A 230686-nucleotide genomic window follows, 5' to 3' on the forward strand; every position below is an offset into this window, starting at 1 on the left:
GTACTCGATCATGCCACGGCGGTGATCGGGGTCGACGACTCGGCACACTGGCAGGTCCGCAGCGCTGGGGTCGGTGCGCAGGTGATCGACACCGGCGGCCACCGAATGCACCAGGCCCAAGTCGGGCAAGCGCCCCAGACTGCCGGCCGGTGGGTACCAGCAAGCGGCGACGATCGCCTGCTCTGCGGCAGGATCATCGGCAAGCACCGCCCGCAACTCGGGCGCGTGCTCGGCAAACGCCTGCTGCAACTGCACCAGCAAGCTGGGGTCCTTGCTCAGCAGCACGACAGTGGTCATGAGCAGTAGACCTCGCGCTGGTCTTCGATCAGGGTCAGGGCCGCCAGCCAGCCGAGGTGGGTAATCTCGTCGGCTTCGTCGCGAGCGAACTGTGCGGCTGTGAGCCGGCATACCTCTTCGCTGGGATACACCAGCTTGCTGTTACCAGAGAGGGCTTGAATCTGCGCCTGACAGGCGCGTTCCAGAAAGTGGATCTCCTGGAACGCGTGACCAACGCTGATGCCGGCGGCCAGCAGACCGTGATTGCGCAGGATCATCGCCTTGTGCGGGCCCAGGTCTGCCACCAGACGCTCACGTTCGGTCAGTGACAGCGCGATGCCTTCGTAGGTGTGATAGGCCAGGTTGCCGTAGTAGCGCAGTGCGTGCTGGCTGATCGGCAACAGCCCATGCTCCTGCGCGGCAACGGCCATGCCGGCGGCGGTATGGGTGTGGATCACACAGTTCAGATCGGGACGGGCCATGTGGATGGCCGAGTGGATCACGAAGCCGGCCGCGTTGACCCGGCTGATCGACGGATCCGCGTTGATGACAGTGCCGTGTTGATCGATACGCACCAGATCACTGGCTTTCATGTGTTCGAAGATCACACCGTAGCGGTTGATCAGAAAGTGGTGCTCCGGACCTGGGATGCGCAGGGTGATGTGGGTATCGATCAGGTCGGTCATGCGAAAGTGCGCGACCAGCCGATACAGGGCCGCCAATTCGCAACGTGCCTGCCACTCTACAGGGTCGATGTCGTCGAGCTTTTGCATGTGAGTTCCTTGTCAGGTCCCGGATTGTGGCGCTGGCTGGTTTTATCCCTTAACCTGAATGTTTAATCAATTTGCTAATACTTAATCTGATTATTAGCCAGGTTACTGATGGTGAGCGATGAACAATGTGAATCCCGAGGACAGTCCCAAGCACTGGCATGCTCGGCGTTTATTGAGCGATCGGCTCGACTGGAATCTGCTGCGAGCCTTTCTGGTCATCGGCCAGGAAAAAAGCATCAGCCGCGCGGCCGCCCGGTTGTTTCTCACCCAATCTGCGGTGAGCCAGTCGCTCAAACGCCTGGAAGAACAACTGGAGTGTCCATTGATCCTGCGGCGTGGGCCACGCTTCGATCTGTCACCGGCCGGCGAAGAAGTGCTGCGGATCGCCGAAGAGATCTACGGCAACGTTGCGCGCTTGTCAGCGACGCTCAAGAGCCCCGAGGACGATGTGGTCGGCAAGGTTCGTATCCTGACCATCAGCAAGGTGCAGTCGGCGTTGTACGATGATTTTCTGGTGCAGTTCCATCGTGACCATCCCAGAGTGGAACTGGAGGTCGAAGTGATGGGCAGTTCCGACATTCAGAGCGCGCTGAGCCAGCGCACGGCCACCGTGGGGTTGGGCTTGTGCCGGTTTCCGCAAGCCAAGCTGGAGCGTCGACGACTGCTGCGCCAGCGCTATGCGTTTTTCTGCGGCAAGCGCCATCGCCTGTTCGGTCAGCGCAAGCTGCCCCTCGAAGCGCTGCAGAGCGAGAATTTCGTCAGTTTCACCAGCGATCAGGTGGGCGGCAATCTCTCGCCGCTGACCATGTTCCGCGACCAGCAGGGGGTTACCGGCAAGATCGTCGCCTCGTCCTCCAGCTTCGAGGAGATCCGCCGGCTGATCATCGCCGGCTACGGCGTGGGCTGCCTGCCCGAACATCTGGTGGACATCGACCTGCACAACGGATTGATCTGGCGGCTGCCGCCCGCCGAAGGCGTGGTCGATGTCGACGTGTTCCTGATGTGGAACCGCGACCAGCGCATGAGTCGCGCCGAAACCGTATTCCTGCAAGCCTTCGAGCAGGCGATCGAAGGCTTGCAGGTGGACTCGGCCTGAGGATCAGGCCGGCTCGGCCATGCAGCGCACCAGGCCATCGGTGAACACCGTTTCCGCCCGTGTCCTGCGCTGGTCGCGGTTCCACAGCAGGTGGATATCGACATCGGCCACGCCTTCATAGGGCGGCAGTTGCCACAGCAGGCCATTGCCGACATCCTCGGCCACCACATGCTCGGGCAGGCAACCCAGGCCCATGCCGGCGATGACCAGACGACGAATTTCTTCGAGGCTTGGCGATGAGGCGACGATTCTGCCGCTGAACCCCTGTTGGTCGCGGAAGATCGTCAGTGGCGAGAGCATGCCGCCAATCTGGTCGCTGGTGAAACTGACGAAGTTCTCCGCCTGCAACTGCTCCAGCGTCAGCCCGGCCTGGCCGTACAACGGGTGGTGTTGGCCGCAATAGAACATGTAGCGCTGACGCTGAAAAAGGCGTTGTTCGAGCCGTGGCTGCACTCGGCGGTTGAGACTGACACCCAAGCTGGCGGTCTTTTCCAACAGCGCGCTGACGATGTCGGAACTGCGCATCACGTCGATCTCGAAATCGACCCTGGGATGCTGACGATGGAACGTGGCCAGGTACTGGTCGAAGCGGGTGTTGACGATGCGGCTGACCATCAGTATCCGCACCTTGCCCACTACATCATCGCCCGGCTGCTCCAGGGTCTGACTCATCTGCGAAACCTGGCCATACATCTCGCCGGCGGTGGCGAAGATCTTGTGACCGGCTTCGGTCAAGTCAAAGCGCGGTCCCCGGCGAGCGATGAGCTGATAGCCCAACTGCTCTTCGAGGCGCTTCAATGCCTGGCTGACCGCCGGTTGAGTCAAGTGCAGGCGTGCGGCAGCGCGGCTGATACTCAGCTCCTGGCCGATCACCCTGAAGGTACGCAGCAGGTTCCAGTCCAGACGATCGTTGAGCAGGGGGAGTTCGCGGCGACCTTCTTCCATCGTTCGTCCAATTATCACTCAGATTTATAATATGCATAATAAATAGAACATTGACTAATCATAGCCCTGCGCCGAAAAATCATTTCCAGCAAGCGCCGTCAGAGCGCAGCGACCGTCGTTTATCTCCTGCCAAAACAACAACCTCTACGGGAGTCTCAATTCCATGAACCGTCCTGCTCAAGCGCAGCCAAAACGGGCCGCCGCCGCTGCGTTCATCGGCACCATGATCGAGTGGTACGACTTTTACATCTACGCCACGGCCGCCGCGCTTGTGTTCGGCCAGTTGTTCTTTCCTTCCACGGATGCCTTGTTCAGCACCATGGCGGCCTTCGGGACCTTTGCGGTGGGCTTCTTTGCGCGACCGCTGGGGGGCATCATCTTCGGCCATGTCGGTGACCGGATCGGGCGCAAGAAGTCGCTGGTCATTACCCTGTTGATGATGGGCGTGGTCACCGTCTGCATCGGCCTGCTACCGACCTACGCACAGATCGGCGTTGCGGCGCCGGTACTGTTGATCCTGCTACGGATCGTCCAGGGTATCGCCGTGGGCGGCGAGTGGGGCGGAGCAGTGCTGATGGCCGGCGAGCATGCTCCCAAGGGGCGACGGAATTTCTTCGCCTCGTTCGCCCAGCTGGGCAGCCCGGCGGGCCTGATCCTGTCATTGCTGGCATTCAGCGCGGTGACCCGGCTACCCGAAGCCGACCTGATGAGCTGGGGGTGGCGGCTGCCGTTCCTGGCCAGTTCACTGCTGTTGATCGTAGGCTTGATGATTCGTCTGGGCGTCAACGAGTCGCCCGAGTTTCTCGACGACAAGGCCAAGGCCGAACACGCTCGCAGTGTGCCAGGCCACACCGAGCAGGCACCGGTGGTGGAGGTCTTGAAAACAGCATGGCGACCGCTGTTGTTGTGCATCGGCGCCAACACCTTGGGCATTGCCGGGGTGTACTTCACCAACACCTTCATGATCGCCTACACAACCCAGCAGTTGAGCTTGCCGCGTTCGCTCATTCTGGAGTGCCTGTTCGTGGTTTCGGTCATCCAGTTCTGTATTCAGCCCGCGGCGGCGTGGATCGCCGAAAAAATCGGTGCCACACGGTTTCTGGCGCTGGTGGCGACCCTGGCGATGGCCTCGCCGTACCCGATGTTCGTATTGGTGAGCAGTGGCGAGCCCGGCAAGATCATCCTGGGGATTGCCCTGGCGGTGATCTGCATGGCGTCGTTCTACGCCGTGATTGCCGGTTTCGTCAGCGGCATGTTCGCCACCCGCGTGCGCTACACCGCCATTTCCCTGGCCTATCAAGTGTGCGGCGCGGTTGCGGGCGGCCTTACTCCCTTGATCGGTACCTGGCTGGCTCATACCTATGCCGGTCAGTGGTGGCCGATGGCAGTGTTCTACACCTTGATCGCAGGCACCTCGCTGGTATGCGTCCTGGCGCTGGCGCGCCGTCACGCCGCCGCTCACGACCTTGAAATGGCCGGTGTCACGCAACCGCGCTGAGCCCATCAATTTTTCGGAGAACCCGTCATGCGCAGTTTCTTTCACCCAGAACAATTGCTTCATCACCCGCGCAGCTATTACTCCCGAGGTCAGATGCGCACGCCGCAGGAAATCCCCGAGCGTGCCTTGAACCTGGTGAAGGCCGCCGAGTCGCTGGGCTTTGCCATCGAGCAGCCTAGCGATTTCGGTCTGCAACCTTTGCTGGCCGTGCACAGTTCCGCGTACCTGGCATTCCTGCAGGAGGCACACCAGCGTTGGAAAGAGGTGCCTGAGGACTGGGGCGATGAAGTCATGTCGAACATCTTCGTTCGCGAGCCCAATGCCCTGCGCGGCATCCTCGCGCAAGCGGGGCGCTATCTGGCTGATGGCAGTTGCCCGGTTGGCGAGCATACCTGGCGCGCAGCCTACTGGTCGGCGCAGTGTGCCGTGGCTGCTGCTCAGGCCGTACTCGACGGAGAACCCGCCGCTTATGCGCTGTGCCGCCCACCTGGGCACCATGCGCGGGCCGAGGCCGCCGGTGGCTTCTGCTACGTGAACAGCGCCGCCGTGGCAGCCCAGGCGCTGCTTGCCCGTTATGCCAAGGTCGCCGTGTTGGACAGTGACATGCACCATGGGCAGGGCATTCAGGAAATCTTCTACGAGCGCGATGACGTGCTCTACGTATCGATCCATGGCGACCCGACCAACTTCTACCCCGGTGTTGCGGGTTTCGACGATGAGCGCGGCGCCGGGCCGGGCGAGGGATTCAACTTGAATCTGCCAATGCCCCATGGCTCGACCGAGTCGGTGTTCATGGACAAGCTGGAGCAGGCACTCGACGCGGTGACCAGGTTTGGTGCCGACGTGCTGGTGCTGTCGTTGGGCTTCGACATCTATGAACTGGATCCGCAAAGCAAGGTGGCAGTGACCACCGCAGGCTTCGCTCGATTGGGCGAGCGGGTGCGCAGCCTCGGTCTGCCGTGCGTGATCGTTCAGGAGGGTGGCTACCACCTGGAATCCCTTGAGGACAATGCACGCGCCTTTTTTGTCGGGCCTCAGGTCTGGCAGCTCGATGGTGGCGGCGACTGAGCCGTTTATCCGCTGAAGATTGCTGCACCCCATGCAGATATATACTGCAAATCCACCGTCTTGTAGAACCCCGAGCGAGTTTCCATACTCACTCGCACTACTGACCGACTGGAGAACGACATGGCCGCAGTGATCCGTTTCAATCAACCGGGCGAACCTTCCGTGCTGTGGGAGGACACTGAGGCCGAGCAGGCGCCGGGGGAGGGGCAGGTGTGGCTGCAGCAGGCGGCCATTGGCGTGAATTATCTCGACGTCACCCAGCGCAACGGTGCGGTCAAGGTGCCGCTGCCGTCCGGCCTCGGCCTGGAAGGTGCCGGCACCGTGGTGTCGGTGGGGGCTGGGGTCACCAACGTGCAGCCGGGCGACCGCGTGGCCTATGCCACAGGCCCGCTGGGCGGCTATGCGGCGCAGCGGCTCTATCCTGCGGAACGTCTGGTGAAGCTGCCCGCTGGCGTCAGCTTCGAGCAGGCGGCGGCGGTGCTGTTCAAAGGCATCACCGCGCAATACCTGCTCAAATCCACCTACCCCGTGGGCCCCGGAACGACGATGCTGCTGTACGGCGTCGCCGGTGGCCTGGGGCAGATCATGGGCCAGTGGGCCAAGCACCTGGGCGCGTACGTCATCGGTGTGGTGTCCAAGCCCGAAAGTATCGAGCGGGCCAGGGCCGTGGGCTGCGACGAGGTGCTGGTGTTCGATGCGGCCACGCTGGCTGCGGATGTGGCGAAGCTGACCCAGGGGCGCAAGGTGGACGTGGTCTACGACCCGATCGGACGGATCTCCTTCGAGGCGTCCCTGGACAGCCTGCGACCGCGGGGCCTGATGGTGTCGTTCGGCGCGTCCTCGGGCGCTCCGGCGGCGGTCGAGCTGTCCACCCTCAATGGCAAGGGCTCGCTGTTCCTGACCCGGCCGTCGATCGTGGCTCATACGGCCTCCGCCGCCGAGTATCAGGAGCGCGCCGCCGACGTGCTGGCAGCGGTCGAGGCGGGGATCATCACGCCGCGGATCTGGAAGACCTATCCGCTGGCCGAAGCAGCGCGTGCCCATGAGGCACTCGAGTCGGGGCAGTCGGGCGGGGCGATCGTTCTGACGCCATGACCCCGGACCTGCTCGACAGTCAGCACAGCGACGAGATCGCCGCCTTCCTGGCCGTCGCCAGCCAGGGCTCGTTCGTCGCCGCCGGGCGCTTGCTGCAGCGTCATCCCACGGTGATTTCCAAACGCCTGGCCGCCATGGAAAAGCGGCTGGGCGTGCGACTCATGGAGCGCTCGACCCGCCAGGTGCGCATCACCGACGTCGGCGCGAAGCTGGAGCAGCGCCTGCGCTCGGCGCTGTCCCAGATCGCCGAAGCCGAGCAGCAGGCCACCTCGGGCGTCGCGCAGGTGCGCGGCGTCCTGCGCCTAGCGCTGCCGGCGGCCATGGGGCGCCTGTGGGTGGCGCCGTTGTTGCCCGAATTTCTAAGCGCGCACCCTGGTGTTTCGATCATTGCCGACTACAGCGAGCATGTCGTCGACATCATCGAGCAGGGCTATGACCTGGCCCTGCGCATCGGCGAGCTGGACGACAGCCGGCTGATCGCCAACAAGCTCTGCGACCATCGCCGCATACTCTGCGCGGCTCCCGCCTACATCGAACGGTTCGGCATGCCGCTCAGCCCCAGCGACCTCGTCCGGCACAACTGCCTGCGCTTCAGTGGGCTGGCGTCGTTTCCGGAGTGGCGGCTGCACCATGCACAGCGGCAGGAGAGCGTGACGACCCAGGGCACCCTGACCTCCAACGACAGCGAAACCCTGCTCAGCGCCGCATTGGCGGGCGTGGGTATTCTCGGCGCCGGCGAGTGGCTGATGAGCCGTGAGCTGGCGTCGGGCGAACTGGTTCAGGTACTGCCCGACTGGCGACTGGATTCAGTGGGCGGGGTCTACCTGATACGGCCGTCCTCGAAATTTCCGGCGGCCACTGTTCTGGCGTTCAAGGCATGGATCGAATCCAGGTTTGCCAGTGGGCCGCTCTGGGCGTTGTGAACGGTCCCTGGTGGATCGTTTGGCACGCAAAGCGGAACCACGTCACAGTAGTGTCACTGTGATATTAAAGTCTCTGACAATTCGACCGATACCCCCATTACAAGCGAACACATGAGGGCCAAAAGCCATCATCAAATTTGCTTGTCCGCAACAAGTGATGGCACAATGTCATCATCGGTCATTGCGTCCTTTTATCCAGGGCTTTATGGCCTTGGTTGGTTCGACATGCCCCGTGCAGCTCTTGAGCTTCACGATCATGCCGACCGACACCCGATCATGCTGTCAGTCACGATCCGACAGGATCGCCAGGGAACAATGGCGGCCTGGATCACCGCGTAGCGCCCTATGAACGCGCCGGTATCCAGGGTCTTTACAAACACTCGCGCAAGCGAACCTATTCTCATCCAGAGGGGTGAGAACCACGCAAGCAAGGTTGCTTTTATAATCCCAGAAATGGGATTGCTACATTGGAACACAATGAATCGATCTATCTGCCTGACGCTCGGTCTGCTCCTTTCCGGCTGTAATGGCATCCCGACTCCCTTTGTAAGCGATGCTGCCTACAAAGACGCTTTCATGGTCACCTCCAGTCTTCCCGCCCCTCTTCTGTATCAAGCCTCGGCCGTGCAATGGAACGAGGACTATGCAGTTTCCGCCAAACACACGCCTTATCTGAGTGATGTCGCGTACCGCGGTCGCGGCGACGTGGTCTTCATCAAGCGCAAAGCCACTTCGGCGCCGCACTGGCGTCAGGCATCGGTGGGCGAAAGCGTCACCGCTGTGGGTTTCAGCCCTTTGCTGATGCCCGTCAAAGGCAGCGGTCAGGTGAAGGAAGGCAAGCTGCTGCTCCAGAACCTCAATGATGGCGTGCTCTATTCCATCCACGATGGTCCCAGCGCCGTAGGCATGTCCGGCGGGCCGGTGTATGGCAAAGACGGCTCCGTGGTCGGGATGACGGTGGCATTCGTGCCCACGCACTACACCCAAAACCTGACGAACAGCGACCTGGCCGATGCCAAGCGTGTGAGCGTGTTCATGGGTTACAAGGAAATCGAGAAGGAATGGCGGCGCTTTCAGGGTGACGTCAAGGTACCGGCCCCGGTTGCAGGCTACGTGATACGTTGAGTGGGTCGCGCGAGGGCAGGGGAGTTGTCGAGGCGGGGGACGTGGCGGGAAAAGCACGGCTCGGGCGGCCTTGGCAGCCGCCCAAGCCCTTCACTCATTTCTGAGCGCGAGCTGCGTCACGCAGGGCCTTGATCTTGTCATGGTTGCGCATTACGCCTTCATACTGCTTCTGGATCAAAGCGTGTGCCTCAGGGGTCACATCCTTGTTTTCCAGGGCCTTGGTGTAGCTCTTCTTGGCAACGTCTTCGCCACGCTCGGCTTCGTTGAGCAGGGCAACATCGTCTTTACCGGTGATGGCCGACTTCAGGTCGACCCAACGACGGTGCAGATCGCCAGCGACGCTGGTGGTGGTTTCAGCTTCGCCGCCCAGTTGACGGACGTAGGCTTGCAGCTCGGCAGCGCCGGAAGCGGTGTCGGCAGCAGCGGTAGTGAAGACGCCCTTGAGTTCGGCGTTATTGGTGTTCTCGGCGAGATCCTTGAAACCAGCCTCACCATCTTTCGATGTCTCGATGAGGTCGTTGAGTACCTTGATCGTTTCTTTATGAGTGTCGGTCATTTCAAAATCTCCGTGATGGACGGTCTGGCTCAGACCCAAGAGGCAGCCATGGCGTATGCATGGTACGTACGCTGTGATTAGGGCGCCCGGTTGTACCGAAGGTTCCGATTTTTTTGAAAATGAGCTTTCAGCGTTCGCACACAGGTCCTCTGCCAGACGCCTCGACACCTGCCAACGCCCAGCAAACTCAGGCGCTCGGTCCGGTTGTGTTGGCCAACTCCCTGACCAGTCGGTCCAACTGATCGAGTTCGAAGGGTTTGCGCAGCACCACTGCGCCGGCGATGGCATCCAGCGCAAGGGTGTCGGCATAGCCACTGATGAAGATGATCGGTAACTGCGGAACGAATTGGCGGGCCTTGCGCGCCAGCTCGGCGCCGTTCATTTCCGGCATCAGAAAATCGATGACGGCTACCGCGAAGCGCGTGTTTCCCAGCAGCGCCAATGCCTTGCTGCCGCGGTCGACGTCGATCACTTGGTAGCCGCGGGCGCGCAGGTCATCGACCAGCACCGTGCGTACCGCATCATCATCGTCGACGACCAGCACCGGCTGGGCGAAGGGTATCGCCGGCGCGGTCGTCATGGGCTGCACCACGCCGCGCGAGGGCACCTGCGGTCGCTCGGCCGCAGGCAGCACCAGCTCGAAAGTCGAGCCCTGGCCCGGTTCACTGGTGATCCTCAGATCCCCGCCGCATTGACGGCACAGGCCATACACCTGAGCCAGGCCCAGGCCGGTACCGCGGCCCGATTCCTTGGTGGTGAAAAAGGGTTCACAGGCCTTGGCCAGCACCTCGGGCGACATGCCCGTGCCGCTGTCGCTGACGTGAATCGATACCGTGGGCGGCGTGCTCGACGGCTCGGTGGGCGAGCACTTGACGGTGAACCAGCCGCCATCGGGCATGGCATCTCGGGCGTTCAGCGCCAGGTTGAGGATGGCCATCTCCAGTTGCAATGGGTCGGTGCTGACGAACAGATGACGGTTCGGCGTCTGCATGTCGATGTTGATGTCAGGGCCCAGTGCGTTACCCACCAGTTCGAAGGCAGCGTTGACGCTATCGGCGAGATTGACCGCCGATACGTTCAGGCGTTGCGTGCGTGAGAAGGCCAGCAATTGCCCGGTCAGGCGAATGCCCTTCTCGGTGGACAGGGTGGCCCTGGTCACATACTTCAGCGCCTTGGGATCGCTTACGAGGTGACGATGGAGCAGTTCGAGGTTGCCTGAAACGCCCATCAGCAGGTTGTTGAAATCATGAGCGATGCCGCCCGTCAATTGGCCTACCGCATCCAGACGCTGAGCGCGGTTCATTGCCTGTTCGGCGACGATGCGTTGCGCCGATTCCTGTTCCAGCTCGGCCCGCTTCTCGTCCAGTTCCAGCTCCAGACGCTGCCTGATGGTGGTCTCCAGTCGCCGTTGCTTGTGCCGTTGCAGGTCCAGCCGCGCGGTCACCCGGCCATCCTTGATGATCAGAATCACCAGCGGCATGAACACCGTTGCCACTACCAGGGCCAGTGCGGCAGGCGCACCGATGGCACGGGCGTTGACGGCCGACAGCAGCAGCCAGCCGATGACTGGCAGGATGGCGGTCAGCAGCAGCTGTCGGCGGGTCGCGGCGCCGGCGCGATTGCTCAGCGTGACCACGTTCAACCAGCCCTGGTCGGCCTGGAACAGCATCATCGACACCGCCAGGCACACCAGCGCCAAGGCGGTGTGCACCGCCATGGCATTGAACAGCAGCACCGAGTACAGGTCCTTCACGCCGTAGGCATAACCCAGCAGGCCAATGCCGGCCACGGCGAAGGCGAGCAGGGCGAGGACATCGCAGACTTTGTGTCGACCGGCGAGTTGCGCCATGCGCGCCACGCTCAGCAGGGCCAGGCAGCTCGCCGTGGCCGGGGAAACGCTGCCGTGGACGAGCGGCGAAGGGGCAAACAACCACGCGTTCACCGGGCCGCTGAAAACGTCATGACCAATGAGCAAGTGCGCGCCCAGCAAGGCGAAGGCGATGCACGCGGCGACTCCGGCGAGCAGCCAACTGGGGCGCGCACGCCGTCCCAGCAGGCAGGAAAGCGCCAGCGCGGCGAGGGCCATGGCCGTCAGTGGCGACATCCCCGTGAGGGCTGGCGCCAAGTGATCGAGCAGGGGTCGACCCAGCCCGTATTCGCACAGCGCTGCGGCACCGGTGAGCAGCGCCACCCAGGCCAATAGCTTGGCCACCCACCTGACCGAAGTCGCGGCATGCAGACGGCTCAATCCCCAATCGGAAGTGCGGGTTCCGATGTCCAGGTCGTCGTCAGGTGCGTGCATCGGTAACGGGCCTCCGTGGTGGCATGGGCGATCGAGGGGCGGGTGAGTGTGCGGCGAAGGCTGGGTCTGTCATTTGTAGAGCCAATACCGCCAAGTCTCAAGCCTTGGGCTGCTTTATTCGGATCGGCAAACTACCGCCACGCCGCTGCCGGTGGGGAATCGTTGCCGACTGGCAAACCCCTGCGCAGCTCAGCAATCTGGCCTCGCCCGACCGTTCATCAGCAGAGATCACCATGACACACATTCAACAGGTACACGATGTCGTTGCGCGAACGTTATGGGGTGAAGCCCGTGGCGAAGGCATCCGCGGACAAATCGCGGTGGCCTGGGTCATCCGCAACCGCGTTCAGGACGCCCAGCCACGGTCATGGTGGGGCGAGGGCTACATCGGTGTGTGTCGCAAGCCCTGGCAGTTCAGCTGCTGGAACCTTCGCGATCCCAATTACCCCTATGTCAGCGGCGCTCGTCCCATTCCCCCGGCGCAGCTGGCGCAAGCCCTGACAGTAGCCGAACAGGTGGTGGCCGGCCAGGTGGCAGACCCCACCGGCGGCGCCACCCATTACCACGCCACGCACCTCTGCCCACCGCCAGCCTGGACAAAGGACGCTACCCGCACCGTGGTGCTGGGTGGTCATGCCTTCTTCAAGAACGTGGCCTGAGCCTACCTGCAGTCTCGACAAAACCTGGTCAGTATTACCGCCCGTGCAACAGTGTTTCACCGCGCTGCGCTATGGCGATTTGTCGCAGCTGCAGGATTTTTTTGATATCGTTGCGTAACTAACTAATTAGTTAATGCTGTGGCGGCACCCGTTTCCCTGCCGGGAGCTTTGACGGGAGGCCGTGCAGGTCGTGGAACCGCGTCACCCATCGTGTCCTGACAAGCGTGTCGTACAGGCTTGCCTACACTGTGTTCGACCTTCCAGAAACGTTCATGCGTCAACAGGATCATGCAACATGACTAAGCCTCAACCTTCGCCAGCGGTGCGCCGTTGGCCCATCTGGGTCGCTGCCTTGGGCGTACTCGTATTCGGACTGCTCTATCTTGCTGGCGGTGGCTACCTCGCCGCGTTGGGTGGGAGCTGGTACTTCCTGCTGGCCGGTCTGGGCATGACCGTCGCCGCCATTGCCCTGTTCAAGTCGCGCCTGCTGGGCGCCTGGCTGTTTGCCGCGGTCATGGTGCTGTCGGTGATCTGGGCCCTGGTCGACGCCGGTCTGAACTTCTGGCCGCAGATCTCCCGTCTGTTCGCCCCGGCGGTGCTGAGCCTGGTGGTGGCGTTGGCCTACCCGACCTTGCGTCGGGCCAATGGCCTCAATGGCGGCCGTGCTGGTTATGTGCTCGGCGCCGTGCTGGCAGTGGCGGTGGTTGCCGGCGGCGCTGGCATGTTCGTGCCACACCCTTCGGTCGCGCCGACCGGTGAAGGCCCCGGCCTGACCCAGGTCAACCCGGCCAATGCGCAGAAAGACTGGGCCCATTACGGCAACGACGAAGGCGGCAATCGCTTCGCGGCCCTGGACCAGATCAACCGTGACAACGTCGCCAGCCTGGTACCGGCCTGGACCTACCACACCGGTGACGTCGCCATCAGCAACGGCAACGGCGCCGAAGATCAGGCCACACCGCTGCAGGTGGGTGACAAGGTGTTCGTGTGCACCCCGCACAACAACATCATCGCCCTGAATGCCGACACCGGCAAAGAGCTGTGGAAGAACGAGATCAATGCCCAGGCTGCGGTCTGGCAGCGTTGCCGTGGCCTGGCGTATTTCGATGCCAGCAGCCCGGTGGTTGAGTCCAGTGAAGGCAACACGCCGGTCAAGGCGGTGTCGGTCGCACCCGGCGCCAACTGCCAGCGTCGCCTGCTGACCAACACCATCGATGCCCGCCTGATTGCCGTGGACGCCGACACCGGCGAGTTCTGCCAGGGCTTCGGCAACAATGGCCAGGTGGACCTGAAAGCCGGTCTGGGCAAGGTTCCCGATTCCTACTATCAGTTGTCGTCCGCGCCGTTGATGGCGGGCACTACCGTGGTGGTCGGCGGCCGTGTCGCCGACAACGTGCAAGCCGACATGCCCGGTGGCGTGATCCGTGGTTTCGACGTGATCACCGGCGAGATGCGCTGGGCCTTCGACCCGGGCAACCCTGAAGACAAGCAGGCGCCGACCGGCGACAACACCTATGTACGCAGCACGCCCAACAGCTGGGCGCCGATGTCGTACGATCCGAAGATGAACACCGTGTTCCTGCCCATGGGCAGCTCGTCCACCGACATCTACGGTGTCGAGCGGACCGCGCTTGATCACCGCTACGGTGCTTCCATCCTGGCGCTGAACGCGACCACGGGTGAGGAAAAGTGGGTCTATCAGACCGTGCACAACGATCTGTGGGACTTCGACCTGCCGATGCAGCCCACCTTGATGGACTTCCCCAAGCCTGACGGCAGCAGCGTGCCGGCGGTGGTGATCGGGACCAAGGCGGGGCAGATCTATGTGCTGGACCGCGCCACCGGTCAACCGCTGACCGCTGTGCAGGACATTCCGGTCAAGGGCTCGGACATTCCCGGCGAACCCTATGCCAAGACCCAGCCGCTGTCGGTGGGCATGCCGCAGATCGGCGCGCAACACCTGAGCGAATCGGACATGTGGGGTGCCACGCCGTTCGACCAGATGCTGTGCCGCATCTCGTTCAAGAAAATGCGTTATGAAGGCCTTTACACCGCGCCGGGCACCGATGTGTCGCTCAGCTTCCCGGGCTCCTTGGGTGGTATGAACTGGGGCAGCTTGTCGACCGACCCAGTGCATGGCTTCATCTTCGTCAACGACATGCGTCTGGGCCTGTGGGTGCAGATGGTGCCCCAGCAGAAGGATGCCAAGGCTTCTTCGGGTGGCGAAGCGCTGAACACCGGCATGGGTGCGGTGCCGCTCAAGGGCACGCCGTATGCCGTGAACAAGAACCGCTTCCTGTCCATCGCAGGCATCCCGTGCCAGGCGCCGCCTTTCGGCACCTTGACCGCGATCGACATGAAGACTCAGAAAGTCGCGTGGCAAGTACCGGTCGGCACCGTGGAAGACACCGGCCCGCTGGGTGTGAAGATGCACCTGCCGCTGCCGATCGGCATGCCGACGCTGGGTGGCACGCTGTCGACCCAGGGTGGCCTGGTGTTCATTGCCGGTACACAGGACTACTACCTGCGGGCGTTCAACTCGGCCACCGGTGAAGAGGCCTGGAAAGCGCGTCTGCCGGTTGGCAGTCAGGGTGGCCCGATGACCTTCGTCTCGCCCAAGACTGGCAAGCAGTACGTGGTCATCACCGCTGGCGGCGCCCGCCAGTCGCCAGACCGCGGCGACTACGTGATCGCCTACGCCCTGCCCGACAAGAAGTAGCACCCACAGCCGCTGCTACAGGGGATCGCGGCGTCAATGTCTCACGCGGTGTGCCAAACAAACCGCATTGCACCCAGACGCGGTATGCACAATCCCTGTAGCAGCGGCGCGAGCCGCGTCGGCGGCGCATGCGGTGTATCAGACAATCCGCGTCGATGCCGGACGCGGCTTGCACCGCTGCTACAGGGGATCGCGGCGTCAATGTCTCACGCGGTGTGCCAAACAAACCGCGTCGCACACAGACGCGGCATGCACCATCCCTGTAGCAGCGGCGCACGCGGTGTGTCTACTTGCTCCGGGCGTCAAATCACCTCGGTGATGACCTGAACGGTGCCGCCCATGCTGACCTCATCGTCCACCTCTTTGCCCAACAGGCTTTGCCCCAGCGGCGAGCGTGGGGTGATGACCATGATCGGGCAGCCTTCGAACTCAAGCTTCAACCCCGCCGCATCCGGACCCAGGAAAAACCACTGGCGCGCACCGGTTGCCGATTCCAGCGTCACCAGCGCGCCCAGCTCGATTCCCGCCCGAAAATCACGCAACTGCAGTGCACGAAACTTCGCCAGTCCCTGGCGAATCTCCTCCATCCGTCGCGCCTGTCCGGTGGCCAGGTAGGACGCTTCCAGCCCCAGCGTGTCGTATTTGTTCTCGGCCACGTTCTCTTCGTGGGTGGCGGTTTCATAGGCCGTCTGGGCGGCCCGCTGGGCAACGTCCAGGTCCAGGGTCAGGCGTTCGATGATCGATTGCAGCAGGGCAGGCTTGTTCATGGGCAGACTGATGGTTGGGGCGAGCGCACGATTGTCGCACGAACCGCCTTTAGTGCTTCTGTGCACCGGTGTTTATGCGGACAATAGCGCGCTTTGTGTAACCGTTTGCGTTGGAGTCAGCCATGAAGGCCACCTGGGACATTTTCTGTACGGTCGTGGACAACTACGGCGACATTGGTATCACCTGGCGCCTGGCCCGGCAGCTGCAGGTCGAGCACGGCATGCAGGTTCGTCTGTGGGTCGACGACCTGGTGCCGTTCGCCCGCCTGTGGCCCGCGGCGAACGCCGAACAGGCGCAGCAGTGGCACGACGGCGTCGAAGTCCGGCATTGGAGTGGCGAATGGCAAGCGACCGAGGTCGCCGACGTGGTGGTGGGGGCCTTCGCCTGCAAGCTACCGCCCGAATATGTGGACGCGATGGCGGCTCGCAGCCCGTCACCGTTGTGGTTGAACCTCGATTACCTGAGCGCCGAAACCTGGGTCGACGGCTGCCACGGCCTGCCGTCGCCGCAGCCGGGCGGGCTGCGCAAGTACTTCTTCTTCCCCGGTTTCACCACGGGGACCGGTGGCCTGTTGCGCGAAGCCGGGCTGATCGAGCGGCGCGAGGCTTTCCAGGCCGATCCTGCGGCGCGTCAGGCGTTTCTCGCAGGAATGGGCGTGGAGCCCGAACCGGGGGCGCGCTTGCTGTCCCTGTTCGCCTACGAGCACAGCGGCCTGGCCTCATGGCTGGACGCGCTGGCTGACGATACGCGCAGCAATCATCTGCTGGTCCCCGAAGGACGAGTACTGGCCGATGTGCGGCAATGGTTGGGTGAAGCCTCCCTGGAGGTGGGCAGCCAGGTGCAACGAGGCAGCCTGAAGGTCCAGGTGCTGCCGTTCGTCCGCCAGAGCGAATATGACCGGCTGCTGTGGTGCTGCGATTTCAATGCCGTGCGCGGCGAAGATTCCTTCGTTCGCGCCCAGTGGGCCGCCGCGCCGATGGTCTGGCACATCTATGTGCAGGAAGAATACGCCCACTGGGAAAAGCTCGAAGCGTTCCTCGATCGCTACGGCGAGGGCCTGTCGCCCGCGGCCTATGCGGCGCTGCGCGGACTGTGGCGGGCCTGGAACCAGAGCGTGGAGGGCGCCGACATCGGCCCGGCGTGGCGCGAGGCCCTCGAACACTGGCCGGAACTGGTCGCGCATGCGCGTCAATGGTGCGCGCTACAGGCCGCACAAGCTGATCTTGCGACGGCGCTGGTGCAGTTTTACCGAAATTGGCTATGATACGCGGCCTAGATTTTTGTAAATCACCATCCAAATTCGGATATTCGTAATGAAAACTGGTAAAGAACTGAAACCCGGTACCGTGATCCGTATCGACAACGACCCTTGGCTGGTTCAGAAAGCTGAATTCACCAAGTCGGGCCGTAACAGCGCGATCATGAAGACCAAGCTGAAGAACCTGCTGACCGGCTACAAGACCGAAACCGTCTACAGTGCCGACGACAAGCTGGACGACGTGATCCTGGACCGCAAGGAAGCGACCCTGTCGTTCATCAGCGGTGACAGCTACACGTTCATGGATACCACCGACTACACCATGTATGAACTGAACGCCGAAGACATCGAAGCCGTTCTGCCATTCGTGGAAGAAGGCATGACCGACGTCTGCGAAGCCGTGTTCTTCGAAGAGCGTCTGGTCAGCGTAGAACTGCCGACCACCATCGTGCGTCAGGTCGACTACACCGAAGGTTCCGCTCGCGGCGACACTTCGGGCAAGGTCATGAAGCCTGCCAAACTGAAGAACGGTACCGAGCTGAGCGTTGCGGACTTCATCGAGATCGGCGACATGATCGAGATCGACACCCGTGAAGGCGGTTCGTACAAAGGTCGCGCCAAGTAAGCTTCATGCCTGCTTGATAGCGATGCAAAAACCCGACCTTGAGTCGGGTTTTTTTTTGCCGGGCAGTCATGCAAGACCAATGATTCCAAGGCGCTGTGCATAAACATACACAAGCCTTTGATGCGGAAAAACATTTACTGAAGTCATCACCTTTTTTCGGCCTGGATTCAACTAGCCTGCTGGGGAGCATGTTGATGTCCGGCAACCCGAGTTGAAGGTCAATGACGAAAACAGGGCAGGCGTTTTTTACCTATGGCGTGATCGGCATTGCCAATACGTTGATCCATTGGCAGTTGTTCTTCGTCTTTCGCGAACTGTTCCATACCACGCAAGCGACGGGCAATGTGCTGGCGTTTCTGATCGCGGCGTCCGGGTCGTTTTACCTGAATGCGTTTTTCAACTTCGCCGTGCCGGCGTCTCTGCTTCGCTATGCAACCTTCATGCTGTGCATGGGCGGTCTGAGTTGGGGGGTAGGCAATGTAGCGGACCGGTGGCAGTGGCCTGGTCTGGCGACGGTTTCGCTGTTTTCCATTGTGAGTTTGCTCGTCGGCTTTGCACTGGCCAACTGGCTGGTGTTTCGCAAGGCAACGCCATGAAGATTTCCCTGGTGGTGCCGGTGTACAACGAAGAGCAGGCGCTGGAACTGTTCTATCGCACCGTACGTGCAGAGCCTTCTCTGCGGCCTTACTGTGTGGAAGTCGTTTTCGTGAATGACGGCAGCACCGATCGTACCGCTCACTGTGCGGCGCAGATTGCGGTGAGCGACGCCCATGTGCTGTTGATCGATTTTTCCCGCAATTTCGGCAAGGAGGCCGCGTTGTTTGCCGGGCTCGAGTATGCCACCGGCGAGGCCGTGGTGCCGATGGACGTGGACCTGCAAGACCCGGTAGCGGTGGTTGCGCGGTTGATTCAGCCTTGGCGCGAGGGCGCCGACGTGGTCCTGGCCAAACGGCGGGATCGCTCCAGTGACAACTACGTCAAGCGGTACACGGCGTCGCTGTTCTATCACCTGCTCAACCGTATCGCCAGCCCTCACATCGAGGAAAACGTCGGCGATTTCCGCCTCATGGATCGGCGCGTGGTCGATGTGATCAAGGCGCTGCCTGAACAGCAACTGTTCATGAAGGGCGTGTTGTCCTGGGCCGGGTTCGATGTGGCCATCGTCGAATATGACCGAGCGCCGCGGGCCGCTGGCCTGAGCAAGTTCAATGTGTGGAAGTTGTGGAACCTGGCGCTTGAGGGAATCACTTCATTCAGCACGCTGCCGTTGCGCGTGTGGAGTTATGTGGGCGCCGTTGCCGCGCTGTTGGGGTTTCTCCACGGTGGCTATCTGTTGCTGGACACGTTGTTGTTCGACGGCCGCGTATCGGCCTTTTATCCATTGATCGCCGTAGCGGCCTTTCTTGGCGGTTTGCAACTGATAGGCATCGGTATATTGGGCGAGTATGTGGGCCGCATGTACATGGAGACGAAGCGTCGACCCCGCTATGTGATCAAGAACGTGGTCAGCCAGCGGCACAAAGCGACTGCCCATGAGCGAGAAAGGCATTTGCAGCCTATCCACGACCCCTCCTTCACGGAGGTCAGTGGTGAAAGGAACCGTTGACGGTGAATTGACCCCGCATCAGATGCTGCTGTTCTTTCTGCTGGCAGTGATGCTGTTCGGATTGCCATTGATCCTCGCCGATCATTATTACATCGATGACAACTGGCGAGCCCAGGTGGCCGGGATGGAATGGAAGGGCAGCGGGCGCATTCTGATCGAGTGGTTCCACCAGGGATTGTCCTTCACCCGTGGTGCGCCCAATCTGTTCCCGTTGCCGCTGCTGATCGCCATGGTCGCCATGGCCTACGCGCTCAGATCGCTTGCCACTCTGTACTTTCCCACGCCCACCATCGCTGCGTGCCTCGTGGTACTGCCACTGTGGTACAGCCCGTTCTTTCTGCAGAACCTTTCCTATCAATACGACGGACCGGCCATGGCACTGGGGGTCGTGGCGATGATCTACGCAACGACCTGGCGTCATCCCTCGTTCATGGTTCAGACCGGTATCGCGGCGTGTTGCATTGCTGCGGGCCTGAGCCTCTATCAGATGGTGATCAATATCTATGTCGGGCTGTGCTGTGTAGAGCTGATCCGCGCTGCCGGCGAGGGTGCCTCGACACGCCAGTTGATGCGCCTGATCGTCGACAAGGCAGTGCATCTTGCCGCCGGGGTGCTGGTGTACGGGCTCACCGCGTATCAATTCCTGACTCAAGAGCGCACGGCGTTGCGAACGCTCGATCCGGGCTGGGTTTCATTGCTTTTATCCGATGCGCAAACGGCAGCGCACCGTGTTGCCGCGTTGTACACCAGTGCCAATGCGTGGCTGTGCTGGGCGGTACTGGCGAGCGCCTTGGCCGGATTCTTTCTGATTGTGTGGCGAACGGTGCGACAGGCGTCCAGTGGCCTGGCGAAGTGGGTGAGGGCGCTGGCTTGTGTGAGTGCAGGGGGTACGGCGGTGGTGTCGATTCCCGGCCTGATGTTCCTTTTCGCCCCCTACCAGGACGGTGCCCGCCTGATGATGGGCCTGTCTTCTGCTCTGGTACTGGTTTTCTATCTGAGCCGTGTGGCGCTGACGACCCTCGATGCCAGACTAGGCCGGCTGCTGATCGTGCCGATCCTGGCCTTGCTCTCGTTTTCCTTCGCCTACGGGCGTGTCCTGAACCTGCACAAGGACTACTCCAACAGTGTGCTTCAGCATGTGGCCTATGACGTGGCTTCCCACACGGGCCTGCGCGGCATCGAACGGTACTACGCGGTGCAGGCCGATACGCGAGGGTGGCTGCCGGGGGCCGAAGGCACGTTCAGCCTGATGCCAGTGATGAAGTACGTGGTCAACATCGACTTCATCTGGCTGCCTGAAACCTTCCCGCGTGCCGCCGGAATCACCAACGTTTCAGCGGCATCTGCCGAACAGGCCGAGGCGGTCCGGCACAAGGTGCAGACTGGCATACCGCCTACCGTCGATAGCCTGTTCTATAGCATCTATGTGGACGGTACCCAGGCATACATCCGCCTCAAGCCGGGTACCGACCCCTGATTGCGCGCCTTTGATGTCGTGCGCAAGCATCGATCAATGCGAATGCCGCGGCACCTCGGACCCCCTGCACCCGACCAGAAAATCGAAGTCGCAGCCTTGGTCGGCCTGCATCACATGGTCGATGTACAACTGCCGGTAGCCGCCCACCAGCAACGACTGCGCGGGTGCCTGCCAGTCAGCCAGGCGGGCCTGCAGTTCGCTGTCGGGGATGTCCAGATGCAAGCGCCCGCTGGCGCAATCGAGCTCGATGTAATCGCCTTCGCGGACCACTGCCAACGGCCCGCCGGCGGCGGCTTCCGGCGCCACGTGCAGGACTACCGTGCCGTAGGCGGTACCGCTCATGCGCGCATCGGAAATGCGCACCATGTCGGTGACTCCTTGCGCCAGCAGCTTGGCCGGCAGACCCATGTTGCCGACCTCGGCCATGCCCGGATAACCCTTGGGCCCACAGTTCTTCATGACCAGGATGGAGCTGGCGTCCACGTCCAGGTCTGGATCGTTGATGCGCGCCTTGTACATGTCGAAGTCTTCGAACACCACCGCGCGACCGCGATGGGTCATCAACGCAGGAGTGGCGGCCGAGGGCTTGAGCACGGCGCCCAGCGGCGCCAGGTTACCGCGCAACACGCAGATGCCACCGTCGGCCACCAAGGGGTTGTCGATGGCGCGGATCACCTCGTCCTCGCCATAGATCGGCGAGTTCTGCACGTTCTGCCACAACGTCTGACCGTTGACGGTCAAGGCATCCGGGTTGGGGATCAGATTGTTTTCCCCCAGGCGGCGCAGAACGGCCGGCAGACCGCCGGCATAGTAGAACTCCTCCATCAGGAAGCGCCCCGACGGCTGCAGGTCGACCAGGGTGGGGGTGCCGCGGCCGATGCGCGTCCAGTCGTCCAGCTCCAGCTCCACGCCGATCCGGCCGGCGATGGCCTTGAGGTGGATCACTGCATTGGTCGAGCCGCCGATGGCCGCGTTGACCCTAATGGCGTTTTCGAACGCCTCCTTGGTAAGGATCTTCGACAGGCGCAGGTCTTCACGAACCATCTGCACTGCACGCATGCCCGACATGTGCGCGAGCACATAGCGACGCGAGTCCACTGCGGGAATGGCGGCGTTGTGTGGCAGCGACGTGCCCAGCGCTTCGGCCATGCAGGCCATGGTCGAGGCGGTGCCCATGGTGTTGCAGGTACCGGCCGACCGCGACATGCCGGCCTCGGCCGAGAGAAATTCGTCGAGGCTGATCTGGCCGGCCTTGTACGACTCGTGCATCTGCCAGACGATGGTCCCGGCGCCGATGTCCTTGCCCTTGTGCTTGCCGTTGAGCATCGGCCCGCCGGTCACGACGATGGCCGGCACGTCGCAACTGGCCGCGCCCATCAGCAGGGCAGGGGTGGTCTTGTCACAGCCGGTGAGCAGTACCACGCCGTCGATCGGGTTGCCACGGATCGCTTCCTCTACATCCATGCTGGCCAGGTTGCGGGTGAGCATCGCCGTGGGGCGCAGGTTGGACTCGCCATTGGAGAACACCGGGAACTCCACGGGGAAGCCACCGGCCTCGATCACGCCGCGTTTGACGTGTTCGGCGATGGTGCGGAAGTGGGCGTTGCACGGCGTCAGCTCGGACCAGGTGTTGCAGATGCCGATGATCGGCTTGCCATTGAACTGGTGATCGGCGATGCCCTGGTTCTTCATCCAGCTGCGGTACATGAAGCCGTTCTTGTCAGCCGTACCGAACCATTGGGCCGAGCGCAGGGTGGGTTTATTGTCAGGCATGAGGGCTCTCTTATTGTAAGACTTGTTTTTGTGTATGCCCTCAAAATAGGCCATTGGATCGTCGATTGGAAGAGCTTGTGAAGCAAATAGTAATACTATAAAGTCGATTTCAGTGAAGGTTGAGCGTCGTTTCAGGTCCCCCGAAAAGGGCGACGGGGCGCTGTGGCCTTCCCACCCAAAACAAGCATAAAAACAAGAAAGTGGAGATCGATCCCATGAGCCAGGAACTCGGGCTTATACGCCGCATCACCTTCAAATTGATCCCGTTCCTGATTCTGCTGTACCTGATCGCCTACGTGGATCGCTCCGCAGTGGGCTTCGCCAAGCTGCACATGGGCGCGGACGTGGGCATCGGCGACGCCGCCTACGGCTTGGGTGCAGGGCTGTTCTTCATTGGCTACTTTCTGCTGGAAATCCCCAGCAACCTGATGCTCGAACGCTTCGGCGCCCGTCGCTGGTTCGCGCCCGCATCATGATCACCTGGGGCGCCATCACCATCGGCATGGCGTTCGTGCAGGGTCCGCACAGCTTCTATGTCATGCGCTTCCTGCTGGGGGCGGCCGAAGCCGGCTTCTTTCCCGGCGTGCTGTACTACATCACGCAGTGGTTCCCGGTCCGTCACCGCGGCAAGATCCTGGGTCTGTTCATTCTGTCCCAACCCATCGCCATGATGATCACCGGGCCTGTGTCCGGCGCTCTGCTGGGCATGGACGGCGTGCTCGGCCTGCACGGCTGGCAGTGGTTGTTCATCGTCATCGGCACGCCGGCCATCCTGCTGACCTGGCCGGTGCTGCGCTGGCTGCCCGATGGCCCGCAGCAGGTCAAATGGATGAACCAGGCTGAGAAAGACTGGCTGGCCACTGAACTGCAGAATGACCTGCAAGCCTATGGCCAGACCCGCCACGGCAACCCGCTGCATGCGCTCAAGGATTTTCGCGTGCTGCTGCTGGCGTTGTTCTACCTGCCGGTGACCTTGAGCATCTACGGCCTGGGCCTGTGGTTGCCGACCTTGATCAAACAATTCGGCGGCAGCGACCTGACCACCGGATTCGTGTCTTCGGTGCCGTATGTATTCGGCATCATCGGCCTGTTGCTCATCCCGCGCAGCTCGGATCGTCTCAACGACCGCTACGGCCACCTGGCGGTGCTGTACGTGCTGGGCGCAATCGGTCTGTTTCTCAGCGCCTGGCTGAGCCTGCCGGCGGCGCAACTGGCAGCTCTGTGCCTGGTGGCGTTCAGCCTGTTCTCCTGCACGGCGGTGTTCTGGACCCTGCCGGGCCGCTTCTTCGCCGGGGCCAGTGCGGCGGCCGGCATTGCCCTGATCAACTCGGTGGGCAACCTGGGCGGCTACATCGGGCCGTTCGTGATCGGCGCGCTCAAGGAGTACACCGGTAACCTGGCCAGCGGCCTGTATTTTCTCAGCGGCGTGATGGTGTTCGGGCTGGTGCTGACCGCAGTGGTCTACCAGTTGCTGGAGCGCCGTCACGTGCTGCCGGCCGATGCGTTCGCCGCCAGCGCCCGTTCCTGAACCCAGCAAAAGGAAGCTCGTCATGCATCTGGTGCAATTTGAATTGAACAACGGTCAACGTCGGGTCGGTCTGGTCGACGGCGATCGGATCCACGAAGTGCGCGGCGCGAACAGCGTTCGTGAACTGGCTTTGGCCGCCATCGCCGCAGGCCATGGCCTGGCCCAGGCGGTGGATGGCTGTGGTCTGGGTGAGCAGCACGACTACCCGCAGTTGCTCGAGCAGGGGCGCATTCTGCCGCCGCTGGATCACCCCGATCCGGCGCACATGCTGGTGACCGGCACCGGCCTGACCCACCTGGGCAGTGCCGCCGCCCGGGACAAGATGCACCAGCACAGCGCCGACACGGCAGTCACCGACAGCATGAAGATATTCCAGTGGGGCGTGGAGGGCGGCAAGCCTGCCGCGGGCCAGCCCGGCGTGCAGCCGGAGTGGTTCTACAAGGGTGACGGCAGCATCGTCGTGCGGCCCGGCCAGGCGTTCCCCGTTCCGCCCTTTGCCGAAGACGCCGGCGAAGAGCCCGAGCTGGGCGGGCTGTACGTGATCGGCCCGGATCGCCGCCCGTATCGCCTGGGATTCGCCCTGGGTAACGAATTCTCCGACCATGTGATGGAACGCAAGAACTACCTCTACCTGGCCCATTCCAAGTTGCGCAGTTGCAGCTATGGTCCGGAGCTGCGCGTGGGCGAGCTGCCCGAGCACCTGTCCGGCACCAGCCGTATCCGGCGTGCTGGCGAGGTGATCTGGGAAAAGGAATTTCTCAGTGGCGAGGCAAACATGTGCCACAGCTTCGACAACCTCGAGTACCACCATTTCAAGTACGCGCAGTTCCTCAATCCCGGCGACGTGCACATTCACTTCTTCGGCACGGCCACGCTGTCGTTCGCCGATGGCCTCGCCACCCAGGTGGGTGATCGCTTCGAAATCAGTCTGCCGGAGTTCGGCGCACCGTTGGTGAACAGCGTTGGCCAGGCAGAGCAAGCGTTCGCTCCAGGCACCGTGGGCGTCCTGTAGGGGCGCGACAGCAGGCCAGAAGGATGCATCGCAGGTATCATGGTCCGACTTTACCCAGGAGGTCCGACCATGACCCTGCCCACCGCGCTAGAAACCTGCGACATGCTGCTGATCGACACGCTGCATGCCTTCGACTTCTCCTTCGACGAAGAGCAGACCCTGCACATCGAATGCATGGACGGCCGCGAGCTCAAGCGTTGGGCGTTTACCCTGGCTGAGCAGCAAGCGGCTCAGCCAGGTGCCGAGCCCGACAGCTTCGTTATCACTCGCGACGGCACGTCCCACACCTTGACTTGCCTCAGTGCCTTTTCGGCCCGCGACGAAGACGATGAAACCCAGGCGTGAACACGGTGGTCTGTAAAGTCCGATCCACGTTCGCTCCTGCTGCCGCAACAACATTCAGCGCCATGCAAGATCGGCCACACACAAGAGGCTTCGGAGAAACCTTCATGAAGCGAGTTCTGCTATCCATGCTTGTCAACGGCTTGGCCCTGACATCCCTGCACGCCGCTGCAGCCGAAAAATATGACCTGCTGGTGGGCACCTACACCCAGGGTTCCAGCGAAGGCATCTACCGCTATGCCTTCGACAGCACTACCGGCCAGATCGAGGCCCAGCCTCGGCAGACGGTCAAGAGTTCCAACCCGTCCTGGCTGACCTTGTCCCAGGACCAGCGCCGCCTGTTCGTGGTCAATGAAAACGGCCCCGGCCAGAAAGACGTGATTGGCAAGGTCACCAGCTTCACTGTGGACGACAAGACCCACGATATCCGTCAGGTCAATCAGGTGGCCACCAGCGGCGACGAGCCGACCCATTCCAGCCTGAGCCAGGACGGGCGCCACCTGTTCGTCGCCAACTATGCCGTCAGTGCCAATCCGGGCGGCAGCCTGAGCGTGCTGAATGTGGCCGAAGACGGCACCCTCAGTAACGTCGTGCAGGAGCTCAAGCACGTCGCCAGCCAGGTCAACCCCGAGCGCCAGGCCGGGCCCCACGTGCACTCGGTGGTGTCGCTGCCGCCTTCGGGCCGCTACGTCTACGCCAGCGACCTGGGCGCCGACCGGGTCTACGTGTACCGCTATGAGCCCAAGTCCGCCGAGCGTCCACTGGTGCCCGCTCAACCGGCCTCGGTGCAACTGCCGGACGGCAGTGGTCCGCGTCACCTGCTGTTCAGTCGTGATGGCAAGCACGCCTACCTGACATTGGAAATGAGCGGTCAATTGGCCATGTTCGATGTCAAAGATGGCAACCTGGTACGCCAGCAGCTGCTCGAACTGGGCACCGTCGGCAAGGAAAGCGCCAGCGGCGCCTTGCACCTGTCTGCCGATGGTCGCTTCCTCTACGTGAGCAACCGTGGTACGGCCAACCAGATGCTGGTGTTCAGCGTCGACCCTGGCACTGGCCATCTCAAGGAGATCCAGCGTCGGCATGTGGACGGCGATCACCCACGCGAATTCGCCCTCGACCCCACCGGTCACTTCCTGTTGATCGCCAACCAGAAGAGCAACCAGATCACCGTGCTCAAGCGCGACGCCAGCACCGGGATGCTGGGTGAGACGGTACAGAGCTTCAAGCAGGACGCGCCGTCGGACCTGAAATTCCTGACTCAGTAACCCGCTCCAGGCAACCCGGCGTGCCAGGCATGCCGCGTTGTCCGGGTCAGGGCGCTAGCCGCTGACCTCGACGCTGCTCAGCCCATTGCCCAGACGCCGCACCTGAATCTGCACCGGGATGCGTTCGTGCATCTCCTGCACGTGGGAAATCACTGCCACCTTGCGCCCCTGCGCCTGCAGGCCGTCGAGCGCATCCATGGCCAGTTGCAGCGATTCGGGATCGAGGCTGCCGAAGCCTTCGTCGATGAACAGCGACTCGATGCGCAGCGTGCTCGACGCCATCGAGGCCAGCCCCAGGGCCAGTGCCAGCGACACCAGAAAGGTTTCCCCGCCCGACAACGAATGCACCGAGCGCAGTTCGTCGCCCATTTCGGTGTCCAGCACCAACAGCCCGAGCATGCTGCCGCCGCGCTTGAGACGGTAGCGGCGCACCAGCTGACGCAATTGCACGTTGGCGTGATGCACCAGCAGGTCGAGGTTGTAGGCCTGGGCGATCTTGCGGAAGCGATCGCCTTCGGCCGAACCGATCAGCGCCGCCAGGCGTGCCCAACGCTGGTAGTGCGCATCGGCCTCGGCAATCTGCGCTTGCAGGGCCTGGTTGGCGCTGTGCCGACGCTGGTCTTCGGCTTGCTGTGCGCGCAGCTCGGCGCATTGCTGCTCCTGCCGTTCGACGTCCATCAGCAGGGCGGCGTGCTGTGCGTCCAGCGCCTCGGCACTGGCGATCGCGTCGACCTGTGTCCGATGAGCCTGCTGGCGCTGCTCGCGTTCGTGCAAGCGGATGCGCGCCTGTTCCAGGGTTTTTTCCGTGGTCTGCAGGCGGCTGCGCAGCTCATCGACCTGGGGTTCATCGATGGCGAGCAGTGCCTGCAACCCGTCATCGTCCAGGTGCGGACGCTGCTCGCGCCAGGCGTGCAGGGCCTGCTGCACGTCAGCCAGGGTTTGCTGCAATTGGGCCTGCTGCGCAGTGTCGGCCTCCAGGGCGCTGGAGGTCTGCACTGTCTGGGTTCGGAGATCCTGTTGCTGGCGGTCGACCTGCCGTTCCTGCTCGCGCGCCGTCTCGACCTGATCGTGCAAGGCCGTCTGCCAGGCGGACGCCTGGGCATGCTCGCCCAGCAATTCGCGTAGCCGTGCCTCGCAGGTCTGCAGTTGCGTGGACAGCGCCTCGACCCGCTGGCGTTGCTGCTCGCAGTCGGTCTGCTGCCGCGCATGCTCGCTGCGGGCCTGTTCGATGCGTCGCGCACGGGCGTCGAATTCCGACTGTTCTTCATCGCGCAGCTCGATCTGGGCCAGGCGCTCGACGATGTTCTGCTCCAAGGCCATGAACGTCTGCGCCGGGTGTTCGCGCAGGGCCTGCAGGCGAGCGGCGGGCAACTGACTGGCCAGCGCCTGTAACTCGTCGTCGAGCCGCTGCTGGTCGGCGTCCAGGTGGGACTGATGCGCCTGCAGTGTCTGCTGCGCCTGCTGGCTGGCTTCCCTGGCCTGCGCCACGGCGCGCTGCAGGGCGGTCGCCTGCTGTTGCAAGGCCAGCAGGCTGTTCTGCTGACGTTCATCCTCGTCGATCAGACGCGTGTGGTTGGCCAGGGTGTCGCGCAGCCAGTCCGCCGGCTGCTCGGCGTCGCTCAGGGCAGGGTAGAGCGGATGCCGGGCCAGCTCGGCGTCACCTGGCTGGTCGAGCCATTGTTGCTCCTGCGCCTTGAGCTGTTTGTGCTGCTCGATCAGCGCGCCGACTTCGGTACGCAGCTCGACCAGGCGTTCGGACAATGGCTTCAACGCAGCGCGGGCGCGTTGCTCTTCGTCGTCATCGTGCGCCGACAGCGCCTGCAACAGCGCCTCCGGAGCATGATAGGGGTGCTCGACACTGCCACAGACCGGACAGGGCTGCTCGGGCTGCAAGCGTTCGCGCAACTGTTCGACGCTTTCGCTGCGCGCCAGGCGCTGGCGTTCGAGCAGTTGCAGGGTCACCTTCAAGGCTTGCTCGGCCTGTTCATGGGCTGCGCGGAGCTCCAGCCCCTGGGCGGTCAATTGCTCGCGCCGGGCCAGCAAGGTGGCCTGCTGCTGGCGCCCTTGTTCGAGACGTTCCTGAACGGCGTTGCGCCGCTGCCACAGCCGTTCCAGTTCCTGTACGCCATGCAGTGCCAGGCGTTGCTGTTGCAGGCGCTGGGTCAGTTGCTGCAAGCGCTCGGGCAGTTCCTCGGCGCGGCATGGGGCATGCTGAAAGACGCGGGCAAGGTCGCTTTGATGCGCTTCCAGGCTCGTCTTTGTGGCCTGTGCCTGCGTCTGCAACTCTGGCAATTCGATCTGGCCCTGGCGCAGGCGACTGCTCAGCGTCACCACTTGCTGCAGGCGTGGCAGGTAGGCGCTCCAGGTGGCGGCCAGCGGCGCCAGCTCGGCGCTGCGTTCGAGCGCGTCGGAGACCTGCTGCAGGCGTTCGCCACTGTCGGCCTGTTGCTGCTCCATGCCCAGCAACGCCTGCGCCCCGGACGCAAGCTGCCGCTCGGAATCGGCCAGCGCCGGACTCAGGGGTTCGAGCTCGGCCTGCAATCGGCTCCGGTTTGACTGTTCGTCGAAGGCCTGCTGCAACCGGGGCTGCGCTTGGGCCTGTTGCGCCAACGCCTGTTGCAGCGTGCGCCCGGCCTGCTCGCGTTGCTCGTCCAGGTGTTGCTGCTGCACCGCCTGCCGTTGCTGCCGCGAACGCGACAGCTCGATACGTTCGGCCAGGGGCCGGAGCTGGGTGCGTACTTCCTGCTCGCGGCTGAACAGGTAGCGTTGCGGTGCCAGTTGTTCGAGCATGTGCAATTGCAAACGCTGCTCGCGCGCCTGCTTCCCATGCCTGGGATGCGTCTTGCACCTGCTGCCGTGCCGCCTGGCAGTCGTCGCTCAGGCGCCGGTCTTCGCGGTGCCACTGCTGTTGCTGTTCCACCTGCTTGAGATGCGCCTGGTGCTGCCGCAGTTGCTCGCTGGCGGTGTGAAATTCCAGATCCAGCGCTTCGCGCGCTTCGGCGGCCAGTGGCGCGATACCGGTGGCCTGGTCCTGCCAGTGCTTGAGCTGCTCGCGGGCGTCGCGGCTCTTTTCGAAGGCGCGTTTGCCCAGGCGCGTATAGAGCGCGGTGTCGGTGAGCTTTTCCAGCAGTTCGCTGCGTTCGTTGTCGTCGGCTTTGAGAAAGGCACTGAATTCGCTCTGCGCCAGCATCACCGCACGGGTGAACTGCTCGAAGTTCAGCCCCAGGCGGGCTTCCAGCAGCTGCTTGTATTCACCTTTCTGGCTGGCGAGCAGTTGGTCATTGTCCAGATCGCGCAGCGACTGCCGGCTGTTCTGCAACTTGCCCGCCGGTTTGTCCCGTGCCCGGTTGGCCTCCCAGCGCGCGCGATAGCGACGACCGTCGACGCCGAGGAAATCCACTTCCGCATAGCCCGCCCCGGTACCCCGACGCAACAGGGTGCGCGGGTCGTAGCTGCCGATTTCACCGTCGGCGTCGGGCACCTTGGCACTCTGCGACGCATTGCCCAGGCGCGGTACGGCGCCAAACAGCGCCAGGCACAGGGCGTCGAGCAGGGTGCTCTTGCCCGCGCCGGTGGGGCCGGTGATGGCGAACAGACCGGCGCTGGCCAGCGGTTCGGTGGTGAAGTCCAGTTCGAACGGGCCTGCCAGCGAGGCGAGGTTCTTCAGGCGGATGGCCAGAATCTTCATGGGGTTTCGCCCTCCAGCTGCACTTCCTGCAACAACTGCGCGAAGTCGTCCAGGGTCTGTTCGTCCACCTCGCTGCCGTAGCTGTCGAGCCAGGCGCGGCTGAACAGTTCGTGGGGGCTGAGCTGGTCCAGCTCGATCAGGGCGCCGACATCCTCGTTGTCGGCGTTGACCCGCCCGGCGTACTCGGCAGCGATCCGCACCAGACGCACAGCCTTGCCTTGCAGCGCGGTTTCGATGTGCTGGCGCAGGTCCGGTTGCGGCTCGTCGAGTACCACCCGCACTTCCAGCCAGGGGTAGCCCAGCACATCGGCCAACAGGTCCACGTCCGGTAGTTGCTGCAACTGTTCACGGACCTGCGGCAACGGCGCCGGGCCGATGCGCAGCAGATCGACCGCACGCGGGATCAGGATCGGTTCCACGCTCACCAGTTGCTCGCCGGCGCACTCGATCTCGAGGATCTGGTGCGGGTACTCGATCTCGGAAAACGACAGCGGTATGGGCGAGCCGCTGTAGCGAATGCGTGATTCGCCGTTGACCTTCTGCGGCTTGTGCAGATGGCCCAGCGCGACGTAGCTGATGCTGGCGTCGAACAGGCTGGCCGGCAGGGCTTCGGCGCTGCCGATCACCAGGCTGCGCTCGGACTCCATCGACACCGAACCGCCCGCCATGTGCGCGTGGCTGATGGCGATCAGTGCCTGCCCCGGCGAGCGTCGGGCATTGGCAGCGGCGATCAGCATCTCGTGCACCCGGGCGATGCCTTGCAGGTAATCTTCGCCCAGGGTTGCGCCGGTCACCTCGGCGGGGCGCAGGAAGGGCAGCGCCAGGCACCAGGCCTGCACCTCACCACTGGCATCGGGCAGTGGCAGCAACAACCGCTCGCTGTCGAGGCGGCCGTCTTCGAGCCACATCACCCGGCCCAGCGCATGGGTGCGCAGGCGGCGCATCAACGGCCCGGGCAATTCGATGCGCGAACCGGAGTCGTGGTTGCCGGCGATCATCACGATGGTCAGCTGCGGTTGTTGCTCGTGGGCGCTGACGATGAAGTTGTACAGCCGCTCCTGCGCCCGCACGGGCGGATTGACCGTGTCGAAGATGTCGCCCGCCACCAGCAGCACGTCGGGCTGGCGCTGGGCGAGCTGACGCAGCAGCCAGCGCAGGAAGCTTGCGTGTTCGAAGTCGCGCTCCTGACCGTGCAGGCTTTGGCCGAGGTGCCAGTCGGAGGTGTGGAACAGGCGCATGAAGGCTCCAGGGGGCAGGGAAGGCCGCCATGATAGCCGTTCGGTCCCGCGCTTCCCATGCGCCCGCTCGTGGCGGGATGTGACGAACCGATTTTTACGCTTTCTTTACGGCCAGGCCCGGGTATCGATCTCGCGCCTTTACACCCTGGCCTCGGAGAATGTCGGCAAGCGGCAGCCGCCGCGCCTGGAGATATTCCCATGTCTGTTCTGGACGGCCTGTTCCTGCTGCTGGCCATCGGTTTGTTCGTGTACCTGCTCGTTGCCCTCTTGCGCGCCAGTGGAGGCTAGTCATTGATGAACAGTCACGATTTCGCCCTGATAGCGGCCTTTCTCGCCTTGATTCTGCTGCCGGCGCCCTGGCTCGGACGTTTCTACTACAAGGTCATGGAAGGCCAGCGCACCTGGCTCAGCGTACCGCTGCAACCGGTGGAGAAGCTGTGCTACCGCTTTTCCGGTATCGATGCGCAACAGCAGCAGAGCTGGCAGCAATATGCCCTGGCGCTGCTGGTTTTCAATCTGGCCGGATTCGGCCTGCTGTTCGCCATGCTCATGCTGCAGGGATATCTGCCGCTCAATCCCCAGCACCTGCGTGGCCAGGAGTGGACCCTGGCGTTCAACACCGCCGTCAGCTTCATGGCCAACACCAACTGGCAGGCCTACAGCGGCGAAACTTCGCTCAGCTACCTGAGCCAGATGGCTGGCCTGGGCGTGCAGAACTTTCTCAGTGCAGCCACCGGGTTGGCGGTGCTGGTGGCGCTGTGCCGTGGCATCAGTCGCCGTTCGGCCAGTACTCTGGGCAACTTCTGGGTCGATGTGACCCGTGCCACCCTGTATGGGCTGCTGCCGCTGGCCTTGCTGCTCGCTGTTTTCCTTGTCTGGCAGGGTGTGCCGCAGACGTTAGCGCCCTATGTGGACGCGCTGACCTTGCAGGGCAACCCACAGACCATCCCCCTCGGCCCGGCGGCCAGCCAGATCGCCATCAAACAGCTGGGCACCAATGGCGGCGGGTTCTTCGGCGTCAACTCGGCCCATCCGTTCGAGAATCCCACGGCCTGGAGCAACCTGTTCGAACTGGTCGCGATCCTGACCATCCCGGTCGCCCTGGTCTTCACCTTTGGCCATTACGTGAAAGACCTGCGCCAGAGCCGGGCGATCCTGGCCTGCATGTTGACCTTGCTGTTGCTGGGCCTGGGGCTGTCGCTGTACGCCGAGCAGCAACCCAACCCATCGCTGGCCAGTGCCATGGTCGAGCAGACCGCGCCGCTGGAAGGCAAGGAAAGCCGCTTCGGCACCACCGCCAGCGTGCTCTGGTCGGTGACCACCACGGCCGCCTCCAATGGCTCGGTCAATGCCATGCACGACAGCCTCAATCCGCTCTCCGGGATGGTTGCGCTGGTCAACATGATGCTCGGCGAAGTGATCTTCGGCGGTGTCGGTGCCGGTCTCTACGGCATGCTCCTCAACGTGCTGCTGACGGTGTTCCTGGCCGGCTTGATGATCGGTCGAACCCCGGAGTACCTGGGCAAGAAACTCCAGGCGCGCGAGGTGCGCTGGTTGGTGGCGAGCCTGCTGGTCATGCCCGTGGGCGTGCTGGTGCTCAGCGCCATCGCCGTGAGCCTGCCGGGGCCGGCCGCAGCGGTGAGCAACCCCGGCCCCCATGGCTTCACTCAGCTGCTGTATGCCTACACCTCGGCCAGCGCCAACAACGGTTCGGCCTTCGCCGGCCTGTCCGCCAACACGGCCTTTCACAACCTCATGCTGGCTTTGGGCATGTTGCTTGGCCGCTTCGGCTACATCCTGCCGGTGCTGGCCCTGGCCGGAGCCCTGGCCAGCAAGAACGCCAGCGCGCCGAGCGCCGACAGCTTCGCCACCCACGGCCTGCTGTTCATCACCCTGCTGACCGTGACCCTGCTGATCGTGGGTGGCCTGACTTTCCTGCCGGTGCTGGCCCTGGGGCCGATCGCCGAGCACTTGAACCTGCATTTCTGAGGCCTGGACCATGAACCGATCGACCGTTGCCGCTGCCACGCAACCCTCACCGCCTGCCGGGGCCACCTTGAGTGCCTTGTGGCGACCCGCGCTGCTGCAGGCGTTCGTCAAGCTCGACCCCCGGCGACTGCTGCGCAGCCCCGTGCTGCTGGTGGTGGAGTTGTGCGCCGTACTGACCACCGGCCTGTGCCTGCTGCCCGACCCGGCAGTGTCGGCCTCGGTCGCCGTGCAGATTGCCGTGTGGCTGTGGTTTACCCTGCTGTTCGCCAATTTCGCCGAAGCACTGGCCGAAGGCCGTGGCCGTGCCCGCGCCGACAGCCTAAAGGCCGGCAGCCAAGGCCTGCAGGCTCGCCGGCGACGTGCCGACGGCAGCTTCGAGACGGTTGCCGCCACCGCCTTGCGCAAGGGCGATGTGGTTCGCGTCGAAGCCGGGCAGATGATTCCCGGTGACGGCGAGGTGCGCGAGGGCATCGCCGCCGTCAATGAGGCCGCCATCACTGGTGAGTCGGCGCCGGTGATCCGTGAATCGGGTGGCGACCGCTCGGCCGTCACCGGCAATACCCTGGTGGTGTCGGACTGGCTGCTGATCGAGATCAGCACCGACCCCGGCGAGTCGACCCTGGATCGCATGATCGCTCTGGTGGAAGGCGCGAAGCGGCAGAAGACGCCCAACGAAGTGGCCCTGGACATCCTGCTGATCGGCCTGACCATGGTCTTCCTGCTGGTGGTGGTCACCCTGCAGCCGTTTGCTCGCTTCTCCGGGCACAGCCTGCCGTTGGTGTTTCTCCTGGCATTGCTGGTGACCCTGATCCCGACCACCATCGCTGGCCTGCTGTCGGCCATCGGTATCGCCGGGATGGACCGCCTGGTGCGGCTCAACGTCGTGGCCAAGTCCGGCCGCGCCGTGGAAGCGGCCGGCGACGTCCATGTGTTGCTGCTCGACAAGACCGGCACCATCACCTTCGGCAACCGCCGCTGCAGCGCCTTGCATGCCGCGCCTGGCGTCAGCGACGCACAGATGGCCGAAGGTGCGCTGCTGGCTTCGCTGGGCGATGAGACGGCGGAAGGGCGCTCGGTGGTCGAGTTTATCCGGCCGCTGTTCAGCATCGACGAGCCGGCCGCCGAGCGCTGGCAATCGGTGCCGTTCAGCGCCCAGACACGGCTGTCGGGCGTCGACCTCGACCAGCAGAGCTACCGCAAGGGCGCGGTGGACTCGCTGCTGGCGTTCATCGGCCAGTCCAGGGCGCAGCTTGCGCCCGCGCTGGCCGAACACATCGAGCGCATCGCGCAGAGTGGGGGCACACCGCTGCTGGTGTGCCGCGACCGCCAACTGCTGGGTGTCATCCACCTCAAGGATGTGGTCAAGCCCGGCATTCGCGAGCGCTTCGAGCAACTGCGCAAACTGGGCATCCGCACCGTGATGGTGACCGGCGACAACCCACTGACCGCCGCCGCCATCGCTGCCGAAGCCGGGGTCGACGACGTGCTGGCCGAAGCCACGCCACAGAAGAAGCTGGCGCGCATACGCCAGGAACAGGCCGACGGCCGCCTGGTGGCCATGTGTGGCGATGGGGCCAACGATGCCCCCGCGCTGGCTCAGGCCGACGTCGGCGTGGCGATGAACGACGGCACCCAGGCCGCGCGCGAGGCAGCCAACATGGTCGACCTGGACAGCGATCCGACCAAGCTGCTCGACATCGTGCGTATCGGCAAGGAACTGCTGGTCACCCGCGGCGCCTTGACCACGTTCTCCATCGCCAACGACGTGGCCAAGTATTTCGCCATCCTCCCGGCGCTGTTCGCTGCGGTGTACCCATCCCTGGGCGTGCTCAACGTGATGAACCTGGCCAGCCCGCAGAGCGCGATCCTCTCGGCCATCGTCTTCAACGCCCTGATCATCATCGTGTTGATCCCCCTGGCCCTGCGCGGCGTGCGGGTGCAGGCCGACAGCGCCGCGCAACTGCTGCGGCGCAACGTTCTTATCTATGGCCTGGGTGGTTTGGTGGTGCCCTTCATCGGCATCAAGGCCATCGATATCGTCCTCACCGCTTTGCACCTGGTCTGACTCTGGAGCTTGAATGATGAACAGTTTGTTGCGTCCGGCCTTGAGCCTGATTCTGTTGATGACCTTGCTCACCGGCGGTGCCTATCCGCTGCTGGTGTGGGCGGTAGGGCAGTGGGCCTTTCCCGCCCAGGCCAACGGCAGCCTGGTGCACGACGCGCAGGGCCAGGTGCGCGGTTCCGCCTTGCTCGCCCAGGCCTTCACCGATGAGCGTTGGTTTCATTCTCGGCCTTCGGCAGCCGACTACGCGACCCTGGCCAGTGGTGCGAGCAACCTGGCGCCGAGCAATCCTGCGCTGGGCACTCGCGTGCTGGCGCAGGCCGATGAACAGTTCGATGCGCAGCAAGGTCCGGTTCCGCTGGCGCTGTTGACCACCTCGGCCAGTGGCCTGGACCCTGATCTGCCACCGGCAGCGGTGAGCTATCAGGTCCCCCGGGTGGCGCGTGAACGCGGCCTGCCCGAGTCGACTCTGCGCGCGTTGGTGCAGGCGCAGACCCGATCGCCCGCCATCGGCCCGGAGGTGGTCAACGTGCTGGCTTTGAACCAGGCGCTGGATCGGCTAACGTCACAGTTCCGATGACCACGAGGCGATGCCATGAGCCCAGACCATGAGTGATTCCGGCCGCGCCGATGCCCTGCTGGCCGCCTTGCCCCGCAGCGGGGGTGGTCGCTTGAAAGTGTTTCTCGGCGCCGCGCCCGGTGTCGGCAAGACCTACGCCATGCTCCAGGCCGCCCACGCTCGCCAGCGTCAGGGCATCGAGGTACTGGCTGCCGTGGTGCAGACCCACGGCCGCGCGGAAACCGAAGCGCTGCTGGTCGGTCTGCCCCAGCAGGCATTGCGGCGCTGCGAATACCGCGACGTGACCCTCGAGGAAATGGACCTGGATGCCGTGCTCGCTGCCCGCCCGGCCCTGGTCCTGGTCGACGAGCTGGCGCACAGCAATGCGCCTGGCAGCCGACACGCCAAGCGTTGGCAGGACGTGCAGGAACTGCTGGCCGCCGGCATCGATGTGTACACCACGGTCAACGTCCAACACCTGGAAAGCCTGAACGATCAGGTCCAGACGATCACCGGCGTGCAGGTGCGCGAAACCTTGCCCGATTGGGTGGTGCAGGAGGCCGACGATCTGCTGCTGATCGACCTGCCGCCGCGCGAGCTGCTCGAACGCCTGCGCGAGGGCAAGGTGTACGTGCCGGAGCAGGCCCGGGCCGCCATCGACGCCTTTTTCACCCAGACCAACCTCAGCGCCCTGCGTGAACTGGCCATGCAGACGGCCGCCGCCCAGGTCGACGACGATCTGCACGAAGGCTACCGCAGCCTCGGCCAGCAGGCGCCCAGCGTGCGCGGGCGACTGCTGGTAGGCATCGCCGCCGATGAGCAGGCCGAGCGCCTCGTGCGCCACGCCAGCCGCGTCGCCCGCCGTCGTCATCTGCCCTGGTCCGTGGTCCATGTCGATGACGGCTCGCTGCTCGATGAAACAGGGCGTCAGCGCCTGAAACTGGCCCAGCAGATGGCCGAACGGCTGGGCGGCGAGGTGGTGGAGCTGCGCGATGCGGAAGTGGCCAGGACCTTGCTGCAACACGCCGCCGACCGTCGCGCCAACCTGGTACTGGTCGGCCAGTCGCGCCGGCGCCGCTTCGGTGCGGGCCTGGCCGAGCGCTTGCTGCGCCATCCCAGCGGTCTGGAAATCAACGTGCTGGCGCGAGCTCAGGTGCCGTCACCGCCAACGCCGCGCACGCGGCCCGTCGGACGTTGGCGCGAGTATGCCCTGGCGGTGCTGGCCACGCTTTTGGCCAGCGGGCTGGCCTGGGCCGTGGCACAGGTGCTGGACTTGCCCAATATCTCCCTGGTGTTCCTCGCCGCCGTGCTGCTGGTGGCGGTCCGCAGCAGCCCGGGGCCGGCGCTCAGTTGCGCCGCGCTGTCGTTTCTGGCGTACGACTTTCTGTTTATCCCACCCAATTTCTCCCTGAGCATCCAGCGTCAGGAAGACGTGTTGACCCTGCTGTTCTTTCTGCTGATGGCAGCGCTCACGGGCAACCTGGCCGCGCGCCAGCGCCAGCAGCTCAGCGCCTTGCGCGAGACCCAGGCGCACACCGCGCAACTGCTGGAGCTGTCCCGACTGCTGGCTGCGGCGACCGACCGCCAGGCGGTGTTCAGTGCAGCCGCGCAGCACTTGCAGGGTTGGCCGGGGCTGGACATCTGTCTGCTCGAGCGCAGCGAGCAGGGCTGGAAGGTGGCCCAGGGCGCGGCGGTGTCGTTCTCGACCACCGAACTGGCGGCCGCGCAGTGGGCCGGCAACCACGCGCAACCGGCCGGGCTGGGCACCACCACATTGCCGGCGGGGCGTTGGTGGTGGTTGCCGGTAACGTGGGAGGGCCAGGTGCTGGCGTTGCTCGCGGTGGCCGAACAGCAGGCCGGTCGGCTCGACGACCCCGGCCGACGCCTGCTCGGCGCGCTGGTGCAGCCGGTGGCGCAGGCCCTGGCCCGCGCGGACCTGGCCCATGACCTGGAAGCGGCGCGCCTGCACGGTGAAACCGAACAGTTGCGCAGTGCCTTGCTGGCATCGGTGTCCCATGACCTGCGCACGCCGCTGACCGCCATGCGTGGCAGCATCGACAGCCTGCTGGCACTGGGCACGGCCCTGGCGCCGGACGATCGCCAGGCCTTGCTCGAGGTCACCCGTGACGAAGCCGAGCGCCTGGACCGCTACATCCAGAACCTGCTCGACATGACACGCCTGGGCCACGGCGCCCTCAAGCTGGCGCGGGACTGGGTGGCGGCCGGGGATATCGTCGCCAGCGCCGTGAGTCGATTGCGCGCGCCGCTGGCACCGTTGCAGGTCCAGGTGCAGGTACCTGCGCAACTGCCCTTGCTGTATGTGCATGCGGCGCTGATCGAACAGGCCCTGGTCAACGTGCTGGAAAATGCCGCGCGGTTCTCGCCCGTGGGCGGTCGCTTGCAAGTGTCGGCCCGTGTGCGCGACGACAGCCTGCTGCTCGCGGTCAGCGACGAAGGCCCCGGTATTCCCGAAGCCGAGCGGGCGAAGATTTTCGACATGTTCTACACCGCCGCGCGCGGTGATCGAGGCGGGCAGGGCACGGGGTTGGGCCTGGCGATCTGCCAGGGCATGGTCGGCGCCCATGGCGGTCGCGTGGAAGTCGGCAGCGGCATCGATGGCCATGGCACTTGCATCGCCTTATGCTTGCCGCTGCGCGCTCAACCGGGCGCCGATCCGGATACCTGAGCATGAGCCTTACCCATCCTCCTCTGGCCAGCACCTTGCTGGTCATCGACGACGAACCGCAGATCCGCAAGTTCCTGCGCATCAGCCTGGCCCTCCCAGGGCTACAAGGTGATCGAAGCGGGCACCGGCGTCGAGGGCCTGAGCCAGGCCGCGCTGCTGCGTCCGGACCTGATCGTGCTGGACCTGGGCCTGCCGGACATGGACGGCCAGCAGGTGCTGGAGCAGTTGCGCCAGTGGAGCTCGGTGCCAGTGCTGGTACTCTCGGTGCGCGCCAGCGAGGCGCAGAAGGTCCAGGCCCTGGACAACGGCGCCAACGACTATGTGACCAAGCCCTTCGGCATCCAGGAATTCCTCGCCAGGGTGCGTGCGCTGTTGCGCCAGGCCAGCGGCAGCCCGGTCCACGAAGCGGCGTTGCAACTGGGTCCGCTGCAGGTCGACCTGGCATCGCGCCGGGTCACCCTCGATGGCGTCGAGGTGGCCCTGACCCGCAAGGAGTACGCCGTGCTCGCACAGCTGGCGCGCTATCCGGGGCGAGTCATCACCCAGCAGCAATTGCTCAAGGACATCTGGGGCCCGACCCACCTCGACGACAGTCACTACCTGCGCATCGTCGTCGGCCACCTGCGCCACAAACTCGGCGACGACCCCGCCGCCCCACGCTTCCTCATCACCGAACCCGGCGTCGGCTACCGCCTGGCAAGCCCCGACTGACGCGCCGCTCCCCAGCCCACACCTATCCCCTGAGGTCGCTATCCCCTGTGGGAGCTATCCCTGTGGGAGCGGGTTCTACCCGCGAAAACGCCAGCCCCCACACCACCAATCCCGCAGCACGCAAGCCGTCCCCCTGTGAGAGCGGGTTCTACCCGCGAAGACGCCAGCCCCTACACCACCAATCCCGGATTTACATTCGAATCCAGCGGTGCCAGTGCCGACGCCTTCGCGGGTAGAACCCGCTCCCACAGGAACCCGCTCCCACAGGAACCCGCTCCCACACAACGGCACTTTTTAGATGGCACATCGTCTGACCCAGCATTACCCTGACGTTTTTCCCGAGGTGTCATCGATGAAAGCCTGGATCTGTGTGCCGCTGGTGGCACTGGCCTTGAGCGGTTGTGCCGGCAAGACCGCCTACCGTGACAGCTGCGCCACGCAGCTCGATGGTGCCTGGCACGAGCTTGACCTGGCCAAGGCCGAAGGCCTGGCCGGCACCGTGAGCTATTCCAAGGCGCTGTCACTGCTCACCGGGGCCAAGACCCAGCAGCAGTTCGAAGCCTTCGAGGGCTGCACCAACAAGGCCGAAAAAGCGCGGTTCTATATCCGCGAGTCGCGTGCCGGACGCTGAAGCACTTCGGTCGCCCAGAGCCGCCTGACAGCGGGCCGGCAGACGGCCAGCAGACGTAGTATCGACAAGGAGTGTCTGCCATGCGCAGCCGATTGGATGAATGCCTGCAAGCCGTCAATGAAGTCCTGCTGGGCAAGGAAACCCAGGTTCGCCTGGCGTTGACCTGCCTGATCGCCGATGGCCACCTGCTCATCGAGGACTTGCCCGGAATGGGCAAGACCACCCTGAGTCATACCCTGGCCAAGGTTCTGGGCCTGAGTTTCCAACGTATCCAGTTCACCTCCGACCTGCTGCCCGGCGATATCCTCGGCACGTCGGTGTTCGACAAGGACAGCGGTCGTTTCGTCTTTCACCCCGGACCGATCTTCGCCGAACTGGTGCTGGCGGACGAAATCAACCGTGCCACGCCCAAGAGCCAGAGTGCCCTGCTCGAAGCCATGGAGGAGGGCCAGGTCACCATCGAGGGCGCCACCCGTCCATTGCCCCAGCCGTTTTTCGTGATCGCCACGCAAAACCCTACCACCCAAGGCGGCACCTTCGCACTGCCCGAGTCGCAACTGGACCGTTTTCTCATGCGCCTGTCGCTCGGCTACCCGGCCAAGGCCGCCGAAAAGGCCTTGCTGATGGGCGAGTCGCGGCGCGATCTGCTGCCGCGCATGAGCGCCGTACTCGACCATGCGCAGCTGTCCGCATTGCAAGCCCAGGCCCGTGCAGTGCGGGCCAGCGACGCGTTGGTGGACTACGTACTGCGCCTGGTGGAAGCCACCCGCACCCAGCCGCAGTTCGCCTATGGATTGTCGCCACGTGGTAGCCTGGCGCTGCTTGCCGCTGCCAAGGCGTGGGCCTTGCTGCTCGATCGCGACTACGTGATTCCCGAAGACGTGCAAGCGGTACTGCCCTCAGTCGTCAGCCACCGCCTGCGCGAACGAGCCGACCCCACCGGTCAGGGCGGAGGAGCGCTGGTGCAGTGGCTGCTGCGGGAGGTGCCTGCGCTGTGAGGCGGCTGCTCGGCGAGCGCTGGCGGCGCTGGCAGGCGCGACGCTTGCCGGCAGCGCCGCGCATCGAGCTGGACCAGCGCAGAATCTTCATCGTCCCCAGCCGCAGCGGTACCGGTTTCATCGTCGTGCTGCTGTTGATCTTCCTCGCCGCCATCAACTACCAGAACAGCCTGGCCTATGCCCTTGTATTCCTGCTGGGCTCTGTGTTCGTCGTCGCCATTCTGCACACCTACCGCAACCTCAGCGGCTTGCTGGTCAGCGGCAACGGGGCCACCTCCGTGTTCGTCGGCGAGCAGGCGCGCTTCGGCCTGCGCCTGGAAAGCGGCGGCAAGGAGCACCAGGCCATCGGTGTGGGTTGGAACGCGCAGCAACTGCAACGCAGCGACGTCGCCCCCGATCACGTACAGGCCTTGGAACTGAGCTTGCCGACCGAGCGCCGCGGCTGGCTTCCAGCACCGCGCATGCGCGTGGAGACCAGCTTTCCCCTCGGCGTGCTCACCGCCTGGACCTGGGTCGACCTGGGCCAGCGAGTGCTGGTCTATCCGCAACCGTTGCAGGGCGAAGTGCCGACCTTGCACAGCGAGTCGGCGGATATCGAAGACCAGGCGCAACGCCTGCACGGCCAGGGCGTGGACGATTTTCAGGGCCTCAAGCAATACCAGCCCGGCGATTCCTGGCGGCGCATGCATTGGAAGGCCTATTCACGTGGCGAAGGGCTGCTGGTCAAGGACTTCGCCGACCTGCGCGGCCAGGAACTGTGCCTGGACTTCGTCGCGCTTGGCGGCGATGTCGAACAGCGCCTCTCGCGCCTGTGCTATTGGGTATTGGCCCTGTCCCGCGAGCAGCGGCCTTTCGCCCTGCAGTTGCCCGGCAATCGGCTGGACACCGACAGCGGCGACGCACACCGCGAGGCCTGTCTGCGTGCCTTGGCACTTTTTGGAGAACAGCCATGAGCACGCCCGCCGCGATTCCGCGCGTCAGCCTGACCTGGCTGCTCCTGGCGCAGTCGCTGGTACTGCTGCCGCTGTGGTGGCACGTGCCGTTATGGCTGCTGGGGCTGTGGCTGGGTTGCACCCTGTGGCGCGTCCAGGTGTTTCGCATGCGTGCGCGCTATCCTGGACGGCTGATCAAGGTCGCGCTGATGCTTGCGGTGGCCGCCGGGGTGTATCTGTCCAGCGGCACCTGGGTGGGCCTGGAGGCCACCGCCGCGCTGCTGGTGGCGGCGTTCCTGCTCAAGCTTCTGGAGATGCAGACCGCCCGCGATGCCCGCGTGGTGATCTTTCTCGGCCTGTTCTGCCTGGCAGTGGCCTACCTGTTCGATGCCAGCCTGGGCTGGGCGCTGTACAGCGTTCTGCCGCTGCTGGCGCTGCTCGCAGCCTTGATCGGATTGCAGCAGACCTCACTCATCGCACGCCCGATGGCCACTCTGAAACTGGCCGGTAGCCTGATGTTGCAGGCGTTGCCGCTGATGCTGCTGCTGTTCGTGTTCTTTCCGCGCCTGGAACCGCTCTGGTCGCTGCCGCTGCCTGCGCCGGGGCAGGGCGTGACCGGCTTGTCGGAAAGCATGAGCCCGGCCGACGTGGCCAGCCTCAGCCAGTCCGGAGAGGTGGCCTTTCGTGCCAGCTTCGAGGGCGCCATACCGCCCAAGCGCGACCTGTACTGGCGCGCGCTGAGCCTGGATGTGTACGACGGCCGTACCTGGAGCCAGTCGCCCTGGATCCAGACCCAACTGGCAGCGCTGTGGCAACCGACCGGACCTTCGCTCACCTATCAGGTCATCCAGCAGCCCAGCGGCAAGCCCTGGCTGTTCGCCCTGGACGTCGCGCGCACCGCCTTGCCCGGCGTGCGCCAGCTCAGCGACGGACGCCTGCAGCGTCGTCGCCCGGTCGACCAGCCGTTGATGTACGCGGTCACCTCCTGGCCGCAGGTGATCCGCGAACCCCAGCTGGCACCACCCGCATTGCGCACGGCGCTGCAATTGCCGGCGCAGGGCGACCCGCGCACGCGCCAGTGGGCGCAAGACCTGCACGCCCGTTTCAGCACGGCACCGGCACTAGTCAACGAAATGCTCCGACAGTTTCGCGAGCTGCCCTTCCACTACACGCTCAACCCTCCGGTGCTGGGCCGCGACAGCATCGACGAATTCCTCTTCGACAGCCGCCGGGGCTTCTGCGCCCACTACGCTGGCGCCATGGTCTACGCGCTGCGCGTGGCCGGGGTGCCCGCGCGCGTGGTGGCCGGCTATCAGGGCGGCGAGGTCAACCCGGCAGGCAACTACCTGACCGTGCGTCAATTCGAAGCCCATGCCTGGGTCGAGTACTGGCAGTCAGGCATCGGCTGGCAACGGGCCGATCCCACTGCCGCAGTGGCACCCGCGCGGGTCGAACAAGGCTTGCAGCAGGCGCTCTCGGCAGATGAGGAATTTCTCGCCGGCTCACCGTTCTCGCCCTTGCGCTACCCGCATCTGACGTGGCTCAACGACCTGCGCCTGCAGTGGGACAATCTCAACTACGGCTGGCAGCGCTGGGTGTTGGAGTATCAGGGCGAGCGCCAGATCGAGTTTCTCGCGCGCTGGTTCCAGGGCCTGCAACGCTGGGCGCTGCCAGTCGGTGGGTTGTTGTTCATGGTGCTGGCCAGTGTCTGGCTGCTCAAACCGTGGCAGCGTCGGACAGATCCCCAGCTCAAGGAGTTCGTCGCCTTCGAGCGTCTGTTGCGTCGGCGCGGCCTCGTGCGGCATACCGGTGAAGGGGCCATGGCATTCGCCGAGCGCGCAGCTGCTCGTTTGCCCAAGCAGAGCGAAGCCATCCTGGCCTTCGCCTACGCCTTCATGGCACAGCGCTACGCCGGTCGACCGGTTTCCCGCGAGCAACTGCGCGCTGCGTTGACGACCTTGCGCCGACAACTGGCGAACGCGCCTGGCCCAGGGCCCCGCTAGCGGCGTATCGCCACGAAAGCTGAGCGAACTGTAAATTGGCCGATATGAAACCTGCGGTCGGGCGCCGAGCTGGCTACCATCTAGCCCATCGACCCTCATCCTCAAGGCCGGCCCATGAACCTTCGCGACCTGCTAGCAAGCGCACGACGTCCACCCCACAGTGTCACCGTACCTCGCGAATGGAGCCAGGGCCGCGCCTGTTACGGCGGGCTCATGGCTGCTTTGCTGCATGAGGCCATGGCGGCGCACGTTCCCGACCGCCCGGTCCGCTCGATGGCGATTACCTTCGTGGGCCCCGCCGAATTGGACGTGCCCATCGATCTGCAGGTGGAAATACTGCGCGAGGGCAGTGCCGTCACCTCGGTGCTGGCCCGTGCAGTTCAGCACGGTCGCACCATGACTCTGGTCCAGGCCAGTTTCGGTCTGGCGCGGCAATCGGCAATCGACATCAGCGCAATGCCGGTAGCGCCCATGAAACCCTTGGCCGAATCGACGCCGCTGCCGTACCTGCCGGGCGTTACCCCGGAGTACATTCGACACTTGGACATGCGATGGGGCATCGGTGCGCTGCCGTTCAGCAATACACCGGTTGCCGGGATCGGCGGGTGGATGCAGCTACGCGAACATGAGGTCGACGAGCCCATCACCGAAGCACTGCTGCTGGTGCTGGGAGACGCCTGGCCACCCGCACTGCTGCCTTATCTGAGCAAACCAGCGCCTGGCAGCAGCCTGACCTGGACCATCGAATTCATCCAGCCCATGCCCGCCATGGGAAGCCTGGACTGGTGCCGCTACCAGGCCGTGATCGAACATGCCCGGGACGGCTATGGCCACACGTCCGCAGCCATGTGGAACCCGGAAGGCGAGCTGTTGGCGATCAGCCGGCAGACGGTGACGGTGTTTGGCTGAGCGCGTGCTGCGGACGACCCAGCGCGAAGGCGGCAACCAGGCCGATCACGCCGATGGCAGCCTCGGCAATGCTGGAGCAGGCAGCCGCATCGACCAGCATCAGGGCAGACAGGGCCAGCAACGGCAGGGCGATGGCTCGCGAGACGCGGATGCCGTTGTTCGGGTCGTTGACGATGTTCAGGGCGTTCATATCGTTCATGGCTCAATGCTCCATAGGCATGGTGCAACAGGACCTGGGTTCGGCAAGGCGGGTGGCATGAGCTGTAGAGTCCAGCCAACCGCCGATTGTTCAAGCCAGATCCAGATCCGGATCGGTTGAGAACGATAATAGTCACCGCTCGCATCGCCCGCGAATCAAGCTTCGCTATCAGCGTCATAGAGAGCGGGCGCGCCCGTGCCGATCTCAGGCAGGCCAAAAAATGCCCGTGCGCAAGCGGTCGTACTCCACGCCAGATCCTCCAGGCTTTCATTCCGATGCAGGGCTACCTCGCGCAGCACTTCGGTAAGAAAGGCCGGTTCGTTGCGGCCACTCTTGGGCTTGGGCCGCAAGGTGCGCGGCAACAGATACGGCGCGTCACTCTCCAGCATCAGCCGCGAGGCGGGAATGCTGCCCACCAGTGGGTGCAGGTGCGTGCCGCGACGCTCATCGCAGATCCAGCCGGTGATACCGATGTGCAGGTCCAGGTCCAGGTAACCGAACAGAGCCTTGCGCTCGCCCGTGAAGCAGTGCACCACGGCTGCCGGCAAGTGGTCGCGGTAGTCCTTGAGGATGTCCAGCAGGCGCTGAGGCGCATCGCGTTCGTGGAGAAACACCGGCAGTTGCAGCTCGACAGCCAAGGCCAGGTGCTCCTGCAACACTTTCTCCTGCTGTGGTCGCGGCGAGAAGTCGCGGTTGAAATCCAGACCAGCATTCGCCCACTGCCTTGACCTGTGGCTGGCTCAGCAGATCACGCAAACGCGTGGCACTGTCGCCGTTCCACTCACTGGCGCTGTGCGGGTGGATGCCGGCGGTGGCGAACAAGCGCTCACCGGCTTCGTCCCACTGCTGACACAGCTGCAAGGCCTGTTCGCTGCCCTCGACACTCGTGCCGGTGAGCACCAACTGACAGACGCCAGCGGCGTAGGCCCTCTGCAGAATGGCCTCGTGCTTTTGCGCGAAGCTCTCATGGGTAAGGTTGACGCCAATATCGATGAGTTGCATGGTGCTACCTCAAAGCAGGAGGCGAAAAGCATACCAGAGCTTGGTGATGGGCAAGAAAACCAAGAACTTCAAAAGGTTATGGCGGTCTTTGAGGGCTGCTCGAGACATTTGCCGGGGAACCATGGGCGCAAGATCACTGATTGTCATGCTGTGTCTGGTCCTCGGACTGCCCTCGGCAGCCGCCGCTCGTCCGGCGGGTCCCCCGTTGGCGGCACACCCGGCCAAGGTCCGCGACCTGGCCCAGATCCAGTCGAGCCGCGTGTTGCGCGTGCTGGTCAATCAGAGCCGCAACAGCTCCGGCCAGGTCCGCGGCCAGGCCATCGGCGTCGAATACCATCGTCTGCAGGCCTTCCAGAGCTTCCTCAATGCCCACGCCGGCAAAGGTCAGGCGTTGCAACTCAAGATCATTCCGCGAGCCAAGGAACAACTGCTCGGCGCCCTGCAGCGCGGCGAAGGCGATCTGGTCGCGCCGGGTGAACTGATGGAGTTGCATCCCGCCAGCAAGGTTGCGGCCAGCGATGCCGTGATCGCCAACGTGCCATTCGTGCTGGTCAGCGGCAAAGGCGGGCGGCGCCCGGTGCGGGTCGAGCAACTGGCGGGCAAAACCCTCGCCTTGCCCAATGGCAGCGCTGCGGGCGCCGCCATCGAACGCCTGAATCAGAAGCTGGCCCTGCGCAAACTGGCGCCCATCGACATCGAATGGGTCGACCCCAGCCTGGCCGTGGAAGACGTGCTGGAGATGGTCCAAGCCGGGATCTACCCGCTGACCGTGGTCGAATTGCCCATCGCCGAACGCTGGGCCAAGGTCATGCCACGGCTGCGGGTGGACCGCCGTGTGGTGCTCAGCGCGCCCGGCTCGGTGAGCTGGTACGTGCGCCGCGACGCACCGCAGCTCGGCGCCAGCGTCGATCGCTTCCTGGCGTCCTATAAGGCGCCGAGCGACCAGGACGCCGCGTTCGTCAAGGTTTACCGTGGCCTGTACAAGGTTCACTACCCCTTGGCCCGCAGTGATCGTCAGCGGCTGGAAAAACTGCGTCCGGTCCTCCAGCGCCACGCCCGCGAGCAACACATGGACTGGCTCAACCTCGCCGCGCTGGCCTTCAAGGAGTCCAAGCTCGACCCGGCGGCGCGCGGTGGCGGCGGCGCCACCGGCCTGCTGCAGATCACCCCCTCGGCCGCCCGGCGGGTAGGCGTGGGCAACATCCAGGACGTCGACAACAACGTCCAGGCCGGGGCCAAGTACCTGGCGATGATCCGCCGCAAATTCTTCTCCAGCAACAAGCTCAACGAGCGTGAACGCATGGCCTTCACCCTGGCCGCCTACAACATGGGCCCTGAACGGGTGCAAGCCATGCGCAAGGAAGCCCGCCGCCGTGGCCTCAACCCCGACCAATGGTTCTTCCAGACCGAGCGCATCGCCATGGAACAGATGGGCATGGCCTCGGTGAGCTACGTCAACAGCGTGAACAAGTACTACCTGGCGTTCGCCCGCGAACGCGATTCGCTGGAGCCGGGCGCGCGCAAGCTGGCGTCGGCGCGTTGAATCATGAGCCTTGCTGGCAGGGCAGGGTGTTTATTGTAGGCTACGCTTTTATGTCTGGCCGGAGGCCGCATTGGCAACGAACATCATTACGCGTGAGGGGCACGAGGCGCTGAGGTCAGAGCTCGATCATCTGTGGCGCGTCTATCGGCCAGAGATCACGCAGAAGGTCGCTTGGGCTGCATCTTTGGGGGATCGCAGTGAGAACGCGGATTACCAGTACAACAAAAAGCTGCTGCGTGAGATCGACCGTCGGGTGCGTTATCTGCGCAAACGGTTGGAAGACGTCAAGGTCGTCGATTATTCGCCCGAACAAGAAGGCCGAGTGTTCTTCGGTGCTTGGGTAGAGATCGAAAACGACGCAGGCGAGACCAAGACCTTTCGTATCGTCGGCTATGACGAAATCTATGGTCGCAACGACTATATCTCCATTGATTCGCCCATGGCCCGCGCGCTGCTGAAGAAGCAGGAAGGCGACGAAATAGTCGTACAGATCCCTGATGGCGAGGCGCTGTGGTATATCAATCAGATCCGCTACAAGCCGGCCTGAGGTGTGCACCAGGCGGTTGACACCCTGCCGACCGATTCAATAGGATTACCCCTCATGCGCCGATTTAGACAGCTACTTGCGGGGCGCCTGGAGGTTCTTGCGAGCCTTCGAAATACGCGCTAAAGCGCTGGTTCGGTGATGCCTCCCACCGCTGTCCAGCTCTCCCACATGAAGCGGTCGAGGCTGAGAACACCATCATGAACTGTCCCCGTCCCATCGTTTGCCTGGCGCCGATCCCGGCGAGTCCTTCCCTGCGCAATCCGCGCATCCTGCTGGTGGGCCAGCACCAACCGAACCTGCTGCGCAGCCTCGATGGCTGGCCTCGCCGTCGTGGCAAGCCCGGCGCTTTCGTGGCTCGCTTCATCGACCAGCACAGCGCTTTGAAAGGTTTGCCCGACAACAGCTTCGAACTGGCCGTGATCCAGGCACCGTCGGCGCAGGATGCCCATGAGGTGATTGCCCATGCCGTGCGCATTGCCCGGCAGGGGCTGATCACCCTTCGCTGATTGGCGGGTAGCGCGTCAGCCTTCTCTGAGCACCTGCAGCGGGCTTGCATTGAGGGCTCGACGGGTGCCGAAGACGCCGGCCCCACCGACCAGCAGTGCACCGATCAGCGGCAAGCAAAGCAACCACGGGTGCGGGGTCCAGGCCAGGTCGAATGCGTAGCGATACAGCACAAAGCTGATCAGTTCGCTACCCAACGCCGCCAGCACACCGCTGGCGGCACCCAGCAGACCGAACTCGATGCGCCGTGCCTTGACCAGCAGGCGCCGCTCGGCACCCAGCGCCCGCAGCAGCGCGCCTTGCCGAATGCGCTCGTCCAGCGTCGCCTGCAACCCGGAGAACAACACGGCCATGCCCGCGGCCAGCACGAACAGCAGCACGTATTCCACTGCCAGGGTGACCTGAGCCAGGATGCTGCGCAGCTGTTCCAGCAGTGCCTCGACCCCCAGGATGGTCGCCGCAGGGAAGGCGCGAGACAGCTCGACCACCTGTGAATCGTGCCCAGGAGCGATGTAGAAGCTGGTCAGGTAGGTGGTCGGCAGGTCATCGAAGGTGCCGGGCTGGAAGATCATGAAGAAGTTGGGCTGGAAGTTGTTCCAGTCCACGGTGCGCAGGCTGGTGACCACCGCGTCGCGATTGGAGCCGCCAATGTTGAAGGTCAAGCGGTCGCCCAGCTTGAGCTTGAGGCTTTGCGCAACGCCTTCCTCGACCGACACGCCGGGCAGGTCCTGGTTCTGCGCATCGCTCCACCATTGCCCGGCGGTTATGCGGTTGCCGTTGGGCAGATGTTCGGCCCAGGTCAGGCTCAAGTCCCGTTGCACCGCGCGTTCACCGCGGGAATCCTTCTCGACCAGTTCCTGCACCGGCGCATCGTTGATATCCACCAGACGTCCCGGCATCACCGGGTACAGGGGCGCCGCACGGGCGCCGGCGTCCTGCAGGTGACGGGCGAAGGCATCGCGCTCGTCCGGCAGGATGTTCAGGGCGAAATAGTTCGGCGCATCCTTGGGCAACTGGTTCTGCCAGTTGTCCAGCAACTCGCCACGCAGCAGAGCGATCAGCGTCATGGCCAGCAGAATCAGGCCGAAGGCCAGGGCCTGGCCAGCCGCAGCCAGCGGATGCCGAAGCAGTTGCCCAAGCCCCAGACGCCAGGGCAGGGTGGAACGGGCCAGCAGCCGGCGCAGGCTTTTCAGGCCCAGCAGCAACAGGCCGCCCAGGATCAGCGCGGCCAGCAGGCCACCGGCGAGCAAGGCGAAGGTCAGGACCAGATCGAGGCTCAACCGCCACATGATCAGGCCCAGCGCCAGCAGCGCAGTGCCGTACACCAGCCAGGTGCTGGTCGGCACCGGCAGCAGGTCGCGCCGCAGCACGCGCAGCGGGGGTACCGCACCCAGGGCTGCCAGCGGTGGCAGGGCGAACCCGGCCAAGGCGACCAGCCCGGTGCCGATGCCGGCCAGCGCGGGCAATACGCCCCCGGCCGGAACCACGGCAGGCAACAAGCCATGGAGCATCTGGAACAGCACCAGTTGCGCCAACCAGCCGATCAGCGCACCGCTCAGGCACGCCAGCACACCGAGCAGGGCCAGTTGCACGCAGAACATCAGCATCACTTCGCGGCGTGACAAGCCCAGGCAGCGCAGCAGGGCACTGGCATCGAAACGTCGCGCGGCGAAGCGGCTGGCCGACATGGCCACCGCCACGCCCGCCAGCAGTACCGCCACCAGGCTGGCCATGTTCAGATAGCGTTCGGCCTTGCCCAGCGCGCCGCCGATCTGCTGGTTGCTGTCCTTGGAATCACGCAGCCGCTGGTTGGGCTCGAGCGCCGACTCCAGTCGCTGCTGATAGCTGGCCAGTTGCTCGGGAGTGCCACGCCAGAGCTCGCGGTAGGTCACTCGGCTGCCTGGCTGCACCACGTTGGTAGCGGCCAGGTCCTGCAGGTTGATCATCACCCGTGGCGTCAGGCTATAGAAATTGCCGGCTCGGTCCGGCTCATAGGTCAGCACGCGTGCCAGGCGCAGGGTCTTGCTGCCCACATCCAGGGTGTCGCCAACCTTGAGGTTCAGCGCTGCCAGCAAGCGTGACTCTGCCCAGGCCTCACCGGGCGCCGGGCCGGCCGCCAGCGGTTTCTTCGCCATAGGGTTGCGCAGCGCTCTTGAGCTCACCACGCAACGGGTATGCCTCATCGACCGCCTTCACGCTGGACAACTGGATGCCGTTGTCGGCGGCGATCACGCTGGCGAACTCGACCACGCGCGCATGCTCGAGCCCCGCCTGGGTGCCGGCATCGATCTGCTCCTGGCGGGCCGGGCTGCTGCCCTGCAGGATAAGGTCGGCGCCAAGGAACTCGGTCGCGCGCAGTTGCATCGCGCCATTGAGGCGCGCCCCGAAATAGCCGATCGCAGTGCTGGCAGCGACCGCCACCAGCAGGGCAAAGAACAGTACGCGCAGCTCGCCGGAGCGGGCGTCACGCAACAACTGCCGGGCGGCCAGGGCCACCAGGCGGAACATCGGCAAGCCGACCATCAGGGCTCCAGAGGCGCGACGAGGCGCCCGGCATCGAGGCGGATCAAACGCTGGCAGCGATGCGCCAGACGCTCGTCGTGGGTTACCAGTACCAGGGTCGTGCCGCGTTCCTTGTTCAGTTCGAACAGCAGGTCACTGATGCGCTCGCCGGTATGGCTATCGAGGTTGCCGGTGGGTTCGTCGGCGAACAGCACGTCGGGTTCGGCAGCGAAGGCGCGCGCGATGGCCACGCGCTGTTGTTCGCCGCCCGAGAGCTGGCGCGGCGAGTGTGTCAGGCGTTGGCCCAGGCCAACCCGTTCGAGGAGGTTGCGCACATGCTCCCGGGCATCCTTGCGGCCGTCGAGCTCCAACGGCAGCATCACGTTTTCCAACGCATTGAGGCTGTCCAGCAGTTGGAACGACTGAAACACGAACCCCACGTGTTCGGCGCGCACCCGAGCCCGCTGGTCCTCGTCGAGGGTGCCGAGGTCCTGGCCGGCCAGGGTCACGCTGCCCGCACTGGGCAGGTCGAGGCCGGCCAGCAGGCCGAGCAGGGTGGACTTGCCTGAACCCGAGGCGCCGACGATCGCCAGGCTGTCGCCTTTCGCCAATTGCAGGGAGAGTTCGTGCAGTATGGTCAGTTCACCTTCCGCGCTGGTGACCACTTTGCTAAGGTTCCGCGCTGTAAGAATGCTTGCGCCCATGGAGAGTCCCGATGCGAATGTGGTTGATGAGTGCTGGCCTGGGCCTGATGTTGGCCGCCCAGAGTGCAGTGGCAGGTACCGTCCTGATCGTTGGCGATAGTATCAGCGCGGCTTTCGGCCTGGATACCCGCGCCGGCTGGGTAGCACTGCTCGAAAAGCGCCTGGCGCAACAGGGTTTCGACGACAAAGTCGTGAATGCCTCGATCACCGGTGATACCTCGGCCAATGGCCTGGCGCGGCTGCCCGCGCAGCTTGCAGCGCACAAGCCGGACCTGGTTCTGCTGGAGTTGGGCGGCAACGATGGCCTGCGCGGAATGCCTGTCGCGCAATTGCAAAAGAATCTTGCGTCGATGATCGATCTCTCTCGCAAGGCCGGGGCCGAGGTACTGCTGTTGGGCATGCAATTGCCGCCCAACTACGGCGCGCGGTACACCAAGGCGTTCGCCCAGGTCTATCAAACACTCGCGGACGAGAAAAAAGTGGCCCTGGTGCCGTTCCTGCTCGAAGGGGTTGGCGGCGTTCCGACATTGATGCAGGCCGACGGTGTCCATCCCACCGCCGGTGCCCAGGGCAAACTGCTGGAAAACGTCTGGCCGACGCTCAAACCGTTGCTTTGACGCTTTTCTGGATGCTGGCTTTCGGCTAATGTGGCGCCCCCTGTTTGGAGCCCCCGATGCCGCGTCCCGCCTGGTCCCTGTTTGCCTACCAACTGATCGAACCCGACGATCAGCTGGACCTGTTCGCCTGCCAGGAAAGCCGGGTGCATCTGGTGGCGCGCCAACTGGAGCTCGGTGGTTCGGTGGACCGCACCCTGTGCGGCACCTTGCTGCCGGCCCAGCCGCGCTGGCTGGAGGTGCACAAGCAGATCTTCCGCGATCAGCGCCTGTGCAAACTGTGCCGGGCCATTCTGTTCGCCCAGCGCAAAGGCACGCGGCCGGTATGGCCCGAGTTGCAGTCGATCCCCTGATCGGCGCGCCGAGGGTCTTCGGCTACACGCGCCCGGCAACTGCGCGTACAATCGCGGCATTGTCCCGTTCAGTTCGATCAAGGATTTCCTGGATGCCGCCGAGCCTTTCCGTCTTCACTCGCTGCCTGTCGCTGGCCGCCGCGTTCACTGCGGCGCCGGTCATGGCGCTGGAATTCCCGTTGCCGCCTCCGGGTGAAGACATCATTGGCCAGGTGCAGACCATCACCGCCAAGTACGAAGACACCTTCGCCGATATCGCGACCGCCAACGACCTTGGCTATCTGGAAATGGTCGCGGCCAACCCCGGTGTCGATCCCTGGCTGCCGGGTGCCGGCACGCAGATCGTCCTGCCGACCCGCTTCATTCTGCCCCCCGGCCCGCGCGAAGGCATCGTCATCAACCTGGCCGAATATCGCCTCTACTATTACCCCAAGGGCGAGAACGTCGTGCGTACCTACCCACTGGGGATAGGTCGGGAAGGGTGGGGGTCGCCCATCGCGCAGACCAAGGTCATCGCCAAGACCGCCAATCCGACCTGGACGCCACCGGCTTCGATCAAGGCCGAGCACGCTGCGGACGGCGACCCGCTGCCCAACGTCGTCCCGGCCGGTCCGGACAATCCGTTGGGGCCGTTCAAGTTCACCCTGGGCCTGCCGGGCTACCTGATTCACGGTTCGAACAAGCAGTTCGGCATCGGCATGCGCACCAGTCATGGCTGTTTCCGCATGTACAACGACAACGTGCTGGAATTGGCGAGCATGGTGCCAGTGGGCACCAGCGTGCGCATCATGAACGAGTCATACAAGTTCGGCATGAGCGGTGGCAAGGTGTACCTCGAGGCCCACGCGCAATTGACCGACAAGGGTGACCCGGTGGCCCTGGACAGGCACACCGCCGTGATCAACGCCTTGCTCAACCGCAGGGACTTCGCCCCGGACATCAAGATGAACTGGGACGTGGTCCGCGATGTGGTCGCTGCCGAAGACGGCCTGCCGGTCGAGATCGCCGTTTCCGGCGCGCCGATGATCAGCAGCGCACCCGACACGGCGCCGGCGCCATAGCGCGGTCTTCATCAGGCATAAAAAAACCGACCCAATGGGTCGGTTTTTTTACAGCCTCGAAAAGCTGTTACTTGCGGCTGGCCTTGTCGAGCATGCGCAGGGCGCGCTCGTTGGCTTCGTCGGCAGTCTGCTGAGCTTTCTGAGCAGCGGTCAGTGCTTCGTCAGCCTTGCGGTAGGCTTCGTCGGCACGGGCTTGCGAACGTGCAGCGGCGTCTTCGGTAGCGGTCAGACGAGCTTCGGTTTCTTTGGATGCGCTGCTGCAACCGGTAGCCAGAACGGCGGCCAGGGCCAGTGCAGAGAATTTCAGAGCGTTGTTCATTGTGTTCCCCTTCGAAGGACATTCTTTTAAGTAGCCATTTCTCATGAATGAGAAACTGGCCGCCGTACATAGTACTCATTACTTGTAGTAAGTAAACGGACGCAACGCAAGAGATGAAAAAAAATCCATGCGTGCCCAGGATGGCGGAACGTAACCCGCAAAGCGCGGTCTAGCGCTGCTTGCGCAAGGGTCGAGGGTTATCGCAAGTGCGCGGTTTAGTTGTCGCAGACATGAACTAAGGCGGTTTTTACATGTCCGCTTCTGCGGGTCAATCGAGAAGGGTTAGAAAGCGGCCCTTGATTTAGCACGATGCGAGACAACTAAGCCAAACGTAAGCCGAGCGACGATATTTATCACGTCGAACGCGCAGGCTTCGCCCGGCCTTGATGACAAAAACAGCACAAGTCGGCACAACTGTTTCTAAGTCGTACAAAGAGCGGTAAGGTAGAGATCAAAATCCAAGACCCGCGAGGAATTGCCATGAGCGAGGCGCTATCCATCCACCACGACCAGGCCGGTCACCAGTTCGAAACCAACATCGACGGCCACCGTGCGTACCTGACGTACATGGACCTGGGCAAACAGACCCTGGACATCTACCGCACCTTCGTCCCCAACGCCCTGCGCGGGCGCGGGATCGCTGCAGCGTTGACCGAGCAGGCCCTGGACTATGCCGAAAGCCATGGCTATACGGTGATTCCGTCCTGCTCGTATGTTGAACGCTACATGGAGCGCCATCAGCGTCGTGCGGCAAAGCTGTAACGCTGTGCCCCGAGTACCGGGGCAGCGAAGGCTCGACTGACCCGGTACTGACGGTCAGCGGGTACGCTTTGGCAACACATCCTTGAGTTTGGCGTGCATGCTGCGCAGCGTCTTTTCGGTGCTGGCCCAGTCAATGCACGCATCGGTGACCGACACCCCGTATTGCAGGTCGCCCAGGTCCTTGGGTATCGACTGGCTTCCCCAATTCAAATGGCTTTCCACCATCAGGCCGATGATCGACTGGTTGCCTTCCAGAATCTGATTGGCCACGTTCTCCATCACCAGTGGTTGCAGCGCCGGGTCCTTGTTGGAGTTGGCATGGCTGCAGTCGACCATGATGTTGGCCTTGATGCCGGCCTTCTCCAGCGCTTGCTCGCACACCGCCACGCTGACCGAATCGTAGTTGGGCTTGCCGTTGCCACCACGCAGAACCACGTGGCCGTAGGCGTTGCCCTTGGTGGTGACGATGGAGACGCCACCTTCCTGGTTGATCCCCAGGAAGCGGTGAGGGTTGGACACCGACTGCAGGGCGTTGATGGCCACGGTCAGGCCACCATCGGTACCGTTCTTGAAGCCCACGGCCGAAGACAGGCCCGAAGCCATTTCGCGGTGGGTCTGGGATTCGGTGGTGCGCGCGCCGATGGCCGACCAGCTGATCAGGTCCTGCAGGTACTGCGGCGAGATCGGGTCAAGGGCTTCGGTGGCGGTAGGCAGGCCCATCTCGGCCAGGTCCAGCAGCAATTGCCGGCCAATGTGCAGGCCATCCTGGATCTTGAACGAGTCATCCAGGTACGGATCGTTGATCAGGCCTTTCCAGCCGACCGTGGTGCGCGGCTTCTCGAAGTACACGCGCATCACCAGGTACAGGGTGTCCGAGACTTCGGCGGCCAACGCCTTCAGGCGCCGGGCATACTCGTGCGCCGCATCGATGTCGTGGATCGAGCAGGGGCCGATGACCACGAACAGGCGATGATCGCGCCCATCGAGGATATCGCGCACCACTTCACGGCCGGCGGCGACGGTCTTGTGCGCAGCGGCACTGAGCGGAATTTCCCGCTTCAGCTGGGCAGGCGTGATGAGGGTTTCATTGGAGGCGACGTTAAGGTCGTCGATCGGTAGGTCAGCCATCGTGTTACTCGTCAGGTCACGGGTGCCGGCCGCCAGCGAACCCCGCACGGCGAGGCACAGCATGATTATGAGCGGCGGGGGAGTCGAACCTTAGCGCGTTAGAGCGCATGCAGACAACGGATTTGTGCCATCGCTCTGCCGACGACCGGTGCACTGCGAACGGCGCTGCTACGCTCAAGTGTGCCCTGTCGCCTTGGCCACTTCGGAGGTCGCATGATCCGCTCCATGCTGTACGCCACTGACCTGGGGGTGTACGCCCCATTCGTCATGCAGCACGCCGTCGCCCTGGCGCGCAGCTTCAATGCGCAGCTGTATGTCATCCATGCCGTCGAGCCCATGGGCCTGATCGCCGAATCGGTGCTGCAGAGCTATCTGGACGAGTCCACCCTGGATCGCTTGCACAACCACGGCTTGAGCGCCGTAATGGCGGGGATTGAAACGAAGGTTCTGCAAAGCCTGCGCAGTGACCTGGGCGACGACGAGCCAGACCTTGCCTTGATCCGCGCCGTGCGGGTGCTTCAGGGCGATCCGGCCGAGGTCATTCTCGATCAGGCCCAGCGCCTGAAAGTGGACCTGCTGGTGCTCGGCAGCCACAGTCAGGTGGCTACCGTCGATGTTTCGCTGGGCCGCACGGCTACCCGCGTGTTGCAGCTGTCCCCGGCGCCGGTCTATCTGGTACCCCTCACAGAGCAACGCAGCCGCCTGAAGAGCTAGGCGATAAGCTGGTTATTTTTCCTACAAATTTAATAAAAAGTTCTAGATTTATTGCCTAGACCTTTAATATAGTTATAACCCTTCGCCGACGACTGGCGGTTTTCCTGTGTGAGGGATTCATATGAAGCTTCAGCAACTGCGCTACATCTGGGAGGTAGCGCACCATGACCTCAACGTCTCCGCCACGGCGCAAAGCCTGTATACCTCGCAGCCAGGTATCAGCAAGCAGATCCGCCTGCTGGAAGACGAACTGGGTGTTGAAGTCTTCGCACGCAGCGGCAAGCACCTGACCCGCGTCACGCCGGCAGGTGAGCGCATCATCACCACCGCCGGTGAAATCCTGCGCAAGGTGGAAAGCATCAAGCAGATCGCCCAGGAATTCTCCAACGAGAAGAAGGGCACGCTGTCCATCGCCACCACCCATACCCAGGCGCGCTATGCCCTGCCAACGGTGATCAGAGCAGCTTCATCAAGCAGTACCCGGACGTCGCCTTGCACATGCACCAGGGCTCACCGATGCAGATCGCCGAAATGGCTGCCGACGGCACCGTCGACTTCGCCATTGCCACCGAAGGCCTGGATTCGTTCGGTGACCTGATCATGATGCCGTGCTACCGCTGGAACCGCTGCATCGCGGTGCCCCAGGGGCATCCCCTGACCAAGGTGCCGAAACTGACCCTGGAAGCGCTCGCCGAATACCCGATCGTCACCTACGTGTTCGGTTTCACCGGCCGTTCCAAGCTGGACGAAGCGTTCTCGCGCCGCGGCCTGGCGCCGAAAGTGGTGTTCACCGCGGCCGATGCCGACGTGATCAAAACCTACGTGCGTCTGGGGCTGGGCGTGGGCATCGTGGCCAAGATGGCCGTCGATCCCAAGCTCGACAATGACTTGGTGGTGCTCGACGCCGACCATCTGTTCGAATCCAGCGTGACCCGTATCGGCTTCCGCCGTGGCACCTTCCTGCGCGGCTTCATGTGCGACTTCATCGAGAAATTCGCGCCACACCTCACCCGCGAGGTCATGGCCAAGGCTATCCAGTGCCACAATAAGCAGGAGCTCGAAGCCCTGTTCGAAGGCGTCGAGCTGCCCGAGCATTGATCACGCCACGGGCCTGAGCATTGCAGGCCCATGTGCCTGCGATGCTCAGGCCTTGGTGATCAGATTCCCTGCGTGCAGCCCACATTCCTTCTGCGTGGCTTCCTCCCACCACCAGCGCCCCTCGCGCTCGTGCTGGTTGGGCAGGACCGGCCGCGTGCACGGCTCGCAGCCAATGCTGATGAAGCCGCGCTCGTGCAGGCTGTTGTAGGGCAGTTCCAGCATGCGGATGTAACCCCATACTTCTTCACTGCTCATCTGCGCCAGGGGGTTGAACTTGTACAGGGTGCGCTCGGGCGTCGAGAACGCGCCGTCCACTTCAACTGCCGCGACCTGGCTGCGTGTGCCGGGACTCTGGTCGCGACGCTGGCCGGTGGCCCAGGCGCTGACGGTCGAGAGCTTGCGCCGCAGCGGTTCGATCTTGCGGATGCCGCAGCACTCGCCGTGGCCGTCGCGATAGAAGCTGAACAGGCCCTTTTCCTTGACGAAAGGGTCCAGCAACGCATTGTCCGGCGAGACCAGTTCGATGGTGATCTTGTAGTGCTCGCGCACCTGTTCGATGAACCGGTAGGTTTCCGGGTGCAGGCGACCGGTGTCCAGGCTGAACACCTTGACGTTCTTGTTCAGTTTCCAGGCCATGTCCACCAGCACCACGTCTTCGGCGCCGCTGAAGGAAATCCAGAGGTCGTCGCCGAAGTGGGCGAAGGCGAGCTTGAGAATGTCCTGGGAGGACTTGTTGGCGTAGGTCGTCGCCATTTCGGCGACATCGAAGGGCTGGCTCATCAGGCGGCTTCCTGGTCAAAGTGGCGCTGGGCGCTCTATATGGCGCCATGGTAACAAAAAACACCCAGCGGCATGGCCGGGATCAGAGCCCGGCCAGGGTGTCCAGCAAGACCTTGACCTTGAAGATCGATTCCTCGTATTCGGCTTGCCACTGGGAGTCGGCCACGATCGCGCCGCCGCCCCAGCAGCACACCTGGTCGTCCTTGATCAGCAGCGTACGGATGGCGATCGAGCTGTCCATTTCGCCGCGCACATCCAGGTACAGCAACGAGCCGCAGTAAATCGCACGCTGGGTCGGTTCCACCTCGTCGATGATCTGCATGGCGCGGATCTTCGGTGCGCCGGTGATCGAACCACCGGGAAAGCTGCCTGCGATCAGGTCCAGGCAGTCCTTGTCCGCTGCCAGCTCACCGGTGACGGCGCTGACCAGATGATGCACGTTCGGGTAGCTTTCCAGGGCGAACAGCTGCGGCACCCGTACCGAGCCGATCCGGCAGGTGCGGCCCAGGTCGTTGCGCAGCAGGTCGACGATCATGAGGTTTTCCGAGCGGTCCTTGGCACTGGCCAGCAGTTCGCGGCCATGGCGTGCATCCTCATCAGGGTCGAGGCTGCGCGGGCGGGTGCCCTTGATCGGCCGGGTTTCCACCTGGCCGGCCGTGACCTTGATGAAGCGCTCCGGGGAGAAGCTCAACAGGGCCGCGCCGGTGCTCAGTTGCAGATAGCCGGAAAACGGCGTGGAGCAGGCGGCGCGTACTGCCTGATAGGCGGTCCAGGGATCCCCGGCGCAGGCCGCACGAAAGCGCTGGGTAAGGTTGACCTGATAGCAATCGCCCGCCTGGATGTAGGCCTGCACCGTCTCGAATGCCCGTCGATACTGCTCTGAGGTCTGATCCGGTGTCATCGGCGACTGCAGGCGGAAGGGCTGCGCCTGGTCTCGGGCCGGTCGGTCGAACAGGTCGGTCAGGCGTTGCCGTTCGCATGCCTGCAGCGCGGGATGGAACATCAGGTGGCTGGTCTGCCGTTGATGGTCGCTGATCAGGGCCCAGCCATACAGGCCGAGGCTGGCGTGCGGCAGGTCGAGATCGTCGTGGTTAGGGTGTGGCAAATTCTCCAGCCGGCGGCCGAAATCGTAGCTCAGGTAGCCGATCAGGCCACCGGCGAACGGTAGTTCGCAGCCATCGGGCAATTGCGCCTGACCCAGTCCGGCCAATGCCTGGCGCGCACGGTGCAGATACTGCTGGCCGGATTCATCGGCTTGAACGCTGAGCGTCTGCAGAGGCCAGGCGCTGATCAGGTCGAAGCGGCCGCGTTGGGCAATCGGCTGCGCACTGTCGAGCAGTACCGCGCCGGGGGCGTGGCGGACCACGGCGAAATAGGGCGCCGGATCGGCCAGGTAGGGCAGGGCGTGGAGCAAGCAGGTCGGCATGATAGATCGGTGGCCAGTGGCGGGGCTGGGATTGTAATGCACCCGGCCGCTCGTGTGCGGGCGGCGTGGCGTCCGGTCTCAGCTCGTCACGGCAGGCACGTGACCGAACAGCGCCTGGACGAACCGCGTGCGTTCTTCCACGGTTTCGACGAGGGCCTTCGGCGGCCAGTTCTTCCAGGTGTTTTTCCACGGCCTGGGTGCGCAGGGTCAGGCCGCAATCGTTGGCGATCTGGATGTTCAGCCCGGGGCGGGCGTTGAGCTCCAGGATCAGCGGGCCTTTTTCCTGGTCCAGGACCATGTCGACGCCGATGTAGCCCAGCCCGCAGAGCTCGTAGCAGCCCGCCGCCAGACGCATGAAACCGTCCCAGTTGGGCAGTTGCACACCGTCCACCGCGTTGGTGGTGTCGGGGTGCTTGCTGATGATGTTGTTGAGCCAGGTACCGCGCAGGGTCACCCCGGTGGCCAGGTCGACGCCCACGCCAATGGCACCCTGGTGCAGGTTGGCCTTGCCGCCCGATTGCCGGGTCGGCAGGCGCAGCATGGCCATGACCGGGTAGCCCATGAGCACGATGATGCGGATGTCCGGCACGCCTTCGTAGCTGATGCTCTTGAAGATCTGGTCGGGAATCACCCGGTATTCGATCAGCGCGCGATCGCGGTGCCCACCCAGTGAATACAGGCCGGTGAGAATGCTGGAGATCTGGTGCTCGATGTCGGCGCGGCTGATGATCTTGCCCGACACGGTGCGAAAGCGCTCCTCGAAGCGGTCGGCGACCACCAGGATGCCGTCCCCGCCGGCCCCCTGGGCAGGCTTGACCACGAAGTCACTGCGCCCGCCGATGATCTCGTCCAGACGGTCGATCTGTTTTTCCGTGGAAATGACCCCGAACATCTCAGGCACGTGAATGCCTGCGGCGATGGCGCGCTCCTTGGTGATGATCTTGTCATCGACGATGGGGTAGAGGCTGCGCCGGTTGTACTTGAGCACATAGTCGGCGTTGCGCCGGTTGATGCCCATGATGCCGCGGGCCTCCAGCGCCTTCCAGGTCTTCCACAAACCGAACATCAGGAATCGGCCTGCTTGAGGAATGCCTTGAAACGGACCAGTTCGGTCAGCCGGTAGCCCCGATAGCGGCCCATGGCAAGCATGAAACCGACCAGAATCAAGAGGATCGCCGGGAAGGTGAACACGAAGTAGACCAGTTCCGGAACGCTCATCAGGATGTGCGCCAGGGACGCGGCGAACAGCGTGCCCACGGCGACCTTCAGGGCGTGCCCGCTGCCGCGTTCTTCCCAGGTGATCGACAGGCGCTCGATGGTCATGGTCAGGATCACCATCGGGAACAGCGCTACCGACAGCCCGCGCTCCAGGCCCAACTTGTGGCTGAACAGGCTGATGGCGGCAATCAGCACCACGACGAAGGTGAGCACCACGGACAGCCTGGGCAGCATCTGCAACTTCAGGTGTTCCAGGTACGAGCGTAGCGACAGCCCCAGGGCGGTGATCACGGTGAACAGGATGATGCCGAAGCCCAGCTGGGTTTCGCGGAACGCCAGGGCGATCAGCACCGGGGTGAAGGTGCCTAGAGTCTGGATGCCGATCAGGTTGCGCAGGATCAGGATGACCAGCACGCCGATCGGGATCATCACCATGATCATGAAGGTCTGCTGGGTCTGCAGCGGCAGGCCGTAGAGGCTGTATTCGAGAAAGTCGGCGTCGGTGTTTTCGTCGGTCAGCTTGGCCAGGCGAATGGCGTTCATCTCGCTGTTGTTCATGGTGAAGGTCACGGTCGCCTTGCGTCCGCCCTCCACGCTGACCAGGTTCTCGTCGCCCGTCCACCAGAGCAGGCGATCCTCGGGCAGGCCCTGTTCGCCGGTATCAGGGTTGAAGTACAGCCAGTCGCTGCCGTTGAAGCTGCGCAGCCACAGTTCCGGCGTCTGCGCCTGATCGGCCAGCAGGCGCACGGTGTGGACCTTCTCCATCGGCACGTGGGCGATGGACAGCAGCAGGTCGACGATCCGCGCCTTGTGCAGGGTCGAGGTGTCACCGGCCAGCAGCAGCTTGACGTTGTCGTCGGCCAGGTTGTTGACCCGCTTGATGGTTTCGCCGACGAAGGTTTCGACGTCCGCCGAATGCTGGCGGATGGGTGCCAGCAGTGCCTCGGCGGCGATCTTCTCCGGGCCTTCCACGGCCAGGCTGTCGCGGAAGATGGGCCCCTTGACCTTGGGCTTTTCACCGCTGTAGCGCTTGGTCAGCACCAGGCGGTAATACAGTGTCTGGTTGCCCGAGGCGCGGCGGGCCGACCAGGTCACCTTGCGGTTGCCGTCCAGGCGATTGACGCTGACCCCGTAGTTGTTGGAGATGAAGCTCTCGTTGAGGCTCACGTAGTCACGGCTCAGTGGCGGCACGAACATCTGCACCTTCACCGGGTCCTTGGCGCTGGCGACGAACTCGACCTTGGCATCGATGTTCCACAGGTCGTCGGTTTCGTCTTCGGTCACCGGAATGCCGAGGACCAGAATCTGATAGGCCGTGATGGCGATGCCCAGAGCCACCAGCGCGGTGATCAGGATCTTCAGGTGCAGGGTTAGCGCGCGCATTGAAATTACTCTGCGATTTTGGCGACAGTGGCGCAGGCAGGTTTGCCGGCAGCGTGTTTGCGGCTGGGGTCGACCAGCGCGTCGAAGCGGGTCAGCGCGTCGGAGCCGATCAGCAGCGGGTAGTCGAATGCGGTGCGGTCGGTCAGGTTGACCTCGATGCGCCGCTGGGTATGGCCCATGCACACGTCGAGTTCGATCACCGGTCGCTGGGTGTGAGTCTTGCGTTCCTGCGCGCTGCATTCGCAGTCATCGGCACGGCGCTTGATGGAGCTCATGCGCACCAGCGGCCGTTCGATGGGGTGGGAATGGGCGTTGTCGATGGCCAGATAGAAACGCACCCAGGATTGCCCGTTGCGCTTGAAGCGCTTGATGTCACGGGCGCTGAGCGAGGCGGTCAGTGCGCCGGTGTCGAGCTTGGCCGCGACCCGCAGGTCTATGTCGGTCAGCTGTGCGTATTCGTTCAAGCCGTAGGTGGTCTTTTCGGCGGCCAGGCTCAGGCCCGGAATGAAGAGGAGGCTGAGCAGGCGGGAGAGGGGCTTGAGAGTCATGAATTGAAATTATGAATACCGAATCGGACACCGCGAAAACGTTCCGCGGGTAACAGGAAGGGAGCGCTGCATTCTAGCACGGTGCTTTCATGCCGCCAGCGCAGGCACCGCCAGGCGAGGCCTTGGAGTCTGGATCGATCCGAAAGTTCGCCGAGCGCCTGCCCGGTGTGCGTGGCGATAGCTACTTGAAGCGCCGTTCGACGCCTTTTTCGACGAGGATCTTCGCGGAGATTTCCTCCACCGAAAAATGCGTGGAATTGATGTTGGGAATGTTCTCCCGGCGGAACAGGCCTTCCACCTCGCGCACCTCGAATTCGCACTGGGCAAAGCTGGCGTAGCGACTGTTCGGCTTGCGCTCGTGCCGGATCGCGGTCAACCGGTCGGGGTCGATGGTCAGGCCGAACAGCTTGTGCTGGTGAGCCTTGAGCGCGGGCGGCAGCTGCAGGCGCTCCATGTCGTCCTCGGTCAATGGATAGTTGGCGGCGCGGATGCCGAACTGCATGGCCATGTACAGGCAGGTCGGAGTTTTGCCACAGCGCGAAACGCCCACCAGGATCAGGTCGGCCTTGTCGTAGTAGTGGGTCCTGGCACCGTCGTCGTTGTCCAGGGCGAAGTTGACCGCCTCGATGCGCTCCATGTAGTTGGCGTTGTGGGCGATGGAGTGAGACTTGCCGACCGAATACGAGGAATGGGCGCTGAGCTCCATTTCCAGCGGCGCCAGGAAGGTCGAGAAAATATCGATCATGAAGCCGTTGGAGGTGGCCAGGATCTCGCGGATGTCCTGATTGACGATGGTGTCGAAGATGATCGGTCGCACGCCGTCCTTGTCAGCGCAGTTATTGATTTGCTGTACCATGGCCCGAGCCTTGTCCACGCTGTCGATATAGGGCCGCGTGAACTTGCTGAAGGTAATGTTTTCGAACTGCGCCAGTAGACTTTGCCCCAGCGTTTCGGCGGTAATGCCGGTACCGTCGGAGATGAAGAATGCAGATCGTTTCATTGTGCGCCCCGGCCCTTAAGCAACTGACGATTCTTGGATATGATAGGCCCGATTGATGGCCAGCATTGCCAGGCATTCTCGTTCATTTCCAGGGCTGCGGCCACAGCCCCCGTGTGCGTTCATTCGCGCCGGGCACCCGAGCTTTTCCAACCCAGTCAGTGGAGAGATCACCTTGGTAGAGTACGTAGTTTCCCTCGATAAGCTTGGTAATAATGATGTGGAACACGTGGGGGGCAAGAACGCGTCCCTGGGCGAGATGATCAGCAACCTGGCCGGTGCCGGCGTGTCGGTCCCCGGCGGCTTTGCCACCACTGCCCAGGCCTATCGCGACTTCCTCGAGCTCAGCGGCCTGAACGAGCAGATCCACGCCGCCCTCGATGCGCTGGACGTGGACGACGTCAACGCCCTGGCCCGTACCGGCGCGCAGATTCGCCAGTGGGTCATGGAAGCCGAGTTCCCCGAGCGCCTCAACGAAGAGATCCGCATCGCCTTCGCCGAACTCTCCAAGGGCAATCCGGACATCGCCGTGGCCGTGCGCTCCTCGGCCACCGCCGAAGACCTGCCCGATGCCTCCTTCGCCGGCCAGCAGGAAACCTTCCTCAACATCCGCGGCGTCGACAACGTCATTCGCGCCGCGAAGGAAGTGTTCGCTTCGCTGTTCAACGATCGTGCCATTGCCTACCGCGTGCACCAGGGCTTCGACCACAAGCTGGTCGCCCTGTCGGCCGGTGTGCAGCGCATGGTCCGCTCGGAAACCGGTACCGCGGGGGTGATGTTCACGCTGGACACCGAGTCCGGGTTTCGCGATGTGGTGTTCATCACCGGCGCCTATGGCCTGGGTGAAACCGTGGTGCAGGGCGCGGTCAACCCCGACGAATTCTATGTGCACAAGAACACCCTGGAAGCCGGTCGCCCGGCCATCCTGCGGCGCAACCTGGGCAGCAAGGCGATCAAGATGGTCTACGGCGACGAAGCCCGTGCCGGTCGCTCGGTCAAGGTGGTGGACGTCGACAAGGCCGAACGTGCGCGCTTCTGCCTGACCGATGCGCAGGTCAGCGAGCTGGCCAAGCAGGCGATGATCATCGAGAAGCACTACGGCCGGCCGATGGACATCGAGTGGGCCCAGGACGGTGACGACGGCCAGCTGTACATCGTTCAGGCACGGCCCGAGACGGTCAAGAGCCGCTCCAGCGCCAACGTCATGGAACGCTACCTGCTCAAGGAAAAGGGCACCGTGCTGGTCGAAGGCCGGGCCATCGGCCAGCGCATCGGCGCCGGCAAGGTGCGCATCATTCACGACGTCTCCGAGATGGACAAGGTCCAGGCCGGCGACGTGCTGGTTTCCGACATGACCGACCCGGACTGGGAACCGGTGATGAAGCGTGCGAGCGCCATCGTCACCAACCGCGGCGGGCGCACCTGCCACGCGGCGATCATCGCCCGTGAACTGGGCATTCCCGCTGTGGTGGGCTGCGGCAACGCCACCCAGTTGCTCAAGGACGGCCAGGGCGTGACGGTTTCCTGTGCCGAAGGCGACACGGGTTACATCTTCGAGGGCGAGCTGGGTTTCGACATCAAGCAGAATTCGGTCGATGCCATGCCCGAGCTGCCGTTCAAGATCATGATGAACGTCGGCAACCCGGATCGCGCCTTCGATTTCGCCCAGCTGCCCAACGCCGGTGTCGGCCTGGCGCGCCTGGAGTTCATCATCAACCGCATGATCGGTGTGCACCCCAAGGCGCTGCTCAACTACGACACACTGACCCTGGAAATCAAGGACAGCGTCGACAAGCGCGTGGCCGGCTACAGCGACCCGGTGAATTTCTACGTCGACAAGCTGGTCGAGGGCATCAGCACCCTGGCAGCGGCGTTCTGGCCGAAAAAGGTCATCGTCCGGCTGTCCGACTTCAAGTCCAACGAATACGCCAACCTCATCGGCGGCAAGCTCTACGAACCCGAAGAAGAAAACCCGATGCTGGGCTTCCGCGGGGCGTCGCGCTACATCAGTGAGTCGTTCCGCGACTGCTTCGAGCTCGAATGCCGGGCAATGAAGCGGGTGCGCAACGAAATGGGCCTGACCAACGTCGAGATCATGGTGCCGTTCGTGCGCACGCTGGGCGAAGCGTCGCAGGTGATCGACCTGCTCGCCGAGAACGGCTTGGCCCGTGGCGACAACGGCCTGCGCATCATCATGATGTGTGAGCTGCCTTCCAACGCGATCCTGGCCGACGAATTTCTCGAGTTCTTCGACGGCTTCTCGATCGGTTCCAACGATCTGACCCAGCTGACCCTGGGTCTGGACCGCGACTCGGGGATCATCGCCCACCTGTTCGACGAGCGTAACCCGGCGGTCAAGAAGCTTCTGGCCAACGCCATCCAGGCGTGCAACAAGGCCGGCAAGTACATCGGCATCTGCGGCCAGGGGCCATCCGATCACCCCGACCTGGCCAAGTGGCTGATGGAGCAGGGCATCGAAAGCGTTTCGCTGAACCCGGATTCGGTCCTGGAAACCTGGTTCTTCCTGGCTGAAAAGGAAGGCGTCGCCTAAGCACCGCAACACCCAGACCGGTGTGTCCTCCCACACACCCGGTCCCCCGTAGCAGCGGCGCAAGCCGCGTAGCTTTTGATCTTGCTTTTCAAAGGCAAATCAAACAGCTACGCGGCGTGCGCCGCTGCTACGGTTTCATTCATTCAGATGCAAGTGCCCTATGCAAAGCAGCAGTACCCTCTTTCCCGTCGCGCTGCTCAGTGCCGAGCGTCGCGGCGACCTCAGCGAAGACATCTACCGCATCAAGGCCGCCAACAGCCCCGACCCCAGCGTCGAGCTGGCGTTGACGCGCCTGGGCCTGGCCGATCAGCCCGGCGCCCGCGGAGTGCCGGTGATCCTCCTGCATGGCAGCTTTTCCAACCGGCGCTTCTGGTACTCGCCCAAGGGCATCGGCCTGGGGCCCTGGCTGGCGCGTCGTGGCTTCGATGTGTGGATCGCCGAAATGCGTGGGCACGGTCTGTCGCCGCGCAATCAGCACTACGCCAGCAACACCGTGGCCGACTATGCCCAGTACGATCTGCCGGTGATCGGTGCGTTCGTCGCCGAGGTCAGCGCCCAGACGCCCCACTGGGTGGGGCATTCGCTCGGCGGTATCACCTTGGCAGCCGCCCTTGGAGGCGGCTATCTGCAAGGTGACCTGGCCGCCTCCGCAGCGCTGTTCGGCGCGCAGGTCAGTCGCCGCCACTGGCCGCTGCGGATTCCACCCCTGAACTGGGCCGGTCGCTTGTTGCTCAAGCGTTATCCGCACATTTCCGGCGCCCGGCTCAAGCGCGGTCCGGAAGACGAGCCCGTGGGCGTCGGCCTGGAATGGCTGCGCTGGAAAGGCCTGTTCGGCCGTTTCGGCGACAGCCAGCGTGACTGGTGGGAAGGGTTGCACGAGGTGAAGCTGCCGATCCTGGCCGTGGCCGCCGCGGGCGACCTGCAGGACCCGAGCTGGGCCTGCCGGGACCTCTTCGAGCAGTTCGCGGGTAGCCACAATCAGTTCGTCAACCTGGGCCGCAGCGAGGGCTTCGGCGACGATTTCGATCACGTGCGCATGTTGGTCAGCCCCCAGGCCCAGGCCGAGGTCTGGCCGCTGGTCGGCACCTGGCTGAGCGACCCCTACCGGCCATTGCTGCCAGGTGCGACCCCGTTGGCGGCGACCTGAGCATGGTCTAGGCTGTGATGGCCGCGCCGCGTCCGGCGCAGCCTTCCGGCTCTTGCAGCCGCCACTCGCCCCAGGAGCAACGCCATGCACTATCTGACACCCGACCTGTGCGACGCCTACCCCGACGTCGAAGTGCTCGAACCGATGTTCAGCAATTTCGGCGGCCGCGACTCCTTCGGCGGCCAGATCGTCACCATCAAGACCTTCGAGGACAACTCGCGGGTGCGCGAGCAGGTCGCGCTGGATGGCACCGGCAAGGTGCTGGTGGTCGACGGAGGTGGCTCGCTGCGCAAGGCGTTGCTGGGCGACATGCTCGCGCAGAAAGCTGCCGAGAACGGCTGGGAAGGTCTGGTCATCTATGGGTGCGTGCGTGACGTCGACATGCTGGCGCAAACCGATGTCGGTGTTCAGGCCCTGGCCAGTCATCCGATGCCCACCGTCAAGCGCGGCCTGGGCGATCTCGACGTGAAGATCAGCTTTGCTGGCGTAACTTTCATTCCCGGCCACTATCTGTATGCCGACAACAACGGCATCATCGTCTCGCCGAAGGCACTGACCATGCCTGAATGAGAATTTTCCATCAGTAACGGGGACACGATGTTCGAGGAAGAAAACGCGCAGTGGGGGCTGGTGCATGCCCTGGTGCTGGACGGCAAAGGCGGCGCGCGCTCGATTGCCCGGACCGAAATCGATGAATTGCAGCTGCAGCCTCACCAGAGCCTGTGGCTGCACTGGGACCGCAGCCACCCCCAGACCCGCAGCTGGTTGCGTAGCAGCAGCGGACTGAGCGAATTCAGCTGCGACCTGCTGCTCGAGGAAAACACCCGTCCGCGCCTGGTGCCGCTGCCGGACGACGAACTGTTGCTGTTCCTGCGCGGGGTCAATCTCAACCCCGGCGCCGAACCCGAGGACATGGTTTCGGTGCGCATCTTCGCCCAGGCCCAGCGGATCATTTCCCTGCGCCTGCGACCGCTCCGCGCAACCGACGATCTGCTCGAGCAGTTTGCAGCGTACAAGGGCCCCAAGACCGCGTCCGAGCTGATTCTCTACCTGGCCCAGCACCTGACCGAAAAGGTCCAGGCATTGGTCGAGGGCCTCTCCGAAACCGTCGATCTGGAAGAAGACAAGCTCGATGCCGACGAGCGGTACACGCCCGAGCACGGCAGCATTCTGCAACTGCGACGTCGTGCCGCAGGACTGCGGCGATTCCTGGCGCCGCAACGTGATATCTATGGCCAGCTGGCGCGCAACAAGGTGCCGTGGTTCGTCGACGATGACGCCGATTATTGGAACGAGCTGAACAACAGCCTGACCCGCTACCTGGAAGAGCTCGAACTGGCGCGCGAGCGTGTCGGGCTGGTGCTCGAAGCCGAAGACCGGCGCCAGAGCGAGCGGATGAATCGCACCATGTATCGCTTCGGGGTGATCACCGGGATCTTCCTGCCGATGAGTTTTCTCACCGGTCTGCTGGGCATCAACGTCGGCGGAATACCGGGTTCGGACAACCCCTATGGCTTCACCATGGCCTGCGGATTGATGGTCGTGGTGGCACTGGGGCAGTGGTTGTTGTTTCGCCGCTTGCGCTGGGTCTGATCGAGAATTTAACCTCTGCGCGGGACGATCGTTGTGACTCACCGTGCAACGGTCTCGTCTTTGAATGAAATTCGCGAGGTGTGCATGCCTGATCCGTTCGAAGAATCCCTGCGAGACATGCTCAACGCCCAGGCGCCGGGGCGCGACGATCGCGCCGCGCTGGGGCGGGTGCTCAAGACTGCCAATCGGCAGGTCGGCGCAGGTGACCTCTTCAGCCTCATGGGGCGTTGGGGGCAGGCGTTCATGATCGCGGTGAACAGTGGTTCGGCGAATATCGCGCCGGTGTCGCGTCGTAAAAACTCCGCCGCTGCTGCGGATAAGGCTGATTGATCGATGGAACTGGATCCCTGGACCCAAAGCCTGTTTGCGGCGATGACCGCCTTGTGGACCAAGGTCGCCAACTTCATCCCCAACCTCTTCGGTGCGTTGGTCGTGGTGATCCTGGGCTTCCTGGTGGCCAAGCTGCTCGATACCTTGTTGTCCAAGCTGCTGGCCAAGTTCGGCCTCGACCGCCTGATGGCCGGTACGGGCCTGACCAAGTTGCTGGGCCGCGGCGGCCTCAAGGTGCCGATCTCGACCCTGATCGGCAAGATCGTCTACTGGTTCGTGCTGTTGATCTTCCTGGTGTCGGCCGCAGAGTCGCTGGGGCTGCAGCGTGTGTCGGCGACGTTGGACATGCTGGCGCTGTACCTGCCCAAGGTGTTCGGTGCCGCCCTGGTGCTGCTGGTAGGCGTGCTGCTGGCGCAACTGGTCAACGGCGTGGTGCGCGGCGCGGCCGAAGGGGTCGGGCTCGACTATGCTGCAGGTCTGGGTCGGGTGGCTCAGTGGCTGGTGATCATCATCAGCATCTCGGTGGCCATCAGTCAGCTGGAGGTCAAGACCGACCTGCTGAACCATGTGATCGTCATCGCGTTGATTACCGTTGGTCTGGCCGCAGCACTGGCGATGGGGCTGGGCAGCCGTGAAATCGCCAGTCAGATACTGGCCGGAATCTATGTGCGGGAAATGTTTCAGGTAGGCCAGCAGGTGCAGGTTGGCGAGGTCGAGGGGCAGATCGAGGCGATCGGCACCGTCAAGACGACGGTCCTGACCGACGACGGCGAACTGGTCTCGATGTCCAACCGCGAGTTGCTGGAGCAGCGGGTGAGTAGCCGATAGGTCAACGTTTTGCTAATGTATGCCGCCGCAAAAAGGCTGAGCGATCATGCCGTGGCGGACACTGACCTGACCTTCGGGCCGACCTGTTTTGAATAAAGTACATACGCTGCCCGTGCGCTACGACCCCCGCGAGCTCTCTGACGAGGAGTTGGTGGCGCGTTCGCACGAGGAGCTGTTCCATGTCACACGGGCGTATGAAGAGTTGATGCGTCGCTACCAGCGAACCCTTTTCAACGTCTGTGCAAGATATTTAGGGAACGATCGTGACGCTGACGATGTCTGTCAGGAAGTGATGCTGAAGGTGCTGTACGGGCTAAAGAATTTCGAGGGAAAGTCGAAATTCAAGACGTGGCTTTACAGCATCACCTATAACGAATGCATCACGCAGTACAGAAAGGAAAGGCGAAAGCGCCGCTTGATGGATGCCTTGAGTCTCGATCCGCTCGAGGAGGCATCCGAAGAGAAGGCGCCCAAGCCGGAGGAGCGCGGTGGTCTCGACCGTTGGCTGGTGTACGTGAACCCGATCGATCGGGAGATTCTGGTGCTGCGATTCGTCGCGGAGCTGGAGTTCCAGGAGATCGCCGACATCATGCACATGGGCTTGAGCGCCACCAAAATGCGGTACAAGCGGGCTTTAGATAAGCTCCGCGATAAATTTGCAGACCTGTCCGAAACTTAGTTCGGCGTAAAGGTCTCTAACGTATCGGCAAGGTCTGCTAGACTTGTCGTCGAGCTGCCCCTGGATTAGGGGCGCTTAACAATCACCAGATGGGGATTTAACGGATGAAACTGAAAAACACCTTGGGCCTTGCCATTGGTTCTCTTGTTGCCGTGACTTCGTTCGGCGTATTGGCACAAGGCCAAGGCGCAGTCGAGGTGGAAGGCTTCGCCAAGAAGTACATGACTGACAGCGCCCGTGACTACAAGAACGACGGCAACCTGTTCGGTGGCTCGATTGGCTACTTCCTGACCGACGACGTTGAACTGGCTCTGTCCTACGACGAAGTCCACAACATCCGTAGCGATGCTGGCAAAAACATCAAGGGCGCTGATGCCGCTCTGGATGCTTTCTACCACTTCGGTACTCCAGGCGCCGGTCTGCGTCCGTACGTCTCCGCTGGTTTCGCACACCAGAGCATTGGCCAGGACAGCGGTGGTCGTGACCACTCCACCCTCGCCAAGCTGGGTGGCGGCGCCAAGTACTACTTCACCGAGAACTTCTACGCCCGTGCCGGCGTTGAAGCTCTGTACAACATCGACAAGGGCGACACCGAGTGGGCTCCTGCCGTCGGCGTTGGTGTGAACTTCGGTGGCGGCTCCAAGCCTGCTCCAGTCGCTGCTCCAGCTCCAGTAGCTGAAGTTTGCGCTGACTCCGACAACGACGGCGTCTGCGACAACGTCGACAAGTGCCCTGACACCCCTGCCAACGTTACCGTTGACGCTGATGGCTGCCCAGCCGTTGCCGAAACCGTTCGCGTTGAGCTGGACGTCAAGTTCGACTTCGACAAGTCGGTCGTGAAGACCAACAGCTATGGCGACATCAAGAACCTGGCTGACTTCATGAAGCAGTACCCACAGACCACCACCACTGTTGAAGGTCACACTGACTCCGTCGGTCCTGACGCTTACAACCAGAAGCTGTCCGAGCGTCGCGCCGCTGCTGTCAAGCAAGTGCTGACCGGTCAGTACGGTGTTGAATCCAACCGCGTTCAGTCGGTTGGCTACGGCGAAACCCGCCCAGTGGCTGACAACGCCACTGATGCTGGCCGCGCTGTAAACCGTCGCGTAGAAGCTGAAGTAGAAGCTCAAGCTAAGTAATTAGCGACCGCTTCAACGAAAAGCCCGGCTCAGGCCGGGCTTTTCTTTGCCTGCGATTTGGTGGCTGGCAGGGGAGTCGGCATACCTAACCGGGTCCGAATCTGGCACAATCGCAGCCCTCTATCGCCTCCACCGAGCCAAGCCCGCCTATGTACACTCTGGCCCGCCAGCTGTTATTCAAACTGTCCGCAGAAGCCTCCCACGACCTGTCGCTGGACCTGATCGGCGCCGGTGGCCGCCTGGGCCTCAACGGCCTGCTCACCAAGCCGCCGGCACGCCTGCCGGTGACGGTCATGGGTCTGCAGTTCGATAACCCGGTCGGGCTGGCGGCAGGGCTGGACAAGAACGGCGCGGCCATCGACGGTTTCGCGCAACTGGGTTTCGGTTCGGTCGAAATCGGGACCGTGACCCCGCGTCCGCAGCCAGGCAACCCCAAGCCCCGGCTGTTTCGTCTGCCGGAGGCCACGGCGATCATCAATCGCATGGGCTTCAACAATCTGGGCGTCGATAATCTGGTGGCGCGTGTGAAAGCCGCCAAGTATCGGGGCGTGCTGGGTATCAACATCGGCAAGAACCTGACCACGCCGGTCGAGCAGGCCGTCGATGACTACCTGATCTGCCTGAACAAGGTCTATGACCACGCCAGCTATATCACGGTCAACATCAGTTCGCCCAATACTGCCGGGCTGCGCAGCCTGCAGTTCGGCGATTCGCTGAAGCAGCTGCTCGATACCCTGGCCGAACGCCGTGTGGTGTTGACTGGCCAGAGCGGTCGTCACGTTCCCCTGGCGATCAAGATCGCCCCGGACATGAGTGACGAAGAAACCGCGCTGGTGGCTCAGGCGCTGGTCGATGCAGGGATGGATGCGGTGATCGCCACCAACACCACACTCGGCCGTGCTGGGGTCGAGGGGCTCGTGCACGGGGAGGAAGCTGGGGGGCTTTCAGGGGCGCCGGTGCGCGAACAGAGCACGCACATCGTCAAGGTGCTGGCCCAGACCCTGGGTGGCAAGTTGCCGATCATTGCGGCGGGCGGTATTACCGAAGGAGGCCATGCGGCTGAGAAAATCGCCGCCGGTGCCAGCCTGGTGCAGATCTACTCGGGGTTCATCTACAAGGGGCCGGCATTGATCCGGGAATCGGTAGACGCCATTGCCGCGCTGCAGGCGACTCGCTGAATCCAGGCGCGAAAGGGGCCCCGTGAAGAGGCCCCTGGGCGCTAGCCCGCCGCCCTGGTCGGGCGTGCATGGTGAACAGGTAAAAAAGGTTTTCAGCCGACGGCGTGAAGTTCGTTGAGCCTATGGATTCCCGCAGTGCCGGTCATACCGTCCCAGTTGTCGCCGCGTCCTTCGCGCCAGCCGTTGATCCAGGCTTGGCGTACCGACGGTAGAGTAAAAGGGCAAAGCTCGCGGGATTTGCCATGGATGCCATACTGGTATCCGCGTAGAAATGCTCGTTCCAACGGATCACGCTTAAGTCTTCTCATAGGGTGTTGCCCTCTGTCTATTGACTGTAATGTCCCGTCGGCCTCGTCTGAGGCCAGGCAGATGGTCTGCCGGTATCGCGCTCGCTGCCGGCGTGGCGAGCAGTGATGTCATCGCCATTGCAGCGACGACCTGAGATGATTTCTAAACGTTGAACCGCGTCATGTGAATGATCGTTTTGTCATAAGCACGTAACGATTTAGCGGTATGGGCGATAAGTAAGCAGGTGCTTCTGGCGCCCGAGGTCTGCAAGTCCGTCGTGTGCAGGGCCTGCAGCGTAGTTTGAGATCACTATGCCATTGCGAATCATCTCGATTTCGATGTGGCATTAAATCGACGAAGGGTCGCCTGAGCAGCCCTTTTTTCAGCAGAATCACGTTCTGCCTCATCTTTTGCGGCGTATTGGGCAACGGGTGAGGTGGGCTGACACCATGGTGGTGTCGTTCGGGCGCTCTATTGCGTAAAGCGCCTGGTTGAACCTCGAAAGGGCAATGCGCTTGCCCTCTCATCGATGCCCGCAAGGGCCAGGAAATACCATGTCGGACCGTTTTGAACTGTTTCTCACGTGCCCCAAGGGTCTCGAAGGCTTGCTGGCCGAGGAAGCCACCGCCCTGGGGCTGGAAGAAACCCGCGAACACACTTCCGCCGTGCGCGGGATGGCCGACATGGAAACCGCCTACCGGCTGTGCCTGTGGTCGCGCCTGGGCAACCGCGTCTTGCTGGTGCTCAAGCGCTTTGCCATGAAAGACGCTGAAGAGCTCTATCACGGCGTGCTCGATGTCGAGTGGCAGGACCACCTGCTGCCCGATGGCACCCTGGCCGTGGAATTCAGTGGGCATGGCTCGGGCATCGACAACACTCACTTCGGTGCGCTGAAGGTCAAGGATGCCATCGTCGACAAGCTGCGCACGCCCAGTGGCGAGCGTCCCAGCGTCGACAAGCTCAATCCGGACCTGCGCGTGCACCTGCGCCTGGATCGCGGTGAAGCCATTCTCTCGCTCGACCTGTCCGGGCACAGCCTGCACCAGCGTGGCTATCGCCTGCAGCAGGGCGCCGCGCCACTCAAGGAAAACCTTGCCGCTGCCATTCTGATTCGCGCTGGCTGGCCACGCATCGCTGCCGAAGGCGGCGCCCTCGCCGACCCGATGTGTGGTGTAGGCACCTTTCTGGTGGAGGCGGCGATGATCGCTGCCGACATCGCGCCCAACCTCAAGCGTACCCGCTGGGGTTTCAGCGCCTGGCTGGGCCACGTCCCGGCCATGTGGCGCAAGCTGCACGACGAAGCACTGGCTCGCGCCGAGGCCGGCCTGGCCAAGACGCCGGCCTGGATTCGTGGCTACGAGGCCGATCCGCGGCTGATCCAGCCGGCGCGCAACAACGTCGAGCGAGCCGGCCTCAGCGATTGGGTCAAGGTCTATCAGGGCGAGGTGGCGACCTTCGAGCCGCGTCCGGATCAGAATCAGAAAGGCCTGGTCATCTGCAACCCACCGTACGGCGAGCGCTTGGGTGACGAAGCCAGTCTGCTGTACCTGTATCAGAACCTGGGCGAGCGCCTGCGTCAGGCTTGCCTGAACTGGGAAGCGGCGGTGTTCACCGGCGCGCCTGATTTGGGCAAGCGCATGGGCATCCGCAGTCACAAACAGTATTCGTTCTGGAACGGTGCCTTGCCCTGCAAGCTGCTGTTGATCAAGGTAACGCCCGACCAGTTCGTCACCGGTGAGCGCCGTACCCCCGAGCAGCGCCAGGCGGCGCGCGAGCAGGCCGAACAGATGGATACCACGCCACCGGTGGCCGATCCGTACGCACGGGTCAACAAGAACGGCAACCCAGTCAAGCCAGCACCGGCGCCTGCGCCGGTGGTCGAACAGGCGCGGCTGAGCGAAGGCGGGCAGATGTTCGCCAACCGCCTGCAGAAGAACCTCAAGACCTTGGGCAAATGGGCACGGCGCGAGGGCATCGATTGCTATCGGGTGTATGACGCGGACATGCCCGAATACGCCATGGCCATCGATCTGTACCACGACTGGGTGCATGTGCAGGAATACGCCGCGCCCAAGTCGATCGACCCGGAGAAGGCCTCGGCGCGTCTGTACGACGCCCTGGCGGCCATTCCGCAGGCACTGAACATCGACAAGAGTCGGGTCATCATCAAGCGCCGCGAGCGCCAGAGCGGGACTCGCCAGTACGAGCGTCAGAGTGCCCAGGGCCAGTTCACCCAGGTACAGGAAGGGGGTGTGCAGTTGCTGGTCAACCTGACCGACTACCTGGACACCGGTCTGTTTCTCGACCACCGGCCGATGCGTCTGCGCATTCAGAAAGAAGCGGCCGGCAAGCGCTTCCTCAACCTGTTCTGCTACACCGCCACGGCCAGCGTCCACGCTGCCAAGGGCGGGGCGCGCAGCACCACCAGCGTCGACTTGTCCAAGACCTATCTGGATTGGGCACGGCGCAATCTGTCCCTGAACGGTTTCTCGGACAAGAACCGCCTGGAGCAGGGCGATGTGATGGCCTGGCTACAGGCCAATCGGGAAGAGTACGACCTGATCTTCATCGACCCGCCGACCTTCTCCAACTCCAAGCGCATGGAAGGGGTGTTCGACGTACAGCGCGACCACGTCGAGCTGCTGGACCTGGCTGTCGCTCGGTTGGCACCGGGGGGCGTGGTGTATTTCTCCAACAACTTCCGCAAGTTCCAGCTCGATGCGAATCTGGCGGAGCGCTATGCAGTGGAGGAAATCACGGCGCAGACGGTAGATCAGGACTTTGCCCGCAACGGCAAGATTCACCGGGCCTGGAAGATCCAGGCGCGGTGACTCACTGAGGAGATGTGGCGCTGCCTTCGCGGGCAGAGGGCTCAGCCGCCCGCCCCGCTCCCACACGTATTGGATGATTACTGGATGTTGGGCGACGTAGACGCGGCTTTTGGCTGCGAGTACAGGTCCAGCAGCGCCTGATCCAGAACCGATGAGGCGCCCCATGGGCGCGGATCGTTGAGGATGGCGACCACCGCCCAGGTGTTGCCATTGCTGTCGCGGCTGTAGCCGGCGATGGCGCGTACGGTGTTGAGGGTGCCGGTCTTGATGTGGCCTTCACCTTGCAGCGCCGTACGCTTCAAGCGTTTGCGCATGGTGCCGTCCATGCCCACGATCGGCATCGACGCCATGAACTCGGCGGCGTAAGGGCTTTTCCAGGCGGCCTGCAGCAAGGTCGCCATCTCCCGCGCGCTGACGCGCTCGTCGCGGGACAGCCCCGAGCCGTTCTCCATCACCAGGTGCGACGCGGTGATGCCTTTCTTCGCCAGCCAACCACGAATCACGCGCTGCGCGGCCTTGGCGTCGTCGCCGTCGGCCTCGTTGCGATAGCGTTCACCCAGGCTCAGGAACAGCTGCTGGGCCATGGTGTTGTTGCTGTACTTGTTGATGTCGCGAATGATTTCCACCAGATCCGGCGAAAAGGCCCGCGCCAGTACGCGCGCGGTCTTGGGCACGGTGCCGACACGGTCGCCGCCCTGGATGGTGCCGCCCAGTTCGTTCCAGATCGCGCGGACCGCGCCGGCGGCATAGCTCTGGTGGTCGAGCAGCGACAGGTAGGTCTGCGAGCTGCAGCCTTCGGCCAACTGGCCGCTGACCACGACGGTCATGCCGTCGGCCTGGGTGATCGGGTTGTAGCGCACGTCGCCCGTGCACTTGGTTCCTGGCAGCGCTTTGACCTGGTTGTCGATGCGAATGGTGGCGATCGGTGGTTCGACCGACACCAGCACCTTGCCGGTGTCGTTGCGGGTGACGAAGCGCAAGGCCTTGAGGTTGACCAGCAGGGAGTCCGGGCGGACCAGGAACGGCGCGTTTTCATCGCCACCGTCATCGTTGAAGGCCGGCAACTGCGGCTGGATGAAATGGCTGCGGTCCAGCACCAGGTCGCCGGTCACCTGACGCACGCCGTTGGCGCGCAGGTCACGCATGAGCAGCCAGAGCTTTTCCATGTTCAGCTTGGGATCGCCGCCACCCTTGAGGTAGAGGTTGCCGTTGAGCACACCGTTGCTCAGGGTGCCATCGGTGAAGAATTCGGTCTTCCACTGATAGGTCGGGCCCAGCAATTCGAGGGCCGCGTAGGTGGTGACCAGTTTCATGGTCGAGGCCGGATTCACTGATACGTCGGCGTTGAACACGGTCGGGCTGCCGGGGCCGGTGAGCGGAAGCATCACCAGAGACAGGGCGTCATTCTGCAGCTTGCTCGCCTTGATGGCCTGTTGAACCTTGGGCGGCAGTGTGGTGTTCAGGGGGGCAGCGCAGAGGGGAAGGGCCAGGGGCAGCATCAGGCCGGCGAGCAATAGTGGACGAAGAGATTTGATCATGTGCTTGAAAACCCTGCGGGCGAGGGGTGACGAAAACGAGGGCCATATAGGTAGATGAAGACCCCCACTACGGGTGAAACCGCCAGCATTATGCCCCAAGCGCTGCCTGCTTTGGCCAGCGGGCACCGGGATGGAGTGAATTTTTCCCATCAAAGCGACCGATCGACCTTAATGTTAGCAAGCTAACCATTGCCTTGACATTGTCTGCCTAAGCAGTAACATTATGTTTCGACGACGTATGAATGATGTACAAATCGTATCCATGCACACGCGCAGACATGCATTCGGCTAACAGGTGGACAGCTTCCGGCCCATGAATCACTACACCCCCGAGAACTTCCATACCTGCAACCTGGGCCTGCTGCTGGGCCGCGGATCGGCGTTGAAGGATCGTTTGCTGGACACGCATCTGGTGCCCTACGGCGTGACCGCAGCGCAATTCAAGGTGCTGATCATCAATGCCCGTTTCGGCATCGACACGCCGGCGGAGATGTCGCGCTACCTGTCGCTGGACAGCGGTTCGATGACGCGCATGCTCGACCGGCTGGAACACAAGCAATTGATCCGGCGCCAGCGCAGCGCCGCCGACCGACGCCAGGTGCAGCTGGTGCTGACCGATGAAGGCCAGGCACTGGCAGCGCGCCTGCCGGTCATTGGCGCCAACGCCATGAACGAGCTGGTGGGCATGCTCGATCGTGAAGAGATCGTCGAGCTGGAACGGATTCTCAAGAAGCTGTTGCAAGCTTCCGGGGATCCGCTGCTGGCGCTGGGTGCTGCCGCCGGCTGAATACTCCGACGTCAGCGCCCCGACCGATCTGCTCGACGCAACACCGACCGAACCCTTTCAGGTGAACTGCCATGGCCACTGCCACTGATTCCAATGCTTCCCAGCAACCGCCCGCAGCGCCGGCGGCCGACGACAAGGCTCCGGCCAATCGACGCAAGCGCAAACTCTGGTTGTTCATCCTGCTGGCCCTGGTGGTGCTGGGCGGTCTGGGCGTCTGGGCCTGGTACACCCTGTACGGGCGCTGGAACGAGAGCACCGACGATGCCTACGTGAACGGCAACGTGGTGGAAATCACGCCGTTGACCACGGGCACGGTGATCAGCATCGGTGCCGACGATGGCGATCTGGTGCACGAAGGCCAGCCCCTGGTGCAGTTCGACCCGAACGATTCGCAGATCGATCTGCAGAATGCCCAGGCCAATCTGGCCAAGGCGGTACGTCAGGTGCGCGGCCTGTACAGCAACGTCGACGGCATGAAGGCCCAGGTGGCTGCGCGCAAGGCGGAAGTGCAGCGCGCCCAGGACAACTATGGCCGACGCAAGAACCTGGCGTCCGACGGGGCGATCTCCCAGGAAGAGCTGTCCCACGCCCACGACGATTTGATTTCGGCGCAGAGCGCGCTGAGTAATACCCAGCAGCAACTGGCGACCTCGACCGCGCTGGTCGATGCCACCCAGGTGTCCAACCACCCCGACGTGCGGGCGGCGGCTGCGCAGTTGCGTCAGGCGTACCTGGCCCACGCTCGCACCACCTTGATCGCACCGGTGACCGGCTATGTGGCCAAGCGCACCGTGCAACTGGGCCAGCGTATCGAGCCGGGAACGCCGACCATGGCGGTAATTCCGCTGAACCAGTTGTGGATCGACGCCAACTTCAAGGAAACCCAGCTGCGCCACATGCGCATCGGCCAGCCGGTGGACATCACCAGCGATCTGTATGGCGACGAGGTGAAGTACAGCGGCACCATCGACAGCCTCGGTGCGGGCACCGGCAGTGCCTTCGCCTTGCTGCCGGCACAGAACGCCACGGGCAACTGGATCAAGATCGTCCAGCGGGTGCCGGTGCGGGTGCACATCAATCCGCAACAGTTGAGCGAGCATCCGCTGCGCATCGGCCTGTCGACGGTGGTGGATGTCGACCTGCACGACCAGAGCGGGCCGGTATTGGCGCAGCAACCGCCGCAGCAGGCGTCCTTCACCACCAACGTCTACGACAAGCAGTTGGGTGAAGCGGATGCCATGATCGCCCAGTTGATCCACGACAACAGCGCAGCGTCCGGCACCACGGCCACCCGCTGATCTACCCGAGCCGGCCCGTCACGGGTCGGCGCGGTCTCGCATTGCAAAGGGTGGATCATGGATTCCAAAGCCTCGTTCACGCCGCCAAGCCTGTTGCTCTGCACCATCGGCCTGTCGCTGGCGACCTTCATGCAGGTGCTCGACACCACCATTGCCAACGTCGCCCTGCCGACCATTTCCGGCAACCTGGGCGTCAGTTCCGAGCAGGGTACCTGGGTCATCACCTCGTTCGCGGTGAGCAACGCCATCGCCTTGCCGCTGACCGGCTGGCTGAGCCGGCGCTTCGGCGAAGTGAAGCTGTTCCTGTGGGCCACGATGCTGTTCGTGCTGGCCTCGTTCCTGTGCGGCATTTCCACCTCGATGCCCGAGCTGGTTGGTTTTCGCGTGGTGCAGGGCCTGGTCGCCGGGCCGCTGTACCCGATGACCCAGACCCTGTTGATTGCCGTGTATCCGCCGGCCAAGCGCGGCATGGCCTTGGCGCTGCTGGCCATGGTCACGGTGGTGGCGCCGATCGCCGGGCCGATCCTGGGCGGCTGGATCACCGACAGTTACAGCTGGCCGTGGATCTTCTTCATCAATATCCCCATCGGGCTGTTCGCCTGTGCGGTGGTGCGCCAGCAGATGGCGAAACGGCCTGTGCACCTGAGCCGGCAGCCCATGGACTACGTCGGGCTTATCACCTTGATCATCGGCGTCGGTGCCTTGCAGGTGGTGCTGGACAAGGGCAACGACCTGGACTGGTTCGAGTCCAGTTTCATCGTTATCGGTTCGGTCATCTCGGCGGTGGCCCTGACGGCCTTCGTCATCTGGGAGCTGACCGACGAGCATCCGGTGGTGAACCTGCGGCTGTTCGCGTTCCGCAACTTTCGCATCGGTACCCTGGTGCTGGTGTTTGGCTACGCCGGATTCTTCGGCATCAACCTGATCCTGCCCCAGTGGCTGCAGACCCAGATGGGCTACACCGCGACCTGGGCGGGCCTGGCCGTGGCACCGATCGGCATCCTGCCGGTGTTGATGTCGCCCTTCGTGGGCAAGTACGCACACAAGTTCGACTTGCGCCTGCTTGCGGGCCTGGCGTTCGTGGCCATCGGCACCAGTTGCTTCATGCGCGCCGGGTTCAACAGCCAGGTGGATTTCCAGCACGTGGCCCTGGTGCAGATGTTCATGGGGGCAGGGGTGGCGCTTTTCTTCATGCCCACCTTGAGCATTCTGCTGTCGGACCTGCCCCCGCAGCAGATCGCCGACGGGTCGGGACTGGCGACCTTTCTGCGCACCTTGGGCGGCAGCTTCGCCGCCTCGCTGACGACCTGGATCTGGATACGCCGGGCCGATCAGCACCATGCCTACCTGACCGAGAGCATCAGCACCTACGATCCGATTACCCGCCATGCACTGGAGCAGATGGGCGGCAGTACGCCTCAGGCGTATGCGCGGATGGAGCAGATGGTCAACAGCCAGGCCTACATGTTGAGCACGGTCGATTATTTCACCCTGATGGGGTGGATCTTCGCCGGGCTGGTGCTGCTGGTGTGGCTGGCCAAGCCGCCGTTCACCGCCAAGGCGGGACCGGCGGCCGGGGGTGGACATTGAGATCGGGGGTGCACCTTCGCGGCCACTGACCGCTCCCACGGATGAGGCGCAGTGCCTCCCGCAGGTGGCGCGGTATCTGTAGGAGCGGCCAGTGGCCGCGAACAGGGCGGCGCGGTGCGTCAGGCAGGCTGCGCAGTGAAATCGAACGGCGCCAGGTCGAAACCGTGCTCATCCACCTGCAGCACCCAGCCCTGCGCATCCCAGTCCCCCAGCACGATACGCCGCGCCGGTAGATCACCGATCTGCACCGCGTGCACCGCCGGGCGGTGGGTGTGCCCATGAATCAGGGTGGATACGCCGTGCTGGCGCATCACCCGTGGCACCTCTTCAGGCGTCACATCGACGATGTCGCTGGCCTTCATTCGCGTCTGTGCCCGGCTTTCACTGCGCAGCTTGCGGGCGAGCTTGTGACGGGTGCTCAGCGGCAGGTTCCGCAGGACGAACAGCGTCAGCGGATTGCGCAGCACGCGACGCAGGCGCATGTAGCCTTGGTCGAGGGTGCACAGGCTGTCACCGTGCATCAACAGCACCGGTTCGCCATTGAGGCGTACCACGCTCGGATCGGCCAGCAGGGTGCAGCCGGCTTTTTTGCAGAACGTGGAACCGATCAGGAAATCACGGTTGCCGTGCATCAGGAAGATCTTCGTGCCACCGTCGCTGAGCGCACGCAGCGCTGCGCAGATGGACGATTGAAAAGGGGTCATGGCGTCGTCGCCGATCCAGGCTTCGAAGAAGTCGCCCAGGATGTACAGCGCCTCGGCCGAGCGCGCGCGCCCGCCGAGGAAATCCAGAAACGCCCGGGTGATGTCCGGGCGTTCTTCCTGCAGGTGCAGATCGGAGATCAGCAGTATCACTCAACGATCTCGGCTTTCTCGATGATCACGTCTTCGGCCGGCACGTCCTGGTGACCTGCCTTGGAGGTGGTGGAGACGCCTTTGATCTTGTCGACCACGTCCTGGCCTTCGATCACTTCACCGAACACGGCGTAGCCCCAGCCCTGGGTGGTTTTCGAGGTGTGGTTGAGGAAGCTGTTGTCGCCCACGTTGATGAAGAACTGCGCCGACGCCGAATGCGGCTCCATGGTGCGCGCCATGGCCACCGAGTACTTCTTGTTCGGCAGGCCGTTGTCGGCTTCGTTCTGGATGCTCGGACGCTTGTCCTTCTTCTCTTTCATGCCTGGCTCGAAACCGCCGCCCTGGATCATGAAGTTACCGATCACGCGGTGGAACACGGTGTTCTCGTAGTGACCGGCTTTGACGTACTCGATGAAGTTGGCCACGGTCAGCGGGGCTTTCTCGGCGTTCAGTTGCAGCACGATGTCGCCGTGGTTGGTGGTCAGTTTGACGTTGGACATGGGGCTCTCTCTGTCTATGAAGCATGTTCTGTGGGAACGCTCTGTCGAGCATCCGATAACGACGGCGCCCAGTTTACAGGCGCCGATAGCCATTCAAAGGCTGTTTTTTTCCATGCTGCAGGATTTACCCGATAGTTTGTCGGGGCTGGCCTGTCAGCCGGTTGACCGCTTCGGCTATGATAAGCGCTTTGATTTGGTCGGCCTACCCTGGCTGCCGCCGCATCGTTCGTTCAAGGATTCCAATGAGCAAGCCCACCGCCGACAACGCTCCCACCTCCAAAGGCAATGGCCCTGCCGTGCCTACCAACTTCCTGCGCCCGATCATCCAGGCCGACCTGGACGCCGGCAAGCACAGCCAGATCGTCACTCGTTTCCCGCCCGAGCCCAACGGCTATCTGCACATCGGCCATGCCAAGTCGATCTGCGTCAACTTCGGCCTGGCCCAGGAATTCGGCGGTGTCTGCAACCTGCGTTTCGACGACACCAACCCGGCCAAGGAAGACCAGGAATACATCGACGCCATCAAGCGCGACATCAAGTGGCTGGGCTTCGAGTGGGCCGGTGAAGAGCGTTACGCTTCGCAATACTTCGACCAGTTGCACGATTGGGCCGTCGAGCTGATCAAGCAGGGCGATGCGTACGTCTGCGACCTGACCCCGGAGCAGGCCCGCGAATACCGCGGCAACCTCAACGAGCCGGGCCGCAACAGCCCGTTCCGCGAGCGCAGCGTCGAGGAAAACCTGGACCTGTTCGCACGCATGAAGGCCGGCGAATTCAAGGACGGCGAGCGCGTGCTGCGCGCCCGGATCGACATGGCCTCGCCGAACATGAACCTGCGCGACCCGATCCTCTATCGCATCCGCCACGCGCACCACCACCAGACCGGCGATGCGTGGTGCATTTATCCCAACTACGACTTCACCCACGGTCAGTCCGATGCCATCGAAGGCATCACGCACTCGATCTGCACCCTGGAGTTCGAAGGCCATCGGCCGCTGTACGAGTGGTTCCTGGACCACCTGTCGGTGCCGGCGCACCCGCGCCAGTACGAGTTCAGCCGCCTGAACCTCAACTACACCATCACCTCCAAGCGCAAGCTCAAGCAACTGGTCGACGAGCAGCACGTGCACGGCTGGGACGATCCGCGCATGTCGACGCTTTCCGGCTTCCGCCGTCGCGGCTACACCCCGGCGTCGATCCGCAACTTCTGCGACATGATCGGCACCAACCGTTCCGACGGTGTGGTCGACATGTCGATGCTCGAATTCAGCATCCGTGACGACCTCGACCGCACGGCACCGCGCGCCATGTGCGTGCTGCGTCCGCTCAAGGTGGTGATCACCAACTACCCGGAAGGCCAGGTCGAGCACCTCGAACTGCCGCGCCATCCGAAGGAAGACATGGGCGTGCGCGCCTTGCCCTTCGAGCGCGAGCTGTACATCGATCGCGATGACTTCATGGAAGCGCCGCCCAAGGGCTACAAGCGCCTGGAACCCAACGGTGAAGTGCGTCTACGCGGCAGCTACGTGATCCGTGCCGACGAAGCGATCAAGGACGCCGACGGCAACATCGTCGAACTGCGCTGCTCGTACGACCCGGACACCCTGGGCAAGAACCCGGAAGGGCGCAAGGTCAAAGGCGTGATCCACTGGGTGCCGGCCGCCGCCAGCGTCGAGTGCGAAGTGCGTCTGTACGATCGCCTGTTCCGTTCGGCCAACCCGGAGAAGGCCGAAGACGGCGCCACGTTCCTCGACAACATCAACCCCGACTCCCTGCAGGTACTGCGTGGCTGTCGCGCCGAGCCGTCGCTGGCCAACGCCGCGCCGGAAGATCGTTTCCAGTTCGAACGCGAAGGCTATTTCTGCGCCGACCTGGCCGACACGCAACCCGGTCGTCCGGTGTTCAACCGTACCGTCACCCTGCGTGACTCGTGGGGCTGAGCCTCGCCAGGCCAAGTTGAGGAATCGTTGTGCTGAATATCTACAACACGCTGAGCAAGAGCAAAGAGGTTTTCACGCCGCTGGACGGCAACAAGGTGCGCATGTACGTGTGCGGCATGACCGTGTACGACTACTGCCATCTGGGCCACGGGCGCAGCATGGTCGCCTTCGACCTGGTCACCCGCTGGCTGCGCTACAGCGGCTATGAGCTGACCTATGTGCGCAACATCACCGACATCGACGACAAGATCATCAACCGTGCGCGGGACAACGGCGAAAGCTTCGATGCCCTGACCGCGCGCATGATCGATGCGATGCACGAGGACGAAGCGCGCCTGAACATCCTCAAGCCGGACCAGGAGCCGCGTGCCACCGACCACATCCCGGGCATGCTGGCGATGATCCAGACCTTGATCGACAAGGGCTACGCCTACGCGCCGGGCAACGGCGACGTGTACTACCGGGTCGGCAAGTTCCAGGGCTACGGCAAGCTGTCGCGCAAGAAGATCGAAGACCTGCGCATCGGTGCGCGCATCGAAGTGGAAGAGGCCAAGCAGGATCCGCTCGATTTCGTCCTGTGGAAGGGCGTCAAGCCTGGCGAACCGAGTTGGGAATCACCCTGGGGTCCTGGCCGTCCGGGCTGGCACATCGAGTGCTCGGTGATGTCCACCTGCTGCCTGGGCGACACCTTCGACATCCACGGCGGTGGCAACGATCTGGAATTCCCGCACCACGAGAACGAGATCGCCCAGAGCGAGGCGGCCACCGGCAAGCCTTACGCCAACGCTTGGCTGCATTGCGGGATGATCCGTATCAATGGCGAGAAGATGTCCAAGTCGTTGAACAACTTCTTCACCATCCGCGATGTGCTGGAGAAGTATCAGCCCGAGGTGGTGCGCTACCTGCTGGTCTCAAGCCACTACCGCAGTTCGATCAACTACTCCGAAGACAGCCTCAAAGAGGCCAAGGGCGCGCTGGAGCGTTTCTACCATGCGCTCAAGGGCTTGCCCAAGGTGGCGGCGGCGGGTGGCGAGGCATTCGTCGAACGCTTTGCCAATGCCATGAACGATGATTTCGGCACGCCGGAAGCCTGTGCGGTGTTGTTCGATCTGGTGCGCGAGATCAACCGGTTGCGCGACAGCGATGTCGACGCTGCCGCGGGTTTGGCCGGCCGCCTGCGCGAATTGGGTGGATTGCTCGGCGTATTGCAGCTGGACTCCGACGAATTCCTGCAAGCCGGCGCAGCCGGTCGCGTCGATGCGGCCCAGGTGGACACCCTCATCGCCGCACGCCTGGCGGCCCGCGCCAACAAGGACTGGGCCGAATCGGACCGCATCCGCGACGAGTTGACGGCCATGGGTGTGGTGCTGGAAGACAGCAAAGGTGTCACGACCTGGCGGTTGGCGGACTGATAAAGCACATTCCCCGTAGGAGCGGTCGTCGGCCGCGAACCAGACGCTGCGGTGTCTGGGTTGGAACGCGTTGCGGCTTTCGCGGCCAGTGACCGCTCCTGCGGATCTTGCGTAGGAGCGGTCACTGGCCGCGAACCAGGCAAAGCGGTTTTCCCCTAGCGCTCGATCGAGCGGCTCCAGCGGGCGTTCCAGGCGGGGCGGAGCTGGTTGACCTGGTCCCAGTCGATGGCCACTGCCGTCTCCAGGTACTTCTCCATCGCCTGCACCTGACCACGGGTCTTTTCGGTGGTCGGCGTGTTGGGGTTGGACGGTATCTGGTCGCCTTCTTCCAGCGCCGGCGCTTGCGCCTCGGGGCTCAGCAGATAGGCCGCCAGCTTCTGCGCAAGCTCGGGCTGATCGTTCTTGGCAATCACGCACTCGGCCACGTTGAGCACCACCGCGCCTTCCTTGGGCTGCGCGTATTCAACCGGCACACCGCGCAGTTTCAGGGCCGTCACCTGAGTCGGCGTCAGCGGGAACAGCGCCGCTTCGTCGGTCTGGACCATCTCGGAAATCTTCGCGGAGCTGGCGATGTACTCCAGCACATTGGGGCCCACCGTCTTCGGCCACGCCTTGAACCCCGGCTCGACGTCGGTTTCGCTGCCACCCTGCAGCCGGTTGAACATCAGGAAGCCGTGCAGCCCGAAGGTCGATGACGCCAGCGACTGGAACACCAACTTGTCCTTGAAGCGGCTGTCGGCCATGTCCATCCACGAAGTCGGCGCAGCCCAGCCATTCTTCTTGAACAGGCGCGTGTTGTAGGCCAGTCCGGTCACCCCCAGGCTGACCGCGGCCGCCTGGTCCTTGATCCGCGCCTTGGCCGGTATCGCGGCCAGGCCGTCGCTGTCCTGCAGGGTGTCGCACAAGCCCATGGAAATGGCGCGGTACATGATGCCGTCATCGAGGAACATCACGTGGATCTGCGGATTGTCCTTGCTCGCCTGAACCTTGGCGAGAATGTCCGAAGAGGTGCCGGGCACGATGACCACCTTCACGTCGTTGGCCTGTTCGAACGCCGGCAGCACCTTGTCGGCGTACAGGCGTTCCATGGTGCCGCCGTTCATGCCCAGGTACAGCGTGGGCCCGGCCTGGGCGCCGGTGGCGGCCAGCAGGGCGGCGAGGGAGAGTGCGTGAACCGTACGTTTGACTGGCTTCATGAAAGCGACCTTCCTTTATGCAGTTCAAGGGGAGAAAAGCGTTGGATGGAAAACGCGTCGATCGGCGCCTGGCTGCGGCCCTCGACGACCAGTTGCGACAAGGCTTCACCGACGGCGGGGCCGATCTGGAAACCGGCCCCGGCAAAGCCGAAGGCGTGGATCAGGCCCGGTTGTACCTGGCTGTGTCCGATCACGGGCTCACGATCGGGCAGATAACCTTCGGTCCCGCTCCAGGTACGGATCGCCTGTGCACCGTGCAGGAACGGATACAACTCGACGGCGTTGCGCAGGATATCCAGGGTGGCCAGCTGGCCGGGTCGCGCCCGCAAGGGGTCCAGGGCAAAACCCTGCCCGCCGCCGAGCACGCAGTTACCCCGTGCCACCTGGCGAGCATAGATACCGCCACCTTCGACACCGGTGCTGACGTCCATGACCACCGGTAGCGGCTCGGTGACCAGCATGGCCGGGTGCCCGCTGGTCATGGGTACGTGCTCGCCGAATTGCTCGGCAATGTGATTGGCCCAGGCCCCGGCACAGTTGAGCAGCCAGGGCGCGCGCAGCCGTTCGCCATTGCTGCAGGACACCTCGAACGCGTGGCCGTCATGGTCGAAGGCCAGCGCCTGAACCTGCTCCACGATCCGTGCACCGGCCCGCCGGGCGGCGGCTGCGAAAGCCGGCGACACCAGGCGCGGATTGGCATGCCCATCACCGCTGCACAGCGAAGCGCCGACCGCCACGTCGCCGACCCAGGCAAACCGCTTGCGCAGCTGACCGTGGTCAAGCAACTCCACACCCAGGTCGAAATCAGCGGCAGCGTTGGCCCAGGCTTGCAGCTTGGCCATGTCGGTGTCGCTGCGGGCCAGCTTCAGATGGCCCGAACGGACATACTCGCCATCGATACCGATCAAACCGGGCAGGTCGCTCCACAGTTCATGGGCACGCTGGGACAGGGGCAGTTGCACCAGCGAACGCCCCTGACGGCGTACGCCGCCGTAGTTCACGCCACTGGAGCGCGATCCACAGAAATCGCGCTCCAGCAGCACCACGCGCTGACCGTGCAACGTCAGCATCAGAGCCGCCGACGCACCGACGATCCCGCCGCCGATGATGATCACATCGGTTTCAGCGACGCGGCTCATGGCTGCACCTCGACACCGAAGGGCAACGGCTTGATCGGCGCCTGGGCGCGCAGGCGACCGACTTGCTGCGGTGAACACGCGGCCGCCTGGGCGATGATTTCCACCGCTGCGCTGCCGCACATGCGCCCCTGACACCGGCCCATGCCGACCCGGCAATGGGCCTTGACCCGGTTGATATCGGTGTGGCCGTGGGCGACCACCTGGCGAATCTCGCCAACACTGATTTCCTCGCATCGGCACAGCATCAAGTCGTCGGGGGCCAGGCTGGCCCACTGCTCGGGGAACGGGAATGCGGCTTCCAGGCCGACGCGAAACCCCTGGATGCGCGCCAGCTGCCGCTCGAGCTGTGGGCCACGTTCGCTGTCAATGGTGATGCCCATGTCTTCGAGCAGGGCCAATGCTGCGCGCTCGCCGGCCATTTCCGCCGCATCGGCGCCCATGATCCCGGCACCGTCGCCGGCCAGGTACACGCTCGGCACGCTGCTGCGCCCGGCCTCGTCGCGGCTTGGCAGCCAAGCCCGGTTGAGCGGGCTCCAGCTGAATTCGCAGCCCAGCAAATCCGCCAGTTGCGTTTCGCTGCGCAAAGCATGGGCGAAGGCCAGTCCATCGCAGGCCAGGCTGTGTCGGCTGCCAGCGCGTTGCCAGGTGACGGCTTCGACTTTTTGCTCGCCGACGACCTCGACCACGGTCGCGCCCTGATGCACGGCAATCCCATGGGCAGTCAGCCAGGCCCGGTAGTACAGGCCCTTGGCCAGGTTCGCAGGCTGAAGCAACAGCCGTGGCAGGGCAGCGACCTGGGCACCGAAGGGCGAGCTGTCCAGCACGGCCAGCACCCGTGCGCCGGCCTTGGCGTACTGGTAGGCCACCAGGTACAGCAACGGCCCGCTGCCCGCGAAGACCACTCGTTCGCCGATGGCGCAACCCTGGGCCTTGAGCGCGATCTGCGCGGCGCCGAGGCTGTACACGCCGGGCAAGGTCCAGCCGGGTACTGGCAGGATGCGGTCGGTGGCGCCGGTGGCAATCAACAGGTGGTCGTACTGGATAGTGCCGACCCGCTGCTGACTGAGCGTGTGCAGGTGGCCATCCTCGGCGTTCCACACCAGCGTGTCGGGGCGGTAGTCGATCTGCGCGCGCAGCGCGTCCAGCGCCTGATGCACCGCCCCAGCCTTGCGCGCTTCGAAGCCATAAAGTTGACTGGCCGAGCGCTGGAAATTACCCGGCGCACGCCGGTAGACCTGGCCGCCACCCTGCAGGGCTTCGTCCACCAGGCACGGCCGCAGGCCGTGGGCAGCCAGGGTCTGCGCCGCACGGATGCCAGCCGGTCCGGCGCCCACGATCACCACCGCGCTCACGAGCGCCGCCCCAGGTCGCGGTCGACCTGCATGCCCGCTTCCAGGGGCGTGGCGCAGGCACGCACCCTGCGGCCGTCACCCAGCCGTACCAAGCAGTCCTGGCAGGCGCCCATCAGGCAGAAGCCGGCACGGGCCTGGGCACTGAAGTCGCTGCCACGCACATGGTCGGCGCAGGTCAGCACGGCGGTGAGCAGGGTATCCCCTGCCAGGCCGCTCACGGCCTGTCCGTCGAGGGTGAACGGCACCGAAGGCCGATCGAGTTCGGTCAGACGCTTGAACAAGGCCATCAGTTTTTCCCCACCAGTACGCGGTCCAGCCCATACACCCGGTCGAGCAGAATCATGGTCGCGGCGGTCAGGGCGATCACCAGCGCCGACACCGCTGCCATCATCGGGTCGATGGATTCAGTGGCGTATACGTACATGCGCACCGGCAAGGTCTGGGTCGCGGGGGAGGTAACGAAGATCGACAGAGTCACCTCGTCGAAGCTGTTGATGAACGCCAGCAACCAGCCTCCGGCGACCCCCGGCAGGATCATCGGCAAGGTGATCTGCCGAAACAGGGTGAACCGACTTGCGCCCAGCGACTCCGCCGCCTGTTCCGCGCTGCGATCGATACCGATGGCGGCGGCGATCACCAGGCGCAGCACATAGGGTGTGATCACCACCACGTGAGCCAGCATCAGCCAGACGAAACTGCCATTGACGCCCATCAGCGCGAACAGGCGCAGCATGGCCACACCCAGCACCAGGTGCGGAATGATGATCGGCGACAGAAACAGCGCATTGAGAAAGTTGCGTCCCGGAAAGTGATAACGGGTGATCGCCAGCGCCGCCGGTACGGCGATCAAGGTCGCCAGGGTCGCGGCCACCACTGCCAGGATCAGGCTGTTATAGAACGCGTCGATGAAGTCGGCGCGCTCGAACACCGCGCGAAACCAGCGCAGGGAAAAGCCGGAGGTGGGCAGGGTGAGGGTGTTCTCCGGGGTGAACGCCACCAGGCACACCACCACCAGCGGAGCCAGCATGAACACCACCACCAGGGCATGAAACGACAGGGCCAACGGACCGTTCTTGGACATCGATCATTCCCCCAGGGCTTTCTTGTAGCGACCTTCGACCAGGCGGTTCCAGGACAGCATGATCAGCAGGTTGGCCAGCAACAGCGCCACTGCAATGGTCGCGCCCATGGGCCAGTTGAGTTCCGAGAGGTACTGGTCGTAGACCACCGTGGCGACCATCTTCAAGCGTCGGCCACCCAGCAGGCCGGGGATGGCGAACGAGCTGGCCGCCAGGCCGAAGACGATCAGCGTGCCCGACAGCACCCCAGGCATGATCTGCGGCAGCACCACACTGCGCATCACCTTCGCCTGGCTTGCGCCCAGCGACTGCGCAGCCTGCTCGGCGGCCGGATCGAGCTTCTGCAGCGAGGTCCAGACCGGGATGATCATGAAGGGCAGCATGACGTGGACCAGCGCCAGAATCACCGCGAACGGTGTGTAGAGCATTTTCAGCGGGCGTCCGCCCAGCGCGGCGATGGCCTGGTTGATCAGCCCGTCGGCACCCAGCAGCAGGCTCCAGCCGAAGGCGCGCACCACCACTGAAATCAGCAGCGGCGTGAGGATCAGGATCAGGAAGATCGAGCGCCACGGGGTACCCATGCGGCTGAGAATGTAAGCCTCCGGTACGCCGATCACCACGCACAGCAGGGTCACCAGCGCACTGATCCAGAAGGTCCGCCAGAAGATTTCGTAAAAGTAGCTGTCGCTGAGCAGGCTGGCGTAGTTGGCCAGCGTATAGCTGTCGCTCTTGACCCCCACCTCGTAGTCGAACAGGTTGAAGGACAGCACCAGCGTCAGGCCCAGCGGCACGATCAGCAGGGCGACGAACAGCGCCAGCGCCGGCGCCGACAGCAGGTATCCGCGGCTCATGCGCAGACCTCGTGATCCAGGACGCGAAGCAGTTCGTGCGGCCAGTCGAGGCCGACAGTGATGCCGGTTGCCAGCGGTGCACTGCCATCGTTGCGGCGCACCACGGTGATCTCGCCCAAGGCGGTGTCCAGGCGGTACAACCATTGGCTGCCCAGAAAGTAGCGGGTGACGATGCGACCTTGAATACGGCCTTCGCCGGCGTTGCAGATGTCGATCTTCTCCGGGCGCAGGCTCAACATCAGTTCGCCGTCCCCTGCCTGAGCCAGCGCCTGTGGCTGGCCCAGAGCGTCGTATTCGCCGGGCAGCAGGTTGGCCTTGCCGACGAAGCCGGAGATGAACGGCGTGCGCGGGTGCTCGTACAGTTTGTAGGGTTCATCGATCTGAGTGACCTGGCCCGCTTGCATCACCACCACCCGGTCACTGATGGACAGGGCTTCGGCCTGGTCATGGGTCACCATCAGGGTGGTGATGCCGACTTCGCACTGGATGCGGCGAATCTCGAACTGCATCTCCTCGCGCAGGCTCGCGTCGAGGTTGGACAACGGCTCGTCGAGCAGCAGCACTGGCGGCTGGATCACCAGGGCACGGGCCAGGGCCACGCGCTGGCGCTGGCCTCCCGAAAGCTCCCGCGGATAGCGCTCGGCATGCGCGGTCAGGCGCACCAGCGCCAGCACCTGGTCGACGCGGGTGCGAATGTCGCTATTGCTCACCTTGCGCATCTTCAGACCGAACGCGACGTTGTCGCGCACGCTCATGTGCGGAAACAGCGCATAGCTCTGGAACACCACGCCCAGGCCGCGGCTGCTGGGTTTGGCGTGGGTGATGTCGCGTCCGTCGAGGACGATCCGGCCGCTGGTCACGTCGACGAAACCGGCAATCATCTGCAGCGTGGTGGTCTTGCCGCAGCCCGAAGGGCCGAGCAGCGAGACGAACTCGCCCTGGCTGACGCTCAGGTCGGTCGCCACCACGGCCTGTACGGATCCGTAGCGTTTGCACAGTGCTTGAAGTTCGAGAAAGGCCATGGCTGCGTTCTACCTGTCATTGTCGGCCGCATGTGCGGTGCGTTGATCGAGGGCAGAGGCGAAAGGGGTCCTGCAGTGGGGTGGCGCTCGATCTGAGTCGGCTGCCGGCTATTGTTGGTCTCGCCCCGTGGACGAAGAGTAGGACGAAGGCTAGGATGGCGAAAGCGCTTATTTCACTGAGCGGGTAGGTATTTTCGAATTAATCCTTTCAATGAAATCAGGTGCTCAAGTTATGGATAATGATTCCACTGAACGGAATACCGAGCCGGGTGTAGGCAGTGTGTCCAGGCTGTTCGCCGTGTTGCGTGGCTTGTCGGCTGCGCCAGCCGAGGGTGAGCGGGTGATCCAGCTCGCCGAGCGCATCGGTCTGTCGCAACCCACCACCCATCGGCTGTTGCGCGGGCTGGTGGAGGAGGGCATGGTCGAGCAGGATGCCCGCAGCAAACGCTATCGGCTGAGCCTGGAATTCTTCGCCCTGGCCGCGCGTGCCGGTAACGGCAGCAACCTGCGCGAGCTGGCACGGCCCAGCCTGCTGCGGTTGTCGGCCTCTTTGGGTGACTCGCTGTTCCTGCTCGCGCGCAGTGGTTTCGACGCGATCTGCCTGGACCGCAGCGAAGGGCCCTATCCGATTCGGACCTTCACCGGCGACATCGGGGGCCGCGTCGCACTGGGGGTAGGCCAGGGCAGTCTGGCCATCCTCGCGTTCCTGCCCGAAGACGAGCGCGAAACCGTGATCCACTACAACCTGCCGCGGCTCAGGGACCTGCACCTGTACGACGAAGTGCTGCTGCGTTCGGAGGTCTCCAGCGTGCGCCAGCTCGGTTATGCCGCGCGCAACACCGGCGTGTTGCCTGGCATGGCGGGCCTGGCGGTGCCGATACTCGACCGCGACGGCCATGCGGTCGCAGCCCTCAGCGTCGCCACCATCAGCGACCGGCTCGGCCCCGACCGACTGCCCACGGTGGTCGAACTGCTCAAGCGCGAGGCCGCCGCCATCGGCCCGCGCCTGAACCCCTTCGACCCGACCCTGCGCCGACCGTCGCAGACTTTCGGCAAGAGCTGAATCCACAGCTCATAGCGCGTGGCCCTGCGCGCGCAAGCGCTTGTACAAGGTATTGCGGCTGACACCGAGGCGCCGGGCCAGGCGGGAGATGTTGCCGTCGCTGGCCTGCAGCAGCTCACCCAGGTCGCTGACCTTGGCCAGGGTCAGCAGTGGCCGTGCCGGGGCGGATGCCAGCACGGATGCCTGCGCCGGTTGCGGGCCGGCTTCGAGGAGGAAATCTTCAGGCAGATGCTCAAGGCCAATGACGTCCTCATCGGCCAGCACCAGCGCCACCTTGACCACCGCCGCCAGCTGGCGCACGTTGCCCGGCCAGGGATGGACCATGAAGGCCGCCCACACATCGTCGCTGAAACCGGCGGTCTGCTGCGCTTCGCGGTGCGTTTCCCACACCTGCTCGATCAGTTCGCGCTTGTCGCTGCGTTCGTTCAGGGTCGGGAGGTGCAAGGTCATGCCCGCCAGGCGGTAGTACAGATCCTCGCGGAACAACCCGGCCTGCACCCGTTGGCGCAGGTCTTCATGGGTCGCGGAAACCAGGCGGATATCGACCGGTATCGGATCGCCGCCCCCCAGCGGCTGGATGCAGCGCTCCTGCAGCACGCGCAACAGCCGCGCCTGGGTGGGCAGCGGCATGTCACCGATCTCGTCGAGGAACAGGATGCCCTTGTCGGCCTTGCGCACCAGGCCGGGGCTGCCCTTGTGGCTGGCGCCGGTGAAGGCGCCACGTTCGTAGCCGAACAGCTCCGACTCGACCAGTTCGGCGGGAATCGCCGCACAATTGACCGCAATCAGTGGGCACGACGCGCGGCTGCTGGCCCGGTGCAAGGCCTTGACCAGCACCTCCTTGCCGGTGCCAGTGTCGCCGCGCAGCAGCAAGGGCACATCCTTCTCCAGCAGGCGCAGCCCTTGTTGCAAGGCCTTGTCCAGGCGCGGGTCGGAACCCCGTCGCGCGGCGGGCGGCGCAGGACGCAGGGCGGGCTTCTTGAGCAGGCATTGCAGGCGGCTGCGTCCTGGCGGTTGCAGGGCAAAGGTGCGCTCCGGCGGATGGTCGAGCAGAGCCTGGGGCGTCAGTCGGAACAGCTGTTGCAGGGTCAGGCCAGGCAACTCGGCACCCAGCAGGCTGTCGGCGCGACGATTGGCGGCCAGCACTTGACCGCTGTCGTCGAACACCAGCAACCCGGCCCACTGGCTGTCGAGGTTGTTCACCCCGGTGTTGAAAATCAGTTGGTGATGCCGATCGGCGAACGCCTCCAGGATCAGGCGGTTCTCGACCGTCTGGCTCATCATCTTCACCAGCCCCAGGGTATGCGAAGGCGGCAGGTGGCTGTCACTGGAGACGTCCAGTACCGCCACCATCTGCCGCTGGGCATCGAAGATCGGTGAAGCCGAACCGTTCATCAGGCGGTTGGCCAGCAGGAAGTGTTCGTCCGGCTCGACATGCACGGCCTGGCGGCAGGCCAGCGCGGTGCCGATCGGATTGGTCCCGGCGGCCGCTTCCAGCCAACAGGCGCCAGGCGCATGGCCCAGATGACCGGCACCCGCGCCGGGCTGCGCACCCCAGGACCTGAGCAGACGGGCCTGCGGGTCGGCCAGGCGGATCAGACAACGCGAGTTGCCCAGGATGTGTTCGTAATAGGGCAACACCTCGCGGTGGGTGGTGTGCAGCAAGGCCTGGTGACCGTCGAGCATCTGTTGCAGCGCAACGCGCGCCAATGGCTCGAAACGCGGTACGTGATGATGCTCCAGCCCCGCTTCGCGACAGCGCGCCCAGGAGCGTTGAATGAGTTGATCGTGGGCGAGGGTTGGGTTGGATACGGACATGGTTCAGGTATCCCGGCGCGCGGCCTTGTTGTTTTTGTTCATGCAGTGTTGTTCACGGTTGTTCATTGTCAATGCGCCAGGCGTTCATTTTTGTTCAGGGGCGAACCTGACCTCCGGCCCACACCTGCGCCCGAACCGTTTGGCTCGCGCCTGCCGGCATGGCACACGGCAATTGGCACGGTTATCGCTCTGGGTTTGCCAGCAGTCGTACCGACGCAAAGCTGCAACCGCTTCCAATAATAAAAAAGGCGCCGCCATGTCCCTTGTGCTCGAGCAGGTCACTCGTCGTGTGGAAAACCAGTTGTACATCGACAACGCATCGCTGGTACTGGAACCCGGTTCGTTCAATGTCCTTCTGGGACGCACGTTGTCCGGAAAGACCAGCCTGATGCGGCTGATGGCCGGCCTCGACAAACCCGATCAGGGCCGAGTGTTGATGAACGGCGTGGACGTGACCGGCAAGCCCGTACGCCAACGCAACGTCTCCATGGTCTACCAGCAGTTCCATCAACTACCCGACCATGACCGTCTTCGACAACATTGCCTCACCGCTGCGCCAGGCCGGCATGGCCCGCGAGCAGATCGAAGAGCGGGTGCTGCAGACCGCGCGCATGTTGCGCATCGAGCCGTTCCTCAAGCGCCATCCACTGGAACTGTCCGGTGGCCAGCAACAGCGCACGGCCATGGCCCGAGCGCTGGTCAAGGATGCCGAGCTGATCCTGTTCGACGAACCCCTGGTCAACCTCGACTACAAGCTGCGCGAAGAACTGCGCTTCGAAATGCGCGAACTGTTCCTGACTCGCCACACCATCGCCGTCTATGCCACCACCGAACCCAACGAAGCCCTGGCATTGGGCGGCACGACCACGATCCTGCACGAAGGGCGGGTGATCCAGAGCGGCAAGACGTCTGAGGTCTATCACCGGCCGGCCAGCGTGCTGGCGGCCGAACTGTTCTCCGAGCCACCGATCAACCTGATCGATGGCCGCATCGGCGGCCAGGAAGTCAGCTTCGCCAACTTCGTCCACTTCGCTCGCAACGTTGATCTGTCCGCCGTCCCGGATGGCGACTACCGCTTCGGCGTACGACCCAGCCACATCGGCCTGACGCCGAGCAACGACGATGACCTGGAGTTGGCGGTGACCGTGGAGCTGGCGGAAATCAGCGGCTCGGAGACCTTCCTGCACGTACGCAACGAGTATTTCTCCCTGGTGCTGCACCTGCCGGGGGTCCACGACTACGCCGTGGACGCGGCGATACCGGTATACATCCCGACCCACAAGCTGTTCGTGTTCCAGCCCGGTGGGCAATTGGTCCAGGCCCCCGGCCTGCGTGTGGCGAGGGCTGCCTGATGGCCGAGATCCGTTTGCAGCACCTGGCGCACAGCTACAGCACGCACCCGTCGGCGCCCGAAGACTATGCGATCCGCGAGATGGATCACATCTGGGAGCAGGGCGGCGCCTATGCCTTGCTCGGCCCGTCCGGCTGTGGCAAATCGACCTTGCTCAACATCATTTCCGGTTTGCTCAGCCCGTCCCACGGGCAGGTGCTGTTCGACGGCAAGGTGGTCAACGACCTGCCGCCCGAGCAGCGCAACATTGCCCAGGTGTTCCAGTTCCCGGTGGTCTACGACACCATGACGGTGTTCGACAACCTGGCCTTCCCCCTGCGCAATCAGGGCAAGTCGCCCGAGCAGGTGCAGGCCCGGGTGCAGGAAGTCGCCGAAGTCCTGGACCTGCAGCGACTGCTGCAGCGCAAGGCGCGCAACCTCAGCGCCGACGAGAAACAGAAGGTGTCGATGGGCCGCGGCCTGGTCCGCGATGACGTGTCGGCGATCCTTTTCGACGAGCCGCTGACGGTCATCGACCCGCACCTGAAGTGGAAACTGCGACGCAAGCTCAAGCAGATCCACGAGCAGTTCAACATCACCATGGTCTACGTCACCCACGACCAGCTTGAGGCCTCCACCTTCGCCGACAAGATCGCCGTGATGTACGGCGGCCAGATCGTCCAGTTCGGCACCCCGCGCGAGCTGTTCGAACGACCGGCGCACACCTTCGTCGGCTACTTCATCGGCAGCCCCGGCATGAACCTGGTCGACGTGCTGCCCGAGCGTGGCGGCGTCGGCTTCGGCGGCATTCACGTGCCGTTGTCGGAAGCCTTGCAGGCGCGGATCGCCCTGGGCGGCTGGCAACGCCTGCAGATCGGCATTCGCCCCGAGTTCATCCGCGTCTGGGACGAGAGCTTCGAGGCCGCCCTGCACGGCGAACGGGTGCACCTGGAAGACCTGGGCACCTACAAGATCCTGACCCTTGCGCTCGGCGGGCAGACCTTCAAGGTGCGCCTGCCCGAGGACCGCGCCGTGCCGGAAGGCACCGTGTTCATCAGCTTCCCCGCGCAGTGGCTGATGGTCTACGCCGATGATCGCTTGCTGGAGGTGCACCCATGAACAAGGTCCAGAACAACAAGGCCTGGTGGCTGGTGCTGCCGGTGTTCCTGCTGGTGGCTTTCAGCGCGGTGATCCCGATGATGACCGTGGTCAACTATTCGGTGCAGGACATCTTCGATCAATCCAGCCGCTATTTCGTGGGCGCCGACTGGTACCGCCAGGTCCTGCAGGACCCGCGCCTGCACGACTCGCTGCTGCGCCAGTTCATCTATTCGGCCTGCGTGCTGCTGATCGAAATACCCCTGGGCATCGCCATCGCCCTGACCATGCCGGCCAAGGGCCGCTGGTCGTCGCTGTGCCTGATCGTCATGGCCATCCCCCTGCTGATTCCGTGGAACGTGGTGGGCACCATCTGGCAGATCTTCGGCCGCGCCGACATCGGTCTGCTGGGCTACACGCTCAATGCCATGGGAATCAGCTACAACTATGCCTCCAATACCCTGGATGCCTGGGTCACGGTGCTGATCATGGACGTGTGGCACTGGACCTCGCTGGTGGCACTGCTGTGCTATTCGGGCCTGCGCGCCATCCCCGACGTGTACTACCAGGCTGCGCGCATCGACCGTGCGTCGAACTGGGCGGTGTTCCGTCACATCCAGCTGCCGAAGATGAAAAGCGTGCTGTTGATCGCGGTGATGCTGCGCTTCATGGACAGCTTCATGATCTACACCGAACCCTTCGTGCTGACCGGCGGCGGGCCGGGCAACGCCACCACGTTCCTCAGCCAGACCCTGACCCAGATGGCCGTGGGGCAGTTCGACCTGGGCCCGGCCGCGGCCTTCTCGCTGGTGTACTTCCTGATCATCCTGCTGGTGTCCTGGCTGTTCTATACGGCCATGACCCACAACGACAAGCAAGGTTGAGGCGGCCATGAACAAGCGCAAACTGATCCCCCTGCTGCTGTACATCCTGTTCCTGCTGGTGCCCATCTATTGGCTGCTGAACATGTCGTTCAAGAGCAACGGCGAAATCCTCGGCGGGCTGACGCTGTTTCCCCATGAGTTCACCCTGGCCAACTACCGGGTGATCTTCACCGACCCGAGCTGGTACACCGGCTACATCAATTCGCTGTACTACGTGAGCCTCAACACGCTCATTTCGCTCAGCGTTGCGCTGCCGGCCGCGTATGCCTTCTCGCGCTACCGCTTTCTGGGCGACAAGCACCTGTTCTTCTGGTTGCTGACCAACCGCATGGCCCCGCCGGCGGTGTTCCTGCTGCCGTTCTTCCAGCTGTATTCCTCCATCGGCCTGTTCGACACCCACATTGCCGTGGCCCTGGCGCACTGCCTGTTCAACGTGCCGCTGGCGGTGTGGATCCTGGAAGGCTTCATGTCCGGCGTGCCCAAGGAGATCGACGAAACCGCCTACATCGATGGCTACAGCTTTCCGAAATTCTTCGTGAAGATCTTCATGCCCCTGATCGGCTCGGGAATCGGCGTGACGGCCTTCTTCTGCTTCATGTTCTCGTGGGTCGAGCTGCTGCTGGCGCGCACCCTGACCTCGGTCGATGCCAAGCCGATCGCGGCGGTGATGACCCGTACGGTTTCCGCCTCGGGTATCGACTGGGGCGTGCTGGCCGCAGCCGGCGTGCTCACCATCGTGCCCGGCATGCTGGTGATCTGGTTCGTTCGCAACCATGTGGCCAAGGGCTTCGCCCTGGGCCGCGTATGAGGAGCCTGTGATGGAGTGGATGGCCTGGACTCTACCGACTGCCCTGTTCTTCGGCGCCATCGCGCTGTTGCTCGCCGGCATGACGTTCTACGAACTGCGCGTGCCCTGCACCGAACGGCGCGGATTTCTGCCGATCGCCACCACCCGTGGCGACCGCTTGTTCATCGGTCTTCTCGGAAGCGCCTACCTGCACCTGCTGGTGATCGGCGTGACCGACTGGAACATCTGGGTCGCCTCGACGCTGTCCCTGGTGTGGTTGCTGGCGGTAATGCGTTGGGGCTGAGCCATGCGGATCTGCGCAGCGCGAAAATTTCAAACAGGAGGTCACTATGTACAAGAACAACAACAAATTGCGACATAGCATTGCCCTGGCGACCGCACTGGCGTGCGCTGGCCTGAGCGCCGCAGCATGGGCGGATGCCTACGAGGACGCGGCGAAGAAATGGGTCGGCGCCGAATTCAAGCCGTCCACCCTCACGCCCGAGCAACAGATGGCGGAGATGCAGTGGTTCATCGAGGCGGCCAAGCCTTTCCGCGGCATGAGCATCAACGTCGTGTCGGAAACGCTGACCACCCACGAATACGAAGCCAAGACCCTGGCCAAGGCGTTCAGCGAAATCACCGGGATCAAGCTCACCCACGACCTGCTGCAGGAAGGCGACGTGGTCGAGAAGCTGCAGACCCAGATGCAGTCGGACAAGAACATCTACGACGGCTGGGTCAACGATTCGGATTTGATCGGTACGCATTTTCGCTACGGCAAGAGCGAGTCGATCACCGACATGATGGCCAGCCCCGAGGGCAAGAAAGCCACCTCGCCGACCCTGGACTTGAAAGACTTCATCGGTATCTCCTTCACCACCGCACCCGACGGCAAGGTCTATCAGTTGCCCGACCAGCAGTTCGCCAACCTGTACTGGTTCCGCGCCGACTGGTTCGAACGGCCCGAGCTGAAGGCCAAGTTCAAGCAGATCTACGGCTATGAGCTGGGGGTTCCGGTCAACTGGTCCGCCTATGAAGACATCGCCAAGTTCTTCTCCGAAGACGTCAAGGAAATCGACGGCAAGCGCATCTACGGGCACATGGACTACGGCAAGAAAGACCCTTCACTGGGCTGGCGCTTCACCGATGCCTGGTTCTCCATGGCCGGTGGTGGCGACAAGGGCTTGCCCAACGGCTTGCCGGTGGACGAGTGGGGCATTCGCGTGGAGGACTGCCATCCGGTGGGTTCCAGCGTGACCCGAGGCGGCGACACCAACGGCCCGGCCGCCGTGTATGCCACCCAGAAGTACGTCGACTGGATGCGCGCCTACGCACCACCCGAAGCCCAGGGCATGACCTTCTCCGAATCCGGACCGGTACCGGCCCAGGGCAACATCGCCCAGCAGATCTTCTGGTACACCGCGTTCACCGCCGACATGACCAAGCCCGGCCTGCCGGTGATGAATGACGACGGCACGCCCAAGTGGCGCATGGCGCCATCACCCAAGGGCCCGTACTGGGAGGAGGGGATGAAACTGGGCTATCAGGACACCGGTTCCTGGACCTTCCTCAAGTCCACCCCCGAGAAGCAGCGTCTGGCTGCCTGGCTGTATGCGCAGTTCGTGACGTCGAAGACGGTGTCGTTGAAAAAGACCATCGTCGGCCTGACCCCGATTCGCGAATCGGACATCAACTCCCAGGCCATGACCGATCTGGCGCCGAAGCTGGGTGGTCTGGTGGAGTTCTACCGCAGCCCGGCCCGCGTGCAGTGGACCCCGACCGGCACCAACGTGCCTGACTATCCACGTCTGGCGCAGCTATGGTGGAGTCACATTTCCGAGGCGGCCAGCGGCGAGAAGACCCCGCAGCAGGCGCTCGACGGCCTGGCCAAGGATCAGGACGCGATCATGACCCGCCTGGAACGCAGCAAGGTGCAGCCGGTGTGTGGGCCGAAGATGAACCCCGAGCGCGACGCCCAGTACTGGTTCGACCAACCCGGCGCGCCCAAGCCCAAACTGGCCAACGAAAAACCCCAGGGCCAGACCGTGGGCTACGCCGAACTGGTCAAGTCGTGGGAGGATGCAAGGAAATAGCAGCGCTGCGGTGCGTCTGATGAACCGAGGCGCCTGCTTCGCGGCCACGGACCGCTCCTACAGGACATCGATTCATCCGTAGGAGCGGTCATTGGCCGCGAACAAGGCTCACATCACTTGTGCAAGGCCTGTGCTGCATAGAGGGTATTTTCCAGCAGGCAGGCGCGGGTCATCGGACCTACGCCGCCTGGCACCGGCGTGATCCAGCCGGCGCGGGGCAGGGCGGTTTCATACACGACATCGCCCACCAGCTTGCCATCGGCCTGACGGTTGATGCCCACGTCGATCACGATCGCGCCTTCCTTGATCCATTCGCCCTTCACCAACCCCGGCTTGCCGGCAGCGACCACCACCAGGTCGGCGCGGCCTACATGGCCCGCCAGATCTTTGGTGAAACGGTGCGTCACGGTCACCGTGCAGCCTGCCAGCAACAGTTCCATGGCCATGGGCCGACCGACGATGTTGGAAGCACCCACTACCACTGCGTCCATCCCGTACAGATCCTGGCCGGTGCTTTCCAGCAGCGCCATGATCCCTTTGGGGGTGCAGGGGCGCAGCAACGGAATGCGCTGGGCCAGGCGACCGACGTTATAAGGATGGAAACCATCGACGTCCTTGTCCGGGCGGATGCGCTCGAGCAGCAACGAGGCATCCAGGTGCTCGGGCAGCGGCAACTGCAACAGGATGCCGTCGATATCGGTATCGGCATTGAGGGTGTCGATCAGCGTCTCGAGCTCCAGCTGCGAGGTCGTGCTCGGCAGGTCGAAGGCGCGGGAAACGAATCCGACTTCTTCGCAGTCCTTGCGCTTGTGCGATACATAGACCTGGGAAGCGGGGTCGGTGCCCACGAGAATCACCGCGAGCCCTGGCGTGCGCAGGCCCTGCTGACGACGCTCGGCAACCTGTTGAGCGATCTGCTGGCGCAGGTTGGCGGCGATCGCCTTGCCGTCGATAAGTTGTGCAGTCATGACGCGTGATTAACCATCGAAAAGGAATGAAAATGTGCGCGCATTCTCGCATGTCGCACGCCCAGGGCAAAGGCGCTTGCTTCGCGAAACCTCCTAAGCCCTTTAATTAAATGAATTTTTTTGAAAAAAGAGTTGACGACCCCAAGGCTCGTCTATAACATTCGTCGCACTTGTCGGGCAGGGCCTAGCACTGGTGAAGAAGGTAGGGCAAAGCAAGCGGTTTCAAAGCTTGTTTGTCATCACCGACTGAAGCTCTGGATTTGTAATCTGCAAGGACTACAGACTCAAAAGCGCCCGTAGCTCAGCTGGATAGAGCATCCGCCTTCTAAGCGGATGGTCGCAGGTTCGAGTCCTGCCGGGTGCGCCATTAGGCAGCTTTGGCACAAGTAACGCAGTAAACGCAATATGGTGGGCGTAGCTCAGTTGGTAGAGCACAGGATTGTGACTCCTGTTGTCGTGGGTTCGATCCCCATCGTCCACCCCATATTCCGAAAGGCGCCCGATTCTTACCGATCCGGCGCCTTTGCTTTAAAAGCTACACGCGGACGTGGTGGAATTGGTAGACACACTGGATTTAGGTTCCAGCGCCGAAAGGTGTAAGAGTTCGAGTCTCTTCGTCCGCACCAACCAGAATGGCAAGGTCCAGGCCTGCCGCTCAACGTGAAAGCCGCCTCAGGGCGGCTTTTTCGTGTCTGCGATTTGGCGAGCGCTTCACCCGCTCAAGGCTTCACGCCTCCACCGGTTGGACCATGCTGAACGTAATGACATTGCCGTTCTGCTCCACACTCAGGTTGCCGCTGTGAGCCACCGCGATTGCCTGGGAGATGTACAGTCCGATCCCCAGGCCGTTCTTGTTGCGCAGGTTCTCGGCGCTGTGCGGCTTGAACGGCTGAAACAGCGTCGCCAGTCGCTCGGGCGCCACCGGAGTGGTCTGATTGAGCACGGACAATCGCGTGTTCTGCTGTTCGGTGCTCAAGCTGATCAGTACCGGTGTGTCGGGCGTGCCGTGGTAGCGAGCATTGCCCAGCAGGTTGGTGATGACCTGCGCGTAGCGATCCGGATCGACCATGGCGCGTACGTCCGGCTCGATGCGGGCTTCGATGGTCAGGCCGGGAAAAGCCACGGCGGTTTCGTGGACGATGCTTTCCACCAGTGTCGACAGATCGGTGTCGACCCGATTGACCATGATGCCAAGACCCGACTGCAGGCGACTCATCTCCAGGATCTGGCTGATCAGCCGTTCCATGCGACCGCTGGAGTGGCTGATGTGCTTGCGCAGTTCGGTGTCGCGCGTCTCGTTCGAAGACAGCATGGCGGCGGCCATGGAAATGGACTGCAGCGGGGTTGCGCAGGTCGTGACCGAGCATCGCGATCAGGCGCTGGCGCATGCCATCAATCTCGCTGGCACGGCTCAGGCACAACTCGACCAGGTCACGCCGCAGCTTCTCGGCGATGGCGATGTCGGTATCCCCCCAGCTGGCCGAGCGTCCGCGCACCACTTCTTCCCAGGCTTCGAACGAGCCTCGGGGTGTCAGCCGGGCGCCCGAGGGCCCGACCTTGATGATCTTCTCCGGCTTGCCGCCCCAGCGCACGTTGTTGATTTCTTCCTTGCGCAGCCACATGACCCAACCCGATTCCTGTCGGTGGAAGCGGACCGCCAGAATGCCGCAGTAGCCGCTGGTGTTGCGCTCGCTTGCCGAGCCTTGCCAATGCTCGGTATGGAACACCTCGAGGTTCGGGTCCTGTTCGACGTGTTCGAGCACCTGGCGGCACAGGGCGTCGAAATGCCCGCCGATGCTCTGGGTACGTCCCGACATCACCACTGCAGCACCATCGCAGGGAATCAGCGAGGCAATATTGTCCGGATCACCCGCCAGGGCGCTGACCAGATCTTCGGAGTCGCGGGCCAGGGTCATGAGTCTCTGTTGCTGGTCGCTTGCCTGCTTCAGGGTCTGTGTGGCCAGGTTGTGTTCCAGGCGTTCGACCAGTGCGCTGCAGACCTGCGAGATGACCTGGAACGACATGCGCAAGGGGTGAGCCATCGTCTTGGGCGACATGTGGTGGCAGGAGAACAGCCCCCACAGCTTGCCACCCACGACGATGGAAACGCTCATCGAGGCGCGCACGCCCATGTTGGTGAGGTACTCGCAGTGGATCGGTGAAACGCTGCGCAGGGTGCTGAAGCTCAGGTCGAACGGCTGGCCGGTTCGCGGATCCAGTGACGGGATCAGTGGCGCTGGCGCATAGGTCACGTCGGCGATCAGGCGAATCGGATTCAATATATAGAGCAGGCGAGCCTGGGCAGGGATGTCCGAGGCCGGGTAACGCTGGCCCAGATAGCTTTCGAGGTCTTCGCGATGGGCCTCGGCGATGACCTCGCCGGACAGGTCGGGACGAAAGCGATAGGCCATGACCCGGTCGTAGCCCGTCATGTTGCGGATTTCCTGGGTCACGCGGCTCAGCAGGGCATCGATGTCGTGGCGGTTCTGCATCTGGCTGATGATGCGTTGCGCGTACAGGGCGAACTGGCTGAAGGAGCCGCTGGCCGTACGGCGCGGCTCGAACTCCAGATAAAGGATCTGCAGATGGCGATGGGCAACCACGTCGAACAGGCGGCCGAGCAGCACGCTTTCGACACTGTTGGCCCAGTGATCGCTGCTGGCAAGCCCCTCGGCGATCAGCGCCAGGACATCGCCGCCCAGCAACTCGCCGTCCGGCGTGCTGCCCGGCAGTACATCCAGCCCGATGGTCGCCATCAGGTTGGCGCTGCGGCTCAATACGCGACCTTCGGCATCCAGCGCGATCAGTGCGCCATGAGGCTGGATCGCGCCCGGCCGATGGATGGGCTCGTCCTCGCAATTGGCGAGGGAAACCAGCGGCACGGGGTTTATGGCCATGAAGGTCCTGCGATGATGGGCATTGTTACCGGAAACGACAGAATGGTCGTGCTCTCCGCATAGAGGTGCAAGGTAATGACTTTATCCGCTGACAGAATACCAGCGGGCCCATCATTGTCTTGCAAAAGTTGTCCGAGAGATCACTTTTCATCCCTGAACAGGCCTTGTTTTGCTGCCGTTGGACGGTTTCTGCAGCGACTTTCCGCGCATCCATGTGCATAGGGTGACTTCTTGAGTTCGAGCCACTAGAATGCTTGCCCTTGATCTGGGGTCGGAAATGGCCGGCTAACGTCTGTGCAACGAGGAAAATCCATGCAAGTTTCTGTTGAAAACACTTCCGCTCTCGAGCGCCGCATGACCATCGGTGTTCCCGCCGAGCGCATCGAGGCCGAAGTCAACAAGCGTCTGCAACAGACCGCCCGTAACGCCAAGATCCCGGGCTTCCGTCCAGGCAAGGTGCCTATGAGCGTCATCCGTCAGCGCTACGAGGCTGACGCGCGCCAGGAAGCTCTGGGCAACGTCATCCAGGCTTCTTTCTATGAAGCCGTGGTCGAGCAGAAGCTCAACCCAGCCGGTGCACCCGCCGTCGAGCCGAAAGTGTTCGAGAAGGGCAAGGATCTGGAATACATCGCTACCTTTGAAGTGTTCCCCGAATTCGAAGTCGGCGCGTTCGACAGCATCGAAGTCGAGCGCCTGAGCGCCGACGTCGCCGACAGCGACCTGGACAACATGCTCGAAGTGCTGCGCAAGCAGAACGTGCGTTACGAGCAGGTCGAGCGCGCTGCCCAGACCGAAGACCAGCTGAACATCGACTTCGTCGGCAAGATCGAAGGCGAGGCGTTCTCCGGTGGTTCGGCCAGCGGTACCCAGCTGGTACTGGGTTCGGGCCGCATGATTCCCGGTTTCGAAGACGGTCTGGTCGGCGCCAAGGCCGGTGAAGAGAAGGTGCTGAACCTGAACTTCCCCGAGGACTACCAGAACCTCGAACTGGCCGGCAAGGCCGCCGAGTTCACCGTCACCGTCAACAGCGTTTCCGAAGCCAAGCTGCCTGAGCTGAACGAAGAGTTCTTCGGTCAGTTCGGCATCAAGGAAACCGGTCTCGACGGCTTCCGCGCCGAAGTTCGCAAGAACATGGAGCGCGAGCTGCGTCAGGCCATCAAGGCCAAGATCAAGAATCAGGTCATGGACGGTCTGGTATCGACCAACCCGATCGAAGTGCCCAAGGCGCTGCTGGACAACGAAGTCGATCGCCTGCGCGTTCAAGCCGTTCAGCAGTTCGGTGGCAACATCAAGCCGGACCAACTGCCGGCGGAGCTGTTCACCGAACAGGCCAAGCGCCGCGTCGTGCTGGGTCTGATCGTCGCCGAAGTGGTCAAGCAGAACGAGCTCAAGCCTGACGAAGCACGCGTACGCGAGCTGATCCAGGAAATGGCCTCGGCCTACCAGGAGCCTGAGCAGGTTGTAGCCTGGTACTACAAAAATGACGAGCAGCTGAACGAAGTCCGTTCGGTTGTGCTGGAAGAACAAGTTGTGGATACTGTTCTGCAGAAGGCTAAGGTGACCGATAAAGCGGTCTCTTACGAAGAAGCAGTCAAACCGGCGGAAGCAGCACAAGCCGACTGATTGTCCAACTCGTTGGAAATTCAACCACAAGCCAGCCTCGCGCTGGCTTGTGCGTTTTCAAGACATGACTATTTGGGAGTAACTGCAGAGCATGTTCCGTAATTCCTATATTCAGCAGAACTCTGATATCCAGGCCGCTGGCGGCCTGGTCCCGATGGTTGTCGAGCAATCCGCTCGTGGCGAACGCGCCTACGATATCTACTCACGCCTGCTAAAGGAACGAGTGATCTTTCTGGTTGGCCCGGTAGAGGACTACATGGCCAACCTGATCTGTGCGCAGCTGCTGTTCCTTGAGGCGGAAAACCCGGACAAGGACATCCATCTCTACATCAACTCCCCAGGCGGTTCGGTCACTGCAGGCATGTCGATCTACGACACCATGCAGTTCATCAAGCCGAACGTGTCGACCACCTGCATTGGCCAAGCCTGCAGCATGGGCGCATTCCTACTGACCGCCGGTGCCGAAGGCAAGCGTTTCTGCCTGCCGAACTCACGCGTGATGATTCACCAGCCACTGGGCGGCTTCCAGGGCCAGGCGTCGGACATCGAAATCCATGCCAAGGAAATCCTGTTTATCCGTGAGCGTCTCAACGCGCTGATGGCCAAGCACAGCGGGCGCACCCTGGAAGAAATCGAGCGCGACACCAACCGCGACAACTTCATGAGTGCCGAAGCTGCGCAAGCCTATGGCCTGATCGACAAAGTGATTGACCGTCGCCCCGCTTAACATAAGCCGCTCAAAATAGGGCTGGTTGGCATGCCCGACCATTGCCGGGCTTGAAAAAGCCCGCAATAGCCTTCATCTTGTGTTGCAAGCCTATCGGATTTGGATCGATCGAATGACTGACACCCGCAACGGCGAGGACAACGGCAACAAGCTGCTCTATTGCTCCTTCTGTGGCAAAAGCCAGCATGAAGTGCGCAAATTGATTGCCGGCCCCTCGGTCTTTATCTGCGACGAGTGCGTCGACCTGTGCAACGACATCATCCGCGAGGAGGTGCAGGAAGCCCAGGCCGAGAGCAGCGCGCATAAATTGCCCTCGCCCAAAGAAATAAGCGGCATCCTGGATCAGTATGTGATTGGCCAGGAGCGCGCCAAGAAGGTTCTCGCAGTAGCGGTGTACAACCACTACAAGCGCTTGAACCAGCGTGACAAGAAGAATGACGACGTGGAGCTCGGCAAGAGCAACATCCTGCTGATCGGCCCGACCGGTTCGGGCAAGACGCTGCTGGCCGAAACCCTGGCTCGCCTGCTCAACGTTCCATTCACCATCGCCGATGCCACCACCCTGACCGAAGCCGGTTACGTGGGTGAGGACGTCGAGAACATCATTCAGAAACTGCTGCAGAAGTGCGACTACGATGTCGAGAAGGCCCAGATGGGCATCGTCTACATCGACGAAATCGACAAGATTTCGCGCAAGTCGGACAACCCGTCCATCACCCGTGACGTTTCGGGCGAAGGCGTGCAGCAAGCGCTGTTGAAGCTGATCGAGGGCACGGTTGCCTCGGTACCGCCTCAGGGTGGTCGCAAGCATCCTCAGCAGGAGTTTCTGCAGGTCGACACGCGCAACATCCTGTTCATCTGCGGTGGCGCATTCTCCGGCCTGGAGAAGGTCATCCAGAATCGCTCCACCCAGGGCGGTATCGGTTTCAGTGCCCAGGTGCGCAGCAAGCAGGAAGGCAAGAAGGTTGGCGAGTCGCTGCGCGAAGTCGAACCCGATGACCTGGTCAAATTCGGCTTGATTCCCGAGTTCGTCGGTCGTCTGCCGGTGCTGGCCACCTTGGACGAGCTGGACGAAGCGGCACTGATCCAGATTCTCACCGAACCCAAGAACGCGCTGACCAAGCAATACGGCAAGCTGTTCGAAATGGAAGGTGTGGATCTCGAGTTCCGTACCGACGCGTTGAAATCGGTTGCCCGTCGCGCGCTCGAGCGCAAGACCGGTGCCCGTGGCCTGCGTTCGATCCTGGAAGGCATTCTGCTCGACACCATGTACGAGATTCCTTCGCAGACGGATGTCAGCAAAGTGGTCATCGACGAAAGCGTGATCGAAGGGACGTCCAAGCCGCTGTTGATCTACGAAAACAGCGAGCCGCCGGCGAAGGCTGCACCCGACGCCTGATCGAAAATCTGAGCTGAAACAAGGAAGGGGCCTACGGGCCCTTTTCGTTTTTCAGACAGCGAACTTGTTTTTTGCCGGGCAAGCCCCCACATTGAAGGCATGTTCAATTCCATCTGTTTACGGCCTTCGGGGCCGCTGTAGAGGCGAAATCATGAAGACAACCATCGAATTGCCTCTCCTGCCATTGCGCGATGTCGTCGTCTATCCGCACATGGTTATCCCGCTGTTTGTGGGTCGTGAGAAGTCCATCGAAGCCCTCGAGGCGGCGATGTCGGGCGAAAAGCAGATCCTTTTGCTCGCGCAGAAGAATCCCGCCGATGACGATCCAGGTGAAGACGCCTTGTACCGTGTCGGCACTGTCGCCACTGTCCTGCAGTTGCTCAAGCTGCCCGACGGCACTGTCAAGGTGCTGGTCGAAGGCGAGCAGCGCGGCAGTGTCGAGCAGTTCCTGGAGATCGACGGCCACGTTCGTGCCGAAGTGCAGTTGATCGACGAGATCGATGCTCCGGACCGCGAGTCCGAAGTGTTCGTGCGCACCTTGCTGGGCCAGTTCGAGCAGTACGTGCAGCTGGGTAAGAAGGTTCCGGCCGAAGTGCTGTCCTCGCTCAACAGCATCGATGAGCCCGGCCGCCTGGTCGACACCATGGCTGCGCATATGGCGCTGAAGATCGAACAGAAGCAGGAAATACTCGAAATCATCGAGCTGCCTGCGCGTGTCGAACACGTGCTGGCCCTGCTGGATGCCGAGATCGACCTGCTGCAGGTCGAGAAGCGCATTCGCGGGCGGGTCAAGAAGCAGATGGAGCGCAGCCAGCGCGAGTACTATCTGAACGAGCAGATGAAGGCCATTCAGAAAGAGCTGGGCGACGGTGAGGAAGGGCACAACGAAGTCGAAGAGCTGAAGAAGCGCATCGATGCCGCGGGCCTGCCCAAGGACGCCCTGGCCAAGGCCACGGCCGAGTTGAACAAGCTCAAGCAGATGTCGCCGATGTCGGCGGAAGCGACCGTGGTGCGCACCTACATCGACTGGCTGGTGCAGGTGCCGTGGCAGGCGCAGAGCAAGGTGCGTCTGGACCTGGCGCGCGCTGAAAGCATTCTCGATGCCGACCACTACGGTCTGGAAGAGGTCAAGGAACGTATCCTCGAATACCTCGCCGTACAGAAGCGGGTGAAGAAGATCCGCGGTCCGGTGCTGTGCCTGGTAGGGCCGCCGGGTGTGGGCAAGACATCCCTGGCCGAATCCATCGCTCATGCCACCAACCGCAAGTTCGTGCGCATGGCCCTGGGTGGCGTGCGTGACGAGGCCGAGATTCGGGGGCACCGTCGCACCTACATCGGCTCGATGCCCGGCCGCCTGATCCAGAAGATGACCAAGGTGGGCGTTCGCAACCCGCTGTTCCTGCTCGATGAAATCGACAAGATGGGCAGCGACATGCGCGGCGATCCTGCCTCGGCCTTGCTGGAAGTGCTGGATCCGGAGCAGAACCACAACTTCAACGACCATTACCTTGAAGTTGACTACGATCTTTCCGACGTGATGTTCCTGTGCACCTCGAACTCGATGAACATCCCGCCGGCGCTGCTCGACCGCATGGAAGTCATCCGTCTGCCGGGCTACACCGAAGACGAGAAGATCAATATCGCGATCAAGTACCTCTCGCCCAAGCAGATCGAAGCCAACGGCCTGAAGAAGTCCGAGGTTGAGATCGAGGTCGATGCGATTCGCGACATCATCCGTTACTACACCCGCGAGGCGGGCGTGCGGGGGTTGGAACGTCAGATTGCCAAGATCTGCCGCAAGGTGGTGAAAGAGCATGCGCACCTGAAGAAATTCACGGTCAAGGTCACGCCCGATTCGCTGGATCACCTGCTGGGCGTGCGCAAGTTCCGCTACGGTCTGGCCGAGCAGCAGGATCAGGTCGGTCAGGTCACTGGCCTGGCGTGGACTCAGGTGGGCGGCGAGTTGCTGACCATCGAAGCGGCGGTCATCCCAGGCAAGGGCCAGTTGATCAAGACCGGTTCGCTGGGTGACGTGATGGTCGAATCCATCACCGCGGCGCAGACGGTGGTGCGCAGCCGTGCCAAAAGCCTGGGCATTGCAGCGGACTTCCACGAGAAGCACGACACGCACATCCACATGCCCGAAGGCGCTACCCCCAAGGATGGCCCGAGCGCCGGTGTCGGCATGTGCACCGCACTGGTTTCGGCACTGACCCAGATTCCGGTGCGCGCCGATGTCGCCATGACCGGCGAAATCACCTTGCGTGGCCAGGTATTGGCCATCGGCGGGCTGAAGGAGAAGTTGCTGGCGGCCCATCGTGGTGGAATCAAGACTGTAATCATCCCTGAAGAAAACGTGCGCGATCTCAAGGAAATTCCCGACAATATCAAGCAGGATCTGCAGATTAAACCTGTTAAATGGATTGACGAAGTCCTGCAAATTGCGCTGCAATACGCGCCGGAGCCCTTGCCCGATGTGGCTCCCGAGATTGTCGCCAAGGATGAGAAACGCGATACGGATTCCAAGGAACGAATCAGCACGCATTGAGCCTTGATTTGACTGGGTGGCTTTCTTGACAGCTTTTTTAAGCCCTTGTTATAAATCGGCACTTGCTGTGTCGACAGCCACCCGGCGCACGTTTCACCACATACTTAGAAACAACTCAAAATATCGATATAAGGGGACTTATAGTGAACAAGTCGGAACTGATTGACGCAATCGCCGCATCTGCTGATATCTCCAAAGCTACAGCTGGCAAGGCGCTGGACGCCGTGATCGAATCCGTGACGGGTGCCCTGAAATCCGGTGATTCGGTTGTGTTGGTAGGTTTCGGTACGTTCTCCGTGACTGATCGCCCGGCGCGTACCGGTCGCAACCCGCAAACCGGCAAGGCCCTGGAAATCGCGGCCGCCAAGAAGCCCAGCTTCAAAGCCGGTAAAGCCCTGAAAGAAGCTGTCAACTAAGCTTCGGCCACGCCTTTGCTACCTGCTGCCAGGCAATGCCGGCAGCAGGAGTGGAGCTGAGCAAGCTCCGCGAGTTACGAGAAGGCGCATCCTCGGATGCGCCTTTCTTCTATCCGGATTCCTATTACTCTCCGCGGTCGCTCTATCTGTACGGCCGTTTTCGGGGGATGCATGCTGCAGAACATCAGGGATAACTCCCAGGGCTGGATTGCCAAGACCATCATCGGTTTGATCATCGTATTGATGGCGCTGACCGGTTTCGACGCGATCTTCCAGGCCGCCAGCCATAGCCAGGACGCTGCAAAGGTCAACGGTGACGAGATCACCTTGAACGAACTCAGTCAGGCAACCGAGATGCAACGTCGCCAACTGATGCAACAGCTGGGCAAGGCTTTCGATCCAGCCCTGCTCGACGACAAGATGCTGCGCGAAGCGGCCCTCAAGGGCCTGATCGATCGCAAGCTGCTGCTGCAAGGCGCCCATGACGCCAAGTTCGCCTTCTCTGAGGGCGCGCTCGACCAGATCATGCTGCAGACGCCTGAATTCCAGGTCGACGGCAAGTTCAGCGCCGAACGCTTCGATCAGGTCATTCGCCAGATGGGCTACGGCCGTCTGCAGTTCCGTCAGATGCTCTCCGAAGAGATGCTCATCGGCCAGCTGCGTGCCGGCCTGGCGGGCAGCAGCTTTGTGACCGACGAGCAGGTTGCCGCGTTCGCTCGCCTCGAGAAGCAGACCCGTGATTTCGCTTCGCTGACGTTCAAGGCGGACCCGTCGACGACCAAGGTCACCGACGACGAGGTCAAGGCGCATTACGACGAACACGCCAAGGAGTTCATGAGCCCTGATCAGGTGGTCATCGACTACGTCGAGCTGAAGAAGTCTTCGTTCTTCGACCAGGTCACCGTGAAGGACGAGGATCTCCAGGACGCCTACCAGAAAGAGATCGCCAACCTGTCCGAGCAGCGTCGTGCCGCGCACATTCTGATCGAGGTCAACGACAAGCTCGATGACGCGCAGGCCAAGGCCAAGATCGAGGAAGTGCAGGCACGTCTGGAGAAGGGTGAGGACTTTGCCAAGCTGGCCAAGGAAGTCTCCCAGGATCCAGGCTCGGCCAGCAATGGCGGTGACCTCGGTTTCGCTGGTAATGGCGTGTACGACCCAGCGTTCGAAACCGCGCTCAATGCCCTGAGCAAGGGCCAGGTCTCGGCGCCGGTTCGCACCGACTTCGGCTGGCACCTGATCAAGCTTGAAGACGTGCAGGCTCCGGACGTACCGACCTTCGCCAGCCTCAAGGCCAAGCTGACCAGCGACCTGAAGACTCAGGAAGTTGAACAGCGCTTCGTGACCGCTACTAAGCAATTGGAAGATTCGGCGTTCGAGGCCTCGGACCTGGGGCAGCCTGCGCAGGAGTTGGGCCTCAAGGTCCACACTTCCGAGCCGTTCGGCAAGGAAGGCGGCAGCCAGGGCGTGACTGCCAGCCGTGCCGTGGTTCAGGCCGCATTCAGCCCTGAAGTGCTGGAGGAGGGTTCCAACAGCGCTGCGCTGGAGCTGGACCCGGAAACCATGGTTGTGGTGCGCGTAAAGGAGCATCGCAAGCCTGAGCAACTGCCGCTGGAAGCCGTGGCCGGACCGATTCGTGCCGAGCTGGCCAGGCAGCATGCCGCAGCCCAGGTGAAGGCCAAGGGCGAAGCGCTGCTGGCCGGTCTGCGCGATGGCAAGGTGCCGCTGGCGCGCCAGTCAGGAAGGTCAGCCGTGGAAAGTGCTGGAGGCGGTCAGCCGCGGTCAGGACGGCATCGAGCCGGCCGAGCTGCAGGCGTTGTTCCGGATGCCCAAACCGCAGGCCAAGGACAAGCCCGAGTTCAGCAGCGTGACGCTGAAGGACGGTAGCTTCGTGGTTCTGCGCCTGGACGGCGTGAACGAAGCTGCAGCGCCTAGCGATGAAGAGAAGACCCAGTACCGTCGCTTCCTGGCGTCGCGCATGGGTCAGCAGGATTTCGCGGCGTACCGCAAGCTGCTGGAAACCAAGGCGGACATCACCAAATATTGAGGTGATGGATGTTTGAACGAAAGGCCGCGCATGCGGCCTTTTGTTTTTTGGTGGATTCAGGGGCTCTTCGCGGGCAGAGCCCGCTCCCACATGTCACCACTACTCCTTGCGCCACCGATAAACCCAGCCATAAAAAAACGCCGCTGAAATCAGCGGCGTTTCTTCAACCGACCGAAGCCAGCTTACTCTTCGATATCACCCATGGCGGTGGTGTTGAAGCCGCCGTCCACGTACATGATTTCACCGCTGATGCCCGACGCCAGGTCGGAGCACAGGAACGCGCCGGCGTTGCCGACTTCGTCGATGGTGACGTTGCGACGCAGCGGGGTCTGCGCTTCGTTGGCGGCCAGCATCTTGCGGAAGTTCTTGATGCCCGAGGCTGCCAGGGTGCGGATCGGACCGGCCGATACGGCGTTGACGCGGGTGCCTTCCGGGCCCAGGGAACCGGCCAGGTAACGCACGCCGGCTTCCAGCGAAGCCTTGGCCATGCCCATGACGTTGTAGTTGGGCATGGTGCGCTCGGCGCCCAGGTACGACAGGGTCAGCAGGCTGCCGTTGCGGCCTTTCATCATGTCGCGACCGGCTTTGGCCAGGGCCACGAAGCTGTAGGCACTGATGTCGTGGGCGATGCGGAAGCCTTCGCGGGTGGTGGCCTGGGTGAAGTCGCCATCGAGCTGGTCGCCCGGGGCGAAGCCGACGGAGTGAACGATGACGTCCAGGCCGTCCCACTTCTTGCTCAGGGCTTCGAAGACCGAGGCGATTTCAGCATCGCTGGCCACATCGCAGGGGAAGCACAGATCGGCGCTGGAGCCCCAGCCGGCGGCGAATTCCTCGACGCGGCCCTTGAGCTTTTCGTTCTGGTAGGTGAAGGCAAGTTCAGCACCCTCGCGATGCATGGCGGCAGCGATGCCGGATGCGATGGACAGTTTGCTGGCGACACCGACGATCAGGACGCGCTTACCGGCGAGAAAACCCATGTGTTGTTCCTCTTCAGGTTAATCGACAGCCGTTGGGGCCAAAAAGGCTGCTTCCAACAGCTGCTGTGTATAAGGGTGCTGCGGCGCGGCAAAGATATCCCGCGCCGCCCCTTGTTCGACGACCTGACCGTGCCTGATCACCATCAACTGGTGGCTCAGCGCTTTGACTACCGCCAGATCATGGCTGATAAACAAATAGGTCAGGTTGTATTTCAGTTGCAGTGAACGCAACAGCTCCACTACCTGGCGTTGAACGGTGCGGTCGAGCGCCGATGTGGGCTCGTCCAGCAGGATCAACGCCGGTTTCAAAACCAAGGCCCGGGCAATGGCGATACGTTGCCGCTGCCCGCCGGAGAACTCGTGAGGGTAACGATGCCGGGTCTGTGGGTCCAGCCCAACCTCTTCGAGCGCGGCAATGATAGCCTGTTCCTGCTCGGCCTCGTTGCCGATCTTGTGTATTCGCAGGCCTTCGCCGACGATCTGGCTCACGCTCATCCGTGGGCTGAGGCTGCCGAAGGGGTCCTGGAACACCACCTGCATCTGCTTGCGCAGCGGGCGCACCTGTTGCTGGGGCAAGCCGTCCAGGGCCTCACCCTGAAAGCGGATCGAGCCACGGCTGGCGATCAAGCGCATGATGGCCAGACCCAGCGTCGACTTGCCCGAGCCACTTTCTCCGACGATGCCCAGGGTCTGACCACGGGGCAGCTCGAACTGGATGCCATCCACGGCCTTGACGTGATCCACGGTGCGACCCAGAAACCCCTTTTTGATGGGAAACCAGACGCGCAGGTCGTCGACCGACAGAATCGGCTCGCCGATCTGCGTTGCCGCAGGCGCTCCGCTGGGTTCGGCCCCCAGCAGCACCTGTGTGTACGGATGCTGTGGTGCACGAAACAATTCTTCGCAGCTAGCCTGTTCGACGATGCGACCGCGCTGCATGACACATACCCGGTGTGCAATTCTCTTCACCAGGTTCAGGTCGTGGCTGATCAGCAGCAGGGCCATGCCCAGTCGGGCCTGCAGTTCCTTGAGCAATTCGAGGATCTTCAGCTGCACCGTAACGTCGAGCGCGGTCGTGGGCTCGTCGGCGATCAGCAGTTCAGGTTCGTTGGCCAGGGCCATGGCGATCATCACGCGTTGACGCTGGCCGCCCGACAGCTCGTGGGGCAATGCCTTGAGCCGTTTGTGCGGTTCGCCGATCCCGACCAGTTCCAGCAACTGCAGGGTGCGCTGGGTGGCGGCTGCTCCGGTCAGCCCTTTGTGCAGGGCCAGCACTTCGCCGATCTGCTTGCCGATGTTGTGCAGCGGGTTGAGCGAGCTCATCGGCTCCTGGAAAATCATGGCGATGCGATTGCCGCGAATCTGCCTGAGTTGTTTTTCCGGCAGCGTGAGCAGATCGCGACCATTGTAGGCAATGGTGCCGCTGGGGTGCTGGGCGAGCGGGTAGGGCAGCAGGCGCAGGATGGAGTGCGCCGTCACCGATTTGCCCGAGCCACTTTCGCCCACCAGCGCCAGGGTTTCGCCCCGGCGGATATCGAAGCTGATGTTCTCGACCACGCGTTGGCGGCTCTCACCGGCGACGAACTCGGCGGCCAGGTCGCGGACCTCGATCAGATTGTCCTGGCGCATGTCATTTCCTCGGGTCGAAGGCGTCACGGGCGGATTCGCCGATGAACACCAGCAGGCTGAGCATCAGGGCCAGCACGGTGAAGGCGCTGATGCCCAGCCAGGGCGCTTGCAGGTTGGACTTGCCCTGGGCCACCAGCTCGCCCAGCGACGGTGAGCCGGCAGGCAGGCCGAAGCCGAGAAAATCCAGCGCGGTCAGGGTGCCGATCGCACCGGTGAGGATGAACGGCATGAAGGTCATGGTCGAAACCATGGCGTTGGGCAGGATATGGCGAAACATGATGGCGCCGTTCTGCATGCCCAGCGCGCGGGCGGCGCGCACGTACTCCAGGTTGCGGCCACGCAGGAACTCGGCGCGTACCACATCCACCAGGCTCATCCAGGAAAACAGCAGCATGATGCCCAGCAGCCACCAGAAATTGGGCTGCACGAAGCTGGCCAGGATGATCAGCAGGTACAGCACCGGCAGGCCGGACCAGATTTCCAGAAAACGCTGGCCGGCCAGGTCCACCCAACCGCCATAGAAGCCTTGCAGCGCCCCGGCGATCACCCCGATGACCGAGCTGGCGATGGTCAGGGTCAGGGCGAACAGCACCGAGATGCGGAAGCCGTAGATCACCCGCGCGAGCACGTCGCGGCCTTGGTCGTCGGTGCCCAGCCAGTTCTGCGCGGACGGCGGCGCCGGTGCCGGTACGCTGAGGTCGTAGTTGATGCTCTGGTAGCTGAACGGAATCGGTGCCCACAGCGTCCAGCTCTGCTTGGCCGCCAGCAGCTCGCGGATGTAGGGGCTCTTGTAGTTGGCTTCCAGGGGAAACTCGCCGCCAAAGGTGGTTTCCGGATAGCGCTTGAAGGCCGGGAAATACCATTCGCCGTCGTAGCGCACCGCGAGCGGTTTGTCGTTGGCGATCAGCTCGGCGCCCAGGCTCAGGCCGAACAGCACCAGGAACAGCCACAGCGACCACCAGCCACGCTTGTTCGCCTTGAACCGCTCGAAGCGGCGTCGGTTGAGGGGAGACAGGTTCATCTCAATGCTCCCGGTGGCCAAAGTCGATGCGTGGATCGACCAGGGTGTAGGTAAGGTCGCCGATCAGTTTCACTACCAGCCCCAACAAGGTAAAGATGAACAGGGTGCCGAACACCACCGGGTAGTCGCGGTTGATCGCGGCCTCGAAGCTCATCAGGCCCAGACCGTCGAGGGAGAAGATCACCTCCACCAGCAGGGAGCCGGTAAAGAAGATCCCGATGAAGGCCGAGGGGAAGCCGGCGATCACCAGCAACATGGCGTTGCGGAACACATGGCCGTACAGCACACGATGATTGCTCAGGCCCTTGGCCTTGGCGGTGACCACGTATTGCTTGCCGATTTCATCGAGGAAGCTGTTCTTGGTCAGCAGCGTCATGGTGGCGAAGTGGCCGATGACCAGCGCGCTGACCGGCAGCACCAGGTGCCAGAAGTAATCGAGTACCTTGCCGCCCCAGCTCAGCTCCTCGAAATTGTTGGAGGTCAGGCCGCGCAGCGGGAACCAGTCCAGGTAGCTGCCGCCGGCGAACACCACGATCAACAGGATGGCAAACAGGAACGCGGGAATGGCGTAGCCGATGATGATCGCCGAGCTGGTCCAGACATCGAAATGGCTGCCGTGGCGGGTGGCCTTGGCGATGCCCAGGGGGATCGACACCAGGTACATGATCAAGGTGCTCCACAAGCCCAGCGAGATCGACACCGGCATCTTTTCCACGATCAGGTCGATGACCTTGGCGTCGCGGAAAAAGCTGCTGCCGAAGTCCAGCCGCGCGTAGTTCTTGATCATGATCCACAGGCGTTCGGGCGCTGGCTTGTCGAAGCCGTACATCTTCTCGATTTCCTGCACCAGGGCCGGGTCCAGGCCCTGTGCACCGCGGTAGCTGGAACCGGCGACCGCTACTTCGGCGCCGCCACCGGCGATGCGGTTGGTGGCGCCGTCGAATCCCTCGAGCTTGGCGATCATCTGTTCCACCGGCCCGCCGGGCGCGGCCTGGATGATGGCGAAATTGATGATCAGGATCCCCAATAGCGTGGGGATGATCAGCAGCAGTCGGCGCAGGATGTAGGCCAGCATCTTATGGCGTCCCTGAAGGCGTGGTGGTGACCGCAGGCGTGGCCTGGGGCTTGCTCCACCAGGTTTCCACGCCGATGTCGTAGCGCGGCGTGATGGCGGGGTGGCCGATGTGGTTCCAGTACGCCACGCGCCAGGTCTTGATGTGCCAGTTGGGGACCACGTAGTGGCCCCAGAGCAGTACCCGGTCCAGGGCGCGGGTGTGGTCGATCAGGTCTTGGCGCGAGGACGCATTGATCAGGCCCTCCACCAGGCTGTCGATGGCCGGGTCCTTGAGCCCCATGAAGTTGCGGCTACCGGGCTTGTCGGCACTGGAGCTGGCCCAGTACTCGCGCTGCTCGTTGCCGGGCGAGGTGGACTGGGCGAAGCTGCCGACCATCATGTCGAAGTCGCGCGAGCGCACCCGAGTGACGTATTGCGAGACATCGACACGCCGGATCACCAGTTCGATGCCCAGATCCGCCAGGTTGCGCTTGTAGGGCAGCAGCACTCGGTCGAAGTCGGCCTGGGTCAGCAGGAACTCGATCTTCACCGGTGTGCCCTGGGCATCGACCATCTTGTCGTCGACGATGCGCCAGCCGGCCTCCTGCAGCAGTTTGTAGGCTTGGCGTTGCTGTTCGCGCAGCATGCCGCTGGCGTCGGTGACCGGGTTGCTGAACGGCGTATCGAAGACGCGTTCGGGAATCTGTCCGCGCAGCGGTTCGAGGATGTTCAGTTCGGCCGGGCTGGGCAGGCCGGAAGCCGCCATCTCGGAGTTCTCGAAATAGCTGTCGGTGCGCAGGTAGGCGCCGTTGAACAGTTGCTTGTTGGTCCACTCGAAATCGAACACCAACGCCAGGGCCTCGCGCACGCGCACGTCCTGGAACAGCGGCTTGCGCAGGTTGAAGACGAAGCCTTGCATGCCGGTCGGGTTGCCGTTGGGGATTTCCTCGCGCAACAGGCGTCTCTCGCGAACCGCCGGGATGTCGTAGGCGGTGGCCCAGTTCTTCGCGCTGCTTTCGAGCCAGAAGTCGAATTGCCCGGCCTTGCCGGCTTGCAGGGCCACGGTGCTGTCACGGTAGTACTCGATATCGAGCACATCGAAGTTGAACAGCCCGCGGTTCATCGGCAGGTCGCGTGCCCAGTAGTCCTTGACCCGCTCGTAGCGTATCGAGCGACCCGCCTTGACCTCGGCGACCTTGTAGGGACCGCTGCCCAGGGGGATGTCCAGGCTGCCCTTGGTGAAGTCCCGGCCCTGCCAGAAATGCTTGGGCAGTACCGGCAGTTGACCGAGGATCAGCGGCAGTTCCCGGTTGTTGCTGTGCTTGAACTTGAACAGTATCCGCAGCGGGTCTTCGGCGACGACGTCGGCGACATCGGCGTAGTAGCCTCGGTAGAGCGGCGAGCCGCTTTGCATCAGGGTCTGGAAACTGAACACGACGTCTTCGGCGCGCATGGGCTGGCCATCGTGGAAACGCGCCTCGGGACGCAGGTAGAAGCGCACCCAGCTGTTGTCCGGGGCTTTCTCGATGCGGCCGGCCACCAGGCCGTACTCGGTGAAGGGCTCGTCCAGACTCCGCCGTGCCAAGGTGTCGTAGATCAGGTCTATGTCGTCGGCGGGCACGCCCTTGCTGATGAAAGGGTTGAGGCTGTCGAAGCTGCCCACGCCTTTCTGGCGAAAGGTACCGCCCTTGGGCGCGTCGGGGTTCACGTAGTCATAGTGCTTGAAGTCCGCAGGGTATTTGGGCGCTTCGTCGTACAGCGTGAGTGCATGCTGCGGCGCGGCATGCGCCACGCTGGCGGCGATGCACAGCGCGACAGCGCTCAGGGCCTTGCTCAGGGCACGTAAGGGCATCATCGAATCTTCTCCGTAGGCTTGATCCACCAGGCACTCAGGCCCAGGGTGTACGGCGGGGTAGTGACGAAGGCCAACCGGCTGCGGTACGCCAGGCGGTGGTAGTCCAGGTACCAGTTGGCAACCATGTAGTGCTGCGACAGGAGCACGCGGTCGAGCGCCTTGGCGGCGGCCACCTGGTCGTCGCGGCTCTGGGCGGCGAGCAACTGTTCGAGCAGACGGTCGACCACCGGGTTGGCGATGCCCGCGTAATTCTTGCTGCCGCGCACCGCAGCCTGGCTGGAGTGAAAGTACTGCCATTGCTCGAGCCCTGGACTCAGGGTCTGCGGCAGGGTCAGCGAGATCATGTCGAAATCGAACTGGTCCAGACGCTGCTTGTACTGCGCGCGGTCCACGCTGCGCAGGTTGGCCTGCACGCCGATGCTGGCCAGGTTGGCGACATAGGGGCCCAGGATGCGCTCCAGATTGGAATTGACCAGCAGGATCTCCAGGCGCAGCGGCTGCCCAGCGGCATTGCGCAGGCGGTCGCCCTGCAACGTCCAGCCGGCCTCGCCAAGCAGGTGCAGCGCCTGGCGCAGTGTGGCCCGGGGAATGCCGTTGCCGTCGGTGCCGGGCATGCTCGGCGCCTCAAGGAACAAGGCCGGGCTCAGCGCGCTTTTGTACGCCGACAACAGCAGCCGTTCCTTGCCGCTGGGCAGGCCGGTGGCGGCGAATTCACTGTTGGGGTAGTAGCTCTCGGTGCGCCGATAGGCGCCGCTGAACAGGGCGCGGTTGGTCCATTCGAAATCCAGCAGCAGGCCCAGCGCCTCGCGCACGCGTGGATCGCTGTAGGCCGGGCGACGGGTATTGAAGAACAGGCCCTGGGTCTGCGTCGGGATCTTGTGGGGGATCTGCGCCTTGATCACTTCCCCGCGGCGCACGGCTGGAAAGTCGTAGCCGTTGGTCCAGTTCTTGGCCTGGTGCTCGATGTAGATGTCGAACTCGCCCGCCTTGAACGCTTCGAAGGCTACGTCGCTGTCCCGGTAGAACTCGACTTCCATGCGGTCGAAGTTGTACTTGCCGCGATTGACCGGCAGGTCCTTGCCCCACCAGTTTCGATCCCGCTCCAGCACCAGCCTTCTGCCCGGCACCACCTGGGTGATCCGATACGGGCCGCTGTTCACCGGCACCTCGAAGGTGGTGGCCTGGAAGTCCCGGCCTTGCCAGTAGTGCTTGGGCAGGATCGGCAACTCGCCCAGGCGCAGGATCAGCAGCGGGTTGCCCGAACGCTTGAACACGAAGCGGATCCGCGTCGGGCTCAGCACATCGACCCGCAGCACTTCCTGCAGGTTGGTCCGGTACATCGGATGACCCTGGCTCAACAGCGTTCGGTAAGAGAACGCCACGTCCGCGCTGGTGATCGGATGGCCGTCGTTGAAGCGCGCCTGCGGTCTGAGGTTGAACACGACCCAGCTGCGGCTTTCGTTGTATTCCACCGATTGGGCGATGAGGCCGTAGCTGGAGGTGGGTTCATCACCCGAAGGCGCGTATTGCCCGGTGCCGACCATCAACGGCTCGTTCAGCTCGCTGATGCCGTACTGCAGGAAGTTGGCGGTCTGGACCGGGCTGATGCCCTTGAAGGTGTAGGGGTTGAGCGTGTCGAAGGTGCCGAAGGCCATCGTGCGCAAGGTGCCGCCCTTGGGAGCTTCGGCATTGACCCAATCGAAGTGGCTGAAGCGAGCCGGGTATTTGAGCGATCCGAATTGCGCATAGCCGTGGCTCTGGGTGATCGTCGCGTTGGCACAGGTGCTCAACGCAAGGCCCAGCAGGCTGAGAAGGAGGGGACGCATCAATTCATGAATCCGAACCGGTCGGCAATGGCTTTGTTGCGCTTACAGTAACAGTTTGTCTCAGCAGGAAGAAGAGTGGTGGTGGCATTCGGCTGGCCCTGCAACGTCCGCCAGGGCGGATCGTTGCGGGGTCAGGCGCACTCAGCGACGGTTCAGGTAGACCGTGAGGGTCTGGCCGGGCTTGAGCGCATGTCCGCTGCGCGGATTCCAGCGCTTGAGGTGCTGCATCTCGACATTGAAGCGCTTGGCGACCAGGTACAGCGAATCACCCTTGCGCACCTTGTAGGTGGTGGTTTTCTGCGCATCGCTGGCGGCCGACCCGGCCTTGGCTACCACCCGGCCTTTGGATTGCGTCTCGGCCTGCATCACCAGGGTCTGGCCGACCTTGAGGTTCTTGCCGGTCAGGCGGTTCCAGCGCTGCAGGTCGCGGGTGTCGACCTTGTTTGCCTTGGCGATCGACGCCAGGTTGTCGCCGCGGCGCACGGTGTACGACTTGGGCCGGCTGGGCTGCACCACTGCCACTTCGTCGAAGACGCGTTGGGCGGGCGCCAGGGTCAGCAGTTCTTCGGGCTTCATGTTCGACAGGCTGGCGGTCAGCAATTGCGCCTTGGCCGTGGGCACCAGCAGGTGCTGGGTGGGCTCCATGGTCACGCGCTTCTTGAACGCCGGGTTGAGCTGGAACATCTCGTCTTCGTCGATGCCGGCCAGTGCCGCGACGCGAGACAGGTCGACGCGCTGGTTGACCTCCACCACATCGAAGTACGGTTGGTTGGCGATCGGGTTGAGGTTCACACCGTAGGCCTGGGGCGACTGCACCAGTTCGGCCAGGGCCAGCAGCTTGGGCACGTAGTCACGGGTTTCCTGCGGCAGGGGCAGGTTCCAGTAATCGGTGGGCAGGCCCAGTTTCTCGTTGCGCTCCATGGCCCGGCTGACCGTACCTTCACCGGCATTGTAGGCCGCCAGGGCCAGCAGCCAGTCACCGTTGAACATCTCGTGCAGCTTGCTCAGGTAGTCCAATGCCGCGCCGGTGGAGGCGGTGACATCGCGACGGCCGTCGTAGAAGTTGGTCTGGCGCAGGTTGAAGTAGCGACCCGTGGAGGGGATGAACTGCCACAGCCCGGAGGCATCGGAGCGCGAGTAGGCCATGGGGTTGAACGCGCTTTCGATGACCGGCAGCAAGGCCAGCTCCAACGGCATGTCGCGTTCTTCCAGGCGCTCGACGATGTAGTGCATGTACAGGCTGCCGCGACCGCTGGCGCTTTCCAGGAACGACGGGTTGCTGACGAACCACAGACGCTGCTGCTCGACGCGCGGGTTCATGGCAATGCTGTCTTGCAGCTGGAAACCGTCGCGAATGCGCTCCCACACGTCGTGCGGGGCCTTCTTGGCCTGGGCCTGGTTGACGAAGATCGGCTTGGGCCGCACGTGGGCGGTCAGCGCATGGGGGCGGGCGTCCTGGCCAGTGCCTGAAGAGACGCTCGCCGTGCTCTGGCAACCGGCCAGACCGGCGCACAGGGTGACCGCGATCGCTTGGGCCAGTCGCGTCAATGCGTCGGACTTGAGGGTTGTGCGTATGGATGACGACATTGGCTGGAGGATAGTTCCGCGCGAAAATGTCGGGCGATTCTAGAAAGTGACCGAAGGTCGGTCAACCTTTGAGAAATTTCCGACACAAATCAGCGGCCTTCAGAACTTATCTTTCCAACTACGTAAGGTTGCGAACACCGCCTGCGCCGTGCCATGAGCCGTTCCGGCCCGTTCGTCCGCTTTTTGTTTAACGGATGTTTCAGCGACCCGCAGAAAAGGGTTCGTACGCTTTTCCAGGCCGATCGAAGTGGGCAGGGTGATAGCGTTGCGCTCACGCAACGCGGTGACCTCTTGCAGCCGTTGAGCGATGTCGGGATTGCCGGGCTCGACCGCCAAGGCGAATTTCAGGTTGCTCAGGGTGTACTCGTGGGCACTGTAGACCTGAGTGTCGTCGGGCAGTTGGGCCAGGCGCGACAGCGAGGCGTGCATCTGCTGCGGCGTGCCTTCGAACAGGCGACCGCAGCCGGCGGCGAACAGCGTGTCGCCCGGAAACAGCAGGGGCTGGGTATCGCTGGCGTGATAGAAGGCGATGTGGCCTGCCGTGTGCCCCGGTACGTCGTGCACCTGCAGGTGCAGGCCGAGCACGTCCAGGGTGTCGCCGTCGTGCAGCGCGCGGTCGCGGGCCGGTATCGATTCCTGGGCGGGCCCGCTGACCTGGGCACCGGTGCGGCGCTTGAGCGCCTCGACGCCGCCCACATGGTCATTGTGGTGATGGGTGATGAGAATGTCGGTCAGGGCGCATGTCGGGGTGGGCGTCCAGCCATCGCTCGACCGGCCCGGCGTCGCCCGGATCCACCACTGCACATTCGCCCGCCGCAGTGTCTTGTAACAACCAGATGTAGTTGTCGGAGAAAGCGTTCAGCGCTTGAATCTGTATCATGGCTCGGTTCGCTTGATTTCGATTAATGGTCCATCTTAGTGCCGCGTCGGCATTAGGTGAACCTCAGCGTGGGAGATCGTCATGACCGATACCGCCTTTGCCCAGGCCGACCCACAGTGGCTGGACCTGATCGGCCAGGCCCGCGAGTGGTTCGCCGGGCCGCATGGCCAGTTGCTGCTGCGTGAGGAGCAGCGCCTGCTCGAGGAAGAGCTGGCGCGTTTCTTCGGTGGCTACCTGGTGCACTACGGCCCCAGCGCCGAGCCGCCACCGGTGGCCGGGCAGATCCACCGCAACGTGCGCATGGGCGCGCCGTTTCCTGGGGTCGAGATCGTCTGCGAGGAACAGGCCTGGCCCCTGGGCGAACACGCCGCCGACGTCGTGGTGCTGCAGCACGGGCTGGATTTCAGCCTGTCGCCCCATGGCCTGCTGCGCGAGGCGGCCAGCGCGGTACGGCCAGGCGGGCACCTGCTCATCGTCGGCATCAACCCGTGGAGCGCGTGGGGCGCACGGCGGGTGTTCGCCAAGGACGCCCTGCACAAGGCCCGCTGTTTCTCCGCCTCGCGGGTCGCCGACTGGCTCAACCTGCTGGGCTTCGGGCTGGAGAAACGCCGGTTCGGGTGTTATCGTCCGCCGCTTGCTTCGCCCAGCTGGCAGGCGCGTCTCGCCGGTCTGGAGCGGGTTGCCGGCAAGTGGCAGAGCGGCGGCGGAGGCTTCTATATATTGGTCGCGCGCAAGATGGTGGTGGGGCTGCGGCCACTGGTGCAGCAACGCCGCGAGCCCATGGGCAAGCTGTTGCCGCTGCCAATGGCCAAGGTCAACCGAGACAATCCGAACATCGATGGAAAAGCCTGATGAGTGACACTGTGGAAATCTTCACCGACGGCGCCTGCAAGGGCAATCCGGGCCCGGGTGGCTGGGGTGCGTTGCTGGTGTGCAAGGGCGTGGAGAAAGAGTTGTGGGGCGGCGAAAGCACCACCACCAACAACCGCATGGAGCTGACCGCTGCCATTCGCGGCCTGCAGGAGCTCAAGCGTGGCTGCAGCGTGCTGCTGGTGACCGACTCCGAATACGTGATGAAAGGCATCAACGAGTGGATGGTCAACTGGAAGAAACGCGGTTGGAAGACCGCCGCCAAGCAGCCGGTCAAGAACGCCGACCTGTGGCAACAGCTCGATGAACAGGTCAATCGCCATGAAGTGAAATGGCAGTGGGTCCGCGGGCACAATGGCCATCCGGGCAACGAGCGCGCCGATGACCTGGCCAACCGCGGGGTCGATGAAGTGCGGGGCATGCGTCAGGCGTAGCCACGCAGCCGGTCAGGTAGCCCGAGGCAGGTCGCTGGGAGCGCCTGCCGTGCTGTGCTAGAGTTTCACCGCCCGCGGTTCGATCTTCTCGAACCGACAGCTCTTCGTTTTACCCCCGATTTCCGCTCACCCGTTCGAGAGTTTTTGCCCATGGCCGTTCGTTCCGTAGTATTCGACACCGAAACCACCGGTATGCCGGTCACCGATGGCCATCGCGTGATCGAGATCGGTTGCGTCGAATTGATGGGACGCCGGTTGACCGGGCGCAACTTTCACGTCTACGTGCAGCCGGACCGACCCAGTGACGAGGGCGCCATTGGCGTGCACGGCATCACTGACGAGTTTCTGGTCGGCAAGCCCCGGTTCGCCGAAGTCGCCGACGAATTCTACGAGTTCATCCAGGGCGCGCAGATCATCGCCCACAACGCGACCTTCGACGTCGGCTTCCTGAACAACGAGTTCAAGATCGCCGGCATGCCCGAGCGCGCCAACATTGCCGAGTACTGCACGGTGATCGACAGCCTGGCCATGGCGCGTGAGCGTCATCCAGGGCAGCGCAACAGCCTCGACGCGCTGTGCAAGCGCTACGGCATCGACAACTCCGGGCGCGAACTGCACGGCGCTTTGCTCGACTCGGAGATCCTTGCGGACGTCTACCTGGCCATGACCGGGGGGCAGACCAGTCTGTCGCTGGCCGGCAACGCCAGCGATGGCGACAGCAGCAGCAAGCAGGGCAGCGAGATTCGTCGCCTGCCTGCGGACCGTCGGCAGACGGCTATCATCCGCGCCAGTCAGGCCGAGCTCGACGAGCACATGGCGCGCCTGCAGATCATCGCCAAAGCCGCCGGAGCCGATGCGCTCTGGACGCAACTGGGCTCATAGGCCACCTCGGCGCACTCGGTGACGTTCTCTGCGCAAGTGTGCATCCGACTGGCCGACGCCAGCTTCGACGACTATGTACTGGGTGCCGATTTCAGTGCCCAGGTGTCTGGCTACGCCTCGCCCGAGTTCAATCGACCGGTAGCCGATTGGCCCCTGAGGTCCATACGGGCCTATCGCAAGGACTATGGCATCGATCCGGCCGAGTTCGCCCGTTATCGCGAGCCCGACACTGGCGGCGCCATCTTCATGGCCTGGCTGGGTGAGAAAGCGGTCGGTCATGTGGTGGTCAGTCGGCACTGGAACAACCTCGCCTATGTCGACGAGCTGGCCGTCGATGCTTCGGCGCGCAACCTGGGTGTGGCCAGGTCGCTGCTGGACGTGGTGCGGTTCTGGGCCGTGAAGCAAGGCCTGCCGGGCATCATGCTGGAAACCCAGAACAACAACCTGCCGGCCTGCCGTCTGTACGAGCGCTGCGGTTTCCGGCTGGGCGGCATCGACTACCTGCGTTATCAGGCGATCGATGCGGCCAGCCACGAGACGGCGCTGTTCTGGTATCGGCTATTCGCGGACGGGTGAGAGCAGCGCCTGAGCATTGTGGGCGATGATTTCCAGCAGGGTCTTCTCGGCTGCCGAGCTCGACCTTGCGTTGCGCGTGAGGGCGTACAAGGTCACCGGCACGGCGGGTGACAATGGGCAGGTGTCCAGCCCCTGATCACGCGCGTCTGCCGCAGTGAACGGATCGACGATGGCCAAGCCTTCACCGGCTGCGACCATGCTGCGCATCATCGGATAGGTCTGCACCCGCGTGTGGATTCGCGGCGGCGGATTGAGCGATTGCAGCTTGTGCTCCAGCACCAGGCTCAGCGGATCTTCCCCTTCCAGGCCGATCATGGCCTGTCCCGCCAGCTCATGCAGTGCGATATAGCGATGTTTTGGAGAGAGCCATCCCTGGGGAGCAAGGAGCTGCAGCTTGCCTTCGGCCAGGACCTGACTGCTGATGGAGGGATGCTGGGGGCAGTGCAGGTTCAGGCCGACGTCGGTCTGGTGCAGCAGCAGGCTGCGTACCATCTCCTCGGTGTTCTGGACCCCCAGGGTGCATGGCGTTTCACGGAAGCGTCGGCGCAGGGTCGCGATGCTCTGCGGCAACAGCTGGTGAGCCAGGGACGCCGTGCAGACCACATGCAAACCAGGGTCCTGGTGCTCGCGCAAACCGTCGGCCAGGCGTTGCAAACGTTCGACCTGAGTCTGCACCGCGGCGATGTCGGCCTGCATGCGCAGGGTTTCCGGCGTGGGCTGGAAATGGCCGCGGACCCGTGCGAACAGCAGAAACCCCAGTTGCCGTTCGGCATCGTGCAGGGTCTGCTCAAGGGTTTGCGTGGAAATATCGAGCATCTGCGCGGCGCTCTTGAGTTCGCCGGTCTGGCAGAGCGCCTGGATGATTTCGATGTGGCGCAGTCTCATGCGCAGTCCGTACCAGCTAAGGGTTCGGAAGGTATGCTAACGCAAATCGGTGCACGGACGATCAAGGGATTCGGATGATTTCCACGCCGCTCTGCACCAGTTGAAAACGGTCTTCGCCCAGGTGATTGACGCGATCGCCGATGGCCAGCTTGTAGGTGGAGGTCGGCGCGCTGCCTTCGACCGCCGGGGTCGATTCCTGAAACTCATGCACCGGGTAGATGCGACCTTCCGCATCGCGTGCATGAAATTGCCCAACCAGCACTGCAGCCATTTTATTTCCAACCTCTGAAGAATTTTGCGCTTATCTCGCTGGCACTGTAGACCTCTGTTTATTCAGGTAGTTTTGCCAGCGAGGAAAAATAGTGCGGGTTCCGGACTGGTGGCGGACAAACCGGGCCAAGTCATCTATAACTACCCCTCGATCAATCCACTACGAGGGTAACGACATGAGCAAGGTCTATTCGGTTGCGGTACTGGTCGGCAGCCTCAGGAAGGATTCCATCAACCGCAAGGTGGCTCTGGCGCTGCAGGCCATGGCGCCTGACAACCTGGCGCTGAAGATCGTCGAAATCGGCGATCTGCCGCTCTACAACGAAGACATCGATGTCACGCCCCCCGCTGCTTATAACACCTTTCGCCAGGCGCTGGGCGAAGCCGATGCCGTGCTGTTCGTCACGCCCGAGTACAACCGCTCGGTGCCGGCGCCGTTGAAGAACGCGATCGACGTGGGTTCGCGCCCCTATGGCCAGAGCCACTTCACCGGCAAACCAGGCGCGGTGATGAGCGTCTCGCCCGGCGCCGTCGGTGGTTTCGGGGCCAACCAACACCTGCGCCAGTGCATGGTGTTTCTCGATGTGGCAATGATGCAGCAGCCCGAAGCCTACCTGGGGCACGCCGGTGGCCTGTTCGACGAGAACGGGCAGGTGGTGGAGAAGAGCCGGCCATTCCTGCAGGGTTTCATCGATGCGTTCGGGCGCTGGGTTGAACGCGTGGCTTGATGGCGGGCCCGGCGGATTTTGGTCGATCCGCTCCCGGCGGGCAGGTAAACTGCGCCGCAACGCGCGGGCAGCAGTCGCCCGCGCATGGGTCAAGCGAACAAGAGAGCGGGTAAATGGGCGCACAGTGGAAAGCTAAACATCGTGAAGCAGCAGCCAACGCCAAGGGGCGGATCTTCGGCAAGCTGTCCAAGGAAATTTCGATCGCGGCACGTTCCGGTACCGATCCGGACACCAACGCCCGCCTGCGATTGGTGATCGAACAGGCCAAGAAGGCCTCGATGACCCGCGAGACGCTGGAACGCGCCATCAAGAAAGGCGCCGGCGTGGGCGACGATGCGGTCAACTACACGCTGGTCAAGTACGAAGGCTTTGCGCCGCACCAGGTGCCGGTGATCGTCGAGTGCCTGACCGACAACGTCAACCGCACCGTTTCGCAGATTCGCGTGCTGTTTCGCAAGGGCACGCTGGGCGCCGAGGGTTCGGTGTCCTGGGATTTCCATCACTACGGCATGATCGAGGCGACACCTGATTCGGCCGATGTCGATGCCGAGGAAGCGGCCATTGAAGCCGGTGCCCAGGAAGTCGAGGCGGCCGACGAGGGCGCGTTCCTGTTCCTGACCGAAACCACCGATCTGGACGCTGTCTGCAAGGCATTGCCGGGCCAGGGCTTTACTGTGGTGTCGGCGAAGATCGGCTACGTGCCGAAGAACCCGGTGACCCTGGACGATGCCGCGCAGCTGGCCGAAGTGGAAGACTTCCTCGATGCCATCGACGGTAACGATGACGTGCAGAACGTCTACGTCGGCCTGGCCGGTTGATTTAATCGGCGCCTGCGGTGCATCAGGTTGATCGCATGTATCGCCGACGCGGCTCGCGCCGCTGCTACAGGAATCGGCGCATGCGGTAGGCGTGGATTTGCGCCGCGGTGGGATCGGCGCATGCCGTGGGCGTGGGTTTGCGCCGCCGGTGTAGCAGCGGCGCGAGCCGCGTCCGGGTTCGGCGCGGTAGGTCGGGCTGGACTCAGGTATCCAGGCGCTGGGTGATCTGTGCGAAGCTGGGGCGGGCCAGGACTTGGGGCTGGACGCACTGGCGTTGCAGCGCCCACAGGTCGTCGTCCACTTCGTTGCAACGCGTCAGCAACTCTTCGAACAGCAAGCCGAAGGCGCGGACTTCGATGCGCTCCAGTGCCTGTGATACCTCGCCGCTGTCGCCGGGGTAGAACGAGGCGCCGCCGAAATCGCCGAACAGACACTCGCCATTTTCCTGCCACAGCACATTGTGGGCGTAGAAATCACCGTGGTTGATCCCGCGCGCATGCAGATGGGCGCCGACTCCGGCCATACCCCGCAGAAGGCGCAACAGGGCATCGCGGTCGATGGCGAAATCGGCCGAGTAGATGTCGCGCGTGCAGGACGCCAGGCTGGGTGGTCCCGCCAGGTTGGCAAACGAAGGGTCGATCAGGGCCATGACCAGCCCGGCGGTACCGTCGGGATGCCCGCTCAGCCGGCCCAGGACATCGATCAGCTGCGGATGCTCACCCGCGGCCATGCAGGCGTTGATTTCGTTGACCGGTGAACCGTCGCTGGTCATCGCACCTTTGTACAGCTTCACGGCCACCGGCTGCCCACTGTCCAGATGGGCGCGGTAGATGATCCCCGAAGCGCCTTCCCCCAGCTGCGCGTCCAGGCGCAGGTCGTCCCAGGCGATGTGTCCGCGCGTGCCTTCGCTGTGCGGTGTGGTGAAGGCTTCGCTCATCGGGTTGCCGGCATAGGCCAGCCAGGCCAGCCGCGGCAGGCGCAGCAGCCAGTCGGGCAGGGCCGGCAGACGGTTCGCCGACAGCCGCAGCAATTCGAGGTTTTCCAGTTGCGCCAGGCTATCGGGCAAGGCCTGCAGACGGTTGCCCGAGAGCATCAGCTTCTGCATCTGCCGACAGTTGCCCAGTGCTTCGGGCAAGTGTTCGATACGGTTGTCGGTGAGAATCAGCCAGCGCAACTGAGCAGGCAGCGCTTCTGCCGGCACGTGTTCGATCCGGTTGGCCTTGAAGCCCACCATGCTCAACTGCGGACAGCGCCCGATGCAGGCGGGCAATTCGGTAAAGGGATTGTCCGAGCAGAACAGCACCTTGAGCTTGTGCAGCCGGTGCAGGTCATCGGGCAGGCGGGTCAGCGCGTTGCCGCTGAGGTTGAGCACCTCCAGGCTGTCGGCCAGGGTGAAGATGGCCTGGGGAAATTCGGTCAGGCCGCAGGACAGGTCCAGTCGGGTGGTGCCAGCCAGTTGGCCGGCTTCGAGCAGCTCGAGGGTATTCATGGGACAACCGTCGTCAAGGAAATCGCGGGGGCCATCATAGCGGTTCGTGGGCGTCACGCCACGTTCGCCGTTCGACCTTGGTAGGCTGGCAGCTCGGCCAACGCCAGCCATACTCAATGCTCGCCCTTCAATAACAACAATCCAGGGTTGGCTATCGATGAACTATCAGCAAGCGTACGCACGCTCCATTTCCGACCCGGCCGGGTTCTGGGCAGAACAGGCACGGTCAGTCGCCTGGTCGCACCCTCCGCGGCACGTGCTCGATGTACAGCCAGACGGCACCCATCGCTGGTTCGCCGACGGCCGTCTCAATACCAGCTATCTGTGCCTGGACCGGCAGGTGGCACTCGGCCGTGGCGCGCAGACCGCGCTGATCTACGATTCACCGGTGACCGGGGTCCAGCAACGCTTTACCTATGAGGAGCTGCTCGACCACGTGGCGCGGCTGGCGGGCGTGCTCACTCGCCTGGGCGTGGGCAAGGGTGATGGCGTGGTGATCTACATGCCGATGGTGCCCGAGGCGGCCATGGCGATGCTGGCCTGCGCGCGGATCGGCGCGGTGCATTCGGTGGTGTTCGGCGGCTTTGCCGCCAACGAGCTGGCGCTGCGCATCGACGACTGCCGGCCCAAGCTGCTGCTGACGGCCTCCTGCGGTGTGGAATTCGACCGCGTGATTGCCTACAAGCCTCTGGTGGACAAGGCCCTGAGCCTGGCACGTCACGCGCCGCAGCAAGTGCTGGTACTGCAACGCACGCAGGCCCTGGCGCAACTGCAGGAGGGGCGCGATCTGGACTGGCAGGCACAGTTGCAGGATGCCGAGCCGGTTGCAGCCGTGGACATGGCCAGCGGCGATCCGCTGTACGTGATGTACACCTCCGGCACCACCGGCAAACCCAAGGGCATCGTCCGGGAAACCGGCGGCAACGCGGTCGCCCTGACTTTCACCATGGGCGCCATCTACGGCATGCGCGCAGGTGATGTGTGGTGGGGGATTTCCGACGTCGGCTGGGTGGTGGGCCACTCGCTGATCGTCTACGGACCCTTGATGTGCGGCTGCACCAGCATTCTCTATGAGGGCAAGCCGATTCGCACGCCCGATGCCGGCAGCTACTGGCGCGTGATCGAGCAATACCGGGTCAATGCGCTGTTCTGCGCGCCCACCGCCATGCGCGCGATTCGCAAGGAAGACCCGGAAGGGCGGTTGTTGCGCGACTATGACCTGAGCTCGTTGCGCCAGTTGTTCCTGGCCGGCGAGAAGCTCGATTCCAGTACTCACCGGTGGCTGGAAGAGCAGACTGGCAAGCCGGTCCACGACCACTGGTGGCAGACCGAAACAGGCTGGCCGGTGACCGCGCCCTGCATGGGCCTGGAGGGTTCGGCAGTGCGTGTGGGTTCGAGCAACCGGGCGGTTCCGGGCTATCACGTGCAGGTGCTGGACGAGCAGGGCGAGCTGCTGGCGCCGGGCGAGCAGGGCGCCATCGTCATCGCGCTGCCGTTGCCACCGGGGTGCAGCCAGACCCTGTGGGGCGATCATTCGCGCTACCTGCAAAGCTACCTGGAACGCTACCCCGGCTACTACCACACCGGCGACGGCGGTTACCTGGACGCCGACGGCTATGTGCACATCATGGGGCGCACCGACGATGTCATCAATGTCTCGGGCCATCGGTTGTCGACCGGTGAAATGGAAGACCTGGTTGCCCGCCATGCCGACGTGGCCGAGTGCGCCGTGATCGGCGTCAGCGATGAAATCAAGGGCGAAGTGCCGTTGGCGCTGGTGGTGCTCAAGGACGGCAGTGACGTGAGCCCCAGCGTGCTGCAGGCGCAACTGGTGGCGCAGGTACGTGAATCCATTGGCGCGCTGGCGTGCCTGCAACGGGTGCTGGTGGTCAAGCGCCTGCCCAAGACCCGCTCTGGCAAGATCCTGCGCGCGGTGCTGCGCAAGATTGCGGCGCAGGAAGTGTTCGTCGCCCCCTCGACCATCGACGACCCGGCGATACTGGAGGAGATCGCCCAGGTGCTCGCTGCGCGTTAGCCGAGCCGCTATCGGGGCGGTTGCTCATCGAGCACGATCAACTGCCCCAGTCGACTGCGTGTGCGCATCAGGTCGATGACCGAACCCGCCAGGCTCTCGGCCAGCGGGCGTTCGCCGACCAGTATCAAGGTCTTGTCCTGGTCGTACAGCACGTCGATGAGGTTGATGAAGCGTTGCTGGACAGCGGTCGAGCACTCGTCCAGTAGCGGCAGATGGTCGATGCTCCACCGCTCGAAACGTTTGCACAGCGCCAGGTAGTCGATGACCGCCGTGGGTTCTTCACAGAGGTCGGCGAAGGTGAAATGGACGCGGTCGTCGTCGATCAGGCGCGCGCGCAGCCGTCGGTTGCCGACGTCCAGCGGCACCGGCTCCAGATTCGCTGGCGGCAGCTGCAGCCGCGCCCGCTGCGCTGCGGTGCCGGGCCATACATAGTGGCCGCGGGTGAAGCGTTGTTGCGGTCGGTCCTGGGACAGGCTGCGGTAATCGGTGGCGCCGCCGACTTCCAGCACATCCATGCGCGCATTGATCAGCTCGATAACGGGCAGGAAGCGCTGGTGATAGAGGGGGTTGGGCAGCAGGCCTTCGGGCGGGTAGTTGGAGGTCACGACCAGCAGGATGCCTCGTTCGAACAGCGCCTTGAACAGCCGCGTGATGAGCATGGCGTCGCCGATGTCGTGCACATGGAATTCATCGAAACACAGCAGACGGCAGTTCTCCAGCAGCTCATCCAGGGCGGTTGCCAATGGGTCGACGGCCTGCCGATGGCGGAACATGCCCTGATGCAACTGGGCGAAAAAATCGTGGAAGTGCAGGCGGCGTTTTTCTTCCAGAGGAGCCGCCCTGAACAACCCATCGAGCAGCCAGCTCTTGCCGCGCCCCACGGCGCCATGCAGGTACAGACTGCGCACCGCCGTGCCCTGGAGCAAGGCAGGCATTCGCTCGGCCATGCTGGCGATGACCTGCGTTTGATCGGCACCCAGGGTGTAGCCCGATTGCCTGGCCCGTTCATCGAACCAAGCGTGCAACGCTGCAGCCTCGTCGCTGGTTTCAGCCTTCGGCTCGGGTTTGAACAGGCGTTTGTACAGGGCGTGCAGCGACGGTAATGCGGTCAATCGGGGTGCTCCATGACGAACCGTGGGTCAACGCAGACCCGAGACCATTTGCGCAAGCACACTCAGCACATCGCCGCCCAGTCGCGCGGAGCGCTGGCCGTTCCAGCCGGTATGACTGTCCGGTGCGTCGTCGTGGTCCTTGAACGGCATCTCCAGGGTCAGCGACAGGCAGTCGAATCGCTCGCCGACGCTGTTGCAGGCCAAGGTCATGTTGGCCTCGCCCGGCTTGTCGCGGGTGTAGCCGTGTACTGCCTGGAAGTCAGGGGTACGGGCGCACAACAGGTCGCGGAAGGTCTGTTCCAGTTGGGCGATGCGTGGGGTATAGCCAGGGTTGCCTTCGCAGGCGGCGGTGAACACGTAGGGGATTTCTTCGTCACCGTGGGCGTCGATGAACAGGTCGACGCCGTGCTTGTCCATCTGCTGCTGAACGAAGAACACTTCGGGCGTGTATTCGGCGCTGGAATCCTGCCAGGCACGGTTCAGGTCCCGACCGCGGGCGTTGGTGCGCAGATGACCGTGCACGGCGCCATCGGGATTCATGTTCGGGACCAGGTACACATCGGCCTTCTCCAGCAGCGCCTGGACCTCGGCATCATTGGCCTGCAGGCGATCGATCACCCCTTCCATGAACCACTGGGCCATGTGCTCGCCCGGATGCTGCTGGGCGATCAGCCACAGCCGACGCTTGCCCGGCGCACCATCGCCCTTGCGCAGGAGCGGTATTTCCCGCCCTTCGCAGCTTTGCCCCACGGCCAGGAGTTGCAGACCGGCCTGCATGACGGCGCGATCGATCAGGGCGTCGTGGCGCTCGCGGCTATAAGGCTCGAAGTAGGCAAACCACATGTCGCTGTTCTGCGCTTCCAGACCGAAGCGCAGGGCCTGGCCGTCGAAGGTGCTGGGCACGCGGAACCAGTGCTTCTGATCGCAAGAGGCTACGGCATGGTAGCCGTGCCAGGCGTGTCCGTAGGAAGACTGCGCGGCGTTCTGCAACCTGAATTCGTAGCGCTGGCCAACCTGCAGCGCTGCGGCCTTGAAGTGAAACCACTGGAAGTGCGCGCTCTCACGGTCCGGGCGGATCGCCAGGTGTACGTCGAGCGGATCGCGTGCGTCGATGACTTCGATGTTGCCGCTGTCGAAGTCGGCACTGATCTGCGGGGAGGGGCGAGTCACGGTCGTGTTCCTGTACCTGAATTCTTGTACCGCCACTGTACACCGAGCAGTGGGCCATTCCGCAACTAGCGCAGCAACTTCTTTCATGGGTTTCGTAATGAGGTGCGGCGTCGCTGAATCGATGACAGGTCGGTTCAGGGGTGGTTCGTGCAACTTGAAGTTGTGGTCAATAGTAGGCGGCCAGCAAGTCGAATACGGCTGTTTAGTTATTGCGCAAACTAATGCCGTGCCGTTTTTTTCCGGATTACACCTGTCGGGTGATAGCGGTCTGATATCGTGAAATTGTTATAAATCGTCAGCCCTTGAGCGTCGCGACGTACTAGCCTATTGCTTATATGGCGCAGCGCCATAACGTCGCCAACATATCAAGCTTGCAGAAAAGTCGATCTGAGACAGGTAGTTAGAAGTTTAAGGTGGGCTCGCCATGGAATCATGTCAATTATTCATCATGCAGCGGGATTGCTACGGATGAATCGTTTCGTCTAGCGATTTCCCGTTCGGGATACTTATTGGAATACACCTTGAATCACTGGCGTCGGCAAACGCCGAGTGCGGGTGAAGTTGCGTGTGCGGTGCCCTGTAGTGCACTGCAAGAATCTGCTAGGAGCAAATATGGACAGTATCGTTGTTGCTGCGAAGTCGGCGCAAAGCACCTCGGAAATGGCGTGGGGCAATATAAAGCTGTTGGATACCAGTCTGGTCAAACTGCCAGTGGACCCCAGCGATGTCGCTTCCACTGCGCGTTCCGGCAACAACCTGATCGTCACCCTCAAATCTGGCGAACAAGTCACCATCGGCGACTTTTTCAAGGTCGATGCGGCGGGTCAGCAGAGCGAGTTGGTGTTCGAAGGCCAGGATGGTTTTCTCTGGCAGGCCAACTACGGCGAGCCCTTCACCGGCTTTACCTTTTCGGAAGCCTCGACCGCCGATGAATTGCTCCTGGCCGGCGCGGCCGCCAGCGGTTCCACGCCTGGCTGGATGCTGGCCGCGTTCGGTCTGGCCGGCGTAGGTGCCACGGGTGCCGCGGTGTCGGGCGGTGGCGGCGGCGGTGGCGGCGGTGGGGGCGCGGCATCACCCGTCACTCCGGTGCCACCGACCGATGCTACGGCGCCCGGCGCGCCCACCGGGCTCATTTTTGCGCCCGATGGCAGTGGTGTTTCAGGCCGCGGCGAGAGCAACGCATCCGTAGTTGTTCGCGATGCTCAGGGCAATGTCGTGGGCAGCGGTACGGTCGATGCCGATGGCAATTTCCAGGTGGCGTTTCCTGCGCCTCAAACCAATGGCCAGCCGTTGCAGGTCGTCATCACCGACGCTTCAGGCAACAGCTCCGATCCGCTGGTGATCACCGCACCTGATACCACGGCGCCCGCAGCGCCCGCCGGGCTGGCGCTGACCGGCGACGGCGCGACCTTGACCGGCACGGGGGAGCCTGGTGCCACGATCACCGTGCTCAATGCTTCGGGCGGGGTGCTGGGTTCGGCGGTGGTGGCGGCCGATGGTTCGTTCAGCCTGGTCCTGAACCCGCCGCAGATCAACGGTGAAGCGTTGAGCGCGACGCAGACCGATGCAGCGGGCAACCCCTCGTCGACCGTCAGTCTGGTCGCACCCGATCTGACACCTGACACCGCCCCAGATCCGACACCAGACCCTACACCCGATCCAACGCCCGACACTACCGCTCCGACGGTGCCGACGGGCCTTGCGGTCAGTGCCAACGGCGGCGTACTGATCGGCCTTGGTGAAGCGGGCACTGTGGTCAACGTCACCGATGCCACTGGTAACCTCATCGCCACCGGGACCGTGGACGCCAATGGCAACTTCCGCGTGGACCTCAATCCGGCCCAGGCCAATGGCCAGGGGCTGGAGGTGACCCTGACCGACGCCTCGGGCAATGTCTCGGCGCCCGGCAACGTCGTCGCGCCGGACATCGAAGCGCCTGCAGCACCTACCGACCTGAGCATCGATGGCACTGGCCTGGTATTCAGCGGACGCGCCGAAGCCGGTGCCACGGTGGTAGTGCGCGATGCGGCGGGCACTGTGCTCGGCTCGGGCGCGGCCGCTGCCAACGGCAGTTTCCAGATCACCTTGAATACGCCCCAGGTCGACGGTGAAACCCTCAGCGTGGTGGCCACCGATGCGGCGGGCAATCCGTCGCTGCCTGGCCAGTTGCAGGTGCCGGACCTGACGGTTTCCGAACCGATTTCCGAGTTCGTCATCAGCGCCGATGGGTTCTCCTGCGGCGGTCGCGGCCAGGCGGGTGACACCTTGACCATCACCAACGCCGCCGGCGATGTGATCGGCACCACGCAGGTGAACGCCTTCGGTCGGTTCTTCATTCGCTTCGCGCTGCGCCTGGCCCCCAACGAGCCTGTGACCGCCACGCAGACCGATGACAATGGCAACATCACCTCCACGCTCAGCGCGCTGGCACCCGATGACATCGGCCCCGGCACTCCGGACAATCTCATCCTCAGCCAGGACGGCCTGACCCTGACCGGTACCGGCAGTGCCGGCGACACCGTACGCGTCTTCACCAGCCAGGGCGTGTTGCTGGGCAGTGCCATCGTCAATGTCGATGGCACGTTCTCGGTCATCCTCGGCCAGGCCCAGACCAACGGCGAGACACTGACGCTGATCGCCACTGATTTCGATAACGAGTCCTCGGTTCCGGTGCCATTCGTGGCAGCGGACAGCACCCCGCCCAATGCCGTCGGCAACCTCGGCTTCGGCGCCGACGGTACGACGCTGACCGGCACCGGCGAGGCGGGCGCCAGGGTCACCGTGCGCGATGCACAGGGTAACGTGGTGGGCGCCGCCACGGTTGATCAGGCCGGCAATTTCGTCGTGACCCTGGCACCTGCACAGGCGGATGGACAACTCCTCAGCGTCACGCAAACGGATGCGGCCGGTAATCTTTCGGCCGTCGTGCAAGCGACCGCGCCGGATATCACCGCTGGCGTGGACCTTACCCAGGTCATCATCAGTTCCGACGGCAGTCTGATCAGCGGTCGCGGTCAGCCAGGCGATACCATCACGGTCAGCACCGTGGGTGGGGTCGTCCTGGCTCGCGGTGTGGTCGCTGCCAATGGCACCTTCAATCTGTCCCTGGATCCAGCCCAGACCAACGGTCAGGCGCTGCGCGTCGGTCAGCAGGATGCAGCGGGCAATGCCTCGGCCGATGTCGCCTTGACCGCGCCTGACCTGGAGCCACCGGTGGCGCCTGGCACCCTGGCCTTGAATGTCACCGGCACGGTGCTCTCGGGCGTGGGCGAGGCGGGTACCACGGTGTCGGTCAAGAATGCGGCCGGCACGGTACTGGGTACGGCGCTGATCGCTGCGGACGGCACCTTCCAGGTTGCCCTCTCGGCGGCGCAGGCCAATGGCCAGGCACTGACGGTGACGGCTGTGGACGCTGCCGGCAACAGCTCGGCAGCGGTGCCGTTCACCGCACCGGACACAACGGCCCCGGACGCCGTCAGCAATCTGCTGATCAGCGCCGATGGCCTGACCCTGACCGGGCGCGGCGAGCCCGGCGCCACGGTCACTGTCACCAATGCCGTAGGCGTGGTGCTCGGCATCGCTACGGTGGGTGCCAACGGCAATTTCAGCGCGGCGCTGGCCCCGGCCGCGGTCCAGGGTGCTCTGCTGAGCGCTGTGCAGGCCGATGCGGCTTCCAACGTCTCCTTGCCGGTAACCACCGTGTTACCCGATGCCGTCGGTCCCGGCACACCTGGCGATCTGGCATTGAGCCGTGACGGCCTGCAATTGACCGGCACCGGCAGTGCCGGTGACACCGTCAGTGTGTTCGGCCCGCAGGGCACCTTGTTGGGCACGGCCACCGTGGCCGCCAACGGCACCTTCGTCATCACCCTGAACCCGGGTCAGACCAACGGTGAAGTGCTGTCGGTGGTCGCCACCGACGCACGGGGCGAGGACTCGGTGCCGGTCGAAATCACCGCGTTCGACTCGACCGCGCCCGACCCTGTCAGCGGCGTTGCCATCAGCGCCAACGGTGCGACCGTGACCGGTTCCGGTGAAGTGGGCGCCCTCGTCACCGTCCGCGGTGCCAACGGTGGCGTGATCGGCACGGGCACGGTGGCCACCGATGGCACCTTCAGCATCACGTTGAACCCCGCGCAGCTCGAGGCCCAGTTACTGCAAATCACGCAGACCGATGCGGCGGGCAACAGCGCCACCGCCGTCGACCTGCTTGCGCCGGACCTGACCGAGCCGGGCGCGTTGTCGCAACTGGCCGTGAGCAATGACGGCCTGACTCTGAGCGGACGCGGTGAGGTCGGCGCCACGGTTACGGTGCTGGCCCCCAACGGCGTAACCCTGGGCACGGCGACGGTGGGCAGCGACGGGGTGTTCAGCGTTGCCCTGAGCGCGGCTCAGACCAATGGGCAGAGCTTGAGCGTCAGCCAGAGCGATGCCGCTGGCAACCGGTCGCCCATCGCGCTTGCCCAGGCGCCCGACATCGAGGCTCCCGCCGCACCTGGCGCACTGCAGCTCAACAGCAGCGGCACCGTGCTCAGCGGTGTGGGTGAGGCGGGCGCCACGGTGCGCGTAGTCGATGCCGATGGCGTCGTGCTGGGCACTGCCGTGGTCGGCGCCAATGGCACCTTTCAGCTACCCCTCGTCCCAGCCCAGGCCAATGGCCAATTGCTCGAAGTCACCCAGACCGATGGCACTGGCCAGACCTCGGTGCCCGTGACGATCATCGCCAGCGACAGCACGGCGCCGGTTGCCTTGGCCAATGTGGCGTTGAGTCGGGACGGACTGAACGTGACCGGCACCGGTGAAAGCGGTGCCACGGTCACGGTGCGCGCGGCCAATGGCGCCGTGCTCGGCAGCGCTGTAGTGGGGGCCGACGGCACATTCAGCGTCGTGCTGGCCAGTGCGCAGGTCAATGGCGAACGGCTGGGCGCCGCCCAGACCGATGCCAGCGGCAACCTGTCGCCGACCACCTTCGTCACGGCCGCGGATATCACCCCGCCCGGTGCTCCGGCTGCACTGGCGCTGGACGCCAGTGGTCTGGTGCTGACCGGTACCGGCGAGGCCGGTGCCACGGTGCGCATCACCAATGCTCAGGGCACGCTGCTGGGCACAGGCACGGTCGCCGCCAACGGCACCTTCAGCATCACCTTGAGCGCCGCGCAGACCAACGGCCAGAGCCTCAAGGCCGTGGCCACCGACGCGGCCAGCAACAGTTCGGCGGCCAGCACGTTGCTCGCGGCGGACACCACGCCACCGGTCGCGGTCAGCAATCTGGTGGTCAGCGCCGACGGCAACGTGCTCGGCGGCTCGGGCGAGGCCAATGCCACGGTGCGTGTCACCGCCGCCAATGGCGATCTGCTCGGCACCGGCACGGTGAACGCGAGTGGCACCTTCCTGATCACCCTGAACCGGCCGGCCACCCTCAGCGATGTGCTGACCGTGGTCGAAACCGATGCGGCGGGTAATCCATCGACGCCGGCCCAGGTCAATGGCCCGGACGCCGGCGCCCCGAGCGCACCGGCCAACCTGCTGCTGACGCTGGAAGGCGCCATTCTCACCGGCACCGGTTCGGCCGGTGCGATCATCCGTGTCACCAGCACGACCGGCGTGCTGCTGGGCAGTGGCACGGTGGATGGGTCGGGTGCGTTCAGCATTCTGCTCGATACCCCGCAACGCAACGGCGAAGTGCTCAGCGTGCAAGCCAGCGACGCGATCGGCCGCGTGTCGATTGCGGTACCTTTCGCGGCCGCTGACACGACTGCGCCCGATACCCTGGCCAACGTGCAGATCAGCGCCAATGGCGCCCTGATCACCGGCACGGGCGAGGCGGGTGCGCAAGTGACGGTGCGCGATGTGCTGAACCAGTCGGTGGGCACGGCCACAGTGGCAGCGGACGGCACGTTCACGGTCGCCTTGACGCCAGCCCAGACCAACCTGCAAGTGCTCAACGTGACCCAGGCCGATACGGCCGGCAATCTGTCGCCGGGTGTGACCGTGACCGCACCGGACCTCACGGCGCCCGAAGCGCCGGTCGCCCTGCTGCTCAACGATGTCGGTACGGTCTTGACCGGCACCGGCGAGGCGGGCGCCACCATAGTGGTACGCAATGCCGTGGGCGCCCAGGTCGGCGCAGGCATCGTGGGCGCCAACGGCAGCTTCCAGATTACCCTGGACACCCCGCAGATCGACGGCGGTGCGTTGCGGGTCACGCTGAGCGATGCCGCCGGCAACGTGTCCCTGGCGGGCAGCGTGATCGGTCGCGATACCCTGGCTCCGGTCGCTGTCGTCACCCCGGTGATCAACGCCGACGGCACCTTGATCAGCGGGCGTGGCGAGGCGGGTGCGACCGTCACGGTCACCACCGTCGGCGGTACCGTGCTCGCCTCGGCCCTGGTTGCGGCCAACGGCACCTTCAGCGTGGCGCTCGACCCGGCGCAGGCCAACGGCCAGCTCCTGGACGTGCTGCAGACCGATGCCGCCGGCAATGCTTCGGTACCCGTGGCGCTCACCGCGCCGGACATCACACCGCCCACGGCCCTCAGCGCTGTGCTGATCAGCGGCGATGGTGAGGTGGTCACCGGGCGCGGGGAGGCCGGTGCGCTGGTTCGCGTACTGGTCGGGAATACCGAACTGGGCCGCGCCCAGGTCGACGCCAGCGGTCAATTTTCGATCACGTTGAACACCGCGCAGGTAAACCTGCAGCAGCTGACCGTCACTCAGGTCGATGGGGCAGGCAACTTCTCCGCCAACGTCACCCTGAACGCACCGGACCTGCAAGCGCCGCCCGCACCGACCAATGTCGTGCTCAGTCCTCAGGGTGGGGCGGTCATTGGCCAGGCAGAGCCTGGCACCGTGGTTTCGGTGGTGGTCAGCGACGCCCAGGGCAATGTGCTGGGCAGCGCCACGGTAGCTGCCAACGGTACCTTCCAGGTCGACCTGGCGTTCCCGCAGAACAATGGCCAGACCTTGCTGGTGACCTCTACCGATGCCGCCGGCAACACCTCGACCAGTGTCACCGTGATCGCCGCCGACCTCACCGCGCCGGATGCACCGACCGCACTGGTGGTCAGCCTCGATGGCCTGACCGTGGTCGGCCAGGGCGAGATTGGCGCCACTGTCAACGTGCGCGCTGCCAACGGCGACCTGCTCGGCATCGGTACGGTGGATACGAACGGCACCTTCAGTGTCGTGCTCGATCGCGCCGCCACCGAAAACGAAGTGCTCGACGTCACCTTGACCGATGTGTCGCGCAACGTTTCGACAGCGGCCACCGTGGTGGCGCCGGACGTGAACGGTCCTGATCAACCCACCGCACTGGTCCTGGGCGACGCCGGTCTGACCTTGAGCGGGCAGGGCGATGTGGGCAACACCGTTACCGTGCGCAGTGTCACCGGCGTGATCCTGGGTACGGCGGTGGTCGACGCCAGCGGCAACTTCCAGGTTGCACTGAGCGCGGCGCAAATCAACGGCGAGACATTGGAAGTCGTCGCCACCAGTGGCGCGCTGGTGTCGTTGCCGGCGCGCATCACCGTGGCCGACACCAGCGCTCCCGACAGCCTCACCAATCTGTCGGTCAGCCTCGATGGCACTCAGGTCAGTGGGCGTGGCGAGGCCGGGGCCATCGTGACCATTCGCGACCCTGACGATATCGTGCTGGGCCGGGCAACAGTCGGCGTCACAGGTACGTTCACCGTAGCGCTCAACCCGCCACAAACCGACGGCCAGGAGCTCAAGGCGGTGCAGGTCGACGGCGCTGACAACGCATCGGCCGAGGTCACCGTGACCGCTCGCGACAGCACCTCGCCTCAGGCTCCCGGAGCGGTGCTCAACCCTGCCGGCACTGCGGTCAGCGGCATCGCCGAAGCCGGTACCGTGGTCACGGTCATCGTCAGCGATGCGCAAGGCAACGTGCTGGGCACCACTGTCGTTGCACCCGATGGCAGCTATCAGATCATTCTGGACACAGCCCAGGCCAACGGCCAGACCTTGTTGGTGACCTCCACCGACGCGGCGGGCAACGTGTCCGCCACCACCACACTGCTTGCGCGCGACACCACGCCGCCTGCGCAGGTGAGCGATCTAATCATCAGCCCGAACGGCGAGCTGCTGGCCGGGCGTGGCGAGGTGGGTGCCGAGGTGACCGTGCGCAATGCAGCCGGCACGCCGATCGGCACCGCCGTGGTCGGTACCAACGGCAGCTTCATCGTTGACCTGACCACGCCCGTTGCCCCAGGTGCCGTCCTCACAGTCGAGCAGCGTGATGTCGCCGGTAATGTCTCCGTCAGCCTGGAGATCACGGCACCGGACGGTACCGGTCCGGATCAACCCAGTGCTCTGGTGCTCAGCGTCGACGGTCTGCAACTGAGCGGCGTGGCCGACCCCGGCAATACCGTGACCGTGCGCAGCAGCACCGGGGCAGTGCTGGGCACGGCCGTGGCTGATGGCAACGGCGCGTTCACCGTCGATCTGGCGACCGCGCAGCTCAACGGCGAACAACTGGAAGTGATTGCCAGCCTGGGGGCGCAGGTTTCGGTGCCTGCGCAGTTGCAGGCCGATGACCTGACCGCGCCGGGTGCGCTGACCGCTCTGGTCGCCAGTGCCGACGGCACCCAACTCAGCGGGCGTGGCGAAGTGGGCGCGACGGTCACCGTTCTTGCCCCCGACGGCAATGTTCTGGGCAGCGTGGTCATCGGTGTCACCGGCGCCTTCACCGTGCCGTTCACGGTGCCGCAGCTGGGTGGCGGCAACCTGACGGTGTCGCAGACCGACGTGGCGGGCAACGTTTCGCCGACGGCGCTGGTGCCTGCGGTGGACAGCACACCGCCCGTGGCGCCGAGCGCCACCGTCGAGCTCAACGGCAACGCCGTGGTGGGCACGGCCGAACCGGGCAGCGTGGTCACGGTGATCGTCAGCGATGCCCAAGGCAATGTCCTGGGGACCGCCACGGTTGCCTCCGACGGCACCTACCAAGTCGTGCTCGATGCGGCGCAGACCAATGGGCAGACGCTGCTGGTCACCTCCACCGATACAGCCGGCAACGTGTCCTCGACCACGGTCGTAATCGCGCCCGACACCACGGTGCCCGACGCAGTCACCAATCTGGTGGTCAGCGCCGACGGTGCGCTGTTGACCGGCAAGGGCGAGGTCGGTGCCCGAGTCACGGTGCTGGGGGCGGGGGGTCTGTCCGTAGGCACGGCCACGGTCGATGCCAATGGCAACTTCACGGTTACCCTCGATCCGGTTTCCGCAGACCGCACCCTGCTCAGCGTTACCCAGGCCGACCAGACCGGCAACGTTTCAGCCATCGCTACCGTCACCACGCCTGACATCAATGGCCCTGACGTGCCGACGGCGCTGGTGCTCAGCACCGACGGTCTGCAGGTGGTCGGCCAGGGTGACATCGGCAACCTGATCACCGTGCGCAACCTGCAAGGCACCGTGCTGGGTACGGCCACCGTCGATGGCAACGGGGCCTTCCAGGTCCAGCTTGCCACCGCGCAGCTCAATGGCGAGATCCTTCAGGTCACTGCCGCTGACGGCGCGCTGACCTCGCTGCCCGCGCAATTGGTAGCGCCGGACGTAACGGCGCCGACCAACCTCGCCGAGCTGTCGGTCAGCCTCGACGGCACGCTGTTGACCGGTCGTGGCGAAGCCGGCGCCACCGTGGTCGTCACGGGCCCCGGCAATGTCATTCTGGGCACCGCCATAGTGGCCGTGACCGGAATCTTCACCGTCAACCTGGACACGCCACAACTCAATGGCCAAGCCTTGAGCGTGGTGCAGACCGACACGGCCGGCAACACCTCGGCTGCGCTCGTCACCCTGGCCGGCGACCGCACGCCACCGTTGGCGCCTGTCGATCTGGCCGTGATCAACCAAGGTCTGGTACTCACCGGCAGCGGGGAGCCCGGTGCGCAGGTCACGGTCAGCAACGCTCAGAACATCGTGTTGGGTACGGGTACGGTGCTGCTCGACGGCAGCTTCCAGGTCGTGTTGAGCCAGGCGCAGGTCAATGGCCAGGCGCTGGGCGTGACCCTGACCGATGCTGCGGGCAACGTGTCGGTGCCAGGCGCCGTGCTGGCCGGCGACACCACCGCTCCGGTGGCCTTGACCAACATCACCATCAGCAACGACGGCGCTTTGACCAGTCTGCTCAGTGGCAAGGGAGAACCCGGCGCCGTGGTGACCGTGACACGGGTCGACGGGACCGTGTTGGGCAATGGCCCCGTGTCGGCTGCGGGTAATTTCAGTATCACCCTGACTCCGGCGGTTACTACTGGCGAGCCGCTGAACCTGGTGCAGATCGACGCAGCGGGCAACGCCTCGCCGATCGCGACGATCAACTCGCCAGACACCACTGCACCCGATCCGCTGACCCAGGTGGCGATCAACCTCACCACCGGGGCGACCGTGACCGGCCGTGGCGAGGCTGGGGCGACCGTGACGGTCAAGGATGCCGCGGGCGTGGTGCTGGGCACCGCGCAGGTGGCGGGCGACAACAGCTTCGTGGTGACCTTGTCGCCAGCGCAGATCAACAACCAACCGCTGACCGTCGCGCAGACGGATCTGTCCGGCAACGTCGGCGCGAGCACGCCGATCTTCGCGCCTGACCTGACGCCTCCGGCTGCCCCCACGCAACTGGCGCTCAGTGGCAGTGGTACCGTGCTCAGCGGGCTGGGCGAAGCCAACGCCACTGTCATCGTCAAGAATGCGGCAGGCGCAACGCTGGGCGCGGCGACCACCGTGGGCGCCGATGGCACCTTCCAGGTCACGCTGCCGGCGCAGCTCAACGGGCAATCGCTGGTGGTGACCCTGACCGACGCGGCTGGCAATGTCTCGGGCCCTGGCAGCTTCACGGCTCCCGACGTGACACCACCGGCCGCGCCGACCATTCTTGCGCTGAATGCGACCGGTACCCTGCTCACCGGTACCGGCGAGCCCGGTGCACAGCTGGTGATCCGCAACAACCTCAACGTCTCGGTGGGCACCGGTACGGTCAACGCCGACGGCACCTACAGCGTCACCCTGAGCGTGCCGCAGATCAATGGCGAAGTGCTCAGCGTCCGCCAGGTCGACGCCGCAGGCAATGCCTCGGTGGCCGTTACCGTCACCGCCAGCGACCTCCAGGCTCCGAGCGCCTTGGTCAATCTGACGGTGTCGAGCAACGGTCTGCAACTCACCGGCAGCGGTGAAGCCTTGGCGCGCATCGTGGTCAAGGACGTGCTGGGCGTGCAGATCGGCGCAGCGACCGCCGATGCCAATGGCCTCTTTACGGTCAATCTGGCCACCCCGCAGCTCAACGGTCAGTTGCTGGTCGTGACCCAGGCCGACGTGGCCGGCAACGTCTCGGTGCCGGTCAACTTTACGGTACCCGACGTCACCGCGCCTGTGGCCCTGACGCTGGCGGCGGTCAGCGCCGACGGTCGCATCGTCACCGGGCGTGGCGAGGCCGGCGCGACGGTCAGCGTCACCGGCCCGCTCAACGCATCGCTGGGCACGGCAGTCGTGGCCGCCGACGGTACGTTCAGTGTGACCCTGAGCACGCCGCAGACCAACTTCGAGGCCTTGCTGCTGGTTCAGCGCGACGCTGCGGGAAATGTCTCCACCGGTGTCACCGTCAATGCCCCGGACCTCACGCCACCGGCACTGCCGACCGGCCTGGGTCTGAGCGTCGACGGGCTGGTGTTCAACGGCACGGCTGAAGCCGGTGCGCGGGTGTTCGTGACCAACGCGCAGGGTGCGTCGCTGGGCAATGTCCTGGTCGACGCCAACGGCACCTTCAGCGTGCCGCTGAGCCTGGCCCAGCTCAACGGCGGGACCCTGGAGGTGTATGCCCAGGATGCCGCCGGCAACAAGTCGGCACTGGCGCGCTTGAGCGTTCCCGATATCACCCCGCCTAGCCTGGCCACGCAGTTGGTGGTGAATGCCGACGGTACCCTGTTGACCGGCAAGGGCGAGGCCGGGGCGACCGTCAGTGTCGGCCTGGTGGTTGGCCAGACGCCTGTCGTGCTGGGCACCGCTGTGGTCGATGCCAACGGCAACTTTCAGGTGCCGCTGGTGCCGGCTGCGCTGGGCGGGCAATTGCTCACGGTCATCCAGACCGATGCGGCAGGCAATCCGTCGGCGGGCGCTGCGTTGAACATTCCACTGGAGCTGCCACCCGCGGCGCCGCTGGCAAGCGCCATCACCAGCAACGGTGTGACCCTGACCGGCACCACCGAGGCGGGCACCACGGTGATCGTGCGCAACGCCGGTGGAACCGTATTGGGCAGCGCGGTCGCCACCGGTACCACCTTCACCGTGACCCTGAACCCGCCGCAAGCCAACGGCCAGGTGCTGGAACTGCACGCGACCAAAGGCGCGCTGACGTCGGTGGCGACCTTCTTCACTGCCGTGGACAGCACCGCGCCGGTCCCGATCACTGAACTGAACGTCAACGGTACCGGTACCGTGGTCACCGGTCGCGGCGAGGTGGGCGCTACCGTGCGGGTCAGCAATGGCGCCGGCGTGGTGGTCGGAACCGGGTTGGTTGGCTCGAACGGCACCTTCGCCGTGCTGCTGCCGGTGGCACAGGCGAACGGTGGCGTACTCACGGCGGTTCAGGTCGATGCGGCGCAAAACGTCTCCACCGCTGTGACGGTCCCTGCACCGGACATCATCGCGCCCGTTGCGCCGGTGGTGACCGGTCTGGGCAATGCCGGGCTGACCCTCAGCGGCACCGGTGAAGTGGGTGCCACTGCTACCGTCTACAACGCGGCAGGCGTGGCCATCGGCACCACCACCGTACAGCCCGACGGCACCTTCGCGGTGACGTTGAGCAGCCCACAACTCAATGGGCAGTTGCTCAGCGTCAAGCTGACCGACGCGGCGGGCAACGTGTCGCTGGCAACGCCGTTCCTGACGCTCGACACCACGCCTCCTGCTGCCTTGGTCAATGTGGCCCTGGCGACCAGTGGCAGCACCGTGACCGGGCAGGGCGAGGCGGGTGCACGGGTGACCGTCAGCGTCGGTGGCGTGGCTCTGGGCACTGCCGTGGTCGATGCCAGCGGCAATTTCAGCGTCAACCTCAGCGCTGCGCAGCTCAATGGTCAGCAATTGACTGTAGTGCAGACCGATGCCGCCGGGCTGACATCGCCGATCACTGCGCTGACGGCGCGCGATGCGACCGCGCCGAATGCACCGACCGCACTGGTGCTGGTTGGTGGCGTCAGCCTGACGGGTGTGGGTGAGGCCAACAGCACCGTGAAAGTCTACGGTGCCAACAATGCCTTGCTGGCCGAAGGGCCGGTGAGTGGCCTGGGCCTGTTCAGCGTGACCCTGGCATCGCCGCAGCTCAACGGCGGTGCTTTGCGGGTGACGCTGACCGACGCGGCTGGCAACGTGTCCGCTGCGGGTCAACTGGGTGTGGCCGATACCACACCACCCACTGCGCCCACCGCGACCATCAGTCCCAGCGGCACCGTGGTTTCGGGCACAGGCGAGGCGGGTGCCACGGTCACCGTGCGCAGCGGCGCCAGCGTGCTGGGTAGCGCCGTGGTCGCTGCCAACGGCACCTACAGCGTTACGCTCAGTGCCGCGCAGATCAACAGCCAGGTCCTGAGCGTCAGTCAGGCCGACGCTGCGGCCAACGTTTCGCCCACGACGACCACCACGGCGCCGGACCTGACCCCGCCGAACGTGGCCACCGGGCTGGCCGTGGCTGGCAATGGCCTGACCTTAAGCGGCACCGGCGAGCCGGGCGCCACCGTCAGCGTCAAGGCCGCCAACGGCGTCGTGCTCAATGTCGCGCCAGTCACCGTCGGCATCGACGGTACGTTCACCGTGGCCTTGAACGCCGCGCAGATCAACGGCGAGCGCCTGAGCGTCACCCTGACCGATGCACGCGGCAACGTCAGCGTCGGTGCAGCGGTGGTGGCACCGGACATCGATGTCAACGAACCGGTCATCGCTACCAGCAACCTGGCGACGGCAACCGTCAACATCACCCCGGTAACGGTGGACAGCGTTTACACCAACACCAGCGTCAGCTTGCTGCTGGGCCAAGTCAAAGCCTTCGGCTTCACTGTCGCCCCCGGTACCGTGACCGATCCGTTGATCACAGTGACCAACAATGCGGCGCTCGGTGTGTTGCCCGCTTCGGCTTTCGCCCTGGAGGTGCAGAACGCTGCGGGCACTTGGGTCACCCTGGCCAACAGCGTCACCAATCCGCAGTTGCTCAACCTGATTGGACTGGGCACCAACCAGGTCCAGGCCGACATCAGCCCGCTGCAAGCCGGCAACTACCGGCTGACCGTGGCCAGCAATCTGGTGTCGCTGCTCGACAGCCTGAGCACCCAGATCCAGTTCTCCACCACCAGCCTGACCCAGTTCACCGGCACGCCCACCGCGCTCAACGGTAACGTCGTCACCGATCCCGGCGTGAACGGCCTGGCCGACCGCACCGGCCCGGACAATGGTGCGGTGCTGCAGGTGCTCAAGAACGGCACCTACGTGAGCGCCGGTGCAGGCACTGTGGTGCAGGGGCTGTACGGTCAACTGACCATCGATGCCACCGGCAAGTACACCTACAACCCGAGCGGGGCCGTCGCCAGCGTGGGCAAGGTCGAGGACTTCCAGTACCAGTTGGTGCACCCCAACGGCCTGACTTCCAGTGCTCACCTGTATGTGCGCATCGACAGCGCCAACGTCACCGAGGTGTGGAACCCCAACAACCTGGCCGCCAACGCCACGCTGGTGGATGCCGTCAACGACACCGCGACAAGCGCCTTGAGTCTGGTTGGTCAGTTCACCGACACCACGGCTACAGTGGGTCGCTACGACAGCGGACTGCTTGGCGGGCGTGGCGATTTCAACTTCAACGTAGCGCCGAACACTTCCAGCGACCTGACCTTGTCCGTCACCGGCAGTGGTTTATCGTTGCTGTCCCCGGTCACGTTCGTGTTGTCCAAGCTGCAGGCCAACGGCAGCTACGTGCAGGTGGGCTCCTACTCGGGCGCCAACCTGATCGCGGTCGGCAGCGCAGGCCTGGGAGTGCGGGTCGAGGACCAGACGGCGGGCACCTACCGCCTGAGCATCATCAACGGCGGCCTGGGTGTGGCGTCGAGCTACACCGCCAACGTTCGCCAGGAGGCCACCTCGACCAACACCTTCGTCGTCGGCAGCGCGACCACTGCCACGGGCAACCTGCTGACCGGTGTAGGCGCCGATGTGGTGGGCTCTCCCTACACCTCGCTCAGCGTGCTCAGCGCCGGGGCCTTCGTGCTGCCGGGGGTGAACGGGGTGAGCATTGCCGGTGCCCACGGCTCGCTGCTGGTCAACGCCGACGGCAGCTACGCCTACACGCCGACCTTGAACCAGAGCGGCACGGCGGTGGGGCAGAGCGACGTGTTCACCTACCAGCTCAACCATCCGACCGGGGCCAGCGATACCGCGACCCTGACCATCAACCTCAGCAACGCGGCTGCGCCGACCAGCTTCGCGCGCCTGGCGTCGTTCGACAGCGACGATGCCAGCGCCGTCCACGTCGCCGCTGCCGGCAGCGACCTGCACGACCAGCAGGGCACTTCGGCCGACGATGTGCTCGATGGAGCCCAGGGCGGTGCGCTGACCCTGCAGGGGCATGAAGGCAACGACACTCTGGTCATCTACGACCAGGCCTTCGCCTCGGTGGATGGGGGTGCCGGGATCGATACCCTGAAGTGGAATGGCGGCGATGCCGACATCGACCTGAGCAATCTGGCCGCGCGCATCAACAACATCGAGGTCATCGACCTGAACCAGTCGAGCAAGGTCAACCTGACCTTGAGCTTGAGCGATCTGCTGTCGGTCACCGACGCCAGCACCGACAAGCTGCTGATTCTGGGCGACAGCCACGACACCGTGCACATGACCGGCGCGACCTGGGCTCCGGGCGCCATCCAGACCGACAATGGCGTGCAGTACAACGTCTACACTGCGCAGGAGGATCCATCGCACCATCTGTGGGTGCAGAGCGGTATCAGTGTCGTCTGATACTCGCAATCCACGTCAGGCCTTCGGGCCTGGCGTTGCGGCAGGAAGTCGCACGTCGCCTGTCTCGGGCGTGTCAGGAACAACAGGAAGTGGAGGATTGGCTTGAAGTGGACCTTTTTGGCAGCACAGTTTTCGGTGGCCGTTCTGGCCTTGAGTGGCACAACGCTGTACACCTTGTCGGCACAGGCCGCAGACACCGTCGAACCCGAACTGCGGGTCATCAGCCCCAGCCGTTTGGAAACCCGCCCCGACTCGCGCGTCGGGCTTCATCCACGCCCCACCGCCCGGCCCGCAGCCGTGCCTGGTCCTGCTCAGCGGGATGACACCGACCTGGCTGCGCCGATAGCCGGCAGCCAGCTGGGCCTGGCCCAGGCGGTTCGCCTGGCGGTGGAATGGCATCCGAGCATCGCTGAAGCGATCGGCACCCTCTACCAGCAGGGCGAGGGCATCAACGTCGCGCGCGCCGGTTATTACCCGCGCATCACCGGCGGCCTGCGTGGTGGCCTCGACAGCTCCTACGGCGGCAACGGCACCAGTCAGGCGGTGAACATTTCGCTCAAGCAGATGCTGTATGACTTCGGCAAGGTCGACAGCGCCGTCGATGTAGCCAAGGCGCGGGTCGCTCGTAGCCAGGCGCAGGTGCTGCTGAGCATCGATCAAGTGGCGCGCGACACCTCCCAGGCCTACATCGAGGTGCAGCGCTACAAGCGCCTGCTCGAGATCGCCCGCGAGCAGATCAAGGGCATCGCCGGCATCGCCGAACTCGCCCGTCAGCGCAGCGACATGGGCGCCGCGACCCGTTCCGACGTGGTCCAGGCCAAGTCGCGCGAAGACGGCGCGCGGGCCACGCTGCTGCAGTATGAGGCGCTGTACAACCGCTGGCGGGCCAACCTGATCAATCTGGTCGGGCGCGCCGCGCCGTTCGACGTCAACGACGACTTCCCGTCCTCATTGCTGGCCTCCTGCAACACCGCCGAGCCGGACATGAATGCCTTGCCGGGGATTCTGGTGGCCAACGCGCAACGGGTCGAAGCCCAAGCGGCCATCCGCCAGGCCCGCGCCGACGGGCTGCCGACCCTGTCGGTCGACCCCACGCTCAACCATTACCTGGACAGCAATTACAACAGCAACAATTCCAACATCGACCGGACCCAGGCCGGCATCTTCATCAACCTCGACGTGCCTTTCTACCAGGGCGGCGCCACCACCGCGCGCACCGCAGCGGCCACCTACGCCCTGACCGCCGCCGATTCGGCCGAAGACGCCGCAAGGCTGCAGGCGCGCCAGGGGCTGTTCGAAGCCCAGGCGCAGACCGCTAGCCTGGACCGTCGACTCGGTTCGCTGCAGTACCGCCAGACCAGCATCGTCGAAGCCCGCGAGTTGTATGGCCAGCAGTACCTGGAACTGGGCACGCGGCCGCTGCTGGACCTGCTCAACGCCGAGCAGGAAATCCACCAGTCGCGTTTTGACCTGGCCAATACCGAGGCCGACCTGCGCCGCCTGCAGGTGGACTGCCTGTACAGCACCGGCGCCCTGCGCAGTGCCTACCGGATCGATCGGAGCACCATCCAAGGCGTGGAGATCCTGCCATGAACGATGCCGTGAACCTGCCGCTGGACCCGGAAACGGCGCAACCCCACGAAACCTTTTCGCGCCAGGACTACCAGGTCTGGCTCGACGCGATTCTGGGGGTGGCGCGCCACTACCGCCTGGAATGCTCGGCCGAAAACGTGCGCATCGCGTCGATGCGCGCCGACGATTCCAGCGTCGAGGACGTGCTGCGGCAGATGGCCCGTCAGGCCGGCCTGACCATCAAGTTCGCGCACTACGATCCCACCACCCTGACCCAGTGGCGCACGCCTCTGGTGGTACAGCTCAAGGACGGTCAGGTGGGCATCATCCAGGTGCTGGGCGACGACGAGCAGATCGGCATCGCCTACAGCGGCGACCTGGGGCTGCAGAGCAGCATCGACCGCCAGACTCTGCTAGACAACGCGCTGCGTACGGTGATCCTGCGTCCGGCTCGGCCGGTCAGCGACGTGCGCACCAACGACTACATCAAACCCTACGACGAGCACTGGTTCCGCAAGATCGTCCTGCGCGACCTGCGGCCCTACGGCCACGTCATGCTGGCCTCGCTGGTGGCCAACGTGCTCGGGCTGGGCGGGGTGCTGTTCTCCATGCAGGTGTACGACCGGGTCATCCCGGCCGAATCACTGCCCACGCTGTACGTGCTGTTCGGCGGCGTGCTGCTGGCGATCGTCTTCGACTTCATCATGCGCATCATGCGCATGAAGATCACCGACCTGCTGGGCAAGCGTGCCGACCTGCGGGTCAGCGACCTGGTGTTCGGTCACGCCCTGCGCCTGCGCAACTCGGCGCGGCCCAAGTCGACCGGCTCGTTCATCTCGCAGTTGCGCGAGCTGGAATCGCTGCGCGACCTGATCACCTCCAGCACCGCCACGGCGCTGGCCGACCTGCCGTTCTTCCTGATCTTCCTGGTGGTGTTCTACCTGATCGGCGGGCCGCTGGTGCTGATTCCCTTGTGCGCGCTCGTTGCCATGGTGGTGCCGGGGCTCTTGGCCCAGCGCAAGTTGGCGCGTCTGGCCAACGAGTCCATGCGCGAGTCGGCGCTGCGCAACGCCATGCTGGTGGAAACCGTGCAGGGCATGGACGACATCAAGAGCCTGCAGGCCGAACAACGCTTCCAGCAGCAGTGGAACCACTACAATGCCGTGGCAGCGGACAGCAGCCTGCGCCTGCGCACCTTGACCAACGGCCTGGTGGCCTGGACACAGAACGTGCAGAGCGCGGTGTTCGCCATCGTCATCGTGTTCGGCGCTCCCATGGTGATCGCCGGTGACCTCACCACCGGCAGCCTGGTGGCGGCCTCGATCCTGGCCTCGCGGATGATGGCGCCGGTGTCGCAACTGACCCACGTGCTGACGCGCTGGCAACAGGCCAAGGTGGCCCTGGAAGGGCTCAACCGTCTCATGCTGCTGCCTGTCGATCACCCCGAAGGCGCCCAGCGCGTGCACCTGCCGGTCATCGGCGGGCGCTACGCGCTCAAGCGCGCCAGCTTCAAATACAGCGAGGAATCGCGCACCCCGGCGCTGACCGTCAACGACCTGACCATCGCACCGGGCGAACGCATCGCGGTGCTGGGCCGCAACGGGGCAGGCAAGTCGACCCTGCTCCAGGCATTGGCCGGTGGCCTGGACCTGAGCGGCGGCAGTATCACGCTCGACGGTGTGGCCCTGGGGCATATAGATCCGGCCGACGTGCGCCGCGACATCGGTCTGCTCACGCAGAATTCGCGGCTGTTCCACGGCAGCCTGCGCGAGAACCTGATCATGGGCGCCGGACAGGCCTCGGATCAGGAAATCATCGCCGCACTGGAGATCACCGGCGCTCTGGATTTCGTCCGCCAGTGCCCGACCGGCATGGATCACTTGATTCTGGAAGGCGGCCTAGGCCTGTCGGGTGGCCAGCGCCAGTCGCTGCTGCTGTCACGCCTGTTGATCCGTCAGCCGCACATCCTGCTGCTCGACGAACCCACAGCGTCCCTGGACGAGACCACCGAGCGCCGGCTGATCCACAACCTGGCCACCTGGGGGCAAGGGCGCACGATCATCGTTGCCACCCACCGCACCAGCGTGTTGGCGCTGGTCGACCGGATCATCGTGGTCGACAACGGCCAGGTGGTCATCGACGACACCAAGGAAAACGCCATCGCCACACTGTCGCGCCCCAAGGGCGCGGCTTAATCAAGGAGGGCAGGGCAAATGGACACAGGCAAGGGATTCAAGGTGCTGGGCCCCGGTGAATTCAAGCGCATTCCGCTGCTCAGCGAAGACGGTGCGCCCGGCCAGTCGTATTATCAGGACGGTGTCGACGACGCCACCGTGGTGCGCGCCACCCGCGTGGTGTGGGTATCGGTCGCCATGCTCCTGGCATTCTTCGTCTGGGCCTTCTTTTTCGAAGTGGTGGAAGTCTCCACCGGCACCGGCAAGGTGATTCCCAGCTCGCGGGAGCAGGTGATCCAGTCGCTCGAAGGCGGGATCATCGCCGAAATGAATGTGACCGAAGGGGCGATCGTGGAGCGCGGGCAAGTGCTGGCCCAGTTGGATCCGACCAAGACCGAATCCAACTTCGGCGAAAGCGCAGCCAAATATCGGGCCACGTTGGCCAGCGTCGCCCGGCTGCAGGCCGAGGTCGGTCTCAAGCCGCTGAAATTTCCTCCCGAGCTCAATGCCTACCCGGCACTGCTCAAGGCTGAAACCGAGCTGTACAACGCCCGCCGTCGTGGCCTGGACGATTCCCTGACCGGCATCAACGAGTCGCTGCGTCTGGTGCGCAGCGAGTTGCAGATCACCGATAACCTGGCCAGGACCGGGGCGGCCAGCCGCGTGGAAGTCTTGCGCCTGAATCGGCAGCGCTCGGAACTCGAACTCAAGCTCACCGAGGCGCGCTCCGACTACATGGTGCGTGCCCGCGAGGAACTGGCCAAGGCCAACGCCGACGTCGAAACCCTCACCGCCGTGCTCAAGGGCCGCTCCGATTCAGTCTCGCGCCTGACCCTGCGTTCGCCGGTACGGGGCATCGTCAAGGATATCGAGGTCACCACCATCGGCGGTGTGGTGCCGCCCAACGGCCAGCTCATGCAAATCGTGCCGCTGGACGAGCGTTTGTTGATCGAGGCGCGCATCTCGCCTCGCGACATCGCCTTCATTCACCCCGACCAGCAGGCCAAGGTGAAGATCACCGCCTACGACTATTCGATCTACGGCGGGCTCGACGGCAAGGTCGTCACCATCTCGCCCGACACCCTTCAGGATGAGGTCAAACCGGAAGTGTTCTATTACCGCGTGTTCATCCGCACCGATTCCGACTCGCTGGAAAACAAGGCCGGCAAGACCTTCGCCATCGTCCCCGGGATGATCGCCACGGTGGACATCACCACGGGACACAAGACGGTACTGGATTACCTGATCAAGCCACTGAACCGGGCCAAGGAAGCGCTGCGCGAACGCTAGCAGCAGCAGGGGGGCTTGCCAGCCAGGCCCGTCGGCGATTTCCAGCTCGGGCCATAGGCCGCACGCACCACCTGGGCCAGGCAGTAGCCTCGGTTGCGTACCGAGCGGATCAGCCGCTCACCACCGCTGCATTGGCCAAACTTGCTTTGCAGGCGGCTCAGGGACATTTCCAGGCCGTTGTAGTGGCTGGGGTCCTTGTCCAGTCCGGCAATCAGCGCTTCCTTGCTGATGACCCGCTCGCTGCTGAAGGCGAGCAGGCTCAGCAGCCAACATTCGGTGCGCGTCAGACCCACGGTGATACCGTTCTGGGTCAGGGTGCAGTCGACGTCATTGAACCACCAGAAACCACGCGCCAGCTGCGCTTCGTCGGTTGTCTGGTGGGCTGTGTGGAGCTGATTGTTGATGGATGAAAATTTGTCGCCAAGATCCGTAGGCATGAGGTCGTTCCTTCAAAACGTAGAGCTGGATACAGTTGTCGTATAACTCCAAGCCTAGTACGCCGTGAAAAAACCGCCAATGGCCATCGGTCTGGTGAAAACCGCCTTTCAGTGGAAAGCGCTGGGCGGCGGCGAGATGCACCCACGGTTCAGGCGGTAGCCACTGCCGCGCACACTCTGGATCACGTTGGTGCCGAAGACTTGACGGATGCTGCTGCGCAGGCGGCTGACGAATTTCTCCACCACACGCATGTCGTAGGTCCGCAGATTCAGCCCCAGCAGTTGCGCCAGATCGTCGAAGCTCAACTGGTGATGCGGCGCGTACAGCAGCGCCAGGACGACCTGAACCTGCGCAAAGGTCAGGTCCAGCCGCCGGGTTTCATCCTCCAGACACAGACGCGCGGGGTCCACCACCGGCGGCGTCAGATTCCAGTAGTCCGGGTTCTGGAACAGTTCGACGTAGAACGTCTCGCGCGCAGGCTCCGTGCTTGGCAGGCGCAAGACATGGTCGGCTCCGGCCTGCTGATAGTCCTGGCGAATGGCCGCATCGGCGCCCGTCAAGGCCACCAGTATCGAAGCCCAGCTGTTGCCGCGGCGGATATCATCGACCCAGCGCACGCCTTTCTGGCGTTCACCACGGCCAGGCTCGACGAGAATGACCTTGTGCCGGCTTTTTTCGTAGTCGTACGCTGGCTGCAATTCCGGCTGCAGGCCCTCGACGGGTAGAGAAAGGTCTTGAAGGTAGCGCTCGAGCGAATCGGTCCGTGAAGTATCGCTGCAGAGCATGAGAAGGCGTGGTTCGAGCGGGTGAAACAGTGCAGCAAAAACATCCATGTGTATCATTCCTGATGTCCGCCGAGCCGGCGAACAAGGCGCAGCATCGAGCTGCTTTTATCCAAGTCGTTACACTGTGTACTGGCGCTACGCTATCGGCAAGCGACTTTGGTCGTAGCTCTGCTTGCCGATGGCTTGTCACGCGCCTGTTGCGTTGCGTATTTTGTGCCCATCGCCGCGTGCGGCATTCAACGTCAAGGACAGAGACATGAGTATCGAAGGACCGCGTACGGTCGCCGAGCACCTGCGCGGTGTCGATGAAATCGAGTGCGTCACACCTGACCTCAACGGCGTGCCGCGCGGCAAGGTGATGACCGCCGAGGGCTTTCAGGAGGGGCGGCGGCTGCAACTGGCCAGCGGCGTGTTGCTGCAATGCATCATGGGCGGCTATCCGCCCAGCCGCTACTACGGCGCCGATGACGGCGACGTCGCGCTGGTGCCCGACCTGACTCGGCTGCACCGCCTGCCGTGGAGCGAGCCGCCCCGCGCCTGGGTGGTCTGCGATGCCGAGGAGCTGAGCGGTGGCTTTTCTCCGCTGTCGACCCGCGGCCTGCTCAAGACAGTCCTGGCTCGCTATGGCCGTCTGGGGTTGGCGCCGGTGGTGGCCACCGAGCTTGAGTTTTTCGTGTTCGCCGCCAATCCCGACCCGTTGCTGCCGTTCCAGGCGCCGATCGGCCTGGACGGTCGACGGGAGGACGGCAGCAGCGCGTTCAGCGTAGGCTCCAACAACGGTCTGCGGCCGTTCTTCACCGAGGTCTATCGCAGCATGGCGGCGATGGGCCTGCCACGCGACACGGTGATGCACGAAATGGGCGTCAGCCAGTTCGAAATCAACCTGCTCCATGGCGATCCGCTGCTGTTGGCCGACCAGACCTTCCTGTTCAAGCATCTGCTCAAGGAAGTCGGGCTCAAACATGGGCTCAGCGTGGTGTGCATGGCCAAGCCGCTGGCGCGGGTGGCCGGAAGCTCCATGCACATACACCAGAGTGTGGTGGCAGTGGACAGCGGCCTGAACGTGTTCAGCGATGCCCACGACCAGCCCACCGATACCTTCCGCCACTTCATCGGTGGGCAACAGACGGCCATGGCCGATTTCACCGCGCTGCTGGCGCCCAACGTGAATTCCTACCAGCGCCTTTGCCAGCCGTATGCGTCGCCCAACAATGCCTGCTGGTCCTACGACAATCGTGCCGCAGGGCTGCGCATCCCTGCCAGTGCGGCCAGTGCGCGACGGGTCGAGAACCGCCTGCCGGGTGCCGATGCCAATCCCTACCTGGCGATCGCCGCCAGCCTTGCCGCCGGTCTGCACGGCATCGAACAGCAACTCGAGCCATCCCCGCCCATGCAGGGTGACCTCGCGGTGCCCGATGAATTGTCCTTGCCATGTACCTTGCATGCCGCTCTTGAGCGTCTGAAACGAAGCCTGTTGGCCAGGGAACTGTTCGGCGATGTGTTCATCGAAGGCTACATCGCGACCAAGACCCTGGAGCTGGCGAGTTTCTTCGATGAAATCACCCCTTGGGAGCGCCGGGTACTGGCGGCCCAGGCTTGATCCTGCAACAGCTTGATGCAGGTGACGCTCCTTTCCCGCAGCGGTCCGCCGAAGTGGCGGGAGGGCCGTCGCCCGTGACCTGATCGTTCCGACACCCTTTACCGCGGACCTGCAATGCGCCAAATCTGGAAAAACTTTCGAGCCCTGTATTTCGCCTCACTGATGATGCTGATCGGCTCTGGTCTATTGAGTACCTACCTGGCCCTGCGCCTGTCGGCCGAGCAGGTCGACAGCCTGTGGGTCGGTGCCCTGATGGCAGCCAACTATTTCGGTCTGGCCCTGGGCGGCAAGATCGGCCACAGGCTGATCGCCCGCGTAGGCCATATACGCGCTTACGCCACCTGCGCCGGTATCGTCGGCGCGGCCGTGCTGGGCCATGGCTTGGTGAATTACCTGCCCGCCTGGTTGTTCCTGCGGGTCATCGTCGGCCTGGGCATGATGTGCCAGTACATGGTGATCGAAAGCTGGCTCAACGAGCAGGCTGACACCAAGCAGCGTGGGGCGGTGTTCAGCGGTTACATGATCGCCTCCTACCTGGGCCTGGTGCTGGGCCAACTGATTCTGGTAGTGCACCCGCAACTGGGCCTTGAACTGCTGATGCTGGTTGCCCTGTGCTTCGCCCTGTGCCTGGTACCGGTTGCGCTCACGCGACGGATTCACCCGGCGCCGATGCACCCGGCGCCCATGGAACCGCGCTTCTTTCTCAGTCGGGTGCCGCAGTCGCTGAGCACCGTGCTCGGCTCCGGTCTGATCGTCGGTTCGTTCTATGGCCTGGCCCCACTGTATGCCTCGCAGCAAGGGTTGAGCACCGAGCAGGTGGGCTTGTTCATGGGTTCGTGCATCTTTGCCGGCCTGCTGGTGCAGTGGCCGCTGGGCTGGCTGTCGGACCGCTACGACCGTGCTCTGCTGATCCGCTGCGTGGCCGTGGGTATCGCCATTGCTGCGCTGCCTCTGGCGCTGATTCCCAGCGTGCCGCTCGAGGTGCTGTTCGCCGCCGGCTTCCTCGTGTCGCTGCTGCAGTTCTCGTTGTATCCGTTGGCCGTGGCGTTTTCCAACGACCACGTGGAAGCCGACCGGCGCGTGTCGCTGACCGCCATGCTGTTGGTGACCTACGGGGTGGGTGCCAGTGTCGGCCCGCTGGTGGCCGGCGTGCTGATGAAGCAGTTCGGCAGCCAGATGCTGTATGCCTTCTTCTGCTTCTTCGCCGTGGTGCTGGTCTGGCGCATCCGGCCGAAGGCGGTGACCAACCTGCATGTGGTGGACGATGCGCCGCTGCATCACGTCGCCATGCCGGCGGCCAACTCGCCGCTGGCCGCGGCCCTGGATCCCCGTGTCGACGAGCACCTGGTGCAGGAGCAGATGCAGAACACCGAGCCTGCCGACGAGGAGCCGGTCAAGCCCGTCTAGGGATTGGCGAGGCCGCGCATGGCGCGCGGCCTTGTTTCAGAAGTCGTCTCTGTCGAAGCGCTGCGCTTCGCGTTGCAATTGATGCACGAAACGTTCGATCTGGCGCTGCACCAGGCCGGGAATGTTGTGGAAGCGCACGCCCACGAAGGTGGTGTCGATACGCTCCTCGAAATGCAGGTGACGCAGCTCGACTGGTGTGGTCATGGCGCCGAAGGGCAGGGCGGCCATGAAACGCTCGTAGATCTGCCCCAGTTGCAGGCGCTCGCTGATGTCGCCCTCGAAGCGCAGTTTGCAACCGTGGGCCGAGATGTCCCAGCAGCTTGCCGACCAGGGTGTTCTTGAGTCGGCTGCCGGCGATCTCGACGTCCACCAGTTGCGAAAGCTTGAGTGCGGCGCGAAAGGCGTTGCGTCGCTGGTGATAGACCACTTGACCCGGCAGCGCGCCGACATAGCAGCGGCCACATTCCTTCTGGGTGATGGTCCAGTTGCCATGGCTTTGCCACGCCACGCGCACACCGTCATGAAAGCCTTCGACCTTGAACGGCTCGCCGGCCTCCAGGTATTTTTCGCCTTCGCGAGGGATCATTTCGTCGAGCACGATGCGCAGGTTGTCTCGGTCCACTTCCACCAGGAAGCTCTGGCAGCGCAGGGGGCGGTCCTGGAAGGTGATGATCAGGGGGTCATGGCTTTCCTGAAGCAGGCGCAGGTTGGCGGCGACTTCCAGAGGTGTAGCCAGTACCTTGGGCGGTTGCGGAGCGTCTTCCAGGTTCGATGCGTTTGACACGTTCTTGTCCACTCCGGATCGCGCCGACTGCGCAGGTGCGGCATTCTGCCAGCTCGTTGAAAAGGTTTAAAGATGACGCGCGCGCATTGCGTTGTGCCAACACGCACCGCATCGCCCGCCGACGCGGCTCGCGCCGCTGCTACAGGGACCGCATGTACCGCCGACGCAATGTGCGCCGTTGTCACGGTAACCGTGTGTACCGCCGACGCAATGTGCGCCGTTGTCACGGCAACCGCGTGTACCGCCGACGCAATGTGCACCGTTGTCACGGGAACCGCGTGTACCGCCGACGCAATGTGCGCCGTTGTCACGGTAACCGTGTGTACCGCCGACGCATCGTGCGCCGTTGTTCCGGAAACCGCGTGTGCCGCGGACGCAATGTGCACCGTTGTCACGGGAACCGCGTGCACCGCCGACGCAATGTGCGCCGTTGTCACGGGAACCGCGTGCACCGCCGACGCAATGTGCACCGTTGTCACGGGGACCGCGTGTACCGCCGACGCAATGTGCACCGTTGTCACGGGAACCGCGTGCACCGCCGACGCAATGTGCACCGTTGTCACGGGAACCGTGTGTACCGCCGACGCAATGTGCGACGTCGTTGCGGAGGCGTGCGGTGTGCATCGCGTGGGTGTACGCGATCCCTGTAGCAGCGGCGCGAGCCGCGTCCGGGGGCGACGCGCTTATTACGCCTGGCTGAGCGCCCGGTAGGTGGCCATCTTCGCGGTCGACCCACGGCTGTTGTAGAGCGACGGTGGCTCCGCGCCAGTGAGAATACGGATCTGGTTGGCGGTTGCCACCTGCTGGCGCGCGATACCTTGACCGACCTGGGCATTGATCGCCTGACACTGCGCCAGCAACTGACTCAACGCATCACCCCGGGCCAGCAACGCATCGCCCAGGTGCGACTGAAGCGCCAGCGCCTGCAAGCCCTCGCGATCGGCCGACAGGCCGAGCTGCATCAGCAACTGGCTGCGCCGCCGCCCATTCTGTTCCAGCAACACGATCAACGACTGCTTCTGCGCCAGAATCGTTTCCAGAAGCTCCATGTCGCGGCTTTGCAAAGCCAGCGACTCATCGCGCAGCAGCTCGAGCAGCTGCCCTGCGTAAGGGAGGTCTTCTTCAATCAGCTGCAACAGCGTTTGATCGTGCATGGTGAGCCCTGGCGTTGACGCGTCCAGAAGCCCCGGCGCCTAGACTGAACTAGCGCTGGGCTTCGAAATTGAGCATTTTGCTGGCAACGCGCTCGCTGTCGACCTTGTAGCTGCCCTCGGCGATGGCCTGCTTGAGCTCGGCGACGCGGGCGCTGTCGACAGTTGGCTGATCGCTCAGCTTGTCGGTGATTTTCTGCATTTGCTGGGCCTGATCGCTCAAGGTGACCGGTTCCCCGCTCTTCACGGCTGGCGTGCTTGGCACGGGCGTGTCGGCGGCCACTTCCTTGGCAGCGCCGGTACGTGGCGTACCTTGCACTGACGGCGAGTTTCCTACTCGGTTGAAGTCGATAACCATTGTTCTGAACCTCTGGGTATTTTGGACGCTTGCCTTGTTTTCGGCCAAATCCCGATTAACTTTAGGCGCTATTTCGCAAATGCCCGATGCCGCGGCGACGGGCTTGTATAGCCCCCTAGTGTAGGAAAACTCCGCTTCGCCGACCAGCGTTTACATCGCCACTTCCACCTGTCCGGGGCCAGTCACCCGTGCCTTGACCACCCGTTTGGAGTTCAGGTTGCGCACGCGGATCTGCTCGCTCATGCCACCCTGGGCCAGCGCCTCACCCGGCATGCGCACCGCCAGGGTGCCGCTGCGGGCGATGATCACCACCTGGTCACCCTTGAGCACGAGTGCCTGCTGTTCAAGGAACACCGGCGTGAGCACCTGATCGACAACCGTCGGTCGGATCAACTTCATGCCCACCGCTTCGTCCAGCGAAACCAGAAAGCCTTGCCCCATCGCCCCGATGTCCCGCTCGCGCAACGCCACATCGGCCTCGGTCAGTACGCTGTCGCGTTTGAGCGGCCGGGTGGTGGTGACCACCTCGCGGAACAGCCGGACCTGGGCCGGAACGAATACCGTCCATGGCGCGCCGCCCTCGCAACGCACGCGCACGGTCACCCGGCCCAAGGGTTGCGCCGGGCTTTCCAGGGTCGCCGACAGCTGCCGATCACAACCCGGCATGCGCAAACGCGGATCGAGATTGTTCACCTCGATCTCGTAGCGACCCTGGATTTGCGAGGTCGCCAGATAATCTTCGACAGTGAACTCAAGAAAACCCTGGGTGACACCGATAAGCTGTTCGGGCAATGTGACATTGTCGGCGCGCGCCGTACTGCCGAGCACCGCGCCACCCACCGTGGCAACGGCCCAGAATAAATACGCAGCGATGTGTCGAGAAACCGTCGTTTTTGCGTTCATGCAGTGCTAATAGCAAGGCCCGTGCCGATATCGTCCGGGTCGCGAGAGGAGTTTGGGCATGGCCGGTGTTATGGATTCGGTGAACCAGCGCACGCAGCTGGTTGGACAGAATCGCCTCGAGTTGTTGTTGTTTCGCCTAAATGGCAAGCAGCTCTACGGGATCAATGTCTTCAAGGTCAGGGAGGTGCTGCAATGCCCCAAACTGACGGTATTGCCTAAGTCCAACCCGGTGGTTCGCGGTGTGGCCAACATACGCGGGGCGACCATTCCGATCCTCGATCTGGACATGGCCACAGGCTCCGTGGGGCTTGAGGCATCCACCGACACCTTCGTCATCATCACCGAGTACAACACCAAGATTCAGGGCTTTCTGGTGCACTCGGTGGAACGCATCGTCAACATGAACTGGGAGGAGATCCATCCGCCACCCAGGGGCACCGGCCGCGATCACTACCTGACCGCCGTCACCCGCGTGGACAACCAGCTGGTCGAGATCATCGACGTCGAGAAGATCCTCGCCGAAGTGGCGCCGACCTCCGAGGCGATCTCGGTCGGGGTGGTCGACGAAGAGACCCACAGCAAGGCCGTGTCCCTGCGCGTGTTGACCGTCGACGACTCATCGGTGGCACGCAAGCAGGTCACACGTTGCCTGCAGACGGTCGGCGTGGAAGTGGTGGCGCTCAACGATGGTCGACAGGCGCTGGAATACCTGCGCAAGCTGGTCGACGAGGGCAAGCGTCCGGAAGACGAGTTCCTGATGCTGATCTCCGACATCGAGATGCCGGAAATGGACGGCTACACCTTGACCGCCGAGATTCGCAGCGACCCGCGCATGCAGAAACTGCACGTGATCCTGCATACTTCCCTGTCCGGGGTGTTCAACCAGGCCATGGTGAAGAAAGTCGGCGCCGACGATTTCCTGGCCAAGTTCCGCCCCGACGATCTGGCGGCTCGCGTCGTCGATCGCATCAAGGCAGCAGTATGAATGCCGGGCGCCAGCGCCCGGCCTACCGAACCAGCAAGAGGCGGCACCGTGTCTACGGGTAATTTGGATTTTGATCAGTTCCGGGTCTTCCTGGAAAAAGCCTGTGGCATTCTCTTGGGCGAGAACAAGCAGTACCTCGTTGCCAGCCGCCTGAACAAGCTGATGGAGCAGCAGGGCATCAAGTCCCTGGGCGAGCTGGTGCAACGCATCCAGAACCAGCCGCGCAGCGGTTTGCGCGAGCAGGTGGTGGACGCCATGACCACCAACGAAACCCTGTGGTTCCGCGACACCTACCCGTTCGAAGTGATGAAGAACAAGGTCCTGCCCGAAAGCATCAAGGCCAGCCCCGGCGCGCGCCTGCGCATCTGGTCGGCGGCCTGCTCCTCGGGCCAGGAACCCTATTCGCTGTCGATGACCATCGACGAATTCGAGCGCAGCAATCTGGGCCAGTTGAAGTCGGGCGTGCAGATCGTGGCCACCGACCTGTCCGGCAGCATGTTGACCAACTGCAAGAGCGGCGAGTACGACAGCCTGGCGATCGGTCGCGGCCTTTCCCAGGAACGTCTGCAACGCTACTTCGATCCCAAGGGTCCAGGGCGCTGGGCCGTCAAGGCGCCGATTCGCAGTCGCGTCGAGTTTCGCGCGTTCAACCTGCTCGACAGCTACGCCGCCCTGGGCAAGTTCGATATCGTCTTCTGTCGCAACGTGCTGATCTACTTTTCCGCGCAGGTGAAGAAAGACATCCTCACCCGCATCCATGGCACCCTCAAGCCAGGCGGATACCTGTTTCTCGGAGCATCCGAAGCCTTGAACGGTCTGCCCGAGCTCTACCAGATGGTGCAGTGCAGCCCCGGCATCATCTATCAGGCCAAGTGACCCCGTGCCTCGTCCGACGAGGTGCGCCACTGCAGCGCCATGCGGCAATTTTTCTGACGCCGGCGTTGCCGCTTTTCCCCTCCAGCGGAAATTTCTTGCCGCTTTTCTGGCATCACCCGTCGGCTGACCGGCCCGCAACCCGCACAGGGCGGGCATTTCGGGACTTGGCACAGTCATTGCTATCTATCCTGCACGAACCATCTGGTCTGCCGCATAGGTACCAACATGAGCATCAGTTTCGACAAAGCGCTGGGCATTCACGAGCAGGCATTGGGGTTTCGCGCCAAGCGCGCCGAAGTGCTGGCCAACAACATTGCCAACGCCGACACCCCCAACTACAAGGCTCGTGACCTGGATTTCGCCTCGGTGCTGGCCGCTCAGAGCGAGCAGAACGGCAAAGGTGCCTTCGGCCTGCAGACCACCAACGGCAAGCACATCGCCGCCCAGGGATTCAGCTCGGGTGACGAGGAGCTGCAGTACCGCGTTTCCACCCAGCCATCGCTGGACCAGAACACCGTCGATGCGCAGATCGAGCAATCGAACTACGCCGAGAACTCGGTGAACTTCCAGGCCAGTTTCACCCTGCTCAACAGCAAGTTCAAAGGGCTGGTATCGGCCCTTCGCGGAGAGTAAGCCATGTCCCTTGCCAGTGTCTTCAACATCGCCGGTAGCGGCATGAGTGCCCAGACCACGCGCCTGAACACCGTGGCCAGCAACATCGCCAACGCCGAAACGGTGTCGTCGAGCATCGACCAGACCTACCGTGCGCGGCACCCGGTGTTCGCCACCATGCTCCAGGGCCAGCAGAACGGCGACAGCGGTTCGCTGTTCCAGGACCAGGACTCGGCGGGGCAGGGCGTGCAGGTCACCGGCGTGGTCGAGGACCAGAGCAACCTCGAGGCGCGCTACGAGCCCAACCATCCGGCGGCGAACAAGGACGGCTACGTCTACTACCCGAACGTCAACGTGGTCGAGGAAATGGCCGACATGATCTCGGCCAGCCGTTCCTTCCAGACCAACGCTGAATTGATGAACACCGCAAAGACCATGATGCAGAAGGTCCTGACCCTGGGTCAGTGATAGAGGCGAGCGCAGATGACGACTACCAGCAGTACTACCGGCGTGAGCTCCTCGGTCCTGGACTCATTGCAGAAAACCACCAGCAGCACCAACAGCTCGACCGGCACCGCCGGCAGTGCCTTGGGCAAGGACGCGTTCCTGCAGTTGCTGGTGACCCAGATGCAGAACCAGAACCCGCTCGATCCCCAGGACAACGGCGAGTTCGTCGCCCAGCTCGCGCAGTTCAGCAGCCTGGAAAGCATGCAGAGCCTGAATTCGTCGGTGAGCACCATCGCCAACAACTACCAATCGTCCCAGGCGCTGCAGGCCTCGTCCCTGGTCGGCCGCTCGGTCATTGCCCAGACCGACACCGCCGTGGTCGACCCCACCAAGGGCCTCACCGGCTCCGTGGCGCTGACCTCGTCGAGCAGCAACACCACGGTCGGCGTCTACGACAGCAAAGGCGACCTGGTGCGCAGCATCGATCTGGGCAGCCAGTCGGCCGGCAACGCCAGCTTCACCTGGGATGGCAAGGACAGCAACGGCGCGGTCGCCGCCGCCGGCACCTACACCTTCAAGGCCGCAGCCACCGTCGACGGTACCGCCACGGCCATGAGCACTTACCTGCCAGCCACGGTGAACAGCGTCACGATGGGCACCAATGGCGGTGAACTGACCCTCAACCTCGCTGGACTGGGTAGCGTCGCGCTGTCGAAAGTCCAAACCATCGGAATTTGAGCCGCTTCGTTCGGCGCAGGAGTACAGCATGACTTTCAACATCGGCTTGAGCGGTCTTTCGGCAGCCAACAAGGCGCTCAACGTGACCGGCAACAACATCGCCAACGTCGCTACCACCGGCTTCAAATCCTCGCGCGCCGAGTTCGCCGACCAGTACGCCGCGTCGATCCGCGCCACGGCCGGCAAGACCAGCGTCGGCAGCGGTGTGACCACCGCGGCCGTATCGCAGCAGTTCACCCAGGGCAACATCACCTCGACCGGGCAGAGCCTGGACCTGGCCATCAACGGCAACGGCTTCTTCGTGCTCAACGACGGCGGCCAGAAACTCTACACCCGCGCCGGTGCCTTCTACAGCGACAAGGACGGCAACGTCGTCGACGTGTCGGGCAACAACCTGCAGGGCTACAACGCACAAGACGGCGTGGTGCAGACCGGCGTGCTGACCAACCTGAAAATCGATTCGTCCAACCTGCAGCCCAAGGCCACTTCCAAGATCGCCGAAACCGTTAACCTGAATTCCAGCGCTGCGCAGCCGACCATCACGCCGTTCGATCCGAGCAACGTCAGCAGCTACAACTACACCTTCAACACCGACGTCTACGACAGCCTGGGCAACGCGCACCAGATGAACCAGTACTTCGTCAAGGACGAGGTGGCCAACAACTGGACCATGCACACCACCATCGACGGTCGCAATCCAGCCGATGCCACGTCCACCACACCACTGGTGAACAAGCTGACCTTCAAATCCGACGGCAGCCTCATCGTTCCCGATCAGGGCCCGGTAGCCGGCGGCCTGGGCATCAACGCCGACAAGAGCTTCAACCTGGCCGGCTGGGTGCCTGCCACCAAGGGCGCCGACGGTACCTGGACGCCCAACGGCGCAACGGCCAATGCCGGCGGCGTGGCTCTGGACATGCTGGCGACCACGCAATACAACTCGGCCTCCGCCACCTCGGCCAAGACTCAGAACGGTTATGCGACCGGCGAGCTCACCGGCCTGTCGGTGGACGGCACCGGCAACCTGTTCGCCAACTTCACCAACGGCCAGAACAAGGTCATCGGTCAGGTCGCCATGGCCAGTTTCGCTAATATGCAGGGTCTGGCACCCAACGGCGGCACCAACTGGAAGGAGTCGTTCGCGTCCGGTACCGCGGTGATTGGCACTCCGGACACCGGCGTCATGGGCAACCTGCAATCGCAATCGCTGGAAGACTCCAACGTCGACCTGACCGCTGAACTGGTGAACCTGATCAAGGCGCAGAGCAACTACCAGGCGAACGCCAAGACCATTTCCACCGAAAGCACCGTGATGCAGACCATCATTCAGATGACCTGATGAGGGCAGGGCAGTGATGCGGTGTCTGTGTGCGGCCCTGGTCATCGCGGCAACCTGCGCGATGGCGGTCGCTGCGCCAGCGCCCTGGTACAAATACCAGAGCCTGGCGACCGGTCGGTACCTGTGCAGTCAGGTCGACCCCGGCCCCCATTACCGCCGCTTTGCCGGGCCTTTCGGCAACGCCGGTTGCCGGCGTTGACCGTGCGTCTGCCACGCTCCGCCGTGGCAGGTGACGTAAATCCTTTCCTCCCTTGCCGCTAGCGGCAATGTCGCGCCGACTTTTCGGCGTCAAGCTTCCAGTTAGTCTCTCCCGAATCGCTGCAGGCCCCGGCCCAGAGGGGCTGCAGGCATCTGTCGAAAGTTGGCCCGCATATTGCTCTACCTCTCTCAGTACAGCAGTAGACGGCATTCGCCCGTCGATGGAGAGACCTGTGGACAAGATGCTCTACGTGGCAATGACCGGTGCCAGCCAGAACGCGCTGGCGCAGAAGGCCCATGCCAACAACCTGGCCAACATTTCGACGACCGGCTTCAAGCGTGACCTGGAACAGGCGCGTTCCATGCCGGTGTTCGGCGACACCTTTCCTTCGCGGGCCTACGCGCTTACCGAACGCCCGGCGACCGATTTCAGCGGCGGTGCCTTGCAGGAAACCGGCCGAGACTTGGACGTGGCAGTGGGCGGCAACGGTTTCATCGCCGTACAGACACCTGACGGCGGCGAAGCCTATGTGCGTACCGCCAGCATGAACGTCGATGCGCTCGGTGTGCTGCGTGCCGGCAACGGTTTGCCGGTCATGGGCAATGGCGGTCCGATCGCCGTTCCGCCGGACGAGAAAATCGAGATCGGCATGGACGGCACCATCAGCATTCGCGGTCTGGGACAGGCACCCAACGTCATGGCCCAGGTCGACCGCATCAAGCTGGTCAATCCCGATGTGAAAACCCTGACCAAGGGGCTGGACGGCCTGATCCACACCACCAGCGGCCAGCCGGCGCCCGCCGATGCCGCCGTGCGGGTCGAGTCCGGTTTCCTGGAGGCGAGCAACGTCAACGCGGTCGAGGAGATGACCTCGGTGCTGGCGCTCTCCAAGCAGTTCGAACTGCACATCAAGATGATGAGCACCGCCAAAGAAGGCGACGAGGCCATGGCCCGGGTCTTGCAAATCTAATTTCAGCGTAGCGATCGCGCCGTAAACCAGGCGCTCCAGGAGATGACACATGCTTCCAGCACTTTGGGTCAGCAAGACCGGCCTCCAGGCCCAGGACACCAACCTGACCACGATTTCCAACAACCTGGCGAACGTATCGACCACCGGCTTCAAGCGTGATCGCGCCGAATTCCAGGACCTGCTCTATCAGATCAAGCGTCAGCCCGGCGCCCAGTCGACCCAGGACAGCGAATTGCCGTCGGGTCTGCAGGTCGGTACCGGTGTGCGCATCGTCGGCACCCAGAAGAACTTCACCGCCGGCAGCCTGCAGACCACCGAGCAGCCGCTGGACATGGCAATCAACGGTCGCGGTTTCTTTCAGGTGATGCAGCCTGACGGCACCGTTTCGTACACCCGAGACGGCACGTTCCACCTGAACTCCGACGGCCAGATCGTCACCGCTCAGGGCCTGGCCCTGGAACCGGCCATCGTCGTCCCCAACGACGCCCAGACCTTCACCGTGGGCACCGACGGCACCGTCTCCATCACCACCGCCGGCAACCCTGCTTCGCAGGTGATCGGCAACCTGCAGACCGCCGACTTCATCAACCCGGCCGGCCTGCAGGCCATCGGTGGCAACCTGTTCCTGGAAACCGCCTCCAGCGGCGCGCCGCAGGTAGCGACCCCCGGTCTGAACGGTGCGGGCACCGTGCTGCAGAACACCCTTGAGAACTCCAACGTGAGCACCGTGGAAGAACTGGTCAACATGATCACCACCCAGCGTGCCTACGAGATGAACTCCAAGGTGATCTCCACCGCCGACCAGATGCTGCAGAACCTGACCCAGAACCTGTAACCCTGGGCTATCCGTAACCCCCAAGCTACCTGGGCGCCGTGTGCGCCGGCTACACCGTGAGGTCTGTGTCATGCGTCGTGTCTCGATTGTTCTTGCCCTGAGTGGAATGGCCCTGCTGACCGGTTGCGTCGCGCCACCGGCCAAGCCCAACGACCCGTACTATGCCCCGGTGCTGCCGCGCACGCCGATGCCTGCCGCCGCCAACAACGGCTCGATCTACCAGGCCGGCTTCGAGCAGAACCTGTACAGCGACCGCAAGGCGTTCCGCGTTGGCGACATCATCACCATCACCCTCAACGAGCGGACCAGCGCCAGCAAGAGTGCCAACTCCAAGGTCGGCAAGGACAGCAGCAACAGCCTGGGTCTGACCTCGCTGTTCGGCGCCGGCGTGAACACCAACAACCCGCTGGGCAGTGGTGATCTGAGCCTCAACGCAGGCTACAGCGGCACGCGCGCCACCAACGGCACCGCCGCGGCGGCGCAGAACAACAGCCTGACCGGCTCGGTCACGGTGACAGTGGCCGACGTGCTGCCTAACGGCATCATCTCGGTCCGCGGAGAAAAGTGGATGACGCTCAACACCGGCGAAGAGCTGGTGCGCATTGCAGGGCTGGTCCGGGCCGATGACATCGCCACCGACAACACCGTGTCCTCGACACGCGTGGCCGATGCACGCATCACCTATTCGGGCACCGGTTCCTTCGCCGAAGCCAGTCAGCCGGGTTGGTTCGACCGGTTCTTCGCCAGCCCCCTGTTTCCTTTCTGAGTGCGTCCGTCCATGCTCAACTTCAAGCACCTGATCGCCGCTGCACTGCTGATGTCCGCCGCGTTCGGCGTTCAGGCCGAGCGTCTCAAGGACATCGCCAGCATTTCCGGCGTGCGCACCAACCAGCTGATCGGCTACGGCCTGGTCGTGGGCCTCAACGGCACCGGCGACCAGACCACCCAGACCCCGTTCACCCTGCAGACCTTCAACAACATGCTGTCCCAGTTCGGTATCAAGGTGCCGCCTGGCTCGGGCAACGTGCAGCTCAAGAACGTCGCTGCGGTGTCGATCCACGCTGATCTGCCTGCATTCGCCAAGCCGGGGCAGGTGATCGACATCACCGTGTCGTCCATCGGCAACTCCAAGAGCCTGCGCGGCGGCAGCCTGCTGATGACTCCCCTCAAGGGTATCGACGGCAACGTCTACGCCATTGCCCAAGGCAACCTGGTCGTCGGTGGTTTTGACGCCGAAGGCCGCGACGGGTCGAAAATCACCGTCAACGTGCCGTCGGCAGGACGGATTCCTGGCGGTGCCAGCGTCGAGCGCTCCGTGCCCAGTGGCTTCAACCAGGGCAACAGCCTGACGCTGAACCTCAACCGGCCTGACTTCACCACGGCCAAGCACATCGTCGACAAGGTCAACGAGCTACTTGGCCCGGGAGTTGCACAAGCTGTCGATGGGGGCTCGGTACGCGTCACTGCACCGGTCGACCCCAGCCAGCGTGTGGACTACCTGTCGATTCTCGAGAACCTCGACGTCGACGTGGGCCAGGCGGTGGCCAAGGTGATCATCAATTCGCGCACCGGCACCATCGTGATTGGCCAGAACGTCAAGGTATCGCCTGCGGCAGTGACCCACGGCAGCCTGACGGTGACCATCACCGAAGATCCGATCGTCAGCCAGCCCGGGCCTCTGTCCGGCGGCCAGACGGCGGTGGTGCCACGTTCGCGGGTCAGCGCCCAGCAGGAAGCCAAACCGATGTTCAAGTTTGGCCCTGGCACCACGCTCGACGAGATCGTCCGCGCGGTCAACCAGGTAGGCGCGGCGCCCGGTGACTTGATGGCCATTCTCGAAGCCCTGAAACAGGCCGGCGCCTTGCAGGCCGACCTGATCGTGATTTGAGGTAGCAGCTGATGGAAATGCCGAATGGCGGAGTATCGGGAACACGGGATTCGGGGGCTTACACAGACCTCAATCGCCTGAGCTCGTTGAAAGTCGGGGATCGCGACAGCGAGGCCAACCTGCGCAAGGTGGCCCAGGAATTCGAGTCGCTGTTCCTCGGCGAAATGCTCAAGTCCATGCGTTCGGCAAATGACGTGTTGGCCAAGGACAACCCGCTGAACACCGAAACCACCAAGCAATACCAGTCCATGTACGACCAGCAGCTGTCCGTGACCCTGTCCAAGGAAGGCGGCGGCATTGGCCTGCAGGACGTGCTCATGCGCCAGTTGTCCAAGACCAAGGGCGTGGAGCGTGCCGGTGCCAATCCGTTCGCCCATGCCGACAACAGCCTGACCAAGCCGCTGGGCGCCACCCGCGATGCCTCGGCCGATGCCAAGGCTGCCGGCACCACGGCGCACAACGACATGGCGTTGCTGAACCAGCGGCGCCTGTCGCTGCCGAGCAAGCTGGCCGACCGTCTCGTGGCCGGCATCGTGCCGTCGGCGGCGACCGAGGCGAGCGCTGCCACATCCAGCAAGAACCTCATCAACGTCCCGGCCAGCGCACCGGCCAACAGCATCGCCAATGCCGTGCGCAGCGGTGCCGCGGTCGAAGCCAGCAGCCTGGCGAAAAGCGTCGCCCAGCCGCCCCTGGCGCCGGCCAAGCGCGCCTTCGGTTCGTCCGACGAGTTCATCGCGACCATGCTGCCCATGGCCGAAAAAGCCGCTGCGCGGATCGGTGTCGATCCCAAGGTGCTGGTGGCCCAGGCGGCGCTGGAAACCGGATGGGGTAAATCGATCATGCGTGCCGACGACGGCAGCAACAGCCACAACCTGTTCGGCATCAAGGCGACCGGCAACTGGAAGGGCGAGAACGCCCGTGCGATCACCAGCGAGTTCCGTGATGGCCAGATGGTCAAGGAAACCGCCGATTTCCGCTCCTACGACTCATACGAAGACAGCTTCCACGACCTGGTCAGCCTGTTGCAGAACAACGACCGCTACCAGGGCGTGGTCAAGTCCGCGGACAACCCCGAACAATTCGTCAAGGAACTGCAGAAGGCCGGCTACGCCACCGACCCGAACTACGCCAGCAAGATCTCCTCGATCGCCAAGCAGATGCAAGGCTATGAGAACTACGCTCGCAGCAGCACCAGCGCTACCACGAATCTATAAGGTTTGAACCCATGTCGAATCTGATCTCCATTGGGCTGTCCGGTCTGGCGTCCAGCCAGGCATCCCTGGCGACCACCGGTAACAACATCGCCAACGTCGCGACCGCCGGCTATTCCCGGCAGTCGGTGGTGAATACTGCCAGTGGCTTGCAGAACATCGGCGTGGGCTATCTGGGCACCGGTACCACCATTTCCGACGTGCGCCGCATCTACAGCAGCTACATGGACACCCAGTTGCAGACCAGCACTGCACTGAGTGCCGACGCGACCGCGTACAGCACCCAGATCAACAGCATCGACAAGTTGCTGTCCGATGGCAGCACCGGTATCAGCGCCGTGCTCAGCAGCTTCTTTTCCGCCGTGCAGACCGCATCGGCCAACCCCAGCGATACCTCGGCGCGGCAGTTGCTGCTGACCCAGGCGCAGACCCTGAGCAATCGCTTCAACTCGATTTCCGCGCAGTTCAGTCAGCAGAACGACAGCATCAATGCCTCGCTGACCACCCTGACCGGGCAGGTCAACAAGCTCAGCGGCAATATCGCCGAGCTCAACCGGCAGATCACCGAGATGTCGGGCAGCGGTTCCACGCCCAACAGCCTGATCGATGCGCGCAACGAGAACGTCCGCCAGCTCAACGAGCTGGTCGGCGTGACCGTGCAGCAGCGCGACGGCAACTACGATGTCTACCTGGGTTCGGGGCAGTCGCTGGTCACCGGTAGCTCGGCGAACTCGCTGGTGGCAACGCCTGGCGTAGCCGACAAGAGCCAGTACGGCTTGACCATCCAGTACCAGGGTTACAGCACCGACGTGACCTCGGTGACCACCGGCGGCGAGATCGGCGGCCTGTTGCGTTTTCGCAGCGACGCCCTTAACCCGGCGATCAACGAGCTGGGGCGCACGGCGATCGTCGTCGCCGACAGCCTGAACAGCCAGTTGGGCAAAGGCATCGACCTCAACGGTGACTTCGGCTCCTCGCTGTTTTCCAGCATCAACAGCGCAACCGCCGTTGCCAATCGCAGCCTGGCGTCGTCCAACAACAGCGCAGGTTCGGGCAACCTCAGCGTCACCGTGGCCGACTCCAGCAAGCTGACCATCTACGATTACAACGTCAAGTTCAGCAGCGCCACTGCCTACAGCGTGACCCGTTCCGACGGCACTTCCATGGGCAATTTCGACCTGGGCACGAACCCTGCGCCGGTGATCGATGGCGTTACCCTGGGTCTGAAAGGCACTGTAGCGACTGGCGACAGCTTCGTGGTCACGCCGACCCGCAGCGGCGCGAGCGCTATCACCAATACACTGACCGACTCGAACAAGCTGGCCTTCGCCGCGCCGCTCACCGGCACGGCGACCGTCGGCAACTCGGGCACCGGCACCTTCACCCAGCCGGTACTGAGCAGCAAGCTGGACATCTACAGCGGCACGGCCCTGAGCCAGTTGCAGAGCGGCATCGAAACCTCGTCGCCGGTCAAGCTGGTGTTCGGCAAGACCACCGACGGCGCGCAGAGCTACAGCCTGTTCAATGCCTCGGGAGCCAGCATCGGCAGCGGCACGATCGTGCCTGGCCAGAGCAACAACCTGAGCCTGACCGTGCCGGTGGTGGGTACCGATGGCCAACCGGTCAACGGCGCCGACGGCAAGCAACTGACCTTCACCTTCGAAACCACGGTGGGTGGCTCGCCTGCGGTCAACGACAGCTACACCGTGTCGTTCAACGCCGACGGCAAATCCGACAACCGCAATGCCACGCAACTGCTGGCGTTGCAGACCAAGGCGACGGTGGGCGCCACGGCGGGCAACCCCGGCATGAGCTTCACCAGTGCCTACGCCTCGCTGGTGGAACGTGTCGGCGCCAAGGCCAGCCAGGCCACCGTCGACACCAAAGCCACCGGCGCCGTGTTGACCCAGTCCAAGACCAATCGCGACTCGGTATCCGGCGTCAACCTGGACGACGAAGCGGCATCCCTGGTGAAGTTCCAGCAGTACTACACCGCGTCCTCGCAGATCATCAAGGCTGCTCAGGAAACCTTCAGCGTCCTGATCAATGCCCTCTAAGGAATAGTCGACCATGCGAATTTCCACCTCTCAGTACTTCGAGACCAGCGCGACCGGCTATTCCCAGAATTTCTCGGACACCGCCAAGACCCAGGCACAGATCAGCTCGGGGAACCGCATCCAGAGCGCTGGTGACGATCCGGTCGGCGCGGCCAAGTTGTTGCAGTTGCAACAGCAGAGCAGCCTGCTGACCCAGTACAGCGGCAACATGACCAGCGTCACCAACTCGCTGACCCAGGAAGAGAGTGTGCTCGACAGCATCACGACGGCCTTGCAGCGCGCGCAGGAATTGACCATCCAGGCCGGTAACGGCGGCCTGAGCGACGCCGACCGGACGTCGATCGCCAGCGAAATCGGCGAGATCGAAAAGAACGTGCTGGGCCTGCTCAACACCAAGGACTCCAACGGCCAGTACATGTTCTCCGGCTCCAAGACCAGCACGCCGCCCTACATACAGAACAGCGACGGCAGCTACACCTATCAGGGCGATCAGACCCAGCTCAGCCTGCAGGTGTCCGACACCTTGCAACTGGCCACCAACGACACCGGCTACAGCATTCTGGAAACGACGGTGAACACCAGCCGCACCCAGACCACCATGACCGCACCCGTGGATGCCAACGGCGCGGTGGTCGACGACGGCCGGGTCACGGTGTCCGACGGCCGCCTGGAATCGCTGACCACCTACAACAAGGCCTTCACCGATGGCCAGCCGTACACTCTGAAATTCACCAGCAGCACCCAGTTCACCCTCACCAACAGCAGCGGCAAGGATGTGACATCCCAGGTCAGCGGCAACGGTACCTTCGACCCGAAGGCCGACGGCGGCACCACCGTCAGCCTGTACGGTGTGGAGTTCGACATCAACGTGGCCACCAAGCAGAGCGAGCTGGGCACCGTCACCGATGCCGACATCGCCGGACGCACGTTCAGCCTGGGCAGCAAGCCGGACAGCATCAGTTCGACGCGCAACGCGGCCAATACCTCCACGGCGCAGTTGGTCAGCGCCACCGTGACCGATACCCAGGGCTATGCGGCAGGTTTCCCGGCCGGCGGGGCAGTGATCAAGTTCACCAGCAGCAGCGAGTACGAGCTCTACGCCCAGCCGTTGACCGATTCGAGTCGGGCCATCGGCAGGGGTACGGTGGCCGTCGGCGCCGATGGCAGCACGATCACGGCTGCAGGCGTGACCTTCAAGCTTTCCGGTGAAGCCGGTGCAGGTGACAGCTTCAGCGTCAACGCCAACAGCCACAAGACCCAGAACGTGCTGGACACCCTGCACCAGCTCAAGTCGGCTCTGGAGATACCGGTGACGGACGCCAATTCCGCGCTGGCGCTGAAGAATGCCACCGATTCGGCGCTGGGCAACCTGGCCAGCGCCAACGAGAACATCGACATCTCCCGCGGGCAGATCGGTGCACGACTCAATTCGCTGGCCATTCAGAACGACGAGAACGTCAGCCTGGCTCTTGCCAACAAGGGCACCCAGTCGGCGATAGCGGACACCGACTTCGCCACGGCATCGGTCACCCTGAGCCTGCAACAGACCATGTTGCAAGCCTCGCAGCTGGCCTTCGCGAAGATCTCCCAGCTCAGTCTGTTCAACAAGCTGTGAGCGGCGGGGCGCAAGCCCCGTCTTCCCTCTACCACCCCGCGTCGCGCCATTTCCTACGGCCTATGGCACAATATCCCTGTGACCAATGAGTCGGATCGTGCATCTTCACCCTTATGTATTGCCAGGTCGCTGCATCAGCGGCCTGCAGCTGCTTGTTTTTCGGCAGCGCTGGCCCCGTCCCGCAGAGGTCGGCGCCGCCTGACACCCTTTTCGATGGCATCGCGCAAATGCCCCGCGTGATGACCTCCAGCTACCTTTGTATTGGGAAGCCACAATGATTGGCATAAAAAGCATCGCGAGTTACGTGCCTGCCGAAGGCCTGGACAACTACGCCCAAGGTGCCAAATTCGCCAAGGATGAAGAATTCATCATCGGCAAGATCGGCTCGGCCTTCCTGCCGCGCAAGGCTGCCGACCAGGAAACCTCCGACCTATGCGTGGAAGCGGCCAACGCGCTGTTCGCCAGCAATCCGCAGCTGTTGCGCGAGTCCATCGACGCGTTGATCGTCGTGACCCAGAACGGAGACGAGGAGGGCTTGCCGCACACCGCCGCCATCGTTCAGGACAAGCTCGGCCTGCCGACCCACGTCGCAGCGTTCGACATCAGCCTGGGTTGCTCGGGCTATGTATACGGCATCTATGCACTCAAGGGCTTCATGGAAGCGGCCGGCCTGAAGAACGGTCTGCTGATCACCGCCGACCCGTACTCCAAGATCGTCGACCCTGAAGACCGCAACACCACCATGCTTTTCGGCGACGCGGCCACCGCCACCTGGATGGGTGAAGACGCGCCCTGGCAGTTGGGCAAGGCCAAGTTCGGCACCGACGGTTCCGGCGCGCCGCATTTGAAAGTGACCGATGGCGTTTTCTTCATGAACGGCCGTCAGGTGTTCAACTTTGCGCTGCTCAAGGTGCCGGCACATTTGCATGAACTGCTCGACGAATCGGGACTGACCAGCGCCGATGTCGACGCGTATTGCATCCACCAAGGCAGCGCGGCGATCGTCGACGCCGTGGCGCGGCGGTTCGAGGAAGAGCCGGAGAAGTTCATCAAGGACATGGTCGAGACCGGCAACACGGTATCGAGCAGCATTCCGCTGTTGCTGGAAAAGCACATCCTCGATTCCTCCTGGAAACGAGTCGCCCTGAGCGGCTTCGGCGTCGGCCTGTCCTGGGGCTCCGCGCTCATCTACCGCCCCTGACCACCGCGCCGCCTGCCGACGCGGCTCGCGCCGCTGCTACAAAACCTGGGCCGCCCACGCAAACACCGCGACCCCTGTAGCAGCGGCGCAAGCCGCGTCCGGCCACGCTGCGGTCGTCCATACCCACCGCGTATCCGCCAACGCAAACACCGCGGTCGTCCATCCGCACTACGCTACCCGCCCACGCGAACACCGCGATCCCTGTAGCAGCGGCGCAAGCCGCGTCCGGCCACGCCGCGGTCGTCCATACACACCGCGTATCCGCCAACGCAAACACCGCGGTCGTCCATCCGCACTACGCTACCCGCCCACGCGAACACCGCAATCCCTGTAGCAGCGGCGCAAGCCGCGTCCGGCCACGCCGCGGTCGTCCATACACACTGCCGCACCCGCCACCGCGACCGTCTATCCGTTGACGCCAGAAATCCCCGCTTTTCCCACGCATCTCCCTCAAGTTCCCCCTTCCCCGGACGAAATAGTTATCAAGAGAGATCAAGCCAACGCTTGCTTTTTCCGGCTACAGCGGCTTGAAGGTGAAAAAACATTGCAATCACCCTCAAGCAAAGCGCTGAACCGACGATAACTACTACGAAGGTTCTCTAGGCCACACCCGGCGCTCGCCAGGGCCGGAAGCCACAGCTAACAACCCCGAGGAATTTGTCATGGCCTTATCCGTAAACACCAACACCGCTTCCTTGACCGTTCAGAAAAACCTGAACAAGGCTTCCGATTCGCTGAGCACCGCGATGACCCGTCTTTCCTCGGGCCTGAAAATCAACAGCGCCAAGGACGACGCCGCCGGCCTGCAGATCTCCAACCGTCTGACCAGCCAGATCAACGGCCTGTCGGTTGCAGTCAAGAACGCCAACGACGGTATCTCCATCGCCCAGACCGCTGAAGGCGCGATGCAGGAATCCACCAACATCCTGCAGCGTATGCGTGAACTGGCTCTGCAATCGGCGAACGGTTCCAACAGCAGCGACGACCGCACTTCGCTGCAGTCCGAATACACCCAGCTGACTTCCGAGCTGACCCGTATCGCCAACACCACCACTTTCGGTGGTCGCAACCTGGTTGACGGCTCATTCGGTTCCACCGCGTTCCAGATCGGCGCCAACGCCAACGAAACCATCAACGTGACCCTGGGTGACGTGTCTGCCAGCGCCATCGGTTCGCAGCAGGTCAAGAGTATCGGTGTAGCCGTGTCGGCCACCGGGGTCGCAGGTGGTGCAATCAAGGTTACCGGCGGGGGTGCTACCAAAGATGTGACCATTGACGCTAAAGCGTCAGCCAAGACCATTGCCAGCCAGCTCAACGGTGCAGTACCCGGCCTGACCGCCAAGGCAAGCACCGAGGCATCCTTCGTCGTGGGCGCAGGTGCAGCAACCACTCCGGCGACCTTCACCATGAAGGTCGGTAGCAGTGACACCGTCAGCATGGTTGGTGTGACCGATACCGCCTCGCTGGCCGATCAGTTGAATTCGAACGCGGCGAAGCTGGGTATCAGTGTCAGCTACGACAGCAAGGCAGGCACGCTGTCGGTCAAATCCGACACCGGTGAAAACATCGTGTTTGGTGTTGATACGTCAGTCACTGGTGCCGCTGCCGCCGCTGCGACCGTGACTGTAGCCACCAAGAACGCCAGCGGTACTCCGGGTACTGCGGTAGGCATCGCAGACACCTTCATCGCCACTGGTGCAGTGTCGCTCGATTCAGCCAAAGGCTACTCGGTCGCTGGTGTCGGCGTTACCGGCCTGTTCGCCACTGGCACTGCCGGTGCTTCGTCGAGCAAGGCTTCCGACCTGACCTCGGTCAGCGAAACCGACATCACTACCGCTTTCAACGCTCAGAACGCGATCGCTGCACTGGACAAGGCCATCTCCAACATCGACGCCCAGCGCGCCGACCTGGGTGCGGTGCAAAACCGTTTCGACAGCACCGTGTCGAACCTGCAGAGCATCTCCGAGAACTCCTCGGCCGCTCGTAGCCGTATCCAGGACGCCGACTTCGCTTCGGAAACCGCTGAGCTGACCAAGCAGCAGACCCTGCAGCAGGCATCCACCGCGATCCTGTCCCAGGCCAACCAGCTGCCATCGTCGGTACTGAAGCTGCTTCAGTAATTCGGCCCTTGGCTGACTGACGGAAGGGTGCCCACGCGCCCTTCCGTTTTTTGATTTCCGGGGTGATGAACATGGACATGAGCGTTACAGCGAGACCGCCTCTTGCCGTCACGTCAGCGCCAGCCGGCGCCGCCTCCCTGCCTGCCCGGCAGGTCACGCAAGATGAACCCCCAGTGCAACGCGTTGCACCCGAGCGGGCCGAATTGGAACAAGCGGTGAAGGATATCCAGACGTATGTGAACACCTCACAGCGCAACCTGGAGTTCTCCATCGACGACTCGACGCATGACGTCGTGGTCAAGGTCATCGCTACGGACAGCGGTGAAGTCATTCGTCAGTTGCCGACGGAGGCTGCGCTCAAACTGGCGCAAAGCCTCGCGGATGGCCGCAGCGGTCTGTTCGACGCCAAGATCTGAACTGGCACGAAAAATGTAGCTGGGTGTGCTTGGGGCGGTATCCGTCAAAAACACGCCTGACTCGATTTAGGAGATTGCGATGGCTACTGTTTCCTCCACTACCGGCACTACAGCCACGACTACGGCTGCCAGCACCGCAAGTACCAGCAGCACCACCAGCTCGACCAGCACCAGTGGCGCGATCAAGTCCAGCGGCGTGGGCTCGGGCATCGACACCGAAGCCATCGTCAAGGCCTTGGTGAACGCCGAGAAGGCGCCCAAGCAGAAGCAGATCGATACCCAGACGCTGACCACTACCACGACGCTGACCGCCGTAGGTACCGTCAAGAGCGCGCTGGAGACCTATCGCACTGCGGTCGCGGCGATGAACAAGGCCTCGGCCTTCAGCGGTTTGACCGGCACCTCGTCCAATGACAAGACCGCGTCGGTGACGGTGACCGATTCCGCTTCCGACGGTACCTACTCGCTGGAGGTGACCAGCCTTGCCAGCGCCTCGAAGATCTCTTCCGGCGTGTATACCGACAAGAGCGCGGCGGTGGTCAACGCCACGTCGTCCGCTCAGGACCTCACGATCACTCAATCGGGCAAGGACACCAAAATCAGCATTCCGGCAGGTGCCACGCTGGCGCAGACCCGTGATCTGATCAATACCCAGATGGCCAGCCGAGGCATCAGTGCCAACATCCTGACCGACGCCAGCGGCTCGCGTCTGGTGCTCAGTTCGTCGACCACAGGCTCGGGCACCGAAATTTCCATGTCGGCCAATGCCGGCAGCGGGCTCGACAAACTGACCGCTACCACCACCGTCACCGCGCCAGGCAATGCGAAGTACAAGATCGACGGCATCGAGATGGAGTCGTCGACCAACACGGTGGCAGCTGCCATCAGTGGCGTGTCGATCAAACTGTTGGAGGCCGGCGGTGAAAAGACGACCATCAGCGTCACCACCAACACCGACACCCTGAAAAAAGCCACCACTGGATTCGTGGACGCCTACAACGCGCTCATGACCCAGCTCAACACGCTGACCAAGGTCAGTACGGCGGCCGACGGCACGACCAGTGGAGGAGGGCTGACCGGCGACTCCACCGTGCGCCACCTGATCCAGTCAATGCGCAACGAGCTGGTCACCCCCTCGGGTTCGAGCAAGCTGACGTTGTCTCAATTCGGCATCAACACCGACCAGAAGACCGGACTGCTGGTAATGGACGACGCCAAGTGGACCACGGCCATGGCCGATACCGCCAACGTGGCTGCCATCCAGGACATGTTCACGGGCAAGGACGGCCTGCTTTCGCGCATGACCACAGCGACCGACTCCTATGCAGTGAAAGGCGGCATTCTTGCCGCGCGGTCGGACTCGCTCTCCGGCACGCTGACCAAACTGACCGAGCAGCAGCAGGCCCTGGATCGTCGGATCAAGAACCTGACCGACACCTTGAATGCCAAGTACACCGCGATGGACACCCTCGTCGCGCAGCTGAACGCCACCAGTAAAAGCATCATGACCACGCTCAATGCGCTGAACAAAACCGACAGCGATTGATGCTTCGTGAACATCCAGAAGCCCGGTTCATACCGGGCTTTTGCGTGTCCAGCCTTTTCACGAATGCCACCATATCGCCGACGTTATCGGCCTGATCTCAGTTTCATGCGCATATTCCCCCAAGCCCGCTAAAGTTTTCCCCGCCCGCGACGACATAGTAACCAAGCGATACAACATCAAATACTGTGTGACGAGGTCCACCGCAATGAACGCCATGAGAGCGCTGAGCCAATACCAGAAGGTCGATTCCCATGCCCAGACATCCGAAGCCACGCCGCACCGGCTGGTGCAGATGCTGATGCAGGGCAGCCTCGATCGCATGGCCCAGGCCAAGGGCGCGCTGAGCCGCGGTCAGGTAGCGCAGAAGGGTGAGATGCTCGGCAAGGCCGTCGCCATCATCGGCGGCCTGCGCCAGGGGCTGGATGCCACCAAGGCGGCCAACGAACAGTCGGTCAAGGACCTCGACGATCTGTACGCGTACATGTCCGGACGTCTGACCGAAGCCAATATCAAGAACGATCCACAGCTGATCGACGAAGTCGCTCGTCTGATGATCACCGTCAAGAGCGGCTGGGATGCCATCGCCAGCCACGAATCGGCACTGCCGGCCTGAGGAGTTCGTCATGAGTGCACTACAGCGGATTCAGCAGACTCGCCACGCCCTGGTAGACGCCATGCAGGCCGGAGACTGGGATGCGATCGGCGTGCTGGACATCGAGTGCCGTGCCTGCGTCGACAGCGTGCTGCAGGAAGTCCCGGAAGACCCTTCCCAGTTGCGCAGCCACCTGGAAGATCTGCTCGAGGTCTACCGTCAATTACTCAACGTCACTCGTTTAGCGCGTCAGTCGGTTGTCGACGAAATGTCACAGTTCAACCAAGCGAAGAACGCTGCAAAGGTTTACCATCTGTTCCGTTGACAGCCATTGCGCCATAAATTTGACTAAGTCGATTTTTTTGCCTTTACTAGTGGCTGTTGTGATTCGTCTGGCGTCTGTTAGCTGAAACCATGGCCAAAAACGTCGAGAGCGCCCTCCGGGCTTCGAGTTGACTAGGGAAGTTGCTATTGCATGTGGCGTGAAACGAAAATTCTGCTGATCGATGACGATAGCGTTCGCCGCCGGGATCTGGCGGTCATCCTGAACTTTCTTGGCGAAGAGAACCTGGCCTGCGGCAGCGGCGACTGGCAGATGTCGGTCGACGCATTGTCGTCCAGCCGCGAGGCTCTCTGCGTCCTGGTGGGGGATGTGTCTTCGGGCAATCTGGCCGGGCTGCTGAAGACCCTCGCCAACTGGGACGAATTCCTGCCCGTGCTGCTGCTGGGCGAGCCAGGTACCGTCGAGCTTCCAGACGACCTGCGTCGTCGCGTGCTTTCCCATCTGGAAATGCCGCCCAGCTACAGCAAGCTGCTCGATTCTCTGCACCGCGCCCAGGTCTATCGCGAGATGTACGACCAGGCCCGCGAGCGCGGCCGTCAGCGCGAACCCAACCTGTTCCGCAGTCTGGTCGGCACCAGTCGCGCGATCCAGCACGTGCGGCAGATGATGCAGCAAGTGGCCGATACCGACGCCAGTGTGCTCATCCTTGGCGAGTCGGGTACCGGCAAGGAAGTGGTTGCACGTAACCTGCATTACCACTCAAAGCGTCGCGATGCGCCGTTCGTGCCGGTCAACTGCGGCGCCATTCCCGCCGAGTTGCTCGAAAGCGAGCTGTTTGGCCATGAAAAGGGCGCGTTCACTGGCGCGATCACCAGTCGCGCTGGTCGTTTCGAACTGGCCAACGGTGGCACCCTGTTCCTCGACGAGATCGGCGACATGCCGTTGCCGATGCAGGTCAAGCTGCTGCGAGTGTTACAGGAACGGACATTCGAGCGTGTGGGCAGCAACAAGACCCAAAGTATTGACGTGCGCATCATCGCCGCCACTCACAAGAATCTGGAAAGCATGATCGAGGTCGGCACCTTCCGTGAAGACCTGTACTACCGCCTGAACGTGTTCCCCATCGAGATGGCGCCGTTGCGTGAGCGGGTGGAAGACATTCCGCTGCTGATGAACGAGCTGATTTCGCGCATGGAGCATGAAAAGCGCGGGTCGATCCGCTTCAACTCGGCGGCCATCATGTCGCTGTGCCGCCACGGCTGGCCGGGCAACGTACGTGAGCTGGCCAACCTGGTCGAGCGCATGGCGATCATGCACCCGTACGGCGTTATCGGCGTGGTCGAGTTGCCGAAGAAATTCCGCTATGTGGACGACGAAGACGAGCAGTTGGTCGACAGCCTGCGCAGCGATCTGGAAGAACGTGTGGCGATCAACGGCCACACGCCCGACTTCGCTTCCAGCGCCATGCTGCCGCCCGAAGGCCTTGATCTGAAGGACTACCTCGGTGGTCTGGAGCAGGGCTTGATCCAGCAGGCGCTCGACGACGCCAACGGTATCGTCGCCCGGGCTGCCGAACGCCTGCGCATCCGCCGCACCACGCTGGTGGAAAAAATGCGCAAGTACGGCATGAGCCGGCGCGAAGGTGAGGGCGAGGAGCAACAGGCAGACGATTGACGCCTGTGGCTGCGCTGGCCGCTGCTTGCAAGGCAGCGGCCACGCTTCACTGAACACCTGCCCGTTCGCTGCGAAGTCGCCAAGTCACCGAAATCAAAGCAGTTCCTCGCCACACCTGGCGCTTCTTTCAAGCCCACTTTCGCCCTTCGAGTTTCATCCGGCACGGCTATTGCTTTTGCCCTTGGCACGATACCGTTTTTGACGGTGAGCCAAGTGAGAGACAGTCATGCCACAGGCCGCTATCCAGCCGTCCGTTCCCCAGCCTTCCAGCGACGCGCGCGCATCGGCAGCGCAGATCGGCGGCCAGCAGGGTCTGAACCAGGCCTTTGCCCTGTTCGACCAGATGTCCGACCGTCTGAGCGACTCCTACAGCATGCTCGAAGACCGCGTGGCAGCGCTCAAGGGGGAACTGGAAGTGGTCAGCGCCCAGCGCCTGGCCGAGCTTGCGGAAAAGGAACGCCTCGCCAATCGCTTGCAGAATCTGCTCGATCTATTGCCCGGCGGGGTGATCGTCATCGACGGCCAAGGTCACGTACGCGAGGCCAACCCGGCAGCTTTGCAGATGCTGGGGGCGCCCCTGGAAGGTGAGTTGTGGCGGGACGTGATCGTGCGCAGCTTCGCGCCACGCCGGGACGACGGCCATGAGATCTCCTTGATCGATGGACGACGTCTGTCGATCGCCACTCGCTCGCTCGATGCCGAACCTGGCCAGTTGGTATTGCTCACCGACCTGACCGAAACCCGTCAACTGCAAAGCGAAGTGGCGCGCAGTGAGCGCCTTTCGTCGCTGGGCCGGATGATGGCCTCGCTTGCTCATCAGATCCGCACACCCTTGTCGGCCGCGCTGCTGTACGCCAGTCACCTGACCGACAAGCCTTTACCGGTCCAGACCCAGCAGCGGTTCGCCAGTCGCCTCAAGGAACGTTTGCACGAGCTGGAACATCAGGTCCGCGACATGCTGGTGTTCGCCCGCGGCGAGCTGCCGCTGCCGGACCGCCTGGCACCCAGACAATTGCTGCAGGCCTTGCAGGCTGCCGCGCAACCCCATATGCAGGACGTGCCTGTGCGTTGGCAATGCGACAGCCACGCCGGCGAGCTGCTGTGCAACAAGGACACCCTGGTGGGCGCCGTGCTCAACCTGGTGAATAACGCCATTCAGGCCAGCAGCGGTCAGGCCCGTCTGAAAATCCACCTGTATAGCCGCGGCGATACGCTGCGCCTCTGCGTCAGCGACGATGGGCCTGGCATGGCGCCGGCGATCCTGGCGCGTCTGGGTGAGCCGTTCTTCACCACCAAGCCCACCGGAACCGGGCTCGGCCTGTCGGTGGTCAAGGCCGTTGCGCGCGCCCATCAGGGCGACCTGACCCTGCGCTCCACGGTGGGTCGTGGCACCTGTGCGACGTTGACGTTGCCGTTGGTGGCTCGGCAGGAAGGTATTCGATGAACATCAAGGTGCTGTTGGTCGAGGATGACCGTGCCTTGCGCGAGGCGCTGGGCGATACCCTGGAGTTGGGCGGTTTCGACTTCGAAGCGGTGACCTGTGCCGAGGAAGCGTTGCTGGCGGTGGCGCGTGAGCCTTTCGGCATTGTCGTCAGCGACGTCAATATGCCGGGAATCGATGGGCACCAGTTGCTGGCCTTGCTCCGCGCTCGCCAACCGCAACTGCCGGTCCTGCTGATGACGGCCCATGGCGCGGTCGACCGAGCGGTGGATGCCATGCGCCAGGGTGCCGCCGATTATCTGGTCAAGCCGTTCGAACCGAGCGCGCTCCTCGACCTGGTGACCCGGCATGGCCGCGGTCTGATTGCGGCGGGCGCCGAGCAGGGGCCGGTGGCGCTTGAGCCGGCGAGCCAGGCTCTGCTCGAGCTGGCCGCGCGGGTCGCGCGCAGCGATTCCACGGTGCTGATATCCGGTGAGTCGGGTACCGGCAAGGAAGTGCTGGCGCGCTACATCCATCAACAGTCGAACCGTGCGCAGCAGGCCTTCGTTGCCATCAATTGCGCGGCGATTCCGGACAACATGCTCGAAGCCACTCTGTTCGGCCACGAGAAAGGGGCGTTCACCGGCGCCATTGCGGCCCAGGCCGGCAAGTTCGAGCAGGCCGATGGCGGTACCCTGCTGCTCGACGAGATTTCCGAAATGCCCCTGGGGCTGCAGGCCAAGCTGCTGCGTGTGCTGCAGGAGCGCGAAGTCGAACGTGTCGGCGCGCGCAAGCCCATTGCCCTGGACATCCGGGTCATCGCCACCACCAACCGCAACCTTGCGCAAGACGTGGCGGCGGGGCGTTTCCGCGAAGACCTGTTCTATCGGCTTTCGGTGTTCCCGTTGGCCTGGGCGCCGCTGCGCGAACGGCGTGGCGACATTCTGCCGCTGGCCCGACGGTTGCTGGCCCGTCACATCGACAAGATGAAGCACGCGCCGGTGCGCTTCGCGCCCCAGGCCGAACAGTGCCTGCTCGATCATCCCTGGCCGGGCAATGTCCGCGAGCTGGACAACGCCATCCAGCGCGCGTTGATCCTGCAGCACGGTGGCCTGATCCAGGCCGCCGACTTCTGCCTGGTCGGGCCCGCCGGTGCAGCGCCGTCGGCACCGTTGGGGCGGGTGGTGCAGGCGTCCGCGCCTGTCGAGCCACAGACGCCGCCCGGCGTGCTGGAGGACGATCTGCGCCGACGCGAATTCGAGATGATCATCGATACCCTGCGCAGCGAGCGCGGTCGGCGCAAGGAAGCCGCCGAGCGCCTGGGTATCAGCCCGCGGACCCTTCGCTACAAGCTGGCCCAGATGCGCGATGCCGGAATGGACGTGGAGGCCAGCCTGTTCGCCTCTTGAAGGCCGTCCGATGAGCGACGGTCGGTGCGGTGATTTGTCGCCGCCGATCCGTTTCGCCACCCTGCGACTGCAACTGGCACCCTCCTTGCTACTACCTCTGTAGTGAATGCAGCAGTGTCAAAAAAACGCAGGTCGTCGCAGAGGGTTACCCATGAGCCAAGGTATTGAATTCAACCGCTTGATGCTGGACATGCGCGCCATGCAGGCGGACGCCATGGCCAGACCCAAGGCGGTTGCGGCGCCGGAAGTCGGCGCCAGCAGCTTTGCCGACATGCTCGGCGGCGCGATCAACAAGGTCGCCGACGTACAGGGTGCCTCCAGCCAGTTGGCCACTGCCTTCGAGATCGGCAAGAGCGGTGTCGACCTCACCGACGTGATGATCGCCTCGCAGAAAGCCAGCGTCTCTTTCCAGGCCTTGACCCAGGTGCGCAACAAGCTGGTCCAGGCTTACCAAGACATCATGCAGATGCCGGTCTGAGGACGAATTGAGTCATGGCTGAAGCGACCACCGACAATCTTCCGGCCAAGAGCGGCAACAAATCGCCGCTCATGGGTCTGTCCGTCCTGCAGAATCTGTCACAGATGACCATGCTGCGTCAGGTCGGCCTGCTGGTCGGCCTGGCAGCCAGCGTGGCCATCGGCTTCGCCGTGGTCCTGTGGTCGCAGCAGCCCGACTATCGTCCGCTGTACGGCAGCCTGGCGGGCATGGACACCAAGCAGGTGATCGATACCCTGACCACTGCCAACATTCCCTACACCGTGGAACCCAACTCCGGTGCCTTGCTGGTCAAGGCCGACGATCAGTCGCGCGCGCGCATTGCCCTGGCCTCGGCCGGCGTGGCACCCAGCGACGGCAATGTCGGCTACGAATCGCTCGACAAGGAGCAGGGCCTGGGCACCAGTCAGTTCATGGAAACCGCGCGGTATCGCCGCAGCCTGGAAGGTGAACTGGCCCGTACCATCGGTAGCCTGAACAACATCCGCGCTGCTCGCGTGCACCTGGCCATTCCGAAAAGCTCGGTGTTCGTTCGCGACGAGCGCAAACCCACCGCCTCGGTGCTGGTGGAGATGTACCCCAACCGTACCCTGGACGCCGGTCAGGTGGCGGCCATCGTCAATCTGGTGGCGACCAGCGTTCCGGAACTGAACAAGTCGAACGTGTCGGTCGTCGATCAGAAGGGCACGCTGCTCTCGGCGCAGCTGGAAGACAACGCGTTGACCATGGCCGGCAAGCAGTACGACTACAGCCGTCGCCTGGAAAGCATGCTGACCCAGCGGGTGCAGAACATTCTGCAGCCGGTGGTGGGCAGCGATCGGTTCAAGGCTGAAGTCTCGGCAGACCTGGATTTCAGCGCTGTCGAATCGACGTCCGAGCAGTTCAACCCGGACCAGCCGGCACTGCGCAGCGAGCAGTCCACCAGCGAGCAGCGTTCCAGCGGTTCGGGCCCTTCGGGCGTGCCGGGGGCCTTGAGCAACCAGCCTCCGGGGCCGGCCACCGCGCCGCAGAATGCCGCTCAAGGGCAGGCCGCCGCAGGCGCCGTCCAGCCGGGCCAGCCGCTGCTCGACGCCAACGGCCAGCAGATCATGGACCCGGCCACCGGCCAACCGATGCTGGCACCGTATCCGGCCGACAAGCGTCAGCAGTCAACCAAGAATTTCGAACTGGACCGTTCCATCAGCCACACCAAGCAACAGCAGGGTCGTCTCACCCGGTTGTCGGTGGCGGTGGTGGTCGACGATCAGGCCAAGGTCAACCCGGCCGACGGTACCGTGACCATGACACCGTGGAACGCCCAGGAACTGGCCCGTTTCACCCGCTTGGTGCAGGACGCCGTGGGCTTCGATGCCAGCCGCGGCGACAGCGTGACCGTGATCAACGTACCGTTTGCGCCCAATTCCGCCGAAGTCATCACCGAACCTGCGTTCTACAAGGAACCCTGGTTCTGGGACATCATGAAGCAGGTGCTGGGCGTGGTGTTCATCCTGGTTCTGGTGTTCGGCGTGCTGCGTCCGGTGCTGAACAACATCACCGGCGGTGGCAAGGGCAAGGCGGGCGATGCCGAACTCGGCGCCGCCGGCGCGATGGGCGGTGTGGCCGCCCTGGGCATGGACGGCGAGCTGGCCAACGATCGGGTCAGCCTGGGTGGGCCGCAGAGCATTCTGCTGCCCAGCCCGACCGAGGGCTATGACGCCCAGTTGAATGCAATCAAGAGTCTTGTGGCCGAAGACCCGGGCCGAGTCGCCCAGGTCGTGAAAGAGTGGATCAATGCCGATGAGTAGTTCACAAGCCGTCACCCCCAAGCTGACCAAGGTCGACAAGGCCGCCATCCTTCTGCTGTCGCTGGGTGAAACCGACGCGGCGCAGGTGCTTCGCCACATGGGCCCCAAGGAGGTCCAGCGCGTTGGCGTGGCTATGGCGCAGATGCGCAACGTGCACCGTGAGCAGGTCGAGCAGGTGATGAGCGAATTCGTCACCGTGGTCGGCGATCAGACCGGTCTGGGTGTCGGTTCCGACAACTACATCCGCAAGATGCTCACCTCGGCGCTGGGCGAAGACAAGGCCAACGGCCTGATCGACCGCATCCTGCTGGGCGGCAATACCAGCGGCCTGGACAGCCTGAAGTGGATGGAGCCCCGCGCCGTGGCCGACGTCATTCGCTACGAGCACCCGCAGATCCAGTCGATCGTCGTGGCCTACCTCGACCCCGACCAGGCTGGTGAAGTGCTGGCGCATTTCGAGCACAAGGCGCGGCTGGACATCATTCTGCGCGTATCGTCGCTCAACACCGTACAGCCGGCAGCGCTGAAAGAACTCAACACCATTCTGGAGAAGCAGTTCTCCGGCAATTCCAACGCCACCCGGACGACCCTGGGTGGGGTCAAGCGCGCTGCCGATATCATGAACTTCCTCGACAGTTCGTCCGAAGGCCAGTTGATGGACTCCATCCGCGAGGTCGACGAAGAACTGTCCGGGCAGATCGAAGACCTCATGTTCGTCTTCAACAACCTCAAGGATGTCGACGACCGCGGTATCCAGGCACTGCTGCGCGAGGTTTCCTCGGACGTGCTGGTGGTGGCCCTCAAGGGCGCCGACGAGGGTGTGCGCGAGAAGATCTTCAAGAACATGTCCAAGCGCGCGGCCGAGCTGCTGCGGGACGACCTCGAGGCCAAGGGGCCGGTGCGAGTCAGCGATGTCGAGTCGGCGCAGAAGGAAGTGCTCACCATTGCTCGGCGCATGGCCGAAGCCGGCGAAATCGTGCTCGGTGGCAAGGGTGGGGAAGAGATGATCTAATCATCCCTCTCCCAGACCTCTGTCGTGGAGGCCGGCTGCCCTGGGGTGGTCGGCTCCGAGCGACCCCACTTCGCACCCAGGCGTCAGGAATCGCAAGCCATGTCCCGCCCCACCCAAGAACCCGTCAGTGAACTGATTCGCGCCGTCGACGCGCGCAGTGCCGACCTGTGGGCGTTGCCCAGCTTCGATCCCGAGCGACCTGCCGAAGAGGTGATGCCGGAGCCCGTGTCGGTCGAGGAAATCGAAGAGGTGCCCCTCGACGAGGTGCAGCCCATCACTCTGGAAGAGCTGGAAGCCATTCGCCAGGAGGCCTACAACGAGGGCTTCGCCACCGGTGAAAAGGAGGGCTTTCACAGCACCCAGCTCAAGGTTCGTCAGGAAGCCGAAGCGGCGCTGGCTGGCAAGCTTGCCCAGTTCGACCGGCTCTTGGGGCACCTGTTGACGCCCATTGCCGATCAGGACACCCAGATCGAGAAGTCCCTGGTCGAGCTGGTGGGCCACATTGCCCGCCAGGTCATCCGCCGCGAGTTGGTGACCGATTCCAGCCAGATCGAAAAAGTCCTGCGCGAAGCGCTGAAGTTGCTGCCCATGGGCGCCAACAATATTCGCATCTTCATCAATCCTCAGGACTTCGAGCAGATCAAGTCGCTGCGCGAGAAGCACGAGGAAAACTGGCGAATCCAGGAAGACGACTCGCTACAGCCCGGCGGCTGCCGTATCGAAACCGAACACAGCCGCATCGATGCGAGCATGGAGACGCGCATTACCCAGGCCATTGCGCAATTGTTCGATCAGTTGCACGAGCAGAACATGCACCCGGCCCCGGCCGACATCACCGTCGATCTGGACGCGCCCGATGAAGCTTGATCGCACCAGCTTCGGCAAGCCGCCTGGGCACCTACGAGGCGGCCATCGACCTGCCGCGCCAGCCGATCGTCGAAGGTCGTCTGCTGCGCATGGTCGGGCTGACCCTCGAAGCTGAAGGCTTGCGCGCGGCCATGGGCAGCCGCTGCGTGGTGATCAACGACGACAGCGACCAGCCGGTGCAGGTCGAAGCCGAAGTCATGGGCTTTTCCGGCAGCAAGATCTACCTGATGCCCGTGGGCAGCGTCAGCGGCATCGCGCCGGGTGCACGGGTCGTGCCGGTGGCCGACACCGGGCGCCTGCCGATGGGCATGAGCATGCTCGGGCGCATCCTCGACGGCGCCGGGCGGGCACTGGACGGCAAGGGCGGTATGAAGGCCGAGGACTGGGTACCGATGGACGGGCCCACCATCAACCCCCTCAAGCGTGACCCCATCAGTCAGCCGCTGGATGTCGGCATTCGCAGCATCAACGGCCTGCTGACGGTAGGCCGTGGCCAGCGCCTGGGCCTGTTCGCCGGTACCAGGCGTGGGCAAGAGTGTGCTGCTGGGCATGATGACGCGCTTCACCGAAGCCGACATCATCGTCGTCGGCCTGATCGGTGAACGTGGCCGCGAGGTCAAGGAGTTCATCGAACATACCTTGGGCGAGGAGGGCCTGCGCCGTTCGGTGGTGGTGGCGTCACCGGCTGACGAAGCACCGTTGATGCGCCTGCGCGCCGCCATGTATTGCACGCGCATCGCCGAATACTTTCGCGACAAGGGCAAGAACGTCCTGCTGCTGATGGACTCGTTGACCCGTTTCGCTCAGGCCCAGCGGGAAATTGCCCTGGCCATCGGCGAGCCGCCGGCGACCAAGGGCTATCCGCCTTCGGTGTTCGCCAAACTGCCCAAGCTGGTCGAGCGCGCCGGCAACGCCGAGGCCGGTGGCGGATCGATCACCGCGTTCTACACCGTGTTGTCCGAAGGCGACGATCAGCAGGATCCCATCGCCGACTCGGCGCGAGGCGTGCTCGACGGCCACATCGTGCTGTCACGGCGCCTGGCAGAAGAGGGGCATTATCCGGCCATCGATATCGAGGCGTCGATCAGCCGGGTGATGCCCAGCGTGGTCAGCCCCCAGCACCTGGGCCAGGCACAACAGTTCAAGCAACTGTGGTCGCGCTATCAGCAAAGCCGCGACTTGATCAGCGTCGGCGCCTACGTGGCGGGCGGGGATCGCGAGACCGACCTGGCCATTGCCCTGCAACCGCAGCTGGTGCGTTACCTGCGCCAGGGCCTCAACGACAATGAAAGCCTGCAGGCCAGCGCCGAGCGCCTGGCAGCGGTGTTCACGCCTGTGGCGCCGGGGTAAGCGCGGATGGCAATGAGTCGCGCAGCGCGCCTGGCTCCCGTGGTGGAGATGGCCGAAAGCACCGAGCGCAAGGCTGCCCAGCGCCTGGGTCATTTTCAGGGGCAAGTGAACCTGGCCGAAGCCAAGCTGGCGGAGCTCGAGCGTTTTCGCAACGACTATCAGCAGCAGTGGATCAACAACGGCAGCCGCGGTGTGTCCGGCCAGTGGCTGATGAACTACCAGCGCTTTCTCAACCAGCTCGAAACGGCCGTCGGTCAGCAGCGCCAGAGCCTTGCGTGGCACCAGAACAACCTGAACAATGCGCGCGCCACCTGGCAGCAGGCCTATGCCCGTGTGGAGGGGCTGCGCAAGCTGGTCCAGCGCTATATCCTCGAGGCCCGGCAGTTGGAGGACAAGCGTGAGCAGCGCCTGCTCGACGAGCTGTCCCAGCGATTGCCCAGGCACGACAGCTTCTAGTCAGATTTTGTCAGTACCCAGTTGAACGCCCCCGTAATGCAGTGTTAAACCTTGCCTGCACGGCAAACCCAAGGAGCATCACTACATGGCTGTAACCCAGAGTTCGGTAAGCCACAGTTACAACGGCGAAAACAATACTTCATCGATTGCCGTCAAGGGTCGATTCGACTTCAGCCTGCATCAGCAATTTCGCGAAAGTTACGAGCGCGAGGGCAAGTCCACCCGCTATGTCGTCGATCTGAACGAGACCACCTACATGGACAGTTCGGCACTGGGCATGCTGCTGTTGCTGCGCGACCACGCCGGTGGTGACCACGCCGATATCACGCTGTCGAACATTTCCTCCGACGTGCGCAAGATTCTGGCGATCTCCAACTTCGACAAGTTGTTCAAGATCCCTTGAAACCGCCCGTCAATGAGGAACCACTGACGGTTCTGATCGCCGACGACAACATGACCGACCGCATGCTGCTGTCGAGCATCGTGCGTCGGCAGGGCCACGCGGTGATCACCGCCAGCAATGGTCAGGAAGCCATCGAGCTGTTTCGCCAGCAACGACCGCAACTGGTGTTGCTCGACGCCATGATGCCGGTGATGGACGGCTTCGAGGCGGCGCGCACGATCAAGCAATTGGCCGGTGAGGCCCTGGTGCCGATCATCTTCCTGACGTCGTTGACCGAAGAACAGGCGCTGGTCCGCTGCCTGGACGCCGGTGGCGACGATTTTCTGGCCAAACCCTACAACCAGGTGATTCTGGCCGCCAAGATCAAGGCCATGGATCGCCTGCGCCGTCTGCAGGCCACGGTGCTGGAACAGCGTGACCTGATCACCCGTCACCATGATTACCTGCTCAACGAGCAGCGCGTGGCCAAGGCGGTGTTCGATCAGATCGCCCACTCCGGCTGTCTCGATGCGCCCAACGTGCGTTACCTGCAATCACCCTACGCGCTGTTCAACGGCGATCTGCTGCTTGCCGCCTATACGCCGTCGGGCGACATGCATGTGCTGCTCGGTGATTTCACCGGCCATGGGCTACCGGCAGCGGTGGGGGCCATGCCGCTGGCCGAAGTGTTCTACGGCATGACTGCCAAGGGATACGGGCTGGCGGAAATCCTTCGCGAGATGAACGCCAAGCTCAAGCGCATCCTGCCGGTGGACATGTTCTGCTGCGCAACCCTGCTGCGCCTGAGCTTTCAGCGTTGCACCGTGGAAGTCTGGAACGGCGGCATGCCCGATGGCTACCTGCACCGCCACGACGGCTCGAAGCGCGTGGCGCTGGTATCGCGGCATTTACCGCTGGGCGTACTGCCAGCCACCCGTTTCGAAGACCAGACCGAAGTCTGGCCGCTGGCGCCGGGTGATCGGGTGCTGCTGCTGTCCGACGGCGTTATCGAAACGAGCAATGCGCAGGACGAATCCTTCGGTGTGGAACGGCTCGAACGGGTGTTCGACACCCACAAAAACCCCGAGTCACTGTTCGAAGGCATTCTGCAGGCCCTTGAGGATTTTCGTGGTGAATCGCGCGACGACGTGAGCATGGTGCAGTTGGCCTTGATCGACGCCCAACGCCAGCCACCGGCCAGCCTGATCTATTCCGACAGTGGTCAGTCCAGTCCGCTGGACTGGTCGGCCATGTTCGAATTTCGTGCCGACACCCTGCGTCGTTTCAATCCGCTGCCTTACATCCTGCAACTGTTGCAGGAGATTCACGGCCTGCGCTCGCAGAGTGGTGAGCTCTACAGCGTGTTGGCCGAGCTATACTCCAACGCCTTGGAGCATGGTGTGCTGGAGCTCGATTCCGCACTCAAGCGCGACGCCGCTGGTTTCTCCCGGTATTACGCGCTGCGCAACGAGCGTCTGGCCGCTTTGGAAGACGGCTACATCCGCTTACACTTGCAGGTACGCCCGCAAGGTGTCGGAGGGGTGCTGCGCATCGTGGTCGAAGACAGTGGCAAGGGCTTCGATCCGGCCAAGGTGCTGGCAAGAACGCCCAGCGTGCACGGTTTGTCGGGGCGCGGGGTCAACCTGGTCCGTCAGCTCAGCAGCAGCGCGGGGTGGTCGGAGGACGGGCGCAGTGTCCACGTTGAATTTACCTGGGAGTCTCAAGCGTAACTGGCTTGATCAAGGAGTGAACAAGTGACTATTGAACATCTAGCTGGCGAACCACTGACGGTGCAGAAGCCGACCCATGAACAGCCGGAAAAACCCCATGTCGACCCCACGGCCCTGGCCGCTCTGGAGGATGTCATGGAAGATGAATACCCCCTGTTGCTCGATACCTTCCTCAGTGACTCGCAGCTGCGATTGAACGAACTGCATCGATCCCATGATCTGGTCGAGCTCAGCCATGCCGCCCACAGTTTCAAGGGCAGCAGCAGCAACATGGGCGCCATGCGCCTGGCGCAACTGTGCAGCGAGTTGGAGCAGTACTGCCGTCAGGGCACGCCGGATGGCGTGGATGCCTATGTGCAGCGTATCGACAGCGAGTTCGCGCTGGTCCTGAAACTGTATTCCGAAGAGCGTGCACGGTTCCCCGACTGAGCGACACCTTCAGCCGTTGACTGCCGATGGCCCGATACTTGCTTTCTCCCAGGCTATCAGCGCTAACGCCACCGTATCGGGGAGATCTTCATGGCTGTCGCTTCAAACCCTCTGCTGCTGCAACTGGGCGCCGCCGCACGCGCGGCCTCCGCCACCGGCGCGGCCAAGTCCGCTGCAGTGGACACCGATTCGTCACCGCGTTTTGCCGATCTCTATGCCCGTCAGAACCACGCGACCGCGGTCAAGGCCAAGGTCGATCCTGCGCCCGCGGCTACCCGGGAAACGGCTGCTGGCCCTGCCAGCAAAGCGGCCGGGGCCAGCGCTCCGGTTGCCGATAGCGGCAAGAAGTTGCCAGTGGCCAAGGCGGACAAGCCGGAGAAACCTGAAACGATCGACAAGGCTGACAAGCCCGACAAGGCCGACAAGGTTGCCGGCAAGGACGACGACAAGGTCACCGGTGCCGACGACAAGGATGATCCTGCCGTCGCCTCGACCGCTGCACCGGTCGATCCCGCGGCTGCGCCGGTCCCTGCCGACCCTGCCAGCAACCCTGCGCTGGTCCAGGCTCCGCCTGCGGCGTTGACCGCTGCCAGTCTTACCGACAGCGACACCGATACCCCAGCCGAGGATTTCGATCCGACCCAGGACGTCCTGGCTGACCTGCCTGCACTGCGCCTGGCGCTTGAGCAGACCGCCAAAAACAATGGCACCACCTCCGCACATGCCAGCCAAACGTCATCGGCAGACCCGGCGGCCACCAACGAACGTGGCATCGAGGGCAGTTTCGTCAACGGTCTGGCGGCGATGATGGGCAAGGAGCAGGCCGGTGAAGCGGGCGAGGGCGGTGATACCGGCTTTGCCGGTTTGCTCGACAGTGCTCCGAAAGACGCCGATGCGGCCGCCGGTGACAGCCGCGTCGACACGTTCGCCGATCGCCTGCAGGCCCTGACTCAGACCGCCACGGCCAAGGCCGGCAGTGCGGCGCCGCTGGCCAGTCCTTTGGGCCAGCCGCTGGCCATGCAGCAATCGGGCTGGACCGAAGGCCTGGTCAATCGGGTCATGTACCTGTCGAGCCAGAACCTCAAATCGGCGGATATCCAGCTGACACCCGCAGAGCTGGGACGTCTGGACATTCGAGTCGACATCACGCCCGACCAGCAGACGCAGGTGACCTTCTCAAGCGCTCACATCGGTGTACGCGAGGCGCTGGAAAGCCAGCAGCATCGCCTCAAGGACATGTTCAACCAGCAGGGCATGGGGCAGCTGGATGTCAACGTATCCGACCAGTCTCGCCAGTCCCAGGGCGAGCAGCAGCAGGCACAGCAGAGTCGCCGCAGCACTGGCGAGCGCCCCGCCGGCGACGCGATCGACACCGGCGAGCCCGCGGTGGCCGCTGTCCAGCCCGTGATTTCCAGCACGGTGCTGGGCAGCAGTGCGGTGGATTACTACGCCTGATCCAGCCGTCTGATCCTGGCGACCTGCCGCGCAGGCACGTCGCCGGGAGTGTTGGCATAACCCTTGCTCCATCGTCGCCATGGGTACGCTTACCCCTCAATGGTGACGGATTATTGGCATGGCAAAGACCGAAGAAGCAAAGGACCCCGCAGCCAAGGAAGGCAAGGGCAAACTCAAGCTGATCATCCTGGTGGTCGTAGGCCTGTTGCTGGCTGTCGGCCTGTCTGTGGGCGCCACCTGGTACTTCATGCACAAATCCGCCAGTGCGCCCGCCGCGGAAACCCCGGCGGCAGCCACCAACGTCAAGCCTGCGGCAATCTACGAGCCCTTGACGCCCGCCTTCGTGGTCAACTTCAAGCAGAACGGCCGTGATCGCTACATGCAGGTCAGCATTGTCCTGCAGGCGCGGGACAAGGCCGACATGGAGGCCTTGAAGGTGCACACCCCGGTGATCCGCAACAACCTGGTCATGCTCTTCTCCGGCCAGCCGTTCGATACCTTGACCACGCCGATCGGCCAGGAAATGCTGCGCCAGAAAGCGACCGCAAGTGTGCAGGAAGTGGCGCAGAAAGAAGTGGGCAAGCCAGTCATCGACCAGGTGCTCTTCACAAACTTCGTATTGCAGTAGGAACAACTCATGGCCGTACAGGACCTGCTGTCCCAGGACGAGATCGATGCGCTGCTGCATGGTGTCGACGATGGCCTGGTGCAAACCGAAGGCAATGGCGAACCTGGAGGCATCAGGAGCTACGACCTGACCACCCAGGATCGCATCGTGCGTGGGCGCATGCCCACGCTGGAAATGATCAACGAGCGTTTCGCCCGCTATACCCGTATCAGCATGTTCAACCTGTTGCGTCGCTCCGCCGATGTGGCGGTTGGCGGCGTGCAGGTGATGAAGTTCGGCGAGTACGTCCACTCGCTGTACGTCCCCACCAGCCTCAACCTGGTGAAGATCAAGCCGCTGCGTGGCACCGGCCTGTTCATTCTGGATGCCAAGCTGGTGTTCAAGCTGGTCGACAATTTCTTCGGCGGTGACGGTCGCCACGCCAAGATCGAGGGTCGCGAGTTCACCCCGACCGAGCTGCGCGTGGTACGCATGGTGCTGGACCAGGCCTTCCTCGACATGAAGGAAGCCTGGCAGGCGATCATGGAAGTCAACTTCGAGTACATCAACTCGGAGGTCAACCCGGCCATGGCCAACATCGTCGGCCCCAGCGAGGCGGTGGTGGTGTCCACGTTCCACATCGAGCTCGATGGCGGTGGCGGAGACCTGCACGTGACCATGCCGTATTCGATGATCGAGCCGGTGCGCGAGATGCTCGATGCCGGCTTCCAGTCCGACCTGGACGACCAGGACGAGCGCTGGAGCAAGGCGTTGCGCGAAGACGTGCTGGACGTCAGCGTGCCATTGAGCGCCACCGTGGCGCGGCGCCAGCTGAAGCTGCGCGACATCCTGCACATGCAGCCCGGCGACGTGATTCCGGTGGAACTGCCCGAAGAGCTGGTGCTGCGCGCCAATGGCGTACCTTCGTTCAAGGCCAAGCTGGGCTCGCACAAGGGCAACCTGGCTTTACAAGTAATCGAACCGATCGAGCGTCGCTGATCGCTTCAATCCGATGATTTAGATGCCCGTCGAGGACCACTGATGGCTGATCAAGATGAAACAATTTCCGCCGAAGACCAGGCGCTCGCCGATGAATGGGCGGCTGCATTGGGTGAGTCCGGGGATGCCGGGCAGGACGACATCGACGCGCTGCTGGCCGCCGATGCCCGTGGCGGCTCCGCCTCCTCGCGCCTGCCCATGGAAGAGTTCGGCAGTTCGCCCAAGTCGGGCAACGGCCCGGTCACCCTCGATGGACCGAATCTGGATGTGATCCTCGACATTCCGGTGACCATTTCCATGGAGGTCGGGGCGACCGATATCAGCATCCGCAACCTGCTCCAGCTCAACCAGGGTTCGGTGATCGAGCTCGACCGGCTGGCGGGCGAAGCGCTGGATGTGCTGGTCAACGGGACGTTGATCGCCCATGGCGAAGTGGTGGTGGTCAACGAGAAGTTCGGCATTCGCCTGACCGACGTGATCAGTCCCAGCGAACGCATCAAGAAGCTGCGGTGATGGGCCGCTTTCTGTGGGCTCTGCTGCTCCTGCCCATGGTCGTCCTGGCGGCGCCCGAAGCGGCGCCGGCAACGGCGCCGGTGGTGGCGTCCGGTGGAACTGGCCTGGCCGGTCAATTGACCCAGACGGTGTTGGGGCTGTTGGCCGTTGTGGCCTTGATCTTCGGTCTGGCCTGGCTGATGCGCCGCGTGCAGCAGGTCGCGCCGCGCCAAGGTCAGGTCATCGACGTGATCGGCGCCAAGGCGTTGGGTCCGCGCGACCGGCTGGTGCTGGTGCAGGTGGGCGAGGAGCAGATCCTGTTGGGCGTCAGCCCCGGTCGCATCAGCGCCCTGCACGTGATGAACACGCCGGTCATGCCGCCCGACCGAACCACGCAGGCCACACCCGAATTCGCCCAGCGCCTGATGGAACTGCTGGGCAAGGACCAGAAGGATAAGAAGTGATGGGTGCGTTGCGCGTAGTCCTGCCCCTGGCCTTGATGTTGGCGGCGCCGTTGGCGCTGGCCGCCGATCCGCTGCAGATTCCGGCGTTGACCATGACCAGCGGCGCCAACGGCCAGCAGGAGTATTCGGTCAACCTGCAGATCCTGCTGATCATGACCGCGCTGAGTTTCATCCCGGCGTTCGTCATGCTGATGACCAGTTTCACCCGCATCATCATCGTCTTTTCCATCCTGCGCCAGGCACTGGGCCTGCAGCAGACCCCATCCAACCAGTTGCTGACCGGCATGGCGCTGTTCCTGACCATGTTCATCATGGCGCCGGTGTTCGACAAGGTGAACCAGCAGGCCCTGCAACCCTATCTGAACGAACAGCTCAGCGCCCAGGACGCGGTCGCCCGCGCCGAAGGCCCGATCAAGGACTTCATGCTGGCGCAGACTCGGCAGAGCGACCTTGAGCTGTTCATGCGGCTGTCCAAACGCACCGACATCGCCAGTGCCGACCAGGCGCCGCTGACCATCCTGGTACCGGCCTTCGTCACCTCGGAGCTGAAGACGGCGTTCCAGATCGGCTTCATGATCTTCATTCCGTTCCTGATCATCGACCTGGTGGTCGCCAGTGTGCTGATGGCCATGGGTATGATGATGCTCTCGCCACTGATCATCTCGCTGCCGTTCAAGATCATGCTGTTCGTCCTGGTCGATGGCTGGGCGCTGATCATCGGTACCCTGGCGGGGAGTTTCGGTGGTGTCTGACTTTGCGATGTGCTGTGTTGTCGAGGGCCTCTTCGCGGGCAGAGCCCGCTCCCACATCAGTCGCGGCGCTACCAATCGTGTGGGAGCGGGCTCTGCCCGCGAAGAAGCCAGATCTGCCTTGCCCAGGAGCCTGAACCCATGACCCCGGAAGTCGCTGTCGACCTGTTTCGCGAAGCGCTGTGGCTGACCACGGTAATGGTCGCGATCCTCGTGCTGCCGAGCCTGATCGTCGGCCTGATCATCGCCATGTTCCAGGCTGCCACGCAAATCAACGAACAGACCCTGAGCTTCCTGCCACGCCTGCTGGTCATGCTGGTGACGCTGATCGTCATCGGGCCGTGGATGGTGCGCACCTTCATGGAGTACATCACCACCCTGTACTCCAACATCCCGCAGGTGATCGGCTGATGCAGCCATTGCTGCAGCTGACCGACGCGCAGATCGGTGGCTGGGTGGCCAGCTTCATCCTGCCGCTGTTCCGGGTTGCCGCGATGCTGATGACCATGCCGATCTTCGGCACCCAGGTGCTGCCGCAGCGAGTGCGCCTGTACGTCGCCGTGGCCATCACCGTGGTCATCGTGCCGGGGCTGCCGCCTGCGCCGACGGTCGACGCCATCAGTGTCCAGGCGCTGCTGCTGGTGGCCGAACAGATCATCATCGGCGCGCTGTTCGGCTTCTCCCTGCAGTTCCTGTTCCAGGCCTTCGTGGTCGCCGGGCAGATTCTGGCGATCCAGATGGGCATGGCCTTCGCGTCCATGGTCGACCCCACCAACGGCGTATCGGTAGCGGTGGTCGGCCAGTTCTTCAGCATGCTGGTGACCCTGGTGTTCCTGTCCATGAACGGCCATCTGGTGATCTTCGAGGTGCTGACCGAGAGCTTCACCACGTTGCCCATCGGCGGCGGGCTGCTGACCGCGCATTACTGGGATGTGGTGCTGCGCATGGGCTGGGTGCTGGGTGCCGGTGTGCTGCTGGTGCTGCCTGCCATCACTGCCTTGCTGGTGGTCAACATCGCCTTCGGCGTGATGACCCGTGCCGCGCCGCAGTTGAACATCTTTTCCATCGGTTTCCCGCTGACCCTGGTGCTGGGGATGTTCATCCTCTGGGTCAGCCTGGGCGATATCCTCAACCAGTATCAGCCGCTGGCGACCAACGCCTTGCAGTGGCTGCGCGAATTGGCGCGAGCGGAGTAGGCAATGGCCGAAAGCGAAAGCGGTGCCGACAAGACAGAAGACCCCACGGACAAGCGCAAGAAAGACTCGCGCGAAAAAGGCGAGATCGCCCGTTCCAAGGAGCTCAACACCCTGGCGGTGATGGTCGCCGGGTGCGGCGCGCTGCTGGCGTTCGGCGGGCATTTGGCGCAGAGCCTGCTGGAGCTGATGCGCAGCAACTTCACCCTGAGCCGCGAGGTGCTGCTCGACGAGCGCTACATGGGCATCTTTCTGCTGCAGTCGGGCAAGGTGGCGATCCTGGCCACCCAGCCGATTCTGGTGACGATGCTGCTCGCAGCCCTGATCGGGCCGGTCGCATTGGGCGGGTGGCTGTTCGCCGCCAGCTCCATGGCGCCCAAGTTCAGCCGCATGAACCCGGCCGCGGGCCTCAAGCGCATGTTTTCCATGCATGCGCTGACCGAGTTGCTGAAGGCCCTGGCCAAGTTCGCCATCATCCTCATCGTTGCCATCATGGTGTTGGCCAAGGACCGCGCCGACCTGCTGGCCATCGCCAATGAGCCACTGGAAATGGCGATCATCCACAGCGTGCAACTGGTGGGCTGGAGCGCCTTGTGGATGTCCTGCGGGCTGGCGCTGATCGCCGCCGTGGACGTGCCGTTCCAGCTGTACAGCAGCAAGCAGAAGCTGATGATGACCAAGCAGGAGGTCAAGGACGAGCACAAGGACGCCGAAGGCCGTCCCGAGGTGAAAGGGCGGGTGCGTCAGTTGCAGCGCGAGATGTCGCAGCGGCGGATGATGACGGCCATTCCCGAGGCGGACGTGATCATTACCAACCCGACCCACTACGCCGTGGCGCTCAAGTACGATCCGGAGAAGGGCAATGCGCCGGTGCTGCTGGCCAAGGGCTCGGACTTCATTGCCCTGAAGATTCGCGAAATAGGCAACGAGCACCGCATCCAGGTGCTCGAATCGCCGGCCCTGGCACGCTCGATCTTCTATTCCACGGACATCGAGCAGCAGATCCCGGCCGGGCTGTACCTAGCGGTGGCGCAGGTGCTGGCCTATGTCTACCAGATCCGCCAATACCAGGCCGGACGCGGCAAGCGGCCGGATCCGCTGCATGACCTGCCGATCCCACCGGATTTGCAGCGAGACAGTTAGACCGCGCCGCGGCCTTCGCGGGCAGAGCCCGCTCCCACAAGTGCCAACCCTGTGGGAGCGGGCTCTGCCCGCGAAGGGCACACCGCCGAATCGCCTGACACCCAGCACTCGACCACAAGGCGAGAATCTTTAACCCCCTCCGACAAAAGTTGGACCCCTTCTTGCACTGCCCCCTGGCAGGACGCCTGGCGCGTCAAAAGTTCGCTTGGGGAAGTGGGGAATGCCGGTGGATCGCTCTCAATTAATCAACACCGCTCGTAGCAACATCGTTGGCCTTGGCCGCGGCAACCTGGGGGTGCCGCTGCTGTTGCTGGTGATGCTGGCGATGATGATGCTGCCGATCCCGGCTCTGCTGCTGGACGTGTTCTTCACTTTCAACATCGCCTTGTCCATCGTCGTCCTGCTGGTGTGCGTGTACGCCCTGCGGCCGCTGGATTTCGCCGTGTTCCCGACCATCCTGCTGGTGGCCACGCTGCTGCGCCTGGCGCTCAACGTGGCGTCGACGCGGGTGATCATGCTTCACGGCCAGGAAGGCCACGCCGCTGCGGGCAAAGTGGTCCAGGCCTTCGGTGAAGTGGTGATCGGTGGTAACTACATCGTCGGTATCGTGGTGTTCGCCATCCTCATGATCATCAACTTCGTGGTGGTCACCAAGGGTGCCGGGCGTATCTCGGAAGTGAGCGCGCGTTTCACCCTGGACGCCATGCCCGGCAAACAGATGGCCATCGACGCCGACCTCAACGCCGGCCTGATCGATCAGAACCAGGCCAAGGCGCGTCGCGGCGAAGTGGCGGCCGAGGCCGAGTTCTACGGCTCGATGGACGGTGCCAGCAAATTCGTCCGCGGCGACGCCATCGCCGGCTTGCTGATTCTCTTCATCAACCTGATCGGCGGCATGCTGGTGGGTATGCTGCAACACAACATGCCGTTCGCCGAAGCGGGCAAGGTGTATGCCCTGTTGACCATCGGTGATGGCCTGGTGGCGCAGTTGCCCTCGCTGCTGCTCTCCACCGCAGCCGCGATCATGGTCACCCGTGCCTCGGGCTCCGAGGAGATGGGCAAGCAGATCCAGCGGCAGATGTTCGCCTCGCCCAAGGCGCTGGCCGTTTCCGGCGCGCTGATGGCCATCATGGGCATGGTGCCCGGCATGCCGCACCTGGCCTTCATCACCTTGGGTGCCATCGCCGGTGGCGCTGCCTACCTGTTGTGGAAGAAGCAGAACGACGTCAAGGTTCAGGCCCTGGCCGAAGTGCAGCGTCAGCAGGAGCTGCTGCCATCGCCCACGCGCACCCAGGAAACCAAGGAACTGGGCTGGGACGACGTGACGCCCATCGACATGATCGGCCTGGAAGTCGGCTATCGCCTGATCCCCCTGGTGGACCGCAACCAGGGTGGCCAGCTGCTGGCGCGGATCAAGGGTGTGCGCAAGAAGCTGTCCCAGGACCTCGGTTTCCTGATGCCGACGGTTCACATCCGCGACAACCTCGACCTTGCCCCCAGCGCCTATCGTTTGACGCTGATGGGTGTAATCCTGGCCGAAGCCGAGATCTACCCGGATCGCGAACTGGCGATCAACCCGGGTCAGGTGTTCGGCTCGCTCAACGGCATCACCGCCAAGGATCCGGCGTTCGGCCTGGACGCGGTGTGGATCGACGTCAACCTGCGCAGTCAGGCGCAATCCCTGGGCTACACCGTGGTGGATGCCAGTACGGTAGTGGCCACGCATTTGAATCAGATTCTGCAGAAACATGCGCATGAGCTGATCGGTCACGAAGAAGTGCAACAATTGCTGCAAGTTCTGGCAAAAGGCTCGCCCAAGCTGGCTGAAGAGCTGGTTCCGGGCATCCTTTCGCTGTCCTCACTGCTCAAGGTGTTGCAGGCGCTGCTGGCCGAACAGGTGCCCGTGCGCGACATCCGCAGCATCGCCGAAGCCATCGCCAACAACGCTCATCGGAGTCAAGATACCGCCGCGCTGGTCCAGGCCGTACGGGTCGGTTTGTCCCGTGCCATCGTGCAAAGCATTGTAGGCGTTGAGCCGGAGCTGCCAGTTATCACCTTGGAACCAAGGTTGGAACAGATATTGCTCAATAGTCTGCAGAAGGCTGGTCAGGGTCAGGAAGAAGGCGTTTTGCTGGAACCGAGTATGGCGGAAAAGCTGCAACGATCCCTGATCGATGCAGCGCAGCGGCAGGAGATGCAGGGCCAACCGGTGATACTGCTGGTGGCCGGTCCGGTCCGCGCGATGCTGTCACGCTTCGGTCGCCTGGCGATCCCCAACCTTCACGTACTGGCCTATCAGGAAATCCCTGATAACAAGCAAGTCACCATCGTAGCGACAGTAGGGCCCAACGGCTGAGGTAGTGGGTTATGCAAGTGAAGCGATTTTTCGCCGCCGACATGCGTCAGGCCATGAAATTGGTCCGCGATGAGCTGGGTGCCGACGCTGCCATCATCGGCAACCGTCGCATCGCCGGCGGCGTCGAGCTGACCGCTGCGCTGGACTACAAGCTGTCGGCCCTGGCCCCGCGCGTGCCCAACCTGGAATTGGAAGAAGAGCTGCGCAAGACCCAGTCGCGCATCGTCTCCGCCCAGGCCGAACTGAGCACTCGTGGCGAGACCGACGCCGCCACCAACCGTCAACTGGTCGCCGGCCTGCCCTTGACCGCCGCCGAGCCGTTGGTGGAGCCGCGTCGCGAAGAGCCAGTGCGTGCCCAGCCTGCACCGGCGCCTCAGCCTGCGGTCGATCAGCGCGTGTTCGATTCCATGCGTTCGGAACTCAACGGTCTGCGCCAGTTGCTCGAAGTGCAGCTCGGCTCCCTGGCCTGGACGCAGCTGCAGGGCAGCAAGCCGGCCCAGGCCAATCTCTGGCGGCGCCTGCAGCGCATCGGCCTGTCCGGCCCGATCGCTCGCGAACTGCTGAGCCTGACCAGTGAAATTCACGAGCCACGGCAGGCCTGGCGGATGCTGCTGGCGCACTTGGCGCGTATGATTCGCACGCCGGACGTCGAACCGCTCGAAGAAGGTGGCGTGATCGCCATGGTCGGCCCGGCCGGCATGGGCAAGACCACCACCCTGGCCAAGCTGGCGGCGCGCTATGTGCTCAAGTACGGCTCGCAGAGCGTGGCTCTGGTGAGCATGGACAGTTTCCGTATCGGTGCTCAGGAACAGCTCAAGACCCTGGGCCGCATTCTCAACGTTTCGGTGACTCAGGTGGATCCGGGCCAGTCATTGGTACAGGCCCTGGAGCCGCTGCTGCGCAAGCGCGTGGTCTTGATCGACACCGCCGGCCTGCAGGCCAGCGATCCGGCCCTGCGCATGCAACTCGAAAGCCTGGCCGGACGCGGGATCAACGCCCGCAACTACCTGGTGCTGGCGACCACCAGCCAGAAGCAGGTGCTGACCGCGGCCTACCATAGCTACAAACGTTGCGGTCTGGCCGGGTGCATCCTGACCAAACTCGACGAAACGGCCTGTCTCGGCGAAGTGCTGAGCCTGGCCATCAGTCAGGAACTGCCGATTGCCTATCTCACCGATGGGCCGCGCATTCCCGACGACTTGCATCTGCCGCGGCGGCACCAGCTGGTCAGCCGCGCGGTGAGCGTGCAGATGCAAGAAGAGCCCAGCGAAGAGGCCATGGCCGATATGTTCGCAGGTCTCTACCACAGCCCCGACAAGCGAGTTGGCTGAGGTGAAGAACGTTAGGCAAGCACAATCTTCCTGCATCGTAGGGTTGCCAGGAATTACTCGAGCAATCGAACTGGCAGCCACTGGTGTGGCCTCGGTCTAGACAAGGTAAAGAACGAACATGGGCAGCATGCATCCCGTACAGGTGATCGCGGTGACCGGCGGCAAAGGCGGCGTCGGCAAGACAAATGTGTCAGTGAACTTGTCCCTGGCGTTGGCCGAGCTCGGCCGCCGGGTCATGTTGCTGGACGCCGACCTTGGCCTGGCCAACGTCGACGTATTGCTGGGCCTGACCCCCAAGCGCACCCTGGCCGACGTGATCGAAGGCCGCTGCGAACTGCGTGACGTGATGTTGCAGGGCCCTGGCGGCATTCGCGTGGTGCCGGCGGCCTCCGGCACCCAGAGCATGGTGCACCTGACCCCGGCCCAGCATGCAGGCCTGATCCAGGCCTTCAGCGACGTGGGCGACAACCTCGACGTACTGATCATCGACACCGCTGCCGGTATCGGCGACTCCGTGGTGAGTTTCGTGCGCGCGGCCCAGGAAGTGCTGCTGGTGGTGTGCGACGAACCGACTTCGATCACCGATGCCTACGCCCTGATCAAGCTGCTCAACCGCGACTACGGCATGAATCGCTTCCGGGTCCTGGCCAACATGGCGCAGAGCCCTCAGGAAGGCCGCAACCTGTTCGCCAAGCTGACCAAGGTGACCGACCGCTTCCTCGACGTGGCCCTGCAGTACGTCGGCGCCGTGCCGTACGACGAGTCGGTGCGCAAGGCCGTGCAGAAGCAGCGCGCCGTCTACGAGGCGTTTCCCCGTTCCAAATGCTCGCTGGCCTTCAAGGCCATCGCGCAGAAGGTAGACACCTGGCCATTGCCGGCCAATCCCCGCGGCCACCTGGAGTTCTTCGTCGAACGCCTGGTGCAGCAAACCAGTGCAGGGCCCGTATCATGAGCGCCAGCGGATACCGTATGTACAGCAAGGCGTCGCGCGACTCGCAGCAGCATCAGCTGATCGAGCAATACGCGCCGCTGGTCAAGCGCATTGCCTATCACCTGCTGGCGCGACTGCCGGCAAGCGTGCAGGTGGAAGACCTGATCCAGGCCGGCATGATCGGCCTGCTGGAGGTTTCGACCAAGTACGACTCGAGCAAAGGGGCCAGTTTCGAGACCTATGCCGGCATTCGTATTCGCGGCGCGATGCTCGACGAGGTGCGCAAGGGTGACTGGGCACCGCGTTCGGTGCACCGCAATACCCGTATGGTCAGTGATGCCATTCGCCGAATCGAGTCAAAAACCGGTCGCGACGCTAAAGATCACGAGATTGCGGCCGAACTCAATCTGAGTCTGGATGATTACTACGGGATCCTGAACGATACCTTGGGCAGCCGCCTGTTCAGTTTCGACGACCTGCTGCAGGACGGCGAACACGAGGGGCTGCACGAAGACGGCGCCAGCGGTTCGCTGGAGCCCTCGCGGGATCTGGAGGACGAGCGCTTCCAGGGTGCGCTGGCCGAGGCCATCGCCAACCTGCCCGAGCGCGAGAAACTGGTGTTGTCGCTGTATTACGACGAAGAGTTGAACCTCAAGGAAATTGGCGAGGTACTGGGTGTCAGCGAATCGCGCGTCAGCCAGTTGCACAGCCAGTGCGCCGCGCGACTGCGCGGGCGCCTGGGGGAATGGCGGGCACGCTGAAGGAACGGCGAGATCGGTGCGGGCTTTTTCGCGGGCAGAGCCCGCTCCCACAGTCTCGACCTATGTGGGAGCGGGCTCTGCCCGCGAAGAGGCCTGCAGGCGTAGCGCGTGTAGGCGATCTGCAGCGGCAAGTGGCTCAGGCGAATTCGATTGTTATGCACGCTCAGAGGCTGGGCGTGTTCAAGACTGCTGGAGGTCTAATTGGACAAGAACATGAAAATCCTCATCGTCGACGATTTCTCGACGATGCGGCGCATCATCAAGAATCTGCTGCGTGACCTGGGCTTTACCAACACCGCCGAGGCCGACGACGGCAATACCGCCTTGCCGATGTTGCACAGCGGTAACTTCGATTTCCTCGTCACCGACTGGAACATGCCGGGCATGTCGGGCATCGATCTGCTGCGCCAGGTGCGCGCCGACGACCGCCTCAAGCACCTGCCGGTGCTCATGGTGACTGCCGAGGCCAAGCGCGAGCAGATCATCGAAGCCGCCCAGGCCGGGGTTAACGGGTATGTGGTCAAGCCTTTCACTGCGCAAGTGCTGAAAGAAAAAATCGAAAAGATTTTCGAGCGCGTCAATAGCTGAAGTCTGCAATGGGGGCGCAATGGACCACAAACAAAGCACTTTGGGGGACTTCGAGTCGACCCTGAAGAAACACGCCGTCGAGCTGGTGGACAGCCTTGAAAAAGGCCGTTTCGGTGAAGCGGTGCAATTGATCCACGAACTGAACCAGACCCGCGATCGCGGTTTGTATCAGGAAGTCGGCAAGCTGACCCGCGAGCTGCACAGCGCCATCGTCAGTTTCCAGATCGATCCGACCATCCCCCAGGCCGAAGAGGTGTCGCAGATCACCGACGCGACCGAGCGCCTGTCGTATGTCGTGCGCCTGACCGAGAGTGCGGCCAACCGGACGATGGACCTGGTCGAGCAGAGCACGCCTGTGCTCAATACCCTGAGTGCCGAAGCCAGCGCCTTGAGCGCCGACTGGCAGCGCTTCATGCGCCGCGAAGTGGCCGCCGACGAGTTCCGCGAACTGGCCCGCCGGGTCGACGGATTCCTGACCCGCAGCGAGCAGGGCAATCGTGAAGTGGCCAGCCACCTCAACGACATCGTGCTGGCACAGGATTACCAGGACCTCACCGGCCAGGTCATCAAGCGCGTCACCGCGTTGGTCACCGAAGTGGAAAGCAACCTGCTCAAACTGGTCCTGATGGCCAGCCAGGTGGACCGCTTCGCCGGCATCCAGCACGACCACGAAAAGCTTCGTGCCGAAAAAGATCAAGAAAAACATCCTGCCAAGGGTGAAGGTCCGCAGATTCATGCCGATAAACGTGAAGACGTCGTATCCGGTCAGGACGATGTCGACGATCTGCTGTCCAGTCTGGGCTTCTAGGCCACCGCCTGCGCCTGACTGTGTTGACCGTTAATCACGTATTCCAGGGAGCATCCACATGAGCTTCGGCGCCGACGAAGAAATCCTTCAGGATTTCCTGGTAGAGGCCGGCGAAATTCTCGAGCAACTGTCCGAACAACTGGTCGAGCTGGAAAGCCGTCCCGATGATGCCGACTTGCTCAACGCAATTTTTCGCGGTTTTCACACTGTAAAAGGCGGCGCCGGCTTCCTCCAGCTCAACGAGCTGGTGGAGTGCTGCCATATCGCCGAAAACGTCTTCGACATCCTGCGCAAGGGTGAGCGCCGGGTTGACTCGGAGCTCATGGACGTCGTGCTCGAGGCGCTGGATGCGGTCAATGGCATGTTCGCCGAGGTGCGCGAGCGCGCCCCGGTCACACCGGCCAGTGCGCAGTTGCTCGATGCGCTGGCGCGTCTGGCCGAGCCCGCTTCGGCCGTGGCAGCGCCCGTCGTTGCGGTTGCACCGCCCGTGGCGACACCGGTGGTTGCACCGGCTTCGACGCCTGGCGACGACATCACCGATGACGAATTCGAGCAGTTGCTCGACTCTCTGGGTGCTGCCAAGGCGCAGGCTGCTGCGCCAGCCACTGCTGTGCCCGATGTGCCGGTCAGTGACGAGATCACCGACGACGAATTCGAATCGCTGCTCGATCAACTGCACGGCAAGGGTCAGTTCGCCGTCGACGCGCTGGCGCCTGCCTCCACAGCGCCGGTTGCCTCGGAAGTTGCCGATACGCCAGCCGTTGATACCGTAACGGCTTCAACGGCTGCCCCGGCACCGGGCGACGAGATCACCGACGACGAGTTCGAGGCGCTGCTCGACCAGTTGCATGGCAAGGGTGCGTTCACCGCCGATGCGGTCAAGCCGCAACCGCCTGCCGAAGTGCAAGCCCCGGCTCCGGTGAGCGATAACATCACCGACGACGAATTCGAATCATTGCTCGACCAGCTGCACGGCAAGGGCAAGTTCAGCGATGTCGCCAGCCTGCCCGACGCCCAGCCGACTTCTGCCGTAGCGGCGCCGGTTGCGGCCCCGCGCAAGGCCGAGGCCGCCCCGGCACGTGCGCCGGTGGCCGAGAAACCGGTTGCCACCGAAGCCGAGACGACCGTGCGGGTCGACACCGCGCGCCTCGATGAAATCATGAACATGGTCGGCGAACTGGTGCTGGTGCGTAACCGCCTGGTCCGCCTGGGCGCCAACAGCAGCGACGAGGCCATGTCCAAGGCGGTCTCCAACCTCGACGTGGTCACCGCCGACCTGCAGACCGCCGTGATGAAGACGCGCATGCAGCCGATCAAGAAGGTCTTCGGGCGCTTCCCGCGCCTGGTCCGTGATCTGGCGCGGCAGTTGAAGAAGGAAATCCATCTGGAGCTGGTCGGTGAAGAAACCGACCTCGACAAGAACCTGGTCGAGGCCCTGGCCGACCCGTTGGTGCACTTGGTACGCAACGCCGTCGACCACGGCATCGAGACGCCCGAAGAGCGCGAGCGCAGCGGCAAGGCGCGCGGCGGGCGGGTGGTATTGTCGGCAGAGCAGGAGGGTGACCACATCCTGTTGTCGATCAGCGACGACGGCAAGGGCATGGACCCTGCGGTCCTGCGTGCCAAGGCCGTGGAAAAGGGCGTGATGGACCGCGATGCGGCCGACCGCCTGAGCGAATCGGACTGCTACAACCTGATCTTCGCGCCGGGTTTCTCCACCAAGACGGAAATCTCCGACGTGTCGGGCCGTGGCGTGGGCATGGACGTGGTCAAGACCAAGATCAGCCAGCTCAATGGCTCGATCAACATCTTCTCGGCCAAGGACCAGGGTTCCAAGATCGTCATCAAGGTGCCGTTGACCCTGGCGATCATGCCGACGCTGATGGTGATGCTGGGCAACCAGGCGTTTGCCTTCCCGTTGGTCAACGTCAACGAGATCTTCCACCTGGACCTCTCGCGCACCAACGTCGTCGACGGCCAGGAAGTGGTCATCGTGCGCGACAAGGCGCTGCCGTTGTTCTACCTCAAGCGCTGGCTGGTGAAGTCCGCCGCTCACGAGGAGCAGGGCGAGGGGCATGTGGTCATTCTGTCGGTGGGCACTCAGCGCATCGGCTTCGTGGTGGACCAGCTGGTCGGCCAGGAAGAAGTGGTGATCAAGCCATTGGGCAAGATGCTGCAGGGCACGCCGGGCATGTCCGGCGCGACCATCACCGGGGACGGCCGTATCGCCTTGATCCTCGATGTACCGAGCATGCTCAAGCGCTACGCCGCGCGGCGTATCTGATCGTAGTGGAGTGTTTATGGCAGTCAAGGTCCTGGTGGTGGATGATTCTGGTTTCTTCCGCCGCCGCGTCTCGGAAATTCTCTCGTCGGACCCCACCATCCAGGTGGTCGGGACCGCCACCAATGGCCGCGAAGCGATCGATCAGGCCCAGGCGCTCAAGCCTGATGTGATCACCATGGACTACGAAATGCCGATGATGGACGGCATCACCGCCGTGCGTCACATCATGCAGCGTTGTCCCACTGCGGTATTGATGTTTTCCTCACTGACCCACGAAGGCGCGCGGGTGACCCTCGACGCCCTCGACGCGGGGGCAGTGGATTACCTGCCGAAGAATTTCGAAGACATTTCTCGCAACCCCGAGAAGGTCAAGCAGATGCTATGCGAGAAGGTCCATACGATCTCGCGCAGCAATCGCCGTCTGGGGGCGCATTTCACGGCGCCCGCTGCGCCGGCCGCACCTGCGGTCACGCCAGGTGCAAGTACTGCAGCGACGTCTTCGCGGCCAGCGCCGAGCCGGTCACCATCGCCTGCCACGAGCGCGCCAGCCACGCCTGCACGCGCTCCGGCGCCCACGGCCAGCAGCGCAACGCCGCGGCGCAAGCCCTACAAGCTGGTGGCGATCGGCACCTCCACCGGCGGCCCGGTGGCTCTGCAGCGCGTCCTGACCCAGTTGCCCGCGCATTTTCCGACGCCTATCGTGCTGGTCCAGCACATGCCGGCCGCGTTCACCCGCGCCTTCGCCGAGCGCCTCGACAAGCTCTGCCGGATCACCGTCAAGGAAGCCGAGGACGGTGACGTGTTGCGTCCCGGGCTGGCCTTGCTGGCGCCCGGCGGCAAGCAGATGATGATCGATGGCCGTGGCGCGGTGAAGATCCTGCCGGGTGACGAGCGGCTGAACTACAAGCCCTGCGTCGACATCACCTTTGGCTCGGCGGCCAAGTCCTACGGCGACAAGGTGTTGGCGGTGGTGCTCACCGGCATGGGCGCCGACGGGCGAGAGGGCGCGCGTCTGCTCAAGCAGGGCGGCAGTCAGATCTGGGCTCAGGACGAGGCCAGTTGCGTCATCTATGGCATGCCCATGGCAATCGTCAAGGCCGGCCTGGCCGACGCCGTCTACAGCCTCGACGACATCGGTCGACACCTGGTCGAGGCGTGCGGCTGATGGATGTCTTGAGCCTGATCGGGATCATCCTCGCGTTCGTCGCCATCATCGGTGGCAACTTTCTCGAAGGCGGCCACCTGTCGGCTCTGCTCAACGGTCCGGCAGCGCTGATCGTGGTCGGAGGAACCCTGGCTGCGGCACTCATCCAGTCGCCCATGAGCGCGTTCAAGCGCGCCCTGCACAATGTTCGCTGGATCATCGTTCCACCCAGGATCGACATGGCCGGCGGTATCGATCGCGTCGTGAATTGGAGCCTGGTCTCGCGCAAGGAAGGCTTGCTGGGCCTGGAAGCCAGCGCTGAAGCCGAGCCCGACGACTATGCCCGCAAGGGCTTGCAGCTGCTGGTCGATGGCGCCGAGGCGGCGACCATCCGCAACGTCCTCGAAGTCGATCTGTACAACCGCGAAACCCGTGATCTGCAAGCGGCCAAGGTGTTCGAAAGCATGGGCGGCTATGCGCCCACCATCGGCATCATCGGTGCGGTCATGGGGCTGATCCACGTCATGGGCAATCTGGCCGATCCCAGCCAGCTGGGCAATGGCATCGCCGTGGCGTTCGTGGCGACCATCTATGGCGTGGCCAGCGCCAACCTGCTGCTGTTGCCGGTGGCGCACAAGCTCAAGGCATTGGCCCAGCGGCAGGCGGCCTATCGGGAAATGCTGCTCGAAGGGCTGCTGTCCATTGCCGAGGGCGAGAATCCGCGCTCCATCGAAATGAAGCTGCAAGGCTACCTCGACTAGGAGAGCATGCCATGGCCCGTCGTCGTCGCGTTGAAGAGCCGGAAAATCACGAGCGCTGGCTGGTCTCCTATGCCGATTTCATCACCTTGCTGTTCGCGTTCTTCGTGGTGATGTATTCGATCTCGTCGATCAACGAAGGCAAGTACAAGGTGCTCTCACAAGCGCTGGTCGGTGTGTTCAACGACCCGGACCGCAGCACCCGACCGATCCCGATCGGCGAGGAGCGGCCCTTGACGACCCGTCCGGCGCAGCCGTTGGTGACTGACAGCGAGCAGTCGCAAGCGGCCATCGGCGAGGCGGCCGATCCGCTGCAGACCATCGCGAACGATGTGCGTCAGGCATTCGGCGACCTGATCGCCTCGGATCAACTGACGGTGCGCGGCAACGAGCTGTGGATCGAGATCGAGCTCAAGTCCAGCCTGCTGTTCGGCAGCGGCGATGCCATGCCCAGCGACATGGCGTTTTCGATCATCGACAAGGTCGCAACCATTCTCAAGCCTTTCGACAACCCGGTGCATGTCGAGGGTTTCACCGACAACCAGCCCATCAGCACGGCGCAGTACCCGACCAACTGGGAACTGTCGACCGCGCGGGCGGCGAGTATCGTGCGCATGATGGCCCTGGAAGGGATCGACCCACGGCGCATGGCCGCAGTCGGGTACGGCGAATTTCAGCCGGTGGCCGACAACGCCACCGCCGATGGGCGAGGGCGCAATCGTCGGGTGGTGCTGGTCATTTCGCGCAACCTTGACGTACGTCGCAGCATCACCAGTTCCGGCAGTGCCAATGCGCAGCCGGATGCGGCGTTGCGTCGTGCTGGCACACAAACTGCACTGACGCCGCTAAACGCGCCGTCGGCGGCTGGCTCTGTCAAAAGTCCGCCGCCCGGCCCATAACTTGAAACATCACTGTCTCGGTAGCCGTTGACCGAGGGGAAACCACCATCATGAGAGTCTGGGCAGTAGCCAATCAGAAAGGCGGGGTCGGCAAGACCACGACCTCGATCGCCTTGGCGGGTTTGCTGGCCGAGGCAGGCAAGCGCGTGGTCGTGGTCGACCTCGATCCACACGGCTCGATGACCAGTTATTTCGGGCACAATCCGGACGAGCTGGCGCACAGCTGTTTCGACCTGTTCCAGCACAAGGGGGCGGTGCCCGCAGGCCTCGCCCACCAGTTGCTGCTGCCGACCAGCGAGGCCAACGTCTCGCTGTTGCCGTCGAGCACCGCACTGGCCACGCTGGAGCGGCAACAACCGGGGCAGAGCGGGCTTGGCCTGGTAATCGCCAAGACGCTGGCGCAACTGTGGCAGGATTTCGACTACGCCGTGATCGACAGCCCGCCGTTGCTGGGCGTGCTGATGGTCAACGCCTTGGCGGCCAGCCAGCAATTGGTGATCCCGGTGCAGACCGAGCACCTGGCGGTCAAGGGCCTGGAGCGCATGGTCAGTACCTTGACCATGATCAACCGTTCGCGGCGCCAGGCATTGCCGTACAGCATCATCCCGACCCTGTTCGACCGGCGTACCCAGGCATCGCTGAGCACCCTGCGCACCCTGCGCGACGATTACCCGCAACATCTGTGGCCGGGCTACATCCCGGTCGACACCCGTCTGCGCGATGCCAGCCGGGCCGGGCAGACGCCTTCGCGCTTCGACGGCAAAAGCCGCGGCGTGGTCGCCTACCGTGCCTTGCTCAAGCATTTGCTGGCTCAACAACTTGTCGCGCAGGTAGCCTGATGAACCGTCCCGTCGATATTGCCCAGCGGCCACAGGTGGCCTTGCAGTCCTACCTGGACAGCCTGCTGCACGAAGCCACCGAAGCCCTGGAGCTTGAACTCGACCCCGGCCAGGACCGCCTCGACGAGTTCCAGGCCGCCGTGCTCGAAGAGCAGGCGCGCGATGCCGTCAGCCTGCGGTCGGTACCGGCCCCACTGATCGTACCGGAATCGGAGCCGGCGCCATTCCAGGCAGCCCCGGCACCCATGCCGGTCGCCGATCCGTTGCCCACCGCCGAGCCCGAACGCGTCTCGCCCGTGGCCGACGTGCATTTGCCGGCGGTGGGCACGCGCCCCTTGCTGGCGGCGGTCGATGGCCGCCCCAGCTGGGCCGCCGAGCCGTTCGAGTGCCTGCTGTTCGACGTGGCCGGCCTGACCCTGGCCGTACCGCTGGTGTGCCTGGGTTCGATCTACGCATTGGCCGGCCAGACCCTGACGCCGTTGTTCGGCCAGCCCGACTGGTTTCTTGGCATCCTGCCCAGCAACAGCGGCAACCTGAAGGTGCTCGACACCGCGCGCTGGGTGATGCCCGACCGCTATCGCGACGACTTTCGCGACGGCTTGCAGTACGTGATCTCGGTGCAGGGCTACGAGTGGGGGCTGGCCGTGCATCAGGTCAGCCGCTCGCTGCGCCTGGACCCCGGCGAGATCAAGTGGCGCAGCCAGCGCGGCCAGCGCCCGTGGCTGGCAGGAACGGTCATCGAACACATGTGTGCGCTGCTGGACGTCGCCGAACTGGCCGAGCTGATCGCCAGTGGCGGCGCACGGCATCTGCGCGCGGTGGACTCGGCGCCGGGCAAGCGCACCGCTGCCACCATCACCAACACTGTCATCAAGAATTGAATGAACACGCCGCCGTCATGGCATTTGAGGGGTTAGTAGCATGAAGAAGTCGTCTGCCCAAGGTTCCGAAGATCCGATTCTGCAATGGGTCACCTTCCGCCTGGACAATGAAACCTACGGCATCAATGTGATGCAGGTGCAGGAGGTATTGCGTTACACCGAGATCGCGCCGGTGCCCGGAGCACCCAGCTACGTGCTGGGCATCATCAACCTGCGCGGCAACGTGGTCACGGTGATCGACACGCGCCAGCGTTTCGGTCTGCAGTCCAGCGACGTCAGCGACAATACGCGCATCGTCATCATCGAGGCCGACAAGCAGGTGGTGGGGATTCTGGTCGACAGCGTCGCCGAAGTCGTCTACCTGCGCCAGTCGGAAGTCGAGACCGCCCCCAACGTCGGTAATGACGAGTCGGCCAAGTTCATCCAGGGCGTGTGCAACAAGAACGGCGAGTTGCTGATTCTGGTCGAGCTGGACAAGATGATGTCCGAGGAAGAGTGGTCCGAGCTGGAGAATATCTGAGTGATCTTCGAGGTCGCTGTAGTCCTGCTGGCGGTGCTGTGGGTCGGAACGGTGTCGTTGTTCCTGTCCTATCAGAAAAGCCAGCGCCAGTTGGCCGCCGAACAGGCGGCTGGCGACGCACTGCGCGATCAGCGGCTGCGCGAGCTGAGCAAGCGCCTGGACGACTACCAGAACCTCAACGTGCGCCTTGGCGAGGCGTTGCACGAACTGCGTGCAGTGGTCGGGCCATTGCCTGAGAAGCTGGCGCAGCTCGAGCAACGCGACCCCGGCAGCCTGTCGTTCGCTCAGGCCGGCAAGCTGGTGGCCATGGGCGCCTCGGTGGACGAGCTGACCCAGGCCTGCGGCTTGACGCAGGCCGAGGCCGAGTTGATGAGCAAGCTGCACCGCGGTTGATTCGATCCAGGCCTTTACCTGCCACCCCCGGTGCGGTCGCGGTGCCCTCGTGACGCCTGTCTCAGGTAGAGGCCCAGCTCAGGTCCACGCCCAGCGTCCGTAGGGTGTCTTCACGTTGCCGCAGGCTGGCAGTGGCCGGCGGCGGCACCTCGTCCATCATCTGGCGACCCTGTATCAGAGCCTGAAAATGACACCGCTCCAGGTCGTTAAGGCACGAGCGCGCGTGCAAATGCCAAGGCCAAGGCCTGGGCGTTGATGGAGAGATCGTTGGTGTGCATGGAGGGCTCCAAGGCCTGCTGTAGAGGCCCTGGAGGTTGGCGTTGGCGAAACCGCATGCGCGGTGATTATGTAGGCGTGATGCGGATCACGTGTGGGTCCAGCTCAAGTTGCTGCCGACCTGGGAAAAGCGAGACAGCGGCGTCAGTGCGTTGGCCGCCTCGAAGTACCCGGACCAATTGAGCACCCCTGTTCTGTCCCGTACCGGCAGTGCCGTGATGTTCCAAACTTCGCGGTACTGCGCCAGTTCGAGCAGCCGATCGGTGATGACTTCGTTGAGCACGCCCGGACCGCTGATGTGACTCAAGGCTATGGCATAGCGATGGAAGCCTTCGAGATCCTGCAGGGCATCCGGACGGCTGTCATAGAAGTCCGGGTGCGCCTCGAAGCGCTCCAGCAATTTGTCCGATATCGCATTCAGGGTCGGGTTGCCTGGGTGGCTGCCGATCATGCTGTTGTTGTATTGGATGTTCATGTCCAGAGTTTCGTTGGACAGCGGTACGGAGAGAATCAGGCCTCGGTCCGAGGTCTCCAATGGCACGTTGTCGATGTGCTCGGCGGGCTGTCCGAGCGGGGTTCTCTCCCCAGGCTGCAGGATGCTGTCATCCATGTCCATGTACAGCCCGCCCTGGCTGTAGAGCACTCGATAACGCAGCACGTCCGAGGCCGAAGCGAAGTTGGTGCCCGCACCGCCATTGCCGTCGATGGCAGCGTGGTACTGACGGTAGTAGCGGCTGCGCTTGAATTCAGCGTAGAACGGTTGGGACTCCAGGGGCAGGACGTCCATGGATGGTGCGTACTTGGTCAGCAACTGTACATTGCGCGCATAGGCCTTGGGCGAGGCGGTTGAGAGGTACAGCTGGTACGTGTAATCGCTTTCGAGCAACAGGCCCGCGTTGCGGCCCACATTCTCCAGAAGCGTCTGACTGATCAACTTGTTGCCTACCCAGATGCAGGAGATCGACTTCGGAATGGGCTTCATCGAGGGCGGACGCAATTCACCCAGGCTCATGGGCAGTATCAAGTCCACCCCCAGGCCCTGCAGGGTTTCCATCCGCTGTGCATCGGTCACGGGACGCTCGACGTTCTCCAGCCGGGTCATGGATCGTTGACCGGGCCGCGGACCGATGTAGTAGGGCGGATCGAGCTCGTTGAGGTCCGCATTGTTGATGAAGGCGTCGTGTTGCAGGTCGTAATGCACGTGGGCCATGTAGCCATCGATCTCGCATTCCAGGGTATCTCTCTGGCCACTGTAGCTTGGCACCCTGATCACGGCATCGGCGATGCTCGGACCGGCTTCGGCTGCGGGTGCCATGGCAGCCGGCAGGCTGAAGGCCTGTTCCACGATCGGTTCCAGGGCTGGAAGGCGAGGGGGTTGGAGCGGGCTCAAGGGATAGCCGATCTGGTCGTTGATGCGTGCCGGAACGATGAACTCGGGCCGTTTGAAGCGGAAGATCGTCGGGTTTTCCGGGATATCCACGTGCAGCAGGGGCGCCGCGTTGAGCACGCCCCAGACGGCATCCTCGGCGCCTGCGGCCCGCTCTTCCAGGGTTTTGCCGTTGATCGCCTGATCCAGCGCCAAGCCCAGTTGAACGACGCCGCCCAAGGCAAAGATCGGCGCCAGTTCCGGTATCACCATCGCGATCGGTGCGAGGGTATTGATCGCCGAGACGAAGTAGCCGCGCCATTTTTCCTTGGTGACCGAGCTGTCGGTGTTGATGATGAAGTCGGCATCCTGCTCGCTGCGCCGTTTCTGGTGGCGGGCCATGGCCATGAACAGGTCGCCGTCGATGGGCGGGCTGTATTTGCTTGTCCGATAGTTGACCGTGTCGTGCGGCACCCACAGGCCGCTGGTGGCGAAGCCTGGGTGCTTGTCAGGGTCGAAATGGTGATATTCGGGGTACAAACCCAGCCCCGTCAGCGCGGTAGTGAGGCCGCTGAAGCCCAGCGTGTCGGCTTCGTCACCGGGTGGAAAATGCGCCTCCAACGCTTGACGGGTGTGCGGGTGCTTGCACTGATCGGCCACCCAGCGCTTCATCGACGATTCGTCGGCGAACTCGTGGAACGGCGAACTGTTGCCGGGGATGTACAGCAGGGTCAGCCCGGTCTTGCTGTTTTTCAGGCACAGCAGGTTGGTGGCGACATAACCGTAGACGTTCAGGCAGGCGACGTGTACGCCGTGAGCGCGCGTCTGCAGGCCGGCGACCTGCCAGGCCAGCACGCGTCCCGCGTCGGTGAGGCTGCCTTGGCTGATCTGCCGGTTGCAGGCGGCGATGAAATTGACCTTGGCCGCATCGCGGTAGGCCTGCAGCCCGTCTTTCCAGTACGCCTTGAGCATCTGCTTGTAGGGCTTCTGGAAGTCCAGGTGCCAGATGAAGCTTTGAAACGCTTCGGCGCCGATGCGTACATGGTGGGCCTGGTCATAGCTCGCCGGCGTCACTTGTCGGTAGAGGCCGTTGTACACCTGATACGGCGCGCTGTTGTTGAACAGGCTGTGTTCGTCCAGATGGTCGACCAGGGTGATCGGGTAGGGCGGCGGATTGCCCGCCCAGGCCTCATGCAGTGCAGCGCCGATCAGGTTGTTGTCCGACTCGCCTTGCCAGTTGGACAGCAGGGCCTGAGTCATGGTGAGCTTCTGCACGACACGGGCAATGCAGCGCTGCCCCTTGATCTGATAGTGCAGGGTGACGGCGTCGACCTTGTCGGGATTCAGGTCCAGGCCGTGCTTCGCTGCCCACTGGTGCACCGCATCGGCGGCGGCACGGTCGGGTCTGGGGTACGCCTTGAGGGAATCACGGACGGCTTGAACGCCTTGGCTACTGATGAATGGGGAAGTCATGGCGGTATTCCTCTATGGGCACGGGAAGTCGTGCCGGGCCATGATTCGTTCGGCGCAGTCGGTGGACGTGGTAACTATGTAGGGCGCCGGCTGCCGGGGTCGGCGGCGAACCGACCCAAAGCAGGCCGGCGAGGCGGCCGCCGGAGGCTCGCGCCGAGGAGTGGAAAGCGGCCTTCGGACCCAGGCTTTACGGGGCCTTCGGGGTGATATCGCGCTCGCTCGGCATAGGCGCGAACTCGAACCCGGAAGGCGTCTTGCCTTGCAGGTGCCAGGCGAAGGCGATGATCTCTGCGATGGTCAGATACAACTCCTGAGGGATGCTGTCACCCAGTTCCATGCGTGCCAGCATCTTCACCAGCTCGGCATTTTCGTAGACCGGCACTTCATAGTCGCGGGCCATCGCCAGGATCGCTTCGGCCAGCTCATCGTCGCCCTTGGCGGTAAGGGTAGGGGCCTTCTGGCCGTCGTAGCGCAGGGCAATGGCTTGGCGCGGGGCTCGTTCGGTCATGCGGTTTCATCCACCCAGCGTTGCTCCAGACGGGTACGAGCACCTTGCGGTGCGGTGCCTTGATGGCATTGCAGATCAGCCACGTTCAAGCCGGTGGCTTGCAGGCGCTGGCGCAAATTGTCCAGCTGGTTTTCGATCAGCAGGGCGGTGTCCGGACGCTGTGCCCACAGTTGGCTCGACAGGCTGCCATGGGCCAGTTGCGCCTGCACCTGGAGCGGGCCCAGCGTGTCCAGATCGAAGGCCAGGTCCAGGCGCCAGATCTTTTCCTGGGCGGGCCTGGGCTCGTTCTTGTCAGGGGGCTGCTGGTCCGGTGGCGGATCTTCGCGTTGCACCTTGACCTGCAGCGGGATGAAGTCGTGCAGATGGCGCATGGGAATCTCCAGTTGCCAGGTGGTCTGCGTGGCGCCATCGGGGGTGCGCCCGGTTTGCTCCAGACCGGCGAGCTGATGACTCTGCAGCCGCGCCACCGCTGCACCGGCCAGGCGCAGCAGGTGTTCGAGGTCGTCCTCGCCTTCGCCTTTCTGCGCGGTGCGGGCAGGCAGGGGGAAACTCACCGGCACGGTCTTTTCGCTGACCTGCCCCCAGGCATTCAAGGCATTGCGCACCCGTCCCGGCAGGACCTGAGCGAGGACATTGGCCGCCACCGCCGGTTGCGCTGCCGGATTGGGCAGCGCGCCCGGCGCGATCTGCGCCATCAGGCGCAGCAGCGCCGACTTGAGATCGGGGGCCGGTTGTCCGTTGAGCAGATTGGCTTCCAGAAACGCGCCGCTGGCGACCACGGCCTGGGCGACGGTTTTCGGATCGGCCATCTGCTGCACGTCCGGCAGGCTGGCCAGCAGGCGTTCCAGGCCGGCGCGGGTCGGCGGCGCCAGGTCGGGGTTCTGGCTCAGGTTTTGCACCAGGCTCAGCAGGCTGTCGAGCGAACCCTGCCGGGCTTGCTGGGCACCCAGTTGCTGGGCCACGGCCAGTTGGTCCATGCGCCCGCTCAAGGGCACGAAATTCAGGCTCTGGTCACTCATCACCTGGGCGCTGAGCAGACTGCCCAGGCGCAGAGGCTGAGGGCTCTCGATGGCCAGAATGTTGCCGGCCTGGGCCGTATTGAGCAAGGTCACCATCGCTTTGTACACCGCTGGTTGCCCGGCGATCTGCGGCAGCATCTGGCTGCTGCTGACCTTGCCCTGCAACAGCGTGCCGACCGGCAGGGCCTGGGTGTCGATGCGCGTCAGGGTCACCGGTGCGTTATTGCCGCGCTCCTGGGTGGTGACCAGCGCCGCGCCCCCGGCCAGATGCGACACCAGCAACGCGGTGCCTTGCGGCACGGGCTGCAGGCTGCTGGCGGTGATCGTCGCCACGCCGCCGCCGGCCAGACTCAGGCGCAACAGCAACTGAAAGTCCTGCGCGCCGGCCTTGACCGACACCACCTCGGCATCGACCGTTTCGCCTAGGGCCAGCAAACTGTCCAGGGGCTGGGTGATCTTCACCGTCTCGGTGTTCGACGCACTGGCGCGCGCGGCACCGCTGGCGGTGGGAAGCGCGGCGAGGTTGCTGATCAGATCAGGCATGATGAAACCTGTGTCGGTTACGCCCTTGGGCAGAGACTGCGCATGTATAATGCGCGGCCACGGCGGCCGGCTCTGCTACACAGCGCCATGGAAGTATAGCGGCCTTGCCCTGCGAAACTTGAGTGCGGCACGGTGCCGTAACCTGCGACCGAACCCGATGAGGCGGATTCTTGACCCCATACCTGCACGCCACCGATCTTGCCTGCGACCGCGATGGGCGCCTGCTGTTCGAGCATCTGCAGGTCCAGGTGGCCGCGGGCGACATGCTCCAGGTGTGCGGGCCCAACGGCTGTGGCAAGACCAGTCTGCTGCGCCTGCTGGCCGGGCTGATGCAGCCTGCAGAAGGGCACGTCGCCTTCGCCAGCCCAGTGCAGCGCAGCGAACGAGCTCGCCAGCTGCTGTGGATCGGCCATGCGACGGCGATCAAGGATGCCCTGAGCGCCGAGGAAAATCTCGCCTGGCTGTGCGCGCTGCATACGCCAGCCAGCCGCGAGCGTATCTGGGCGGCCTTGGCGGCCATCGGTCTGCGCGGCTTCGAAGACGTGCCGTGCCAACGGCTCTCGGCCGGTCAGCAGCGCCGCGTGGCGCTGGCCCGTCTGTATCTGCCCGGCCCGCCGTTGTGGATTCTCGACGAGCCCTTCACCGCGCTCGATGCGCAGGCGGTCGAGCAGCTGGAGCGGCATCTGGTGGACCACTGCGAGCGAGGCGGCATGGTGGTGCTGACCACACACCATGTGCTGGGGCGGACGCCGAATCGCTACCGGCGACTGGAACTGGATGCGAACGCGGCATGAGTGTCTTCGTCCTGTTGCTCAAGCGCGAAGCGCGACTGCTCTGTCGGCGACCCGCAGAGCTGGCCAATCCTCTGGTGTTTTTCGCCATCGTGGTTGCGCTGTTCCCGCTGGCCGTCGGGCCGCAGATGCAGCTGCTGCAAAGCCTTTCCCCAGGCCTGGTGTGGGTGGCCGCGTTGCTGGCGGTGCTGCTGTCGCTCGACGGCTTGTTTCGCAGCGATCTGGAAGACGGCTCGCTCGAGCAATGGGTACTGTCCGAGCACCCCTTGCCAGTGTTGGTGCTGGCCAAGGTGCTGATGCATTGGGCGTTCTCCGGGCTGGCGCTGGTGCTGGTTTCACCGCTGCTGGCCCTGATGCTGGGCTTGCCCGAACGGTGCCTGCCGGTGCTGCTGGCCTCGTTGCTGCTCGGCACGCCGGTGCTCAGCTTGCTGGGCGCAGTGGGGGCGGCGCTGACCGTCGGGCTCAAGCGCGGCGGCCTGCTGTTGGCCTTGCTGACCCTGCCGCTGTACATCCCGGTGCTGATTCTGGGCAGTGGCGCGCTGCAGGCGTCGTTGCAGCAGCTGCCGACCGCTGGCTACCTGTTGTGGCTGGGCAGCCTGACGGCACTGGCCGTGACCCTGGCGCCCTTCGCGATCGCGGCCGGGCTCAAGATCAGTGTCGGCGAATGAACGGACGAGGCCGGGTGTGCGACTGGCTCATGCTTTTGAATACGGGGTCATGAAGAACAAGGTGATGAACTGGACGTGGTTTCACAAGCTCGGCTCGCCCAAGGCGTTCCATGCCCTGAGCGGGCGGGTGCTGCCCTGGCTAGGCATGGCGGCGGCGCTGCTCATCGGTGCAGGCGTGGTGTGGGGCCTGGCCTTCGCTCCGCCGGATTACCAGCAGGGCAACAGCTTTCGCATCATCTACATCCACGTGCCCGCGGCCATGCTTGCCCAGTCCTGCTACGTGATGATGGCCCTGGCCGGTGTGGTCGGTTTGGTCTGGAAGATGAAGATCGCCGACGTCGCACTGCAATGCGCCGCGCCCGTGGGTGCCTGGATGACTTTACTGGCGCTGGCCACCGGCGCCATCTGGGGCAAGCCGACCTGGGGCAGTTGGTGGGTCTGGGATGCGCGCCTGACGTCCATGCTCATCCTGTTGTTTCTCTACCTGGGGCTCATTGCCCTGGGCCAGGCCATCGGCAATCGCGAAAACGCGGCCAAGGCCTGCGCAGTGCTGGCCATCGTCGGCGTGGTCAACATTCCGATCATCAAGTACTCGGTGCAGTGGTGGAACACCCTGCACCAGGGCGCCACCTTCAGCCTGACCGAAAAACCGGCGATGCCCGCGCAGATGTGGCTGCCGCTGTTGCTCACGGTCCTGGGTTTCTATTGTTTCTTCGGTGCAGTACTGCTGCTGCGCATGCGCCTGGAAGTGCTGCGGCGCGAGGCCCGCAGCCGCTGGGTTCAGGAATACCTGGCCGGTGAACTGAAACCGAGGGTCGGCCCATGAGCTTCACTTCGTTCGCCGAGTTTCTGAGCATGGGCCGCCATGGCGTCTATGTCTGGTCGGCCTATGGCCTGTGCCTGCTGGTGCTGATCGTCAACGTGGCCGGGCCGCTACTGGCGCGGCGACGCTACCTGCAGGAAGAGGTGCGACGTCTGCGCCGGGAGGGCCGACCGTGAAACCGCAACGGCGCAAACGCCTGACGCTGATCCTCGCCCTGGTGGCCGGCGTCGCCCTCGCCGTCGGACTGGCCCTTGGCGCATTGCAGCAGAACATCAACCTGTTCTACACGCCCACGCAGATCGCCAATGGCGAGGCGCCGACGGGCACGCGCATTCGCGCCGGTGGCATGGTCGAAAAGGGCTCGCTGCAACGCTCCGGCGACTCGCTGGATGTGCGCTTCGTGGTCACCGACTTCCAGCACAGCGTCACAATCACCTACCGCGGGATCCTTCCCGATCTGTTTCGCGAAGGGCAGGGCATCGTCGCCCTGGGCACCTTGAACGCCAACGGCGTTGTGGAAGCAAACGAGGTGTTGGCCAAGCACGATGAAAAATACATGCCGCCTGAGGTCACCAAGGCCTTGAAGGATTCCGGCCGAATGGGAGCTTCGCAATGATCGGTGCTCTGCTGGTGCCCGAGTTGGGCCACTTGGCGATGATCCTGGCGCTGTGTCTGGCCCTGGTCCAGGCCAGCGTGCCCCTGGTGGGCGCCTGGCGCGGTGATCGACTGTGGATGAGCCTGGCACGGCCGGCCGCCTGGGGCCAGTTCACCTTCCTGGTACTGGCGTTCGCGTGCCTGGCTGTAAGCTTTCTGAACGACGATTTTTCCGTGCGCTACGTGGCCGAGAACTCTAACAGCGCATTGCCCTGGTACTACAAGTTCAGCGCCGTATGGGGTGCCCACGAGGGCTCGTTGCTGCTGTGGGCGCTGATCCTGGGCGGCTGGACCTTTGCCGTGTCGATCGGCTCGCGGCAATTGCCCCAGGTCATGCTGGCCCGGGTGCTGGCGGTGATGGGCATGATCAGCGTCGGCTTTCTGTTGTTCCTGATCCTCACGTCCAACCCCTTCGCCCGCGTGCTGCCGCAGATTCCGGCCAACGGTCGCGACCTCAACCCGTTGCTGCAGGACATCGGTCTGATCGTCCATCCGCCGATGCTGTACATGGGCTACGTCGGCTTTTCGGTGGCCTTCGCCTTCGCCATCGCCGCGCTGCTGGGCGGCAAGCTGGACGCCGCCTGGGCGCGTTGGTCGCGCCCCTGGACCATGGTGGCCTGGAGCTTCCTGGGCATCGGCATCACCCTGGGTTCGTGGTGGGCGTACTACGAACTGGGCTGGGGCGGCTGGTGGTTCTGGGACCCGGTTGAAAACGCTTCGTTCATGCCCTGGCTGGTCGGCACCGCGCTGATCCATTCGCTCGCGGTCACCGAGAAGCGCGGCGTGTTCAAGAGCTGGACGGTACTGTTGGCCATCGCCGCGTTTTCCCTGAGCCTGCTGGGGACGTTTTTGGTGCGCTCCGGTGTGCTGACTTCGGTGCACGCGTTCGCCTCGGATCCGACTCGCGGGGTGTTCATCCTGATCTTCCTGTTGTTCGTGGTGGGCGGCTCGTTGACGCTGTTCGCGCTGCGCGCGCCGGTGGTCAAGAGTCATGTGGGCTTCGGCCTGTGGTCGCGGGAGACCCTGCTGCTGGGCAACAACCTGATCCTGGTGGTGGCCGCTTCGATGATTCTGCTGGGCACCCTGTACCCGCTGGCGCTGGATGCGCTGACCGGCGCCAAGCTGTCGGTCGGTCCACCGTATTTCAATGCGCTGTTCGTGCCCCTCATGGCGATGCTGATGCTGGCCATGGCCGTTGGCGTGCTGGTGCGCTGGAAACACACGCCGACCGCCTGGCTGCGTAGCATGCTGGTGCCGGTACTGCTCGGCAGTGCCGTGCTGGCGCCGCTGGCCGCCTGGTGCCTGGGGGATTTCGCCTGGCAGGTGCTGAGCACGTTCGCCCTGGCGGCCTGGGTGGTGCTGGCCGGGGTGCGCGACCTGCACGACAAGACCCGTCACAAGGGCCTGCCCCGCGGCATTGCCGGCTTGCCGCGCAGCTACTGGGGCATGCAGCTGGCTCACTTGGGCATAGCCGTCTGTGCCCTGGGCGTGGTGTTGTCGAGCCACAACAGTGCCCAACGCGATCTGCGCATGGCGCCGGGCGATGCGGTCGATCTGGGTGGCTATCAGTTCATCTTCCAGGGCGCCGAGCCTTACCGGGGACCGAATTTCAGCGCCCAGCGGGGCAGTGTTCAAGTCCTGCGCAATGGCGTGCAAGTGAGCCTGCTGCATCCGGAAAAACGCTTGTACAGCGTGCAGCAATCGGTGATGACCGAGGCCGGCATCGATGCCGGCTTCACCCGCGACCTGTATGTCGCGCTGGGCGAACCCCTGGAAAACGGCGCGTGGGCGGTGCGGATCCACGTCAAGCCATTCGTGCGCTGGATCTGGCTGGGTGGGCTGATGACCGGTCTGGGCGGCTTCCTCGCCGCACTGGACCGGCGCTATCGCATCAAGGTCAAGGCGCGTGTGCGTGACGTATTGGGCAAAGGGGCCGTGGCATGAAGCGTTGGCTGTTGGCGGTGCCGCTGGGGGCTTTTCTGGTGCTGGCCGTGCTGCTCTACCGCGGGCTCTATCTTGACCCCGCGCAGTTGCCGTCGGCCCTGATCGGCAAGCCGTTTCCCGAGTTCAGCCTGCCTGACACTCAGGGCCAACGAACGCTGACTCGAGCCGATCTGCTGGGCAAGCCGGCCTTGGTCAA

The 230686-nt window shown here is 63.5% G+C and carries 185 protein-coding genes, 3 tRNA genes and 13 pseudogenes (2 of these 201 only partly in view); 142 read left to right on the forward strand and 59 right to left on the reverse strand.

Annotated elements, in window-relative coordinates; genetic code table 11:
• Together ABMD26_RS18660 and ABMD26_RS18665 are read right to left on the reverse strand one after the other, a co-directional pair.
• On the reverse strand, window positions 1–297 hold the 5' end (the start) of the coding sequence (locus ABMD26_RS18660; protein WP_134723264.1) for a 2-hydroxyacid dehydrogenase. It extends 633 nt beyond the left edge of the window; the window shows 297 of its 930 coding nt (coding positions 1–297); it begins with the start codon at window positions 295–297; its stop codon lies beyond the left edge, outside the window.
• Window positions 294–1049, reverse strand: coding sequence for a class II aldolase/adducin family protein (locus ABMD26_RS18665; protein ID WP_134723263.1), 756 nt, complete (start codon window positions 1047–1049; stop codon window positions 294–296). Before ABMD26_RS18665 ends, ABMD26_RS18660 begins: the two co-directional genes overlap by 4 nt.
• Window positions 1050–1167: 118 nt before the next feature.
• On the opposite strand from ABMD26_RS18665, the gene ABMD26_RS18670 reads away from it, so the two are divergent.
• Entirely contained in the window at window positions 1168–2145 is a 978-nt protein-coding gene (locus tag ABMD26_RS18670; protein WP_354311186.1) for a LysR family transcriptional regulator, read from the forward strand.
• 3 nt (window positions 2146–2148) lie between these two features.
• Here ABMD26_RS18670 and ABMD26_RS18675 read toward each other — a convergent pair whose 3' ends face one another.
• On the reverse strand, window positions 2149–3090 hold the full coding sequence (locus ABMD26_RS18675; protein ID WP_134723262.1) for a LysR family transcriptional regulator: 942 nt from the start codon (window positions 3088–3090) through the stop codon (window positions 2149–2151).
• 163 nt (window positions 3091–3253) lie between these two features.
• Between ABMD26_RS18675 and ABMD26_RS18680 the strand changes: the two genes are divergently transcribed.
• The 5 genes from ABMD26_RS18680 to ABMD26_RS18700 all read left to right on the forward strand — a co-directional run bounded on the left by ABMD26_RS18680 (window position 3254) and on the right by ABMD26_RS18700 (window position 8799).
• A complete protein-coding gene (locus ABMD26_RS18680; RefSeq protein ID WP_134723261.1) occupies window positions 3254–4588 on the forward strand; it encodes an MFS transporter in 1335 nt (444 codons plus the stop codon).
• A 27-nt stretch (window positions 4589–4615) separates the two neighbouring features.
• Window positions 4616–5656, forward strand: coding sequence for a histone deacetylase family protein (locus ABMD26_RS18685; RefSeq protein ID WP_134723260.1), 1041 nt, complete (start codon window positions 4616–4618; stop codon window positions 5654–5656).
• A gap of 120 nt (window positions 5657–5776) precedes the next feature.
• A complete protein-coding gene (locus ABMD26_RS18690; protein ID WP_134723259.1) occupies window positions 5777–6751 on the forward strand; it encodes a quinone oxidoreductase family protein in 975 nt (324 codons plus the stop codon).
• Entirely contained in the window at window positions 6748–7674 is a 927-nt protein-coding gene (locus ABMD26_RS18695) for a LysR family transcriptional regulator (protein ID WP_122743584.1), read from the forward strand. The genes ABMD26_RS18690 and ABMD26_RS18695 overlap by 4 nt, the downstream gene beginning before the upstream one ends.
• Before the next feature lie 576 nt (window positions 7675–8250).
• The gene (locus ABMD26_RS18700) at window positions 8251–8799 is read left to right on the forward strand and encodes a S1 family serine peptidase (protein ID WP_134723258.1); all 549 of its coding nucleotides are present in this window, start codon (window positions 8251–8253) and stop codon (window positions 8797–8799) included.
• 94 nt (window positions 8800–8893) lie between these two features.
• Here the strand turns inward: ABMD26_RS18700 and ABMD26_RS18705 are convergent, their stop codons facing one another.
• Window positions 8894–9355, reverse strand: coding sequence for a PA2169 family four-helix-bundle protein (locus tag ABMD26_RS18705; protein WP_134723257.1), 462 nt, complete (start codon window positions 9353–9355; stop codon window positions 8894–8896).
• Between the two features lie 187 nt (window positions 9356–9542).
• Window positions 9543–11657, reverse strand: a complete 2115-nt coding sequence (locus ABMD26_RS18710) for an ATP-binding protein (protein ID WP_354311190.1) — start codon at window positions 11655–11657, stop codon at window positions 9543–9545.
• 233 nt (window positions 11658–11890) lie between these two features.
• Here ABMD26_RS18710 and ABMD26_RS18715 point away from each other — a divergent pair, with 233 nt between their 5' ends.
• Both ABMD26_RS18715 and ABMD26_RS18720 read left to right on the forward strand, forming a co-directional pair.
• The gene (locus ABMD26_RS18715; protein WP_354311192.1) at window positions 11891–12316 is read left to right on the forward strand and encodes a cell wall hydrolase; all 426 of its coding nucleotides are present in this window, start codon (window positions 11891–11893) and stop codon (window positions 12314–12316) included.
• 295 nt (window positions 12317–12611) lie between these two features.
• On the forward strand, window positions 12612–15035 hold the full coding sequence (locus tag ABMD26_RS18720) for a glucose/quinate/shikimate family membrane-bound PQQ-dependent dehydrogenase (RefSeq protein WP_134723254.1): 2424 nt from the start codon (window positions 12612–12614) through the stop codon (window positions 15033–15035).
• Between the two features lie 302 nt (window positions 15036–15337).
• Here the strand turns inward: ABMD26_RS18720 and ABMD26_RS18725 are convergent, their stop codons facing one another.
• Window positions 15338–15802 (reverse strand): GreA/GreB family elongation factor, encoded by a 465-nt coding sequence (locus ABMD26_RS18725; protein ID WP_122743578.1) that lies wholly within the window; start codon window positions 15800–15802, stop codon window positions 15338–15340.
• 122 nt (window positions 15803–15924) lie between these two features.
• Here ABMD26_RS18725 and earP point away from each other — a divergent pair, with 122 nt between their 5' ends.
• The 5 genes from earP (at window position 15925) to ABMD26_RS18750 (ending at window position 20769) form a co-directional block, all read left to right on the forward strand.
• Window positions 15925–17067: an elongation factor P maturation arginine rhamnosyltransferase EarP gene (earP, locus tag ABMD26_RS18730; protein ID WP_134723253.1), complete on the forward strand. Its 1143-nt coding sequence runs from the start codon at window positions 15925–15927 to the stop codon at window positions 17065–17067.
• Between the two features lie 49 nt (window positions 17068–17116).
• The gene (locus tag ABMD26_RS18735; protein WP_049858924.1) at window positions 17117–17686 is read left to right on the forward strand and encodes an elongation factor P; all 570 of its coding nucleotides are present in this window, start codon (window positions 17117–17119) and stop codon (window positions 17684–17686) included.
• 221 nt (window positions 17687–17907) lie between these two features.
• Window positions 17908–18282 (forward strand): GtrA family protein, encoded by a 375-nt coding sequence (locus ABMD26_RS18740; RefSeq protein ID WP_134723252.1) that lies wholly within the window; start codon window positions 17908–17910, stop codon window positions 18280–18282.
• On the forward strand, window positions 18279–19292 hold the full coding sequence (locus ABMD26_RS18745; RefSeq protein ID WP_354311197.1) for a glycosyltransferase family 2 protein: 1014 nt from the start codon (window positions 18279–18281) through the stop codon (window positions 19290–19292). Before ABMD26_RS18740 ends, ABMD26_RS18745 begins: the two co-directional genes overlap by 4 nt.
• The gene (locus ABMD26_RS18750; RefSeq protein ID WP_354311199.1) at window positions 19276–20769 is read left to right on the forward strand and encodes a glucosyltransferase domain-containing protein; all 1494 of its coding nucleotides are present in this window, start codon (window positions 19276–19278) and stop codon (window positions 20767–20769) included. Before ABMD26_RS18745 ends, ABMD26_RS18750 begins: the two co-directional genes overlap by 17 nt.
• Before the next feature lie 33 nt (window positions 20770–20802).
• On the opposite strand, the gene ABMD26_RS18755 is transcribed toward ABMD26_RS18750, so the two are convergent.
• Entirely contained in the window at window positions 20803–22542 is a 1740-nt protein-coding gene (locus tag ABMD26_RS18755) for an IlvD/Edd family dehydratase (protein ID WP_314570517.1), read from the reverse strand.
• A 215-nt stretch (window positions 22543–22757) separates the two neighbouring features.
• Here ABMD26_RS18755 and ABMD26_RS18760 point away from each other — a divergent pair.
• The 4 genes and pseudogenes from ABMD26_RS18760 to ABMD26_RS18775 all read left to right on the forward strand — a co-directional run bounded on the left by ABMD26_RS18760 (window position 22758) and on the right by ABMD26_RS18775 (window position 26692).
• Window positions 22758–24070 (forward strand): annotated as a pseudogene (locus tag ABMD26_RS18760) (MFS transporter).
• Window positions 24071–24092: 22 nt separating this feature from the next.
• The gene (araD1, locus tag ABMD26_RS18765; RefSeq protein ID WP_354311201.1) at window positions 24093–25082 is read left to right on the forward strand and encodes an AraD1 family protein; all 990 of its coding nucleotides are present in this window, start codon (window positions 24093–24095) and stop codon (window positions 25080–25082) included.
• A gap of 69 nt (window positions 25083–25151) precedes the next feature.
• Window positions 25152–25427: a DUF5629 family protein gene (locus ABMD26_RS18770; RefSeq protein WP_236707082.1), complete on the forward strand. Its 276-nt coding sequence runs from the start codon at window positions 25152–25154 to the stop codon at window positions 25425–25427.
• A 104-nt stretch (window positions 25428–25531) separates the two neighbouring features.
• Window positions 25532–26692, forward strand: coding sequence for a lactonase family protein (locus ABMD26_RS18775; RefSeq protein ID WP_354311203.1), 1161 nt, complete (start codon window positions 25532–25534; stop codon window positions 26690–26692).
• A gap of 54 nt (window positions 26693–26746) precedes the next feature.
• Here ABMD26_RS18775 and ABMD26_RS22275 read toward each other — a convergent pair.
• The 3 genes and pseudogenes from ABMD26_RS22275 to ABMD26_RS18785 all read right to left on the reverse strand — a co-directional run.
• Window positions 26747–27352, reverse strand: a pseudogene (locus ABMD26_RS22275) (SbcC/MukB-like Walker B domain-containing protein); the annotation flags it as partial.
• A 1324-nt stretch (window positions 27353–28676) separates the two neighbouring features.
• Window positions 28677–30380 (reverse strand): AAA family ATPase, encoded by a 1704-nt coding sequence (locus ABMD26_RS22280; RefSeq protein ID WP_502948348.1) that lies wholly within the window; start codon window positions 30378–30380, stop codon window positions 28677–28679.
• A complete protein-coding gene (locus tag ABMD26_RS18785; RefSeq protein WP_043185691.1) occupies window positions 30377–31618 on the reverse strand; it encodes an exonuclease SbcCD subunit D C-terminal domain-containing protein in 1242 nt (413 codons plus the stop codon). The genes ABMD26_RS22280 and ABMD26_RS18785 overlap by 4 nt, the downstream gene beginning before the upstream one ends.
• Before the next feature lie 198 nt (window positions 31619–31816).
• On the opposite strand from ABMD26_RS18785, the gene ABMD26_RS18790 reads away from it, so the two are divergent.
• The 11 genes and pseudogenes from ABMD26_RS18790 to ABMD26_RS18840 all read left to right on the forward strand — a co-directional run bounded on the left by ABMD26_RS18790 (window position 31817) and on the right by ABMD26_RS18840 (window position 45098).
• The gene (locus ABMD26_RS18790) at window positions 31817–31906 is read left to right on the forward strand and encodes a potassium-transporting ATPase subunit F (RefSeq protein WP_082223535.1); all 90 of its coding nucleotides are present in this window, start codon (window positions 31817–31819) and stop codon (window positions 31904–31906) included.
• Between the two features lie 6 nt (window positions 31907–31912).
• Entirely contained in the window at window positions 31913–33607 is a 1695-nt protein-coding gene (gene kdpA / locus ABMD26_RS18795) for a potassium-transporting ATPase subunit KdpA (protein ID WP_354311206.1), read from the forward strand.
• 10 nt (window positions 33608–33617) lie between these two features.
• On the forward strand, window positions 33618–35672 hold the full coding sequence (gene kdpB, locus ABMD26_RS18800) for a potassium-transporting ATPase subunit KdpB (RefSeq protein ID WP_134723241.1): 2055 nt from the start codon (window positions 33618–33620) through the stop codon (window positions 35670–35672).
• A 16-nt stretch (window positions 35673–35688) separates the two neighbouring features.
• Complete coding sequence (gene kdpC, locus ABMD26_RS18805) at window positions 35689–36249, forward strand: potassium-transporting ATPase subunit KdpC (RefSeq protein ID WP_134723240.1); 561 nt, start codon at window positions 35689–35691, stop codon at window positions 36247–36249.
• A gap of 28 nt (window positions 36250–36277) precedes the next feature.
• Window positions 36278–38914 carry a DUF4118 domain-containing protein gene (locus ABMD26_RS18810; RefSeq protein ID WP_134723239.1) on the forward strand — a complete coding sequence of 879 codons (2637 nt, stop codon included), beginning with the start codon at window positions 36278–36280 and terminating at the stop codon, window positions 38912–38914.
• A gap of 2 nt (window positions 38915–38916) precedes the next feature.
• Window positions 38917–39625: pseudogene (locus ABMD26_RS18815) on the forward strand (response regulator).
• A 352-nt stretch (window positions 39626–39977) separates the two neighbouring features.
• A complete protein-coding gene (locus tag ABMD26_RS18820) occupies window positions 39978–40256 on the forward strand; it encodes a hypothetical protein (protein ID WP_043193238.1) in 279 nt (92 codons plus the stop codon).
• 80 nt (window positions 40257–40336) lie between these two features.
• Entirely contained in the window at window positions 40337–41254 is a 918-nt protein-coding gene (locus ABMD26_RS18825) for an AAA family ATPase (protein WP_354311210.1), read from the forward strand.
• Window positions 41224–42207 carry a DUF58 domain-containing protein gene (locus ABMD26_RS18830; RefSeq protein ID WP_056843621.1) on the forward strand — a complete coding sequence of 328 codons (984 nt, stop codon included), beginning with the start codon at window positions 41224–41226 and terminating at the stop codon, window positions 42205–42207. Before ABMD26_RS18825 ends, ABMD26_RS18830 begins: the two co-directional genes overlap by 31 nt.
• Window positions 42204–44189 carry a transglutaminase TgpA family protein gene (locus ABMD26_RS18835; RefSeq protein WP_354311212.1) on the forward strand — a complete coding sequence of 662 codons (1986 nt, stop codon included), beginning with the start codon at window positions 42204–42206 and terminating at the stop codon, window positions 44187–44189. Before ABMD26_RS18830 ends, ABMD26_RS18835 begins: the two co-directional genes overlap by 4 nt.
• 114 nt (window positions 44190–44303) lie before the next feature.
• Window positions 44304–45098: an acyl-CoA thioesterase gene (locus ABMD26_RS18840; protein ID WP_354311214.1), complete on the forward strand. Its 795-nt coding sequence runs from the start codon at window positions 44304–44306 to the stop codon at window positions 45096–45098.
• Here the strand turns inward: ABMD26_RS18840 and ABMD26_RS18845 are convergent.
• Together ABMD26_RS18845 and ABMD26_RS18850 are read right to left on the reverse strand one after the other, a co-directional pair.
• Window positions 45067–45297 carry a hypothetical protein gene (locus tag ABMD26_RS18845; protein ID WP_049858907.1) on the reverse strand — a complete coding sequence of 77 codons (231 nt, stop codon included), beginning with the start codon at window positions 45295–45297 and terminating at the stop codon, window positions 45067–45069. The genes ABMD26_RS18840 and ABMD26_RS18845 overlap by 32 nt on opposite strands.
• A gap of 155 nt (window positions 45298–45452) precedes the next feature.
• Window positions 45453–46299, reverse strand: a pseudogene (locus ABMD26_RS18850) (TatD family hydrolase).
• Between the two features lie 121 nt (window positions 46300–46420).
• Between ABMD26_RS18850 and ABMD26_RS18855 the strand changes: the two are divergent.
• The 3 genes from ABMD26_RS18855 (at window position 46421) to ABMD26_RS18865 (ending at window position 48895) form a co-directional block, all read left to right on the forward strand.
• Window positions 46421–47842 (forward strand): MltF family protein, encoded by a 1422-nt coding sequence (locus ABMD26_RS18855; RefSeq protein ID WP_134723233.1) that lies wholly within the window; start codon window positions 46421–46423, stop codon window positions 47840–47842.
• 70 nt (window positions 47843–47912) lie between these two features.
• The gene (gene greB, locus ABMD26_RS18860) at window positions 47913–48389 is read left to right on the forward strand and encodes a transcription elongation factor GreB (RefSeq protein WP_122743562.1); all 477 of its coding nucleotides are present in this window, start codon (window positions 47913–47915) and stop codon (window positions 48387–48389) included.
• A 197-nt stretch (window positions 48390–48586) separates the two neighbouring features.
• Entirely contained in the window at window positions 48587–48895 is a 309-nt protein-coding gene (locus ABMD26_RS18865; RefSeq protein WP_049858902.1) for a hypothetical protein, read from the forward strand.
• Between the two features lie 15 nt (window positions 48896–48910).
• On the opposite strand, the pseudogene ABMD26_RS18870 reads toward ABMD26_RS18865, so the two are convergent.
• Together ABMD26_RS18870 and ABMD26_RS18875 are read right to left on the reverse strand one after the other, a co-directional pair.
• A pseudogene (locus ABMD26_RS18870) lies at window positions 48911–51416 on the reverse strand (ABC transporter permease).
• Window positions 51416–52099 (reverse strand): ABC transporter ATP-binding protein, encoded by a 684-nt coding sequence (locus ABMD26_RS18875; protein WP_354311218.1) that lies wholly within the window; start codon window positions 52097–52099, stop codon window positions 51416–51418. Before ABMD26_RS18875 ends, ABMD26_RS18870 begins: the two are co-directional and overlap by 1 nt.
• A gap of 11 nt (window positions 52100–52110) precedes the next feature.
• On the opposite strand from ABMD26_RS18875, the gene ABMD26_RS18880 reads away from it, so the two are divergent.
• The 3 genes from ABMD26_RS18880 to ABMD26_RS18890 all read left to right on the forward strand — a co-directional run bounded on the left by ABMD26_RS18880 (window position 52111) and on the right by ABMD26_RS18890 (window position 54127).
• Entirely contained in the window at window positions 52111–52716 is a 606-nt protein-coding gene (locus ABMD26_RS18880; protein ID WP_134723231.1) for an arylesterase, read from the forward strand.
• Window positions 52717–52772: 56 nt separating this feature from the next.
• Window positions 52773–53066, forward strand: coding sequence for a hypothetical protein (locus tag ABMD26_RS18885; RefSeq protein WP_049858898.1), 294 nt, complete (start codon window positions 52773–52775; stop codon window positions 53064–53066).
• Window positions 53067–53158: 92 nt separating this feature from the next.
• Window positions 53159–54127, forward strand: coding sequence for a L,D-transpeptidase family protein (locus ABMD26_RS18890; protein WP_134723230.1), 969 nt, complete (start codon window positions 53159–53161; stop codon window positions 54125–54127).
• Window positions 54128–54194: 67 nt separating this feature from the next.
• Here ABMD26_RS18890 and ABMD26_RS18895 read toward each other — a convergent pair whose 3' ends face one another.
• Window positions 54195–54446 (reverse strand): Lpp/OprI family alanine-zipper lipoprotein, encoded by a 252-nt coding sequence (locus ABMD26_RS18895; RefSeq protein WP_043185736.1) that lies wholly within the window; start codon window positions 54444–54446, stop codon window positions 54195–54197.
• Window positions 54447–54926: 480 nt separating this feature from the next.
• Between ABMD26_RS18895 and ABMD26_RS18900 the strand changes: the two genes are divergently transcribed.
• Window positions 54927–55208, forward strand: a complete 282-nt coding sequence (locus tag ABMD26_RS18900) for a GNAT family N-acetyltransferase (RefSeq protein ID WP_049858896.1) — start codon at window positions 54927–54929, stop codon at window positions 55206–55208.
• 54 nt (window positions 55209–55262) lie between these two features.
• Here the strand turns inward: ABMD26_RS18900 and ABMD26_RS18905 are convergent, their stop codons facing one another.
• Entirely contained in the window at window positions 55263–56336 is a 1074-nt protein-coding gene (locus ABMD26_RS18905; RefSeq protein ID WP_049858978.1) for a 3-deoxy-7-phosphoheptulonate synthase, read from the reverse strand.
• 213 nt (window positions 56337–56549) lie between these two features.
• Here ABMD26_RS18905 and ABMD26_RS18910 point away from each other — a divergent pair, with 213 nt between their 5' ends.
• Together ABMD26_RS18910 and cysB are read left to right on the forward strand one after the other, a co-directional pair.
• On the forward strand, window positions 56550–57050 hold the full coding sequence (locus tag ABMD26_RS18910) for a universal stress protein (RefSeq protein ID WP_049858895.1): 501 nt from the start codon (window positions 56550–56552) through the stop codon (window positions 57048–57050).
• 121 nt (window positions 57051–57171) lie between these two features.
• Window positions 57172–58148, forward strand: a pseudogene (gene cysB / locus ABMD26_RS18915) (HTH-type transcriptional regulator CysB).
• A gap of 45 nt (window positions 58149–58193) precedes the next feature.
• On the opposite strand, the gene ABMD26_RS18920 reads toward cysB, so the two are convergent.
• From ABMD26_RS18920 to ppsR, 6 genes and pseudogenes are all read right to left on the reverse strand, one after another.
• A complete protein-coding gene (locus tag ABMD26_RS18920) occupies window positions 58194–58928 on the reverse strand; it encodes a phosphoadenylyl-sulfate reductase (RefSeq protein WP_134723229.1) in 735 nt (244 codons plus the stop codon).
• An 82-nt stretch (window positions 58929–59010) separates the two neighbouring features.
• On the reverse strand, window positions 59011–60354 hold the full coding sequence (gene pabB / locus ABMD26_RS18925) for an aminodeoxychorismate synthase component I (RefSeq protein WP_134723228.1): 1344 nt from the start codon (window positions 60352–60354) through the stop codon (window positions 59011–59013).
• Window positions 60355–60432: 78 nt separating this feature from the next.
• Window positions 60433–61420, reverse strand: a pseudogene (locus ABMD26_RS18930) (alpha-L-glutamate ligase-like protein).
• The gene (rloB, locus tag ABMD26_RS18935; protein WP_049858890.1) at window positions 61420–62955 is read right to left on the reverse strand and encodes an osmotic stress tolerance membrane protein RloB; all 1536 of its coding nucleotides are present in this window, start codon (window positions 62953–62955) and stop codon (window positions 61420–61422) included. The pseudogene ABMD26_RS18930 and the gene rloB overlap by 1 nt, the downstream one beginning before the upstream one ends.
• 5 nt (window positions 62956–62960) lie before the next feature.
• Complete coding sequence (rloA, locus tag ABMD26_RS18940) at window positions 62961–63503, reverse strand: retropepsin-like aspartic peptidase RloA (protein WP_049858889.1); 543 nt, start codon at window positions 63501–63503, stop codon at window positions 62961–62963.
• A 181-nt stretch (window positions 63504–63684) separates the two neighbouring features.
• The gene (ppsR, locus tag ABMD26_RS18945) at window positions 63685–64503 is read right to left on the reverse strand and encodes a posphoenolpyruvate synthetase regulatory kinase/phosphorylase PpsR (RefSeq protein ID WP_049858888.1); all 819 of its coding nucleotides are present in this window, start codon (window positions 64501–64503) and stop codon (window positions 63685–63687) included.
• 172 nt (window positions 64504–64675) lie between these two features.
• Between ppsR and ppsA the strand changes: the two genes are divergently transcribed.
• The 9 genes from ppsA to ABMD26_RS18990 all read left to right on the forward strand — a co-directional run bounded on the left by ppsA (window position 64676) and on the right by ABMD26_RS18990 (window position 73945).
• Window positions 64676–67051: a phosphoenolpyruvate synthase gene (ppsA, locus tag ABMD26_RS18950; RefSeq protein WP_354311225.1), complete on the forward strand. Its 2376-nt coding sequence runs from the start codon at window positions 64676–64678 to the stop codon at window positions 67049–67051.
• A gap of 160 nt (window positions 67052–67211) precedes the next feature.
• Window positions 67212–68198, forward strand: coding sequence for an alpha/beta fold hydrolase (locus ABMD26_RS18955; protein WP_122743558.1), 987 nt, complete (start codon window positions 67212–67214; stop codon window positions 68196–68198).
• Between the two features lie 84 nt (window positions 68199–68282).
• Complete coding sequence (rraA, locus tag ABMD26_RS18960) at window positions 68283–68768, forward strand: ribonuclease E activity regulator RraA (RefSeq protein WP_049858885.1); 486 nt, start codon at window positions 68283–68285, stop codon at window positions 68766–68768.
• Window positions 68769–68795: 27 nt separating this feature from the next.
• Window positions 68796–69791 (forward strand): divalent cation transporter CmaX, encoded by a 996-nt coding sequence (cmaX, locus tag ABMD26_RS18965; RefSeq protein WP_354311228.1) that lies wholly within the window; start codon window positions 68796–68798, stop codon window positions 69789–69791.
• A gap of 84 nt (window positions 69792–69875) precedes the next feature.
• The gene (locus ABMD26_RS18970) at window positions 69876–70121 is read left to right on the forward strand and encodes a hypothetical protein (protein WP_049858883.1); all 246 of its coding nucleotides are present in this window, start codon (window positions 69876–69878) and stop codon (window positions 70119–70121) included.
• A gap of 3 nt (window positions 70122–70124) precedes the next feature.
• On the forward strand, window positions 70125–70949 hold the full coding sequence (locus ABMD26_RS18975) for a mechanosensitive ion channel family protein (RefSeq protein WP_090359317.1): 825 nt from the start codon (window positions 70125–70127) through the stop codon (window positions 70947–70949).
• An 88-nt stretch (window positions 70950–71037) separates the two neighbouring features.
• On the forward strand, window positions 71038–71628 hold the full coding sequence (gene sigX, locus ABMD26_RS18980) for an RNA polymerase sigma factor SigX (protein WP_082484608.1): 591 nt from the start codon (window positions 71038–71040) through the stop codon (window positions 71626–71628).
• Between the two features lie 104 nt (window positions 71629–71732).
• Complete coding sequence (locus ABMD26_RS18985) at window positions 71733–72767, forward strand: OmpA family protein (RefSeq protein WP_049858880.1); 1035 nt, start codon at window positions 71733–71735, stop codon at window positions 72765–72767.
• Window positions 72768–72916: 149 nt separating this feature from the next.
• On the forward strand, window positions 72917–73945 hold the full coding sequence (locus tag ABMD26_RS18990; protein WP_134723224.1) for a quinone-dependent dihydroorotate dehydrogenase: 1029 nt from the start codon (window positions 72917–72919) through the stop codon (window positions 73943–73945).
• 92 nt (window positions 73946–74037) lie between these two features.
• Here ABMD26_RS18990 and rmf read toward each other — a convergent pair whose 3' ends face one another.
• Complete coding sequence (gene rmf, locus ABMD26_RS18995; RefSeq protein ID WP_008368461.1) at window positions 74038–74253, reverse strand: ribosome modulation factor; 216 nt, start codon at window positions 74251–74253, stop codon at window positions 74038–74040.
• A 534-nt stretch (window positions 74254–74787) separates the two neighbouring features.
• Here rmf and rlmKL point away from each other — a divergent pair.
• On the forward strand, window positions 74788–77064 hold the full coding sequence (gene rlmKL / locus ABMD26_RS19000; RefSeq protein ID WP_134723223.1) for a bifunctional 23S rRNA (guanine(2069)-N(7))-methyltransferase RlmK/23S rRNA (guanine(2445)-N(2))-methyltransferase RlmL: 2277 nt from the start codon (window positions 74788–74790) through the stop codon (window positions 77062–77064).
• A 77-nt stretch (window positions 77065–77141) separates the two neighbouring features.
• Here rlmKL and dacB read toward each other — a convergent pair whose 3' ends face one another.
• On the reverse strand, window positions 77142–78602 hold the full coding sequence (gene dacB, locus ABMD26_RS19005) for a D-alanyl-D-alanine carboxypeptidase/D-alanyl-D-alanine endopeptidase (RefSeq protein WP_134723222.1): 1461 nt from the start codon (window positions 78600–78602) through the stop codon (window positions 77142–77144).
• A 313-nt stretch (window positions 78603–78915) separates the two neighbouring features.
• Here dacB and ABMD26_RS19010 point away from each other — a divergent pair, with 313 nt between their 5' ends.
• The 3 genes from ABMD26_RS19010 (at window position 78916) to ABMD26_RS19020 (ending at window position 82277) form a co-directional block, all read left to right on the forward strand.
• Window positions 78916–79389, forward strand: a complete 474-nt coding sequence (locus tag ABMD26_RS19010) for a MarR family winged helix-turn-helix transcriptional regulator (protein WP_049858876.1) — start codon at window positions 78916–78918, stop codon at window positions 79387–79389.
• Window positions 79390–79460: 71 nt separating this feature from the next.
• Window positions 79461–80687, forward strand: coding sequence for an HlyD family secretion protein (locus tag ABMD26_RS19015; RefSeq protein WP_049858875.1), 1227 nt, complete (start codon window positions 79461–79463; stop codon window positions 80685–80687).
• 57 nt (window positions 80688–80744) lie between these two features.
• On the forward strand, window positions 80745–82277 hold the full coding sequence (locus tag ABMD26_RS19020) for a DHA2 family efflux MFS transporter permease subunit (RefSeq protein ID WP_049858874.1): 1533 nt from the start codon (window positions 80745–80747) through the stop codon (window positions 82275–82277).
• A 119-nt stretch (window positions 82278–82396) separates the two neighbouring features.
• Here ABMD26_RS19020 and lpxH read toward each other — a convergent pair whose 3' ends face one another.
• Window positions 82397–83131 carry a UDP-2,3-diacylglucosamine diphosphatase gene (lpxH, locus tag ABMD26_RS19025; protein WP_134723221.1) on the reverse strand — a complete coding sequence of 245 codons (735 nt, stop codon included), beginning with the start codon at window positions 83129–83131 and terminating at the stop codon, window positions 82397–82399.
• The gene (locus ABMD26_RS19030; protein ID WP_049858872.1) at window positions 83128–83631 is read right to left on the reverse strand and encodes a peptidylprolyl isomerase; all 504 of its coding nucleotides are present in this window, start codon (window positions 83629–83631) and stop codon (window positions 83128–83130) included. Before ABMD26_RS19030 ends, lpxH begins: the two co-directional genes overlap by 4 nt.
• Before the next feature lie 242 nt (window positions 83632–83873).
• On the opposite strand from ABMD26_RS19030, the gene ABMD26_RS19035 reads away from it, so the two are divergent.
• Complete coding sequence (locus tag ABMD26_RS19035) at window positions 83874–85571, forward strand: glutamine--tRNA ligase/YqeY domain fusion protein (protein ID WP_134723220.1); 1698 nt, start codon at window positions 83874–83876, stop codon at window positions 85569–85571.
• Between the two features lie 29 nt (window positions 85572–85600).
• The gene (gene cysS, locus ABMD26_RS19040; protein ID WP_134723219.1) at window positions 85601–86983 is read left to right on the forward strand and encodes a cysteine--tRNA ligase; all 1383 of its coding nucleotides are present in this window, start codon (window positions 85601–85603) and stop codon (window positions 86981–86983) included.
• A gap of 155 nt (window positions 86984–87138) precedes the next feature.
• Here the strand turns inward: cysS and ABMD26_RS19045 are convergent, their stop codons facing one another.
• Genes ABMD26_RS19045 through ABMD26_RS19075 form a run of 7 tightly spaced genes read right to left on the reverse strand, consistent with a single transcriptional unit; the run spans window position 87139 to window position 93622 of the window.
• On the reverse strand, window positions 87139–88179 hold the full coding sequence (locus ABMD26_RS19045) for an ABC transporter substrate-binding protein (protein WP_049858868.1): 1041 nt from the start codon (window positions 88177–88179) through the stop codon (window positions 87139–87141).
• On the reverse strand, window positions 88176–89318 hold the full coding sequence (locus ABMD26_RS19050) for an NAD(P)/FAD-dependent oxidoreductase (protein WP_354311236.1): 1143 nt from the start codon (window positions 89316–89318) through the stop codon (window positions 88176–88178). The genes ABMD26_RS19045 and ABMD26_RS19050 overlap by 4 nt, the downstream gene beginning before the upstream one ends.
• A complete protein-coding gene (locus ABMD26_RS19055) occupies window positions 89315–90670 on the reverse strand; it encodes an FAD/NAD(P)-dependent oxidoreductase (RefSeq protein ID WP_354311238.1) in 1356 nt (451 codons plus the stop codon). Before ABMD26_RS19055 ends, ABMD26_RS19050 begins: the two co-directional genes overlap by 4 nt.
• A complete protein-coding gene (locus ABMD26_RS19060; protein WP_354311240.1) occupies window positions 90667–90957 on the reverse strand; it encodes a (2Fe-2S)-binding protein in 291 nt (96 codons plus the stop codon). The genes ABMD26_RS19055 and ABMD26_RS19060 overlap by 4 nt, the downstream gene beginning before the upstream one ends.
• The gene (locus ABMD26_RS19065) at window positions 90957–91751 is read right to left on the reverse strand and encodes an ABC transporter permease (RefSeq protein ID WP_056843590.1); all 795 of its coding nucleotides are present in this window, start codon (window positions 91749–91751) and stop codon (window positions 90957–90959) included. Before ABMD26_RS19065 ends, ABMD26_RS19060 begins: the two co-directional genes overlap by 1 nt.
• 3 nt (window positions 91752–91754) lie before the next feature.
• Window positions 91755–92600 (reverse strand): ABC transporter permease, encoded by an 846-nt coding sequence (locus ABMD26_RS19070; protein ID WP_049858863.1) that lies wholly within the window; start codon window positions 92598–92600, stop codon window positions 91755–91757.
• Window positions 92597–93622 carry an ABC transporter ATP-binding protein gene (locus tag ABMD26_RS19075; protein WP_122743545.1) on the reverse strand — a complete coding sequence of 342 codons (1026 nt, stop codon included), beginning with the start codon at window positions 93620–93622 and terminating at the stop codon, window positions 92597–92599. Before ABMD26_RS19075 ends, ABMD26_RS19070 begins: the two co-directional genes overlap by 4 nt.
• A gap of 232 nt (window positions 93623–93854) precedes the next feature.
• Between ABMD26_RS19075 and ABMD26_RS19080 the strand changes: the two genes are divergently transcribed.
• Window positions 93855–94685, forward strand: coding sequence for an IclR family transcriptional regulator (locus ABMD26_RS19080; RefSeq protein ID WP_354311244.1), 831 nt, complete (start codon window positions 93855–93857; stop codon window positions 94683–94685).
• 9 nt (window positions 94686–94694) lie between these two features.
• Here ABMD26_RS19080 and ABMD26_RS19085 read toward each other — a convergent pair whose 3' ends face one another.
• On the reverse strand, window positions 94695–96503 hold the full coding sequence (locus ABMD26_RS19085) for a sigma-54-dependent Fis family transcriptional regulator (protein ID WP_354311246.1): 1809 nt from the start codon (window positions 96501–96503) through the stop codon (window positions 94695–94697).
• 256 nt (window positions 96504–96759) lie between these two features.
• Here ABMD26_RS19085 and ABMD26_RS19090 point away from each other — a divergent pair.
• From ABMD26_RS19090 to ABMD26_RS19115, 6 genes and pseudogenes are all read left to right on the forward strand, one after another.
• Window positions 96760–97855 (forward strand): annotated as a pseudogene (locus ABMD26_RS19090) (ABC transporter ATP-binding protein).
• A complete protein-coding gene (locus tag ABMD26_RS19095; protein WP_354311248.1) occupies window positions 97855–98952 on the forward strand; it encodes an ABC transporter ATP-binding protein in 1098 nt (365 codons plus the stop codon). Before ABMD26_RS19090 ends, ABMD26_RS19095 begins: the two are co-directional and overlap by 1 nt.
• Window positions 98949–99815, forward strand: coding sequence for a carbohydrate ABC transporter permease (locus tag ABMD26_RS19100; RefSeq protein ID WP_049858857.1), 867 nt, complete (start codon window positions 98949–98951; stop codon window positions 99813–99815). Before ABMD26_RS19095 ends, ABMD26_RS19100 begins: the two co-directional genes overlap by 4 nt.
• Window positions 99816–99822: 7 nt before the next feature.
• Window positions 99823–100623 carry a carbohydrate ABC transporter permease gene (locus tag ABMD26_RS19105; RefSeq protein WP_049858856.1) on the forward strand — a complete coding sequence of 267 codons (801 nt, stop codon included), beginning with the start codon at window positions 99823–99825 and terminating at the stop codon, window positions 100621–100623.
• A gap of 10 nt (window positions 100624–100633) precedes the next feature.
• On the forward strand, window positions 100634–100906 hold the full coding sequence (locus tag ABMD26_RS19110; RefSeq protein ID WP_049858855.1) for a DUF2160 domain-containing protein: 273 nt from the start codon (window positions 100634–100636) through the stop codon (window positions 100904–100906).
• Window positions 100907–100952: 46 nt separating this feature from the next.
• On the forward strand, window positions 100953–102698 hold the full coding sequence (locus tag ABMD26_RS19115; protein WP_056843585.1) for an ABC transporter substrate-binding protein: 1746 nt from the start codon (window positions 100953–100955) through the stop codon (window positions 102696–102698).
• A gap of 113 nt (window positions 102699–102811) precedes the next feature.
• Here the strand turns inward: ABMD26_RS19115 and folD are convergent, their stop codons facing one another.
• Entirely contained in the window at window positions 102812–103666 is an 855-nt protein-coding gene (gene folD, locus ABMD26_RS19120; protein WP_354311252.1) for a bifunctional methylenetetrahydrofolate dehydrogenase/methenyltetrahydrofolate cyclohydrolase FolD, read from the reverse strand.
• Between the two features lie 290 nt (window positions 103667–103956).
• Between folD and ABMD26_RS19125 the strand changes: the two genes are divergently transcribed.
• The 3 genes from ABMD26_RS19125 (at window position 103957) to ABMD26_RS19135 (ending at window position 104292) form a co-directional block, all read left to right on the forward strand.
• Window positions 103957–104033: transfer RNA gene (locus ABMD26_RS19125), tRNA-Arg, on the forward strand.
• A gap of 41 nt (window positions 104034–104074) precedes the next feature.
• Window positions 104075–104150: transfer RNA gene (locus ABMD26_RS19130), tRNA-His, on the forward strand.
• Between the two features lie 57 nt (window positions 104151–104207).
• Window positions 104208–104292 (forward strand) — tRNA-Leu (locus ABMD26_RS19135).
• 101 nt (window positions 104293–104393) lie between these two features.
• Here ABMD26_RS19135 and ABMD26_RS19140 read toward each other — a convergent pair.
• Window positions 104394–104990, reverse strand: coding sequence for a sensor histidine kinase (locus ABMD26_RS19140; protein WP_354311843.1), 597 nt, complete (start codon window positions 104988–104990; stop codon window positions 104394–104396).
• 139 nt (window positions 104991–105129) lie between these two features.
• Window positions 105130–106563: pseudogene (locus ABMD26_RS19145) on the reverse strand (GAF domain-containing protein); the annotation flags it as partial.
• A 312-nt stretch (window positions 106564–106875) separates the two neighbouring features.
• Between ABMD26_RS19145 and tig the strand changes: the two are divergent.
• From tig to ABMD26_RS19175, 6 genes and pseudogenes are all read left to right on the forward strand, one after another.
• On the forward strand, window positions 106876–108186 hold the full coding sequence (gene tig, locus ABMD26_RS19150; protein ID WP_134723210.1) for a trigger factor: 1311 nt from the start codon (window positions 106876–106878) through the stop codon (window positions 108184–108186).
• 91 nt (window positions 108187–108277) lie between these two features.
• Window positions 108278–108913, forward strand: a complete 636-nt coding sequence (gene clpP / locus ABMD26_RS19155; protein WP_049858850.1) for an ATP-dependent Clp endopeptidase proteolytic subunit ClpP — start codon at window positions 108278–108280, stop codon at window positions 108911–108913.
• Window positions 108914–109025: 112 nt separating this feature from the next.
• Complete coding sequence (gene clpX, locus ABMD26_RS19160) at window positions 109026–110312, forward strand: ATP-dependent Clp protease ATP-binding subunit ClpX (RefSeq protein ID WP_049858849.1); 1287 nt, start codon at window positions 109026–109028, stop codon at window positions 110310–110312.
• Between the two features lie 151 nt (window positions 110313–110463).
• A complete protein-coding gene (gene lon, locus ABMD26_RS19165; RefSeq protein ID WP_122743538.1) occupies window positions 110464–112860 on the forward strand; it encodes an endopeptidase La in 2397 nt (798 codons plus the stop codon).
• 143 nt (window positions 112861–113003) lie between these two features.
• Window positions 113004–113276 (forward strand): HU family DNA-binding protein, encoded by a 273-nt coding sequence (locus ABMD26_RS19170; protein WP_049858847.1) that lies wholly within the window; start codon window positions 113004–113006, stop codon window positions 113274–113276.
• 171 nt (window positions 113277–113447) lie between these two features.
• Window positions 113448–115323: pseudogene (locus ABMD26_RS19175) on the forward strand (SurA N-terminal domain-containing protein).
• A 182-nt stretch (window positions 115324–115505) separates the two neighbouring features.
• On the opposite strand, the gene fabI reads toward ABMD26_RS19175, so the two are convergent.
• From fabI to gloB, 8 genes and pseudogenes are all read right to left on the reverse strand, one after another.
• Window positions 115506–116300, reverse strand: coding sequence for an enoyl-ACP reductase FabI (fabI, locus tag ABMD26_RS19180; RefSeq protein WP_049858845.1), 795 nt, complete (start codon window positions 116298–116300; stop codon window positions 115506–115508).
• An 18-nt stretch (window positions 116301–116318) separates the two neighbouring features.
• The gene (locus ABMD26_RS19185) at window positions 116319–117929 is read right to left on the reverse strand and encodes an ABC transporter ATP-binding protein (protein ID WP_320522693.1); all 1611 of its coding nucleotides are present in this window, start codon (window positions 117927–117929) and stop codon (window positions 116319–116321) included.
• Window position 117930: 1 nt separating this feature from the next.
• Window positions 117931–118950 carry an ABC transporter permease gene (locus ABMD26_RS19190; RefSeq protein WP_049858843.1) on the reverse strand — a complete coding sequence of 340 codons (1020 nt, stop codon included), beginning with the start codon at window positions 118948–118950 and terminating at the stop codon, window positions 117931–117933.
• A 1-nt stretch (window position 118951) separates the two neighbouring features.
• Window positions 118952–120025 carry a microcin C ABC transporter permease YejB gene (locus ABMD26_RS19195; RefSeq protein WP_049858842.1) on the reverse strand — a complete coding sequence of 358 codons (1074 nt, stop codon included), beginning with the start codon at window positions 120023–120025 and terminating at the stop codon, window positions 118952–118954.
• Between the two features lies 1 nt (window position 120026).
• Window positions 120027–121859, reverse strand: coding sequence for an extracellular solute-binding protein (locus ABMD26_RS19200; protein WP_354311258.1), 1833 nt, complete (start codon window positions 121857–121859; stop codon window positions 120027–120029).
• Window positions 121856–123688 (reverse strand): extracellular solute-binding protein, encoded by a 1833-nt coding sequence (locus ABMD26_RS19205; protein WP_354311261.1) that lies wholly within the window; start codon window positions 123686–123688, stop codon window positions 121856–121858. The genes ABMD26_RS19200 and ABMD26_RS19205 overlap by 4 nt, the downstream gene beginning before the upstream one ends.
• Window positions 123689–123826: 138 nt before the next feature.
• Window positions 123827–125272 (reverse strand): lytic transglycosylase domain-containing protein, encoded by a 1446-nt coding sequence (locus tag ABMD26_RS19210; protein WP_320522696.1) that lies wholly within the window; start codon window positions 125270–125272, stop codon window positions 123827–123829.
• A gap of 99 nt (window positions 125273–125371) precedes the next feature.
• A pseudogene (gene gloB / locus ABMD26_RS19215) lies at window positions 125372–126152 on the reverse strand (hydroxyacylglutathione hydrolase).
• An 81-nt stretch (window positions 126153–126233) separates the two neighbouring features.
• Here gloB and ABMD26_RS19220 point away from each other — a divergent pair.
• The 4 genes from ABMD26_RS19220 (at window position 126234) to ABMD26_RS19235 (ending at window position 128914) form a co-directional block, all read left to right on the forward strand.
• Window positions 126234–127004: a methyltransferase domain-containing protein gene (locus tag ABMD26_RS19220; protein WP_049858837.1), complete on the forward strand. Its 771-nt coding sequence runs from the start codon at window positions 126234–126236 to the stop codon at window positions 127002–127004.
• On the forward strand, window positions 127004–127456 hold the full coding sequence (gene rnhA / locus ABMD26_RS19225) for a ribonuclease HI (protein ID WP_043185945.1): 453 nt from the start codon (window positions 127004–127006) through the stop codon (window positions 127454–127456). The genes ABMD26_RS19220 and rnhA overlap by 1 nt, the downstream gene beginning before the upstream one ends.
• Window positions 127457–127606: 150 nt before the next feature.
• Window positions 127607–128338 (forward strand): DNA polymerase III subunit epsilon, encoded by a 732-nt coding sequence (dnaQ, locus tag ABMD26_RS19230; protein ID WP_134723202.1) that lies wholly within the window; start codon window positions 127607–127609, stop codon window positions 128336–128338.
• An 18-nt stretch (window positions 128339–128356) separates the two neighbouring features.
• Window positions 128357–128914 carry a GNAT family N-acetyltransferase gene (locus tag ABMD26_RS19235; protein ID WP_310792766.1) on the forward strand — a complete coding sequence of 186 codons (558 nt, stop codon included), beginning with the start codon at window positions 128357–128359 and terminating at the stop codon, window positions 128912–128914.
• On the opposite strand, the gene ABMD26_RS19240 is transcribed toward ABMD26_RS19235, so the two are convergent.
• Window positions 128897–129799: a LysR family transcriptional regulator gene (locus tag ABMD26_RS19240; RefSeq protein ID WP_354311265.1), complete on the reverse strand. Its 903-nt coding sequence runs from the start codon at window positions 129797–129799 to the stop codon at window positions 128897–128899. The two genes, ABMD26_RS19235 and ABMD26_RS19240, sit on opposite strands and share 18 nt — an antisense overlap.
• A gap of 61 nt (window positions 129800–129860) precedes the next feature.
• Window positions 129861–130070 (reverse strand): hypothetical protein, encoded by a 210-nt coding sequence (locus ABMD26_RS19245; protein ID WP_043185963.1) that lies wholly within the window; start codon window positions 130068–130070, stop codon window positions 129861–129863.
• Window positions 130071–130245: 175 nt separating this feature from the next.
• Between ABMD26_RS19245 and ABMD26_RS19250 the strand changes: the two genes are divergently transcribed.
• Window positions 130246–130797 carry an NADPH-dependent FMN reductase gene (locus tag ABMD26_RS19250; protein ID WP_056843571.1) on the forward strand — a complete coding sequence of 184 codons (552 nt, stop codon included), beginning with the start codon at window positions 130246–130248 and terminating at the stop codon, window positions 130795–130797.
• 113 nt (window positions 130798–130910) lie between these two features.
• Window positions 130911–131615, forward strand: coding sequence for a YebC/PmpR family DNA-binding transcriptional regulator (locus ABMD26_RS19255; RefSeq protein WP_090359250.1), 705 nt, complete (start codon window positions 130911–130913; stop codon window positions 131613–131615).
• Between the two features lie 202 nt (window positions 131616–131817).
• On the opposite strand, the gene ABMD26_RS19260 is transcribed toward ABMD26_RS19255, so the two are convergent.
• Complete coding sequence (locus tag ABMD26_RS19260) at window positions 131818–133104, reverse strand: leucine-rich repeat-containing protein kinase family protein (protein WP_354311268.1); 1287 nt, start codon at window positions 133102–133104, stop codon at window positions 131818–131820.
• Window positions 133105–133261: 157 nt separating this feature from the next.
• Between ABMD26_RS19260 and ABMD26_RS19265 the strand changes: the two genes are divergently transcribed.
• Window positions 133262–135139, forward strand: a complete 1878-nt coding sequence (locus ABMD26_RS19265; protein ID WP_354311270.1) for a propionyl-CoA synthetase — start codon at window positions 133262–133264, stop codon at window positions 135137–135139.
• Between the two features lie 8 nt (window positions 135140–135147).
• On the opposite strand, the gene zapE is transcribed toward ABMD26_RS19265, so the two are convergent.
• Entirely contained in the window at window positions 135148–136251 is a 1104-nt protein-coding gene (gene zapE, locus ABMD26_RS19270) for a cell division protein ZapE (RefSeq protein WP_502948324.1), read from the reverse strand.
• 27 nt (window positions 136252–136278) lie between these two features.
• Window positions 136279–137421 carry a M14 family metallopeptidase gene (locus ABMD26_RS19275; RefSeq protein ID WP_354311272.1) on the reverse strand — a complete coding sequence of 381 codons (1143 nt, stop codon included), beginning with the start codon at window positions 137419–137421 and terminating at the stop codon, window positions 136279–136281.
• 612 nt (window positions 137422–138033) lie between these two features.
• Between ABMD26_RS19275 and ABMD26_RS19280 the strand changes: the two genes are divergently transcribed.
• From ABMD26_RS19280 to ABMD26_RS19295, 4 genes are all read left to right on the forward strand, one after another.
• Complete coding sequence (locus ABMD26_RS19280; RefSeq protein ID WP_354311274.1) at window positions 138034–153429, forward strand: BapA/Bap/LapF family large adhesin; 15396 nt, start codon at window positions 138034–138036, stop codon at window positions 153427–153429.
• A 135-nt stretch (window positions 153430–153564) separates the two neighbouring features.
• The gene (locus ABMD26_RS19285; RefSeq protein WP_354311845.1) at window positions 153565–155022 is read left to right on the forward strand and encodes a TolC family outer membrane protein; all 1458 of its coding nucleotides are present in this window, start codon (window positions 153565–153567) and stop codon (window positions 155020–155022) included.
• Complete coding sequence (locus ABMD26_RS19290; protein WP_090359239.1) at window positions 155019–157196, forward strand: type I secretion system permease/ATPase; 2178 nt, start codon at window positions 155019–155021, stop codon at window positions 157194–157196. The genes ABMD26_RS19285 and ABMD26_RS19290 overlap by 4 nt, the downstream gene beginning before the upstream one ends.
• An 18-nt stretch (window positions 157197–157214) precedes the next feature.
• Entirely contained in the window at window positions 157215–158465 is a 1251-nt protein-coding gene (locus tag ABMD26_RS19295; RefSeq protein WP_122743523.1) for an HlyD family type I secretion periplasmic adaptor subunit, read from the forward strand.
• On the opposite strand, the gene ABMD26_RS19300 is transcribed toward ABMD26_RS19295, so the two are convergent.
• Window positions 158462–158902 (reverse strand): winged helix-turn-helix domain-containing protein, encoded by a 441-nt coding sequence (locus ABMD26_RS19300; protein ID WP_354311277.1) that lies wholly within the window; start codon window positions 158900–158902, stop codon window positions 158462–158464. The genes ABMD26_RS19295 and ABMD26_RS19300 overlap by 4 nt on opposite strands.
• Before the next feature lie 108 nt (window positions 158903–159010).
• Window positions 159011–159736 (reverse strand): helix-turn-helix domain-containing protein, encoded by a 726-nt coding sequence (locus tag ABMD26_RS19305; RefSeq protein WP_192067941.1) that lies wholly within the window; start codon window positions 159734–159736, stop codon window positions 159011–159013.
• A 310-nt stretch (window positions 159737–160046) separates the two neighbouring features.
• On the opposite strand from ABMD26_RS19305, the gene ABMD26_RS19310 reads away from it, so the two are divergent.
• Both ABMD26_RS19310 and ABMD26_RS19315 read left to right on the forward strand, forming a co-directional pair.
• Window positions 160047–161288 (forward strand): glutamine synthetase family protein, encoded by a 1242-nt coding sequence (locus tag ABMD26_RS19310; RefSeq protein WP_354311846.1) that lies wholly within the window; start codon window positions 160047–160049, stop codon window positions 161286–161288.
• Between the two features lie 114 nt (window positions 161289–161402).
• Window positions 161403–162695, forward strand: coding sequence for an MFS transporter (locus ABMD26_RS19315; protein WP_122743519.1), 1293 nt, complete (start codon window positions 161403–161405; stop codon window positions 162693–162695).
• Window positions 162696–162731: 36 nt separating this feature from the next.
• On the opposite strand, the pseudogene ABMD26_RS19320 reads toward ABMD26_RS19315, so the two are convergent.
• The 4 genes and pseudogenes from ABMD26_RS19320 to flgA form a co-directional block, all read right to left on the reverse strand.
• Window positions 162732–163479: pseudogene (locus tag ABMD26_RS19320) on the reverse strand (flagellar brake protein).
• A 686-nt stretch (window positions 163480–164165) separates the two neighbouring features.
• Complete coding sequence (locus ABMD26_RS19325) at window positions 164166–164633, reverse strand: flagella synthesis protein FlgN (protein ID WP_122743517.1); 468 nt, start codon at window positions 164631–164633, stop codon at window positions 164166–164168.
• A gap of 49 nt (window positions 164634–164682) precedes the next feature.
• Window positions 164683–164988, reverse strand: coding sequence for a flagellar biosynthesis anti-sigma factor FlgM (gene flgM, locus ABMD26_RS19330; RefSeq protein ID WP_049858819.1), 306 nt, complete (start codon window positions 164986–164988; stop codon window positions 164683–164685).
• 150 nt (window positions 164989–165138) lie between these two features.
• Complete coding sequence (gene flgA / locus ABMD26_RS19335; RefSeq protein WP_090359225.1) at window positions 165139–165891, reverse strand: flagellar basal body P-ring formation chaperone FlgA; 753 nt, start codon at window positions 165889–165891, stop codon at window positions 165139–165141.
• Window positions 165892–165949: 58 nt separating this feature from the next.
• Here flgA and ABMD26_RS19340 point away from each other — a divergent pair, with 58 nt between their 5' ends.
• From ABMD26_RS19340 to ABMD26_RS19605, 54 genes and pseudogenes are all read left to right on the forward strand, one after another.
• Window positions 165950–166876: a chemotaxis protein CheV gene (locus tag ABMD26_RS19340; RefSeq protein ID WP_134723189.1), complete on the forward strand. Its 927-nt coding sequence runs from the start codon at window positions 165950–165952 to the stop codon at window positions 166874–166876.
• A 48-nt stretch (window positions 166877–166924) separates the two neighbouring features.
• A complete protein-coding gene (gene cheR, locus ABMD26_RS19345) occupies window positions 166925–167752 on the forward strand; it encodes a protein-glutamate O-methyltransferase CheR (RefSeq protein WP_049858975.1) in 828 nt (275 codons plus the stop codon).
• Between the two features lie 225 nt (window positions 167753–167977).
• Entirely contained in the window at window positions 167978–168385 is a 408-nt protein-coding gene (flgB, locus tag ABMD26_RS19350; RefSeq protein ID WP_090359222.1) for a flagellar basal body rod protein FlgB, read from the forward strand.
• A gap of 3 nt (window positions 168386–168388) precedes the next feature.
• On the forward strand, window positions 168389–168832 hold the full coding sequence (gene flgC / locus ABMD26_RS19355; RefSeq protein ID WP_049858815.1) for a flagellar basal body rod protein FlgC: 444 nt from the start codon (window positions 168389–168391) through the stop codon (window positions 168830–168832).
• Between the two features lie 15 nt (window positions 168833–168847).
• On the forward strand, window positions 168848–169549 hold the full coding sequence (flgD, locus tag ABMD26_RS19360) for a flagellar hook assembly protein FlgD (protein ID WP_049858814.1): 702 nt from the start codon (window positions 168848–168850) through the stop codon (window positions 169547–169549).
• 28 nt (window positions 169550–169577) lie between these two features.
• Window positions 169578–170888 carry a flagellar hook protein FlgE gene (gene flgE / locus ABMD26_RS19365; RefSeq protein WP_354311283.1) on the forward strand — a complete coding sequence of 437 codons (1311 nt, stop codon included), beginning with the start codon at window positions 169578–169580 and terminating at the stop codon, window positions 170886–170888.
• Window positions 170889–171319: 431 nt separating this feature from the next.
• Window positions 171320–172057 (forward strand): flagellar basal body rod protein FlgF, encoded by a 738-nt coding sequence (locus tag ABMD26_RS19370; protein ID WP_049858812.1) that lies wholly within the window; start codon window positions 171320–171322, stop codon window positions 172055–172057.
• 49 nt (window positions 172058–172106) lie between these two features.
• Entirely contained in the window at window positions 172107–172892 is a 786-nt protein-coding gene (gene flgG, locus ABMD26_RS19375) for a flagellar basal-body rod protein FlgG (protein ID WP_049858811.1), read from the forward strand.
• 70 nt (window positions 172893–172962) lie between these two features.
• Complete coding sequence (flgH, locus tag ABMD26_RS19380; RefSeq protein ID WP_049858810.1) at window positions 172963–173658, forward strand: flagellar basal body L-ring protein FlgH; 696 nt, start codon at window positions 172963–172965, stop codon at window positions 173656–173658.
• 12 nt (window positions 173659–173670) lie between these two features.
• A complete protein-coding gene (locus ABMD26_RS19385) occupies window positions 173671–174780 on the forward strand; it encodes a flagellar basal body P-ring protein FlgI (protein ID WP_049858809.1) in 1110 nt (369 codons plus the stop codon).
• Window positions 174781–174791: 11 nt separating this feature from the next.
• On the forward strand, window positions 174792–175994 hold the full coding sequence (gene flgJ, locus ABMD26_RS19390) for a flagellar assembly peptidoglycan hydrolase FlgJ (RefSeq protein ID WP_320522707.1): 1203 nt from the start codon (window positions 174792–174794) through the stop codon (window positions 175992–175994).
• Between the two features lie 11 nt (window positions 175995–176005).
• On the forward strand, window positions 176006–178048 hold the full coding sequence (gene flgK, locus ABMD26_RS19395; protein ID WP_320522708.1) for a flagellar hook-associated protein FlgK: 2043 nt from the start codon (window positions 176006–176008) through the stop codon (window positions 178046–178048).
• 13 nt (window positions 178049–178061) lie between these two features.
• Window positions 178062–179663 carry a flagellar hook-associated protein 3 gene (locus ABMD26_RS19400; protein ID WP_354311287.1) on the forward strand — a complete coding sequence of 534 codons (1602 nt, stop codon included), beginning with the start codon at window positions 178062–178064 and terminating at the stop codon, window positions 179661–179663.
• A 274-nt stretch (window positions 179664–179937) separates the two neighbouring features.
• Complete coding sequence (locus ABMD26_RS19405; protein WP_134723183.1) at window positions 179938–180864, forward strand: ketoacyl-ACP synthase III; 927 nt, start codon at window positions 179938–179940, stop codon at window positions 180862–180864.
• A 662-nt stretch (window positions 180865–181526) separates the two neighbouring features.
• Window positions 181527–182984, forward strand: coding sequence for a flagellin (locus tag ABMD26_RS19410; RefSeq protein ID WP_122743506.1), 1458 nt, complete (start codon window positions 181527–181529; stop codon window positions 182982–182984).
• 77 nt (window positions 182985–183061) lie between these two features.
• Window positions 183062–183400 carry a flagellar protein FlaG gene (locus tag ABMD26_RS19415; RefSeq protein ID WP_414705015.1) on the forward strand — a complete coding sequence of 113 codons (339 nt, stop codon included), beginning with the start codon at window positions 183062–183064 and terminating at the stop codon, window positions 183398–183400.
• A 79-nt stretch (window positions 183401–183479) separates the two neighbouring features.
• Window positions 183480–184946 (forward strand): flagellar filament capping protein FliD, encoded by a 1467-nt coding sequence (fliD, locus tag ABMD26_RS19420; protein WP_134723180.1) that lies wholly within the window; start codon window positions 183480–183482, stop codon window positions 184944–184946.
• 205 nt (window positions 184947–185151) lie between these two features.
• Complete coding sequence (gene fliS, locus ABMD26_RS19425; protein ID WP_049858803.1) at window positions 185152–185559, forward strand: flagellar export chaperone FliS; 408 nt, start codon at window positions 185152–185154, stop codon at window positions 185557–185559.
• A 10-nt stretch (window positions 185560–185569) separates the two neighbouring features.
• Window positions 185570–185863: a flagellar protein FliT gene (locus ABMD26_RS19430; RefSeq protein ID WP_049858802.1), complete on the forward strand. Its 294-nt coding sequence runs from the start codon at window positions 185570–185572 to the stop codon at window positions 185861–185863.
• 150 nt (window positions 185864–186013) lie between these two features.
• Window positions 186014–187495: a sigma-54 dependent transcriptional regulator gene (locus ABMD26_RS19435; RefSeq protein WP_122743503.1), complete on the forward strand. Its 1482-nt coding sequence runs from the start codon at window positions 186014–186016 to the stop codon at window positions 187493–187495.
• A 226-nt stretch (window positions 187496–187721) separates the two neighbouring features.
• Entirely contained in the window at window positions 187722–188939 is a 1218-nt protein-coding gene (locus ABMD26_RS19440) for a sensor histidine kinase (RefSeq protein WP_134723179.1), read from the forward strand.
• The gene (locus tag ABMD26_RS19445; protein WP_134723178.1) at window positions 188936–190324 is read left to right on the forward strand and encodes a sigma-54-dependent transcriptional regulator; all 1389 of its coding nucleotides are present in this window, start codon (window positions 188936–188938) and stop codon (window positions 190322–190324) included. Before ABMD26_RS19440 ends, ABMD26_RS19445 begins: the two co-directional genes overlap by 4 nt.
• Before the next feature lie 151 nt (window positions 190325–190475).
• Window positions 190476–190802 carry a flagellar hook-basal body complex protein FliE gene (gene fliE / locus ABMD26_RS19450; RefSeq protein WP_049858798.1) on the forward strand — a complete coding sequence of 109 codons (327 nt, stop codon included), beginning with the start codon at window positions 190476–190478 and terminating at the stop codon, window positions 190800–190802.
• Window positions 190803–190816: 14 nt separating this feature from the next.
• Entirely contained in the window at window positions 190817–192604 is a 1788-nt protein-coding gene (gene fliF, locus ABMD26_RS19455) for a flagellar basal-body MS-ring/collar protein FliF (RefSeq protein WP_354311293.1), read from the forward strand.
• Complete coding sequence (gene fliG / locus ABMD26_RS19460; protein WP_043193255.1) at window positions 192597–193616, forward strand: flagellar motor switch protein FliG; 1020 nt, start codon at window positions 192597–192599, stop codon at window positions 193614–193616. The genes fliF and fliG overlap by 8 nt, the downstream gene beginning before the upstream one ends.
• Before the next feature lie 99 nt (window positions 193617–193715).
• Window positions 193716–194483, forward strand: a complete 768-nt coding sequence (fliH, locus tag ABMD26_RS19465; protein ID WP_134723176.1) for a flagellar assembly protein FliH — start codon at window positions 193716–193718, stop codon at window positions 194481–194483.
• Window positions 194473–195833, forward strand: a pseudogene (gene fliI / locus ABMD26_RS19470) (flagellar protein export ATPase FliI). Before fliH ends, fliI begins: the two are co-directional and overlap by 11 nt.
• Before the next feature lie 6 nt (window positions 195834–195839).
• Window positions 195840–196289 (forward strand): flagellar export protein FliJ, encoded by a 450-nt coding sequence (fliJ, locus tag ABMD26_RS19475; RefSeq protein ID WP_049858794.1) that lies wholly within the window; start codon window positions 195840–195842, stop codon window positions 196287–196289.
• Between the two features lie 85 nt (window positions 196290–196374).
• A complete protein-coding gene (locus ABMD26_RS19480; RefSeq protein WP_122743497.1) occupies window positions 196375–196692 on the forward strand; it encodes an STAS domain-containing protein in 318 nt (105 codons plus the stop codon).
• Complete coding sequence (locus ABMD26_RS19485) at window positions 196689–198401, forward strand: ATP-binding SpoIIE family protein phosphatase (protein ID WP_122743496.1); 1713 nt, start codon at window positions 196689–196691, stop codon at window positions 198399–198401. Before ABMD26_RS19480 ends, ABMD26_RS19485 begins: the two co-directional genes overlap by 4 nt.
• Window positions 198402–198536: 135 nt before the next feature.
• Complete coding sequence (locus ABMD26_RS19490; protein ID WP_122743793.1) at window positions 198537–198830, forward strand: Hpt domain-containing protein; 294 nt, start codon at window positions 198537–198539, stop codon at window positions 198828–198830.
• Between the two features lie 90 nt (window positions 198831–198920).
• Window positions 198921–200285: a flagellar hook-length control protein FliK gene (locus ABMD26_RS19495; protein ID WP_134723175.1), complete on the forward strand. Its 1365-nt coding sequence runs from the start codon at window positions 198921–198923 to the stop codon at window positions 200283–200285.
• A 118-nt stretch (window positions 200286–200403) separates the two neighbouring features.
• Window positions 200404–200913, forward strand: a complete 510-nt coding sequence (fliL, locus tag ABMD26_RS19500; RefSeq protein ID WP_122743494.1) for a flagellar basal body-associated protein FliL — start codon at window positions 200404–200406, stop codon at window positions 200911–200913.
• A gap of 9 nt (window positions 200914–200922) precedes the next feature.
• Window positions 200923–201891 carry a flagellar motor switch protein FliM gene (fliM, locus tag ABMD26_RS19505; RefSeq protein WP_056843540.1) on the forward strand — a complete coding sequence of 323 codons (969 nt, stop codon included), beginning with the start codon at window positions 200923–200925 and terminating at the stop codon, window positions 201889–201891.
• Between the two features lie 42 nt (window positions 201892–201933).
• Window positions 201934–202404: a flagellar motor switch protein FliN gene (fliN, locus tag ABMD26_RS19510; RefSeq protein ID WP_049858788.1), complete on the forward strand. Its 471-nt coding sequence runs from the start codon at window positions 201934–201936 to the stop codon at window positions 202402–202404.
• Window positions 202404–202847: a flagellar biosynthetic protein FliO gene (gene fliO / locus ABMD26_RS19515; RefSeq protein ID WP_122743493.1), complete on the forward strand. Its 444-nt coding sequence runs from the start codon at window positions 202404–202406 to the stop codon at window positions 202845–202847. Before fliN ends, fliO begins: the two co-directional genes overlap by 1 nt.
• Entirely contained in the window at window positions 202847–203599 is a 753-nt protein-coding gene (gene fliP, locus ABMD26_RS19520) for a flagellar type III secretion system pore protein FliP (RefSeq protein WP_049858786.1), read from the forward strand. Before fliO ends, fliP begins: the two co-directional genes overlap by 1 nt.
• Window positions 203600–203737: 138 nt before the next feature.
• The gene (gene fliQ, locus ABMD26_RS19525; RefSeq protein WP_043186065.1) at window positions 203738–204007 is read left to right on the forward strand and encodes a flagellar biosynthesis protein FliQ; all 270 of its coding nucleotides are present in this window, start codon (window positions 203738–203740) and stop codon (window positions 204005–204007) included.
• Entirely contained in the window at window positions 204007–204792 is a 786-nt protein-coding gene (gene fliR, locus ABMD26_RS19530) for a flagellar biosynthetic protein FliR (protein ID WP_049858785.1), read from the forward strand. The genes fliQ and fliR overlap by 1 nt, the downstream gene beginning before the upstream one ends.
• A 3-nt stretch (window positions 204793–204795) precedes the next feature.
• Window positions 204796–205932 (forward strand): flagellar biosynthesis protein FlhB, encoded by a 1137-nt coding sequence (gene flhB / locus ABMD26_RS19535; RefSeq protein ID WP_122743492.1) that lies wholly within the window; start codon window positions 204796–204798, stop codon window positions 205930–205932.
• Between the two features lie 226 nt (window positions 205933–206158).
• Entirely contained in the window at window positions 206159–208288 is a 2130-nt protein-coding gene (flhA, locus tag ABMD26_RS19540; RefSeq protein ID WP_134723174.1) for a flagellar biosynthesis protein FlhA, read from the forward strand.
• Window positions 208289–208299: 11 nt separating this feature from the next.
• The gene (flhF, locus tag ABMD26_RS19545; protein WP_134723173.1) at window positions 208300–209619 is read left to right on the forward strand and encodes a flagellar biosynthesis GTPase FlhF; all 1320 of its coding nucleotides are present in this window, start codon (window positions 208300–208302) and stop codon (window positions 209617–209619) included.
• Window positions 209620–209737: 118 nt separating this feature from the next.
• Entirely contained in the window at window positions 209738–210571 is an 834-nt protein-coding gene (gene fleN / locus ABMD26_RS19550) for a flagellar synthesis regulator FleN (protein WP_043186074.1), read from the forward strand.
• Window positions 210565–211311 carry an RNA polymerase sigma factor FliA gene (gene fliA / locus ABMD26_RS19555; RefSeq protein WP_236690444.1) on the forward strand — a complete coding sequence of 249 codons (747 nt, stop codon included), beginning with the start codon at window positions 210565–210567 and terminating at the stop codon, window positions 211309–211311. Before fleN ends, fliA begins: the two co-directional genes overlap by 7 nt.
• 213 nt (window positions 211312–211524) lie before the next feature.
• On the forward strand, window positions 211525–211899 hold the full coding sequence (locus ABMD26_RS19560; RefSeq protein WP_090362272.1) for a chemotaxis response regulator CheY: 375 nt from the start codon (window positions 211525–211527) through the stop codon (window positions 211897–211899).
• A gap of 19 nt (window positions 211900–211918) precedes the next feature.
• On the forward strand, window positions 211919–212707 hold the full coding sequence (locus tag ABMD26_RS19565) for a protein phosphatase CheZ (protein ID WP_134723172.1): 789 nt from the start codon (window positions 211919–211921) through the stop codon (window positions 212705–212707).
• A 58-nt stretch (window positions 212708–212765) separates the two neighbouring features.
• A complete protein-coding gene (locus ABMD26_RS19570) occupies window positions 212766–214991 on the forward strand; it encodes a chemotaxis protein CheA (protein ID WP_134723171.1) in 2226 nt (741 codons plus the stop codon).
• 16 nt (window positions 214992–215007) lie between these two features.
• Entirely contained in the window at window positions 215008–216156 is a 1149-nt protein-coding gene (locus ABMD26_RS19575) for a protein-glutamate methylesterase/protein-glutamine glutaminase (RefSeq protein ID WP_134723170.1), read from the forward strand.
• A complete protein-coding gene (locus ABMD26_RS19580; protein ID WP_134723169.1) occupies window positions 216156–216896 on the forward strand; it encodes a flagellar motor protein in 741 nt (246 codons plus the stop codon). The genes ABMD26_RS19575 and ABMD26_RS19580 overlap by 1 nt, the downstream gene beginning before the upstream one ends.
• Before the next feature lie 11 nt (window positions 216897–216907).
• Entirely contained in the window at window positions 216908–217792 is an 885-nt protein-coding gene (gene motD, locus ABMD26_RS19585; RefSeq protein WP_122743485.1) for a flagellar motor protein MotD, read from the forward strand.
• 50 nt (window positions 217793–217842) lie between these two features.
• Window positions 217843–218631 carry a ParA family protein gene (locus tag ABMD26_RS19590; RefSeq protein ID WP_049858776.1) on the forward strand — a complete coding sequence of 263 codons (789 nt, stop codon included), beginning with the start codon at window positions 217843–217845 and terminating at the stop codon, window positions 218629–218631.
• Window positions 218631–219512: a CheW domain-containing protein gene (locus ABMD26_RS19595; protein WP_134723168.1), complete on the forward strand. Its 882-nt coding sequence runs from the start codon at window positions 218631–218633 to the stop codon at window positions 219510–219512. The genes ABMD26_RS19590 and ABMD26_RS19595 overlap by 1 nt, the downstream gene beginning before the upstream one ends.
• 40 nt (window positions 219513–219552) lie before the next feature.
• Complete coding sequence (locus ABMD26_RS19600) at window positions 219553–220032, forward strand: chemotaxis protein CheW (RefSeq protein WP_049858774.1); 480 nt, start codon at window positions 219553–219555, stop codon at window positions 220030–220032.
• The gene (locus ABMD26_RS19605) at window positions 220033–220425 is read left to right on the forward strand and encodes a DUF2802 domain-containing protein (protein WP_134723167.1); all 393 of its coding nucleotides are present in this window, start codon (window positions 220033–220035) and stop codon (window positions 220423–220425) included.
• A gap of 364 nt (window positions 220426–220789) precedes the next feature.
• Here ABMD26_RS19605 and ABMD26_RS19610 read toward each other — a convergent pair whose 3' ends face one another.
• The 3 genes from ABMD26_RS19610 to fliK form a co-directional block, all read right to left on the reverse strand.
• Window positions 220790–223540, reverse strand: a complete 2751-nt coding sequence (locus ABMD26_RS19610; protein ID WP_134723166.1) for a dermonecrotic toxin domain-containing protein — start codon at window positions 223538–223540, stop codon at window positions 220790–220792.
• 187 nt (window positions 223541–223727) lie between these two features.
• Window positions 223728–224048, reverse strand: coding sequence for an EscU/YscU/HrcU family type III secretion system export apparatus switch protein (locus ABMD26_RS19615; RefSeq protein WP_134723165.1), 321 nt, complete (start codon window positions 224046–224048; stop codon window positions 223728–223730).
• Window positions 224045–225610, reverse strand: a complete 1566-nt coding sequence (gene fliK, locus ABMD26_RS19620) for a flagellar hook-length control protein FliK (RefSeq protein WP_192067992.1) — start codon at window positions 225608–225610, stop codon at window positions 224045–224047. Before fliK ends, ABMD26_RS19615 begins: the two co-directional genes overlap by 4 nt.
• Before the next feature lie 170 nt (window positions 225611–225780).
• On the opposite strand from fliK, the gene ccmA reads away from it, so the two are divergent.
• The 7 genes from ccmA to ABMD26_RS19655 all read left to right on the forward strand — a co-directional run.
• The gene (ccmA, locus tag ABMD26_RS19625) at window positions 225781–226404 is read left to right on the forward strand and encodes a cytochrome c biogenesis heme-transporting ATPase CcmA (RefSeq protein ID WP_354311305.1); all 624 of its coding nucleotides are present in this window, start codon (window positions 225781–225783) and stop codon (window positions 226402–226404) included.
• Window positions 226401–227069 (forward strand): heme exporter protein CcmB, encoded by a 669-nt coding sequence (gene ccmB, locus ABMD26_RS19630; RefSeq protein ID WP_134723162.1) that lies wholly within the window; start codon window positions 226401–226403, stop codon window positions 227067–227069. Before ccmA ends, ccmB begins: the two co-directional genes overlap by 4 nt.
• A 61-nt stretch (window positions 227070–227130) precedes the next feature.
• Complete coding sequence (locus ABMD26_RS19635) at window positions 227131–227895, forward strand: heme ABC transporter permease (protein WP_354311847.1); 765 nt, start codon at window positions 227131–227133, stop codon at window positions 227893–227895.
• Window positions 227892–228068, forward strand: a complete 177-nt coding sequence (ccmD, locus tag ABMD26_RS19640) for a heme exporter protein CcmD (protein ID WP_354311307.1) — start codon at window positions 227892–227894, stop codon at window positions 228066–228068. The genes ABMD26_RS19635 and ccmD overlap by 4 nt, the downstream gene beginning before the upstream one ends.
• On the forward strand, window positions 228065–228508 hold the full coding sequence (ccmE, locus tag ABMD26_RS19645) for a cytochrome c maturation protein CcmE (RefSeq protein ID WP_354311310.1): 444 nt from the start codon (window positions 228065–228067) through the stop codon (window positions 228506–228508). The genes ccmD and ccmE overlap by 4 nt, the downstream gene beginning before the upstream one ends.
• An 11-nt stretch (window positions 228509–228519) precedes the next feature.
• A complete protein-coding gene (locus ABMD26_RS19650; protein ID WP_354311848.1) occupies window positions 228520–230490 on the forward strand; it encodes a heme lyase CcmF/NrfE family subunit in 1971 nt (656 codons plus the stop codon).
• Window positions 230487–230686, forward strand: partial view of a DsbE family thiol:disulfide interchange protein gene (locus tag ABMD26_RS19655; protein ID WP_192068002.1) — the start only. Its footprint extends 337 nt past the window's final position; 200 of the gene's 537 nt are visible here — the first part of the coding sequence; the start codon lies at window positions 230487–230489; its stop codon lies off the right edge, out of view. The genes ABMD26_RS19650 and ABMD26_RS19655 overlap by 4 nt, the downstream gene beginning before the upstream one ends.

Origin of the sequence: Pseudomonas sp. PvP001 (genome assembly GCF_040546375.1) — a bacterium.
Lineage (GTDB): Bacteria > Pseudomonadota > Gammaproteobacteria > Pseudomonadales > Pseudomonadaceae > Aquipseudomonas > Aquipseudomonas coleopterorum.

Coding starts and splice junctions, on each gene's coding strand:
- ABMD26_RS18665 (WP_134723263.1), bottom strand. CDS start 1,049: ATGCAAAAGCTCGACGACATCGACCCTGTAGAGTGGCAGGCACGTTGC.
- ABMD26_RS18670 (WP_354311186.1), top strand. CDS start 1,168: ATGAACAATGTGAATCCCGAGGACAGTCCCAAGCACTGGCATGCTCGG.
- ABMD26_RS18675 (WP_134723262.1), bottom strand. CDS start 3,090: ATGGAAGAAGGTCGCCGCGAACTCCCCCTGCTCAACGATCGTCTGGAC.
- ABMD26_RS18680 (WP_134723261.1), top strand. CDS start 3,254: ATGAACCGTCCTGCTCAAGCGCAGCCAAAACGGGCCGCCGCCGCTGCG.
- ABMD26_RS18685 (WP_134723260.1), top strand. CDS start 4,616: ATGCGCAGTTTCTTTCACCCAGAACAATTGCTTCATCACCCGCGCAGC.
- ABMD26_RS18690 (WP_134723259.1), top strand. CDS start 5,777: ATGGCCGCAGTGATCCGTTTCAATCAACCGGGCGAACCTTCCGTGCTG.
- ABMD26_RS18695 (WP_122743584.1), top strand. CDS start 6,748: ATGACCCCGGACCTGCTCGACAGTCAGCACAGCGACGAGATCGCCGCC.
- ABMD26_RS18700 (WP_134723258.1), top strand. CDS start 8,251: ATGGTCACCTCCAGTCTTCCCGCCCCTCTTCTGTATCAAGCCTCGGCC.
- ABMD26_RS18705 (WP_134723257.1), bottom strand. CDS start 9,355: ATGACCGACACTCATAAAGAAACGATCAAGGTACTCAACGACCTCATC.
- ABMD26_RS18710 (WP_354311190.1), bottom strand. CDS start 11,657: ATGCACGCACCTGACGACGACCTGGACATCGGAACCCGCACTTCCGAT.
- ABMD26_RS18715 (WP_354311192.1), top strand. CDS start 11,891: ATGACACACATTCAACAGGTACACGATGTCGTTGCGCGAACGTTATGG.
- ABMD26_RS18720 (WP_134723254.1), top strand. CDS start 12,612: ATGACTAAGCCTCAACCTTCGCCAGCGGTGCGCCGTTGGCCCATCTGG.
- ABMD26_RS18725 (WP_122743578.1), bottom strand. CDS start 15,802: ATGAACAAGCCTGCCCTGCTGCAATCGATCATCGAACGCCTGACCCTG.
- earP (WP_134723253.1), top strand. CDS start 15,925: ATGAAGGCCACCTGGGACATTTTCTGTACGGTCGTGGACAACTACGGC.
- ABMD26_RS18735 (WP_049858924.1), top strand. CDS start 17,117: ATGAAAACTGGTAAAGAACTGAAACCCGGTACCGTGATCCGTATCGAC.
- ABMD26_RS18740 (WP_134723252.1), top strand. CDS start 17,908: ATGACGAAAACAGGGCAGGCGTTTTTTACCTATGGCGTGATCGGCATT.
- ABMD26_RS18745 (WP_354311197.1), top strand. CDS start 18,279: ATGAAGATTTCCCTGGTGGTGCCGGTGTACAACGAAGAGCAGGCGCTG.
- ABMD26_RS18755 (WP_314570517.1), bottom strand. CDS start 22,542: ATGCCTGACAATAAACCCACCCTGCGCTCGGCCCAATGGTTCGGTACG.
- araD1 (WP_354311201.1), top strand. CDS start 24,093: ATGCATCTGGTGCAATTTGAATTGAACAACGGTCAACGTCGGGTCGGT.
- ABMD26_RS18770 (WP_236707082.1), top strand. CDS start 25,152: ATGACCCTGCCCACCGCGCTAGAAACCTGCGACATGCTGCTGATCGAC.
- ABMD26_RS18775 (WP_354311203.1), top strand. CDS start 25,532: ATGAAGCGAGTTCTGCTATCCATGCTTGTCAACGGCTTGGCCCTGACA.
- ABMD26_RS22280 (WP_502948348.1), bottom strand. CDS start 30,380: ATGAAGATTCTGGCCATCCGCCTGAAGAACCTCGCCTCGCTGGCAGGC.
- ABMD26_RS18785 (WP_043185691.1), bottom strand. CDS start 31,618: ATGCGCCTGTTCCACACCTCCGACTGGCACCTCGGCCAAAGCCTGCAC.
- ABMD26_RS18790 (WP_082223535.1), top strand. CDS start 31,817: ATGTCTGTTCTGGACGGCCTGTTCCTGCTGCTGGCCATCGGTTTGTTC.
- kdpA (WP_354311206.1), top strand. CDS start 31,913: ATGAACAGTCACGATTTCGCCCTGATAGCGGCCTTTCTCGCCTTGATT.
- kdpB (WP_134723241.1), top strand. CDS start 33,618: ATGAACCGATCGACCGTTGCCGCTGCCACGCAACCCTCACCGCCTGCC.
- kdpC (WP_134723240.1), top strand. CDS start 35,689: ATGAACAGTTTGTTGCGTCCGGCCTTGAGCCTGATTCTGTTGATGACC.
- ABMD26_RS18810 (WP_134723239.1), top strand. CDS start 36,278: ATGAGTGATTCCGGCCGCGCCGATGCCCTGCTGGCCGCCTTGCCCCGC.
- ABMD26_RS18820 (WP_043193238.1), top strand. CDS start 39,978: ATGAAAGCCTGGATCTGTGTGCCGCTGGTGGCACTGGCCTTGAGCGGT.
- ABMD26_RS18825 (WP_354311210.1), top strand. CDS start 40,337: ATGCGCAGCCGATTGGATGAATGCCTGCAAGCCGTCAATGAAGTCCTG.
- ABMD26_RS18835 (WP_354311212.1), top strand. CDS start 42,204: ATGAGCACGCCCGCCGCGATTCCGCGCGTCAGCCTGACCTGGCTGCTC.
- ABMD26_RS18840 (WP_354311214.1), top strand. CDS start 44,304: ATGAACCTTCGCGACCTGCTAGCAAGCGCACGACGTCCACCCCACAGT.
- ABMD26_RS18845 (WP_049858907.1), bottom strand. CDS start 45,297: ATGAACGATATGAACGCCCTGAACATCGTCAACGACCCGAACAACGGC.
- ABMD26_RS18855 (WP_134723233.1), top strand. CDS start 46,421: ATGGGCGCAAGATCACTGATTGTCATGCTGTGTCTGGTCCTCGGACTG.
- ABMD26_RS18865 (WP_049858902.1), top strand. CDS start 48,587: ATGAACTGTCCCCGTCCCATCGTTTGCCTGGCGCCGATCCCGGCGAGT.
- ABMD26_RS18875 (WP_354311218.1), bottom strand. CDS start 52,099: ATGGGCGCAAGCATTCTTACAGCGCGGAACCTTAGCAAAGTGGTCACC.
- ABMD26_RS18880 (WP_134723231.1), top strand. CDS start 52,111: ATGCGAATGTGGTTGATGAGTGCTGGCCTGGGCCTGATGTTGGCCGCC.
- ABMD26_RS18885 (WP_049858898.1), top strand. CDS start 52,773: ATGCCGCGTCCCGCCTGGTCCCTGTTTGCCTACCAACTGATCGAACCC.
- ABMD26_RS18890 (WP_134723230.1), top strand. CDS start 53,159: ATGCCGCCGAGCCTTTCCGTCTTCACTCGCTGCCTGTCGCTGGCCGCC.
- ABMD26_RS18895 (WP_043185736.1), bottom strand. CDS start 54,446: ATGAACAACGCTCTGAAATTCTCTGCACTGGCCCTGGCCGCCGTTCTG.
- ABMD26_RS18900 (WP_049858896.1), top strand. CDS start 54,927: ATGAGCGAGGCGCTATCCATCCACCACGACCAGGCCGGTCACCAGTTC.
- ABMD26_RS18905 (WP_049858978.1), bottom strand. CDS start 56,336: ATGGCTGACCTACCGATCGACGACCTTAACGTCGCCTCCAATGAAACC.
- ABMD26_RS18910 (WP_049858895.1), top strand. CDS start 56,550: ATGATCCGCTCCATGCTGTACGCCACTGACCTGGGGGTGTACGCCCCA.
- ABMD26_RS18920 (WP_134723229.1), bottom strand. CDS start 58,928: ATGAGCCAGCCCTTCGATGTCGCCGAAATGGCGACGACCTACGCCAAC.
- pabB (WP_134723228.1), bottom strand. CDS start 60,354: ATGCCGACCTGCTTGCTCCACGCCCTGCCCTACCTGGCCGATCCGGCG.
- rloB (WP_049858890.1), bottom strand. CDS start 62,955: ATGCGCGCGCTAACCCTGCACCTGAAGATCCTGATCACCGCGCTGGTG.
- rloA (WP_049858889.1), bottom strand. CDS start 63,503: ATGACTCTCAAGCCCCTCTCCCGCCTGCTCAGCCTCCTCTTCATTCCG.
- ppsR (WP_049858888.1), bottom strand. CDS start 64,503: ATGAAACGATCTGCATTCTTCATCTCCGACGGTACCGGCATTACCGCC.
- ABMD26_RS18955 (WP_122743558.1), top strand. CDS start 67,212: ATGCAAAGCAGCAGTACCCTCTTTCCCGTCGCGCTGCTCAGTGCCGAG.
- rraA (WP_049858885.1), top strand. CDS start 68,283: ATGCACTATCTGACACCCGACCTGTGCGACGCCTACCCCGACGTCGAA.
- cmaX (WP_354311228.1), top strand. CDS start 68,796: ATGTTCGAGGAAGAAAACGCGCAGTGGGGGCTGGTGCATGCCCTGGTG.
- ABMD26_RS18970 (WP_049858883.1), top strand. CDS start 69,876: ATGCCTGATCCGTTCGAAGAATCCCTGCGAGACATGCTCAACGCCCAG.
- ABMD26_RS18975 (WP_090359317.1), top strand. CDS start 70,125: ATGGAACTGGATCCCTGGACCCAAAGCCTGTTTGCGGCGATGACCGCC.
- ABMD26_RS18985 (WP_049858880.1), top strand. CDS start 71,733: ATGAAACTGAAAAACACCTTGGGCCTTGCCATTGGTTCTCTTGTTGCC.
- ABMD26_RS18990 (WP_134723224.1), top strand. CDS start 72,917: ATGTACACTCTGGCCCGCCAGCTGTTATTCAAACTGTCCGCAGAAGCC.
- rmf (WP_008368461.1), bottom strand. CDS start 74,253: ATGAGAAGACTTAAGCGTGATCCGTTGGAACGAGCATTTCTACGCGGA.
- rlmKL (WP_134723223.1), top strand. CDS start 74,788: ATGTCGGACCGTTTTGAACTGTTTCTCACGTGCCCCAAGGGTCTCGAA.
- dacB (WP_134723222.1), bottom strand. CDS start 78,602: ATGATCAAATCTCTTCGTCCACTATTGCTCGCCGGCCTGATGCTGCCC.
- ABMD26_RS19010 (WP_049858876.1), top strand. CDS start 78,916: ATGAATCACTACACCCCCGAGAACTTCCATACCTGCAACCTGGGCCTG.
- ABMD26_RS19015 (WP_049858875.1), top strand. CDS start 79,461: ATGGCCACTGCCACTGATTCCAATGCTTCCCAGCAACCGCCCGCAGCG.
- ABMD26_RS19020 (WP_049858874.1), top strand. CDS start 80,745: ATGGATTCCAAAGCCTCGTTCACGCCGCCAAGCCTGTTGCTCTGCACC.
- ABMD26_RS19030 (WP_049858872.1), bottom strand. CDS start 83,631: ATGTCCAACGTCAAACTGACCACCAACCACGGCGACATCGTGCTGCAA.
- ABMD26_RS19035 (WP_134723220.1), top strand. CDS start 83,874: ATGAGCAAGCCCACCGCCGACAACGCTCCCACCTCCAAAGGCAATGGC.
- ABMD26_RS19045 (WP_049858868.1), bottom strand. CDS start 88,179: ATGAAGCCAGTCAAACGTACGGTTCACGCACTCTCCCTCGCCGCCCTG.
- ABMD26_RS19050 (WP_354311236.1), bottom strand. CDS start 89,318: ATGAGCCGCGTCGCTGAAACCGATGTGATCATCATCGGCGGCGGGATC.
- ABMD26_RS19060 (WP_354311240.1), bottom strand. CDS start 90,957: ATGGCCTTGTTCAAGCGTCTGACCGAACTCGATCGGCCTTCGGTGCCG.
- ABMD26_RS19065 (WP_056843590.1), bottom strand. CDS start 91,751: ATGTCCAAGAACGGTCCGTTGGCCCTGTCGTTTCATGCCCTGGTGGTG.
- ABMD26_RS19070 (WP_049858863.1), bottom strand. CDS start 92,600: ATGAGCCGCGGATACCTGCTGTCGGCGCCGGCGCTGGCGCTGTTCGTC.
- ABMD26_RS19075 (WP_122743545.1), bottom strand. CDS start 93,622: ATGGCCTTTCTCGAACTTCAAGCACTGTGCAAACGCTACGGATCCGTA.
- ABMD26_RS19080 (WP_354311244.1), top strand. CDS start 93,855: ATGGATAATGATTCCACTGAACGGAATACCGAGCCGGGTGTAGGCAGT.
- ABMD26_RS19085 (WP_354311246.1), bottom strand. CDS start 96,503: ATGTCCGTATCCAACCCAACCCTCGCCCACGATCAACTCATTCAACGC.
- ABMD26_RS19095 (WP_354311248.1), top strand. CDS start 97,855: ATGGCCGAGATCCGTTTGCAGCACCTGGCGCACAGCTACAGCACGCAC.
- ABMD26_RS19100 (WP_049858857.1), top strand. CDS start 98,949: ATGAACAAGGTCCAGAACAACAAGGCCTGGTGGCTGGTGCTGCCGGTG.
- ABMD26_RS19105 (WP_049858856.1), top strand. CDS start 99,823: ATGAACAAGCGCAAACTGATCCCCCTGCTGCTGTACATCCTGTTCCTG.
- ABMD26_RS19110 (WP_049858855.1), top strand. CDS start 100,634: ATGGAGTGGATGGCCTGGACTCTACCGACTGCCCTGTTCTTCGGCGCC.
- ABMD26_RS19115 (WP_056843585.1), top strand. CDS start 100,953: ATGTACAAGAACAACAACAAATTGCGACATAGCATTGCCCTGGCGACC.
- folD (WP_354311252.1), bottom strand. CDS start 103,666: ATGACTGCACAACTTATCGACGGCAAGGCGATCGCCGCCAACCTGCGC.
- ABMD26_RS19140 (WP_354311843.1), bottom strand. CDS start 104,990: ATGGCCGCCGCCATGCTGTCTTCGAACGAGACGCGCGACACCGAACTG.
- tig (WP_134723210.1), top strand. CDS start 106,876: ATGCAAGTTTCTGTTGAAAACACTTCCGCTCTCGAGCGCCGCATGACC.
- clpP (WP_049858850.1), top strand. CDS start 108,278: ATGTTCCGTAATTCCTATATTCAGCAGAACTCTGATATCCAGGCCGCT.
- clpX (WP_049858849.1), top strand. CDS start 109,026: ATGACTGACACCCGCAACGGCGAGGACAACGGCAACAAGCTGCTCTAT.
- lon (WP_122743538.1), top strand. CDS start 110,464: ATGAAGACAACCATCGAATTGCCTCTCCTGCCATTGCGCGATGTCGTC.
- fabI (WP_049858845.1), bottom strand. CDS start 116,300: ATGGGTTTTCTCGCCGGTAAGCGCGTCCTGATCGTCGGTGTCGCCAGC.
- ABMD26_RS19185 (WP_320522693.1), bottom strand. CDS start 117,929: ATGCGCCAGGACAATCTGATCGAGGTCCGCGACCTGGCCGCCGAGTTC.
- ABMD26_RS19190 (WP_049858843.1), bottom strand. CDS start 118,950: ATGAACCTGTCTCCCCTCAACCGACGCCGCTTCGAGCGGTTCAAGGCG.
- ABMD26_RS19195 (WP_049858842.1), bottom strand. CDS start 120,025: ATGCTGGCCTACATCCTGCGCCGACTGCTGCTGATCATCCCCACGCTA.
- ABMD26_RS19200 (WP_354311258.1), bottom strand. CDS start 121,859: ATGATGCCCTTACGTGCCCTGAGCAAGGCCCTGAGCGCTGTCGCGCTG.
- ABMD26_RS19210 (WP_320522696.1), bottom strand. CDS start 125,272: ATGTCGTCATCCATACGCACAACCCTCAAGTCCGACGCATTGACGCGA.
- ABMD26_RS19220 (WP_049858837.1), top strand. CDS start 126,234: ATGACCGATACCGCCTTTGCCCAGGCCGACCCACAGTGGCTGGACCTG.
- rnhA (WP_043185945.1), top strand. CDS start 127,004: ATGAGTGACACTGTGGAAATCTTCACCGACGGCGCCTGCAAGGGCAAT.
- dnaQ (WP_134723202.1), top strand. CDS start 127,607: ATGGCCGTTCGTTCCGTAGTATTCGACACCGAAACCACCGGTATGCCG.
- ABMD26_RS19240 (WP_354311265.1), bottom strand. CDS start 129,799: ATGAGACTGCGCCACATCGAAATCATCCAGGCGCTCTGCCAGACCGGC.
- ABMD26_RS19245 (WP_043185963.1), bottom strand. CDS start 130,070: ATGGCTGCAGTGCTGGTTGGGCAATTTCATGCACGCGATGCGGAAGGT.
- ABMD26_RS19250 (WP_056843571.1), top strand. CDS start 130,246: ATGAGCAAGGTCTATTCGGTTGCGGTACTGGTCGGCAGCCTCAGGAAG.
- ABMD26_RS19255 (WP_090359250.1), top strand. CDS start 130,911: ATGGGCGCACAGTGGAAAGCTAAACATCGTGAAGCAGCAGCCAACGCC.
- ABMD26_RS19260 (WP_354311268.1), bottom strand. CDS start 133,104: ATGAATACCCTCGAGCTGCTCGAAGCCGGCCAACTGGCTGGCACCACC.
- ABMD26_RS19265 (WP_354311270.1), top strand. CDS start 133,262: ATGAACTATCAGCAAGCGTACGCACGCTCCATTTCCGACCCGGCCGGG.
- ABMD26_RS19280 (WP_354311274.1), top strand. CDS start 138,034: ATGGACAGTATCGTTGTTGCTGCGAAGTCGGCGCAAAGCACCTCGGAA.
- ABMD26_RS19290 (WP_090359239.1), top strand. CDS start 155,019: ATGAACGATGCCGTGAACCTGCCGCTGGACCCGGAAACGGCGCAACCC.
- ABMD26_RS19295 (WP_122743523.1), top strand. CDS start 157,215: ATGGACACAGGCAAGGGATTCAAGGTGCTGGGCCCCGGTGAATTCAAG.
- ABMD26_RS19300 (WP_354311277.1), bottom strand. CDS start 158,902: ATGCCTACGGATCTTGGCGACAAATTTTCATCCATCAACAATCAGCTC.
- ABMD26_RS19305 (WP_192067941.1), bottom strand. CDS start 159,736: ATGGATGTTTTTGCTGCACTGTTTCACCCGCTCGAACCACGCCTTCTC.
- ABMD26_RS19310 (WP_354311846.1), top strand. CDS start 160,047: ATGACCGCCGAGGGCTTTCAGGAGGGGCGGCGGCTGCAACTGGCCAGC.
- ABMD26_RS19315 (WP_122743519.1), top strand. CDS start 161,403: ATGCGCCAAATCTGGAAAAACTTTCGAGCCCTGTATTTCGCCTCACTG.
- ABMD26_RS19325 (WP_122743517.1), bottom strand. CDS start 164,633: ATGCACGATCAAACGCTGTTGCAGCTGATTGAAGAAGACCTCCCTTAC.
- flgM (WP_049858819.1), bottom strand. CDS start 164,988: ATGGTTATCGACTTCAACCGAGTAGGAAACTCGCCGTCAGTGCAAGGT.
- flgA (WP_090359225.1), bottom strand. CDS start 165,891: ATGAACGCAAAAACGACGGTTTCTCGACACATCGCTGCGTATTTATTC.
- ABMD26_RS19340 (WP_134723189.1), top strand. CDS start 165,950: ATGGCCGGTGTTATGGATTCGGTGAACCAGCGCACGCAGCTGGTTGGA.
- flgB (WP_090359222.1), top strand. CDS start 167,978: ATGAGCATCAGTTTCGACAAAGCGCTGGGCATTCACGAGCAGGCATTG.
- flgC (WP_049858815.1), top strand. CDS start 168,389: ATGTCCCTTGCCAGTGTCTTCAACATCGCCGGTAGCGGCATGAGTGCC.
- flgD (WP_049858814.1), top strand. CDS start 168,848: ATGACGACTACCAGCAGTACTACCGGCGTGAGCTCCTCGGTCCTGGAC.
- flgE (WP_354311283.1), top strand. CDS start 169,578: ATGACTTTCAACATCGGCTTGAGCGGTCTTTCGGCAGCCAACAAGGCG.
- flgG (WP_049858811.1), top strand. CDS start 172,107: ATGCTTCCAGCACTTTGGGTCAGCAAGACCGGCCTCCAGGCCCAGGAC.
- flgH (WP_049858810.1), top strand. CDS start 172,963: ATGCGTCGTGTCTCGATTGTTCTTGCCCTGAGTGGAATGGCCCTGCTG.
- ABMD26_RS19385 (WP_049858809.1), top strand. CDS start 173,671: ATGCTCAACTTCAAGCACCTGATCGCCGCTGCACTGCTGATGTCCGCC.
- flgJ (WP_320522707.1), top strand. CDS start 174,792: ATGGAAATGCCGAATGGCGGAGTATCGGGAACACGGGATTCGGGGGCT.
- flgK (WP_320522708.1), top strand. CDS start 176,006: ATGTCGAATCTGATCTCCATTGGGCTGTCCGGTCTGGCGTCCAGCCAG.
- ABMD26_RS19400 (WP_354311287.1), top strand. CDS start 178,062: ATGCGAATTTCCACCTCTCAGTACTTCGAGACCAGCGCGACCGGCTAT.
- ABMD26_RS19405 (WP_134723183.1), top strand. CDS start 179,938: ATGATTGGCATAAAAAGCATCGCGAGTTACGTGCCTGCCGAAGGCCTG.
- ABMD26_RS19410 (WP_122743506.1), top strand. CDS start 181,527: ATGGCCTTATCCGTAAACACCAACACCGCTTCCTTGACCGTTCAGAAA.
- ABMD26_RS19415 (WP_414705015.1), top strand. CDS start 183,062: ATGAGCGTTACAGCGAGACCGCCTCTTGCCGTCACGTCAGCGCCAGCC.
- fliD (WP_134723180.1), top strand. CDS start 183,480: ATGGCTACTGTTTCCTCCACTACCGGCACTACAGCCACGACTACGGCT.
- fliS (WP_049858803.1), top strand. CDS start 185,152: ATGAACGCCATGAGAGCGCTGAGCCAATACCAGAAGGTCGATTCCCAT.
- ABMD26_RS19430 (WP_049858802.1), top strand. CDS start 185,570: ATGAGTGCACTACAGCGGATTCAGCAGACTCGCCACGCCCTGGTAGAC.
- ABMD26_RS19435 (WP_122743503.1), top strand. CDS start 186,014: ATGTGGCGTGAAACGAAAATTCTGCTGATCGATGACGATAGCGTTCGC.
- ABMD26_RS19440 (WP_134723179.1), top strand. CDS start 187,722: ATGCCACAGGCCGCTATCCAGCCGTCCGTTCCCCAGCCTTCCAGCGAC.
- ABMD26_RS19445 (WP_134723178.1), top strand. CDS start 188,936: ATGAACATCAAGGTGCTGTTGGTCGAGGATGACCGTGCCTTGCGCGAG.
- fliE (WP_049858798.1), top strand. CDS start 190,476: ATGAGCCAAGGTATTGAATTCAACCGCTTGATGCTGGACATGCGCGCC.
- fliF (WP_354311293.1), top strand. CDS start 190,817: ATGGCTGAAGCGACCACCGACAATCTTCCGGCCAAGAGCGGCAACAAA.
- fliG (WP_043193255.1), top strand. CDS start 192,597: ATGAGTAGTTCACAAGCCGTCACCCCCAAGCTGACCAAGGTCGACAAG.
- fliH (WP_134723176.1), top strand. CDS start 193,716: ATGTCCCGCCCCACCCAAGAACCCGTCAGTGAACTGATTCGCGCCGTC.
- fliJ (WP_049858794.1), top strand. CDS start 195,840: ATGGCAATGAGTCGCGCAGCGCGCCTGGCTCCCGTGGTGGAGATGGCC.
- ABMD26_RS19480 (WP_122743497.1), top strand. CDS start 196,375: ATGGCTGTAACCCAGAGTTCGGTAAGCCACAGTTACAACGGCGAAAAC.
- ABMD26_RS19490 (WP_122743793.1), top strand. CDS start 198,537: ATGGAAGATGAATACCCCCTGTTGCTCGATACCTTCCTCAGTGACTCG.
- ABMD26_RS19495 (WP_134723175.1), top strand. CDS start 198,921: ATGGCTGTCGCTTCAAACCCTCTGCTGCTGCAACTGGGCGCCGCCGCA.
- fliL (WP_122743494.1), top strand. CDS start 200,404: ATGGCAAAGACCGAAGAAGCAAAGGACCCCGCAGCCAAGGAAGGCAAG.
- fliM (WP_056843540.1), top strand. CDS start 200,923: ATGGCCGTACAGGACCTGCTGTCCCAGGACGAGATCGATGCGCTGCTG.
- fliN (WP_049858788.1), top strand. CDS start 201,934: ATGGCTGATCAAGATGAAACAATTTCCGCCGAAGACCAGGCGCTCGCC.
- fliO (WP_122743493.1), top strand. CDS start 202,404: ATGGGCCGCTTTCTGTGGGCTCTGCTGCTCCTGCCCATGGTCGTCCTG.
- fliP (WP_049858786.1), top strand. CDS start 202,847: ATGGGTGCGTTGCGCGTAGTCCTGCCCCTGGCCTTGATGTTGGCGGCG.
- fliQ (WP_043186065.1), top strand. CDS start 203,738: ATGACCCCGGAAGTCGCTGTCGACCTGTTTCGCGAAGCGCTGTGGCTG.
- fliR (WP_049858785.1), top strand. CDS start 204,007: ATGCAGCCATTGCTGCAGCTGACCGACGCGCAGATCGGTGGCTGGGTG.
- flhB (WP_122743492.1), top strand. CDS start 204,796: ATGGCCGAAAGCGAAAGCGGTGCCGACAAGACAGAAGACCCCACGGAC.
- flhF (WP_134723173.1), top strand. CDS start 208,300: ATGCAAGTGAAGCGATTTTTCGCCGCCGACATGCGTCAGGCCATGAAA.
- fleN (WP_043186074.1), top strand. CDS start 209,738: ATGGGCAGCATGCATCCCGTACAGGTGATCGCGGTGACCGGCGGCAAA.
- ABMD26_RS19560 (WP_090362272.1), top strand. CDS start 211,525: ATGAAAATCCTCATCGTCGACGATTTCTCGACGATGCGGCGCATCATC.
- ABMD26_RS19565 (WP_134723172.1), top strand. CDS start 211,919: ATGGACCACAAACAAAGCACTTTGGGGGACTTCGAGTCGACCCTGAAG.
- ABMD26_RS19570 (WP_134723171.1), top strand. CDS start 212,766: ATGAGCTTCGGCGCCGACGAAGAAATCCTTCAGGATTTCCTGGTAGAG.
- ABMD26_RS19575 (WP_134723170.1), top strand. CDS start 215,008: ATGGCAGTCAAGGTCCTGGTGGTGGATGATTCTGGTTTCTTCCGCCGC.
- ABMD26_RS19580 (WP_134723169.1), top strand. CDS start 216,156: ATGGATGTCTTGAGCCTGATCGGGATCATCCTCGCGTTCGTCGCCATC.
- motD (WP_122743485.1), top strand. CDS start 216,908: ATGGCCCGTCGTCGTCGCGTTGAAGAGCCGGAAAATCACGAGCGCTGG.
- ABMD26_RS19590 (WP_049858776.1), top strand. CDS start 217,843: ATGAGAGTCTGGGCAGTAGCCAATCAGAAAGGCGGGGTCGGCAAGACC.
- ABMD26_RS19595 (WP_134723168.1), top strand. CDS start 218,631: ATGAACCGTCCCGTCGATATTGCCCAGCGGCCACAGGTGGCCTTGCAG.
- ABMD26_RS19600 (WP_049858774.1), top strand. CDS start 219,553: ATGAAGAAGTCGTCTGCCCAAGGTTCCGAAGATCCGATTCTGCAATGG.
- ABMD26_RS19610 (WP_134723166.1), bottom strand. CDS start 223,540: ATGACTTCCCCATTCATCAGTAGCCAAGGCGTTCAAGCCGTCCGTGAT.
- ABMD26_RS19615 (WP_134723165.1), bottom strand. CDS start 224,048: ATGACCGAACGAGCCCCGCGCCAAGCCATTGCCCTGCGCTACGACGGC.
- fliK (WP_192067992.1), bottom strand. CDS start 225,610: ATGCCTGATCTGATCAGCAACCTCGCCGCGCTTCCCACCGCCAGCGGT.
- ccmB (WP_134723162.1), top strand. CDS start 226,401: ATGAGTGTCTTCGTCCTGTTGCTCAAGCGCGAAGCGCGACTGCTCTGT.
- ccmD (WP_354311307.1), top strand. CDS start 227,892: ATGAGCTTCACTTCGTTCGCCGAGTTTCTGAGCATGGGCCGCCATGGC.